The organism is Nonomuraea montanisoli, from assembly GCF_013363975.1.
GTDB lineage: Bacteria > Actinomycetota > Actinomycetes > Streptosporangiales > Streptosporangiaceae > Nonomuraea > Nonomuraea montanisoli.
Genome location: NZ_JABWGN010000008.1, coordinates 1 through 228,278, shown reverse-complemented (window position 1 = coordinate 228,278; position 228,278 = coordinate 1). Strand labels below are relative to the sequence as shown.

Genomic DNA, 228,278 nt, shown 5'->3' with positions numbered 1-228,278 from the left:
GAGCGGCACGAGGGCTACGTGGTGCGGACCGCCGAGGGGTTCGGGCGGGAGGAGTTCGCGGGGCGGGTGGCCAAGTGGGTGCGCCGGGAGCACGTACGGACCGGCACGCACTGGATGCACGCCGCCGTCGTGCCCAACGCGCTCGGCCCGCGGGCGGCGCTGTGGGCGGTGCGCTCGGGCGCTGATCCCGACGTGGGCGCCCTGCTGGCCGCGGTGGGCCTCTCCCACGCCGACGCGGGGGCCGTGGAGGCCGACGCGGGGGCCGTGGAGGCGGTGGTGGCGGAGGTGGCGGCTCGGCTGGACGCGATCGGCCGGGACGGGGACGCCCGCCTGTCGGGCGTGCTGGCCGCCACGCTGCACACCATGCCACGGGCCCGGGTCGCGGCCCGGCTGGCGGGACCGCTGGGCATGCGGGCGGCGCGGCGGATCGCCGACCTCGTCGGGCTGCACGGCGCGCTGCACCGGCCGTACCCGGACGAGGAACGGCGTGCCGGGCTCGCGCGCATGGCGCCGGCCGCCGATCTGGGCGTGCTGCACGCCGTGGCGGCCGCCGTTCCGGCCGGGCGCGCTGACGACGAGGCGGTCCAGGCGCGTGAGCAGGTCGCATGGTCGGCCCTGCACGCCGAGGAGGCCGGGATGCTCGGGCCGGGCCCGCTGGAGCCGCTGCGGGCCGGTCTGCGCGAGGCGCTGGCCGGCCTCGGCGCGGAGGCGGCCGACCGGTGCTGGGCGGAGGCGCGCGACGCCTGGGCGAGGGGGCGGGTCTCCACGGTCGAGGAGGCCGTGGCGGCGACCTGGCGGTGGCGGTCCGGCCGGTTCCCCCGGCTGGTGCACCTGGTCGGGCCGTCGGGCAGCGGGAAGAGCACGTTCGGGACCGGTCTGCCGGGGATCGACGCGTACCTGTCGCTGGACGACCTGCGCGAGGCGCGGGGCTCGCGGGCCGACCAGCGGGCCAACCGGGAGGTGCTCGGCGAGGCGCTGGACCGGCTCGACGCCGCCCTGGCGGCCGGCGGCGCCGTGGTGTGGGACGCCACCTCGCTCAACCAGCACCAGCGTTCCGTGGTCCGCGCCGTGGCGCGCCGCCGCGACGCGCTGACGACGTACGCGGTCACGCTGGTGGAGGAGGACGAGCTGCACCGGCGCAACGCCCGCCGCGCCCATCCGGTGCCCGCGCGTGCTGGCCGCGCAGGCGCGCCGCTTCGTCCCGCCCTACCCCGGTCAGGCCCATCGCACCTGGTACGTCGGGGCGGACGGGACCGTCGGCGACGTGGACGGCAGCCTGGAGGGGGAGGCGTGATGCGTACCAGCGAGGAGATCTACCATCGGGTCCGCTGGGATCCGCGGTTCGACCCGTCCCGTTTCGTCCTGGGAGTCGGGCAGCGCGACGCCGAGCCCAAGCGGGTCCCGCTGCCCGCCTTCACCCCGGGGGGCGACATCCCGTGGCACCGGGTGCTGTTCGTCGAGGCGGACGGCGAGCGGGTCTGGGACCGCGCCACGGGCCTGGACCGGGTCGACACCTGCGAGGCGGGCCGGGTCCGCGACCCGCGCCGCCTGCGGCCGCCGTTCTTCACGGCCAGGACCCCGCACGTCTGGGACGCGGCCCGCGGATGGCGCCCCTCCGCGGGGGACGTACCCGCTGGGCAGAAGGGATCGGGAGGCTCGGGGGGTGCGGGACGCGCGCAGGGTGCGGGAGGCTCGGGTGGTGCGGGACGCGCGCTGGGCTTGGGAGGCTCGGGGGGTGCGCACGCCGGGCGTGCGGCCGCGCGTGTGCTGACGTGGAACACGCTCTGGGACCGCTACGACAGCGACCGCGTCGAGACCGCCCGCCGCCGCCCCCTCCTCCTCGCGGCCCTGGCCGAGGCCGACGCGGACGTCATCGCCCTCCAGGAGGTCGAGCCCGCGCTGCTGTCGATGCTGCTGGCCGCCCCGTGGGTACGGGCCGGCTACACCCTCGGCACCGACCCGTACGGTGCCGATGTCGAGGACAGCGGCCTGCTGCTGCTGAGCCGGCTGCCCGTCCGGGAGGCGGCCCGGCACGAGCTTGGCCCGCACAAGTCGGTGGCCGCCGTCGCCGTGGACACCGCAGGCGGCCCGCTCGTCGTCGCCGTCACCCACCTGACCAGCGACCATTCCAGCGACGGCGCGGGCAGGCGGCGGGCCGAGCTGGCCGGGATCGCCGAGGGCCTGGCGGGCGTGGACGGTGATCTGGTCCTGGTGGGCGACTTCAACGACGGGACGGACACTCCGGCGTCCGCGCTCGGCCTCCGCGACGCCTGGACGGAGGCGCACGGATCCGATCAGACTGCCACGTTCGACCCGACCGTCAACCCGCTGGCGGCGCTCGCCTCCCGAACGGGCCGCGCGGCCCGCCTGGACCGGGTGCTGCTCCGGGGCCGGCCGCGGGTGGTGTCGGCGGCCCTGCTCGGCGACACGCCCACCGCCGAGGGGTTGTTCATCTCCGACCACTACGGGGTGGAGGCCGTCCTCGACCTGTTCGGTGACGCTGTCCACGGTGACGCGGCCGGTGGGGTGCTCGACGTGCCGCCGACGGCGCGGACGGCGGTGGCGTGGGTACCGCCGCGGGAGCTGTGGCCGCCGATCCAGGACGTCCGCCGCGCGCACGATCCGCAGATCGACCGGTGGCCGCCGCACGTGAACCTGGTCTTCGGCTTCGTGCCGGAGTCGGAGTTCGAGGCGGCGGCGCCGTTGCTGGCCGCGGCGGCCGCCGAGGTCGAGCCGTTCGTCGCCAGGATGGAGGGGGTGCGCGCGTTCCGGCATCGCGACCACGTGACGGCCTGGCTCGACCCGGCCGCCGATGACCCCGCCCCCTGGGCCCGGCTGCGAGAGGCGCTCGAACGTCGCTTCCCCCGCTGCGAGGGACGTCCCGAGGGCTTCACCCCGCACCTGACGCTCGGCCGCACCGCGGACCCGATCCGCCTGCCCGGGATGACGGCGAAGGTCGGGGAGCTCGTGATGCTGTCGCGCCGCGCGGACGAGCCCATGCGCCCCCGAGCCCGGATCGCCCTGGGCACCGGCGAGATCCACTGGCTCACCGAGCCGGAGGGCGACCTCGTGGAGCAGGGCGACCTCGTGGAGACGGGCGACCTCGTGGAGACGGGCGACCTCGTGGAGACGGGACGGCCGGACCTGGCGGCTTCGGTGGCGCGCGTGACGCGGCGGCTGGAGGAGGCGCTGGCGCCGGGGATCGTGCACCTCGCCGGATCCAGGCGCATGGGCTGCGAGCTCCCGGACGCGGACCTGGACCTGGTGGCCGCTCTCCCCGGGGAACCAGGCCTGGACCCCACGACGGCACTGCCCGGCGGCGCGGACATGGCCGCGGTCGAGGCCCGGGTACGTGCGGCCTTGCCCGACGCGGCCCGGCTGCGCCACGTGGTGGGCGCCCGGGTGCCGGGCCTCCGGTTCCGTACGGGCGAGCTGGACGTGGACCTCACTGTCGTCCCCGCCGGCCCCCTCCCGCCCGGGCAGGCGGTGGCCCGCCGCGCCGAGCTGGGCCAGGCGGCGGCGGTCGCCCTGAGCGCGGTCAGCGACGCGGACGCGATCCGCGCCGCCGTCGACCACGACAACGCCCGCTTCGCCGGCCTCGCCAGGCGGGTGAAGGCTTGGGCGCGGGCACGCGGCCTGGACTCCGCCCCGTTCGGCGGGCTCCCCGGGCTGGCCTGGACGGTCATGGCCGCGCGCACCGTCCGCGAGAGCGGCGACCTGCCCGCCGGCGACGACCTGCTGGGCCGCTTCTTCAGCATGTGGGCTGCCTGGAACTGGCGGGACCCGATCGCCCTCGGCGTCACCACCGCCCTTCCGGAACCGGCCCCCGTGGTGGTGATGACGCCCAGCGCTCCCGAGCGCAACTGCGCCCGCCAGGTCAGCCCCGGCTTCCTGGACCTGCTCACCCAGGAGCTGTACCGGGGCTGGGAGCTCACGGAGAACGGCCGGTCCGCCGGGCTGGCCACCCCGCCGCCCCTCCACCGCCGTCACGCGGCCTGGGCGGTGGTGACCGTGCGCGGCGAGCGCCCCGGGGAGCTGGACGCGGCGCTCGGCCGCGTCAGGGGGCGGATGCTGGACCTGCTGGCCACCCTGGAGGAGTACGGGGTGCCGGACGTCCATGCCTGGCCGCGCCCGTTCGAGACCGGCTCGCGGCAGGTCAGCCACGCGATCGGCCTGGGCCGCACTCCCCCGCGGGCCGCGCGGCTCGGCGAGATCACCGGCCGGTGGGCCGGGGACCTGCCCGGCGTCACGGTCGAACGGGCCGACTGCGGCGCCGTGCCGACCTTGACGTGACGGCGGCTGCACCTACGGTCCCCCCATGGTCGTTGTCACAGTGACCTACACGGCACCGCTGAATGAAGTCGACCCGTGGCGACCAGCCCATGGCGACTGGCTGAACGACCTCATCGCACGACGGTTGCTGCTGGTGGCCGGGCGCCAGGTGCCTGTGGTCGGCGGTGTCCACCTCGTTCCCCGGATGCCCGCCGAGGACCTCGACCGCCTTCTCGCCATCGATCCGTACGTCCTCAACGGCGTTGCCACGCATGCCGTCGTGGAGTTCACGCCGATGCTGGTCGCGGCCGGTCTGGAGGATCTCAAGTCGCAGGAGTGAGCCGGGCAGGGCCCTGGGTCCGGGGCCGGGAGGCCCCGGTCGGGGGTGCGGGGCGCAAGCCCCGCTCGGGACGTCCGAGCGGAGCGAGGGCCATGCCCTTGGGGGTCGAAGGGGGCGGAGCCCCCTGGGGGGCGCTGTCCGAAGGCTTGTCGCGCGTAGCGCCCCCATCGTGAGGGCCTTGCTCTTCGGGGTCAGTCCGGTAGTTCGTCCAGGATTGTGGCGATCGCGCGGAAGTGGCCCGAGCGCCAGCCGCTGCCCATGATGCGGCGCGACAACTGCTGCGTCGCGTCGTCCGGGTCGAAGCCCTCGTGGTCCAGGAACAGCCGCGTGCCCGTGCCCTCCGGCTCCAGGCGCCAGGTGACCGTCCAGTCGGCGTTCCGGCCGCCACGCCAGCTGATGCGCAGCAGGCGTTCCCGTACGACCTCCAGCACCTCGCAGTCCACGACCCCGTCGAAGCCGACCGCCTCCATGGGCTTGGTGACGTAGGTGAAGCGGTGTCCCACCACGGGCTTGAAGTCGTTCGGCATGAGCCAGCGGGCCATCAGGGCCGGGTCGGTGATCGCCCGCCACACCTTGGCGGGCGGGTGGGCGAGGAACTGGTCCAGGTGGATGGAGCGCAGGTCGTCGTCCACGTCGGCGGTGCCGGGTCGCGTCCGGTCAGACATGGGGTTGCTCACCGTTCCTTCCGTTCAGGTCGTCGGAGCCGTCCGGACCCCGCGCGTCGCGCTGGTCGTCCGGGTCGAGGTCGTCCATCTCGTCCAGCAGGGAGCTGAGGGCGGACAGGCGTTCACGCCAGAACCGCTCGTACGGCGTGAGCCACTCGCTGATCTCCATGAGCGGGCCCGCCTCCAGCCGGTAGTGCCGCTCGCGTCCCTTGCGGGCCTCGGCCACGAGGCCCGCGTCCTTGAGGACCTTCAGGTGCTCCGAGACGCTCGGCCGGCTCATGTCGAAGCGCACGGCCAGCCGCCCGGCCGGCTGCGCGCCCTCGTCCAGCAGCAGGCGCAGCAGCCGGCGTCTGGCCGGGCTGGCCAGGGCGGCGAAGACGTGGTCGGTCGTCACGCCGCCACCACCACGAACCCGTTGCCGTCGGGGTCGCGGAACACGAGCTGCCGCCCCCACGGCTCGTCGGTGGGGCCCTCGTGGTCGGCGCCGTGCTCGCGCAGGCGGGCGGCGAGCTCGTCCAGGCCGGGCGAGGCCACCACGAGCCCGCTGATCGGCGCCATGTCCGGGAACCAGGAGGCGAGCAGCAGCGCGGTCTCGCCGCCCTTGGGGGCCACGGTCAGCCAGCGCCCCATGGGGGCCGGGTTGTCGGTGCGGACCTCCATGCCGAGGACGCCGGTGTAGAAGGCGAGCGCGCGCTCCTGGTCGGTTACGGGCACGGTCACGGTGAGGATCGAGGAGATGTCCATGCCGGACACTATATGTAGGAAATTTCCTACATATCAAGCGAGCCGCACATCGGGGAGATCCCCGATGGGCCGCCGGACACCCCGCCCGTACACTTGGGGCATGCTGATCGACGACTACGTGGCCGATCTGAGCAGGGCGCTGGCCGGACCTGCCAGGCCCAAGCGCGATCTGGTCGTCGAGGCACGCGACAGCCTGGCCGACGCCGCCGACGCCCTGGAGGCGGACGGGCTCGACCGCGCCGAGGCCGAGCGGCTGGCCGTGGCGGAGTTCGGCGAGGTGACGGAGATCGCCCCGGGCTTCCAGGACGAGCTGACCGCGGCGGCCGGCCGGCGGCTGGCGGCGCTGCTGTTCCTCAGCCTGCCGGTCAGCGTGCTCATCTGGTCGGCGGTCTGGCGGCTCTATCCCACCGCCGGCACCCCCTGGGAGGATCGCCCGGTCTGGTACGGGGTGGTCTCGCGCACGCTCGACTACGTCCAGGCCGGGGCGGGCGTCTACGGCGGGATCGCGCTGCTGGCGCTCGGCCGCGGCGCCCGCTGGATCCGGCGGCCCCGCACGGTCACCCGCTCACTCGGGATGACCGTGATGATCGCGCTGCCGGTCTGCGGGCTGCTGAGCTCGGCGCTCACCCTGACCTCCGGCCTGCCGAGCGAGTTCGACCGGATGCTGCCGGTCGCGCTGGCCGAGCTGGTCACGTCGGCCTTCTGGGGGCTGCTGCTCTACGGCGCCACCCGCTGCCTGCGCCTGACCCGTGCACGGCGCGCCACACAGACCGACTGACCTCGCGCAGACCGACTGACCCGGCACAGACCGACTGATCCGTATCAGGGGGCTTCCGGGCCCGGGCTCAGGACGCTGCCGATGGCGCTGGTGAACGCGCGCCAGGCCGACCGCTCCCCTTCGAGCTGCCTGCGCCCGGAGTCGGTGAGCCGGTAGGTGCGGCGTTTGCGGCCGCCGACCGTGGCCCACTCGCTGGACAGGTGGCCGACGCGCTCCAGCCTGCGCAGCGCCGGGTACACGGTGCCCGTCGGCACGGACAGCGCACCCCCGCTCCGCTCCTGCAGCGCCTCGATGATGGCGTAACCGTGCAGCGGCCCGGCCTCGACCACGGACAGCAGGAGAGCGTCCATGTGGCCGCGGAGCGCGTCGGGGTTCATGCCCTCGATCCTAGGCAACCGTGCGTCATGTAGCCAGTCTACATGTAGGCTCTCTATATGTAGGTAGCCTCGATAAAGGAGTTGACGCGCATGGACGCGCTGGACCTCGCGCGAACGCAGTTCGCGGTGACGGGAAGCCTGCACTTCCTGTTCGTCCTGCTCACCCTGGGGTTGGCGCCGCTGGTGGCGATCATGCACACCCGCTGGACGCGGTCCGGCGCGCCCGAGCACGAGCGGACGGTCCGGTTCTGGGGGCAGGTCTACGTCACCAACTACGCGGTGGGCATCGTGACCGGCCTGGTGATGGAGTTCCAGTTCGGGCTGTCGTGGAGCGGGCTGTCCCGCTACGCCGGAGACGTGTTCGGCGCCCCCCTGGCCATGGAGACGCTCGTCGCCTTCTTCCTGGAGTCCACGTTCCTCGGCCTGTGGATCTTCGGCTGGGGCCGGCTGCCGAAGTGGCTCCACCTGGCCTGCATCTGGGCCGTGACGCTCACCGCGTACGCCAGCGCCTGGTTCATCATGGCCGCCAACTCCTTCCTGCAGAACCCCGCCGGCGCCGTCGAGCGCGGCGGCCGCATGGAGCTGGTCGACGCCGCGGCCCTGTTCACGAACAAGACCCTGGTGTTCTCCTTCCCGCACGTGATCAGCGCGGGCCTGTTCACGGCCGGCATGGTGCTGGTCGGCGCGAGCGCCTACCGGCTGCGCCGCGGCGGCGAGGACGCCGCGTTCTTCACCCGCTCGATGCGCACGGGCATCGTGACGGCCGCCGTCGGCATCACGCTGACCGTCGGCTACGGATACGCCCAGTTCGGCGGCATCCAGGAGGGCAAGTTCAAGGGCGACACCGCCGCCACGCCGCTCGCCCTGATGATGGACTTCGGCAACCTGATGTTCCTCGTCGCGGTGTTCCTCATGCTGCCGCTGGTGCGCTTCCTGCCGCGCTGGCGTTGGACGCACCGCCTGCTCATGATCCTCACGCCCGTCCCGTTCGTCCTGGCCGTCTGCGGCTGGCTGGCCAGGGAGCTGGGACGCCAGCCGTGGATGGTCTGGAAGAAGCTGACCGTCGCCGACGCCATGTCCCCCGGCCTCACCCCGGGCATGATCACCGTCTCGCTGGTCGGCTTCACCGCCGTGCTGGGGCTGCTCGCCCTGACCGACTACGCGCTCATCGCCCGGCTGATCCGCCGGGGCCCGCGCGACCTCGACCTGGGCGCCGCCGCCGAGGAGCGGCCCGCCCCCGCGCTGAGCTACTAGGAGCCATCCGCCATGGAACTGATCTGGTACGCCGTCTTCACGCTGCTCCTGTCCGGCTACTTCGCGCTGGAGGGCTTCGATCTCGGCGTGGGGCTGCTCATGCCGGTGATCGGCCGGACCCAGGAGACCCGCGACCGCATGGTCGCCGCCATGGCGCCCTTCGTGCTGGCCAACGAGGTGTGGCTGGTCGCGGTCGCCGGCGCGCTCTTCGGCGTCTACCCGCACCTGGAGGGCGAGGCGCTGTTCGGGCTCTACCCGCTGGTGGTGGCCATGCTGCTGTCGTGGGTCGTCCGTGACGCCGGGCTGTGGTTCCGGCGCCGGATCGACGGGCCCGGCTGGCGGCGGTTCTGGGACGCGATGATCACGGCCGGTTCGCTGGGGCTGTCGTTCGGCTGGGGCGTCGCGCTGTACGCCGCCACGACGGGCTTCGGCTCCTCGCTGCTGCACCCGTTCGGGCTGCTCCTGGGCGTGGTGGTCACGCTGCTGTTCGCCTGGCACGGCTGGACGTTCCTCGGCTGGCGCGCGCCGGAGACCGCCGGCATCACCCGCACCGGGCGGGCCCTGGCCCTGTCCGCGCTGGCCGCCGCCCTGCCCGCTCTCGCCGTGCTCGGGGGCTCCCTGCCGTACCTGCTGGACCACAGCGCTCCGGCGTCCACGCTGGGTGTGATGGGTGTCATGGCGCTGCCGTTCGCGCCCGTCATGGTGCTCGCGCAAGTATGGGTGTGGCGCTTCTTCCGTCCCGGCAGGAGCGCCGTCCGGACCCCCTCGTTCTTCTGAAGTACTTCTGAGGACACGTGCATCGAGATCTCCTCCGGCTCATGCGGGCCGAGCGGTCGGTACGCCGCCACCTGGCCGTCACCCTCGCGGCCGCGGTCGTCGCCGGGCTGCTCGTGCTGGTGCAGGCCGAACTGCTGGCCGGCGTGCTGTCGGGCAGGTTCGCCGCGACGGCGCTGACCGGCCTGGTCGCCGTGGTGGCGCTGCGGGCCCTGCTGGCCTGGACCCAGGGCGCCTTCGCCGGGCGCACCGCCACCGGCGTGAAGTCCGCCCTGCGCCGGCGGCTGCTGGAACGGCTCCAGGAGCTCGGCCCGGCCCGGCTGAGCGGCCACCGCTCGGGCGAACTCGTCACGCTCGCCGGCCGCGGCCTCGACCGGCTCGACGCCTACCTGACCGGCTACCTGCCCGCGGTGGCCGTCGCCGGGGTGGTGCCGCTGGCGGTGCTGGTCCGGCTGTTCGCCGCCGACCTGGCCAGCGCGGTGATCGTCCTGGTCACGCTGCCGCTGATCCCGGTCTTCGGCGCGCTGGTGGGCATGACGACCAAGGCGGTCACCGAGCGGCAGTTCCACGCGCTGTCCCGGCTCGGCGGGCACTTCCTCGACGTGGTGCGCGGCCTGCCGACGCTGCGCGCGTTCGGCCGGGCCCGCCACCAGGCGACGGTCATCCGGCAGGTCGCCGACGCCCACCGCGCGGCCACCATGCGGACGCTGCGGGTGGCGTTCCTGTCGTCGCTGGTGCTGGAGCTGTGCGCGTCGCTGTCGCTGGCGCTGGTGGCGGTGCCGATCGGGCTGCGGCTGCTGGGCGGGACGCTGGACCTGACGACGGCGCTGCTGGTGCTGCTGCTGGCGCCCGAGGCGTACCTGCCGCTGCGCGCGATGGGCACGCGCTTCCACGCCTCGATGGAGGGGGTCGCGGCGGCCGACGCCGCCTTCGCCGTCCTCGACCGGGCCACCACGCCGGAGCCCGCCGCGTCGCAGGCCACCGCGCCGGAGTCCGGCGCGCCGCGGGCCGCCGGGGCCGGAGGGGTCGCCGCGGCCGCCGGGCCGGGGCGCGGGGCGCCGCGGATCGAGCTGGAGAACGTCACCGTGCGCTACCCCGGACGGGACGACGCGGCCCTGTCCGGCGTGTCCCTGACCATCGAGCCGGGCGAACGGGTCGCGCTCGTCGGCGAGAGCGGCGGCGGCAAGAGCACGCTTCTCCACCTGCTCCTCCGCTTCGTCGAGCCGGCCGAGGGCCGCGTCCTCGTCGACGGCGCCGACCTGCGCGACCTCGACCCGCGCGCCTGGCGCGACCGGCTGGCGTTCGTGCCGCAGCGGCCCCACCTGTTCGCGACGTCCGTGGCCGGCAACATCCGGCTGGGCGCCCCCGAGGCCACCCTGGACGAGGTACGCCGGGCGGCCGCGGCGGCCCGTGCCGACGAGTTCGTCGAACGGCTCCCCGGCGGTTACGACACCCCGGTGGGCGAGCGCGGCGCCAACCTGTCGGCCGGCCAGCGGCAGCGGGTCGCGCTGGCCCGGGCCTTCTGCCGTCCGCACGCCCCGGTGCTGCTGCTGGACGAGCCGACCGCCCGGCTCGACGGGCGCAGCGAGGCCGCGGTGGTCGCGGCGACGGCCGAGCTGAGCGAGGGCCGCACGGCCGTCATCGTCGCGCACCGGCCCGCGATGATCGAGCTGGCGGACCGGGTCGTCCGCCTCCACGAGGGCCGCGTGATCTCCGACACCACCGCCCGCCCCCGGCTCCCCTCCCCCGCTCCCCCGCCCACGAACGCGCCCGCCTCTCACTCCCCCTCCTCCGCCACGCCGCCCGCGGACGCGCCCGCTTCACAGTCCCCCTCCTCCAGCGTGCCCTCCACGGACGCGCCCGCCCCCTCTCCCGGCACGCCCTCCACGCACACCCCCGCCCCCTCTCCCGGCACGCCCTCCTCAGACGCCCGACGTCCGGACGGGCCGTCTCCCGAAACGCGGACGGAAGACCGGGCGGCCGATGACGAACACCCGCAGACCGGGCCCGGCGGCGAGGAAGCCGTGCGGGCCGGTGGACAGGACCTCGGAGGTGACCGGTGAACCGGCGGATGGGACTCCGGCTGACCTGGGCCGTCCTGGCCGGGGCGGGCGCCGACCTGGCCGGGCTGGGCCTGATCGCCGCCGCCGCGTGGCTGATCACCCGGGCCGCCGAGCAGCCGCCGCTGGCCGCGCTGAGCGTGGCGATCGTGGCCACGCGGGCCTTCGCCACCGGCAAGGGCGTCCTGCGCTACGCCGAGCGCCTCACCGGCCACGACGTGGCCCTGCGCGCCCAGGCGGCCACCCGCGAGGAGCTGTACGAGGCGCTGATCCCGCCACGCCCGGCGCGGCACGGCGGCGCCGACCTGCTCAGCCGCATGGTGGACGACACCGAGGCGGTCCAGGACCTCCTCGTGCGCGCCCTGATCCCGGCCGCCGCCGCGGTGCTGACCGGTCTGGCCGCGGTCGTCGTCGGGCTGTTCGTGCTGCCCGTGACGGCGCTGGTGCTGGTCGGCGGGCTGGCCGTGTCCGGCGTGCTGCTGCCCGCGCTCACCGCCGCCGCGGCGCGCCACTGGTCGGCGCGGATCGCCCCGGCGCGGGCCGCGCTGGCGGGCTCGGTGGCGGACCTGGTGCACGGCTCGGCCGACCTGGCCGCGTACGGGGCGGAGGGCAGGGCGCTGACGGCGGCGCTGGCCGCGGACGACGACCTGGCGGCCCTCGAACGGCGCCAGGCCCGCGTCCACGCCCTCGCCCTGGCCGGCGGCACCCTCGTGCAGGGGCTGACCGTGGCGGCGATCGTACTGCTCGCCCAGGGCGCGGGCGCCGGTTCCGTGGCCACGGCCGTGCTGGCGCTGACCGCCCTGGTGTCGTTCGAGCCGGTGCTGCCGCTGGCGGCGGCGGGCGAGCGCATGGCGGGCATCACGGCCGCGCTGCGGCGTCTCAAGGAGGTCCGCACGGCCCCGGCCGCCGTCGCCGAGCCGCGCGACCCCGCGCCCGTGCCCGCCCCGCCGTACACGGTGGAGGTCGAGGACCTGGTCGTGCGGCACGCTGACGCCGCCCGGCCCGCGCTCGACGGCGTGTCGCTGACCCTGACGCCGGGCCGGCGGGTCGCGCTCGTCGGCCCCAGCGGCGCCGGCAAGAGCAGCCTGCTGTCGGCGCTGATGCGCCTGGTGGAGCCGGAGGCCGGCCGGGTGCTGGTCAACGGCGCCGACATCCGCGGCCTCGCCTCCGACGACGCGCGGACGCTCATGACGGGCCTGACCCAGGACCCGTACGTCTTCCAGACCACCCTGCGCGACAACCTCCGCCTGGCCGGCCCCGAGGCGGGCGAGGAGGAGCTGACGCGGGCCGTGCGCGAGGCGCGGCTGGAGCAGTGGGTCGAGCGGACCGGCTGGGACGCCCAGCTCGGCGAGGACGGCCGGACCGTGTCCGGCGGGCAGCTCCAGCGGCTGGCCCTGGCGCGGGCCCTGCTGCACGACCCGCCGGTGCTGCTGCTGGACGAGCCCGCCGAGGCACTGGACGAGGAGACGGCCGACCGGCTCATGGCCGACCTGCTCGACGCGACCCGGGGCCGTACCACGCTGCTCGTCACCCACCGGCTGCGCGGCCTGGAGGGCGTGGACGAGATCGTCGTGCTGGAGGAGGGCCGGGTGATCCAGCGCGGCACCCACGCCGAGCTGGTCGCCGAGCCCGGCTACTACCGTGACCTGTGGGAGTCCGAGGCCCTCACCCGCTCCCGCTGATCACCGACCGGAACGCCTCGACGAGAACCAGGATCCCCGCATGACCCTCCGCTGCGCTGTGCTGGACGACTACCAGGGCGTCGCCCTGACCGCCGCCGACTGGAGCCCTCTGGCCGGGAAGGTCGAGGTGCGCGCGCTGCGCGAGCATCTCGCGGACCGGGACGAGCTCGTCGCCGCCCTCGCCGACTGCGAGATCGTCGTGGCCATGCGGGAGCGCACCCCGTTCGACGCGGACCTCCTGCGCCGCCTGCCCCGGCTGCGGCTGCTGGTGACCACGGGCATGCGCAACGCGTCGATCGACCTCGCCGCGGCGGCCGCGGCCGGCGTGACGGTCTGCGGGACGGCCAGCAGCTCCACCCCGCCCGTCGAGCTGACCTGGGCTCTCATCCTGGGCCTGGCCCGGCGGCTGCCGGCCGAGAGCCGGGCCCTGCGCGAGGGCGGGCCGTGGCAGTCCACCGTCGGCCAGGACCTCCACGGCCGCACCCTCGGCCTGATCGGCCTCGGCAAGATCGGCGCTAGCGTGGCCCGCATCGCCACCGCCTTCGGCATGGACGTCCTCGCCTGGAGCCCGCACCTCACCCCCGAGCGGGCGGCCGAGGCCGGGGCCCGGCTCGCCGCCGGCAAGGAGGACCTGCTGCGCCGCAGCGACTTCGTGTCGCTCCACCTCGTCCTGTCCGAGCGCACCCGCGGCCTGCTGGGCGAGGCGGAACTGCGCGCGATGCGGCCGCACGCGTATCTCGTCAACACCTCCCGCGCGGGCCTCGTCGACCAGGCGGCGCTGCTGCGCGCGCTGCGCGAGGGCTGGATCGCGGGGGCCGGCCTCGACGTGTTCGAGACCGAGCCGCTGCCCGCCGGCGACCCCTTGCGCACCCTGCCCAACGTGCTCGCCACGCCTCACCTCGGCTACGTCACCGAGGGCAACTACCGCACCTACTACACGGAGGCGGTGGAGGACATCTCCGCCTTCGTGTCCGGCTCTCCCCTCCGGGAACTGACCGCCCGCTGACCCGCGCCTCCGGGGACGGGGGTTGAGTTGGCGGCGCCATCTGGTTTACGATTCAAACCAGTTTGGCGGTGAGAGAGGTTGAGATGACAGACGACCCCGAGGCCCCACCCACCCCGGAGGAGACCCTCCGGCTCATCGAGCGGCAGCAGGCGGCCACCGTCCGGCAGCTCAAGGGTGAGCCGCTGCTTCTCTACCTCCCGTGGGGCGTCGCCTGGCTGATCGGCTTCGGCGCGGTCTTCCTGCACTTCGGGCTGGACGGCCGGGGCCTGGCCCCGATCTCGCAGATGCAGGCGGTCGGCGTGCTCCAGGGCGCGCAGGTCCTGGCGGGCGCCTTCGCCGGGTTCGGCATCGCGCGGCGGAGCCGGCAGGTGCGCGGCGACGCCTCGGCGCGCGGCGCCATGACCGGCTACAGCTGGGCAGCCGGGATGGCCCTCATGATCGTCATCTGCGTCCGGCTCTCCATCGCCCTGCCGGAGGAGGAGGTGCAGATCCTCTGGACGGGCGCGTCGCTGCTCGTCGTCGGCCTGATGTACATGATGTCGGCGGCGGTCTGGCTGGAATGGCCGATGTTCTTCCTCGGCGCCTGGACCATCGCCGTCGACGCCACCGGCGTCATGCTCGGCGCGGGCTGGCAGGCCCTCCTGGTCGCGGTCCTCGTCGGCGGCGGGTTCATCGCGGCGAGCCTGTGGCTCAGGCGGCGCCCGTGACCGCCGACGCCACCCCGCCGCCCGAGCTGGACCCCGTCATCCACGCCCAGGCCCGGCTGCGCGTGGTGGCGGCGCTCAACACCCTCGGCGACCGCGACGAGATGGCGTTCCCGGCGCTGAAGGACCTGCTCGGCATGACCGCGGGCAACCTGTCCGTCCACCTCACCAAGCTGGAGGACGCCGGGTACGTCCGGATCACCAAGACCCACAAGGGCCGCACCCCCGTCACCTACGTCGGGCTCACGAAGCGCGGGCGGCTGGCCTTCGACGAGTACACCAGGGCCATCCGCGCCCTCCTCGACCATGCTGGAGGCTCATCATGACCGTCCTCGCCCGCGCGACCGAGGTGTCGCGCAGGTACGGCGACGTGCTCGCGCTCGACCGGGTGTCCCTCGACATCCGGGCCGGCGAGCTGGTCGGCCTGCTCGGCCCGAACGGGGCCGGCAAGTCCACGCTCATCAACCTGTTCGTCGGCCTGCGCAGGCCGACGTCCGGCACGGTGGAGCTGCTCGGCGGCTCCCCCCAGGACCCCCTGGTACGGCAGGGCATCGGCGTCACCCCGCAGGAGACGGGCCTGCCCGAGGCGCTGCGGGTCGGCGAGATCGTCGACTTCGTCTCCGCCCACTACCCGCACCGGGCGGACAAGGGCGAGCTGCTCGAACGGTTCGGGCTCCAGGACCTGGTCAAGCGGCAGATCGGCGGCCTGTCGGGCGGGCAGCGGCGGCGGCTGGCCGTGGCGCTCGCCTTCGCCGGCGAGCCTCGCGTGGTCTTCCTCGACGAGCCCACCACCGGCCTCGACGTGGAGGCCCGGCGCGCGTTATGGGACGGCGTCCGGAGCTTCCACGAGCAGGGCGGCACGATCGTGCTGACCAGCCACTACCTGGAGGAGATCGAGGCGCTGGCGCGACGCGTCATCGTCGTCGGCCACGGACGGGTGCTGGCCGACGACACCGTGACCGCCATCCGCGACGTGGTCGGCACGCGCCGCGTCTCGCTGACCGCGGCCGAGCTGCCCGAGCTGCCCGGCGTCCTCGGCAGCGAGCGCGAGGACGGCCGCGTCCACCTGCTCACCGCCGACCCCGACCGGCTGGTGGTGGAGCTGGTGCGCAGCGGCACGCCGTTCTCGGGGCTGGAGATCCGGCCCACCTCGCTGGAGGAGGCGTTCCTCGCCATCACCTCGAAGGAGACCGCCGATGTCTAGTCTCGTCCTCGCCCACACCCGCTACCAGCTCCTGGAGCAGATCCGGGTGCCGCTCGGGCTGGTGGCCAGCGCGTTCTTCCCGGCGGCGTCGATGCTGGCGTTCGTCGTGCCGTTCGGGGGCGACGACCCGGTCGGCGCGACCCGGGCGACCGGTTCGATGATGATGATCGGCGCGATGTCGGCGGCGGTGATGGGCCTGAGCATCTCGGTCGCGCAGGACCGCGAGCAGCCGTGGAACCCCTACCTGCGCACGCTGCCCGCCGGGCCGTTCCCCCGCTTCGCCGGTCGCATCCTGACCACCATGGCGGTCATGCTCGCGGCGACCGTGCCGGTGCTGGTCATCGCGGCGCTGCTGACGAAGGCCAGCGTCACGGCGCCGAGGCTGGCGCTCGGGCTGGCGGCGCTGCTCGCGGGAGCGCTGCCGTTCATGCTGATCGGGCTGTTCCTGGGGTTCCTGCTGCCGTCGAAGGCGGCCATCGGCGTGTCGCAGGTGGTGTTCTTCCCGATCGCGATCGTGGGCGGGCTGTTCATGCCGCCGCAGTTCATGCCGGAGTTCCTGCAGGCGCTCTCCCCGTACGTGCCCAGCCGCGGCGCGGCGGAGCTGGTGTGGAGCGCGGCCACCGGCTCGACCCCGAACATCACCGGGATCGTCATGCTCGTGGTGTGGACGGTCGCGGCGGCGCTGGCCGCCGCCTGGGCCTACCGGCGCGACGAGGGCCGCCGGTTCTCCTGACGGCCCCCGCGCCGGAAACCTGAACGGGGGTGTGCCGCCGAGTCCGCAGCGATCTCGACGGCACACCCGTCCGTGAGGGGGTCCTGTTATTTCTTCTCTTCGAGAGTGACGGTGACGTTACTCGTCTTGCCATCCCTCATATATGTGATCTGAACCTGTTGGCCCACTTTGAAACCTCTGACCTGCCCAAGTACCGTATCTCCACCGTCCACCGGCTTGCCGGCGATCTTGGTGATGAGGTCGCCCTCCTGGAGCCCCGCCTTGGCCGCCGGGCTTCCCTCGATCACCTGGCGGACCAGGGCACCCGAGACGTCGCCGGTGGCGTCGGTGACGCTGACGCCGAGGTAGGCGTGGCTGGCCTTGCCACTCTTGATGAGCTGGTCGGCCACCTGCTTGGCGGTGTTGATCGGGATGGCGAAGCCCACCCCGATGTTGCCGCTGCTGCCGCCGTTGGTGGCGATGGCGCTGTTGATGCCCACGACCTGGCCCGCCGCGTCGACGAGCGCACCGCCGGAGTTGCCGGGGTTGATCGCCGCGTCGGTCTGGATGGCGCCGCCGATCGTGGTCACCTCGCCCGACTGGCCGCCCGGCTGCTGGCCCCAGCCGGGCGGGACCTGCTGTTGCTGCTGCTCGCCGCCGACGCTGAGCGTGCGGTCGAGGGCGCTGACGATGCCGGCCGTGACCGACCCCTGCAGGCCGAGCGGGCTGCCGATGGCGAGGACGGGCGCGCCGACCCTGAGCTGATCGCTGTCGCCGAGCCGGGCGGGGGTCAGCCCCGACACGCCCTCGGCCCTGATGACCGCGAGGTCGGTGGCCGGGTCGGTGCCGACGACCGACGCCTTGGCGCTCTTGCCGTCGCTGAACTTGACCGACATCTGGCCGCCCTGCCCGGCCCCCACGACCACGTGGTTGTTGGTGAGGATGAGGCCGTCGGCGGTCAGCACCACGCCCGACCCCTCACCGGTGCTGCCCTCGATCATGACGACGGACGGCTGCAGCTTCGCGGCGACGTCCGAGACGGTCAGGGTGCTGGACGCCTGCTTGAACGAGGCGGGCGCCGGAGCGGCCACGGCGACCGTGTCCGGCTGCATCGCGGTGGCGACGGCGGCCCCCGCCGCACCGCCGCCGATGGCCATGGCGGCCAGGGCGAGCCCGGCGATGGCCTTCTGACGAGTGGAGAGGCCCGGCTTGACGGCGGGCGCGGGCGGTGGAGGCGGAGGTACGGGCTGCCCCATGACCATGGTGTCCCGACGGGGGAAGGCCCCGGCGGAGGGCGGCGTGTCACCGAACTGGCTCCAGCCGCCGTTTCCCTGCTCGCGAGGCTCGTTCGCGTTCATTGTCATCTCCTCAAGTCCCGATGACCCAAGAGTGCCAAGTCACGCGTAAGTGCACGTTAAGGCGATGATCGGAGGTGTCTGCGACGTCTCACGCAGGCCTTATCACCGCTGGTGGGGGCTCGGTCACGCACGCGGGGAAGCCGGAAAAATCTTCCCTCACTTTGCCGTCGTGGCGCCGGTGGACGGCCAGTACTCGTCCCTGAGCAGCCGCTTGTAGAGCTTGCCCGTGGCGTGGCGCGGCAGCTCCGCGCGGAAGTCGACCGAGCGCGGGCACTTGTAGGGGGCCAGCCGCGAGCGGCAGTACGCGATCAGCTCCGCCTCCAGCTCCGGCCCCGCCAGGTCCATGGACACCGGCTGCACCACGGCCTTGACCTGCTCGCCCATCTCCTCGTCCGGCACGCCGAAGACCGCGACGTCGGCGACCTCGGGATGGACGGACAGGACGTTCTCCGCCTCCTGCGGGTAGATGTTCACCCCGCCAGAGATGATCATGTAGGAGAGCCGGTCGGTGAGGTAGAGGAAGCCGTCGGCGTCGAGGTGGCCGATGTCGCCGAGCGTGGTCCAGCCGCGCCCCCGCGGGTCCTGGACGGAGCGGGTCTTGCCGGGGTCGCCGTGGTACTCGAAGCGGACGCCGCTCTCGAAGTAGATCACGCCCGTCTCCCCCGGCGGCAGCTCCCGGCCCTGCTCGTCGCAGACGTGGACGGGGCCGAGCAGGGAGCGGCCGACCGTGCCCGGGTGCGCCAGCCAGTCCTGGGGCGAGGCGTACAGGAAGCCGTTGCCCTCGGTGCCCGCGTAGTACTCGTGGATGATCGGGCCCCACCACTCCATCATCCGCTCCTTGACCGGGACCGGGCAGGGCGCGGCGGCGTGGACGGCGCAGGCCAGCGACGACAGGTCGTACGCCGCACGGGCCTCGGCGGGCAGCTTGAGCAGCCGGCTGAACATGGCGGGCACGAGCTGCGTGTGGGTGACCGCGTGCTTCTCGACCAGCCGCAGGTACTCCTCGGGGTCGAAGCGCTCCATGACCACGACCGTCGCGCCGAGCCGCTGGAAGGTCATGCAGTAGCGCAGCGGGGCGGCGTGGTAGAGCGGCGCGGGCGACAGGTAGACGCTGTCGCCGGACGGCGCGAACAGGCCGGCCACGAGCTTGTAGAGCATGGTCGGCTCGGTGAGCGGGGCGCGCGGCAAGGGCGGTTTGACCCCTTTGGGGCGGCCGGTGGTGCCCGAGGAGTACAGCATGTCGGCGCCCTGCCGCTCGTCGGGGATCGGCGTGACCGGCATGCCGGCGACCGCCCGCTCGTACGACTCGAACCCCTCCGCCGTGCCGTCCAGCATGAGGCGGCGCTCGACGCGCGGCGTGGCGCCGGTGATCGAGGTGGCGACCTCGGCGAGGTCCGCGCCGGCGATGAAGACCCGGGCGCCGCAGTTGTCCACGATGTACGCCAGCTCGCCGGCGAGCAGCCGGGAGCTGATCGCCGTGTAGTACAGGCCGGAGCGGTGGGCGGCCCAGGCGATGGCCAGGAAGAGGGGGTGGTTGCCGAGCATGAAGGCGACGTGGTCGCCCGGGCGCAGCCCGGCGGAGCGGAAGAGGTGGGCCAGCCGGTTGGACTCCTCGTCCAGCCGCCGATAGGTGACGATCTCCCCGGAGCCCGCCATCACGACAGCGGGTTTGTCCGGGTGCGTTGCCGCGATCACTCCCGGGTACATGGACCGAACACTATTCGGTCGCCGGCCGCCGCGCCAGCACTCGCGATCATGGCTCCGGACACGACGGAGCCGCGGCCTCGCGTCGAGACCGTGGCTCCGTCCGGCCCGAGCCGGTCACTGCGCGGGGATGACCGAGCCCTGGTACTTCTGCTTGATGAACTCCTTGACCTTCGGGTCCTGCAGGAGCTTGCCGAGGGTGACGATCCCGGCGTCCTTCTCGTGCCCGGCCTGCACGACCAGGCCGTTGACGTACGGGTTGCCCTCGCTCTTCTCCAGGGCCAGCGCCTGGGAGGCGGGCTTGAGGCCGGCCTCGATGGCGTAGTTGCCGTTGATGACCGCGGCGTCCACGTCGTCGAGCGAGCGCGGGAGCTGCGCGGCCTCCAGCGGCTTGAAGGCCAGGTTCTTCGGGTTGCCCGTCACGTCGCGCTCGGTCGCGGTGGTGCCGGCGCCCTGCTTGAGGGTGATGACGCCGTTGTCGGCGAGCAGCTTCAGCGCGCGGCCGAGGTTGGTGGCGTCGTTCGGCACGGCGACGCTCGCGCCGGAGGGCAGCGCCTGCAGGCTGGTGACCTTCTTGGAGTACAGGCCCAGCGGCTCCAGGTGGACGGGGGTGACGAAGCTCAGCTTCGTACCCTTGGAGGCGTTGAAGTCGTCCAGGTACGGCTTGTGCTGGAAGAAGTTGGCCGCCAGCTTGCCCTCACTGAGCTGCACGTTCGGCTGCACGTAGTCGGTGAACTCGACCACTTCCAGCTTCAGCCCGGCGGCGGGCGCCAGGTTGTCCTTGACGTAGTTGAGGATCTCGCCGTGCGGCACCGGGGAGGCGCCCACCTTGATCACGGTGTCGGCGGACTCGGCGCCCGCGTTCGTCGTCGCGGTCTGCGACGAACCGCACGCGGCGAGCAACACCGAAAGGGCAGCGACACCCACAATGTTCCGCAATTTCATGATTTTTCCTTACTTATTCAGGGTGGTGAGGGTAAGTCAGCGGTGGGACAGGCGGCGGGCCACGGCGTCGCCCAGGCTCTGCACGACCTGCACGATGACGACGAGCACCACGACCGTGACGATCATGAGCAGGGTCTCGAAGCGCTGGTAGCCGTACCGGACGGCCAGGTCGCCGAGTCCTCCCCCGCCGATCGTCCCGGCCATGGCCGAGTAGCCGATGAGCGCGACGACCGTGACGGTCAGTCCCGCCACCAGGCCGGGGAACGCCTCGGGCAGCAGCACCTTGCGGACGATCGTCGTCCGGCTCGCGCCCATGGCCTGGGCGGCCTGGACCACGTCGGAGCCGACCTCGCGCAGGGCGGTCTCGACGAGCCGGGCGAAGAACGGGACCGCGCCCACGGTGAGCGGCACGACCACGGCCGCGGTGCCGATCGTGGTGCCGACCACGAGCCGGGTGAACGGGATGATCGCGATCATCAGCACGATGAACGGCAGCGACCTGCCGACGTTCACCAGCATGCCGAGCACCGACCGCAGCGCGGGCAGCGGCCGCAGCCCGCCGCGGTCGAAGACCACGAGCGCCACGCCCAGCGGCAGCCCGAACAGCAGCGTGAACAGCGTGGACCAGCCGACCATCTGCGCGGTCTGCCCGGCGGCCTCCCACAGCAGCGGGGTCATCTCGTCCCAGGTCATGGGGTCACCTCCACGAGCAGTCCGCGCTCGCGCAGGAAGGCGAGCGCCGGGGCGGTGTCACCGGCGATCGACACGCGCAGCCGGCCGACCGAGCCTCCGGCCAGCTCCTCGATCGAGCCGCCCAGGATGCTGATCTCGACGTCGAACTTGCGCACCGCCTCCGACACGACCGGGCGCTGCGGGTCGCCGGTGAAGGTGAGCGTGACCGAGCCGGACGGCGCGGGCTCGGGCAGCGGGAAGATCTCGCGGGTCAGGCGGGAGCCCGGCGTGCGGATGAGGTCGGCGATGGCGCCCGACTCCTCGATCCGGCCGCCGGACATGATGGCGACGGAGTCGCACACGCTCTTGACGACGTTCATCTCGTGCGTGATGAGCAGGATCGTCAGGCCCAGCTCGGCGTTGAGCCGCTTGAGCAGGTCGAGGATCGAGCGGGTGGTCGCCGGGTCGAGCGCCGAGGTGGCCTCGTCCGACAGCAGCACCGACGGGTTGCCGGCCAGGGCGCGGGCGATGCCGACGCGCTGCTTCTGGCCGCCGGAGAGCTGGTGCGGGTGGTCGCCGCCGCGGCCGGACAGGCCGACGAGGTCGAGCAGCTCGGCGACGCGCCGGGCCCGCTCGGCCCGCGGCACGCCCATGACCTCCAGCGGGAACGCCACGTTGCCGGCGACGGTGCGCGAGGACAGCAGCGCGAAGTGCTGGTGGATCATGCCGATGCGCTGGCGCGCCCGGTTCAGCTCACGGGACGGCAGCGCGGTCAGGTCCTGGCCGGCGACCGTCACGGTGCCGGCGGTCGGCCGTTCGAGCAGGTTGACGCAGCGCAGCAGCGTGCTCTTGCCGGCGCCGCTCTGGCCGAGCACGCCGTAGATCTCGCCTTCGCGCACCCGCAGGTCGACACCGTCGAGGGCGACGGTGTCTCCGTACAGTTTGCGCAGGCCGGAAACCTGGATCACGAGAAAACCCCACACTGGCAGCGGCGCACGCCGCCGGGAACGAACGTCAGGAGAGAGAGCGCGGACTCGGGGCGCGGCTCAGCGGGTGCCGGGGTGGAAGGGCAGGTGGCTCAGCCTGCGCAGCACGTAGCTCGGTGCGATCATCGGGGAACCTTCGTGGTGGGCGGACGGGTCTTCGCGCCTCTTCGCGCTCGCGGGCGGCTTCGGCCCGCGGCGGGGCGGCTCGGTCGGCGGGTTCGCTCGGCCGGGCGCTCGGTCAGCGCATTCGCCGGGCGTGCATTCGCCGGGTACGCATGCGACAACAGCGCCCGCCGATGGGGGCGCCTCGGTAGTTGGCGTATGCCTCGTCCACGATGGGTGCTAACGCGCCGCTTGCTTTCCTATATTCCCTACACTTTTGGTGATCTATATCACGCCGGTCGTTCGGCGAGGATCCGCCAGGCGTGCGGGCCGACGACGGCGGGGTCGTGGGCGCCGCGGTCCGGGGCCAGCGGCGTCAGCCGGGAGACGTCGACCGGGAAGCGGTAGGCCCGGTCGTCGAGGTTGAGCAGGGTGACCAGCGCCTGAGCGCCGGCGCGCGACCGGAGCACGGCGGCCCGGTTCGTCAGGTGCTCGACGTCCGTGCGGGCCCGCACCAGCCACGGGTGGCGGCGGCGCAGGCCGACGAGGTTCTGATGGAGGCGGTAGACCGGCAGTCCGTACGGGGCCAGACCGGCCGGGGTGTCCGGGAAGGCCGGGCGGATCGCGTCGTCGCCGCCCGCGCGCTCCTCCTTCAGCCCCTCGAACGCCTGCTCGTCGCCGGAGTACAGGCTCGGGACCCCGCCCACGGTGAGCAGGATCGCCAGGGCGTGCCCGAGGTGGCGCCGGTCGTCGAGCCGGGTCGCGAGCCGGGTGACGTCGTGGTTGCCGGCGAAGGTGAGCGGGGTGAAGGTGGCGAGCAGGTCGTTGTGCCGGTCGAGGGCCCAGGCCAGCTCGAACAGGTTGCGGTCGTTGATGGAGCTCCAGATCGCCTTCCACAGCTCGTACTGGGTGACGGAGTCGAGCCCGGACTCCTTGACGTACCCGGCGTAGTCGCCGTGGATGACCTCGCCGGCGAACCACGCCTCGGGATGCCGCTCGCGGACGCCCGGCAGCACCTCGCGCCAGAACGCCGGAGGGACGGCGTAGGCGGCATCGAGCCGCCAGCCGGCCGCGCCGCGGGCGAGCCAGTGGTCGAGGACGGCGGCGACGTGGTCGCGCACCGCCGGCTGATCGTGGTCGAGGGCGACCAGGCGCTCGTGGCCCTCGAACGTGTCGTAGCCGTCCGGCCCCTTCCTGAACCAGGACGGGCCGCCGGCGAAGGACCTGCCGACGTGGTTGAAGACGCCGTCGAGCACGATCCGCAGCCCGCGCCGGCGCGTCTCGGCGACCAGTTCGTCGAAGTCGGCGTCGTCGCCCAGGCGCGGATCGACGCGGAAGTGGTCGACGGTGTCGTAGCCGTGGGTCTCGGAGGCGAAGATCGGGCCGAGGAGGAGGCCGGAGCAGCCCAGCTCGACGGCGTAGTCCAGCCACGGCAGCAGGCGCCGCAGCCGGTGCTGAGTCGGCTCTTCGGGCGGCGGGGCGGCGGCGGGGGCCCCGGTGAAGCCGAGGGGGTAGACCTGCCAGAGGATCGCGTGGTCACTCCACGTCGGCACGGGTGCTCCTCACTTTGTCCGGCCGGCTCGCGGCCTGGTCTGTGCGGTCGTCTTGCTGGTGGGCTTGCTTTCGGCGGCGTACTGCCCAGGGGAGATACCCGAAACCCAGGGCGAGCGCGCACCCGATGGCGGTGTCGGCGATCCGGAGGCCCGCCAGGCCGGCAGGGGCGCCCCCGGTGAGCAGCAGGACGAGGGGGGTCATCACGGCGGCGTACAGGGCCGGGCGACGATCCTTGAACGCCGGGCGCAGCGCGGCCAGCCCGGCCACCAGGAGCGTGAACGGCCACGCGGTCAGCGCCCACAGCGGCAGGGCGGCCGCCGCGAGGGCGCCCGCGGCGGTGCCGGCGGCCCGCTCGACGGCCCGCCGGGCGGCGCCGGTCAGCTGCCGCCGCACCACGATCACCACGGTGACCGAGATCCAGGACGCGGTCGGGTGCGGCCAGAGCAGGGCGATGACCTGGGCCGCGCCGAGACAGGCGGTCAGGCGCACGGCGTAGCGGCGACTGGTGGCGCTGAGCGCTCCCAGGCGGACGCGCCTCGCGAACGCCACGCTCCTCCGGCGCGGCGCTTCGCCCGTCACGTGTGCCGAGTCTTGACGCGGCACGTCGCCCGTCCGCGGGGGCGAGGCGCGGCGCAGCGCGTCGCGCGCCGTCACGCGTGCCGAACTTTGGCGCAGCGCGGCGCTCGCCCTCGGAGGCGAGGCGCGGCGCGGTGCGGCGTTTGTCTTACGCGCCTGGGGGCGGTGCGGCGCGTCGCCCGTTCCGCGCGCCAGGGTCAGGGCCGGCGGGAGGGCGAGCAGGACTCCCCATGCCACGCCCGCGGCGACGACGGCGGAGACCGCGAGCGGGTGGCCGTTCCGGGCGGGGCCGGTCGTGATGACCATGAACGTGACGAAGCGAGTGGTGAGCTCGGCCATGGGCCGCCCGGCCCCGCCGGCGAGGGCGGCCACGGCCGCCAGCAGGACGAGCGCGACCGCTCCGCCCCATCCGTGCCCGGTCACGGCGGCGCCCGCGAACCCGGCGGCGGCGACGGCGCCCACGATGCTCGCGGCTCCCCGCAGGACCGCCCCGGCGGATGCGGAGCCGGGGGAAGCGCCTTCGCGCGGCCCGGCGGGCGAAGACAGGCCGGTGGCGGCCAGCGCACCGACGGCGGCGAGCGCGCCCAGCGCCGGTCGCCCTGCGGCGACGCCCAGCGCGACCGGCCCGCCCACCCCGAGCGCGCCGACAGCCATCCGCAACCATATCATACGCAGAGCGTACCAATACACTCCCAGATTGCCGCAAACGGCGGGAACATTGATAAGTGATAGCGTAGTAACCATGGAAGAGGGAGAGGTGCACGCGACGGCCGCCTCGCTGCGGCGGGCCGCCGTCGCGCTCGCGAGGCGGCTGCGGGACGAGCGCACCGCCGAGGCGCCGGGAAGGCTGGCGCTGTCGTTGCTGGGACACCTGCGCAGGCACGGCGCGATGACGGCGGGCGAGCTGGCGGCGGCCGAGCACCTGCAGCCGCAGTCGATCACGCGGGCGCTGGCGTCCCTGGAGGAGGGCGGCCTGGTCCGCCGCTCCCGCGACGCCGGTGACCGCAGGCGCCATCTCATCGTCCTGACCGACCTGGGCGCCGCGGCGCTCGCCGACCAGGTGCGGGGCGGCGACGCCCGGCTCGCGGAGGCCATGTCCCGGGCGCTGACGCCGGAGGAGTGCCGTGTCCTCGGAGTGGCGGCCGACCTGATCGAACGCCTCCTCGCCGACCACCCGGACGCCCCACCGCTCCCGCGAGCCCGAGGGGCCGTGAGACCGATCGGCCACGAGCCCGAGGGGCCGTGAGACCGAGCAGCCGCGAGTCCGAACGGCCGCGAGTCCGAACGGCCGTGAGTCCGAACGGCCGTGAGTTTGAGGGCCCGTACGTCCGGGACCAGACAGCCCGTGAGGCCGTGGGCGCCCCTCACGGTGAGGCGCCCGATCTGCAAGCCCCCTCACCATGCCCGGTTCGCCTCCTCTCCTGCCGCCGGAGCGCCCGGTCAGCCTGGCTCACGGGAGGCGCCCCGGAGACGTCGGCCGGGCGGACATGGCGACGCCCGCCGTCCCGTGCGGGATCGGCGGGCGTCGGGCCCGGCCGCGGGAGCCGAGGTCAGGCGGCGGCCGTGGCGGCGACCTTGGCCGGGGTGAGGGCGATGTCCAGCACCTCGCGCACGTCGCTGACCGCGTGGATGGTCAGCTCCTCGCGCACCTCCTTGGGCACGTCGTCCAGGTCGGGCTCGTTGCGGGCCGGGATGAGCACCGTGGTGATGCCCGCCCGGTGCGCCGCGAGCAGCTTCTGCTTGACGCCGCCGATCGGCAGGACCCGCCCGGTGAGCGAGATCTCGCCGGTCATGGCCACGTCACTGCGGACCTGGCGGCCCGACAGCAGCGAGGCCAGCGCCGTCGTGAGCGTGACACCCGCCGAGGGGCCGTCCTTCGGCACCGCGCCCGCCGGGAAGTGGACGTGGACCGAGCGGTCCTTCAGCGCGGTCACCGGCAGCTCCAGCTCCGCGCCGTGCGAACGGAGGTAGGACAGGGCGATCCTGGCCGACTCCTTCATCACGTCGCCGAGCTGGCCGGTCAGCGTGAGGCCGGTCTCGCCGGTCTCGGGGTCGGCCAGCGACGCCTCCACGTACAGGACGTCGCCGCCGGCGCCCGTGACGGCCAGGCCCGTCGCCACGCCCGGCACCGAGGTGCGCTGCGTGGACTCGGGCAGCGACGACTCCGGCACGAACCGCGGCCGGCCGAGGTAGCCGACCAGGTCGTCGGCGCCGACGGTGACCGGCAACTCGTCCTTGGCGGCCACCTTGCGCAGGACCCGGGCGACCGACCGCTCCAGCGAGCGGACCCCGGCCTCGCGGGTGTACTCGGCGGCGAGCCTGCGCAGCGCCGCCTCCTCGACCGCGACCTCCTCGGCCGTCAGCCCGGCCAGCTCCAGCTGCTTGGGCAGCAGGTGGTCGCGGGCGATGGCGACCTTCTCGTCCTCGGTGTAGCCGTCGAGGGTGACGACCTCCATGCGGTCGAGCAGCGGCCCGGGGATGGCCTCCAGGACGTTGGCCGTGGCGAGGAACAGCACGTCGCTCAGGTCGAGCTCGACCTCCAGGTAGTGGTCGCGGAACGTGTGGTTCTGCGCCGGGTCGAGCACCTCGAGCAGGGCGGCCGTCGGGTCGCCGCGGTAGTCGGCGCCGACCTTGTCCACCTCGTCGAGCAGGACGACCGGGTTCATGGAGCCGGCCTCGCGGACGGCGCGGACGATGCGGCCGGGCAACGCGCCGACGTACGTGCGCCGGTGGCCGCGGATCTCCGCCTCGTCGCGGACGCCGCCGAGGGCGACGCGGACGAACTTGCGGCCCATCGCGCGGGCCACGGACTCGCCGAGCGAGGTCTTGCCCACGCCGGGAGGGCCGGCCAGGGCGAGGACGGCGCCGCTGCGGCGGCCGCCGACGACTCCCAGGCCCTTGTCCTGGCGGCGCTTGCGCACGGCCAGGTGCTCGATGATGCGGTCCTTGACGTCGTCGAGGCCGGTGTGGTCGGCGTCGAGCACGGCCCGCGCGCCGGTGATGTCGTAGTTGTCCTCGGTCCGCTCGTTCCAGGGGATGTCGAGGACGGTGTCGAGCCAGGTGCGGATCCAGCCGGTCTCGGGGGACTGGTCGGACGTCCGCTCCAGCTTGTCGACCTCCTTCAGCGCGGCCTCGCGCACCTTCTCCGGCAGGTCGGCGGCCTCGACGCGGGCCCGGTAGTCCTCCTCCTCGCTCTCGGAGGTGTCGCCGTTGAGCTCCTTGAGCTCCTTGCGGACGGCGGCGAGCTGCTGGCGCAGCAGGAACTCCCGCTGCTGCTTCTCCATGCCCTCCTGGACGTCCTTGCGGATCGTCTCGGCGACGTCGAGCTCGGCGAGGTGCTCACGGGACCACTCGACCAGCCTGGCCAGCCGGTCGGCGGGGTCGGCCGCCTCCAGCAGCTCGACCTTCTGGGCCGTGGTCAGCCAAGGGGTGTAGCCGGAGCTGTCGGCGAGCACCGACGGGTCGTCGATCTGGTTGACCTGGTCGACCACCTGCCAGGCGCCGCGCTTCTGCAGGATCGTGGTCGCCAGGGCCTTGTACTCCTTGGCCAGCTCCTGGGCGCGCTCACTGACGGGGACGGGGTCGACCGTGATGGCCTCCACCCACAGAGCGGCGCCGGGGCCGGTCGTGCCCGTGCCGACGCGCACCCGGTTCACGCCGCGCACCACGGCGGCGGGCTCGCCACCGGGCAGCCTGCCGACCTGCTCCACGACGGCCTCGACACCGACGGCGCCGTACCGGCCGTCGATGCGGGGAACGAGGAGGACTCGCGGCTTGTTGCGTCCGGATGCGCGGCTCGACGACTCGGCCGCGTCGATCGCGGCGCGCACTTCGGAGTCGGACAGGTCCAGCGGGACCACCATGCCCGGCAGGACCACCTCGTCGTCCAGCGGCAGGACCGGCAGGGTCAAGCTTTCACTCATGCGAACTCCCAAGGTTGAGTTATACAGACTCAATTCATCAGAGCCCGCCAGTGTTCCCTTCCTTGCCGATGTTCGCTCAGAGCGATCGTAATCATGTAAGCAAGACGTGAGGCGCACGGTCCGCCATGGGGCGGACGCGCAGGTCAGGCGCGCGTCACCGCCGCCCGCCGAACGCCCAGTCGTGGACCTCGATGTCGGCGTACCGGTCCGCGGTCAGGACGGCGCGGGCCTCATCCGGGCCGGGCGCCCGGACCAGCAGCGCCGTGCCCAGCCAGGTGGCGCCGTCGTCGGACAGCAGCGGCCCGTACGCGATCAGCCCGTCCAGCCCGTCCAGCCCGTCCAGCCCGGACGGCGGGTCGAGGTCGGCGGGCTGCCCGGAGCCGAGCCCCAGCACGAGATACCGGTTGCCGCCCTCCCGGCCGCCGGGGAACTCCCCCATGGTGCGCCCCAGCACGTTGCGCCATCGCCGCACCATCACGTCCCGGTAGACACCGGCCTGGTAGTTGGGCTCGTCGAAGGCGAACGCGCGCGCGGCGGCGACATCCGGCAGGTCGACGATGTGCACGCTGCCGGTGGCGGTGTCGTCGGCGCGGTCGAAGGTCGGGCCACGGGCGATCAGCTCCGCCGCGAACCGGTCCATGTAGGACCAGTGCGCTTCCCGCAGCTCGTGGCGCAGCGCACCGGAGTCGGGACGGTCACGGTGATAGCAGAAGAACTCCATGAGGACGGTACCTACCATGGACCACGGCGACGGCTCCATCCGATTACCGCGCCCCGTCGGGGTGGCGGTTCGAGCGAGCCGCACCGGGCCGGGCGGCCGTTCACGTCGGCCGGGACCTCACGACGGAGGTGAGGCGGGCGCGCAACCGCCGGTCGAGACTCCGCCGGCCTCCCCCACCCCGTCCGCGTCACCATCGGCCGCGGGGTCGCCGGTCCGGTCCCGCGCGGGAGTTCGGCCGACATTCCGGTGACCGAGCAGATACGCTGAGTAGCTGTTCGCCGCCGTGGAGGCGCCGGCCTCGGAAGGGGTGACGAACATGGGGAATTGGTGTTGAGTCATGTCGAGTCGCCTTTGTTGTGCGTGACGGGGCGCCGACGGGACGAGGGGGACGGCTCCTGCTGCAACAGGAAGCCGCCGTCCCCCTCGCCCCACCCGCGCCGGGGCGGGCCTGACAAGATGATCAATGATCCGATTTCACGGCATTCATCGAACGCGAATATGATGTGCGTTCACGTTCGACTCGAAGGGCATGGGATGCCCTCTCGATCGAAGCGTACATAACATCAACACCGCCTCGTGCGCGTACTCGTGAATCAAGCTCGGATCAATTTTCCTTCAGGATCGTACTGGTCCTACCCCTCTCCCACCCGGCGACGCGCGCACCGAATTGCGAAAAGCGGCGATTATCCACTTTTAAAGAAAAGGCGGTTTGCGCGATGTCGACACCACTTCTCTACGGACATTTCCGGTTTCGGGGGCCCGTGACCGGGCAGGCACCCGGGAGTCGCACGTTTCACGACACGGTGTCGTCATCCTCTTGACGGGACGGCCGCAGGTTTGTGACACTGTGTCGTGAAAGCCTGGTACACGGTGGGGTGAAGTGTGACGTCGTTCTCCGAAGCACTGAGGAACGCCACGTGGGGAGACCACGAGGCGGCCGAGGACGAGAGCTACCTCAAGGAGCTCATGGGCGGGCGGCTGAGCGCCGCCGAGTACGGCGAGATGGTGGCGCAGCACCACTTCGCGTACGCGGCCCTCGACGGCGTGTCCCGCGAGCTGGCGGGCCACCCGGTGGCGGGCAGGTTCGTGTTCCCCGAGCTGTACCGCGAACCGGCGCTGGAACGCGACCTCGCCACCGTGTACGGCGACGGATGGCGCGACCGGATCGCCCCGTCCAAGGCGACCCGCACCCTCGTGGCCCGGATCGAGCAGATGGCCGGCTGGCCCGGCGGCTACGTCGCCCACCACTACACCCGCTACATGGGCGACCTGTCCGGCGGACAGTTCATCCGGATGGAGCTCCAGCGCATCTACGGGTACGCGAAGGGCGGCGGGGTCGACTTCTACGTGTTCGACCAGGTGGGCAGCCTGCCGAGGTTCAAGCAGGAGTACCGGTCACGGCTGGACGCCCTCGGGGAGACCCTCGACGAGCGGGAACGGGAGCGCGTCATCCGCGAGGTGAAGCTGGCCTACCAGCTCAACACCGAGGTCCTGGCCGAGCTCCTCGACGCCGTCCGCGCCGTCGCCTGACGGCCCCACGTCTGCGGCCGTACGGGCACCCCTTCGCGGGGCGCGCACGCGGCCTACGATGGCCCTATGCCCCGGATCTCCGCCGCCACCATCGGTGAGCACCGCGCCCGCACGCGCGAGCGCATCCTCCAGGCGGTCTCGCGACTGTCGCGCGAGCAGGGCATCGACGCGCTCTCGATGACCGACGTGGCGCACGAGGCGGGCATCACCCGCACCGCCCTCTACAACTACTATCCCGACAAGGCCGCGCTGCTGCTCGCCTTCACCGAGCAGGTCACCAGCTACTTCATCGAGAGCTACGAGCGCGAGCTGGCCGACGGCGCCGCCCCGGCGGAACGGCTGCGCGCGTACGTGCGGCTCCAGCTCGCCGGCCTCGTCGCGCACCCGCATCCCGGCCCGGCCGACCTCGGCGCCGCCCTCGGCCCCGACGCCTACCAGCGGCTGGCCGAGCACGTGGCGCCGATGCAGCGGATCCTCACGGAGATCCTGGAGAGCGGCGCCGCGTCGGGCGAGTTCGAGGTGCCGGACGTGGCGGCGACGGCGCGCATGGTGCTCGCGGTGATCGGCGCGGAGCGGGTGCCCCTGGTCAGCGGGGCGGTCACCGTGGACCGGGCGGGCGAGCTGGTGTCCGACTTCGTCCTGCGCGCTCTGGGCACCCGCCCGCCGCGCTGATCGCGCGACGTGGTCATCGGCTCTCCAGGTGGGGGGAGATCAGGCTCTACCCGAGGGCGATGACAGGATGGGCGCATGGAAAACGGCCATATCCGGCTCGCGTCCGCCCAGGGTCGGTGGATCCTCGCGGCCACCGTCCTCGGCTCCGGCCTGACGATGCTCGACAGCACGATCGTCAACGTCGCCCTGCCCTTCCTCGGCAAGGAGCTGGACGCGGGCATGTCGGGCCTGCAGTGGACGGTCAACGCCTACACGCTGACGCTGGCGGGCCTCATCCTGCTGGGCGGCTCGCTGGGCGACCGGTACGGCCGGCGCAAGGTGTTCCTCATCGGGACGGTGTGGTTCGCGGTCGCGTCCGCGATGTGCGGGCTGGCGCCCGACGTCGGTTTCCTGGTGGCGGCGCGGGCGTTGCAGGGCGTGGGCGGGGCGCTGCTCACGCCCGGGTCGCTGGCGATCATCCAGGCGTCGTTCGAGAGGTCCGACCGGCCGCGCGCCGTGGGCGCCTGGTCGGGGCTGGGCGGGGTGGCCGCCGCCGTGGGCCCGCTGCTCGGCGGCTGGCTGGTGGAGTGGGCGGGCTGGCGGTGGGCGTTCCTGCTCAACCTGCCGTTCGCGGCGCTGGTGGTGCTGGTCGCCGTCCGGCACGTGCCCGAGAGCCGGGACGAGCAGGCCGCCGGCCGCTTCGACGTGCTGGGCGCGGCGCTCGCGGCGCTGGCGCTGGCCGGGATCACGTACGGGCTGATCGACCTGAGCGCGCCCGTGCCGCTGGTCGTGGGCGTGGCGCTGGGCGTGGCGTTCGTGCTGGTCGAGCGGCGGCGCTCGCCGGAGGCGCTGGTGCCCGTGGTGATCTTCCGCGACCGGGTGTTCACGGCGGTGAACGTGGTGACACTGATCATGTACGCGGCGATGGGCGTGGTGTTCTTCCTGCTGGTGGTGCAGCTTCAGGTGGTGTCCGGGTTCAAGCCGGTCGCGGCGGGCCTGGCGCTGCTGCCGACGACCGTCCTGATGCTCGTGCTGTCGCCCGCCGCCGGGGAGGTGGCCAAGAGGTACGGGCCGCGCCTGCCGATGACGCTGGGCATCGTCGTGGCGGGGCTGGGCTTCCTGTGGATGAGCACGATCTCCACCGGCGCGTCGTACCCGCTCCAGGTGCTGCCCTCGGTGGCGCTCTTCGGCCTCGGCCTGTCGGCGGCGGTGGCGCCGCTGACGGCGACCGTGCTGGCCAGCGCCGACGAGCGGTACGCGGGCACGGCCAGCGGCGTCAACAACGCGGTGGCCCGCACCGGCAGCCTGCTCGCGGTGGCCGCCGTGCCGCCCCTGGTGGGCCTGGTCGGCGACGCGTTCGAGCGGCCGGCGGTGTTCGACGCGGGTTTCCGGACCGCGATGGTGGTCAGCGCCGTCATGATGTTCGTCTCCGCGGCCATCACGTTCCTGACGATCAGGACGAACGTGCTCGCCGCGGAACGAGCCGACCGCTAGCTCCGGCCCGAGGGCGGGCGGCTAGAACGTGAACGCCTGGCTGCGGACGCTGTTGTCGAAGTTGGACAGCAGCAGCTCGGGCTCCCCCACCGCCCGCACGCCGGGCAGCCGCGTCAGCAGCTCGCGGAACATCGTGCGCATCTCCTGGCGGGCCAGGTTGGCCCCCAGGCAGAAGTGCGGCCCGGGGCCGCCGAATCCGACGTGCGGCTTGGTGTCGCGGGTGATGTCGAAGGTGTCGGGATCGGGGAAGACGCTCTCGTCGCGGTTGGCGGAGCCGTAGAAGAGCACGACCTTGTCGCCCTGCTTCAGCTCCAGGCCGCGCAGCGAGTGGTCCTGGGTGACGGTGCGGCGGAACTGCATGATCGGGGAGACGTACCGGACCATCTCCTCGATGGTGTTGTTGATGTGGCCGTCGAAGTCGCTCGTCAGCAGCTCGCGCTGGGCGGGGTTGTCGGTGAGCAGCTTGATGCCGTGGGCCATCGTGTTGCGGGCGGTCTCGTTGCCGGCGACCAGCAGCAGCGCGAAGAACGAGCCGAGCTCCTTGTCGGTGAGCTTCTCGCCGTCGGGGTTGGCGGTGACCAGCAGCGAGATGAGGTCGCCCTGGGGGGCGGCGGCGCGCTCGTGGCCGAGCTTGATCACCATGCGCTGGAGGGCGAGCAGGGCGAGCATGTTCTGGCCGGCGAGCTGGATGCTGCGGGCCAGGCTGGGCCGCACGCCGGTGTAGGCGGTGGAGACGTCGACGTGCTGGTGGACCTTCTCCCGCAGCTCCTGCGGGATGTCGAGCATGTCGCAGATGACGTGGATGGGCAGCCGGGCGGCGACCTGGTCGACGAAGTCGCGCGGGCCGTCCTTGACCACGTCGTCGACGATCCGGGCGCAGGCGGCCTCGATGTCGCTCTGCAGCCCGGCCAGCATGCGCGGGCTGAAGGAGCGGGTCACGATGCGGCGCAGGCGGGCGTGGCGGGGGTCGTCCATGTTGACCATGGACTCGCCGAACACCTGCTTGACCCAGCCCGGCGGCTCGGGGTTGGTGACGGCCGGCTCGCTGGAGAACACCTTGGCGTTGCGGCTGGCCTCCACCACGTCGGCGTGGCGGACCAGCGCGTAGAAGCCCTTGCCGGAGCGCAGCAGCGGCACCCGCTTCTCCTCGAAGAACACCGGGTGCTCCAGCTCGCGGAGCCGGGCGAACGCCTCGTGCCGTTCCTTGAGGGGTCTGCGCCAGAAGTCCAGGTCCGCGAGATCGATGTCCGCCACGTCGATAGCCACGCGTCTATCCTGGCACGTTCCCGGGGCGGTCCACTCATGGATCCCCGTCACCGCCGGGGTTCCCGCGCCTCAGCGGGGGCAGGCCGGCACGCTCCTGATCCGGGTCACGTCCGCGAGGCGTACGAGCTGGTGGGCGTCACCCACCTTGACGATGAGGCTGCCGCCGCTGGTGTCGAGGAGCGTCCCGCACAGCCGGCCGCCGGCCGACTCGACGACGACCAGCGGGCCCTCGGCGGCGGCGACCGGCGCCAGCCAGGAGGCGACCACCGCGACGGCCACCGCCGCCACGCCCCCCACGGTCAGCCGCCGGGCGCGGGTGACCGCCCGCTCGATCCGGGCCACCTCGCCGCGCGTCCAGTCGCGCAGGTCCTCGCCGGTGAGCAGCGTGCGGTCGGACGGCCGCCCGGACGCGGCGCCCACCGCGGTGAGCGTCGCGTGCGCCAGCATGGCCAGCGCCGCCGCCAGCAGCACCGGCACCAGCCACCGGTACGGCAGGGCCAGATCGCCCACGCTGTCGCGGCCCTTGACGACGAGGACGGCGGCGAGCAGCGTGGTGACGCCGGTCAGCCCGGTGCGCCAGCTCTCGGCCTGCTTGCGGGTGATCTCCAGTTGCTCGTACTGGAGGCGCTGCGCCTTCTGCGCCCACCGCCACGCGTCCAGCCGGCTCACGAGGGCAGCTCCACGGTCCAGAACGCGCCGCAGCCGTAGTCCCACGCCGTTTCCGGGCGGTTGGGGTGCAGGTGGCCGCACTCGCAGTAGACGGTTCGCCGGCCTGCGGGCCTGGTCGGCGCCGGGGCGCCACGGCCGAGGAGCGAGCCGAGGACGCCCTTGGAGCCGACGGCACCGTACGGCCACGGGGTGACGGTCCAGCCGTGGCAGGCGGGGCAGGTGCCGGAGACCTCCAGCCCCCCGTCGGCGCCGTTGTCGGTGACGGTGAACCCGGACGGCTGCGGGCCGTGGTCCCACACCCGGTAGTCGATGGACTTGTGGCTCTCGATGCCGGGGGCGGCCTCAGCCAAGGGTCTCCTCCTGGGGAACGGTGAGGGCGAACAGGGGGGCGTAGCGGCGCAGGCGGTCGCGGACCCGGTCAGGCGTCTCGCCGAGCTGGGCGGCGGCGTGGGCGAGGTGGTCCGCGGTGACGGCGCCGGTGACGGCGGGCGCGTGGCCGTCGAGGTGGACGGTGAGGGCGAGCAGGTCCTGCCAGTGGACGACGCCGTCGGGGACGGCGTCGTGGGGGTAGTCGAGGGTGACGCCGAGGGGGGTGAAGCGGCGGAAGCGCTCGTGGGTGTGGGCGAGGGTCCAGCCGTGCCGACCGGCCACGCGGACGAGGTGGAGGGCGTCCACGGTGCCGAGGTAGACCGTCTCGTAGGGGAGGTGGCGCGTGACCATCTCCACGTCCTCTTCCTCCAGGTGGAGGTCGTGGAGCGAATCCGCGACGGGCGTGGGCAGGGGCATCCCGAACGCGGCGAGGGGGCGGATCAGCTCCAGGTACGCGCCGGCGGACAGGCCGGAGTCGTGCGCGGCCGCGATGATGTCGCCGGCCCCCGCCTCCCAGGACGCTTCCGCGGTCTCCTCCGTCAGGAAGGTCAGGGCGTGGACGGGCACGGCCGCGGGCAGGCCGGCGCTCAGGGGCGGGACCTCGGCCCCCGGATAGGCGTCGAGAAGCCGCCGCCGGGCCTCCTCCACCGTGATCCGGCACCTGGCCGCGACGTAGACCAGGTCGGTCATGGTGAACGGGTCCTCCGGCCGGACGAACGGGAGCAGCGTGGACAGCCGCTTGTGGCGGCGCGTGTCGGGGCTGCCCACGGCCTCGATCAGGCAGACGAGCTGGCGAGCCGCGGCGTTCGGCGGCAGCAGCAGCACCTTCCTCCCGCCGTCGAGGCGCGTCATCAGGAAGCCCTCGATGTCGCCGGCGCACTGGGCGTCCGGGACGAGGTCGGGCAGCCCCGCGATGTCGGCCCGCCGCAGCAGGCCCTGGCGTTCGAGCCGGGCCATCCGCGCGTGCACCTCCCGCACGGACAGGCCCGTGCGGGCCCCGACGAGGATCATGTGCAGCGCGGTGACGGGCATCCCCACCGCGCTGATCTCCCGCAGCGCCTCGATCTCGAACGGGTCGAGGTCGTCCGGATAGCGTTCCCGGCCGGCGACACGCACGCCCAGCGGCGAGAGCCGGTCGTAGACGCCGAGCACCTCCTTCGAGGAGGCCGTCTGCGCGACGCAGGCGGCGGCCACGTGATGAGGCGGGATCTCACCACTGATCCACAACGGCTGGCCGTCGAGGTCCTGGGACAGCAGCTTGGCCTCGGCACCGGTGCACACGTGGCCGGCCAGCGCTCCCAGTTCCAGCCGCGGCGCGTGCCACCCCGGCGGCGCGAGATGTTCCACCCGTTCGAGCACGGCGCCCAGCGGGAGATCGAGCCGCATCGACGCCCAGGCCAGGCGCGCGGCGATGTCGCCGCGCGGGCCGGCGCCTTCGCGGGTGCACGTGGTGAGGGCCGTCAGGAGGGCGCTGTCGTCGTCGGACCCGAGGCCGGTGACGGGGGGCACCTGCCTGGCGGCGGACAGGTCGAGACCTGTGATCGCGAAGCGCCGTACCGCCGCCAGCCGCTGCGCCACGCTCTCCACGGGGTCCGCCAGGACGCCGAGCATGTCGTCGAGGATCAGCGGCCTGTCACGGTAGAGCCCGATGCGCCCGAGCGGCCAGGCGTCGGCCGGTCCGGCGACCGGGTACCCCTCGGCGCTCCCCTGCTTCGCCCCCGCTGAGCGACGCCCCAGGAAGGAGCCGTCGAACTCGGCCCACAGCCGGCTCCGCCAGGCGCGGACCCAGTATCCGAGGGCGACGTGTCCCTCGTGCGGGTTGAAGATCTCGGCGTCCTCGGGCAGGCATCCCACCCGCGCGACCGGCACCGTGGTGTCCTGTGCCCACGCCAGCCCGATCGGCAGCGACAGGTCCCGGTCCCTGAGGTGTTCGAAGACCCGCTGCGCCGTCCGCGGCGTCTCCTCCGTCATCTGCCACAGCCACGCCATCGTCAGGCCCGGCCACCGCTCCAGCTCCGGCAGGTGCCGCTCGATCTCCGCGTCCACCCACCCCTTGTCCCACGCGCGCACCCGCTTGCGGTCCACGGTGAAGCGGGGCCGGTGGACGCCGCGCAGGTTGACGACCAGGCCGGACATCTCCTCGTTCGTGCGCAGCCCGTCGGCCAGCAGGCCGCCGGAGCCCGGCACCCACCACAGGTCGTCGCCGCACTTGAGCGCCCCGTCGCCCTGGCGCAGCTCGCCCGCGGGCCACGTCTCCTCGCCCAGTCCGTCCTCGGCGACCCCGAGCTCGTACTCGGCCACCCACAGCAGCCGCCGCAGGGTGCGCAGCGCGGAGACCTCCTCGTCGCCGGTCAGGTAGAGGCGCACCAGCGTGCCGCCCTCCGGCATGCCGGTCTCGGACGGCGTGACCTGCAGCAGGCTGCCGCTGCTGGCGATGTGGACCTGGTGGGCGCGCGGGGCGGGCACGCCGTTGCGGCCGACGGGGCGGGTGACGACCGTGATCTCGTCGGCGATCATGAAGTAGCTGAACACCCCGACGCCGAACTGGCTGTTGGACACCATGCGCAGCGGCGGGTTCAGCTCCTCCCAGGCGGCCTGCTCGGCGCGGTACTCCTGCCGGTAGACGAACCTCTCCCCCGCGTTGGCGAAGACGTGCAGCAGGGTGTCGGCGTCCATGCCGACGCCGTTGTCGCGGCACTCGATGTAGGCGCGGCCGTCCTCGACGCCCTGGCGGACGGTGATCCTGCCGGTCCAGCCGCCGCACGGCTCGCCCGTGCGGCGCAGGTAGGCGAGCCGCGTGTCGCGGTAGCGGCAGGCGTCCAGGGCGTTCTGGTACAGCTCGCGGACGGCCAGCGCGGGGTCGTCGTAGAGCTGGCGGCCCATGAGCAGCTCGCGGACCTTCTCCTCGGCAAGCCGGAACGTCATCACCGGCGTCGCGTACACCGGGGCCTGGTCGCGCTGCTCGGGCCGCAGCCCCGCCGTGGTGGCCCGCTTGGGCAGGGTCTTGAGGAGGTCGTCGGGCAGCGGCCGGTCGGCGCGGGCGGCGGCCAGGGCCGCGTCGGCGCGGCCGGCGATCTCTTCGAGGGCCAGGTGCAGCGCGGGGTGGTCGCAGACGAGGTGCAGGTCGAGGGTGTCCTCGGTGCGCCGCCAGCCGAGGCGGGCGACGGCCGAGGCCACCGTCTCCAGGGGCAGCTCCAGCCGGGTGCCGACGTGGTCGGCGATCACGGACGGCATGCGCCGGACGTCGGCCGCGAGCAGGCCCGCCAGGCGCAGCGCCCACGCGAGGGCGCGCCAGCGGCCGTCCAGGTACGGGCGGTCGCCGGGGACGGGCTCGGCCGGGCCCGCGCCGACCGCCCGCACGAGGGTCTCGACCAGGCCGTGCCGCTCCTGCTCCGGCATGGGGACGCCGCCGAGCAGGCGGACGCCCTCGGCGCAGGCGGCCCTGGCCGCCGGGCCGCGCCACAGGGCGGAGCCGCCGGCCAGCCACTGGTGGACCAGCCACATCGCCAGCGCGTCGCGGGCCTGGCCCATGCCCCGGCCGGCGAGCCCTTCGGCGCGCTGGAGCAGGTGCTGGTGCATCTCGTGGGTGAGCTCCAGGTCGCCGCGCGCGCCCGGCGTGTACGTACGCGTGAAGGTGGCGGGCGCGATGCCGGCGGCCTGCCACACGCCTTCGGCGATCACCCGCTCGCGCAGGAACGGGGCGGCGACGAGCAGCGCCGCCTCCGGCAGGGTGAGCTCGGCGGCGTCGGCGAGCAGGTCGGGGAGGCGGGCGAGGACCCGGACGGGGTGGTTGCGGTCGGTCCACGGGTCGTCGATGCCGGTGCGCTTCTTGAGCTGGTCGGCGGCCTGGTTGTGGCGGACGGCGCACCGGGCGACGATCTCGCGGACCGTCTCGCGGGCGGCGGCGACGTCGTCCGGGGCGGCGGCGCACCGGCCCCACAGCGGCGTGGCGTCCACGGCGCGGCGCCAGGCCACGGTCAGCTCGTCGCCCTCGCACACCTCCACGGCGGCGCCCGGCAGCCCGGTGCCCGGGTGGTGGGCCTGCGGCTCCTGCCGGTGCTCGGCGGAGTCGCCCGCCCGCCGGGCCATCTGCCGGGTGACGTCGTCGAGGACCTGGCGCAGGGTGCGGGCGGGGTTGCGGCGGTCGAGCGTCTGGGCGAGGGCCTGGGTGAAGTAGCTGCCGGTGTCGCCGTAGTGGCAGCGCTGACCGGCCCGGCATCCCGTGACGAGGACGAAGTCGCCGTCCGGCAGGTACGGCAGCATGCCGCCGCGCACGGCGGGGTCGTGGTCGCGGGCCGGGTCGTCGCGGCAGGCGTCGACGAAGAACACGACGAGCCGGGCCCGGCAGCGCTCCAGGTCGGCGGGCACCACCGGCACCAGCTCGGACACGGCGGGCGCGGCGGCCCCCCGCTCCCGCTCGGCGTCGCTGGGGACGAGGTAGTCGGCGCCGTCCACGGAGATCCCGTGGCCGGAGAAGTAGAGCAGCAGGACGCCGCCCTCGGGGACGGCCTCGCAGGCGCGCCGGATCCGCTTCCTGACGCGGTTGGCCGTGGGCTCCTCGCCCTGCTCCACGCCGAACGTCTCCACCTCGGCGTAGCCGGACTGCTCCAGCGCCTGCCGCATGGTCCGCAGGTCGGCCCGGACCACGTGACCGATGTCGGTGAGGCCGGGATCGTCGCATCGGGGCACCCCGATGAGCAGGGCGTGGCGGGCGGGCATGCGTCTCCTCCCCGTCGGCTGCCGTGGGCTCCGCCTCGGAAGCCTGTCACGTGGCGTGGGCGGGCGACGGCGGAACGCTCAGGTGATCATCCCATTCGCGCGGGCGATGTGCATCCGGACCTCTTGGGGCGTTCCCATCCCGTTCAGGCGTGGTTCCTCCTGGGCGGTCATCACTGGAGGCATGAAAGCGCTGCTCGCCGCCGCCTGCCTGATCCTCCCCCTGTCCTCTGGAGCGGCTCACGCCGCGGTCGCCCGGTCGTGCGCCGGCGGGCCGTCCGACTTCGACGGCGACGGCCGTCCCGATCTGGCCGTGGCGGCGCCGTACGACGACCGCCGCGCCGGCTCGGTGACCGTCCTGTACGGGGACGGGCGCAAGGGGAAGCTCACGCAGGACGACGCCGAGCCGGGCGACTCGTTCGGCTCGGCCCTGGCCGCCGGCGACTTCGACGGCGACCGGTGCGCCGACCTGGCCGTGGGGGTGTCGGAGGAGTTCGCGGGCAAGCGGGTGCCGGGCGGCGACGGCAACGGCGTGGTCCAGGTGTTCCACGGCTCGCCGGAGGGGCTGCGCGCGGGCGAGCGGCTCGCGCCGCGCGGGCCGTCCAGCGACCGGTTCGGGGCGGCGCTGGCGGCCGGCGACCTGGACGGCGACGGCCGTGACGAGCTGGCCGTGGGGGCGCCCACGCGGGGGCGGGGCGGGTCGGTGGTCGTCTACTGGATGAAGGGGCGCGGCCCGTACGAGATCGGCCAGCGGACCCGGTGGGTGCGGCAGGCCGCGAACGTCACCGACCAGTGGGGCGCGGCGCTGGCGACGGGCGACTTCGACGGCGACGGCCGCGACGAGCTGGCCGTGGGCGCCCCGGCCGACAGCGTCACCCAGGACGGCCAGGGCTCCGTGACCGTGCTCGACGTCGCGCGCGGCCGGGCCCTGGCGCTGACCCAGAGCAGCGCGGGCGTCAAGGGGGCGGCGGAGAAGTGGGACGCGTTCGGCGCGGCGCTGGCGACGGGCGACTTCGACGACGACGGCCGCGACGACCTGGCCGTCGGGGTGCCCGGCGAGGGCCTGGACGCCAACCAGCGGGCGATGGACTACGGCGACGGGGCCGTGCACGTCATCTACGGGGGCCGCTTCGGGCTGCGGGGCGCCCGCAGCGAGATGTGGACGCAGCGGCTGCTGAAGGGCGAGCCGCGCTACTACGACCGGTTCGGCGCGGCGCTGGCGGCCGGCGACTTCAACGGCGACGGGGACGACGAGCTGGCCGTCGGGGTGCCCGGCGAGAACGCGGTGCAGGTGCTGGCCTCGGACCGGTCCGGCGGCCTGACCCGGCACGGGGACGTGCTGGTCAAGGGGCGCGGCGCGGTCCCGGCGGTGCTGCCGGCGGTCCGGCGCGCTCCCGCCCTGTCCGCGCCCCCGGCCAAGGGCACGACGGGGACTGTGCGGGCGGACGCCCGTCCGGTGGAGGGCCGGGTGGACGGGCTGGTGGTGGCCGAGCCGGAGAAGGGCGCGGTCTGGCTCGTGCCGGGCGCCCGCAGGCCGGGGCCGTACCCCGGGGTGCGGCCGGGCCGGGCGCGCGAGCTGGGCGAGGGCCCCGGCCTGTACGGCTACGCCCTGGGATGAGCTACTCGTCTGGGTACGCGCCCGGCGGGGCGGCGGGCAGGGCGACGCGGAACACGGCGCCCTTCCCCGGCTCCGACGCCGCGGTGATCGTGCCTCCGTGCGCCTCCACCAGCGTGGCCGCGATCGACAGGCCGAGCCCCGACCCGCCGGTGCCGCGCGCCGGGTCGGCCCGGTAGAACCGCTCGAACACCAGCTCCGCCACCCGCGGCGGGAAGCCCGGCCCCTCGTCGGCCACCTCCAGCTCCGCCCGGTCGCCGAACAGCCCGACCCCGACGCGGAACGGCGTGCCGGGCGGCGTGTGGGCGAGCGCGTTGCCGACGAGGTTGCCCAGCACCTGGGACAGGCGCGGCTCGTCGCCGACCACCGGCACGGGCCCCTCTCCCCCGTCGAGCCGGACCAGCTCGATGACCCGGTCGGGCGCGAGCGTCTGCGCGTCGATGACGGCCGTCGCGGCCAGGCTCAGCAGGTCGACGGGCCGCCGGTCGAGGGCGCGGCGCTGGTCGAGCCGGGCGAGCAGCAGCATGTCCTCCACGAGCAGCCCCATGCGGGCGGCCTGGCCCTCGATCCGGCCGAGCAGCCGCACCGCCTCGTCCAGGCTCTGCTCCTCGCTCAGCCGGTACAGCTCGGCGAAGCCCCGGATGGAGGTGAGCGGGGTGCGCAGCTCGTGGGAGGCGTCGGCCATGAACCTGCGCATCAGCTCCTCGGAGCGCCGGGCGGCCGTGGCCGAGCGGCGGGCCTCCTCGGCCGCCGCCTCGCGTTCCCGCACCGCGACCTCGATCCGGCCGAGCATGCCGTTCAGCGCCCGGCCGAGCCTGCCGACCTCGGTGGTGGCGGCCCACAGCGGCACGCGGCGCGACAGGTCGCCGCCGGCGATGGCGCGGGCGGTGCGGGCGATCTCGCCGAGGGGGCGCAGGCTGCGCCGGACGACCCAGTGGCAGGCGACGCCGAGGACGGCCAGCGTGCCGCCGCCGCCCACGGCGACGATGAGCATGAGCTGGGTGACGGTGGCGTCCACGTCGCCGAGGTTGATCGCGATGACGCGGCTGGCGCCGTCGCGTGCGGGCACGGCGATCACCCGCCACAGCGGCCCGTCGGCGGGCACCGACTCGACGGTGAACGGACGGCCGGCGAGGCGGGCGACGTCGGCGCTGGTCAGGCGGGGCAGGTCGGGGGTGTAGGCGTCGGTGGACTCGGAGTAGCGCCGCACGACCGTGCCGCCCGCGTCGACGAGCACGCCGTGGAACAGGCCGTAGAAGCGCTCCGGCGCCCGGGTGCCCGGCGTGGGGTCGGGCGGCGGGGGCACGCGCGGCGGGCGGCTGGCGGAGTGCAGCTGCTGGTCGACCCGTTCGACGAGGTAGCCGCGCAGCAGCCGCACGGCGAACAGCCCGGTCAGCGCGATGGCCAGCGTCACCATCAGCAGCGTCGCCGAGACCAGCCGCAGCCACAGCGGGGTGCGGGCGAGCCGTCGCCGCACCTGCCGGACGGCCTCACGCCCGCGCCTCATGCCTCACGCTCCCCTGGTCAGTCCTTGGGCGGGCGAAGGATATAGCCCACGCCGCGCAGGGTGTGCAGGTGGCGGCGCTCGCCGGTGTCCAGCTTGCGGCGCAGGTAGGAGACGTACGACTCGACGAGGCCGACGTCGGTGCGCCAGTCGCCGTTCCAGACGTGGTCGAGGATCTGCGTCTTCGACAGCACGCGGCCGGTGTTGAGCATGAAGTAGCGCAGCAGCCGGAACTCGGTGGGCGACAGCCGCACGGGCAGGCCGTTGCGCCACACCTCGTGCGTCTCCACGTCGAGCTCCAGGTCGCCGGCGCGCAGCCGGTTGGGCAGCGGCGCGCCGCGCCGGGTGCGGCGCAGCACGGCCCGGATGCGGGCGATGACCTCCTCCAGGCTGAACGGCTTCGTGACGTAGTCCTCGCCGAGCCCCAGCCCGGCCAGCCGGTCCTCGGGGGTGTCCTTGGCGGTGACGAACAGCACCGGGACGCGCCGGCCGCGCGAGCGCAGCCGCGTGGCCACGGTCAGGCCGTCGAGGTCGGGCAGCATCACGTCCAGCATGACGAGGTCGGGGGCGCACTCCTCGGCCACCCGCAGGGCGCTCCTGCCGTCGGCGGCGGTGAACACCTCGAAGCCGGCCATGCGCAGACTCGCCGAGAACAGCTCCCTGATGTTGGGCTCGTCGTCGACGACCAGGAGCCTTGCCTCGGGCACCCTCATCGGGCGCCGCCTCCCTGGCTGATCGACACGGCGGCGACGGAGCCGTCGGCGGCCTGCTGGCCGCGCACCACGACGGTCGAGCCGGTGGCCAGGTCGGACACCTTGCCGGGCCGGGCGATCTGCACCGTGGTCGAGCCGGTGGTCGTGACGGTGACGGTGGAGCCGTCCATGGCCTTCAGGTATACCTTGCCGTCCTCGACCTTCTCGACGGTGCCCACCGTGCCGCCGCCCGTGCGCTGGCCGGGCTGGCCGCCCGGCTGCCCGCCGTAGCCGGGGGGCATGCCGTTCCCGGGCATGCCGCCCATGCGCTGGCCGTACCCCTGGAACCCGCCGCCCGCCTGCCGGCCGCCCGTGGCGGCGGCCGGCGCGGCGTCGCCGCCCAGCGTCCTGTGCGCCTGGATGCCGATGAGCACGCCGGCCACCAGCACCACGCCCGCGCCGAGCGCGAGCGTCAGCCTGGACGGCCCCTTGCGGGGCCGGACGGCCAGCTCCTCGCGCAGGTCGTCGCGGAACGGCGAGGAGTCGAGCGAGGAGTCGAGCGGGTTGTCACGCTCGGCCATGTCAGTCTCCTAGGGGGATACGGGGATGGGGAAGCGTCACTCGTGGCGCAGGGCCTGGATGGGCCGCAGCTTGGCGGCCCGGTTGGCGGGGTAGCCGCCGAAGAACAGCCCGATGCCGACCGACACGCCGAGGGCCAGCGCCACGGACGACGGGACGAGCACCGGCTCGATGCCGGCGATGGTGAACCGGGTGCCGGCGAACGCCACCAGCACCCCCGACAGCCCGCCGACGAGGCTCAGCAGCGTGGCCTCCATCAGGAACTGGCCGAGGATGGCGCCCCGGGGCGCCCCGATGGCCTTGCGGATGCCGATCTCCCTGGTCCGCTCGGTGACGGTGACGAGCATGATGTTGGTGATGCCGATGCCGCCGACCAGCAGCGAGATCGCGGCCACCGCTGCGAGCAGCACGGTGAACGTGCCGGTCGCCTCGCTGACGGTCTCCTGGAGGGTGGCCTGGTTGAGGATGCGGTAGTCGGCGGCGGCGGTGCCGGTGATGCCGTGCCGCTGGTTGAGGACGGCCGTGACCTCGGCCTGCGCCGTCGCGGTGGCGGACGCGCCGGTGGCCCGCACCACGATCGAGCCGAGCGAGCCGAACCCGGTGAGGCTCTGCTGGACGGCCGGCAGCGGCGCGAGGGCCACGTCGTCGGCGTCCTGCATGCCGGTTGAGCCGCTCTCCTTGAGCACGCCGACGACGGTGAACGGCACGCCCGACACGCTGACCTGCCTGCCCACCGGGTCGAGGTCGCCGAACAGCTCCTCGGCCACGGTCGTGCCGAGCACCATGACCTTGCGGGCGGCCAGCACGTCGTCGTTGAAGAAGTACGTGCCGCGGGCCACCTGCCTGTTCATGGCCTCGAAGTAGCTGGGGTAGGTGCCGACGAGCTGGCCGATGCCGTGGCTGGCCGCCTCGTAGGTGGCGGTGGCCGAGCCGGCGGTCACGACGGGCGAGACGGAGGCCACCGAGGGGGCGGCGGCCCTGTCCGCCAGGGCCTCGGCGTCGGCGAGGGTGAGCTGCCGCGCCTGGGTGCGGGGGCCGGTGTTCTGGCCGCCGCCTCCTCCGGGGCCGCCCCGGCCGCCGCCCCCGCCGGTGAAGGACGGTGAGATGGTCAGGGTGTTGGCGCCGAGCCGCTGGATGTTCTTCTGGATGCTCTGGGAGGAGCCCTCGCCGACGGCGACGAGCAGGATGACCGCGGCGACGCCGATGAGGATGCCGAGCGTGGTCAGGGCGCTGCGCATCTTGTTGGCCAGCAGGCCGCGCAGCGCGAAGCGGAGGATCTCCAGCCGGTTCATCCGACCGCCTCCGCGAGCCTCGGCGGCGGGCCGTCCACCGGCGCCTGCCTGCGGTCCTCGACGATCGCGCCGTCCACGAGCCGGATGACCCGCTTGGCGTGCGCGGCGACGTCGTCCTCGTGGGTGATGAGCACGATCGTGCGGCCGGAGACGCTGAGCCGGTCCAGGATGTCGAGCACGTCGCGGGTGGAGGAGGTGTCGAGGTTGCCGGTGGGCTCGTCGGCCAGCAGCAGGGCGGGCGCGGTGACGAGCGCGCGGGCGACGGCGACGCGCTGTTGCTGGCCGCCGGAGAGCTGGTTGGGCTCGTGGTGCAGCCGGTCGGACAGGCCCACCTGCTCCAGCGCGGCCAGCGCCCGGGAGCGGCGCTCGGCCTGGCCGACGCCGCCGTACATGAGCGGCAGCTCGACGTTGGCGAGGGCGCTCATGCGCGGGATCAGGTTGAACGACTGGAAGACGAAGCCGACCCGGCGGTTGCGCAGCAGGGCGAGCTGGTGCTCGTCGAGCAGGCCCACGTCGGCGCCGTCGATCCGGTAGCTGCCGGAGGTGGGGACGTCGAGGCAGCCGAGGATGTTCATGAGCGTGGACTTGCCGGAGCCGGAGGCGCCCATGATGGCCACGTAGTCGCCTTGGTCGACGTCGAGGTCCACGCCGCGCAGGGCGCGGACCCGGGCGTCGCCCTCGCCGTACTCCTTGACCAGGTCGCGCACGCGCAGGACGGGAGCGGTCATCGCCCGCCTCCGGGCACGCCGCCGGGACCGCCGCCCGGGAAACCGCCGCCGAAGCCGCGCTGCTGCTGGCCGTTGCCCGTGCCCGTCCCGGTGGTGACGGACGGCAGGACGACCACGTCGCCCTCGGACACCCCGGAGGTGATCTCGGAGGTGGCGGTGCCGCGCACGCCCACCTCGACCGGAGTCCTGACCTGGGCGCCGTCGCGCAGGACGGTGACCGTGCTCTGGCCGCCGCTGGTGGAGATCGCGGCGGTGGGGACGGTGACGGCGTTATCGGCGCTGCCGACGACGACCTCGACGGTGGCGGTCTGGCCGAGCCGGACCTGCGCCGGCACGCTGCCGAACGTGATCGTCACCGGGTACTGGACGACGTTGTCGCTGGTGGAGGCGACCGGCTGGATCTGGCTGACCTTGCCGGTGGCGGTGACGCCGGGCAGCGCGTCGAAGGTGACGGCGGCGCTCTGGCCGACCTTGAGCCGGCCGGCGTCCGACTCGGTGAACGAGCCGACGAGCTGGAGCTTGCGGGTGTCGGCCAGCTCGACGAAGCCCGACGTGCCCGACGTGCCCTGCTGGGCGGACTGGCCGCTCTGCCCGGACTGGCCGCTCTGGGTCTGCCCGGAGCCGGTGCCGGACGAGGAGCCGCCGACGCCGCCGTTCACGGCGGTGACCGTGCCGGCGAAGGGCGCCCGGATGACGGTGCCGTCGACGGCCCGCCTGGCCGCGCGGTAGGCGTTGCGCGCCTTGACGTAGGCGGCGTAGAGCTGCGCGGTCGAGGTGCCGTCCTCGGTGGCGGAGGCCAGGCCGGCCTCGGCGGCCGACAGTGTCTCCCGGGCGGCGTCGTCGTCCACCTCGGCGAGGATGTCGCCCTTGCGCACCTTGTCGCCGGCCTTGATGTTGACGCGCTCGACGGTGCCGCTGGTGCCGAACGTCAGCGCCCTGCTCCTGGCGCTCTCCACGGAGCCCGACGCGCTCACGGAGGCGGTCACGCTTCCCCGCCCGGCGGTCGCGGTCCGCGGGGCCGTCTCGCCGGCCGCCTCGTCCGTGCCGAGCTGGGCGTAGGCGAACGCGGCGCCGCCCAGGAGGAGCGCGGCGAGCGTTCCGTTGGTCACCAGCGTCCTGCGGCTGGTCGTGGTCGTCAGCGCTCTGCGCCGGGGTGACACCTTCACAGGCGGTGACCCTGGCACACCAGCCTGCGCCCGAGCCGGGAGCTTGCTGAACGTTCGCTGACAACGGCCGCCGTCCCGGCGGCGCACAGCGAACTCGGAGCCGGCTCGCAGGAGGGCGTGAAGCTGCCGCGCCAGGATGGGCGGCCATGAGACCGACTTCGCGGCCCCGGCTGTCCTCGCGGCCTCCCCGGCCTCCCCGGCCTCCACGGCTTTCGCGGCTTTCGCGGCCTTCGCTGCCCTCGCTGCCCTCGCGGCCGAAGGCGCTCGCGCTGGGCGCGCTGGCGCTGGCGGTGCTGGCGGCCGGCTCCGGCCTGGCCGTCGCCCTGCGCGACGACGCCCCGGCCACCGTCCGGGTCCAGCTCGCGGTGGCCAGGCGGGGCGTGGTGACCGCCTCGGTGACGGCCGCGGGCAGCACGGTCGACGGCTCGCGCCGCGACCTGGCCTTCGGCGGCTCGGGGACCGTGACGCGCGTGTACGTCAAGGTCGGGGCCAAGGTGCGCAAGGGGCAGGTGCTGGCCCGCATCGACGGGCGGGCCGCGCGCGAGGGGTACGAGGCGGCCAAGGCGGACCTGGCGGCGGCGCGGGAGGCACTGGAGGCGCTGGAGGAGGCGTCGTCGGCCACAGCCGCCCCCTCGGCCTGCGCCACCGCCGCCTCGGCCGCGCCCCAGGGAGCCGGGGCGGCCGTTCAGGAAGCGGCCGCCGCCCTCCGGAACGTCCGGGCGCTCAGCGTGCGGGCGGCCGTCACGCCCCGCGCCCCCGTCTCCCCTGAGGGCGTCTCCCCCGTGGGCGTCTCCCCCAGGGGCGTGTCCCCCGAGGGCGTCTCCTCCGGGGGCGTCTCCTCCAAGGGCGTGTCCCCGGAGGAGGGCGTGGCCTCCTCCCCTACGCCCTCCTCCGCGTCGTGGCCTTCCGGCGACCCTGAGCCGGGCCCCACGCTCCCGGAGCCGCGGCCCACGGTCACCGTCACGGTGACGGCCACCGTCACGGCCACCGCGACCGTGACCGCCACCCCCACCAGGCCCTCGACCACCGAGCCCACGGCGGGTCCCACGGCGGGTCCCACCGCGGGCCCCACTGCGGGCCCGACGGGCGGCCCCGCCGACCCCGGGACGAGCCCCGCCCTCACCGGCTCGCCCACCGGGCGCGCCACCGCCGCCCCGACCGGCAAGGGGATGCCGACCCCCACCGGCAGGGCGACCGGCAATCCCACGGGCAAGGCCACGGGCAGGCCGTCGGGGCAGCCGTCCGGCCGTCCCTCCAGCGGAGCGCGGCCCTCCAGCGGGGCCCGGCCGTCCAGCGAGGCCCGGCCCTCTCAGGGCACGTGCCGGCCGGGCGGCGGCGCGAAGGGCGGGATGAGCGAGGAGCAGGCGCAGGCGAACGTCGACCGCGCCGAGGCCGCGCTGGAGCAGGCCGCCGACGCGGTGCGGGGCGCCCGCATCGTGGCGCCCGCCGCCGGCACGGTCCTGTCGGTCGCGGGCCGGGCGGGCGACGGCGCGGGCGGCGGCACGTTCGTCAGCCTCGGCGACCTGGACGAGCAGCAGGTCGAGGCCATGGTCACCGAGTCCGACGTGAACCGGCTCAGGATCGGCCAGAAGGCGCGGATCACGCTGGCCACGCGCCCCGGGCAGCGGTACGCGGGCCGGGTGACCCGCATCGCCCCGACCGCCACCGCGGACGGCAGCCTGGTCCGCTACTCCGTCGCGCTGGCCTTCGACGAACCGCCCGCGGGCATCATGCTCGGGCAGACGGCGTCGGTGGTGGTGACGACCGGCACGGCGGCGGACGCCGTGTACGTGCCCGTCGCGGCGGTGCGCGGGCGCGCCGACGGCACCTCGGTGGTCACCGTGCGCTCGGACGGCCGGGACGCCACCCGGGTCGTGCGCACGGGCGTGCGCGGCGACCAGTACGTGCAGGTCACCTCCGGGCTGAGCGAGAGCGACCAGGTGGTGCTGGAGGGCGGCACGGCGGGCGGCTTCCCCGACGGGGCGTGGCCGGGCCGCTGAGCGAACCCTCAGCGTCCTCCCAGCAAACGGTCAGGCAGCGAACGGTCGGGCGCGAGCGCTCAGGCACGGGCGCTCGGGCGCGGGCGGTCGGGCACGGGCAGTCGGGCACGGGCGCTCAGGCGCGGGCCTGGACGGAGGAGGGGATCGTGACGCGGTGCGCCGTCCTGGCCCGGGCTCCCCTGCGGGAGATGTAGTCGAGGGTCCGGTAGTCGACCGACAGCTCGTCGCGGGTGAGCCGGGCCATGAGATAGCCGCGCCGCTGGTCGATGAACGAGATGTGCGGGTTCTCCGCCACCGCCTCGGCGATCCACGTCCTGTCGCGGTAGCCGTCGCCGTCGCTGGCGATCGAGGAGGCGATCAGCTCCTTGGCGATCACGGGCGCGTCGGGGTCGTCGAAGTCGGCCTTGAGGTCGGCCAGGTGGTGCATGTGCGCGTCGCCGGTCAGGACGACGGGATTGGAGGTGACGGCGAGCGAGCCGAGCAGCCGGGTGCGCTCGGGGGCGTAGCCGTCCCAGGAGTCGAGGTTCACCTCGCGGCCGGGCCCGACCTTGTAGTCGCGCTGCGTCATCATGATCTGCTGGCCGAGCAGGTTCCAGTGGGCGTCGGAGCCGCGCAGGCCGCTCTCCAGCCAGCTCCACTGGCCGGCGCCGAGCAGGGTCCGCCTGGCCGACAGCCGGTCGTCGCAGCCGGCCCGTACGCCGTCCAGGCACGCCTGGTCGTCGCGGAACTGGCGGGTGTCGAGCAGGTGGAAGCGGGCCAGCGGCCCCCAGGAGACACGCCGGTTGACCCGCAGCACGGCGCCCTGGAGGCTGGCGCGGCGCAGCGGCATGTTCTCGTAGTAGGCGCGGAAGGCGTCGGCGCGGCGGCGCGCGAACCCGGGCGCGCCGGTGCTGGAGACAGGGCCGGCCCAGTTGTTCTCGATCTCGTGGTCGTCGAAGGCGACCAGCCACGGGGCGGTGGCGTGGGCGTGCTGGAGGTCGGGGTCGCTCTTGTACTGGGCGTGGCGCAGCCGGTAGTCGGCCAGCGTCTCGCACTTGCCGGGCGTGTGGGTGCGGACCCGGCCGGCGAGCGCGGTGTAGCCGCTCGGGCCGTACTCGTACATGTAGTCGCCGAGGAAGACGACGAGCTCCGGCTCGTCCTCGGCGAGGCGCCGGTAGGCGGTGTAGTAGCCGTGCTCGTAGTGGGCGCACGCGGCGACGGCGAACCTCAGCGGCCGCTCCACGGCCGGGGTGGTCCTGGTGCGGCCGGCGGGCGACAGGCGGCCCTGGGACCGGAAGCGGTAGAAGTACTCGCGGCCCGCCTCCAGGCCGTCCACCTCGACGTGGACGCTGTGCGCGGCGCCCGCGCGGGCCGTGGCGGTGCCCGTGCGGACGACGGAGCGGAAGCGGTCGTCGGTGGCGATCTGCCAGTCGACGTCCACGTCGCGGGCGGGCATGCCGCCGCGGCCGTCGCCGCCGAGCGGGTCGAGGGCCAGGCGGGTCCAGAGCACGAAGCCGCCGGTGGAGGGGTCGCCGGAGGCGACGCCGAGCGTGAACGGGTCGCCCTTGAGCGCCAGGGAGGCGGAGGCCCGTGCCGGGGAGGTGAGAGGGCCGGCGGCCTGGGTGACCAGGCCGGCGGCCGCCGCGGTGAGGAAGGATCTGCGGTTCACGCCTCAGGTATGTCCGGCGCCGCTGACCCGGTCATGACAGCGGCGCCACGTACGAGTGAACAGCTCCGGTCGGAGCGGCGTGTGCGGTGGTCAGGGGCCTACAGGAGTGCCGAGAGGTCGGCGCGGAGGGCGGCGGCCGTGGTGAAGACCACGGCGGTCATGCCCGCCGCCCGGGCCCCGGCCACGTTGTGCGGGCGGTCGTCCACGAAGACCACGTCGGCGGGGTCGGCGCCGAGCTCGCGGGCGAGGTGGTCGTAGATCGCGCGGTCCGGCTTCACCAGGCCGATCCGGCCGCTGTAGACGCGGTGCGGGATGGCGGCGATCCACGGCAGCTCGTCCAGGCTGTCGGCGATGCAGGCGGGGGCGTTGGAGAGCAGGCCCACCGGCCGGCCGGCGGCGAGCAGCTCGCCGAGGAGCGCGACCGTGTCCTCGTCCGGGTGCGACCAGCTCGCCAGGTCCAGGGCGTTGAGGCGGGCGGTCTCCTCCGCGCCGACGGACCGGCCGAGCGCCGCCGACCAGAACTCCTCCGGTGTCAGCGTGCCGCGGTCGAAGTCGAGGCGGTGCTTCCAGTAGCCGTCCCGGAACGCCTCGGGGCCGGCGCCGGACTCCCGGACCATCGCCGCCACTTCGGCCTCGGGCTGGGACAGGGACAGGACGTCACCGTAGTCGAACACGATCCACTTCATACGAGAAAGGGTCGCAGATGCGGGTCGAGCGCGGGGCAGCCCAGATACTTCTCGGCCGTGTGGAAGTCGATCCAGTCGAGGTTGACCAGCTCCTCGACGTCCACCCCGGCGAAGCTGTCGCACAGGTCCGGAGGGATGGCCGCGATGTCGTCCTTGTCGGCGATGTTCACCCAGCGCCGGACGCCGGGCGGGCGACCGCCGCGGCCGTTGATGGGCGCGGGCAGCAGGCGTTCGAAGACGACGTTGCGCATGCCGAGGGGGCTGCCGAGCGTCAGCAGCAGGTCCACCTCCAGGGCGGGGTCGGACCACAGGGCCTCGTAGGCCACGACGCTGCCGAGCGAGTGGGCGACGACGACGCGCGGCCGGTTGCGCCGGATCGTCGCGGCGACGGACTGCCGCACCCGCTCCCGCCGGACGGCGTCGGTCAGGTACGCGGCCACCTCGGGCGCGAAGAGCCCGGCGAACGCCGCCGACCGGGCGTCGAGCCGCGTCAGCAGCCATCCCGTGAACGTGCGCAGCGCGCCGGTGACGTGCTCGCCCCAGCCGCGCTGCCGGGCCCATTCGGCGAGGACGTGGTGGGCGTCGGCGCCCATGGCGGAGAACGCCCTCGGCCCCTGCTCGGGGGCGCGGTCGCGCAGGAGGTGGGAGAAGTAGGCGACCTCGGTGAAGTACGGCCGGGGTTCGCCGCCGAGCGCCGCGTGTAAGTAGCGGTCCCACTTGAGGCGCATCGCCTCGGCCGCCCCGCTCGCCGAGTTCCCGGCGTTGACGTAGTAGTCGTACTTCCCGATTCCGTGCACGCCGACGATGCCCGCCACAGCGCCTCCCCACTAGACCCGCGGATTCCCGGCGATGGTCGCACATGTCGCTTGCATCACACCATCAGTGCGCGTGACGGCGGGGGCGCGGGCGCTTGAGGTCCGCATGAAGCGGCCATGAAGGGCGTTCGGGGTCGGCGCGAGGCGGTCAGGGGGCAGCGCGAGGCGGTCAGAGGGCAGCGCGAGGCGGTCAGGAGTCGGCGCCGAGGCGGTCAGGGGTCGGCGCGGGTGATCAGGGGTCGCGGCGCAGGCGCTTGAGGTCGGCGCGCTGCTTCTTGGCGGCGATGCGCCGCTCGACCGACCCGCGGCTCGGCTTGGTGGGGCGGCGGCGCTTGGGCGGGGGCGCGATCGCCTCTCTCAGGCGCTGCGCCAGCCGCTGGCAGGCCGCCTCGCGGTTGCGCAGCTGCGAGCGGTACTCCGAGGCGGCGATCGTGATGGTCGCCGTGCCCAGCCGGTCGAGGGCGCGCGCCTTGAGCGCCGGCGGGAGCGCGGTGCTGGCCTCCAGGTCGAAGCTGAGCTCCACCCGGCTGTCCGTGGTGTTGACGCCCTGGCCGCCCGGGCCGGAGGAGCGCGAGAAGCGCCACACGAGCTCGGCGTCGGGGATGACGACCGCGTCGTTGACGACCAGCGGGCCGGGCATCGTGGTGTGCTCCTGTCGTTGTCTCGGTTCTGCTCCTCAACCGTACCGATCGGACGGGCGCGGCGGCCAACGGCTTTTCGCCCCGTACACGGGTCCGGCCCGACCGGGATGCGGCCGGGCCGGAGAGGCGGGCGGTGAGCGTGAACCGTCAGGCGTTGAGCGGGCCGTCAGGCGGTGAGCGCGGCCTCCCGCTTCAACGCGGGCTGCCTGAGCGGCACGGCCTCCATGACGGGCACGGGCTCGCCGACCGCGGCCGGGCACAGGCGGCTCACCACGTCCCGCACCTGCTCGCGCAGCCGTCCCACGGTGAGGCGGCCCCGCTCGTCGAAGTGCGGGCTGAGCGGCGAGATCACCAGCTCGGCCCCCATGACCACGGCCCCCGCCTCGGTGAGCTGCCGGTACAGCTCCGCCTGCGCCCACATGGCGCCGCAGGGACGCGCGCTGGCGCTCATCACCGCGACGTGCCTGCCGGTCAGCGCGCCCGAGGCGGACAGCCATCGCAGGGCGTCGCCCAGCTCGACGGGCAGCAGGCTGTGCTCGGGCGCGATCAGCAGCAGCGCGTCGGCGTCGTCCACCAGACGGAGCAGCCCGGAGGGCGCGTCGGGCACGGGTCCGGCGGTGAACGGCGGCACGGCGGCGAGGTCCGTCCAGGGCGTGAAGTCCACGCCGGACGGGAGCTCGCCGCCCACCGCTGTCAGCAATCTATTGATGAAGGATCCTGCGTGGAGGCTCGCGGCGATCCCGATGATTCTCACCCTCTGCTCCCGAAGGATCTCGATGTGGTGCCCATGGGCGGGAACCTGCCCGATGTCGGGGATGTCCAACACCAGTGCGGGGTCAAGTTGCCGCCGGTGCCGGGCGGCCGTGCGCGCCGTGCCCTGACCTGTGCGAACGTCCGCCTGAACGAGATCAACGGAATAATGTTCTGGGGCGGGTGGGATCAGGGTGACGATCGGGAGATCATCCCCTCACCCGCCGTGACCGGCTACGGACGGGCGTCCCGAGGGCGCCGGAAGACGACGATCAGCACCCGCAGCACCAGGATGGCGCTGATCACGAGCAGGTTGTAGCCGATGAGCTGGAAGAGGCTGATCGCCGGGGTCACCTGCGGCCCGCCGTCGAGGCCGAGGAGCATCGCCGCCATCAGCCCGGCCGTCGCCCCGAGGACCGTCAGCAGCACCTGGTGCAGCAGCCCCGTCAGGAAGCGGCGGTCGCGGTCGTCGGCGAGGAGGCGGACGTTCACGCCCAGGCGGCCGTGCTCGGCGGCGCTCGCGATGCGCTCGATCCGGCGGGGCAGGCGCCGCAGCATGGGCAGCAGCGTGGCCACCTCCTGGACGACCGTCTCCTTGACCGCGCCGGCGTCGAGCCGCTCGGACAGGTGGCGGCCGGCGAACGCGCGCGCCTCGCCGACGAGGTCGAAGCCCGGCGCCAGCCGTTGCAGGGTCCCCTCCAGCGTGGCGAGGGCGCGGAAGACCGCGGCGACCTCCGGCGGCACGGACAGCCCGTGCCCGGAGACGATCCTGAACAGGTCGGTGAACATCTGGACGCTCGCCGATCCCGGCACCAGGTGCCGGGCCATGAACTGGCCGAGAGCGCGCTCCAGCGCCGGCTCGTCGACGTCCTCGGGCCTCGGCATGACCTCCAGCAGCGCGTCCGTGACGGCCACCGGGTCCTGCCGGTTCATGGCCAGCAGGAAGCGCTGGAGGGCCGAGCGCACGGCGGCGTCCAGGCGTCCCACCGAGCCGAAGTCGAGCAGCGCGAGCGTGCCGTCGTCCAGCAGCATGAGGTTGCCCGGGTGCGGGTCGGCGTGGAAGACGCCCTCCACGAGCACCTGCCTGAGCAGGCAGTCCAGCAGCGCGCGGGCGCGTTCGAGGCCGCGGGCGCCGTCGGCGGCGGCCAGCGGGCCGCCCGTCAGCCGCTCCATGACCAGCACGCGCTCGCCGCACAGGGCCGGGACCGGCGCCGGGTACGTGACCGTGACACCCCCGGCCGCCCCCGGCGCCCCGGCCGGGCCCGTCGCCGGGAACGCCTCGACGATCGGGAGCGCGGCCGAGACCGCGGACGCTCCGGGGGCGTCGGGCGCACCGGACGACCCGGACGGCCCGGACGGCCCGCCGGACGACCGGTACGCGATGACGGCCGCCATGTTGGCCGCCTCGACGCGGAAGTCGAGCTCCTCGCGCAACGCCACCGCGAACCCCTCGGCCAGCTCCCGCACCCCCAGCGAACGGCCCCAGCGGGTACGGCTCTCCAGGGTGGCGGCCAGGCGGCGCACGATGTCGAGGTCCCTGGCCACGACCCGGTCGATGCCGGGCCGGCGCACCTTGACCACGACGCTCTCACCGGTGCGCAGCCGGGCGGCGTGCACCTGGGCGATCGACGCGGCGGCCAGCGGCGTGCGGTCGAACTCCGCGAACACGCTCTCGGGCGGGCCGCCCAGCTCGGCCGTCAGGACGGGCTCGATCTGCTCCCACGGCGCGGGCGCGACCCGGTCCTGCAGCAGGCCGAGCTCCTCCACGAACTCCGCCGGCAGCAGGTCGCGGCGCGTGGACAGCACCTGGCCGAGCTTGACGAACGTGACGCCGCCGTCGTCGAGCGCCTGGCGCAGCGACGCCGCCAGCCGCCGCCTGCCGGGCCGGTCCTCGACCCGCGCTCCGCGTCCGCGCAGGTACGGGCCGAGGCCGTGGCGGATCGCAATGCGGGTGATCTGGGAGTACCGCCGGGCCCGGGAGATCCGGCCGCGCATCGAGCGGGCCAGCTCCAGCGGGCCGGGGATGGAGCCGGGCGGGACCAGCGCCTCGGCCAGTACCAGAAGCACCATGGGGATGAGCACGACGCACATGGCGACGAGCAGGAGCACCCAGAGCGCGCCGATGCCGGGATCGACCGGCCTCTCGCCGGCGGGCGTCCGGGGGAAGGAGTTGAGGATCGGCGAGAGCAGCGGGGCGGACAGGGTGAAGGCCAGCAAGCCGGCCAGGAACGTCCGGATCGCCCCGAACCTGACTCCCAGCAGTCGTCGGGCGGCACCCGCCAACAGGAGGATCATCACCAGGGCGGCGACGGAGACGACCAGCGTCACGGGGAAGTCCATGGCTCGGGATCATCCCAGACAAACCACCCCACCCCGCTCAGGGAGAGGGTCACGCCGGGCCCGGCGGGGGGTGGCCGGGCGGGCGGTCCGGAGTCGCAGCGCGGTCAGTGGGGGGTGGCCGGGCGGGCGGCGCGGGATCGCGGCGGGGTCAGCGGGCGGCGGCGCGGGCGCGGCGCTCCTCGCGGCGCTCCACGAAGCGCGCGGCCGTGGCCTCCGTCTTGGCCAGGAACGCCGACAGCTCCTCGCGGGCCTGCTCACCCTCGGCGTCGAGACCGGTCTTGTCGAAGACCGACCACTGCCGCAGCACCGGCATGAGCACGTCGTCCATGTGGAGGCGCAGGTCGTAGATGCCCTCGTTGGCGATGATCATCGCCTTGCGGGCGAAGCCCTCGATGCCGGACCCCGGCATCTGGAAGGTGGTGACCACGTCGGTCACGGCCCGCATCGTCTGGTTGGGGTCGAGCTCGAAGGCCGCCTTGAGGAGGTTGCGGTAGAAGAGCATGTGCAGGTTCTCGTCGGCGGCGATGCGGGCGAGCAGCCGCTCGCAGCCCTCGTCGCCCGACGCCCGGCCGGTGTTGCGGTGCGCGATGCGGGTCGCGAGCTCCTGGAAGGAGACGTACGCGAGCTGCTGGAGCATGGTCCCGTACTCGCTGGTGAAGCCGCTCTCCATGTGGACCATGCGGGCGCGCTCCAGCGCGACCGGGTCGACCGCGCGCGTGACCGTGAGGTAGTCGCGGATGGCGGTGCCGTGGCGGTCCTCCTCGGCGGTCCAGCGGTGGACCCACGTGCCCCACGCGCCGTCGCGGCCGAACGTGGTGGCGATCTCGTGGTGGTAGCTGGGGAGGTTGTCCTCGGTGAGCAGGTTGACGATCAGGGAGACGCGGGCCGCCTCGGGCAGCTTGGAGTCGCTCTCCTGCCAGGCCTCACCACCGTAGACGCCGTCGAAGTCGCGGCCTTCGCTCCACGGTACGTACTCGTGGGGGAACCACTCCTTGGCCATCGCGTGATGGCGGTCGAGCTCTCCCGCGACCACGGGTTCGAGCTCGTGCAGAAGCTCCGTCTGCGTCATCGCCATAAGAACGTTCTCCTTTGTTACGGGACCGTAGGTTAGGGTACCCGAAGCCCGCTCCCGTCCCGTAAGGAGAGTCATGCGTCCCAGCGTGCGTGGCCTGCTGCTCGACCGCGAGGAGCGGCTGGTGCTGTTCCGGCGCACGGTCCCGGGGCGCGAGGTCTACTGGTCGGTGCCCGGCGGGCACGTGGAGCCGGAGGACGCCACGCTGGAGCACACGCTGCGCCGGGAGCTGCTGGAGGAGCTGGGCGCCACGGTGTCGGCCGTCACGCCGCTGACCACGGTGCGCTATCCGTGGCAGGACGGGGTGAAGGTGCAGCACCTGTACGGCTGCCGGCTGGTCGGCATGGACTGGGCGCTGCGCCACGGCCCGGAGGTGGAGGACGCGGCGCGCGGCCGCTACGAGGTGGAGCGGCTGCCGCTGCGCCGCTCGGAGATCACCTCGCGGCACGTGGTGCCGGAGGCGGTCGCCGGCTACCTGGCGGAGCACATCGGCGCCCTGCCCCGGCTCATCCCTCGCGACGGTCCTCGATCTCCCACAGGTGGTCGATGACGTGCCAGGCCAGGCGGCGGGTGGCGTAGCGCGGCACCCAGCGCGTGTCGCCCGGCGGCTCCCAGGGGCGGGCCAGCACCTCGGTGAGCTCCGCGCGCATCGCGTCGCGGTCCTCGCGCGAGCGGTACGGCTTGTGCCGGACGTCGAGCTTGCGGGCGTAGGAGCGCTCGGCCTCGACGACGTGGTCGTAGATCCTGGACGTGTCGCGCCCGCCTCCCCTCGGCCCCTTGCGCAGCTCCTCCGGCGAGGCCGCCACGGTCTCGTCGAACAGCTCCCACGCGGCGCGCAGCAGCGCCACCTGCCTGCGCGCCTCCTCGGCGTCCAGCGGCTCCAGATCCAGCTCGGGCATGATGGAGGGCGCGCCGAAGTCGGTGGTCGCGTCGCCGGGCACCCGCTCGGCGACGACGGGATCGCCCGGCTCGAACGCGAGACCGGCCCGCCCGGCGATCACCCGGTAGCGGGGCACGTAATCCATGAGCAGGTCGAGGGCCGCCTCCTCGCCCTTGGTGACGCGGCACCAGCCGGGCCACTCCAGCGAGCAGGCGAAGACCTTCTTGGGGCCGAGCTCCAGGTAGACACGGGTCATGGCGCCCAGCCTGCCACGCGTACCTGTCAGCCCGCGTCAGGTACGTCAGACGAGGTCGACCAGATCCGCGACCGACTCGACCACGAGCGAGGGCCGGTAGGGGAAGCGGTCGATCTGCTGGGGCTGGGTGACGCCGGTCAGGACGAGGATCGTGTAGAGACCGGCCTCCATGCCGCACACCACGTCGGTGTCCATGCGGTCGCCGATCATCGCGGTCGTCTCGCTGTGGCCCTCGATGGCGTTGAGCGCGCTGCGCATCATGCGGGGGTTGGGCTTGCCGACGAAGTAGGGGTCGACGCCCGTCGCCTTGGTGATCATCGCGGCGACCGCGCCGCAGGCCGGCAGGGAGCCCTCGGTGGAGGGACCGATCGGGTCGGGGTTGGTGGCGATGAAGCGGGCGCCGTTCTCGATGAGCCGGATCGCGCGGGTGATCTGGGTGAAGCTGTAGGTGCGGGTCTCGCCCAGCACGACGTAGTCGGGGTCGAGGTCGGTGAGGATGTAGCCGACCTCGTGCAGGGCCGTGGTCAGCCCGGCCTCGCCGATCACGTACGCCGAGCCGCCGGGCCGCTGGTCGTCGAGGAACTCGGCGGTGGCCAGGGCGGAGGTCCAGATCGACTGCTCCGGCACCTCCAGGCCCGCCGCCGCGAGCCGTACGGACAGGTCGCGGGGCGTGTAGATCGAGTTGTTGGTCAGCACCCTGAACGGCTTGCCCGAGTCGCTGAGGCGCTTGATGAAGGTGTCGGCGCCGGGAACGGGACGGCCTTCGTGCACGAGGACGCCGTCCATGTCGGAGAGCCAGTAATCGATCCGTTTACGCTCGGTCACCCGGTCATCGTACCGAGGGGGTCTTGTCGACTTCGCGACCGGTATATGAGCGAATAGGGGCTATGTCGTTCACGCCGTTCACCGAATCCGCGCAGGACCTGCGCGACGAGCTGGTCGCGCTGCGCCGCTCGCTGCACGCCACCCCCGAGATCGGCCTCACCCTGCCGCGCACCCAGGAGAAGGTCCTGGAGGCGCTCGACGGGCTCCCCCTGGAGATCTCGACGGGCACCGCGCTCAGCTCCGTCACCGCGGTGCTGCGCGGCGGCGGCCGCCCGATCGGCGGGGACGCCCCGGTCGTACTGCTGCGCGGCGACATGGACGGTCTTCCGGTGGCCGAGCGGAACGACCTGGCGTACCGCTCGGAGAGCGACGGCCGGATGCACGCGTGCGGCCACGACCTGCACACGGCGATGCTGGCGGGCGCGGCGCGGCTGCTGAGCGGGCGGCGCGAGGAGCTGACGGGCGACGTCGTGTTCATGTTCCAGCCTGGCGAGGAGGGCTTCGAGGGCGCCAAGGTCATGATCGACGAGGGGGTGCTGGAGGCGGCCGGGCCCCGGCCGGTCGCCGCGTACGGGCTGCACGTGATCTCCTCGATGCTGCCGCCCGGCCTGTTCACCTCGCGGCCGGGGCCGATGATGGCGGCGGCCGACGTGTTCCAGGTGCGGGTCAAGGGGCGCGGCGGGCACGGCTCCAGCCCGCACCGGGCGCTGGACCCGGTGCAGGCGGGCTGCGCCATGGTGACCGAGCTGCAGACGATGGTGACGCGCACGTTCGACGTGTTCGACCCGGTGGTGGTCACGGTCGGGCAGTTCCACGGCGGGACGGCCGACAACGTGATCCCGGACGAGGCGTACTTCGAGGCGACGCTCCGCACGTTCAGCGCGGACGCGCGGGCGCTGGCCAAGCGGCGGCTGGTCGAGGTCGTGGAGGGCGTCGCGGCGGCGCACGGGCTGCGCGTGGAGACCTCGTTCGGCATGGGCTACCCGGTGACGGTGAACGACGCCGACGAGGCGGGCTTCGCCGAGCGCACGGCCGGCGACCTGTTCGGGCCCGGCCGGTTCCTGGTCACGCCGCAGCCGGTGATGGGGTCGGAGGACTTCTCGTACGTGCTGGAGCAGGTGCCGGGGGCGTTCCTGTTCCTCGGGGCGTGCCCGCCGGACCGCGACCCGGCGACGGCGCCGTACAACCACTCCCCCGAGGCGCTGTTCGACGACGCGGTGGTGCCGGACGGCGCGGCGCTGCTCGCCACCCTGGCCCGCGACCGCCTCGCCGCGGCGGCGACCCTGGACGTCTGAGCGGCCGGAGAAGCGGCCGAGCGGCCGGAGAAGCGGCTGAGCGGCCGCGGGCGGGGGTCGAAGGCGCCCGCCCGCGTTCCCTAGGCTGGAACGCGTGATCGATCGTGTAGCCGTCGACGGCCGGCCCGCGGGCGCCGGCGATCTCGGGCTCGCCGCGGCGGCCCGCTACGGGCACTTCACCGCCATGCAGGTGCGCGGCGGCCGGGTGCGCGGGCTGGCCCTGCACCTGGCCCGCCTCCGCGCGGCCACCGAGGAGCTGTTCGGCGCGGTCCTCGACGAGGAGCTGGTCCTGGCCACCGCGCGGCACGCCCTGGACGGCGAGCCGGACGCGAGCGTGCGGGTGATCGTCGCCGAGCGCGACGGCGTGCGGGTGATCGCCACGGCCGCGCCCCCGCACGCGTGGCCGGACACCCCGCTCTCGCTGCTCCCGGTGCGCTACGCGCGCTACCTGCCGCACATCAAGCACCTCGGCGGCTTCCCGCAGGCCCACCTGGCCCGCAGCGCGCCGGCCGAGGGCTTCGACGACGTGCTGTTCACGGACGCGGACGGCTTCGTCTCCGAGGCGTCGATCGCCAACCTGGGCTGCTTCGACGGCGAGCGGCTCGTCTGGCCGGACGCCCCGATGCTGCGCGGCATCACCATGGCGCTGCTGGAGGAGGGCGAGCTGCCGAGCGAGCGCCGGCCGCTGAAGGTCGCCGACCTGGCGGACCGTCCGGCGGTCTTCATGACGAACTCGTGGGGCCTCGTGCCGGTGTCGCGGATCGGCGACCTGCGGCTTCGCTCGGACGAGACGGCCCTGACCCGGGTGCGGGACGCCTACGGGCGCGTGCCCTGGGACGTGATCTGACCCGCGCTCCCGGCCTGCGGGGCGATGGAGCCGAGCGCCATTGCGGACACCCATGAAGGAAAGTTACATTAGCCTCACAACCCCTGGAGATTATTGACGCGCCTTTCGCGCGACCGTAGGGTCCGGTCAATCCTGCAGATCCTGAACAGGTCAGACATCCCCCGGAGCGGAACATGAAGCGACTAGCAGCGGCAGCGGCGTTGCTGGGCCTTGCAGCCACCGTGACAGCGTGCAGCGGTGGTTCCACCAACAAGTCCGGTTCGGGCGGAGGTGGCGGGCTCTTCACCACGATCGATGTGAACAGGCCCGGTCTGGACGCGTCGGCCCCGGCCAACCCGTACAACCCGAAGGGGAACTCGTTCCCCGCCTTCAACTCCATGAAGCTGGGATGGGTCAAGAATCACCTGACGGACCCGAACCAGGCGCTCCCCGGCATCGCGGCCAGCTGGGAGGTGGCCCCGGACAACTCCGCCATCACGCTGAAGCTGCAGCCGAACGGGAAGTGGTCGGACGGCCAGCCGGTCACCGCCGAGGACGTCAAGATGTCCATCGGGATCGCGTACACCCAGGGTAGCACCGCCTTCTCGGTCACCCCGGGCGCCGCGGGCGTGGCCTCGGACGTGACCGTGGTCGACGACAAGACCCTGAAGATCACGCAGGAGATGGCCAACCCGAGCCCCAAGTTCGTGCGCGGCGTGCTGGACACCACGGTCCTGCCGTCCCACGTCTGGAAGGACGTCCTTCCCGCGAACTTCTGGGACACGCTGAAGGCCGCCCGCGGTGACGGCGCCGACGCCGAGAAGGCGCGCGCCGACATCACCGCCCTCGGCCAGAAGGTCCTCACCTTCGCCCCGCCGAAGGACGTCTCGGCCGGCCCGTTCGTGCTGGAGCGGGTCAACCCGGGCGAGGCGCTGCTGGTCAAGAACAAGAACTTCTTCAACGCCGCCAACGTGGCCCCGGCCCAGGTGAAGTTCCTCAACTACACCGGCAACGAGCAGATCTGGAACTACCTGACCGCCGGCAAGCTCGACCAGTCCGGCTTCGTCGCGGCCCCCACGGACGTGATGAACCGGATCAAGCAGGCGCCGGGCAACGAGGTCATCAAGGGCTACTCGCCGGTGGCCGTGAGCATGGCCTTCAACCAGTCCAAGAAGCCGTACGACAACGTGCACGTGCGCCGCGGCCTGGCCTACCTCATCAACCGCGACGAGGTCACCAAGGTCGCCTCGCCCGAGGGCGGCACCCCGGCGATCACCACCAGCGGCATCCACCAGAAGGCCGCCCAGGCCTGGATCCCCGACACGCTGCCCAAGCTCGACCCGTACAAGCCGGACCCGGCCAAGGCGGAGGCCGAGTTCAAGCAGGCCGGCCTCACCAAGAAGGACGGCAAGTGGGCCCTGGCCGACGGCACGCCGTGGAAGGTCTCCATGCACGCGCCGTCCGGCTTCTCCGACTGGCTGTCGGCCCAGGAGAACATCAAGAGCCAGCTCGTCAAGAACGGCATCGACGCCGAGGTCGTCACCACCACCGACTACCCGCTCTACCTGGAGGAGCTGTCGGCCGGCAAGTACGACGTCGGCTTCTGGCTGATGGCGCTCGGCCCCGCGCCGTACGACATCTTCCAGCGCCTCTACGGCGCCTCCAACGGCTGGACCAACGTCGCCGGCAAGGTGGAGCACGCCGCGCCCGGCAAGGGCGGCAACTGGATGGGCGGCCCCGAGCAGATCGAGGTCGACGGCGCCAAGATCAACCCCGGTGAGCTGACCGGCAAGCTCAACACGGCCACCGCGGAGCAGGCCAAGCCGATCATGGCTCAGCTCGCCACCGCCGCCAACCAGGACCTCCCGGTCATCCAGCTCTGGGACTACGTCAACAACCAGTTCGTCAACAACACCCGCTTCACCGGCTGGCCGCACGACGACGAGATCCTCCGCCTGGGCACCGGGGTCCTCCCCTCCGGCGTGTGGATCCAGCTCGGCATGGTCAAGGCGAAGCAGTAAGGCCCTTATGACGGTCATCGCACGGCGACTCGCGGGCCACCTGGCCCGCGGGCTCGTCATGATCCTCGTGGTCGCCACGATCAGCTTCTTCATCGTCAACAACATCCCGGGCGACCCCATGGCCGCCCGCTACGAGAAGCTCATCGAGGGCGGCATGTCCCCGGAGGCGGCCGCACAGGCCGTGAAGGTGCTCTACGGCTTCCAGCCGACGGGCAGCCTGTGGCAGCAGTACACCGACTACATGGGCGGCCTGCTCCACCTCGACCTCGGCGTCTCCGTCAGCAGGCCCGGCACCCCGGTCCTCGACGTGCTGGGCGAGGCGGCGAAGTGGACGGTGCTGCCCGTGCTGGTGGGCACCCTGCTGAGCTTCCTCGTCGGCGTCATCCTCGGGGTGTTCGCGGCGATCAGGCGCACGAGCAAGCTGGGCGACGCCCTGGCGATCTCCGGCTCGCTGCTGCACGGCATCCCGCAGTACGTGCTGGCGATGCTGCTCGTGGTGATCTTCGCGACGCTCATCCCGATCCTGCCCGCCGACGGGCCGGTGGACATCCTCTTCGAACCCGGGTTCAACGCCGGCTACATCGGCTCGCTCGCCGAGCACGCCGTGCTGCCGGTCGTCACCTACGCCCTGTCGGCGTACGGCGGCTGGGTCCTGGCGATGAAGTCGAGTGTGGTGACCGTCCTGGGCGACGACTTCATCCTGGCCGCGGAGCTGCGCGGGATGAAGCGCTCGATCGTCTTCCGCTACATCGCGCGCAACGCGATCCTGCCGCTGTTCACGATCCTGGCGCTGTCGCTGGGGCTGCTGCTCGGCGGCGCCGTGTTCATCGAGAAGATCTTCAACTACCCGGGCCTCGGACTGATGCTCATCAACGGCGTCAACGACCGCGACTACGCGCTGATGAGCGGGGCGTTCCTGCTGATCACGGGCGCGGTGATCGTGGCCAACATCGTGGCCGACCTCTTCTACAGCACGATCGACCCGCGGGTGCGCAGCGGCGAGGAGGCGGCATGAGCGCCACGGTCATCCCCGAGACCTCCGGCGGCATCTCCACGGCCTCGGCCATGCGGCGCAACTTCTGGCGCGGCGTGTGGCGGGTGATGAGGCGCAAGCCCAGCCGGCTGGCCGGCGCGGTCATCCTGGCCGGCTTCGTGGTCATGGCCGTCTTCGGGCCGATGTTCTACCCCGACAACCTGCCGGGCGACGCGAACGCCATCACGCGGCCGCCGAGCTGGGAGCACTGGTTCGGCACCGACCCGCAGGGCCGCGACGTGCTCGCGCTGGTCATCACCGGCTCCCGGTACGTGCTGCTCAGCGCCGCCGTGACCGCGCTCATCACCGTGGTCTTCGGCACCGGGCTCGGGCTGTTCTCCGGCTTCAAGCGGGGCCGCTGGGACACCGTGCTCATGCGGGTCACCGACATGAAGCTGACGATCCCCGGCCTTCCGCTGCTGCTCGTGCTCGCGACCGTCTGGAAGTTCGGCAACCCGCTGCAGATGGGCCTGGTGCTCGGCCTGCTCGGCTGGGGCGGCGTGGCCCGCGCGGTGCGCGCCCAGACGCTGTCGCTGCGCGAGCGCGGCTTCATCGAGGCGGCGCGCGGGCTGGGCCTGTCCACCGGCCACATCATCGGCAAGGAGCTGCTGCCGAGCATGGCGCCGTACATCGCGATGAACATGCTCATCGCGGTCACCGGCGCCGTCTACGCGCAGGTCGGCCTGTTCTTCCTCGGCGTGCTGCCGTACGAGTCGAACAACTGGGGCGTCATGCTCAACCTGGCCGTCTTCCAGGCCGGCGCGATGATCACCCCGTACGCGCTCGGCTACCTGCTGGCGCCGCTGCTCGCGATCCTGCTGCTGACGCTCGGCATCGTGCTCGTCGTCGACGCCATGGACGAGATCTTCAACCCCCGGCTGCGTGAGGAGTAACCACCGGTGGCCCAGCCAGAGACGGCACCCCCGCAGACGGCACCCGCGCCTGTCCCGGCGCCGGTCACGCCCGCGCCCGGGGTGCGCATCGACGGCCTGACCGTCGTCTACAAGACCACCGCGGGCGAGCTGCCGGCCGTGCGCGACGTCAGCCTCACCCTGGAGCCCGGCACGATCACCGGCATCGTCGGCGAGTCCGGCTCCGGCAAGTCCACGCTGGCGCTGTCGCTGCTCAACGCGGTGCAGCCGCCCGGGCGGATCGCGACCGGCAGCGTCGAGATCGACGGGCTCGGCGACGTCGTCGGGCTCGCGGGCGAGCGGCTGCGCAAGGCGCGCGGCGCGCACATCGGGTACGTCTTCCAGGCGGCCCAGAACTCCCTGAACCCGCTCAAGACGGTCGGCAAGCAGCTCCTCGACCTGGGCCGCTCCCACGGCGTGGACGACCTGCGCGGCCTGGTCCGCGAGGCCAAGGAGCTGCTCGGCCGGATGGGCCTGGACGGCGCCCGGGTGCTCGACTCGCACCAGCACGAGCTGTCCGGCGGCATGCGGCAGCGGGTCGGCATCATGCTGGCCCTGGTGCTCAACGCCCACCTCGTCGTCCTCGACGAGCCGACCACCGCCCTCGACATGATCACGCAGGCCAACATCCTGAAGATCGTGCGCGAGGTCCACGCCGAGCGCGGCCTGACCACGCTGGTCATCACCCACGACATCGGCGTGGTGGCCGAGGTGGCCGACCGGCTGGCCGTCATGTACGGCGGCCGGCTGGTGGAGCAGGGCCCGACCCGCGAGGTGCTGGGCGCGCCCCGCCACCCGTACACCCGGGGCCTCATCCAGGCCATCCCGCGCCTGGTCGGCGACATCGACGAGGCGCGGGCGCTGCCCGGCCGGCCGCCGACGCTGGCGACCGTGCCGAAGCAGGGCTGCGTGTTCCGCGAACGCTGCGCCCTGCGCATGGACATCTGTGAGACCGACGATCCGGCGGCCCTGGCCGACGGGCCGAGGATCGTGGCCTGCCACGCGGTGGGCGTGAAGGAGCGCGCGTGATCACGGCTACCGGCATCACCAGGACCTTCAAGCAGCGGGGCGGCGTGCTCGCCGGGCGCGAGGTGAAGGCGCTGCGCGGCGTCGACTTCTCGATCGCCAAGGGCGGGGCCGCCTCGTTCATCGGCGAGTCGGGCTGCGGCAAGACCACGCTGGGCCGGATCATCGCCGGGCTGGAGTCGTACGACGGCGGCGAGATCGCCATCGACGGCGCGCCGATGACGCCGCTCAAGCCCAAGCAGCGCCAGCCGCACTTCCGCAAGATCCAGATGATCCACCAGGACCCGTACTCGGCCCTGAACCCGACCCGCACCATCCACCAGACCCTCCAGGCGCCGCTGGCGCTGCGGGCCCGTCAGACCGGCCGCTCGAAGCAGTGGATGGAGGAGCGGGCCGCCGAGGTGCTGTCGCTGGTCGGCCTCGACCCGGGCAGCGTGCTGTCGCGCTACCCGCACCAGCTCTCCGGCGGCATGCGGCAGCGGGTCGTCATCGCCCGCGCGCTGACCGTGGACCCCGAGATGCTCGTCGCCGACGAGGCCGTCTCGATGATCGACGTGTCGCTGCGGCTCGGCATCCTGGCGCTGCTGAAGGACCTGCGCGAGCGGCTCGGCGTGGCCGTGCTGTTCATCACCCACGACGTGGCCACCGCCCGCTACATCGGCGACGACGGTGAGCTGTTCGTCATCTACCGGGGCCAGGTCGTGGAGCGCGGGCCGGTGGACTCCGTCATCGCCGACCCGGTCCACCCGTACACGCAGTCGCTGCTGTCGGCCATCCCCGTGCTGCACGGGCTGGAGGAGCCGGGCGAGCAGCCGGTCGTGCCGCTGGAGTCGCTGGACGAGTCGCGGGCCGACTCGGGCTGCCTGTTCGCCCGCCGCTGCCCGTTCCGGAGCGAGCGGTGCGAGAGCGAGCTGCCGCTGCTCCAGGTGACCGACGGCGTCCCGCAGGAGCACGCGTGCTTCCACCCGGAGCGCCGCAGCGTGATCGCCCGTCCGCTGAGCGGCGTGTGATCCGCGTGCACGAGGGTTCCGCTCTGGGCGGGGAGGACCTGGAGCGGGCCGTACGGGCCGCGGGGGCGGCGCTGACGCTGGACGCTCCCGAGGCGGGCGCGCTGGTACGGCGGCTGGCCGCCCCTCCGGCGGAGCGCACCTGGGGCGCGCTGGTGACCGACGGCGGCGTCGTCCTGGCGTCCCTGTCGTCGCGCGAGCCCACCGTGGGCCACCTCGACCTGCTGGCCGTCCATCCGGAGCGGCAGGGACGCGGGATCGGCCGGGAGCTGCTCCGCGCGGCCGAGGACTGGCTGCGCGGGCACGGCGCGACGCAGGCCCGCCTGGCCGGCAACCCGCCGTGCTACGCCTGGCCGGGCGTGGACGTCCGCTACACCGCCGCCGCCTGCCTGGCCGAGAGCCTGGGCTACGAGCGCTACCACGTCGCCTGGAACATGACCGCCCCCCTCGGCCCCGGCGCCGACCTGTCCACCGAGGCCGACGTGGCCCTGCTGGCCGGGCAGGGGGTGGCCGTGCGCCGCGCCGGCGACGACCGCGACCGGGTGGCCGCTTTCGTGGCGGAGCACTGGAACGAGCGCTGGGCCTGGGAGGCGGCCAACGCCGCCGGCCTGCACTACGCCGAGCGCGACGGCCGGGTGCTGGCGTTCGCCGCGTGGGGCGCGCGGCCCGCGTGGTTCGGGCCGATGGGCACGGCGCCGGAGGCGCGCGGGCTCGGCGTGGGCCGGGTGCTGCTGCGCCGCTGCCTGGCCGAGCAGCGCGCCGCCGGGCAGGACACCGCCGAGATCGGCTGGGTGGGGCCGCTGCGGTTCTACGCGCGCGCCGTGGGCGCGCGCGTAGAACGCGTCTTCTGGCTCTACCGGCGCGACCTGGCGTGATGTCACGCGTAGAGCAACGGTCCTCCTGGGGGCGCGGGCTCGGGGCACAGAGCCCTCGGGTCCTCGCCCTTGTCCAGGCACGCCGTGAGCGTGTCCGACCCCCACAGGTGGTCCTCGAAGTCCTCGGGCCCCCACCAGCCGAAGCCGTCCGGGTGGAGCGTGCGGGCCACGTGCAGCATGGACACCCCCGTCAGCACCGGCCGGAACGCGGCCCGGTCGTGGACGTGGAGCTGGACGCCGCGCCCGGCCGTCCCCGCGTGCTTGTGGAAGGTGGGGGTGAACCAGGTGTCGCGGAAGCGCACCCCCGGCAGGCCGAGGGCGTTCAGCTCGGCGGCGAAGCGCTCGTCCACGAACGGCGCGCCGACCAGCTCGAACGGCCGGGTCGTGCCGCGCCCCTCCGAGAACGTGGTGCCCTCGAACAGCGCGGTGCCCGGGTAGGCGAGCGCGGTGTCGGGGGTCGGCATGTTGACCGACGGCATCACCCACGGCAGCCCGGTCGCGGCGGCGTCCATGTCGCGCCGCCAGCCCTCCATCCGCACGACCTCCAGGTCGAGGTCGAAGCCGAACAGCAGCGCCAGCTCCCCCACGGTCCTGCCGTGCCGCACCGGGAGCGGGAAGCGGCCGACGAAGCTCGCGAACGCCGGGTCCAGCTCCGGCCCCTCGGTCACGGCGCCGCCGAGCGGGTTCGGCCGGTCGAGCACCACGAACCGCAGCCCCAGCCGCTCCGCCGAGGCCATGAGGTCGTACATCGTCCACACGAAGGTGTAGAAGCGGGCCCCCACGTCGGCGATGTCGAAGACCAGCGTGTCGACCCCCGAGCGGGCCACCACCTCGTCCAGCGCCTCGCCGGAGCGCTTGTGCGTGTCGTAGGCGGGCAGGCCCGTCCTCGGGTCGGTGGTGTCCGGCTCGCTGGAATCGGCCTGCGCGGTGCCGCGCACGCCGTGCTCCGGCCCGAACAGCGCCACCAGCGGCGCGCCGCCGGCCAGCAGCGCCTCGGCGGTGGGCGTCAGATCGGGAAGGACCCCGGTGGGGTTGGTGATGAGGCCGAGCCGCCGTCCACCCGCCAGAGAGGCATCCGTGGCCAGCCGTTCGGCTCCTGTTCGCACGTACGTCATGAATCCATAGTCTGAAAGATATTTACAAGAGAGAAGGAGAAGGTGGAAATTAGCGTCATGATTGATCCGCTACCCGAGCCCTCCACCGATGGGTCCACCGGCTCTTCCACCGGGCCCGCCGTGCCCGCCGGCGAGCTGGCCACCGAGCAGAGCGACCCCCGTTACGCCCAGATCGACCGGCTGCCGACCGAGCAGATCGCGCGCCTGATGAACCAGGCCGACGCCGCGGTGCCCGCCGCCGTCGCGGTCGCGATCCCCGCCATCTCGGCCGCCATCGACGCGATCTCCGCGCGGATGGACTCGGGCGGCCGGCTGCTGTACGTCGGCGCGGGCACCTCGGGACGGCTCTCCGTGCTCGACGCGTCGGAGTGCCCGCCCACGTTCGGCACCGATCCGGAGCTGGTCCAGGGCGTCATCGCCGGCGGCCCGGACGCGCTGACCCGGTCCGTGGAGGGCGCGGAGGACGACGCCGAGGCCGGCGCCGCGGACATGGCGCGCCTGGAGGTGGGACCGCTCGACTCGGTGGTGGGCGTGTCCGCCAGCGGCCGTGCCCCGTTCGTGCTGGGCGCCCTGGCCGAGGCGCGGCGGCGCGGCGCGCTGACCGCCTCCCTGTCGTGCAACGACGGCGCGCCCCTGTCGGCCGCCGCCGAGCACGCGATCGAGGTCGTGGTGGGGCCCGAGGTGGTGGCCGGCTCGACCCGCCTCAAGGCGGGCACCGCCCAGAAGCTCGTGCTCAACATGATCTCCACGATCGTGATGGTGCGGCTCGGCCGCACGTACGGGAACCGGATGATCGAGATGTCGGCCATGAACAGCAAGCTCGCCGACCGGGCGGTGCGCATGGTCGTCGACATCACCGGCGCCGACCGGGAGACCGCGGCCCGGGCCGTGGACGAGGCCGGCGGGCAGGCCAAGACCGCCGTGGTGATGATCCAGCACGGGCTCGACGCGGAGGGCGCCCGGGCGCTGCTGGAGTCGCACGGCGAGCGGCTGAGCGACGCGCTGAGCGGCTGATCGCCGGGGACGCCGGGGACGAAAGAGGGGGGAAGGTGGCGGAGGGACTCCAGGAGGTCCTGACCGGTGCGGTGCCGCGCGTGTGCTCGGCGGCTGTCGCGCTCGTCGCCGTGGACGGCGAGGTCGCGGCGGCGGCGGTGGCCGGCGAGCTGGTCAGGTACACCGACGGCGAGGGCACCCTGGCCGGCGAGCGCCCGCCGGCGCGCCGCGACTCGATCTTCGACCTGGCCTCGGTGAGCAAGCTGTTCACCACGGCCGTCGTGCTGTCCCTGGCCGAGGAGGGCCGCCTCGACCTGGACGAGCCGGTGACGGCATGGCTGCCCGGGCGCGACCCCCGGATCACGCCGCGCCGCCTGCTCACCCACACGGCCGGGCTCCCGCCCACCCGCCGCGTGGACCTGGAGCTGCCCGACGCCGGCCATGCCGCGCGGCTGGCCGCGATCATCGACACGCCCGTCACCGGGCCCGTCGGCGGGCCGTACCTCTACTCCGACGTCGGCATGATCACGATGGGCCGCGTGGCCGAGCTCGCGGGCGGCGCGCCGCTCGACGAGCTGGTCCGCGCCCGCGTCACCGGCGTGCTGGGGCTGGGCGCGACGGGCTACCGGCCCGGTCCAGGGAAGCTGGCGCGCGTGGCCGCCACCGAGTGGAAGCCGGAACGGACGGGACCTGGTTGTGTGCGCGGCGAGGCGCACGACGAGACCTGCCAGGGCCTGGGCGGCGTGGCGGGCCACGCGGGGCTGTTCGCCCCGGCCGACGACCTGCTGGCCTTCGGCGAGGCGCTGCGGCGCGGCGGCGGGACGATGCTGCGGCCGGAGAGCGTGGCCGAGATGGTCCGCGACCAGGGGGCCGAGGGGGCGCCGTTCCGCCACGGGCTCGGGGTGCGGATCGGCGACCCGGGCATCGTGGGGCCGCTGGAGGGGGCGTTCGGGCATTCCGGCTTCACGGGGACGTCGCTCGTCGTGGACCCGGCCCGCGGGCTGACGGTGGTGCTGCTGACCAACGCCGTGCACCCGCTGCGCGGCCGGGACGGCATCCGCGACCTGCGCCGCGCCGTCGCCGCCGAGGCACTCCGCCTGTCCCGCCCCTGACCGCCCCTGACCACCCCTGATCGCCGCTCGCCCCTGATCGCCGCTCGGACGTCGCGGGCTCGGACGTCGCGGGCTCAGGCGTCGCGGGCTCAGGCGTCGCGGGCTCAGGCGTTCGGGGCGAGGGCCTCCAGGGCCTCCTCCGCCCGGCGCATGGCCTCCTCCGGCTCCGCGGTGACGATCTCGGGGTCGAAGTTGAGGTCGTGGAAGACCTCCGTCACGCCGCGCGCCACGAGGTCGTCCACGTCCCGCCGGATCTCCTCGTACGTGCCCGTCAGCGGCGACCGCTCGCCGTCCGCCTCCTCCTTCGCCCCCGCCGGGCGCACCCGGGTGACGCCGCGGCACACGAGGCGCAGCGCCTCGGGGTCGCGCCCGGCCTCCCGGGCCGCTTCCTTGATCACGGCCACGCGCGGCGCGATGCCCGCCAGGTCCTCCCTGCTGGAGCTGATCCAGCCGTCGGCGAGCCGGCCCGCCCGGCGCAGCGCCGGCTCGGCCGCGCCGCCCAGCAGGATGGGAGGCGCGTGCTCCGGGCGCGGGTCGACGTGGGACGGCGGAACCCGGTAGAACTCGCCCGAGTGCTCGACCACGTCCTCGGTCAGAGCCTTGCGCAGCACCTGCGTGAACTCCTCGACGCGCCGGCCGCGCCGCTCGAAGCCGATCCCCGCGGCCTCGAACTCCTCGCGCAGCCACCCCAGCCCCAGCCCCGCCGTCAGCCGCCCGCCGGACACGATCTGCAGCGAGGCGAGCTGCTTGGCCAGCACGACCGGCTGCACGTACGCGTTGACGACGGCCACGCCGAGCCTGATCGTCTCGGTGACCCCGGCCAGGTACGACAGCGTGACCACCGGGTCGTGGACGCTGCGGTACACGGGCCCCATCGGATGGCCCACCGGGTAGAGCACCCGCTGGAAGGTCCACAGCTCCGCGTAGCCGAGCTCCTCGGCCCGGGCGGCGACGCGGCGCATGTTGGCGGGCGTGGCCCAGGCGCCCGACTGCGGCACGGCGAAACCGATTCTCATGCCTTTAGTCTGTACGAGTGGATCTGGAGGGTGAGCTCGGGGTCATCGCCGCCGCGCACGGCGGCACGGGGGAGCCGGTGCTCCACCCGACCCGCACCGACGTGGTGGTGTTACGCCGGGGCGAGGTCGTGGTCAAGGCGCACTCGCGGCGCGACGACGCCGAGGCGCTGCGGCTGCGGCTGCGCGCCGCGGCCTCGGCCGCGCTGAGCGGCGTCCTGCTGCCCCCGCTGCGTCCCGACGTGATCACGGTGGCCGGCCGCGCGGTCACGGTCTGGCCGACCGGCGCGCCCGTCGCGCACGACGAGCTCGACTCCGCGCCCTGGGAGGAGGGCGCCCGGCTGCTGGCGCGGCTGCACGCGGTACCCCTGACGCTGGTGCCACCCCTCCCCGAGGCGGGCGGCCCGGCGCGGGCGGCCCGCGCGGTGCGCCGCATGCCGGGCGACGGGCCGGTCGAGCGGCTGCTGCGGCGGACGTTCGAGGAGTTGCCCGCGCCCGAGCCGGTGCCCGGCCTGCTCACCCACGGCGACTGGCACCTCGGCCAGCTCGTCCGCCGCGACCGCTGGCTGCTCATCGACGTGGACGACCTCGGCGTCGGCGATCCGGCGTGGGACCTGGCCCGGCCCGCCGCCTGGTACGCCGCGGGGCTGCTCGACCCGGCCGTGTGGGAGCGGTTCGTGGGCGCGTACCTCGCCTTCGGCGGGCCGGCGCTCGGCGACGGCGCCGACCCGTGGCGGCGGCTCGACCTGCCGGCCCGCGCGGTGACCGTCCAACTGGCCGCCGTGGCCGTGGTCAACGCCGGTCGCGAGGGCCGGGAACTCGACGAGGTCGAACACTCGTTAGTCGAGGCGTGCAACAGAATCGTCAGAGCGTGACGGTCGTTGCGCGCGGTAGGTTTTCCCTCAGACATCCGAGGCCAAGGAGACCGACGAGAGATGCAGTGCCCCAAGTGCCGCGGCACCATGCGGACGTATGAGCGCAACGGCGTTCACATCGAGCAGTGCGACAACTGCCGGGGAATCTTCCTCGACTACGGCGAGCTGGAGACGCTGACCCGCATGGAGGCCAGCTACCACGCCGCTCCCCCGCCTCCGCCCGCGCCGGGTCCCGCCTGGGGCGCCCCGCACGGCGGCCACCACTACGGCCACCACCGCCAGCGCAGCTGGGTGGGCATGCTGTTCTCCTCCTGATCACGTCTCCTCCTGATCACGGCCGGCGAACCGACGGACCGACGGGACGACGGTCGTGCCGGCGACACGGCACGACCGCGACACGGCAAGGGCCGCGCACTCCTGGTGCGCGGCCCTTGCCGTGTCCGGGGACCTCAGCCCGGGAAGTCGTCGGGGTCCACGTCGGAGGTGCGGGCGTTGCCGCCGGCGATCGCGTGCAGCGTGATCCGCCAGTCGTGCCAGCGGATCTGGGTGGCGGTGAAGGTGGTCTTGAACTTCACCGATTTCTGGAAGCGCTCGAAGCTGCACTGCCGGGTGAAGGCGCGCGCCTTGCCGTCCCAGTCGACGCCGTGGGTGAAGTAGATCTTGTACGTGCCGTCCCGCACGCCGCTGACCTTGAACTTGGCCTTCTTGCGCACGTACACGCTGAGCACCTTGGAGCCGCCCTTCACCAGCGTGACGACCGCGTCGCGGGTGCCGCCGTTGTCGATCTGCAGCGAGCTGCGGCCGGTGAGGGAGCCCCTGCGGACGTACGAGCCGTTCTTCAGGCGCCTGTTCTTCTTGCCGCCGGCCTTCACGCTGACCACGTCGGCCGGGTAGTCGCCGGCCTGCTGGAGGGCCTGGCCGGCCTGGTCGAGCGACTTGAGCGCGCCGCCGACGTCGCTGAGCGCGGCCGAGGAGGTGCACAGGTCGCGCGAGCCGACCTTGCCCGCGGTGCCGCCGAGCGCGGTGGCGAAGTCGCGCAGGCTGGCCACGTACGCGTCGTGCTGGGAGCGCACCTGGTCGGGCGGCGTCACGGCGGCCAGCGCGGCGGCGCCGCTCTCGACCGCCTCGGCGGCCTTCTGCGCCCGCTGGCCGAGCGTCTTGACCGTGCGGGCCCCGGCCATGGAGCCGATGGCGCCGGCCATGGCCTTGCGCCGGGTCTCCAGCTCGGTCTTGTACGCGGCCGGGTCGAGCGCGGAGGCGCTGGGGGCGGCGGTCCCGGGGGGCGCGGCCGCGGTGCCGGAAGAGGCCCCGGCGGAGGGGGCGGCGCCGGAGCCGCCGGCCACGCCGCTGACCACGGGTTGCCCGCCGGAGGGCCGGTCGGTGGCGGCTGAGCAGGCGCCGAGCGTCAGGGTCGCCAGGGCGAGGACGCAGGAGATCATCCGGGGGGCTGCCACCTGTCACACTATCGCCCGCTTGATCCTTACCGTCAATCTCGCCGCCCCCCGGCCCCGCCCTCGCGTCAGCCCGCGCCCGGAGACCGGATCACCTTTGGATGACGTTGACGCAGCGGCCGTGGCGACCTCCCAGATCTGCGGCACGCCGCCGTCGTCGTGGTCCTCGCCGACCGCATGGCGGAGCAGAGCGCCGTACGCCTTGATCCTCTCGGTCGCGAGGCGGGGCGCCCCGGTGACGCCGTGCGCCCGTTCCGGCGCGAGGAGCGCCTCGCTCCGGACGATTGCGGCATCGACCGACAACAGGTGACACGAGACGATCACGAATGTCGACTCGCGCCGTGCCCTCGGCCTAGAGTCGGCTGCATCACACCCAGGAGGACAGGCATGTCGAGCATTCCCTCCCTGCTGCGCGACCGGATCGCCGCCACCCCTGACGCCGAGGCCTACCGGACGCCCTCGCACGACGGCTGGACCTCACTGTCCTGGCGCGAGGTGGGCGAGCGCGTCCGCCGGCTGGCCCTCGGCCTGGCGGAGATCGGCGCGGGCCCCGGCACCCGGGTGGCCATCCTCAGCTCCACCCGCCTCGAATGGATCCTCGCCGACCTCGCCGTGCTGTCCACCGGCGCGGCCACCACCACGATCTACCCCTCCAACACCGCCGCCGAGTCGGCGTTCATCGTCACCGACTCGGGCAGCACGATCGTCATCGCCGAGGACGACGACCAGGTCGCCAAGCTGCGGTCGGTGCAGAAGGAGCTGCCCGACGTCACGCGCGTGGTCGTCATCGACGGCACGCCCAGCGACGACGGCTGGGTCGTGCCGCTCGGCTCGCTCGACGGCGGCGGCAGCGAGGGAGGCGAGGGCGGCGACGGCGGCGACGGCGGCGACTACGACGCCATGGTCGACGCGATCGCCCAGGACGACCTGGCCACGCTCATCTACACCTCCGGCACCACCGGCCGCCCCAAGGGCGTGGAGCTGACCCACGACAACTGGCTCTACGCCGGCGCCGCGGTCCGCGAGCTGGACCTGATCTCGGGCGACGACCTGCACTTCCTGTGGCTGCCGCTGTCGCACTCGTTCGGCAAGCTGCTCCAGGTCGTGATGATCGACATCGGCGTGCCGACGGCCGTGGACGGCCGGCTCGACCGGATCGCCGAGAACCTGGGCGCGCTCAGGCCGACGTTCATGGCCGCCGCGCCGCGCATCTTCGAGAAGATCCACAACACGGTCGCCGCCACCGTCCAGCGCGAGGGCGGGGCCAAGCTGCGCATCTTCGGGTGGGCCCGGCGGACCGGCCTGCGGGTGGTGCGGGCCCGGCAGCGCGGCGTCGCCGTCCCGCTCACGACGCGCGTGGAGTACGCGCTGGCCGACCGGCTCGTCTTCGCCAAGCTGCGCGAGCGGTTCGGCGGCCGGATCCGCTTCTTCATCTCGGGCTCCGCGCCGCTGTCCCGCGACATCGCCGAGTTCTTCGACGCCGCCGGTCTCACGATCCTGGAGGGGTACGGCCTGACCGAGACGTCGGCGGGCAGCTTCCTCAACCGGCCGGAGACGGTGAAGTTCGGCACGGTCGGCCCGCCGCTGCCGGGCACGCGGGTGCGCATCGCCGACGACGGCGAGGTGCTCGTCGGCGGCCGGGGCGTCATGCGCGGCTACCACGGCCTGCCCGAGGAGACCGCCGCGGCGCTGGAGGACGGCTGGCTGCACACCGGCGACATCGGCGAGCTCGACCCCGAGGGCCGGCTGTCCATCACCGACCGCAAGAAGGAGCTGATCAAGACCTCGGGCGGCAAGTACGTGGCGCCCACGTACCTGGAGGGCCGGATCAAGGCGGCCTGCCCGTACGTGTCGCACGTGTTCGTCCACGGTGACCGGCGCAACTACTGCACGGCGCTGGTGACGCTGGACATGGACGTGGTCCGGCCCTGGGCCGAGGCCGAGGGCCTGCCGGCCGAGGCCGAGGCGCTGCGGGAGCACCCGCGCATGCGCGAGGAGGTCGCCAAGGCCGTCGACCAGGTCAACGCGGGCGAGGCCGGATACGCGACGGTCAAGAAGTTCGCCATCCTGAGCGAGGACTTCACCGTCGAGTCGGGCGAGCTGACGCCGAGCCTGAAGATCAGGCGCAAGGTCGTCGAGGAGCGCCACGGCGCCGTCCTCGACGCCTTCTACGACGGGGCCTGATCCTTCAGACGGGGCGTGCGCCGCAGATATACGCGTGCACGAGTGCGGCCGGGGCGGTCCGGGTTCTCGCCACGGCGCAGCCGCCCGGGCCCACCCCGTACCCCACGGCGTGTGAATCCTCGGAGAAGAGGATCACCTGGAACCAGACGGGCCCGGCGGGTCCCACCGGACCCGCGGGGCCGCAGGGTGCCACCGGCCCGGCCGGACCCGCCGGACAGCCGGGAGGTCTCGCCGGGGTCGAGCAGGTCAGCGGCACGGCGAAGATCGCGAGCGGACGGTCGGCGCCCGTGACGGCGGCCTACCCCGAGGGCAAGATCGCGCTGGGCGGATCCTTCCACGCGGGCACCGCCACCCAGCTCGACTACCCCGACCTCAAGGTGGCGCACATGGGAGTGGACGCGCCCCCGACGAGCTGGAGCGTGCGCGCGACGAACGCGGGACCGGCCACGGCGATCGTCGACGTCAGCGTCATCTGCGCGACCGGCGAGGTGCAGCCTTCCCAGGCCGCCCGGAGACCGCGACCCGCGAGGTGCAGCCTTCCCAGGCGGCCCGGAGAGCGCGACCGGCGGCGCGCGGCGGACGGCCCCCGCCGCGCGCCGCCACGCGTCCACCGCTCGCCGGGAGGCCGACGGGGAGAACAGGCCCTAGAGGATCCGCTTGGCGCCGGGGAGCGACCGGACGAGGTAGGCGAGCCCCCAGCACAGCGGCAGCGAGATCACGGCCACGATGGCGAACTTGACCACCGCCGCCGCCTCCAGCCAGCGGAATGCCAGGGCCACGGCGACGAGCACGATCGGGTGGACGACGTACACCGTGTAGGCGTGCGCCGACAGGAACCCGCCGAGTGGCCCCTGCCGGTCGAACCGCTCCCGGAAGATCACTACGAGCCCGGCGATGATGCCGACGGCGAAGAAGGACTGCCACGCCGCCCCGGCGGCCGACGACAGCACGCCCTTGGTCGTGGCCGACAGCGGCAGCAGCGTGCTCGCGGCCACGGCGGCGGTGATCAGCCCGGCGCGGCCGGTCCGGCGTGGCAGGGTCTCGAACCACCGGCGCCGGAAGGCCACGGGGCCGGCCGCGAACATGGCGACGTACTGCGGCAGGTAGTCGGGGCTGGGCAGCCCGAGGACCGGGACGTACGTGCCCGTCGGCACCGCGAGGCGCCACACGAACGTGGCCACGGCCAGGCCGGCGGCGAACAGGAGGAGCGACCGGAACCGCGGCGGCGCGGCCGGCGCCTCCTCCTGCCCCGCGCGCCGAAGGCCGCGCCACACCGCGTACGCCACCACGAAGACGATCAGCACCTCGGCGAACCACATCGGCCCCGGGTCCCAGGTGCGCAGGTAGAACTCCGCGTACGAGGCGCCGCCGCCCTGGGCCAGGTACTGCGGGAGCGTGACCAGCGGCCGCAGGAGCAGGACGAAGACGAGCAGCGGGACGCCGAGCCGGAGCAGCCGGTCGCGGACGAACGCCCGCCCGCCCTTGCGGTCGAAGGAGGCCGGGGTGAAGAAGCCGGAGAGAAGGAAGAAGAACCCCATGAAGAACGCCTGGTTCACCACGACCAGGATGTCGAGGGCCAGGCCGGAGGGGTCACGGGCATCTTCGACGTAGTACCACATCGGGATGTTGCCGTAGGTCACGGCGACGTGGTGCAAGACGACGAGCAGGGTGAGGACGACGCGCAGGTTGTCCACGGCGAGGAGCCGGGTGGCGGTCCGGGGGTGTTCGGTCTTCACGTGCACGCCCTTTCGAGGAGGTCGGCGAGCTGGCCGGCGTGTGCCTCCAGGTCGTGGTCGGGGTGGGCCTGCCAGTAGGCGAACATCGCGTCGATGGCGGCCTGGTGGGTGACGGCCATGACGCGGACGTCGAAGGCGCGGAACTCCCCGGCCTCCTGCCCGCGGCGGTAGATCGACTCGAGGGCCTGGTAGAGCCCCTCGCTCGTGTGGACGCCGTAGCGGGGCTCGCCGTCGGCCGTGCGCAGGTTGTTGAAGATCTCGCCGAGCGCGGTGAGCTGGACGCGGTTGCCCCGCATGTGCTCGGCGACGGACGTGACGTGCGTCCTGAGCAGCTCGGCGGCCGACCCGGCGCTCTCCATCCGGGCCAGGACGAACTCCCCGATCTGCGAGTAGACGCGGTCGACGACCTGCTCCATCAGCTCCTCCTTGCCGGCGAAGTGGTAGGAGATGACGCCCTTGCTGATGCCGGCGTGCTGGGCGATCCGGGCGAGCGACGCCCGGGCGAAGCCCACCTCGGCGATCACCTCGACGGCGGCGCGCACGATCTGGTCGCGCCGGGCCTCCTCGATGAACGACCGCGCCTTCTGGCCGGACGGTTTATTTTCTGACCGCATGGCCAAAATTTAGCACACACGGACAGAAGGCGTGGATCACGAGTGCGCGCTCAGCCGTGCGCGAGGGGGGACGGGCGGCCGCTCAGGGGCGGGTGAAGGCGGCCGCTCAGGGCCGCGTGAACGCGGCTACTCAGGGGCGGGTGGACGCGGGGCCGCTCAGGGGCGGGTGAAGGCGGACAGGAGGCGGTCGGCGGCGAGCGACGGGGTGAGGGTGCCCGCGAGGACCTCCTTCTCCACCTCCTCGGCGATGGCCGCGACCCGGGGATCGTGACGCAGCTCCGACAGCAGCCGGTCGCGCACCAGCGTCCACGTCCAGCCGACCTGCTGGTGGCGGCGCTTCCCGGCCAGGTCCAGGCCGTCCTGGTGCCGCAGCACCTGGTCCCACAGCTCCGGCAGGCCGTCGCCCGTGAGGCCGCTGCACGTCAGCACGGGCGGCGGCACGCTGTCCGAGCGCAGCATGCGCAGCGCGCCCGCCAGCTCGCGCGCCGCCTTGCGCGCGGCGAGCGCGTGCTCGCCGTCCGCCTTGTTGACCGCGATGACGTCCGCCAGCTCCAGCACGCCCTTCTTGATGCCCTGGAGCTGGTCCCCGGTACGGGCCAGCGTCAGCAGCAGGAAAGTGTCCACCATGTCGGAGACCGCCGTCTCCGACTGTCCCACGCCCACGGTCTCGACGAGCACGACGTCGTAGCCGGCCGCCTCGACGACGACCATGGCCTCCCTGGTGGCCTTGGCGACGCCGCCCAGCGTGCCGGACGCGGGCGAGGGCCGGATGAACGCGGCCGGGTCGGTCGCCAGGCGCGACATGCGGGTCTTGTCGCCGAGGATGCTGCCGCCCGTACGGGTCGAGGACGGGTCCACGGCGAGGACGGCCACCCGGTGACCCCGGCCGGTGAGCATGGTGCCGAGGGCGTCCACGAATGTGGACTTCCCCACACCCGGCACGCCCGAGACGCCCACGCGGCAGGCCCGGCCCGACAGCGGGGTCAGCTCGACGAGCAGGCGCTGGGCGAGGGCGGCGTGGTCGGGGCGGGTGGACTCGACCAGCGTGATCGCGCGGGCGATCCACGTGCGGGAGCCGCCGCGCACGCCTTCGGCGTAGTCCTCCAGCGACCGCACGCGCCCTCCCCTCCCAACCTGCTAGGAGTTTCCCACTTGATCAGATTAACTCCCGCCAAGTCATAACTTTTGACGCTAAGGTGCAGAGCGTAGTCGTCCCAGCCGTCACAGGAGTCACTCCCCTCATGCCCCACGTCGAACCCCTGCGCGAGGGCGACCCGGCAGCGGTGGGGCCCTACCGGCTCGCCGGCCGCCTCGGCGCCGGCTCCCAGGGCGTCGTCTATCTCGCCAAGGCGCCGAACGGGGCGCCGGTGGCGGTCAAGGTCCTGCACGAGGGGCTGGCCGGCGACGACCGCCTGGTCCGGGAGATGACCGCCGCCCGCCAGGTCGAGCCGGTCAACGTCGCGCAGGTGCTCGACGCCTCCGTCAGCGGCCGGCCGTACCTCGTGAGCGAGTACGTGGACGGGCCGTCGTTGCAGCAGGCGGGACGCCGGACGGGCGCGGAGCTCCAGCGGCTGGCCGTCGCCACCGCCACGGCACTCGCGGCGATCCACCGGGCGGGGCTCGCGCACCGCGACTTCAAGCCGGCCTGCGTGCTGCTGGGGTCGGGCGGGCCGCGCGTGATCGGCTTCGGCGTGACGGGCGCGCTCGACTCCAAGCTCTCGGCCACGAGCAACATCGTGGGCACCCCGGCGTACATGGCGCCCGAGCAGCTCGCGGGGCAGGCGGTGGGGCCGGCGGCGGACGTGTTCGCGTGGGGCTCGGTGATCGTCTTCGCGGCCACGGGCACGCCGCCGTTCGGCGACGACTCGCTGCCCGCGGTGATCAACCGCATCCTGCGCGCGGAGCCACGCCTCGGGGAGCTGCCGCAGGCGCTGCGCGCGGCGGTGACGCGATGCCTGGCCAAGGACCCGGCGGCGCGGCCCGCCATGCACGAGGTGCTGCTCCACCTCCTGGGGTCCCCGGCGTCCCCGGCCGCCTCGAACACCCCGTCCTCGAACACCCCGTCCTTGAACGCGACGTCCTCCAACGCGCCGTCCTCGACGCCGCCGCACGGCTCTCCTGCCGCACCGCATCCGTCCTCGACGCCGCCGCACGGCTCCCCCGCCGCACCGCATCCGTCCGCGGCCGGGCCGCACGTCCCGTCGGCCGGCCCGTTCTCGTCCCCGGCCGCGCCGCAGGCCGCACCGGTCTTCCAGGACCGGTCCTCGACCCCGTCGCGGTCGGAGGGCCCGGCGGAGCAGTGGCACACGGCGCCGCAGGCGGCGGCCTGGCAGGAGCCGGTCTCGCAGTCCACGGACCCGGTCCGGCCCGTGACGGGACCGCGGGGCGCCACCTGGCCGCCCGCCGCCGGGGCCTGGGAAGACTCCCACGACCACGACATCCCCCAGCCCACCGCCGCCCCGCCGGGTTCTTCCCACCCGGGGTCCCCCGGCGCGCAGCCGTCCGGCCCGGGGGCGTTCGGCACCGGCGGCGCGGGGGCGTTCGGCGCGGGGGGCGCGTTCGGCACCGGCGCGAGCGGGGCGGGCGTGTTCGGCACCGGCGCGAGCGGGGCGGGCGTGTTCGGCACAGGCGCGGGCGGGGCGGGCGCGGGCGGCGCGGGCGGCCATGAGGCGGACGACGAGTGGGCGTTCGAGGACGGCCCGGTCGGCCAGGGCACGACCGGGCCGGGCACGTCAGGCGGGCATGGCGCGGCAGCGGGCGGACCGGGCGCGCCAGGCGGGCCGGGCTTGGCGGCCGGGCAGACGTTCGACTCGGGAGTGTTCCCCCCGGGCGCGGGCACCCGCGAGGCGTACGACGAGCGCGCCTTCAGCCCAGGCATGGGTGGTCGCGAAGCATACGAGGAACGCGCCTTCGCCCCGGGTGCGGGCGGTCGCGAGACATACGAGGAACGCGCCTTCGCCCCAGGCGCAGGCGGTCGCGAAGCGTACGAGGAACACGTCTTCAGCCCGGGCGCAGGTGGTCGCGAAGCGTACGAGGAACACGTCTTCAGCCCGGGCGCAGGTGGTCGCGAGGCGTACGAGGAGCGGGCCTTCGCCTCGGGGGCGGGTGGCTCGGCGTATGGCGAGCAGGTATGGCCGCCCGTGGAGCGCCCTGACGGCGTACGGCGCCAGGAAGGCGCGCCGCCGGAGCAGTGGGCGCACGACGACACGCGACCCGCGCCGGGCGCGCCGTGGCCGGGCGGCGAGGCGCGGCCCGCGTCCGGCGAGCCGGAACAGTGGGACGAGGAGCCCACCGGCGAGCCCGCGCCCGCGAAGCCGCGCGGGCGGCGCGGCAAGAAGGTGGTCATCGCCGTCGCCTCCGGCCTCACCGCGGTCGCCCTCGGGGGCGCCATCGTGTGGCTGACCCCGTCCTCCCCGCAGCCGAGGTCGCAGAGCCTGGTCAGCGCCTCCTCCGGCGCCTCCCCCAGCGCGTCGCCGACTCCGTCGCGCAAACGGCCCACCAAGACCCGCACCCCCGCCCCGGCCGACCACGGCTCGGCGAGCCCGGACGCCACGCGTTCCGCCGAGCCCGACGGCACCGGATCCCCCACCGCCGGAACGGTCACGGGACGGCTCAGGCTGTCGTACGTGCGCGCCCTCGGCACCAGGAACGGCACCTGCTGGGCCGGCGACCAGGTCACGCTCACCGCGCTGGTGGAGCGCGGCGGCGAGCGGCTCCCGTTCGGCTACGTGTGGATGGTGGACGGCCGGGTCACCGGCCGCGCCTCCACGGTCGTCGAGGAGGACGGCCGGCTGGTCGTGAACGCCCCCCGCGCCCTGACGGCCGACGGCGGCACCCATCTCGTCACGTTCCGGATCACCACCCCGGTGACCCGCCAGCGCTCGCTCTCGCTCACGTTCTGCCAGCCGTGACAGGGTGATCGCAGCGGGCCGCGAGCCCTTTCCACGATCATCTCGACGGTCCGGATCCTGAAGACGCCCGAGACGCCCGAGCCGGCGGAGCGGTCCGTCGGCCCCGCCGCCCCGGCCGCGGCCGGCACCTGCGCGTCGACCGAGCGGAAGATCACCGGCCCGGGCGGGCGAGGGCGCACTCAGCGGCCTGCACCTGGTCCCGGGACGACCTCAACCGGACGTGGACCTGCGCCGACGTCCCGATCCCGGTCGTCGGTGGCAAGGCCCGTTGCGGGCGATCCGCGCGAAGGCCGGCATCGGGCGCTAGCGGTGGCGCTCCTGGAGGTCGCGCAGCAGGTCCAGGGCCGCGTCCGCGATCACCGTGCCCGGCGGGAAGATCGCGGCGGCCCCGGCGGCGCGCAGCTCGGCGAAGTCGTCCGGCGGGATCACCCCGCCCACCACGATCATGATCTCGGACGCGTCCAGGTCGGCCAGCGCCTGCCGGAGCGCGGGCACCAGCGTCAGGTGGCCCGCCGCCAGCGACGACACGCCGACGATGTGCACGTCGGCCTCCACCGCCTGGCGCGCCACCTCCTCCGGCGTCTGGAACAGCGGGCCGACGTCCACGTCGAAGCCCAGGTCGGCGAAGGCCGTGGCGATCACCTTCTGGCCCCGGTCGTGGCCGTCCTGTCCCATCTTGGCCACCAGGATCCGCGGGCGGCGGCCCTCGGCGCGCTCGAAGTCGGCGCACGCCCGCCGCACCCGCTCGATGTTCGCCCCCGGGCCTGCCTCGTCGCGGTACACGCCGGAAATGGTACGGATCTGACCGGCGTGCCGGCCGAACACCCGCTCCAGCGCGTCGGAGATCTCCCCCACGGTGGCCTTCGCGCGGGCGGCGTCCACGGCCAGCTTGAGCAGGTTGTGGTCGAGGCCGGGCTCGGGGTTCGCGGCGGCCTTGGTGAGCGCCTCCAGCGCCCGGTTCACCGCGTCGGGGTCGCGTTCGGCCCGCAGGCGGCGCAGCTTGTCGAGCTGGCTGGCCCGTACGGCGCTGTTGTCGACCTTGAGCACCTCGATCGGCTCGTCGGCGTCGGGACGGTACTTGTTGACGCCGATGACCGGCTGGCGGCCCGAGTCGATGCGCGCCTGGGTGCGGGCCGCGGCCTCCTCGATGCGCAGTTTCGGCAGCCCCGCCTCGATGGCGCGGGCCATGCCGCCCGCCGCCTCGACCTCCTCGATGTGCGCCCAGGCGCGCGCGGCCAGGTCGTGCGTGAGCCGCTCCACGTACGACGAGCCGCCCCACGGGTCGATGACCTGGGTCGTGCCGGACTCCTGCTGGAGCAGGATCTGGGTGTTGCGGGCGATCCGGGCGGAGAAGTCGGTGGGCAGCGCGAGGGCCTCGTCCAGCGCGTTGGTGTGCAGCGACTGCGTGTGGCCCTGCGTGGCGGCCATGGCCTCGACGCAGGTGCGGGCGACGTTGACGAAGACGTCCTGCGCGGTCAGCGACCAGCCCGACGTCTGGCAGTGCGTACGCAGCGACAGCGACTTGGGGTTCTTCGCCCCGAACCCGGCCACGAGCTTCGCCCACAGCAGCCGGGCGGCGCGCAGCTTGGCGACCTCCATGAAGAAGTTCATGCCGATGCACCAGAAGAACGACAGCCGGGGCGCGAACCGGTCGACGTCCATGCCCGCCGCGACCCCGGCCCGCAGGTACTCGACGCCGTCGGCCAGCGTGTACGCCAGCTCCAGGTCGCACGTGGCCCCGGCCTCCTGGATGTGGTAGCCGGAGATGCTGATCGAGTTGAACTTCGGCATCTTCTCGCTGGTGTAGGCGAAGATGTCCGAGATGATCCGCATGGAGGGGGCCGGCGGGTAGATGTAGGTGTTGCGGACCATGAACTCCTTGAGGATGTCGTTCTGGATGGTCCCGGCGAGCTGCTCCGGCTCCACCCCCTGCTCCTCGGCGGCCACGATGTAGAGCGCCAGGACGGGCAGCACGGCCCCGTTCATGGTCATCGACACCGACATGCGGTCCAGCGGGATCCCGTCGAAGAGCTGCCGCATGTCGTAGATCGAGTCGATCGCCACCCCGGCCATCCCCACGTCGCCCTCGACGCGCGGGTGGTCGGAGTCGTAGCCGCGGTGCGTGGCCAGGTCGAAGGCCACCGACAGGCCCTTCTGCCCGGCCGCGAGGTTGCGCCGGTAGAAGGCGTTGGAGTCCTCGGCCGTGGAGAAGCCGGCGTACTGGCGGATGGTCCACGGCTGGTTGACGTACATGGTCGGGTACGGGCCGCGCAGGTACGGCGCCGCGCCCGGGTAGGTGCGCAGGAAGTCGAGGCCGTCGAGGTCGGCGGCCGTGTAGAGCGGCTTGACGCCGATGCCCTCGGGCGTCTCCCACGCGGCCCCCTCCGTCTCCGGGGAGGCGTCGGGGCGGGCCTTGCCCTCCAGCGGCACACCGGTGAAGTCGGGGATCATCGGGCCACCTCCAGGGCCTCGAAGGTCGTGCGGAGCACGCCGAGCGCGTCGCACCCGGTGTGGAGGCAGGCGTCCACGCCGTCGTAGGAGCCCTTGCCGGCCAGCCAGACCAGCCGCGCGCCGGCCTTCCTGAGGGCGGCGGCCACGGCCTCGGCGTGCTGGGCGTACAGGCGGTCGGTCGAGCACAGGCAGGCGACGGTGGTGCCGCTGACGGCGAACGCGGTGGCGATCTGGTCGGGGTCGGCGCCCGGTCCGGCGGTCTCGGTGGCCAGCCCTCCGGCGTGGAAGAGGTTGGCGGCGAACGCGGCGCGGGCCGAGTGGGCGGCGACGGGGCCGATCGTGGCGAGGAACACCTTGGGGCGCTCGGGCAGGGCGTCGGCCAGGTCGCGCAGTTCCTCGTACTCCTGGGCGTACCGGATGACCGGCAGTCCCCCTTCGGCGTCGTGGGCGGCGGACGCGAGCCAGGGGCCGCTCTCGCGGGGGCGGCGCGGCGGCTTCTCGCCGGGGTCCGGGTACTCGCTCACGCCCGTGATCGGGAAGCGGCGGTGCGCGACGTCGGCGGCGCGGCGCTCCCGGGTCGCGGCGACGCGCGCGGACACCAGGCCGGCCGCCCGGTCGACGCCGCCCGCCGCCTCGATCTCCTGGAACCATTCCCAGGCCCGCTCGGCCAGGTCGGCCGTGCGCCGCTCGACGTACCAGGACCCGCCGGCGGGGTCGGCCACCCGGCCGATGCCGGCCTCCTCCAGCAGCAGCGCCTGCGTGTTGCGGGCGATGCGCCGGGAGAACGCGTCGGGCCGTCCGAGGCAGGCGTCGAACGGCTGCGCGGTCACCGCGTCGGCGCCGCCCACCCCGGCGGCGAAGCAGGCCACGGTGACGCGGAGCATGTTCACGTACGGGTCGCGCGCGGTCATCATCGCCGAGCTGGTCACCGCGTGCTGGAGCTGCGCCCCGGGCGGCCCGGCGGCGCCCACGCCGCCCCGGACGCCGGGGACTCCGGTGATGCCCGTCCCGACCCCGCACAGCTCGGCGACCCGCGTCCACAGCCGGCGGGCGGCCCGCAGCTTGGCGACGGTGGCGAACTGGTCGTCGGTCGCGGCGTAGCGGAACTCAAGCTGCCCGAACGCCTCCTCGACGCCCAGCCCGGCGTCGGTGAGGGCGCGCAGGTGGCTCACGCCCAGCGCGATCGAGCAGCCCAGCTCGTCGGCGTCGCCGCCGCCGGCGTCGTGGTACGGCGTGGCGTCCACGGTGATCGCCCGTAGCCCCGGGTGCTCGGCGGCGCAGCGCTGGGCGAGCCGCACGGCGGTGTCCCGGTCGTCCGCGCCGGCGCCGAGGTTGCCCCGGGCGGGGGTGCCGCGCTCGGCGGCGAGGGCGAGCAGCGCCTCGGCCGCCTCGGCGGTGCGGCGGCCGGCCTGCAGGGTGATCGGCGCGAGGTCGAGGTAGACGTCCTTCAGCACCCGGCCCAGCGCGTCCGCGGGGATCGCGCGCTCGCCCACGACGAGCCAGAGCGAGGTGACGCCGTTCTCCAGGTCGGCCAGGACGGCCTCGGGGTCGGCGACGGCGTGGCGCTGCCGCACGTCCCAGCCGCCGGCGGCCCGCGCCGCGTGCTCGGCCCGGTCGAAGGGCGGCGCGGCGGGCAGGTCGTCGGCGTCGTAGAGCGGGGCGAGCGTCACCCCGTCGTACGTGGGGCTGGACAGGGCCTCCTCGGGGTCGCCGGTCTCCGTCCCCGCCTTGCGCAGGACGGCGAGCGCGAGCGCCCGCCACTCGTCGCGGGTGGTCGCGGGGAAGCCGGCTGCCAGGTCCATGATTCGGATAGTAGGCGGAACGCCGCGAACCGGGTAACCCCAGGGGTCCCCCAGCCGAACCACCACGACCTGCCCGGCCCACCGGGAAGCGTGCCGGACGTCAGGAGAGGGGGGCCTCCCAGGCGAGGCGCCAGGTGACGGGACCGACGACGCCGTCGTCCTCCACCCCCTGCCGGCGCTGGAAGCGGCGGCAGACGTCGCTCGACTGCGCGCCGTACGCGCCGTCCACGTCGAGGTCCCACCCGCGCGCCTTCATCTGCCGCTGCCAGGTGCGCACGTCCTCCCCGCGGGTCACCGGCGGGTAGCGCAGCAGCCGGCCCGGGAACGGCGGCGCCTCGGGCTCGCCGCCGCCCTCTCCGTCGCCCGGGTCGCCGTCCCCGTCGCCGCCCGGACGGGGCGCTCCCCTGCGCACCCACGCGTACAGCGGCTCGCCGGGGCAGTCCGTCGCGTACCCGTCGCGGTGCCCCTTGATCTCCAGGCCGGCGTCGCCGCGCTCGCGGACGTATTCGACGGCGTCGAGGATGGCGTGCAGCACGCCGTCGGGCGGCTCCACCAGCCCGGCGTTGCCGACGAGGCCGAGCACGGCGTAGTGCCCGGAGTTGAGGCCGGGTCCGTTGGCGGCGGGCAGGTGGTGCAGCCCCCGCCCCTCGAACACCTTCCGGTGCGGGCACGCCACGAACGAGTACCCGATGTCCAGCCAGCCGTTGCCGTCCTGGTGTCCGCGCTGGATCGACTGCACCAGCGACACGCAGCCGTTGTGGTCGGTGACGATGCCGGGATTGACCAGACCACCCGTGTAGTGAACTTTCACCCCCTTCGTGGAGGCGAGCTGGGTGTAGCTTCCGCGGGGTGCGCGGGCACCCCAGTCACGTCGGGTCACGAGGTCGATGGCCACCGTTGCGTCTCTCCGGAGGGTAGAAAGTACGGCAACCGAGCGTAACGCGGCCTATCCGGACAGATCAGTGAATTGACGATTATTCGCTTTACGGACGGATCACTCGCTTGTCGGTGACGATGGCGGTGATCAGGTCGTGCGGGGTCACGTCGAAGGCCGGGTTGACCGCGTCCGTGCCCTCCGGCGCCAGCCGCGTCCCGCGCAGCGTCACGATCTCCTCGGCGCCCCGGTCCTCGATCTCGATCCCGGCGCCCGTGGGGGTCGCGACGTCGATCGTCGTCTCGGGCGCCACCACCACGAACGGCACGCCGGCCCGCGCCGCGCCCAGCGCCAGGGCGTACGTGCCGATCTTGTTGGCGGTGTCGCCGTTGGCCGCGATGCGGTCGGCGCCCACAAGCACCGCGTCCACACCGCCCCTCGCCAGCAGGTACGGGCCCGCGCCGTCGGCGACCAGCCGGTGCGGCGCGCCCATGCGGGCCAGCTCCCAGGCGGTGAGCCGGGCGCCCTGGAGCAGCGGCCGGGTCTCCATCGCGAGCACCTCGGCCAGCCGGCCGCGCTCGTGCAGCGTCTGCGCGACGCCGAGCGCCGTGCCGCGTTCCACGGCCGCGAGCCCGCCGGTGTTGCAGATCGTCATGATCCGCAGCCCGCGGTCCGCATCCGAGCCGGGCCCGCCGCCCGCGCCCGAGCCGGGCCCGCCCGAGGCGAGCGCGTCCGGCGTCACAGGGCCGGCCATCAGAAGGCCGGCCGTCAGGAGGTCGGCTCCGCGCTCCCCCATGGCCAGGCAGGCGGCGATGTCCTCGTCGCGGATGCGCAGGGCCGTCTCCAGGACGGCCTCGCGGCCCTCCGGCAGCCAGGCGGCGGCCTGGTCCACGCCCCAGGCGAGGTTGACGGCGGTGGGCCGGGCGGCGCGCAGCCGGGCGACGGCGTCCGGGTCGCCGCCGGACAGCGCGACGCCGAGCGCGCCCGCCACGCCCAGCGCGGGCGCGCCGCGCACGGCCAGCCGCCGGATCGCGTCGATCAGCTCGTCCACGGTGGTGATCCGCAGCGTGACGCACTCGTCGGGCAGCCGCGTCTGGTCGATCAGCTCGACCGCGCCGTCCACCCAGTCAATGGTCCTCACCCTCCGCACGGTAACCGACGCCGATCGATCCGCCACTCGTGCGGCGCTTCTCCGCTGTCTCGCCATGGACGCACGGCGCGCGGATCCCCGACCGCCCGGCCGCCCGTCCCGCCGGGCGCAGCAGGCGGACGGAGCGGGCGGACGGAGCAGGCGGACGGAGCAGGCGGACGGAGCGGGCGGACGGAGCAGGCGGACGGAGCGGGCGGGTCAGCGTTCGGCGAGGACGATGACCGAGTCGCCCTCGGCGAACCTGACCGGCTGCGACTTCGCCGGGTTGAGCACGATGCCGTAGTGCGGCGGCGTGTTGCGCTCGGCCGCGTGGCGGTAACCGATCGCCGTCTCCCCGCGCCGCCGCGCCGCCTCGATGACCGTCGAGAACGTCACCTCCGTGCCCGTCTTCACGTAGTCGCCCGCGGGCCGGGGATAGATCTCCGAGCCGTGCGAGTCGAACAGGTAGCTGAAGACGTCGGCGAGGTGGCGGTTCTCGGCGAGCTGGGCGAGCAGCAGGCCGATGACCGTGTCGCTGATGACGATGTCGTCGGCCTCGGTGACCTCGGCCAGCACGCGGTTGCTCTCGTCGTGCATCTCGCTGACGATCGAGTAGCGCTCGCCCCGGGCGGTCTGCATGTCGCGCAGCTGCAGCAGCGTCATGAGGGTGCGGGTGTCGGCGTGGTGGGGGTCGAAGCGGTCGTCCGACAGGACGATGACGTGCTGGAACAGGCCGAGGCTGAGCGCTTCGAGCTGGTAGCGGTCGGTGGTGTCGCACTCCTTGACGTGGACCGTGAGGTTGGCCAGCCCGCTCAGGCCCTCGCCGGCTCGGGGATGGTCGGCGGCGACCTCCAGGACCGAGCCCGGGGCGACGTAGCCGTCGAGGTAGCGGACGATGTGCTCGGCCCGGCCGTCCAGTTGAGCACCAGCGTGCGCTCGGGCTGGAGCGCGGTGGGCGGGGCCGAGACCACGGCCTCCTCGGCGAGGACGGGCTCGCCGGTGGCCAGCCGGATGTGGGAGTCGTCGTGGGCGATGACGATGATCTGGTCGTGCTCGGAGACGACGGTGTCCATGGACGGATTGAGCACCACGCCCGAGCGCCGGCGCAGGCCGATGACGGCGGCGGTCTCGTAGGCGTGCAGCGCCTCGCCGTACGTGCGCCCGACCAGGTCGGCGCCGGAGCGCAGGTAGATCTCGCCGCCGTCGAAGTTGAGCAGGTCCATGCAGACGACCGACATGCCCGACTGGCGGGAGGACTGGACGATGAGCCGGGAGGCGGTGTCGTCGGAGTCGACGACGTGGACCTCGCTCCCGCCGGCCAGGCGGGCGGCGGGGATGTTGCCGGAGGCGGCGATGGCGGCCACGACCGGCGGATGCGCCCCGGCGCGCTTGGCGAGCGCGAGCAGGATCTTGATCACGTGCGCGTCGGGGTCCTCGCCGTCGGGCGACAGGACGACGACGGAGCGGGCGCTCTGCAGGTTCATGAGCATGAGGTCGCGCGGCTCGGTGGGCCGCCCGGTGCGGCACACCAGGCGGGTGCGCCCGAGGTCGACGTGCTCGCGGATCTCCTCCTCCATGTCGAGCTTGTCGCGGTCGGCGAGGACGGCGATGACCGAGCCGGGCTGGCTCGCGTGCGCCTTGACCAGCTCGCCCACGATCGTGAACACCTGGTCGGACCAGCCGAGCACGACCGTGTGGCCCTTCTCCACGATGCGGGAGCGGCCCCGGCGCAGGCGGTCGACCTTCAGCTTCAGCCCGTTGGACAGCAGGCCGACGAGCATGCTGACGATGAACAGGCCGCCGAGGGATCCGGCGAACATGACGGCCATGTACGCGGCCGACCCCTTGTCGCCGGCGACCTTGCCGGGGGTGAGCGCGTGCATGAGCGCGATCCACAGCACCTCGCCCGCGCCGCCCACGCCCTCCGGCTCGTGCGGCGCCAGCCAGAGCGTCAGGCCCGCGACCGCCACGACGAGGCCGACCGACAGGACGCCCAGCAGGCCGACGAGCGACGCGGTCCCCCTGGACATCGTGTTGTCGAACCAGTAGCGCGCCCGCTCACGGAAGCTCACCCCAGCCACGCCGTCTTACCTCCACCATTCGCACACTTGACCGACGCAACAAGGTACAGGTGGATCGGCCCGTCCGCAGCGATACCGATGACCTGGCGAAATGTCCTGTTCCGGCCGGTGGTGCCGGACCTATGACGGATCGCCATGGCGCCGATGTCATGCCATATCGCAAAACCCTTCGACAGGACACGACCGGAAATGGATCATTATCCTCATGTCCGTGATGAAGGAGGTGCCGTTCCCGAGCCCGGAGTCGGCCGGCCTGCCGATGAACATCTGGATCGACGACAGCGACAACGCGATCGACGTCATCGACGCCCTGGCGCTGTCGCCGTTCGCCACCGGGGTGCAGCCCTGGTCGCGCCAGGCCAACCTGGAGCGGGTCCGCCCGGAGGCCACGCTGAGCCCGGCCGGCGGCCGGCTCGTACGCACGGCGCAGATCCAGGACGGCCAGGAGTCGCGGCTGATCTGCGGTGACGGCTGGACCCTGCGCGTCGTGCGCTACCGCAACCGCAGCGCCACCGTGAGCGTGACCGCCGTGACGGAGGAGCTGGCCCGTTCGGTGCTCAAGGAGAGCACGGACGGCGCCGTCGAGCCCGAGCCGGAGACCGACCACGTGGAGATGGGCTTCTGGTGGCGCGGGGCGCACGGCGGCACCCGCACCGAGAGGCCGATCACGGCCCAGCCGTGGGAGGACATCAGCGGCAACTACTCCGCGCAGGTCCGCCGCTCGCTGACCACGCTCATGGCGATCACCCCGGCGGAGGTGCACGGCCGGCTCATCCTGCTGCACGGCCCGCCCGGCACCGGCAAGACGACGCTGCTGCGCTCGCTGGCCAGGCAGTGGCGGGAGTGGTGCCAGGTGGACTGCGTGCTGGATCCGGAGCGGCTGTTCAACGACCCCGGCTACCTCATGGAGGTCGCCGTCGGCTACGACTCGGACGAGGAGAAGCAGCGCTGGCGGCTGCTGGTGCTGGAGGACTGCGACGAGCTGATCAGCGCGGCGGCCAAGTCGCAGACCGGGCAGGGCCTGTCGCGGCTGCTCAACCTCACCGACGGGCTGCTCGGCCAGGGCCGCGACGTGCTCGTGGCGATCACCACGAACGAGGACCTGGCCCGCCTGCACCCCGCCGTCGTCCGTCCCGGCCGCTGCCTGGCGCAGCTCGAGGTGGGAGCGCTGACGCGCGAGGAGGCGATCGGCTGGCTCGGCTCCTCCGACGGGATCGGGCCCGCGGGGGCGACGCTGGCGGAGCTGTTCGCGGCGCGCTCGGGACGGGTGGTCTCCGCCCCCGCCTCGGACGAGTCCACCGGCCTCTACCTGTGACGACTCTCCGACGGCACCTTTTCTGACATTTCCGGCGCGTACGTAAACCTTCCGATGCGGGCGACCAGGCCGGGGAGCACAATCGGCCTGGTGCTCACCGTCGATCCGGCCCGCGTCGCCTTCCACCGCCTCGCCGTGTCCTTCGCGGCCGCGGACGGCGTCCCGGGCGGGCTCGCCCCGTGGACCGGCGACGAGGTGCCGATCGGCTTCCCCGCCACCCAGCTCGTCCCGTCGTGGACGGCGCGCACCCCGCCCGGCTCCTGGGTCGAGATCGAGCTGCGGGCCAGGACGGCGTCCGGCTCCCTGACCAAGTGGTACGTGATGGGCCGCTGGTCGGAGCACGGCGACCCGCGCACCTCCGTGGCCGGCCAGGGCGACGACGACGGCGACGTGGCGGTCGACACGTTCGTGGCGCGGCGGCCGGTGGTGGCCTTCCAGGTCCGGGTGACGCCGTGCGGGCCCGGGGTGGAGGTGGGCTCGCTCGGGGTGATGGCCTCGGCCGTGCCGCCGTTCCCCATCGTCGCCGCCTACGATCCGGGCCGGGACGGCGCGGGCGAGGTGCGGCTCGACGTCCCCTGCCACTCCCAGCACGAGCACGCCGGCCACCACCCGCACCTGGACGGCGGCGGCGCCAACTGGTGCGGCCCGGCCGCGGTGGCGATGGTGCTCGGCTACTGGCGGCGCGGCCCCGAGGCCGGCGACCTGGCCTGGGTGGGCGAGGGCGACCCGTCGCCGCTCGTGGACCACGCCGCCCGCGGCACCTACGACACCAGCTACCAGGGCACCGGCAACTGGCCGTTCAACGTCGCCTACGCCTGTCGGTACGGGCTGACCGGGTTCGTCACGCGGCTGCGCTCGGCGGCGGAGCTGGAGGCGTTCGTCCGCGCCGGGATCCCCGTGGTCACCTCCCAGTCGTTCAAGGCCCACGAGCTGCCGGGGTCCGGCTACTCGACGGAGGGCCACATCATGGTCGTCATCGGCTTCACCGCCGGAGGCGACGTCGTCGTCAACGACCCGGCCGCGCCGAGCGACGCCGACGTGCGCAGGGTCTACCCGCGGGCCGCGTTCGAGAACGTGTGGCTGCGGGGCTCGGGCAGCGGCGGCATCGTCTACGTCCTCCATCCGCCCGGGCACCCCCTTCCCCCTTCCGACGGCAACTGGTGAGCAGATGAGCATTCGACCGATCGACGTGGCCCGTACCGACGGCGGCCCCCTGTGGGTGGAGGCCGTCGCCACGCCCGCCGGGGTGGAGGTGTGGTGGGACGAGCCCCGGCCGCACGAGGGCGGCCGGCGGTGCGTGGTGCGGCGCCTGCCGGACGGGTCGCGCGTGGACGCGCTCCCGGCCGGCTGGAACGCCCGCAACCGCGTGATCGAGTACGGCGGGCGGTCGTGGCGGCCGCTGCCGGGCGGCGGGCTGGTGTTCACGAACTGGGCGGACCAGCGCCTGTACCGGCTGGACGGCGCCTCTCAGGGTGATGGCGGGCCGGTGGCGCTGACGCCGGAGGGTCCGGCCCGCTACGCCGACCTCTACCTGCCGCCCGGCCGCGACGAGGTGTGGGCGGTGCGCGAGATCGGCACGGAGCGCGACCTGGTCGCCGTGCCGCTGTCCGGCGGCCCGGTGCGGGTGATCGTCCGGGCGCAGCACTTCCTCATGTGCCCGCGCCTGTCGCCCGGCGGCGGCCACGTGTCCTGGATCGGCTGGGACCATCCGAACATGCCGTGGGACGGCACCGAGCTGTGCGTCGCGCCGCTCGGCCCGGACGGCGCCGCCGGGCCGCACACGGTGGTGGCGGGCGGGCCCGCCGAGTCGGTGGTGCAGGCGGAGTGGCGCGACGACGACACCCTGTACGCCGCCACGGACCCGACCGGCTGGTGGAACATCCACCTGGTGTCCCGGGAGGGTGGCCCGTACCGCAATCTCACGCCGCGCGCGGAGGAGTTCGGCGACGCGCCGTGGAAGCCGGGCGCGTCCTGGTTCGCGGTCACGGAGGCCGGGCTGGTCGTGGTGCACGGCACGGCCGACCGCTGGTCGCTGTCCGTGCTGGACCCGGAGTCCGGCGAGCTGCGGGACGTGGGCGGCGAGGCGACGTACTGGGGCCCGGCCGTGTCGGCGGCGGGCGGCATGGCGGTGGCCGTGGCGGCCACGCCGTACACGCCGCGGCAGGTCGTGCTCGTCGACCTGGCGAGCGGCGCGCGCGAGGTGATGTCGGCGCCCAAGCCGCTGCCCGCCCGCGAGCTGCTGCCCGACCCGGAGGCGGTGACGATCGAGGGCGTGCACACGCACCTCTACCCGCCGGCCGGGGCGCCCGCCGGCCCCGCCCCGTACGTGATCTTCGTGCACGGCGGGCCGACCGGCAACAGGCCGATGGTGCTCGACCTGGAGATCGCCTACTTCACCAGCCGGGGGCTCGGCGTGGCCGAGGTCAACTACGGCGGCTCCACCGGCTACGGCCGGGCCTACCGCGAGCGGCTGCGCCACCAGTGGGGCGTGGTCGACGTCGAGGACTGCGCCAAGGTGGCGCGCGGCCTGGTCACGATGGGCCGGGCCGACGCCGCGCGGATCGCGATCCGGGGCGGCAGCGCCGGCGGCTGGACGACGGTGGCGGCGCTGGTGCACAGCGACGTGTTCGCGGGCGGGGTCGCGCACTACGCGATCACCGACCCCGAGAGCTGGGCGGCCGAGACGCACGACTTCGAGTCGCGCTACCTCGACGGGCTCATCGGCCCGCTGCCCGAGACCCGGCACCGCTACACCGAGCGCTCGCCGCTGCTGCGCGCCGCGCACGCCTCGGGGCCGTGCCTCATGCTGCACGGCCTGGAGGACGCGATCGTGGACGTCGGCCAGGCCGAGCGGTTCGTGGCCGAGCTGGACCGGCACGGCAGGCGGTGGGCGCTGCTCACCTACCCCGGCGAGCAGCACGGCTGGCGCCGGGAGGAGACCATCGTCTCCGTGCTGGAGGCCGAGCTGGCGTTCTACGGGCTGCTCTTCGGGTTCGAGACGCCCGAGGTGCCGCCGCTGAAACTGGAAGGAAGACCGTGAAGAGCGTTGCCGAGATCTGCTCGGACCTGATCAGGTTCGACACCACCAACCCTGGCTCGGGCGAGCGGCCGGCGGCCGAGTACGTGGCCACGCTGCTGGCCGACGCGGGCCTGGAGCCGGAGGTGTTCGAGTCGGCCCCGCGCCGCACGACCGTCGTGGCCCGCCTGGAGGGCGACTCGCCCGACGCGCTGCTCATCCACGGCCACCTCGACGTGGTGCCGGCCGACCCGGCGGAGTGGCGGACGCACCCGTTCTCCGGCGAGATCGCCGACGGTTGCGTGCACGGCCGGGGCGCGGTGGACATGAAGGGCTCGTGCGCGATGACGCTCGCGACCGTGCTCGGCATGCGGGCGCGCGGCGAGCGGCCGCGGCGCGACGTCGTGCTCGCGTTCCTCGCCGACGAGGAGGCGACCGGCGACTACGGCTCGCGGCACGCGGTCACGGAGCACCGCGAGCTGTTCGACGGGGTCACGCAGGCGATCAGCGAGTCGGGCGGGTTCAGCGTCGCCTCCGGCGAGCACCGGGTGTACCCGGTGGCGGTGGGCGAGCGCGGCACGGCCTGGATGAAGCTGACCGCGCACGGGGTGGCGGGCCACGGCTCGCGGCCCGCCGTGGACAACCCGGTCGCCACGCTCGTCCACGCCCTCTCCCGCGTCGCGTCCCACCAGTGGCCGGTACGGCTCACGCCGTCGGTCGCGGCGCTCATCCAGGCGCTGTCGGAGATCACCGGCCAGCCGGTGGACCTGGACCGGCTGGATGAGGAGGCGGCCCGGCTCGGCGCGCTGGGCCTGCTGTTCAAGGGGCAGATCCGCAACTCGGCCAACCCGACCATGCTGGACGCGGGCTACAAGGTGAACGTGGTGCCCTCGACGGCCGAGGCCCACGTGGACGGCCGCTACCTGCCGGGGCTGCAGGAGGAGTTCCTGGCCACGATCGACGAGCTGCTCGGGCCGAAGATCACCCGGGAGTTCGTGAACCTGGAGGACGCCCCGGCCGCGCCGTTCCCGTCGCCGTTCTTCGACGAGCTGGCGGGGGCGCTGGTGGCCGAGGACCCGCTGGCGCGGCCGGTGCCGTACGTGATGAGCGGCGGCACGGACGCCAAGTCGTTCGCCCGGCTCGGCATCGAGGGCTACGGGTTCGCGCCGCTGATGCTGCGGCCCGACCTGGACTACTTCGGGATGTTCCACGGCAAGGACGAGCGGGTGCCGGTGGAGGGGCTGGAGTTCGGCACCCGCGTGCTGACCCGGCTGCTCACCGAGAAATCGTAGTGGAACAAAGCATTCCGTTCTGCTATGGTGGACTCATCAGCGAGACGGAAGGGCTGCGGAACATGAGCGAGATCACGAACACCGGCTGGGACGTGCTGGACTTCTCCCACCAGGCGCTGCGCCAGGTCGTGCGCGGGGTGTCCGCGGAGGCGTGGCACCTGCCCACCCCGTGCGCGCAGTGGGACGTGACCCAGGTGCTCCAGCACGCCGCCGGCGACCAGATCGGCTTCGCCGCGTTCCTCACCGGGGAGCCCGGCCCGTCCGAGGACCCGTTCGCGCCCTCCGGCACCCTCGCCGGCGACCCGGAGGCGTACGCCGAAGCGGCCCTGAGCCGCTCGGCCGCGGCCTGGGCCGGCGTGGACCGCGACGCCGAGCAGGTGCCGGTGCCGGTGCCGCCGAACGCCATGGAGCCGTCGCTCGGCGCGGGCGCCTGCGCGCTCGACGCCGCGGTCCACGCGTGGGACATCGCGGTCGCCACCGGGCAGCCGTCGCCGCTGACCGGCGAGGTGGCGCGGGAGCTGCTGGAGGTGTCGCGGCGGATCGTCGAGCCGCTGCGCGCCTGGGGGGCGTACGCGGCGGTGCTGCCGGCCGAGGAGGGCGACGACGACGTGGCCGCGCTCCTGCGCTACCTGGGCCGCGACCCCCGCTGGACCCCCGCCGCCTGACACGGGTCATCCCCTGGGACGGTGCGGAGCCGTCCCAGGGGATCAGGACCGCCGGAAGCCGGTGATCTCGCGGTCGCCGATCTTGGTGGTCCGGTTCGCGTCGGCCTCCCGGTGCCAGGCGATGATGGCGGCGGTCAAGACCGGGACCAGGTTCGCGCTGAGCATGGCCACGATGCCGAGCCGACCGCCCAGGATCTCCACCGCGGGACGCAGCGCCGGGTTGACCCGCGCCGCGAGCCCCAGGCCCACGATGGCCGCCGCGCTGGCGCCGGAGAAGATCAGCATGGCCATGAAGATCCGATCCAGGTCGTGCACCGTCTGCGACAGGGCCTGGGCGAGCCGCCGGGTCCGCTCCGTCACGTGCACCCCCGCGGCCACGAAGTCGACGATCCGGGCGTCGGCGGCCTGCATCGCGGCCCCGGCCCAGGCGGCCTCGACGGCGTCGCGCACCGGGCCGGTGTCGTAGCCGAAGAGCTCGGCGCAGTGGTCGGCGATGCTGTTCCAGCCGGCGATGGCCCGGTCGATGTCCTCGTCCGACGGGATGACCACGGCGGACCAGGCCAGGCCCGCGGCGATGGCCCACCAGGAGAACGCCTTGGCGGTGGTGATGTTCAGGCGCGTACGCTCGGTGGCCTTCGCCAGCCTGCTGAGCTGCTCCTGCTCCACCCGTTCGGCGAAGCGGCGCCCCGTCCCCGCGTTGAGCCTCCTGTCCGCGGCGATGAGCGCGCGCTCCTGGCCCACCCTCCGGTCAAGGGCGTCCTGTGCGGACCCGACGGCTCCGCGGCCCGCGAGGCCCCCGAGCGCGACCACCTCACCGCCGGTTTCCCGCCAGGGGAAGGGCCTGTCGCGGGGGCCGTCGAAGGTGTAGGGGTCGTCCTCCCCGGCATAGGGATCCGTATGCGGGCGCGGTGCGCTCTGGGCCTTGTGGACCGCGTCGAAGATCCGGCCCAGCCGGGTGCTCATCGCCCCGTTGGCCTCCTCCACGCTGTCATACCCGTGGCCGGTCCGTCTCATCTTCTCGGCCAGCGTGGCGGCCTCGCGATCGCCGTAGCGGAACTCCTCGCGCAGCTCGTCCCAGATCTTCCCGTAATCGCTGCGGGCGGGCCATTCCCCCGCCAGCCCGAGCGCCAGCGTGGGCAGAGCCACCTGGCCCCCGGCGTGCGCCAGGCTTCCGATCCTGACCCCCATGTCGTCCAGCATCGCGCTGACGGTCTCGAACGGATTCCCCTGATACGAGAACCCCTGCCCATCACCCATGCGGCCGCCTTCCCTGACACACCCCTGTTCTTGATCGCAAGACGATACCGCTCTCCGGGGCGGCGTCATGCCGGGCGCTAGAGCTCGTCCAGGACCAACAGGATGTGCTCGTCCGCGCCGTGCGTGACCGTGCCCGCGCGCCGGAACCCGCACTTCTCCAGCAGCCGCACCGACCCGGTGTTGCCGCCGAACGGGTCGGCGTACAGCGGGCGCGTCCTCTCGGCCCGCAGGAACAGCGTCAGCGCCCGGGTGCCGACGCCCCGCCCCCAGAACGCGCGGCCGAACCAGTAGCCGACGAAGCGCCGCTCCCCCTCCCACCAGGCGACGACGTTGCCCGCGAGCGCGCCGTCCACGACGACCGCCTGCACGAGGACGGTGGGATCGGCCAGGATCGCGGTGCGCCAATGGGTCATGAACCTGTCGCGCTCGCGGGCGGGAAACCTGGAGCGCCGGGTCGCCTCCGGGTCCTGCTCCTGCTCGAAGAAGACCTCCAGGTCGTCGTCCGTCACGTCCCGCAGGCTCACGTCCACGGCTCGGGGACCGCTCACGTCGTCACTCATGACCGCCGAGTCTGGCAGGCGTCACCGACAGATCCCGGTGCCCCTGCTCCTCCCACAGGTCCAGGGCGTTGCGCAGCTCCCGCTCGGCCCGGGGCGAGCGGGAGCCGGCCAGGCCCTCCCTGAGCAGGCGGCCCGGGGCCGGGCCGGCGATCCACGCGTCCACGGCGGCGTGCCACGCGGCGCGGCCGGCCGTCCGGCCGCGCCGGTCGCGCACGAGGGCGGCCACGTGCCGGGCGGCCGCCTCCTCGCCGGCCGTCTCCTCCCACGCCGCCAGGTACGGGGCCGGGTCCAGCCGGAACTCGCCGCCGATGATCTCCAGTAGCTGCCGGGCGTCGAGTTCGCGCGGGTAGGCGCTCAGCGTCTCGCGCCACCAGAGGCCGACGGCCGCCACGACGGCGTTCCGCTCGTCGTCCGGCCAGCCGGCCCAGTGCGCCGCCACCCGGCCCGCCAGGACCGGTCCGACGAACCAGCCGTCCATCTCCTCGGTGATCAGCAGCTCCAGCAGGCGCGGGAGGTAGTGCTTGAAGTCGGCCTCGCCGCCCCAGGTGGAGTGGTGCCAGGCGTACGGTTCGAGGGCTTCGGCGCCGAGGGAGCGCAGCGGCCCGGTCCGGGCGGCGCGCACCAGCTCCGGGGGGACGCAGTGGTCGCAGACGACCGTGTCCTCCGGGAGCGGGTGCCGGGAGAAGGTCTCGTGGAGGTGGTCCAGCGCTGTGCGCAAGTCGGGGTCCGTGCTCACCTCACGGGATGCTAGACCGCCCGGGGGCGCGCCACGCGCGACTTCGCATCATGCGGCGAGCCGCCGGGGACGGCGAGGCGGGCGCGGGTCACTCCACGGAAGGTGCGGAGGTCACTCCGCGGAGGGCGGAGGTCACTCCGCGGAGGGCGGAGGTCACTCCGACGGGGGTGGATGGAGGAAGGCGGCCTGGACGCCCGCCTGGAAACGGGTGTGGGCGCCGAGCCTGCTCATCAGGTCCGCGATGCGCCGCTCGGCCGTGCGGTAGCCGATGCCGAGCTGGCGGGCGATGGCCTCGTCGGTGAGGCCCGCCACCAGGAGCGCGATCAGCCGCTCGTCGTCGTGACCGGGGTGGCGGGCGCGCGACGGGCCGCCGGGCGCGGGCGGCCGCAGGCGCAGGGGCAGCGCCCGCTGCCACAGCCCTTCGAAGAGCCTGCTGAGCGCCTGGAGCAGGCCGGAGGGGTGGACGACCAGCGCGGCGTCGGCGCCGGGGTCGTCGGGCCGGTGCCGCAGGAGGAGCAGGGCGAAACGGTCGTCGATGAGGTAGAGCTTCATCGGCAGGGCGGGCAGGACCCGGGCCTGCTGGCCCACGCCGACCATCGTCTCGATCTGGCGCAGCGCCCCGGGCCGGTCCACGAACTCCCGTTCGTAGATCATGCGGCTGGTGACGCCCCGGGCGAGCAGTTCGCGGTGCGCCGTGACGCTGGCCGCCGGGTCGAAGTACGGCGGTTTGGACAGGCAGCGGAGCTGGTGCGCGGCCGCGCGCTGGAGCTGGGCGTGCCGCTGCTGCACCGCCCGCTGCCCGGTCACGACCTCGACGACGACCGGGGGCGTCTCGCCGGTGGCGCGGCGGCGGTAGGCCCGGTCCAGTTCGGCGGCGTGCTCGCGGGCCTGGAGCAGCCGGCGTTCGGCGCCGCCCAGCAGGACGTCGAGGGCCACCTCGGGGGCGACGGCGGCGTAGCGCGCCGGTTCGTCGGAGGTCCGGGTGATCAGGCCCTTGGCCTCCAGCGAGCCGAGCAGGGCGGGGAGCGGCTCCGGGCGGAGGCCGGCGACCGTCCACAGCGACGCGACCTGGTCGGCGGTCGCCGGCGAGCAGTCGATGAGCTGCTCGTACAGCGTCTCCTCGTCCGGCGTGAGCCCGGCCGCGCCCAGGCCGTCCCGCCGCGCCTCCTCGTCGCGGGCGCGACCGGTGTCTCGGGCGGGGCCGGTCGCGTCGTGTCCGGCGCGGGCGGCCCCGTGGGAGCCGCCGGGCGGGAGCGGGGTCATCGCAGGTCCTCGAGCGCGACCCCGTCGCTGTTCTCGTCGGCCAGCCAGCCGCGCAGGACGGCCTGGTAACCGGCCTGGAAGCGGGTCTGGGCGTCGAGCTGGACCATCATGGCGCGCACGTGGCGGCGCACCGTGCGGTCGCTCCAGCCGAGATGGGCCGCGATCGCCTTGTCCGTCTGCCCCGCCACCAGCCGGGCCAGCAGGTCCCGCCGCGCGCCCGTCGGGCCCGTGGTCTCCGCCAGGTGGGCGCGTCCGTGCCTGATGTGCAGCGGCACGGCCCGTTCCCAGTACATCTCGAACAGCGCCGCCAGCGCGTCCAGCAGGGTCGAGTCGTGCACGACCAGCGCGGACTCGCCCATCTCCAGATCGCTGCGCAACGGCACGAGCGCCATGGGGTAGTCGCTGAGCACGAGCTTCATGGGGACGTCACCGACGCGGACCTGCTCGCCCGCGGCGATGTACTCGGAGATGGCCTGCAGGGTCCCGCGCACCTCGATGGCCCGCCTGTCGTACACGACGCGGTAGTCGACGCCCCGACTCAGCAGCTCGAACTCCTGGGTGTTCCCGCCCACGACGCCCACGTACGGCGGCGCGTCGAACACCCGGATCTCCTTGCGCGTGCCGCGCTGGAGCTGGTCGAACCGGTGCAGGACGGCCTCCCGCCCGATCACCACCTCCACCAGCCCGCCGGACTCCTGCGCGGCCGCGGTGCGGTGGTAGCGGGCGGAGAGCCGGGCCACGCGCCGCCGGGCGTCGGCCAGCTCGCGGGCCCGCTCGCGGATCAGCGCGTCCAGCCCCATCTCGGGCGGGACGACGACGTACCGGGGCGGGTCCTCGGGGAGGCGGGCGATCAGGCCCAGCTCCTCCAGCCTGGCGGCGAGGGCGCCGGCCGGCGCGTACGGGGCGTGCCGGGCCGCGAGCCGGTCCAGCTCGCCGAGGGTGACCGGGGCGTGCTCCACCAGGGCCTCGTACAGGGCCTGCTCCGCCGCGGACAGCCCGAGGATGCGCAGCATCCCCCCATGATCACTCACCGCCGTGGGCGGCGCGGGGGTTTCCGGTCATCGGCCGGAATCCGGTTGCCCTATTCCCGCCAGTGGCGGGAAGAGGACGACCCACCGTCTTTTCAGGATATTTCTTGACCTGTCATGGTGCGTGGGAGTCGATCATGCATGCGATCCTGCGAGGAGACCCATGACGCGTCATCGATGGCGACGCCCATCGTCCGGGCTCTCGGCCCTGGGGCTGGTACTGACGACCGGAATGGCCGTGGCGCCGACGCCATCACCGTCCCCCGAACCCTCCGCCTCCAGCATGACCCGTTTCGTCGCCTCGCCCACGCTGCCGGGGCAGGCGCCGGAGAAGGTCACCCTGATCACCGGGGACGTGGTCTCCTTCAGCACCGCCTCCGACGGGACCCCGAGTCACCGGGTGACGCCCGCCCGGCGGCCCGGCGGCGCCCCCGTGTCCTTCCTGTCCGTACGCGAGCAGGACGCCTACTACGTCTTCCCGTCCGACGTGATGGGCCTCGTGTCGTCCGGCCGGATGGACAGGAGCCTGTTCGACGTCGCCTACCTGGCGCGCAACGGCTACACCGACACGGAGAGCGCGAGCCTGCCGCTGATCCTGCAGTACGGCGACGCCAAGCAGGCGGCGACCGCGTTGTCGGCGCAGGCCGACGCCCTGCCCGCCACCTCGGCCCCCCGCGGGCTGCCCAGCGTGGCCGGCGCCGCGGTCAAGGTGGACAAGAAGCAGGCCGGGCAGTTCTGGACGGCCGTCGAGCCCCCGGAGCCCGCCAGGAGCGCCACGCTCGGCCGCGGCCTGTCGAAGGTCTGGCTCGACCGCAAGGTCCGGGCGCTGCTCGACCGGAGCGTCCCGCAGATCGGCGCGCCCGAGGCGTGGGCCGCCGGGTACAAGGGCGACGGCGTCAAGGTCGCCGTCCTCGACACCGGCGTCGACACCGGCCACCCCGACCTCGCCGACCGCGTCGTGGCCACCGCGAACTTCACCGCCGACCCGTCCGTGCAGGACGGGCACGGGCACGGCACCCACGTCGCCTCGACCATCGCGGGCACCGGGGCCGCCTCGAACGGCAAGTACACCGGTGTCGCGCCGCGGGCCTCGCTGCTCGTCGGCAAGGTCCTGGACAAGAGCGGCGTCGGTGACGCGTCGGCCATCATCGCCGGCATGGAGTGGGCCGTCGCCCAGCAGGCCAGGGTGGTCAGCATCAGCATCGGCGGCTGCTGCTCCGACCAGCCCGACCCGATGACCGAGGCGGTCGACCACCTCAGCGCCACCTCGACCTCGCTGTTCGTCATCGCGGCGGGCAACGACCCCGGCAACCGGAAGATCAACACGCCGGGCTCGGCCGCGTCGGCCCTGACCGTCGGCGCGGTCGACGGGGACGAGAAGCTCGCGCCCTTCTCCAGCACGGGTCCCGCGCCGCTCGGCTACGGCCTCAAGCCCGACCTCGTCGCCCCCGGCGTGGACATCACCGCGGCCCGCGCGGCGGGCACCGGGATGGGCACGCCCGTGGACGACCGGTACACCACCGCGTCCGGCACCTCGATGGCCACCCCGCACGTGGCCGGCGCGGCGGCGCTGCTGGCCCAGCAGCACCCAGGGTGGACCGGCGCCCAGCTCAAGGCCGCGCTCACCAGCACCGCCCGCGACGACGGGTACGCCGCCTACACGCAGGGCGCCGGACGGGTGGACGTGGCCCGCGCCGTCCGCCAGCAGGTGCACGCGTCCGGCAACATCGACTTCGGCGTGCTGCCCTCGCCCCACGCCGGCAAGGTCTCCAGGACGCTCACCTACACCAACGACGGCGACCAGCCGGTGACGCTCACGCTGCGCGCCGGGATCAAGGCCCACCGGGGCACCGCGCCCGAGCGCGCGCTCACCCTGGACCACGACACCGTCACCGTGCCCGCGCACGGCAGCGCGCCCGTCGCCGTCACCTTCGACCCGTCGGGCCCCGAGACCTGGTACGAGGGGTTCGTGCGGGCCGCCGACGCGAGCGGAGCCGTCACGCTGAACACCGCCGTCGGCGCGTTCGCCGAGCCGCGGAAGGTCACCGTGCGCACCCGGATGATCTTCCCGGACGGCGCGACCGACATGCCGCCGGTCCCGTGGGCCGTCATGCGCACCGACGACCGCGACGACCTCGACTTCGTGCACTACCCCGCCGCCGGCACGGAGAGCGAGGCACGGGTCTACCCCGGCACCTTCAGCGTGACCTCCGCGGTGGCCTGGCGGGGCGCCGACGGGGAGTGGAACATGGCCCTGCCGGCGCAGCCGCAGTTCGAGGCCACCAAGGACGTCACGGTCACGCTCGACCTGCGCTCCGCGCGCAAGGTCACCCAGCGCACCCCGCGGCCGGTCGAGGTCTACGCCTCGCAGTACGCCTCCGAGCGCGAGGCCGCCAACGGCATCGGTTCCGTCCGGGCCGAGACCTACTATCCGACGTACGGGCTGCACCATTACTGGCTGCTGCCCACCCGCAAGGTCTCCCAGGGCACCTTCGACGTCGCCGGGCGGTTCGTGAGCGGCGCGCCGGTCATCAGCATGACGGCGGACGGGCGCGCCCTGCACCCCCGCTACCAGGACCTCGCCCCGGGGACGCCCAAGCTCGACGGCCGCCGCACGATCCCCGTGGTCTCGGGCGGCCGCGGGCAGGCCGCCGAGCTGGCCGCCGCCGACCCGCGCGGCAAGCTCGTCCTGCTGGACCTGAGCGACCTGTGTCCCACCATGACCTGCGCGGGCGACGCCCTCGACCGGGTCCGGGCCGCGGCCGCCGCCGGGGCGGCGGGCGTGCTCGGCTTCGGCGCGGTCCACCGGGCCTTCCTCGACGCGGCCGGGTACTGGCCCGCCTATCCCGTCCCGACGATGAGCCTGCCGGCGGAGGAGGGCCGCGCGCTGGCCGCCGCGCTCGCCCGGCGGCCGGTGAGCGTCCGGGCCGAGGGCGTCACGAACACCCCGTACGTGTACTCGCTGCTCTTCCACGAGCGCGGGCGCGTCCCCGCCGACCTCGACTACGAGGTCGGCGGGCGCAACCTGTACGAGATCGACGACCGCTTCCACGCCGACCGGCCCGGCCTGGTCACGCTCGCCTGGCAGGCGACCGTGCTCACCCGTCCCGGGACGCTGATGAGTGGCGCCGACCTGCAGCACTCCTGGCGCGCGCAGAACGCCGTGACCGAGTACGTCGGCCCCGTATCGCGGGACGTGTCGTGGACCCGCGCGACGAGGCTCAGCTACGACGAGGGAGGCGACGACGGCGTCCGCAGCCAGGGGATGACCGCGCAGTCCACGAACATCTACTCCTCCGCAGGGGCGAAGACCGAGCGCTGGGCGGCCCAGCCCCGCGTGCCGGGCACGCCGGTCTTCTCGCCCGAGACCGTCGCCAGCGGCACCACCGCCTGCTTCGACTGCCGCACCGGGGACGTCTTCATGGCGACGCTCCCGGTCATGGGCACGGACCCGGCCCACCAGGAGGCGTTCACGTACAACGCGAACTTCTGGGCGCAGTACGGCGGCAAGGACGAGCTGCACCTCTACCGCGACGGCCAGGAGATCCCGCTCGTCGCCGAGGACACCGGCGCGGGCGGTGTCGTCATCACCATGCCGAGGTTCAAGCTGCCGGAGGCGGAGGGCGCGTACCGGCTCACCGACGTCTTCCACACCCCCAACCCGCTCCAGCGGTACGCGACCGACGTGTCGAGCACCTGGACGTTCCGCTCCAAGCGCCCGACCGGCGGCATGCAGACCATCGGTGACGGCCTGTGCGTCGGCTGGCTCTACACCGGCGTGCTCGCCCCGTGCGAGCCGGTCCGGAAGCTGAACCTCCGCTACGACCTCGGGCTGGACCTGGACAACCGGACGCCGGCCGGCCAGGCGCACCGGATCACGATCACCGGCTACCAGGGGTCGTACGACAAGCCCGACGCCAAGGTCACCAGCCTCAAGCTCTGGGCCACCTACGACGACGGCGCCACCTGGACGCCCGTCCCCACGTCGAGGAAGGACGCCACCTCCAGCACCGCCACCCTCACCCACCCGCCGCTGGCCGGCACCAGGGGAACGGTGGGCCTGCGCGTCCAGGCCGCCGACGCCGAGGGGAACACCGTCGAGCAGACGATCAGCCGGGCCTACGGCCTCAGGTGACCCGAGGCTGACGGGCAGGGGCACGGGCGGTCCCCTCCACCCGCCCGCGCCCCGCGGGGCCGACCGGGGCGGCGCGCCCGACGCGCGCCGCCCCGGTCGCGGTCAGCCCTGGACCACGGTGAAGCGGGCGTGGATCTGGGAGGAGGCCCCCGTCCCGAACCGCGTGCCGTTCACCACCGCCCCGTACCCCGCCCCGCTCGCCCAGTCCAGGGTCATCACCCCGGGCCGGGACGAGAAGTCGATGCTCGCGACCATCTCGGTGAAGGCGCTGCTGCCGCCGATGGCCGACGATCCGTGCGCGGTCATGCTCACCCGGTTGCCGTTGATCTGGTAGCGGCCGCGGAGCGGATACAGGTCGGTGCGGACGTCGGTGGTGGTGAAGGCGAACGTGCCGTTGTCGAAGAAGGTGAAGACGGCGTTGGCCACCCGGGCCTGCGCGCGGGCGCTGGGCGTGCCCTTGACCTGCTGGAAGCTGAGGAGCCGCCCCACCCGCAGCACCACCGCCGCCCGAGCCCGGGCCGCCGCCTGAAGACCTTCCGCCCGGTACGCCGTCGCCGTCACCGCGTTCGCCGGGGCCGGCGCGACCAGCGGCACGCTCAGGCCCGCGAGCAGCGCCGCCCCCACCAGGAACCGCCGCCCGCCCATCAAGTGCTCAGTGCCCATGTTCCCCTCCGGTCCAGCCGTCGTCATCTCATGGGTACCGGCCGTTGGAACGGTCCGGTATCCCCGGAAAGCTGGGGATTGCCGCCCAGGCTGTCCTGTGCTAGGGAAGGATGCCCAGCTCGTTGGCCCAGCGGATGGCCGCGCTGAGCGGCGCCAGGTTGCGGCTCTCGCCGGGATGGCAGGCCACGTACTTGTCGCGCACGCCCGCCAGCAGGTCCGACACCCGGTCCTCGCTGACGCGCAGCTCGCGGGCCGCCTCGTGCCGGGTCATGCCGAGATGGCCGACCAGCCGCACCACCTCCCGCTCGCGCGTGGTCAGCCGGTAGCGGCGGTCCCTGCGGCGGCGCCGTACGACCTCGAAGACCCGCGCGAGCAGCGCGTGCAGCTCGGCCTCGGGCAGCCCGGCGCGCCGCGCGGCCTCCGCGGCGCTGTCGCCCTGGGCGAAGGCACGCACCACGCCCAGCTCCACCGGCCCGAGCTCGCCGTCGGCCAGCGGGCGGCGGCGGACGTCCTCCAGGACGTAGCCGGCCAGCCGGGCCGAGACGTGGTGGTGGCCCTCGACGACGGCGGCGACCGCCGAGACGAACTCCGCGGGCACGGACGTCTTCTCCACGAACCCCCGCGCCCCCTGCTCGATCGCGTCCAGCACCTGCTCGGGCGTGGCGACGCCGGACATGGCCAGCACCCGGCAGCCGTGCGAGGACAGGTGCCGGATCGCGCCGCCCCACGACAGGCCGGGCAGCAGCCGCAGGTCGCAGATCGCGACGTCCGGGGCCAGCGCCCAGTCGATGTCCTCCACGTCCGTGACGGGGGGCAGGACCGCGAAGCCGGCGTCCAGCAGCCGCAGCGTGATGGACTCCGTGACCGACGGATGGTCGTCGACGATGATCAGCTTGGCGGAGCCCGCCCCGGGGACCGCGCCGGGAGCGCCGCCGGGGCTCTCATCCGGCATGGGCGGCTTCCGGCCAGCGGATCGCGACGCGCGTGCCCGCCCCGGGTTCGGAGGTGACGTCGCAGACGCCCCCGTGCCGGGCGACGGCGGCGAACGTGCGCAGGAATCCGCCGCCCGGCCGCGCCTGCCCCGCCGCGAACCCGTGTCCCCGGTCGCGGATCACCACCTCCAACCGGTCCGGGCCCGCCTCCACGAACAGGTTCACGCGCGCCTCCTCGCCCGCGTGCTTGAGCACGTTGGTGAGCGCCTCGCGGGTCGCCGCCGCGACGGCCTCGCCCACCTCCTCGGGCGGGTCGCCGTCCACGAGGATCACCGACGTCAGCGCCAGCCCCCTCGCGATGTAGGCGTCGCAGACCTCCTCCATGAGCTGCTCGAACGGCAGCTCGTCGGCGGCGCGGGGGTCCATGATGAAGCGGCGCGCCCGGTTCGCGCCGAGCCGCGCCGCCCGCGCCAGCCCGGGATCGACGTGCTGCCCGGCGGCGACGTGGTCGACGATGGGCAGCAGGTGGTCGTGGATCTCCCGGTGGGTGAGCTCCCGGTGCCGGGTGATCATGGTGAGGCGTTCCTGCTCGGCGAGGAGGCGCTCGGCCCGCCGGGTGGCGTCCTGGGCCTTCTCCGCCGCGTCCGCCAGCGTGCGCAGCTCCCGGCCGATCAGCACCGCGATGGCGTACCAGAGCAGGAAGCCGAGCAGGTCGGAGACCACCTTGATGGCGTAGTGCGGGTAGAGGGCGACCGGCCACGACAGGCACAGCGCCGCGACTCCCGGCACGGCCCGCCGGCCGAACCCCAGCCCGAACCCCATCGCCGCCGACGCCACCAGGCTGTACGGCAGGAACTCCGTCGTGATCACGTTGCGGTCCGCCGGGAACGCGGCGCGCGTGCCGACGAGCATGACCACGACGCAGAAGACGACGTCGCCCCAGATGAGCAGCGGGTCGCGCAGGTCGCCGGAGCGCCAGGCGCGGCGGAAGAACCACGCCGCCTCGGCCGTGGCCGCCAGCGCCGTGACGACGGACAGCAGCGGGTGGGCGAGATCGTCCCAGCCGAGCAGCGGGATGTAGACGAAGGGCGTGGTCCCGGCCCGGGTGTAGGCGATCATCCTGGCCATGCGTTCCTCGGTGTGGCGCTTCACCTGGCCCGACACCACACCTCCTCGGCAGCCCCGCCGCAGACCTGGAGCCCCCGGCACCCTCGGCCCTCGTTCCGGACATCGCCGCGATCGGCCGGTTGGTTACGGGACCGGGCCCCGTGGCGGAGTCACCTTTCCGGAAATGTCCTGACCTGGTGGGTGGCGCGGGGGACACGCTACGCCCACCTCGACGCCACATCCCCCACTCGACATCCCGGAGTAACCCGAATCTCAACCCATGGTCATGCACGATTGTCAGGTTCGAAGGCGGAACCGCTCCCCCGGACCCGAGGAGACCCATGTTCCGACGACCCGGCCTCGTCATCGCGACCATGCTGATCGTCCTGGCGGCCGTCACCGCCCCGCCCGCCTCCGCTCTCTCCCGCGCCGCTCTCTCCCGCGCGGAGCGGCCCGTCGCCGTCGCCCACCGCGGCGCCTCCGCGTACGCGCCGGAGAACACCATCGCCGCCTTCGAGCTGGCCGCCGAACAGGGCGCCGACATGTACGAGCTGGACGTCCAGGAGACGCGCGACCACCGGCTCGTCCTCATGCACGACACCACGCTCGCCCGCACCACCGACGCCGAGCGGGTCTTCCCCGGCCGGGCGCCGTGGCGCGTGTCCGGCCTGTCGCTGGCCGAGATCCGCAAGCTGGACGCCGGCTCCTGGTTCGGCGGCGGCTTCGCGGGCGAGCGGGTCCCCACGCTCGCCGAGACGCTGAGCGCCATGAGCGGCAGCGGGATGGGGCTGCTGCTGGAGATCAAGGCGCCGCACCTGTACCCCGGCATCGAGGCCCGCGTCGCCGCCGAGCTGCGCCGCTCCCCCGCGTGGCTGGAGCCGGGACGGCTGGTGGTGCAGTCGTTCGACTGGGACTCCGTCCGCCGCTTCCACGCGCTCATCCCGGACGTGCCGGTCGGGATCCTCGGGACGCCGTCCGTCGGGCGGCTGGCCGAGCTGGCCCGCTTCGCCGACCAGATCAACCCGTCGTACCGGGACATCACCTCCGACTACGTACGGCGGGTGCACGCGCGCGGCATGCGGGTGCTCACCTGGACCGTGGACGACCCGGCGGTCATGCGGCGGATGCTCGGCCACGGGGTGGACGGCGTCATCACCGACCGGCCCGACGTGGCGCGGGACGTCCTGGAGGAGGGGCGCGACGCCGCCTGACGCCCGGCTTCCCGTGGGAGGCTTCCCCTGATGCGGCCGGGTACGTCAGCCCACGCCGAAGGCCGCCAGCGTGGCCCAGGTGCCGGCGACGCCCACCAGGGCTCCCGCCCCCACCTGGGCCGCCGTGTGGTGCGCCAGCCGTACCCGGGCCCAGCACACCAGCGCCACGACGGCGCCCCCGGCGAGCACGGTGGGCACGGGCGGCAGGACGTGCGCCAGGACCACCACCGTGCCGGCCGACACGGCGGCGTGGAAGGAGATCTTCCAGCGCAGCGTCACGGGCACGGTCACGGCCAGCGCGACGAGCATGGCCGTGACGGTCGCCACCAGCAGTGTGGGCGCGCCGAGGGCCACGAGCAGCACGAGCGCGACCAGCACGGCCCCCACCGCCGACAGCAGCGGCCCGGTGCGGCGGGCCCGGTCGACGATGTGGTGGGAGTCCAGCCGCCCCGACCGCACCCCGAACGCGATCACCGCGGCGGGCACGCCGCCGCACAGCGCGGAGGCCAGCAGGCCCCACGCCGCGCCCGCCCAGCCCTGGGCCAGCAGTCCCACGAGGGGCGGCATGGCGATGACCAGCACCTGGGGTGCCAGCACGTCCGTCACCCTGCGCGCCACCTGGTCGGCCATCATGCCAGCAAACATTACGCGATCATGGGGGCCGATCCGCGCCCGCACCACGCGCGGACCGGCAGCGTGGCTGAGCGAAAGGCCGGGTCCTGGTGGGATATAAAGAACCGTGGCCGAGATCACCCTGAACGTCCGCCAGTTGCAGGCGTTCGCCGAGGTGGGCTACGAGGTCGCCGGAGGGGGCGGCGCGCACGGCGCGATGGCGGCCCTGCGCCGGGTGGTGCCGCTCGACGCGTACGAGTTCGTCGCGTTCGACCCCGCCACCGGCCGGCACCACAGCGTGGTCTCCGACGGCCATCATCGCATCGACCGCGACGCCGCCGAGGAGTACACCGGGCTCGACGCCTACCGGCGGGCGATGTCCACCCGCTCCCCCGTGAGCATGCCCGAGCCGGACACCGAGCGTTACTTCCGCCGCCACCTCGCCCCCTACGGGTGGACGGCCGGGCTGACCGCGCCCCTGTTCCTGGCCGAGGGACGGTACACGGGCCTGCTGCACCTGGCCTCGCGCGACGCCTTCCCGGAGCTGGCCGAGCCGCTGATCACGGCGGTCGCGCCGATGCTGGCGCACGTCACCGACCTGACCCGGTGCGTCATCGACCCGGTGGGGCTGCCGGCCGGGTTCAACGCGGTGACGTTCGACCGGCAGGGCACCCGCCGGGACGTGCCGGGGTTCACGGCCTCGGCGGCGCTGACCGGCGAGCCGGGGCTGGCGGCGCTGGCCCGGGCGTTCATCGACGCCAGGGAGCTGAGCCGGCACGGGCTGTGGCTCGGGCGCGACGGCCGCTGGCACGAGCTGCGGCTGCTGCGCGCCGGGGTGGGCTTCCAGGGGACGATCCAGGGCGCGGTGGTCGCCGAGCGGCCGTGTTCCCTGCCGTACGAGCTGACGGGGCGCGAGGTGGACGTGCTCACCCGCGTCGCGGCCGGCGACTCCAACCCGCAGATCGCCGCCGCGCTGGTGCTCAGCGTGCGCACGGTGACCACGCACCTGGAGCACATCTTCACCAAGCTGGGCTGTGACAGCCGCACCCGGCTCACCACCAAGGCCCTGGCCGAGGGCCTGTGCCGCCTCGACCTCTGACGGCGCCGGGACCCCCGTGACGGGCGTCATCCGGCGGGGGCGAGTTCGAACCAGACCGTCGTGGCTCCGCCGGCGCGGCTGAGGCCCCAGCGGTGGCTCAGCGCCTCCAGCAGCGGCAGGCCGCGCCCGTTCGTGGCGTGCCCGCCGTCCGGGTCGCGCCGGTCCCCCGTCGTACGGCAGGCGCAGGGCGGCTCGTCGGAGCCCGCGTCCGCCACCCAGACCCGCACCGCCGCCCCCGAGGCGCGCACCGCCACCGTGAACCAGCCGCCCGCCCCGGAACGCGAGTGCAGGACGGCGTTCGTGGCCAGCTCGGTGGTGAGCAGCGCGCAGTCGTCGTAGAGCGGGTGGTCGCGGCCCAGGACCGCCGCGACGAGCCGCCTGGCCCTCGGGACCTGCGACGGGACTCCCCGGAAGCGCAGCATCAGGTCTCGTGTGCCGCGTATGGGGGGCTCCGTCCCCTGGTCCGGGTCATGCGAGTGGGTCAGTGTCACGGCGGCCTCCCCCAGTACGGCGACGTCATAAGACGCGCAACCCCAAGGCCGGAGATATGGCCAAAAGGTAGGAACGCCCTTTCCCATGGTCACCCGCACGGCCCCTCCGCATGACCGAGTAGTCTGCGATCGACGCATCGACGAGGAGGAGTCCCCACGTGAGCAGCCTGGAGGCCGTCTGGGTGCAGCCGTACGCACAGCCTGGTGCGGCGGTCGTCACCGGCGTGTTCGACATCCTGCACGTGGGCCACGTGCGCTACCTGGGAGCGGTCGCCGCGCGCGGGCTCCCGCTGGTCGTGGGGGTGGAGGACGACCCGCGGGTCCGCGCCTGGAAGGGGCCGAGCCGGCCGCTCAACCCGGCCGCCGAGCGGGCCGAGGTGATGGCCGCGCTGCGGTTCGTGGCAGGCGTGTTCATCGTGACGGGCGCGCCGGAGGCGCACGGCCCGGAGGACTACATCGACCTGCTGGCCCCCATGCGGCCCGGCGCGCTCGCGCACACCGCGGGCGACCCGCACGCCGGCGGCCGGCGCGCCGCCGCCGCGCTGCTGGGCGCCGAGTGCTGGGAGCTGGAGGCCATCCCCGACCGCTCGACCACCCGCATCGTGAACGCGGCGGGCAAGGGCTGAGCCACGCCCCCACCAGGGAGGGTCCCGAATGTCCGGGAGCCCTCCCTTTTTCGCGGTGTCACGGACGCCGGTCCGTCAGCCGGCGCCGGCGGACCTCGCCACGTCCTCGGCCATCAGCGCCAGGACCTTGACGTGGCCGACGGTGAAGCGCCGGTCGGCTTCGGGCTGCCGGGGCGACAGCCCGGCCTCGGCCGCCGCCGCCACGTGCTCGCGCAGCGCCCGCAGGATCTGCGCGCGCCCCGCGTCCGGCAGGCGTCTCAGGTCGACGGCCCCGAGCCCGGCCTCCAGGACGGTCGCGAGCTCCTCCCTGGTGGCCGTGTCCTCGACGGCCTCCAGCAGGAACTCGACGACCCAGGCGAACACCCCGGAGGACGCGGTCCAGGCGTACTCGTCGGAGACGATGATGTCGGCGGCCATCAGCCCCCCACGATGAAGACGTTCGGCCCCAGCGGCTCGATGAACGCCTTGACCTCGGCGATCTGGGCGGCCGTGAACTGGGAGACGTCGACCGGCACGAATCTCGCCTTCGTCAGATGGGAGCGGATCTGGTCCTGCAGCGCCGGCCACTGCTTCTCGAAGTACTGCGCGGCGAAGTTGCCGACCGCGTCGTAGGAGCGGCCGTACTGGTCGAACCAGTCCTCGCTCGTGCCCGTCGAGCGGCGCAGCTGCACGCCGCGGTTCGACTCGATGCGAAGGGCGGTCTCCATCTCGGCCCTCCTGAATCCGCCGGTCGCCTGGTCCAGCCCCAGCGTCCGGCGGCGGAGCACCTCCATCAGCTCGGCCCGGACGCTGCTGAGCGAAACCTTAGCGCCTTCCAGCGCCTCCAGCTCGGCCACCGCCTGGCCTTCGAGGCCGAGCACGGTGCCGCGTTCGAGGCCCGTCTCGGCCTCCAGCGCCGCCACCGCCTCCTCGGCGCCGACGCCCGTGCGCACGGCGTTCCGGAACCCGACCACGCTGTTGGCGATCTTGGTGATGACCGCCGCGCCCAGGATCTCGCCGGCGACCCAGGCGCAGCCCGACGCCTTGCCGTCGGCGCAGTCGATGAAGTCGCCGAGCACGGCGTGCACCAGGGCGTTGAACGACTCCTGGATCACCTTGCGGACGTCCATGTGCAACGTCCGGTGCTCGATGAGGTCGACGTTCTTGACGACCAGGTTGGTGCGGACGCAGTCCGCCGTCGTCTCGCTGGTCATCGTGCAGATGGCGACGTTGTAGTAGACCTTGCCGTGGATGTGCAGCGGGATGTCCATGTCGCAGGTCCCGTCGCCGCCCCAGCCGGTGGAGCACGACCCGCTCCAGGAGTCGACGGTCAGGTCCGTCGACGTCTCCGTCAGCGCGAAGCCGCCCTCCCAGGTGGCGATGCGATGGGTCTCCCGGGTCTTCTCGCGGGCCTGCGCCTCGGTCCGCTCCGCGGCGGCCTGCGCCTCCTCGGCGCTCTTGCGCGCGTTGGCGGCGGCGGTCTCGGCGGCGGTCGCGTCCGCTTCGGCCTTGGAGGCCACGTCGCGGGCGGCGGCGGCGGCGTTCTCGGCCGCGGTGGCGGCCGCGCGGGCCGAGGCGGCGTCCCGCTCCGCCTCGTCGGCGGAGTCGCGGGCCTCGTCGGCGTATCCCTCCGCCGTGGTGGCGGCGGCGTCGGCCGCCGCGGCGTCGGCGGTGGCCTGGCGGTCGTACTCGACGGTGTCGGCCTCGGCCTTCACCGCGGCCTTGGCGGCCGCCGCCGCCTCGGCCGCCGCGGCCTGCGCCATGGCCAGGGAGACCACGGCCCTGGCCGCGGAGTCGGCCGCCTGCGCCGCGGCGACGGCCGCGGCCTTGGCGTCGGCGTCGGCCTTCTCGGCGAGGGCGGCGGCCTCGGCCGCGGCCTTCTTCGCCTGGGCGGCCTTGGCCTGGGCGACGGCGGCCTGCTGGGCCGCGAGCGACTTGGACGCCTGGGCGGTCAGCACGGCCAGGCCCGCCGACGCGTCGGTCTCCTTGAACGGGGAGCCGAGCTCGATGGCGTCGTTGGCCGGCTTGATGACCTGGATGGCGGAGTCGCGGGCGGCCATGGCCGCCTGGGCGGTGGCGTAGGCGAACCCGGCGGTCCTCACCGCGCCGGCGTGCGCGGCGTCGGCCTCCTTGCGCGCGGCGACGGCGTCCGCCTTGGCCTGGATGGCCTTGGCCACCGCGGTCTTGGCGTACTCCCTGGCCTCGACGACGTTCATGGCCGCGGCCCAGGAGGCGGCGATGGCGTCGGCCGCCGCGGCGTGGGCCTTCTTGACCTGGGCGTTGGTGATCGCCACGTCGCGCTGGGCCCCGTCGGAGGCGGCGCGGGCGCGGGAGGCGGAGGCTTCGGCCTTGGTGGCCGCCTCGCGGGCGGCCACCGCGGCCGCGGTGGCCTGGTCGGCGGCGGCCCGGGCGTTGGTCGCCGCCGTCGTCGCCCGGTCGGCCTCGCCGCGCGCCTGGGTGGCCGCGGTCCTGGCCTCCCCGGCGGCCTCGGTGCCTTCGGCCGCCGCCGCGTACGCCTCGCTGGCGCCGGCCTTGGCCTGCAGGACGTCCCGGGTGTTCTCGGCCTCCACCGCGGTTCTCCGGGCAGCGGCCGCCCTGCGCTCGGCGTCCTCCGCCGCCTCCCGCCTGTCGGCGGCCGTGGAGCCGGCGCCCTGGGCGGCGCGCAGCGCGTCGGCCGCCGTCTGCCGCTCGCTCTGGGCGCGCTGCTCGGCCGTGGCGGCGTTCTGGCGCTCCCGGGCGGCGATGTCCTTCTGCCTGCGGGCGTTGTCGCGCTCGGTCTCGGCGATCTCGCGCTTGGCCTTGGCGTCGGCGGCGGCGGCCTTCGCCGTCTGCTCGGCGGCCTCGGCCCTGGCCTGGGCGTCCTTGGCCTTGCGCGCGTTCTCCGCGGCGAGGGCGGCCTGGGCGGCGGCCCCGTCGGCGGCGGCCTTGGCCTGGGCAGCGGCCTCCTGCGCGGCGATGCGCCGGAACTCGGCCTGCGAGGCGTGCGCCTGCGTCTCGGCCAGCGCCATCAGCGTCTTGCTGTCGGCGGCCGAGGCGGTGGTCGCGTTCGAGGCGGTCTCCGTCGCCTTGGCGACCGCCTGCGCGGCCGCCGCCGAGGCGCGCGCCACCTGCACGGCCTGCCGGCCGTAGAGCAGGCCGCGGCCCCGGGGCAGCCCCGCCGCGTCGGCCACGGCGTACGCGGCCTGCTGCGCGGCCACGGCGGCGGCGGCGTGCCGTTGCGCGGACTGGGCCGCCCGGCCGGCGACGTAGACACGGCCCAGCGCCATCGCCTGCGCCTTGACGATGTCGTTCTTGACCCGGGTGAACTGCGCCTGGTCCGGGTAGTCCAGTCCCCCCGGCGTCTGCTTCAGCCAGTACGCCTGCCAGTCGATCAGCCGCACCGCGATGATTGACTGGCCGAGCGCCTCGCCGAGAGCCTGGGCGGCGATCTGCAGGTCGGCGGAGGTCTGGGCCTCCTCGGCCAGGATGGTGTCGCGCTGGGCGCGCTGGCCGTCGACCTCCTGCCGCCACTCGGCCGAGGCCGCGGCGAACTCGGCGGTCAGCACCCCGCGCGGGTCCGGCGGGTTGTCCGTGGTGCAGGAGGCGTAGCGGGCCTTGAGGTTCTCGACGTCGACCCGGAACTCCATGCTGCCCGGGTCCGGCGCCTCGGCCGGGAAGCCGCCGCGGGCCAGGAAGGCCCGCGCGTCGTCGGCGTACATGGGGTGGCCGGAGGTCATGTTCTCCCAGGCGCGGAAGCCCTCCTGGTCGTCGCCGTTCTCGGGGTAACGCTCGGCGGCGATCGCGTCGACCGCGTCCACGGACTCCTTGGCGGCCCGGGGGGTCAGGTCCTCGTAGAGGTCGTCCTCGTTCTCCCAGAACCGGCTGGCGACCCAGCCGACCAGCCCCACCTTGGTGAACGGGTTGGTCTTCTGGTCGATCCACTGGAACCCGGCCTCGGTGTAGCCCTTGGGCGGGTTGACCTTGAGCGACTCCTCCCACACGGTGTGGCGGTCGTTGAGCTCGTCCAGCTTGGCCGAGGCCCGGTCCTGGTCCTTGTCGTAGGCGGTGTGCAGGGGCGTCGCCGGGTCGCTCCAGTAGTCGCGGGCCGCCTCGCGCAGGAGCGTGGCGTCGTCGCCGGCGAGCCCCGCCCGGGCGACGGACTTCAGGTCCTGGCCGCCCCTGCGCTGCATGACCGTGAGCAGGCACTGGGCGGCGCGGACGTCGGCGGCGTGGCCGAGGTCGCCGTCGGCGAATCGCAGGTCGTACGCGGCGGCCGCCGCGCTGTGGACCGGCAGGGGCAGGAGCTGCGCGCCGGAGAACAGGAGGGTCGCCGAGGTGAGCGCCGCGGCGCCCGCGCGCAGCCGTCCTGAGAGGGAGCGCCGGGTGCGGCGCGGGGAAGATGCTTCGGTGAGCATGGTCAGCTTTCAGCCGTGGGTAGGGGGGACAGAGCGTTCGGGGGCGCTCAGAAGAAGGCGTTGAAGGCGTTCCAGCCGGCGTTGCCGATCTTCTCCCTGGCCGCGAACGGGGCCGAGGCGACGCCGGTGCCCTTGAACAGCCACAGCGCGCCGGCCGGGTCGCGGGCGATCAGGTCGGCCCTGCCGTCACCGTCGTTGTCGCCGGTGGAGACCAGGGCGGTGTAGGTCTCCCAGCCGGTGCCCGCGCTGACGCGGGCGCCCAGGACCTGGCCGGCGGTGACGGCGCCCGTGCCGGGATAGATGTACAGGGCTCCGGCCGTGGTCCTGGCCAGCAGGTCGTTCTTGCCGTCGCCGGTGTAGTCGCCGTAGCCGGCCAGGGCGTTCATGCCGTTCCAGCCGGCCGTGCCGGCCTGGACACGGGCCGCCAGGCCGCCGTCGGCGCGTCCCGGGTAGAGCCACAGGGCGCCCGCCGTGTCCCGCGCGATGATGTCGGCGGCGGCGCTGCTGCCCATGTCGCCCGGGGTCATGATCAGGTTGTGGACGTCCATGGCGGAGGCGACGGGCATGGTCGAGGCGCCGCGCTCGGCGGTGTACCAGAGCTCGCCGCCCAGCCGCAGGAACAGGTCGTTGCGCGCGCCGCCCTCCGAGGTGGTGGCGCGCAGGAGCGCGGTCGCCGCCGCGAAGCCGCCCCCGAGGTCCACGGCCGCTTCGAGGCCGCCGCCGGCCTTGGGTTCGTAGGCGAGCAGGTGCCCGTCGGAGCTCCGGCGGACGAACAGCGGCAGCATGGGCGCGCGGCCGGCCGCCAGGACGCCCTGCCGGGCGTCCGCTGAGGCGGCGGCAGGGGCCGGGGCCGAGCCGCACACGGCCAGCAGGGCGGCCGCCGACAGGGCGAGGGTCCGGGTGAACGCCCGCCTCAGTGCATGGGTGAACGAAGTCGTCATTCGACGCGACCTCACAAGACTGGAGTCGTGCACGACGTGGTGCACGGATCTGGGGGACACGATGCGCACGGGCTCGTCGACACGACGGCCCGTCACGTGCCGGCCACCGCAAAGGCCCCATGATGCGGCGGCTCGGCTCACCCCTAGGAGGTCACGCCCGCTAGGTGATCGACTTTACGGCATCGCCCGGCGGCCTCCGCCGCCGCCCCGCCCGGTGCGCCCCGGCCCGGCGCCCATCACGCGTTTCCGGGATTTCCGGTTGGCCGCGACAGCCGTTTTCGGGCGGTAATGCGCGATGATTTATGACCCTTTTTCACGCAGCCCATGATCTTTCTTGTCAAGGAAAGGTAACGGCCTCTTCCCTCGCTCGGTAAAGGGAACGTACATTCCCCGCAACGCCGTTTCGGGGAGGACCTTGTGACCGAGCTGAGCGATCGCGCGCCGGAGCTGGCGGCGGCCCACGAGCAGGAACGCCCCGCCCGGGTGCTCACCGGCCGCCTCTGGCTCGGCGTGCGGATCGTCGGCGGCCTGCTGTCCGTCTACTCGCTGATCGTCGTGTTCCGGCCGGTGGAGGCGCTGGAGCAGCGGATGACGTTCCTGGCGGTGGCGCTGCCGCTGGTGTTCCTGTGCTACCGGTCGGGATGGTCGTCGCTGGTCCGGCGGGCGAGGGGACGCTTCCGGCCGGAGGACGACTCCGGCCCGGCCGCCGGGGACCCCGATCCCGCCACCTCCCCGGCCTCGGGCGTCGCCGGGGTGCCCGCGCTCGCCGGCGAGCCCGGCGAGCCCGGAGCGGAGGCCGGCGGACGCGGTGAGCGGCCCGGCGTGGCCGACTGGCTGCTCGCCGCGGCGTCCCTCGCCGTGCTGGTCTACCCGCTGCTGGACATCGACGCCTTCCGCGACCGGGGCTCCGGGTCGGCGCTGACGTCGCTCGACCTGGCGGCGGGCGTGGTGCTGACCGTGCTGCTCCTGGAGGCCGTGCGGCGCACGGTCGGCTGGGCGCTCACCATCATCTGCATAATTTTCTTGATTTATGCCTTTTTCGGGGCGTATTTGCCTATCACCTGGCCGATCGGGCACCGCGGATTCGACATCTCGCAGATCGTGTCGCAGCTCTACACCGGCACCGAGGGATTCTTCGGCGTCCCCCTCCAGGTGGCCGCGAGCTACATCATCCTTTTCACCATCTACGGCGCGGTCCTCGACTTCTCCGGCGCCAGCAAGTTCTTCATCGACCTCAGCTTCGCCGCCTTCCGCCGCTCCCGCTCGGCCCCGGGCCGGACGGTCACCCTGGCCGGCTTCCTGCTCGGCACCGTGTCCGGCTCCGGCGTGGCGACCACGGTCAGCCTGGGCAGCGTCGCCTGGCCGGTGCTCCGGCGCGCCGGCTACCCGAGGGAGCCGGCCGGCGGCATCCTCGCGGCGGGCGGCATCGGCGCCATCCTGTCGCCGCCGACGCTGGGCGCGGCGGCGTTCATCATCGCCGAGCTGCTCCAGGTCAGCTACCTGGAGGTGCTGCTCTACGCCACGATCCCGACCCTGCTGTACTACCTGGGCATCTTCCTGGCCATCGAGATCGACTCGCGCCGCTTCGGCACGCGCGCCGTCGAGGTGGACGCGCCGGGCGCCGGCCGGCTGCTGCTGCGCTTCGGCTACCACTTCAGCTCGCTGATCCTCATCATCGTGCTGATGGCGCTGGACCGCTCGGCCTTCCAGTCCGTCGTCATCGCCACCGCGATCGCCTTCGCGCTGTCGTTCCTCGACCCGGCGCACCGCATGGGGCCGCGCCGGGTCGGCGAGGCGCTGGCCAAGGGCACGCTGGAGGTGCTGCCGGTGACCGCGGTGTGCGCGGCGGCGGGCATCATCGTCGGCGTCATCACCCAGACCGGCCTGGGCCTGAACCTCAGCTCGATCATCGTGGACGTCGCCGCGGGCAACCTCCTCCTGACGACCCTGCTCGCGGGCGTGGCCGTCATGCTCCTGGGCCTGGCCGTGCCGGTGACCGCCAGCTTCATCATCGCCGCGGTCATCATCCGGCCGGCGCTCACGCAGCTCGGCGTCTCGCCGGCCGAGGCGTACATGTTCGTCTTCTACTACGCGGTGCTGTCGGAGGTGAGCCCGCCGACGGCGCTGTCGGCCGTCGCCGCGGCGGCCATCACGGGCGGCAACACGTACAAGACCATGATGATGACCTGGCGCTACACGCTGCCCGCGTTCCTGGTGCCGTTCGCGTTCGTGCTCACCCCCAACGGCCAGGCGCTGCTCGGGCAGGGCCCGATCGGCACCGTGCTGCTCATGGCGGCGGTCTCGGCCGTGGCCGTGGCGGCGCTGGCCATGGCGACCGGCGGGCTGCCCGGCATACCCGAGCGGCTGCTCGCGGCGGTCGCGGCCGTGCTGCTGCTCTTCCTCGAACCCGTCCCCATCGCCGCCGGCCTCGCCGTGCTGGCCGTCTCGGCGGCCGTCCACCTCATCAGGCAAAGGAGACACCGAACGTGAAGCGGATCATCGCGGTGCTCGCCTCCGCCGTCCTGGCCGCCGCGGCGGCCGGCTGCGGCGGCGGGGCGGGCGGCGGGCGGGGCAACCGGCTGTCGATCGCCACCGGGGGCACGACCGGCGTCTACTACGTGTACGGCGGCGGCCTGGCCAAGCAGCTCAGCTCCGGCATCGCCGACACCCAGGCGACGGCCTCGGTCACCTCCGCCTCGGTCGAGAACATCAAGCTGCTCGCCACCGGCAAGGCCGACATCGGCTTCGCCCAGTCCGACACGGCCGCCGACGCGGTCAACGGCACGGGCACCTTCACCGGGAAGCAACCGATCAAGGCCATCGCCCGCATCTACGACAACTACGCGCACGTCGTCGTCGCCCCCGGCGTCAAGGCGGAGAAGGTGGCCGATCTCAAGGGCAGGCGCGTCTCCCTCGGGCCGCCCAACTCCGGCACCCAGGTCGTGGCCCGGCGCATGCTGGAGGCCGTCGGCCTCGCCCCCGACACCGACGTCAGCAAGCAGCAGCTGTCGATCAACGAGTCGGTGCAGGCCGTCAAGGACGGCACCATCGACGCGTTCTTCTGGGTCGGCGGGCTGCCCACGGCGGGCATCGTGGACCTCGCCACGAGCCGCCCGGAGATGCGCATGCTCGACACCTCCGACGCGCTGGCCGCCATGCGGGACAAGTACGGCCAGGAGTACGTCGGCCTCGACGTCGACCTGTCGATCTACAAGCTGAAGGGCTCGATCAAGACGGTCGGCGTGGCCAACGTGCTGCTCGTGCCCGACTCGATGAACGAGCAGCTCGCCTACGACGTCACCCGCGTGCTGTACGAGCGCAAGGCGCAGCTCGCGGCCGTCCACCCGGAGGCGAACAAGCTCGATCCCCGGCTCGGGCAGCAGACCGCCCCCGTGCAGCTCCACCCGGGCGCGGCCCGCTACTACAAGGAGAAGGGCTGACCCGCGTCCGGCTGACCCGCGGCCGGCTGCCCCTGGCCGGGGCGCTCGCGTGCGTGCTCGCGCTCGCCCCGGCCGCCGGGGCCGGGCGGCCCGCCGTGGCCGGGCTCGTGCTGCCGCCGTCCGGGGTCTTCGCCCTCGCGTACGTCCATTCGGTCTACCGGGCGCCGTCGGCGGAGGTGTTCACGGCGCGCGGCGGCCGGTTCACCATGTGGGCCGTCGTCTCCACCAACGGCGGCGTCATCGACTACTACGCCCTCGACGGGACGCGCTCGCGCACCCCGGACGGCGGCTGGGCGCTGCGCCTGGCCGTCCCCGTGACGTACGACGAGCTGCCGCTCATCGCCACCCCGATCGGACGCCGGACGCTCGTCGCGGGCGGGCGCTGCCTGCCGCTCCACCCGGCCTCGGGCGCCCGCGAGATCACCCTGACGGTACGGCCCGCCCTGGACGACCGGGGCGGCCCGTGCCCGCGGCCCTTCCGCGAGGTCTACAGCCAGTCCCTCTTCTTGAACGCGGCGTACAGCCCCACGGAGATCCCGGCGATCAGCACGGCCGACAGCCAGAACCCCCAGCCGCTCCCGTAGCCCGGATAGGGGACGTTCATCCCGTAGAAGCCGGTGATGAGCGTGGGCACGGCGATGATGGCGGCCCAGCCGGTGAGCCGCTTCATGATCTCGTTGAGGCGCATGCCCTGCTGGGCCAGCCGGGTCTCGCGCAGGTTCGCGAGCTGGTCGCGGGTGGACTCCAGCCACTCGTCGACGCGGATCACGTGGTCGTAGACGTCCTCGTAGTAGGGGGCCATCGCGGTGCCGGCGACCAGGCCCTGGTTGCGGCGCAGCAGGGTGCCGAGCACCTCCCGCATGGGCATGGCGATCTTGCGGAAGCGGGTGAGGTCGCGGCGCAGCTCGTAGATGGCGCGCTGGAGGGCGCGGCCGTCGATCGGCCGGTCCTCGTCGAAGAGCTGCTCCTCCAGGTTCTCGATGCGCCCGTCGATGTCCTCGACGTAGTCGAGGTGGCCGTCCACCACGTAGTCGAGCAGCCCGTGCAGCAGGAAGGAGACGCCGTTGGCGCCGAGGGTGCCGTCGGTGGCGTCCCAGCGTCGCGTCACCTGGCCGATGTCGAAGCGCTCGTCCTCGCGGATCGTGACCAGGGCGTTGGCCGTGACGAAGACGTCCACCTCGACCGGGGCGAGCCGCCCGTCGTCGACGTGGATGCCGTAGACGGTGATGAACAGGTGCCCGTCGTAGCTGTCCACCTTGGGGCGCTGGTGCCCGGAGACGACGTCCTCGACGGCCAGCTCGTGCAGGCCGAGCTCCTCCCTGAGCACGCCGAGGTCGTCCTGCGTGGGGTGGCACAGGTCGAACCAGACCGTGTTGTCCGGGTCGCGGACGTACTCGGAGACCTCCTCGACGGGGAAGCCTTCCTTTTCGAGGACACCGTTGCGGTACAGGCGTGTGTGCACCTAAAGAAGTTTCCCAAAGCGGGTGGCGTTGCGCACCGCCGCGCCTCCCGGATCGTTGTTGAAGTAGACGTAGGCGTCCTGCCAGCCCGCGTCCCGGACCCGCCCCGCCCAGGTGCGCAGCGACGTGTCGCCGTACGAGGGCCTGGGCGTGGCGCGTCCCTCGTGCAGCCGCACGTACCCCCACGAGGCGGTGCGCCAGAACGGCGCCACCGGCCGGCCGAGGCGGTCGGCCCAGCACAGGGCGGCCCCCCGCGCCTCCAGCACGGCGCGGACCTCGTCGGTCCACCACGACGGGTGGCGGCACTCGACGGCGACCCGCACGCCGCCGGGGAAGGCGGCCAGGCAGCGGTCGAGGCGCTCGGGGTCGGCCCTGAACGTCGGCGGGAGCTGGACGAGCACCGGGCCGAGCTTCTCCTTGAGGCGGCAGGCGGCGTTCATGAGCCGCTGCACCGGCTCCTCCGGGTCGGCGAGCCGCTTGATGTGGGTGAGATACCTGCTCGCCTTGACCGCCATGACGAACCCGTCCGGGGTGCGCTCGCGCCAGCCGGCGAACGACTCGGGTGAGGGCAGGCGGTAGAAGGCGTTGTTGCTCTCGACGGTGTCGAAGGTCTCGGCGTACGTCTCCAGCCAGAGCCGCTGCGGCACGCCCTCGGGGTACAGGACGCCGCGCCAGTCCTTGTACTGCCACCCCGAGGTGCCCACCCAGGTCGTCATGGGGTCCGCCTACCCGTGACGGCGGCGAGTACCCGGCCGCGGGTGCGTTACTGTCACTGATCGCGACAGTGGGGAGGGGTGCGATGGGCGCCGGTCACGGCCACGGGCACATGCACGGGCACGGGCACGCAGACGGGCAGGGGCACGCGCACGCGCACGCGCACGCGCACGGGCAGGGGCGCCGGCGCAGGGAGGCCGGAGCCTCGCGGCGGGCGGTGGTGGCGACGCTGGCCGTGCTGGTGCCGCTGGCGGTGGCGACGGTCGTCCTGCTCGTGTGGCTGTGGCCGTCGGGGCGGGCCGCCGCGCCGGCCGGGGCGGGCCTCGACCAGCTCGACGGCACGGTCGTGGCCGTCCACCCCGGGCCGTGCGGGGAGTCCCCCGAGGGAGCGGCGCCGCCGGACCCGGCGACCTGCGGGCACGCGACCGTGCGCGTGGAGGAGGGACCGGACGTGGGCCGGGACGTGCGGCTGGCCCTGCCCAGGGGGCCGGGGACGCGGCGCTTCACCGCGGGCGACGACGTGGTCCTCATCCGCGTCGGCGGCGGGGACGAGGAGGGGGACGGGTCCGCCGCGGACCAGGCGGCCGGGGGCGAGACGGCCGGAGAGGCCGGAGAGGAGGCGGCCGGGGACGAGGCGGCCGGGGACGAGGCGGAGTACCAGCTCTCGGATCATGACAGGACGGGTGCCCTGTGGCTGTCGGCCGTGGCGTTCGCGCTGGCGGTGATCGCGTTCGGGCGCTGGCGCGGGCTCACGGCCCTGGCCGGGCTCGCGATCACGTTCGTGCTGCTGCTGGCGTTCGTGATCCCGGGCATCCTGGAGGGCGAGCCGCCCATGCTGGTGGCCATCGTGGGCGCGGCGGCGATCATGCTGACCGTGCTGTTCCTGACCCACGGGTTCACGCTGACCACGTCCATGGCCGTCCTCGGCACGCTGGCCAGCCTCACGGTGACGGGCCTGCTCGCGTACGGGGCGATCACGTTCGCCGAGCTGAGCGGGGTCACCGACGACAGCTCGTTCATGCTGGGCTTCAGCACCAGGATCGACACGCAGGGGCTGCTGCTGGCGAGCGTCATCATCGGCGCGCTCGGCGTCCTGGACGACGTGACGGTCACCCAGGCGGTCACGGTCACCGAACTGGCCGCCGCCAACCCGGCGTACGGCTGGCGGCGACTCTACCGGGCCGGCAGCCGGGTCGGGCGCGCGCACATCGCCTCGGTCATCAACACGATCATCCTGGCCTACGCGGGCGCGTCGCTCCCGCTCCTGCTGCTGTTCAGCGTGGGCGCGCAACCGCTGGAGGAGGTGCTGACGACGCCGGTCATCGCCCAGGAGATCATCCGCAGCGTCGTGGGCACGCTGGGGCTCATCTCGGCCGTGCCGATCACCACGGCCCTGGCCGCGCTGGTCGCCACCCGCCGCGACGACCCCGGCGATCAGCCGGCGGCGGTGCTGCCCTCGACGCCCAGCTTGCGCCGCGCACGCTCGTAGAACGTGCTGCCGACCCGCACCACGTTGGCCGCGCCCGGCACCGCGACGATCGACACCTGGTCGCCCGGGCACAGGTGGGCGTGCACCGCGCCGTCCACCTCGACGGCCACCCGGCCGCTGGACGGCAGCACCTCCAGCGTGACCTCCTCGTCGGCGGGCAGCACCAGGGCGCGGTTGAACACCGAGTGGGCCGCCGCCGGCACCACCAGCACCGCCTCGACGCGCGGCGAGACGATCGGCCCGCCCGCGGAGAAGCTGTAGGCGGTGGAACCGGTGGAGGTGGCCACGATCACCGCGTCGGCGGCGTAGCGGACGAACGGGTCGCCGGCCGGGGTGACGCTGATGGCGGCCAGTCCCTCGCCGGGGATGCGGGCCAGCGCGATGTCGTTGAACGCGGTGACCTCCTCCTCCCCCAGCTTGGCGCGTACGGCCATGCGCGGCTCGACGGCGTAGGCGTGGGAGTCGATGGCCGACAGCGTGGCGGGCAGGTCGCGCACGTCGATCTCGGCGAGGAAGCCGAGCCGCCCCAGGTTGACGCCGAGCACCGGCGTGCGGCGCCCGGCGATGAGCCGCATGGTGCGCAGCATCGTGCCGTCGCCGCCCAGGCTGACGAGCAGGTCGGAGCGCTCGACGAGGGCGTCGGCGTCCACGGCCACCGCGCTGCAGTCGATCCGGCCCACCTCCTCGGGCAGGCCGAGCACCGTGACGCGGCGCCCGTCGGCCCAGCGGAGGATGTCCTTGATGGCCTCCTCCGAGTCGCGTCGCGGGTGCAGCACCAGCCCGACCGTTCCGACCATTCCCATGGCCACCACCCTAGCCGCGCCGGTTTCCCGCGCACCGGGCGCCCGGTTATCGGCGCGCGGAACGCGGGGCGGGGATGCTAGGGTGGGAGATCCTTTCGTGATCGGGTGGCCGGAGACCGCGGCCCCCGCGGGCAGCAGGAGACCGGACATGGCAGGTGACGACGACATCTCCGGGTGATACCGGAGACCGGCCGGCCCCGGCAGGCGCATCTGACGCCGCCGACGTGGCCCTAGTCGTCGTTCCCTGATCCCTTTTCCCTTGCCGGGCGGCTGTCGCGCGCCCGGGATCACGTACGAGGTCTCCCGCATGTCCGACGCTTTCATCGTCTGCTCCCGGCTGTCCTTCTCCTGGCCGGACGACACTCCCCTGTTCACCGACCTGTCCTTCAGCGTGGGCGGCGGCCGTACGGGCCTGGTCGCCCCCAACGGCGCCGGCAAGAGCACGCTGCTCAAGCTGATCGCCGGCGAGTACCGGCCCCGCGGCGGCAGCGTGTCCGTCGGCGGCGTGCTCGGCTACCTGCCGCAGAGCCTGCCGCTGGCCGGCGACCTGACCGTGGCCGAGGTCCTCGGCATCGCCCCGCTGATCGCCGCGCTCGACGCCATCGAGTCGGGCGACACCCGCGAGGAGCACTTCACCACGATCGGCAACGACTGGGACATCGAGGAGCGCACCCGTGCCCAGCTCGACCGGCTCGGGCTCGGCGACATCGCGTTCGACCGCGCCCTGCGCACGCTGAGCGGCGGCCAGATCATCTCGCTCGGCCTGGCCGCGCAGCTCCTCCGGCGGCCCGACGTCCTGCTGCTCGACGAGCCGACCAACAACCTGGATCTCGCCGCGCGCCGCCGCCTGTACGACGTGCTCGGCGACTGGAACGGCTGCCTGCTCGTGGTCAGCCATGACCGGGCGCTGCTCGACCGCGTGGACCGCGTCGCCGAGCTGCACCGGGGCGAGGTCCGCTTCTACGGCGGCGACTACGGCGCGTACGAGGAGGCCGTGCGCACCGAGCAGGAGGCCGCCGAGCGGACCGTGCGCAGCGCCGAGCAGGAGCTCAAGCGCGAGAAGCGCGAGATGCAGCAGGCCCGGGAGCGGGCCGAGCGCCGCGCGGGCAACGCCGCGCGCAACCTCAAGTCGGCCGGGCTCCCGCGGATCTTCGCCGGCACCATGAAGCGCGGCGCGCAGGAGTCGGCCGGGCGGTCGGGCCAGGTGCACGCCGCCCGCGTCGGCGACGCCAAGGCCCGGCTCGACGAGGCGGGGCGGGCGCTGCGCGACGACCAGAGGATCGCGCTGGAGCTGCCCGGGACCAACGTGCCGGCCGGGCGCACGGTCTTCCTCGGCGAGCGCCTGCTGGCCCGCGGCCTGTTCGCCGAGCCGGGCGTCGACCTGACGGTGCGCGGACCCGAGCGCATCGCGCTGACCGGCCCCAACGGCGCCGGCAAGTCCACCCTGCTGCGCCTGATCAGCGGCGACCTGGAGCCCGACGGCGGCAGGACCGCGCGGGCCGACGGCCGGGTCGCCTACCTGTCGCAGCGGCTCGACCTGCTCGACGCCGAGCGCACGGTGGCGGAGAACCTGGCCGCCTTCGCCCCCGCCATGCCGGACGCGGAGCGGATGAACCTGCTGGCCCGCTTCCTGTTCCGCGGCGCGCGGGCGCACCTGCCGGTGGGCGTGCTGTCGGGCGGCGAGCTGCTGCGCGCCACGCTGGCCTGCGTGCTCTTCGCCGAGCCGGCGCCGCAGCTCCTGCTGCTCGACGAGCCCACCAACAACCTCGACCTGGTCAGCGTCGGGCAACTGGAGGGCGCGCTCACCGCGTACGAGGGGGCGTTCGTGGTGGTCAGCCACGACGAGCGGTTCCTCGCGGAGATCGGGGTGGATCGGTGGCTGGAGCTGTCCGGCGGCCGGCTCCTGGAGACCGGGGCGCCCGCGGCCGAGTGACGCGCATCCCGTTTCGCCGGACGCGGAAACCGCAATCCTCGGCGTGGCGGCGCTGACGCGCCCGCCTGACGGGGGAGGAATGCACGCGTGAAGCAGGAACGCCTTCCCCCGTCGCAGCCGTCCGAGCCACGCACCCCCGCGCCCCCTTCACCCGTCCCCGGCGGCTCACCCGTTCCCGGCGGCGGCACGCCTTCCCCGGACGACCCGCCCTCTCCCGAGGGCGGGGACGCCGACGCGCCGCGCGGACTGCGCCACTCCCTGCGGGCCTTCCGCCACCGCGACTTCGCCGTCTTCTGGGCCGGCGCCCTGGTCTCCAGCACCGGGAGCTGGCTGAGCAACCTGGCCGTGCCGTACGTGCTGTACCAGATCACCGGCAGCGCCTTCTGGGTCGGGCTGGTCAGCCTGGCGCAGTTCCTGCCCAGCGTGTTCCTGTCGCCGGTGGGCGGGACCCTGGCCGACCGGCGCTCCCGCAAGCGCATCCTGCTGGTCACCCAGTCGGGGATGGCGGTCTCCGCGCTGCTGCTGTGGCTGGTGTGGACGTCCGGGCAGCGCGACCCGGCGGTCATGCTCGTGCTGGTGAGCCTCGGCGGCGTCTTCGCGGGGTTCAACATGCCGACCTGGCAGTCGTTCGTCAGCGACCTGGTGCCGCGCGGCGACCTGCACTCGGCGGTGACGCTGAACAGCCTCCAGTTCAACACCGCCCGCTCGCTCGGCCCGGCGATCGCGGGCCTGCTGCTGGCCGTGCTGGGGCCCTCGTGGACGTTCCTGCTGAACGCGGTGTCGTTCCTGTTCGTGCTCGCGGCGCTGGCGGCGATCCACCCGCGCGCCGGGCGGCCCCAGCAGGTGGCGCCCGCGGGGATGACCCGCCGCTTCCTCGCCGCGCCCCGCTACATCCGGCGCCAGCCGGGGCTCGTCATGGCGCTGGTGGTCTCGGTGCTGGTGGGGGTGCTCGGCCATCCGATCTTCCAGTTCACGGTGGTGTTCGCGGGCAGCGTCTTCGAGGCCGGGCCGGTCGGGCTGGGGCTGCTCAACGCGGCGCTCGGGCTGGGCGCGGTCGTGGCGGCGCCGCTCGTCTCGGGCTGGCACCACAAGCTGCGCCTCGGCCGGGTGGTGCGCTGGGGGCTGGTGCTGTACGGGCTGTCCATGATCGCCTTCGGCGCGGCGCCGGGGTACGCGTGGGGGGTGGCGGCGCTGATCGTCGTGGGTGGATCGTTCCTGGCGGTCATCTCATCGGTGAACACCTCGATCCAGGTCATCGTCGCCGACGGGATGCGGGGGCGGGTCATGGCGTGCCGGATCATGACGTACACGGCGTCGCTCCCGGTGGGCGGGCTCCTGCAGGGCGTCGTCGCCGACTGGGCGGGGCCGCGCTGGGCGGTGTGCGGAGCGGGGGCGCTGATGGCGGTGGCGGCGGTGACGCTGATGCGCCTGCGGGGACGGGCCCGGCTGGACCGGCTCGACGACCCGCACGACGACAGCCATCTGGTGAGCGCCGCCCCCTGACCCGACCCCCGTTTCACGACATTTCACCGTCTGTGCGACTCCGGACGTTCCATGACCGGCCCGAAGGGATCCTTTTCGCCTACCCACACCCGGGAAAAGGTCCGCCTTTCCAGGATGAGGCTCATGACACTCGGGAAAGGCCCGCGACGACGCCGCCGGACGAGCCCGCACAGCCACAAACCCGCAGGCTGGAGGAATTTACCTAGTCCGGATCATCGTTTGGCCGTCCATGGAATTCCCTCACGCCAGTCCGCCAATCCGCACATATCAGATATTTCACGACGTGCAGTGATATATCCGGAAATAAGGCTTTGCCTCTTGCCGGGAGACTGCGCCCACCACCCCCCTTAGCCTGAGTTCAGTGCGCCGTATCCGGCGTATCCCGGGAAAAACCGAATTCGACGCTCCAGCCAGATCGCCGGTCATGTCCGGAAGGCGATCCTCATCTCAGGGAGTGATCTCTGATGCTCAAGCGTCTCGTCATCACCGCCGCTCTGGCGGGTTCCACGCTCGTCGTCGGCGGCGCGGCCACCACACCGGCCGCCAGCGCCGCCCCCAAGTGCGCGACGCCCTCGTCCCAGCACCTCACCTCCGCCACGGCCAGCAAGTGCTCGTGGCGCTGGTGGCACGGCCGCAAGTGCAAGTACTGCTGGCATCACGGCGCCTGGGAGCTCCAGTGGTGCAAGGGCAACTGGGGCGGCGGCGGAGGCGGGGGAGGCGGCGGCGGCGGCTGGTGGTGGAACCACTGATCCGCGCCACGCGGTGACCGGCGGGTGTCCCGCGGGACTCGCGCTCGCGGGACACCCGTCCCCGCTCGGGGCGACGACCCTTCGGCTCTGCTCGAAGGGTCGTCCTCCTATGATCCGGGGATGAACCCCCGCGTCGCCGTCCTCACTCCAGCCGTCCTCACTCCAGCCGTCCTCACTCCAGCCGTCCTCACTCCAGCCGTCCTCGCCCCCACGCCCACCGCCGTGTCCGCCGCCATGACGGGCCGCACGGCGTGACACTGGCGCACCTGCTCGCCGTCTTCGCGGCGGGCGTCGCGGCCGGCGGCCTCAACACCGTCGTCGGTTCCGGCACGCTGATCAGCTTCCCCGTCCTCCTCGCCGTCGGGCTACCCCCGGTCACCGCGACGGTCTCGAACGCGCTCGGCCTGATCCCCGGCTCCGTCGGCGGCGCCATCGGCTACCGGAAGGAGCTGAGCGGCCAGGGCCGCCGGCTCGCGCGCCTGGGCGCCGGCTCCCTGGCCGGCGGTGTCACGGGGGCCTCCCTCCTGCTGGCGCTGCCGGCCGCGGCGTTCGAGACCATCGTCCCGGTCCTGGTGACGCTCGCCCTCGTCCTGATCGCCCTGCAGCCCTGGATCAGCGAACGGGTGAGACGCCGCCGGGAGGCGACCGGGCGGCCGGCGCGCCCCGACGGCGGGCCGCTGCTGCTGGCGGGGCTGACGCTGGCGAGCGTCTACGGCGGCTACTTCGCCGCCGCGCAGGGCATCATCTACATGGCGCTGATGGGCGCGTTCCTCGACGAGAGCATGCAGCGGCTCAGTGCCGTCAAGAACGTGCTGGTCGCCCTGGTGAACTCCGCCGCCGCCCTGTTCTTCCTGGTCGCCGGGGACTTCGACTGGACGGCGGTCGGGCTTCTCGCGGCCGGCTCGGCCATCGGGGGCCGGCTGGGGGCCACGGTGGGCCGCCGGCTCAGCTCGCGGGTGCTCCGCCTCCTCATCCTGGTGGTCGGCACCGTGTCCCTCGGCCAGTTGCTGCTGCGCTGAGCGCGCGCGGAAGGGCCGGCCCCGCGGACGCGGAGCCGGCCCTTCGGGGGGTCATGTCCCTACCGGTTGACGTTCTTGTACAGGTACACGGCCGTCTTCTTCTGCTGCGCGGCGCCGCCCTTGGCACGGTGCTTCTCCGCGACCGTCAGCGCCTGCTTCAGCGTCGTCGAGCCATGCACCTTCGCCGAGGCGTTGTACACGCCGTGCGCGTAGTTCAGCCAGGAGGCCAGCAGCTCGCGGTCCAGCAGCGCCGACGCGCTCCCGCTCTTCACGGCCAGCACCTTGTACGCCTTCGACAGCGTGCCGGCGTCGGTCAGCTCGGGGAAGACCGTGCTGCCGTTCTGGGCGATCGACAGGTAGCACAGGAGCGTCCGGTCCGAGAGGCTGCCCTTGTTCTTCAGCATCTCCGTCGCCCAGCCCTTGGCGCTCAGGGGCTTGGTGCCGTGGCCGCGGGCGCAGGTGTCGGGCACGGGCTCCGGGTCGGGGTCGATGCTGATGACGCCGGGGTCGCTCGTGCCGGGGGTGGTGCGCGTGGGCGACGGGCTGTGGCTCGGCTGCGCGGTGCGGCTCGGCTGCGGGGTGGCCGTCACCGTGGCGGTGGGGGTCGGCGTGACGGTCGGGGTGACGGTGGGCGTCGGCGTGGGGGTGGGCGTCGGCGTCGGCGTGCCCTTGGGCGGCGTGGCGGCGGCCAGGTTGACGCGCTTGGTGGTGACCGCGCCGTACGTGATCGCCTTGCCGGTGTCCTGCAGCTTGGCGAGGATCTGGGCGACGCTCATGCCGGGGTTGGCCTGCTTCATCACCGCGAACGCGCCGGCCACGTGCGGGGCGGCCATCGACGTGCCGCCCAGGTCCCCGTACGTGTTGCCCGGGACGGAGGAGCGGATCTGCACGCCGGGCGCGAACAGGTCGAGCAGCGGGCCGCGGTTGGAGAACGTCGCGATGCCGTCCTGGTCGTCGGTGGCGCCGACGGCGACGGCGCTCGACAGGCAGGCCGGGGTGGAGACGGAGTCGGCGAAGGCGTCGTTGCCGGCGGCGACGACCGGCGCCACGCCGAGCTGCAGCAGCACGTCGAACTGCCGCTTCATCGCGTTCTTGTTCGCGTCGGCGTCGCAGTGCACCGTGTACCGGCCGCTGCCCAGGCTCATGTTGACCGCCACGACGTCACGCGCCGCGGCGAGCTCGGCGACGTGCTGGAGCGCGAGCATCTGGTCGGAGGTGAAGCTGAGGAAACAGGGAGCGTTGCGACGCGCGTACTGCCGGCAGACGTCGTTGTCGCCGATCCTGGTGAAGACCTGGATGGGGATGATCTTCGCATCGGGCGCGACGCCGTCGGACGGGGCGCCCGTGGTCTTCTTGCCCGCGGCGATGCCGGCCACGTGAGTGCCGTGGTAGCACTGGTTGGCCCCGGCCGCCATGCAGGTGGGGATCTCGGCGTTCGCCGCGCCCGCGCCGGTCTGCGTCTGCCGGCCGTTCGGGCAGAGCGAGGTGGCGCCGTAGTCGGGGTCGATGGAGGAGAAGCACGCCTCCTCCACGATGCGCCCCGCGAAGAACGGGTGGTCGCTGTCGATGCCCGTGTCCAGGATCGCGATCTCGGCGCCCTTGCCGGTCCATCCGGCCTCGTGGGCCTTGTCGGCGCCGATCACCTTGGTGCTGACGTCGAGGGAGGCGACGGACAGCTCGTCCTTGTAGATCGCCTCGACGCGGTCGTCGGTCTTGAGCGACTCCAGGGTCTTGCCGTCGAGCTCGACGACGAAGAAGCCCTTCGGCGCCCTCTCGACGACGTCGATGCCGCCGGAGGCGTTCTCGGCCTTGTCGGCCACGGGCGCGACGCTCTGGCCGGGCTTGAGCTCGACGATCGAGCGTACCTCGTGTTCCTTCCTGATCTCCGTGACGAGCGCGGGGCTGACGTCGGGGTCGTCGGCGGTGGCCGCCTGGGCCGCCGGGGCCGCGACGAGCGCGGCCGAGGTCGCGGCCAGCGCCACGGCACCGGCCAGCAGAGACCGTAGTCTCACGGTTCCTCCGAGGGGTCGACCGTCCGGTTCCGGACGGGCCTGAGGGACGTGGGACGCCGACGGACGGCGCGGCCCGCCTGAGCCGGGAACGGCGGTGAGCTGCGGAACAAGCCCCCGAACGCGCTCAACCGCACGGCACAGGACAGCCGGAAGAATCCCCCATGTGATCTTTACGTACGAGGCAGGAGTGTACGCATGAGACTTAGTGAGGCCATATAGCTGAAACTGGTCTGTTATGGGGATATGTAGCGTTCCACATCGCGAGCCGGGCCGCGGGACCGCCCGGTCCGGAGCGCGCCGGTGTCAGTCGCGGTGGGCCCCGCGGGGCCAGACGACGTGCACCGGGATCCCGCGGTGGCGGGCCTCGGCGACCACGTCGGCCGTGCCGCCCGCGCCGCGCGCGGGCAGCCCGTCCCACACCGCGAGCAGCTCGTCGACGCCGTCCAGCATGCGGCGCCCGGCGGCCAGGTGCGACTCCGAGGTCGACTCCACGAACGGCAGCCGGTGCACCCGCGCGGCGTGCTCGTACAGCTCGTCGTAGGCCGGGTGCGCGCCCTCGGGCAGCGCCTCGCGGTAGTGCTCGGCGGGCACCACGGCCTCCAGCGACCCGCCGAGGTCGAGGACCGCGCGGGCGAAGATCTGGTCGGCCCCGTCGGCCAGACATGACAGCCCGACGAGCAGGGAGCCCTGCCCGGCGAGCGCCTCCCGGATCGCGCCGTCGACCAGCTCGGCCGTCTCCGGCGGGAGTCCGCGGTGGCCGGTGAACGCGATGCGGGACATGGTGCCGCCTTCTTCCTACGTGATCGTCGCGAGCAGTCTCTCGTCGAAGGTGCGGACGGTGGCCGTCACCGGGCCCGTGTAGGCGCGGCGGAAGCGCCGGGCGCGATGGATGATCCGCTCGGAGCCGTACGTGACGCCCACGGTGAGCGCGCTGGAGACGGACTGGAACGCCTCCTCGTGCCGTCCGGCCATCGCCTGGGCCGTCGCCATCTCGGTCAGGAGGACGCCGCGCTGCTTGACCGCCGGCCTGCCCGCCGACAGCGACTCGGACAGCGCGCTGCGTGCCTCCTCGGCGCGGCCCAGCCGTACCGACACCTGGCCGCGGTAGCCGGCCAGCTTGGCCTGGTCGAAGGGGAACACCCACGGCCAGGGCGGTGTGCCCGACCGCTCGCCGGCCGCGACCGCGCTCTCCGCGCGGCGCAGCGCCGTGCCGGCGGCCTCGGCGTCGTGCCCGGCCGCGTGGCCGAGCGCCTCGATGCTGGCCAGCCACGCGCCGGCGGTGGCCGGCGGGCGCTCGCCCAGCTCGCGCCGCGCCTGGGCGACCAGCGTGAGCGCCAGCACCGGATCGTCGGCCTCGACCTCGAACGCGGCCCGGCTGCCGATCATGTACGCGGCCAGCAACGGGTGCCCGGCCTCCCGGGCGCTCTGGACGGCGAGCCGGTAGTAGGTGCGGGCGGTGCCGAGGTCCTGCATGTCACCGTGCAGCCAGGCGGCGAACCCGGCCGCCTCGCTCAGCCCGGCCCGCAGGTGGCCGGCGGTGCGGGTGTCGGCCCGGCCGAGGACCGGGGTGCCGAGGACGTGCCCGAGGACGCGGCCGGCCAGGTCGACGTGGGCCACGGCCTCGCGGGCGAGCTCCCGCGCGGGCGTGTCCGGCTCCAGCCGCCGCCGGGCGCGGGTGACGCCGGCCAGGCTCTCGGCGGTGGACTCGTCGAGCCGGATCCGGGCGCTGCCCGCCGGGCTCGGCGCGGCGGCCTCGTCCAGCCGGGCGCGGGCGGGGCCGGCCGGTGCGGTGAGCGCCGCCGGGTCGCCGGAGTCACCGTCCGCCGCCGGGTCGTCGCCTCCCGGCACGCCGAAGCGGAGCAGGTGGAGCGGCAGCCCGAGCCGTACGGCCACCTCCCGCACCTGGTCCACGGTGAGAGGCTGCCGCCGGCGCACCACCTTGGACACCCAGCTCTGGGAGTACCCGACCACCTCCGCGAGCTGCGCCTGGGTCCACCCCCGCGCCCGGCGGATCTCGTCGAGCAGCGCCGGCACGTCGCCCTCGGCGAGCGCGGCGGCGACGGCGGGTGCCGTCCAGAGCCGGGACGGCAGGCGGTCGGGGGGATGCGTCACTCCGTCAGGCTATGCCGCGCGCGCCGATCGCGACAGAACGGCGACGTCAGTCGCGGCAGACCACGGGGATGGTCCCGCGGGTGTGGCCCGTTTCGACGTCGTCGCACACCTCGTCGTAGACGTGGGCCTTGGAGCAGGAGGCGGAGGAGCCGACCGGGCGCACGCACACCCACGCCGAGTCCCCGTCATCCGCCACGCGGGCCCGCGTGACCGCCCTGCCGTCGGATCCGGCGACGGCCTGCTGGAAGCCCTTGCTCCTGGTGACGTCGTCACGCACCCACACCCGCAGCCGGTCTCCCTCCGCTCCCCCGGTGAGTCCCGCGTGGTAGTACGGCTTCCCCTTGCACTTCCACAGGTCGGCTCTGCGCGAGCCCAGCCGCACCGTGTCGACCCGGGTCCAGGAACGGGCGACGCACACCACGTCCGCCGTGGCGGCGTGGGCGGGGGTGGGGAGGGGGGCGAGCAGGGCCGCCGCGGTGGCCGCGGCCAACAGGACCGATCTCATCGTCGGGCTCCTTTCGTCGCGCTCCACGCTAGGAAGGCGATGTTCAGGATCCGTTCAGCCGGGGCTGACCAGGACGTTCTCCACCTCGACCCGCGCCTGCCAGACCCTCAGCAGGAACTCCGAGCCGAGGCAGCCGGCGAGCAGCGGGTAGCCCGTGGCCGCGTACCAGGCGGTCTGGGTGACGCCGTAGTCGAACTGGTAGGCCACCCTGCCGTGGTCGTAGAGGACGCGCCAGTGATGCCGCCGCTGGTCCAGCCCGCCGGGCGGGGTGGCGGGCTGGTCGGGGAGGTAGTCGTTGGGCGCGGGCAGGCGCGTCATGGCGAAGGCGTTGGCCTGCCTGGTACGGCCCTGGTAGAAGGCGTACTGCAGCGACAGCCCGCGCGGCTGCGCGCCGTCGAACGCCGAGCAGACCCCGAGCCCGTACCCCCAGCCCATCCCCTCGGCGGGCGCCCGGCTCGGACCGCGCACGGTGACGTCGAGGTCCACCTGGAAGGCGCACCAGTCCGGCAGCCCGCCCCTGATCCCCGTCCAGGTGTACTCGTCGCCCGCCGCTCCGCCGAAGGCCGCCACGGCCCACCTGCCGGGGGCCGACTCGCGCGCGGAGCCCGCGCGGGTCGTGTCGAACCCCGACAGCTCCACGGGGGCGGCGTCGGCCCGGACGGCTTCCGCGCAGGCCCGCGCGCCGATCGGCACGGCGCCGGTCGAGACGCCGAGCGCGGCGAGCAGCGCCGCCACGGTGACCAGCGCTCCCAGCCGGCGGCTGCGCCAGGGGTACGGGGCGGCCAGCGGCACGAGCCCGCACCCGGCCAGCCACGCCGACAGCGCCTTGAGCGAGCCGGTGGCGCCCAGCACCCCCGCCGCCCCCAGCAGCACCGCCGCCAGACCCGCGGCGCGCTGCGTGACCCGGCGCGCGCTCCCCCGCGCTTCCGGGAGCGCGTCCGCCCGCGCCCCCTCGGCGGCCGGCCCGTACGGGTCGGGGACGGTCCAGGAGAGGTCCGGGGCGGGGACGGGCGCCCCGTCCAGCGCGGCGGCGAGCCGCTCGGCGTCGGGCCGCGCGGCGGGGTCCTTGCGCAGCGCCCACGCGATCACGTCGCGCAGGCGGCCGTCGACGCCCTCCAGGTCCGGCTCCTCGTAGGCGACCCGGCGCGTCACTGCCGCCACGGCGTCCTCGCCGAACGGGCAGCGGCCGGTCGCGGCATAGGCCATGATCGCGCCCCAGGCGAAGACGTCGGACGCGGGCGTGACCGGGTGTCCCAGAGCCTGCTCGGGCGACATGTACCCGGCGGTGCCCAGCGCGGCGCGGGTGGTCGTGCCGCCGTCCGCGAGCTGGGCGACGCCGAAGTCGATGACCTTGGGACCGGAGGGGGCCAGCAGCACGTTGGCGGGTTTCAGGTCGCGGTGGATCACGAGCGCCTCGTGCAGGGCCCGCAGGGCCGCGGCGACGCCGGTGCCGAGGGCGAGCAGTTCGTCCCCGGCCAGGGGGCCGCCGTCCGTCACCCGCCGGGCCAGGTCGGGCGCGTCCACGTACTCGGTCACCAGGTACGCGCGCTCGTCGTCCCATCCCGAGCCGACGATCCGGGCCGTGCAGGCGGGCGCGGTCTCGGTCACGCGCCTCAGGATCGCGGTCTCCCGGGCGAAGCGCCGGCGGTGTCCCTCGTCGTCCAGCCGTTCGTCGCGGATCACCTTCACCGCGACGCGCTCGCCGCCGGGCGTCTCGGCGAGGTAGACGGTGCCCATGCCCCCCTGGCCGAGCCGCCGCACGATCCGGTAGCCGCCGATGCGACGCGGGGGGTGGGGCACGCGTCCTCCCCGAGGGCGTGGCCGGGGCGGGCCGTGGACGGCCTGACGCGCCGACGGCCTGACGCACCGACGATAGGTCAGCCCGCCCGGCGGCGTCTCCGGCCGATATCCGATCGAGATCCGCCCGGCTCCGGCAGGCGGCGACGCCCGGGGGCCCGCGTGGACGCGGGACGGCGGGCACGCGTCGCGGCGGGCCCGCCGTCCCCTCGCCGTGCCGGGTGAACCGGCGGTCCAGGGGGGACGGCCGGTTCAGCCGGGACGGGCCGGTCGGTCAGTCCCGGCACCAGACGCTGCCGTCCGAGTACAGCCCGACGACCGCGGGCGGGTTCGGGACGAAGCGGATGCGCAGGCACTGGTTCTTGCGCGCGGCCTCGGCCAGCTTCCAGCGCGCCGCGACCACGCCGGCCGTCAGGGCGGCGCACGCCAGGGCGAGCCTGCGGTTCGACGAGCCGGCGCAGCGCGTCCGGAAGTCGGGTGCGACGTCGGACGCCGTCGCGAGGGTGCGGGTGACGCCGCGGCTGAGGTAGAGGCTGCAGGTCACGATCCCGCAGTTCAACGTGCCCAGGTAGAACGCGGACGCGGCGACCGTCCTGGGAACGGCCGAGGCGCCGGTGGCCGTACGGACGACGGAGGTGGAGGCCGCCGCGGGCGCGGCGGAGGCGCAGGTCCCGGCGCCGAGGGCCGTGACGAGGGCGAGGGCCGAGACGGGCGTGGCGGCCGTCCGGATGATCCGCTTCATCGCTGTTACCTGCCTTCCCGCGGGGACTCTCCCCGCGACTGAGGCCAGAGTGCGACGGGGGCGGTTCAGAGCCGGTTCAGCAGATGTTCGGCGCCCGCCCTGCCATGGGCGTCGCCCAGCTCGGCGAACATCGACCGGGCGAGCTCCAGCTCCGGCCGCCGGCGGGTGATCTCCCCCACGGCGGCCAGCGCCCGCGCGTGCCCGTGCCGGTCGCCCAGCGAGCGCAACCGGGCCGCCGCCTCCCCTGCCTGCTCACCCGCCGCCGGGGCGCCCTCCGCGTGGCCCACGAGGGCCAGGCTCAGCAGGCCGTACGCCGTCAGCCGGGGGTCGCGCAGGCGCCGGGCCGCGAGGTCGTGCTCCTCCTCCGCGGCGCGCCGAGCGGCGGCCCGCTCCCGCAGGGCGAGCCGGACCGTCACGAGGTCGTCGAGGCACGCGGCCTGCGCGTGGCGGTCGCCGAGGTCGCGCAGCACCGCCAGGGCGCTCATGAGGCAGTCGCGGGCCACCCCGTGCTCGCCCTCGCGGTGCCGGAGCACGCCGAGCGCGTGCAGGCAGCGGGCGGCGCCGCGCCGGTCGCCCGCTTCCCGGAACTCCGCCCGGCCCCGGGCGAGCATGCGCTCCGCCCGCGGATGCTCGCCGAGGTCCAGGTGGACGAGCCCGAGGCGGTGGAGCAGCCAGGCCCGCTCCCGGGGGCCGCCGTGGCGGACCAGGTGTCCCATGCTCTCGTCGTACGCCCGCACGGCCGCGCCGAGGTCCCGCCGGGCACGGCGCAGGTCGCCGAGGTCACGGGCGGTGAGGCCCCGGGCGCGCTCGTCGCCCGCGGCGTCGGCCGCCTCGCGCGCGTGCCGGTTCGCCGTCTCCCATTCGTCCAGGAGCAGGCGCGCGTCGAAGAAGGGGGTGAGCGCGTGCGCCAGCCGCCAGGCGAGGTCCGGCCGGGCCGGGGTCAGGTCGCCTACCAGCGCCACGAGGAAGCCACGCTCGGCGTCCAGCCACTCGACCCCGTCCCTGATCTCGGTCGTGCCCGGCGCGGGCCCCGTGCCCGCGCCGAACTCCTCAGCGGCCAGGGGGAGGACCGCGGCCTGGACGCGGGTCAGCGCCAGGGAGCCCAGCTTGGGCAGCGCCTGCCCGCCGGCGTCGATGGAGCGTTCCCGTACGAGCAGGCGCACCAGGTCGTGCAGCCGGAAACGGTCCTGTCCCGCGGCGTCGGCCGCCAGCCGCTGGAGCAGGCCCAGCTCCGCGATCTCGGCCACCTGGCCGGGCGAGGCGAGGGCGCCCCACGCGGCGAAGTCCGCGGCGGACAGCGCCGCCACGAGGTCGAGCGCCGGGCGCAGGTCGTCGTCCAGGCTCTCGTAGGCCAGCTCCAGCGGGGTGCGGACGGCCAGGTCGCCGGCCCGCAGCTCGTCGAGCCGCGACGGCTCCTCCCGCAGGCGCCGGGACAGCGCCGCCGTGGAGGTGTCACGGCCGGCGGCGAGCCGCGCCCCGACGACGCGGACCGCGAGCGGCAGCCCCGCGCAGGCGTCGAGGACGCGCCCGGTCGCCGTCGGGTCGGCCTCGACCCGGGCCGCGCCGCCCAGCCGGGTCAGCAGCGTGCGCGCCTCGTCCGGGGTGAACAGGTCCACCTCGTACGGCCTGCCGCCGGAGATGCCGGTCAGCGGCGAGCGGCTGGTGATGACGGCGGCCGAGCCCGGGCCGGTCGGTAACAGGGGCCGCACCTGCTCCTCGCCCGCGGCGTTGTCGAGCAGGACGAGCAGGGAGCGGGTCGCGGTGAGGGTCCGGTAGGCCGCCAGGCGTTCCTGCGCGGACGCCGGTACGGAGCCTCCGGGGAAGTTCAACGACCGGAGGAAGCGCGCGAGCACCAGGCCGGGGTCGGGTTCGCCGCGCAGGTCGGCGAAGAGCTGCCCGTCCGGGAAGAGCCGCCGGTGCCGCCACGCGGCGTGGACGGCGAGGGTCGACTTCCCGGCGCCCGCGTGCCCGTACAGGATGATCGGGAGCGGCGCCCGGCCGGACCGTGCCGCGAGCGCGGCGCCGACCCGGTCGAGCAGCTCGCGCCGCCCGGTGAAGTCCGGCTCGTCCCGGGGCAGCTCCGCCGGCGCCGGGCCGCGCGGGCCGGCCGACAGGGACGGGTCCTGCCGGAGGATCCGCTGGTGCAGCAGGCGCGTCTCTTCGGACGGCTCGCTGCCGAGCTCCTCGTCCAGGACCCGCCTCACCTGCTCGTACAGGGCGAGTGCCTCGCCGAGGTTCCCGGACCGGTACAGGGCGACGAGCAGCAGGCGGTAGGCGCTCTCGCGGAGCGGGTGCGCGGCGACGAGGCCCGTCAGGTCGGCGCGCGCCCGCCGGTAGTCGCCCCTGGCGACCCACAGCCCGCACAATTCCTCGACGGCCGCGGCACGCAGCTCCTCCAGCGGTTCGGCCTCCATGCGGCGCAGGTGGTCGGACTCGACGTCCTCCAGGGCGCCGCCTCGCCACAGGGCCAGCGCCTCCTCCAGCGCCCGCTCGCGGCCGGCGGCGTCGCCGTCGCGCCGGTCGAGCAGCCGCCTGAAGCGGTGCGCGTCGACCTGTCCCGGGTCGAGGCGCAGGCGGTATCCCCTGCCGCCGGGGACGTTCTCGATGAGGTCCTTCGGCAGGATGCCGCGCAGCTCACTGAGGTACACCCGGATCACGGTGGAGCCGATCTCGCGCTGCCCGGCCAGGGCTTCGAGCAGCCGGTCGACCGTGACAGGACGGCCGGCGGCGAGGGCGAGCGTGGCCAGCACCGCCCGGTGTCTCGGTTTGCGCACCGGCAGAGCACGCCGGCCGTCACGGACTTCGAGCTGCCCCAGGAGGTTGATCTCCACGGCCATACGACGCCCCGCCCTCGTAGCGGTCCGCATTCGCGAGAATGCCCTGCGCCACAAAGTGTAGATATTTCCGGCCATCTCATCGAGATCGTGCGGGGCATGTCCGCCAGGCGATCGTGAAAGTTGCCCACCGCCACGCGGGCGGCCGCAGGTCGCCGGCCGTACCCCCGGTCCCGGGCCGCTGCCCCGTTCCCGCCGCCGATCGCCGCTCCTACGATCTGCGCGAGCGCGTGGCCCTGTCACATTCGCGTCCCGCCGCGTGTCGAGCAGGCAGAGACCTGAGACAACGACACGAGAGCAGGACAGTCATGACGTCATCCATCCTGGTCACCGGCGGTACGGGCACACTCGGCCGCCTGGTCGTACCGCTCCTGAGCGCGGCGGGCCGCGAGGTGCGGGTGCTCAGCCGCGCCGGCCGCGAGCCCCGCGACGGCGTCGCGTACGTGAAGGGCGACGTGTCCACCGGCGAGGGCCTCGACGTCGCGGTGCGCGGGGCCGGGACCGTGGTGCACTGCGCCGGCAGCGCCAAGGGCGACGACGACAAGGCCCGGCACCTGGTGCGGGCGGCCTCGGCCGCGGGTGTGCGGCACCTGGTGTACATCTCGGTCGTCGGCGTGGACCGGGTGCCCGTCGTCAGCGGGATCGACCGGGCGATGTTCGGCTACTTCGCCGCCAAGCGCGCCGCCGAGCGGATCGTGGCCGAGTCGGGCATCCCGTGGACCACGCTGCGCGCGACCCAGTTCCACGACTGGGTCCTGATGACGCTGCGGCAGCTCGCGAAGCTGCCGGTGGTGCTGCCGACCTGGAGCGGGGTCCGGTTCCAGCCGGTCGACACCGGCGAGGTGGCGGCGCGGCTGGCGGAGCTGGCCCTCGGCGAGCCGGCCGGGCTGGTGCCCGACCTGGCCGGGCCGCGCGTGCACGCGATGGAGGACCTGGCCCGCGACTACCTGCGGGCCGGGGGCAGGCGCCGGCTGGTCGTGCCCATGCGCACGCCGGGCCGGGCCGCCGCCGCGTTCCGCGAGGGCGCGAACCTCGCCCCGGACCACGCGGTCGGCCGCCGTACCTGGGAGGACTTCCTCGCCGCCCAGGCGCGCCGGGATCTCTGAAGGGGGCGGACGCGCGGGCGGCCGGCGGCGTGTCGCCGCCGGCCGCCTCCGACGTCCGCAGGACGACGGGCGTCAGGGGGTGACGACGGCGAGCTTGTCGACGTAGTCCAGGGTGGCCCACAGGTTGTCGTCGGAGCCGACGGCGAGCTGGAACGGCCCCGCGATCGAGGTCGTGGTCGGGTACTCGCTGACCGTCCCGGAGGTGGTCACGCTGGCGATGTTGCTGCCGACCTGCTCGGCGAACCACAGGTTGTCGTCCGGCCCGAGCGTGATGCCCCACGGGAAGCTGTCGGGGTCGCCGACGGCGTACTCGGTGAAGCTGCCGGAGGTGGTCACCTTGCCGACCCGGCCGGCTCCGTCGGTGTACCAGAGGTTGCCGTCGGGGCCGGTGACGATGCCGATCGGCATCGCGTCGTTGCTCGGGGCGCCGTACTCGGTCACCGTCCCGGTGGTGGTCATCTTGGCCACGCTCTGGGCCAGCGCCTGGGTGAACCAGAGCTTGCCGTCCGGGCCCGTGGTGATCAGGCAGGGGTACGCGCCGGAGGTCGGCAGGCTGTACTCGGTGATGCTGCCGCCGGTGGTGATGCGGCCGATCTTGTTGGCGTCGATCTCGGTGAACCACAGGGCGTCGTCGGGGCCGACGGTGATGCCCCAGGGATAGGCGTTCTCGGTGGGCAGCTCGTACTCGGTGATCGTGCCGGAGGTGGTGATGCGGCCGATCCGGTTGCCGATCGCCTCGGTGAACCACAGCGCGCCGTCCGGGCCGGTGGTGATGTGCGCCGGCTCGGAGACCGCGTTGGGCAGCGAGTACTCGGTGAACAGCCCGCCGGTGGTGACCTTGGCGACCTTGTTGGCGTAGTTCTCGGTGAACCACAGGTTGTCGTCCGGCCCGCTGGTGATGCCGACCGGCGTGGCCGGGTTCGTCGGGATGGAGATCTCGCTCATCGACGGCGTGCGCAGGGCGTGCGCGCGCCGCTCGGCGCGCGGGTTGGGGTTGGCCGGCGGGTACTTGCACCGGATGTGCCGATGCCCCGGCATGCGCTTGAGCGTCAGGCACAGCTTGACCCACGGGCGCAGGTGCGTGTTCTGGCTCGGCGGGTCGGCCGAGGCGGAGGCGGAAGCGGGCAGGCCGGACGCGGCGAGCAGCGCCAGGGCCGCGAGCGGGGAGGCGACGAATCGACTGCGGAAAGGCATGACATCCTTCCAGATCGAAGAGAGAGAATGCGGGGCTGCGGACAGGACAGTCGCGTGGTGACGAGCCGTCCCGCCGGCGGCCCGCGGCCGGGAAAGAATTCCGCCCGGCGTTCCGAATGATCCTGTGCGCGTCACGGCGCCCTGGCGGCCTTTTCGCCAGTGGCGGGTCACGTCTCCCTCAATTCATCGGCTGAACGGCCCGCGATGTGGTCAGGCCACCGAATGGGTGATGGTCCCCGTGTAGAGGCCCGAGATCGCGCCCGCCGGAACGCTGACGACGATCGTGGGCTGCCAGCTCGTGGAGGCGTTGGTCGGGCCCTTGCTCCCCCGGAACGCGATCACCGGCACGGTCAGGGCGACGCGCTGCGCGGCCGTGGCCTGTCCGGGGGTGCGGGTGCCGGTGCCGGTCTGCGAGGTGACCGGGCCGGACCAGTAGGCGATGTTGGCCTTCGTGATGGTCTCGAGGCCGGAGCCGCTGCCGGTGGTGAAGTCCGTGGCGGACACGGTCGCGGTCCAGCTGCGGTTGCCCGAGCGGGTGTCGTTGACGGTGACCGTGCCGAGGGAGGCGCTGATGCTGCCGCCCCGGCTGCCGGTGCCCAGATCGGCGTTGCCGGGCACGATGATCTCCAGCGGGAACACGTGCGCCGCGACCGTCACGTGGACGGCCATGCTCACGTCGGCCTGGGCGCCGGGAACGGCCGGTCCGTGCGCCAGGGCGACGGGGATCATCAGCGCGTGGATGACGGCGGCCGCTTTCCTCACGTGGCGACTCCTCGGGTCTCTCGTCCGGCGGGGCTGGAAAGGCCGAAGGAATCGTAGATCGAAAACGGTGCGACAGGTCGGCGGGCCGTGTTTTCCGGCGGCAAATTCCCCGCCAACGCATCACATGCGCGAGGTGGCGGCCGGAGAATTGGGTATCGCCCTTCATTCGGTCGCCGATCGCCCGGGAATCGCCTTTCGAAGCACCCGGACGACCTTTTTCCGAGAACCGTCAGATCACGGCAAAAAGTCGCCAGTCACCGCGTGGGGTCACGTTCCGGACTCTCCGGTCACACCCACTATGACTCCGTGTGTCGGGCCCCGCGGTCTGGGGCGCTTCTTCGAAGGGATCGGCAGTGTTCAAGAGCCGTTACGGTGCCCTGTGTGCCGCCGCCGCCGTGGTGACCGTCGCCACGGTGGCCGCGCAGCCCGCCCGGGCCGATACCTGTGCCGCGTCGACGACGTGTTCCACGACGGTGCTCTTCACCGTGAGCTCAGGCGCCGGCCTGCAGATCACCGTGCCCGACGGCCCGGTCAGCGTCGGCACCGGCTCGCCGGGCGGCAGCATCAGCGGGGGCATCGGCACGGTGAACGTGACAGACGCGCGGACCGCGCTCACGGCCACCTGGGTGGCGCAGGTGTCGGCCACCGACTTCACCACCGGCGGCGGCACGCCCGCCGAGACGATCGCCAACAGCAGGATCAGCTACTGGTCCGGCCCCGCGACCGCCACCACCGGTACGGGCACCTTCGTCCCCGGCCAGACCAACGCCGCCTCGGCGGTCGTGCTGGACCAGGTCCGCGTCGCGTTCAGCAAGACCACCGGATCGGGCAACAACTCCGCCTCCTGGGCGCCGACCATCGTGGTCGACGTCCCGGCCCAGGCGGTCGCCGGCACCTACACCGGGACGGTGAGACACTCCGTTGCCTAGCCGCCCCCTCTTCCGAGCAGCGCTGGCCACCCTCCTCGCGCTCGCCTCGCTCGGGACGTGGGCGACGCCGCCGGCCACCGCGGCCGGCCGCGGGAGCGCGGGTGACAACGACGCGGCGGGCGAGAGCACCATCGGCATCAGGCTTGTCGAGGTGCCCGCCAGCCGCGTCGCCGACCCGCGCGCCCAGCGCTACATCGTCGACCACGTCAATCCCGGCACCACCTTCAGCAGGCGCTTCGAGGTCGTCACCAACGCGACCCGGCCCGTCCGCGCGCGGCTGTACACGGGCGCCGCCGGCATCGAGAAGGGCCGCTTCACCTTCGCGCCCTTCGGCACCACGAACGAGCTCAGTTCGTGGATCACCCTGGACCGCTCCAGAGTGCGACTCGGACCCGGCGGCCGCGCGGAGGTGAAGGCCACCGTCCGCGTGCCGGACAAGGCCACGGAGGGCGAGCGGTACGCCGTCATCTGGGCGGAGGTCGCCTCCTCCGACCCCGGCCCGAAGGGCAACGTCGCCCTGGTCAACCGGGTCGGCATCCGCGCGTACCTGGACGTCGGCCCCGGCGGGGAGCTGCCGTCCGACTTCGAGATCGGCGAGATCGTCCCGCGCAGGACCGAGGAGGGGCGGCCGTCGATCGTGGCGGACGTCGCCAACACCGGCCACCGGGCCGTCGACCTCGAAGGGCAGGTGGCGCTGTCCGGCGGGCCGAGCGGGCTGAGCGCGGGGCCGTTCCCCATCGAGCGCGGCACGACCCTGGCGCCCGGCGACCGCGGCCGCATCACCGTGACCCTCGGCGAGGACCTGCCGAACGGCCCGTGGCAGTTCCGGATCATGCTGCGCAGCGGCGAGATCAGGCGGACCGCGACGGGCAGCCTGTCGTTCCCGGCTCAGGCCGGCGCCATCGGTCTGGCCGCCAGCCTGGACTCCCCGCTGGCGTGGGGGCTGGCCGCGGCGGGAGCGCTGGCGATCCTCGCCATTGGCGCCGCCCTCCTGGTCCGCCGGCACCTGAGACGCCGCCGGACGCCCGCCTGAGGCGGGGAGGCGGGCCGTGGATCCCCCTTGTCCGGGTCAAGGGGGATCGTCATGCGTCGCGGGTCGAGGCGCCCGGCGACCTCTGACGTCCCGCGGCCGGGCCCGCTCATCCGAGGAACGGTTCCAGCCGGTCGGCGCAGGGCGCGTGGCCGATCGCGCGGCACAGCCCCAGGGCCTGCCCGGCCGCCCGCCCCGCTTCCGCGCGGTCGCCCCGGCCGCCGTGGAGCGCGGCCAGCGCCGTCAGGGCCGCGAGTTCGGGCAGGCGGTAGCCGCCGGCGTGGGCCGTGTCGCGCGCGGCCAGGCCGACCCGGACCGCGCCGTCCAGGTCGTCGCGGGCGGCGTGCAGCCGGGCGCGGGCGACCAGGGCGTAGCTCTGGTGCCACCGCAGGCTCGCCGCGCCGATGAACGCGTCGGCCAGGCCGAGACTCCCGTCCGCCTCGGCGAGGAGGCCGAGGCGGATCTCGGTGTCGGCCAGCGCGATCAGGGCCGCCGCCTCCACGAGCCGGTCCCCCTGGTCGCGGGCGAGGTCCAGGCCGCGGCGCGCGGCCGTGCGGGCGGCCGTCCACCGCCCGGTCTCCCAGTACAACCGGCTGAGCCAGGTGTGCGCGTTGGCCGCGCCGGCCGCGCCCAGCGCGTCGAACCGGGCGAACGCCTCCGCCAGGGTGGCCTCGGCCTCGTCATAGCGGCCCAGGTCGATCAAGATGGAACCGAGGTCGCGCAGGTCGATCGCCTCCGCGTAGGCCAGTCCGTGCTCGCGGCTCAGGCCGAGCGCCTCCCGCCGGCAGCGTTCCGCCTCCTCCAGCTGGCCCAGGTGGTGGTACTGCATGCCGAGCCTGTTGAGGGTGCGGGAGCGCCCGGCGACCGAGCCGAGCTCGGCGAACAGGCCGGCCGCCCGGCGGTTGTGGACGATGGCCTGTTCGAGGCGGCCGGTCCATTCCAGGGCGAAGCTCAGGCTCGCCCAGGACTCGGCCTCGCCCTCCCCCCATCCGCACGCGGTGGCGATGCCGGCGGCCCGTTCCAGATGGTGGACGGCCTCCTCGCGGCGTACGGCGCGGAACAGGCCCTTGCCCATCCCGTGGTGCAGCATGGCCCGCACCGCGGGCAGGTCCGCGCTCTCGGCGGCGGCGAGCAGGGCCGGCGCGATCTCCAGCCACTCGCCGTGCCGGCCGGTGCTGTCGCAGATGATCCACACCTGCTCGGCCAGCCGCCAGGTCCCGGGGCCGGGATCGCGGCGGACGGCCTGGGCCAGCGCGGCCAGCAGGGTGGAGACCTCCTCGGCGGCGGGCGGGACCCGGGGGCCGGCCGCCGGCGGGGCGTGCCCAGGCAGCCGGATCTCGTCGGGGGCGCACCAGGCCGCGATGGCGTCGCCCAGGCGGAGGTAGTAGCCGGTCAGGCGGCTCCAGGCGGCCTCGCGCTCGGGGTCGCCGGCGGCTTCCGCGCCGGCGTAGAGCCGTACCAGGTCGTGCAGCCTGAACCGGTCGGCGCGATGGTGCTCGACGAGGTGGGCCACGGCCAGGGCCTTGAGCGCGGCGCGGGCCTCGGCGGGCGGGAGGCCGGCGGCCGCGGCCGCCGCCTCGACGGTGAAGTCCGGCCCCGGTACGAGCCCGAGCAGGCGGAAGACGCGCCGGTCGGCCGCGGGCAGGGCGCGGTAGGAGACGGAGAAGGCGAGCGTGACGGGGTTATGACCGGTCCCGTCGACGGTCAGGCCGGTCAGCGGGTCTTCCGCGGTCAGCTCGTTCACCACCGCCGCGGTCCCGTTCCAGGGGGTGGCGGCGTTGGCCGCGGCGATGCGCAGCGCGAGCGGGAGGCCGCCGCAGAGCCGGACGAGGTCGGCCCGGGCCGCCGCTTCGGCCGGGTCCCCGGCCGGGCCGAGCATGCCGTCCACCAGGAGGATGCCGTCCTGTTCGGGCAGGGCGCCGAGCGAGCGCTGCCCGGCGCCCGCGCGCGCCACCAGCTCGCCCAGGCGGTGCCGGCTCGTCACCAGCGCCGCCCCGGACGGCGGCAGCAGCGGGGCGACCTGCTCGGCCGAGCGGGCGTTGTCCAGGAGCAGCAGGACCGCGCGGTCGGCGAGCAGCGAGCGGTAGAGGCCGAGCCGCGCGTCGAAGCCGCCGGGCGTGCGTCCGGGATCGGCGCCGAGGGAGAGCAGCAGCCGCGCCAGCGCCGCCGCGGCGGTCAGCGGCTCGTGTTCGGGGTCGTACCCGCGCAGGTCGACGTAGAGCTGGCCGCCGGGGAAGCGGCTCTTCGCCCGGTGGGCCCAGTGCAGGGCCAGCGCCGTCTTGCCCATCCCGGCCGTCCCGCTGAGCACGCACACCGCGCCGCCGGTGTCGAGGGCGGCGTCCAGCCACGCCAGCTCCCGCTCGCGCCCGGCGAAGCCGCGGATGTCGCGGGGCAGTTCGGCGGGACGCGGCGGGCGCGCGGCCCGGGGCGCCTGTTCCGCCTCTTCGGTCAGGAGCCGCTGGTGGAGCTGCCGCAGCGGCAGGCCGGGCTCGATGCCGAGCTCGTCGATCAGCCGTCTCCTGGTGTCCCTGAAGACCGCCAGCGCCTCGGAGCGGCGCTCGCACCGGTGCAGCGCCAGCATGAGCTGGCCCTGCAGGCGCTCGCGCAGGGCGTGCTCGGCCGCCGCCGCCCGCAGCTCGTCCACGATGTCACCGTGGCGTCCCAGCTCCAGCTCGGTGTCGAACAGCTCCTCCAGGGCGCCGATCCGGCGCTCCTCCAGCCCGGGGCGTTCCTGCTCGGCCAGCGTCTCGCTGGTCCCGGCCAGCGCGGACCCGCGCCACAGGGCGGCCGCCGCGCGCAGGTGCCGCGCCGCGGCCTCGGGGCGTCCGCCGTCCACGTCCTCGCGGGCGGCGGCCCGGTGCCGTTCGAACACCTCCAGGTCGATCTCGCCCGTGGCGGTGTGGATGCGGTAGCCCGGGCCGACGCGGCTGATCCGTTCCCTGCCCAGCAGGGTCCTCAGCTCGTGGACGTAGACCTGTAGGCGGGCGGCGGCGGTCCGCGGCGCGCGCTCGCCCCACACCAGGAACGTCAGCCGGCCGTCCGACACCGTGCGGTTCGCGTTCAGCAGCAGCGCGGCCAGCACCGTGAGCCGCTTCGGCCCTCCCAGCCCGATCGGACCCGCCGGCCCCTCCGCCGAGACCGGCCCCAGGATCCGATAGCGCACTCTTCTCCCGCCCCTCTCGCCACCATGCTACGCAGAATCGATCTTCGCGTCCTCGGAGCGGCGGAAGCAGGAGGGAAGAAAAGCGGAAGAGCGGCCCCGTAGCCTCCTCCGGCATCGGCCCCCCCGCCCCGCCCAGGAAGAGAGGTGGCTCTCCGCCCCGCTGAAGGACGTCACGCCCGCCGCCCCACCGCCCCACCGGTCCCCGTCGAGAAGGACGTCATTGACCGATCACTGAAAGCAGTCACACCCACCACCCGCAGGTCGGGGGCGTGGTGGGTGCGCGTCGTCCGCGTGGTACATCCGCCGTGGCTCGGGTACGGGTCGGTATGTCGGGTGCCGCGGGGTATCTCCGAGTCTTGGAGTGGAGGCACTGATGGATCCGTCGACTCAGGAAACCGGTGCGGTCACGGGGACCAAGGACAAGGACTACAACCTCGTCTGGTTCGTCGAGCAGTGTCTGAGCAACACGCTGCGGCTGGAGACCTACGTCTCCGACGCCGAGCGGGACGGCGACACCGAGCTCGCGGACTTCTTCCGGAGGGCTCAGGGCGAGAGCCGCAAGGGCGCCGAGCAGGGCAAGGAGCACCTGCGCCGGCGGCTGGCCGGCTGACCGCGCGGCGGCCGGCCGCGCGGGCGCGGCCGCCTCACCAGGCGACCGGGAGGCGCCACGCGCCGTAGACGAGGGCGTTCTCGCGGAGCGGCACCTCCTCCGCCGGGACGGCGAGGCGCAGGGCGGGGAAGCGTTCGAACAGCGCGCGGAACCCGATGCGCATCTCCATCCGGGCGAGCTGCTGCCCGAAGCCCAGGTGGCGCCCGGCCCCGGCGCGGTCGAGCCGCAGCGTCCCCGGGTCGGGGAAGCGTGCGGGGTCGCGGTTGACCGCCGGCAGCGCCATCACCACGGTCTCGCCGGCGCGGATGAGGCTGCCGCCGATCTCGACGTCCTCCAGGGCGGCGCGGTTGGGCGCGCCGAGATGGAGGATCGTCAGGTAGCGCATCAGCTCCTCGACGGCGTTGTCGGTCAGCGTGGCGTCGGCGCGCAGGGCGGCGAGCTGGTCCGGGTGCCGCAGCAGGGCGAGGACGCCGAGGGAGAGCATGTTGGCGGTGGTCTCGTGCCCGGCGACCAGCAGGAGCAGGGCGATGTTGGCCAGCTCCTCGTCGGTCAGGTCACCGGCCGCGATCAGGTCGCCGAGCAGGTCGTCGGCCGGCTGGGCGCGCTTGCGGCGGACGAGCTCGCCCAGATATCCGGCCAGGGCGCCCAAGGCGTTCATGGCGCGGGTCTCGTCGTTGTCCATGTCGACGATCACAGCGGTCTGCGCCTCGAAGAAGGCGTGGTCGTCGTACGGGACGCCGAGCAGTTCGCAGATCACCAGGGAGGGGACGGGCAGCGCGAAGGCCGCCACGAGGTCGGCGGGCGGCCCGGCCGCCGCCATGGCGTCCAGCCGGTCGGCGACGATCTCGGTGATGCGGGGTTCGAGCCGCCTCATCCGGCGGACGGTGAACTGGCCGGTGAGCAGGCGCCGGTACCGGGTGTGGTCGGGCGGGTCCATGCTGGGGAACCAGCCGGGCGCGGGCGGCCGGTCGTGGCCGCCGGGGCGGACGTTCGGGCGGGCCAGAGGAGAGTGGCGCAGCTCCGGCCGGGCGCTGAAGCGGGAGTCGGCCAGGATCGCGCGGGCCAGGTCGTAGCCGGTGACGAGCCAGCCGACGTGCCCGTCGGGGAAGGCCAGGCGGGCCAGCGGCCGGGCGGCGCGCTGCCGCTCCAGCTCGGGCGGCGGGGCGAACGGGCTGCGGGGGTCGCGCCGGGTCGGCAGGGTCACGGGCTGCTCGTCGCGCACAGGTCGTCTCCTTTGAGAGTCCACTCTCATTTGAGAGTACATCTTCAATTCTCAGGATGCGGCAGAATGAGCGCATGAGCAACGGCGGCGGCCTGCGCGAGCGCAAGAAGGCCAGGACCAGGGAGGCGATCCTGCGCGAGGCGTTCCGCCTGTTCCGCGAGCGCGGCTACACCGCCACCACCACCGAGCAGATCGCCGAGGCCGCCGAGGTCTCCCCCGCCACGTTCTTCCGCTACTTCCCGACCAAGGAGGACCTGGTCACCCTCGACCGCTTCCCCCCGCTCGTGGAGGCGCTGGCGGCCGAGCCGCCGGGCGCGCCGGTCACCGTCCTGCGCCGCGCGTTCCGCACGGCCTTCGCCTCGCTCACGCCGGAGCAGATCGCCGCGGGGCACGCGCGGGAGGTGTTCGCGGTGACCGTCCCCGAGCTGATGGCGGCCAACCTGCGCAGGACGCCCGGCGTTCTGCGGGAGGTCGGCGGGCTCCTCGCGGAGAAGACGGGGCACGCCGCGGACGACCCCCGCATCCGCGACGCGCTCGGAGCGGTCTTCGGCGTCGTCGCCCTCGTCTGGTGGCAGTGGGCGCAGGACCCGGCCATGGACGGCCCCGCCGAGATCGACGAGGCGCTGGCGCGCCTGGAGTCCGGCCTCAACGGCTGAATGCCTTTTCAAGATTTCGATATTCGGCGATCCCCTTTTCCCGCCCCCGAATGGAACACCAACTTTGTCCGCATACGGACGTTGACAGCTGCACGCAATGCGTCGAGCCTGAGGGAACACGGGACCAATAGGGGGGTCACATGGCATCACGCGACGACGCCGTCGACCGTGTCCGCACCGCGCTGAGCTTCATCGACCAATGTCTCGAATCGCCGGAGCGGCAGGCCGAGCTCGAACGGCTGCAGACCTTCGAGGAGGTCCGCCGGTACGCCGCCGACGAGGGATTCGAGCTGGAGCACACCGCGTTCGCCGAGGCCATGAAGATCGCGGTCGACCAGTCGCTCGAACGCTCGGGAATCCCCGAATGGATTCGGCATCGCGTCCACGCGCCCGTGCATGACTGAACGGACCGGCCCGCCGCGGGTTTCCGGCACGGCGCTTCCGCCGGAATTCTTCCTGCGCGTCATGGACGACTATTACGCCGACCCCGAAGAGGTCCGCGCTTTCGCCCTCTCGGCCGATTTCGCGAAACCGTTCACCGGGTCATGGGCGGGCACGCATTCTCTGCAGCGCCATCCGCGGACCGCCGAGGTCTTCCACGAGCTCGCCCGCCGGACGGGCATTCCCGGAAAGCCGAACTGGGACGAGATAGAGCGGTCCCGGCTCTTCTGGGGCCGCCCGTCGGCGGGGGTGTTCGCGCTCCTCCTCGACGGGCAGCACGACGCGATCCACGCGCACAAGCGGACGGGGCGCTGGGCGGCGGTCTGCTATCTCAGCGCCTCGCGCGACTGCGAGGGCCGCGAAGGGCTGCGGTTGTTCCGCCACCGCCCGACCGGGGCCTTCTCCTGCGCTGGGGCGTCGCGCGAGCAGCTGCTGCGCTTCCGCGAGGACGCGGCGGACCCCGCCCTGTGGGACCTGGCTCACGTCATCGACATGCGCTTCAACAGGATGGTCCTGTTCGACGGGCAGTACTTCCACGCGGCCTCCGACGGGTTCGGCGGGGACGCCCGGACCGGGCGCCTGGCCCAGCTGTTCGCCATCGACTTCGCACTCTCCTAGAGAGATCATGGCCACACTCGATCTCGTGTTCCCGCCCCTGACCGGGGCGAACTACCCGTACCTGAGCACCGCGGTGCTCAAGGCGTACGTCCAGCAGGAGTCCCGGCACGAGGTCGGGCAGCTGGACCTGAACCTGCGCTACATCCGGCACCTGCTGACCCCGCGGGCCGTCCGCGAGCGGGTGACCACGGCCGAGACGACGGCCCGCGCGCTGGAGCGGCGCAGGCTCAGCGGCGGCGAGGCGTTCCACCTCCAGCACTGCCTCGACGTCGCCGGCCGGGGCCCGGTGGTCGCGGACCTGCTGCCGGCGGCGCTGCGGGCCGTCCGCTCGGCCGCCTCCGTCAACGACGCCGCGGAGATGGCCGTCGCCGACACCGTCATCGCCGAGGCCCTGTCCGCCGCCACCGTGGACCGCCCTCCCGACCAGCTCAACCTCGTCGACCCGGTCTTCGCCGCCTCCGCGGCCGACCCCCAGGGGCTGCGCGAGGCGCTCACCCGGGACGACTGCCCGTTCATGGCCGCCTACGACCGGCTCGTCGCCCCCGGCGAACTCCTGGGGGACGTCGTCGGGATCTCCGTCGTCTACCGCGGGCAGGTCCCTCCCGCGCTCGCCCTGGCCAGATGGCTCCGGCTGCGACGGCCGCGGGCGCGGATCCTGCTCGGCGGGCCGTTCTTCACCTCCCACCGCGACCGGCTCCGGCACCACCCATGGCTGTTCGACCTCATCGACGCGTTCGTCGTCTACGAGGGCGAACGGCCGCTCGTCTCCTACCTCGACCACCTGGACACCGGAGAACCTCTCGACGGCATCCCCGGGCTGATCTTCCGCCGGGACGGCGACGTGCGGCAGACCGGGATGCCCAGGCCCGTGGCCGCCAGGGACCTGCCGACGCCGGACTTCGACGGCCTCCCGCTCCACGACTACCTGATGCCCGCCCCCGTGCTGCCGCTGCTGGCCTCGCGGGGCTGCTACTGGAACTGCGCCTTCTGCACCCACCACCACATCTACGGCGACAGCTACCGGGTGCGCCCGGTGGAGCTCATCGGCCGTGACCTGGCCACGCTCGCCGAGAGACACGGCTGCCGGCACGTCTACTTCGTCGACGAGTCGATGTCGCCGAAGCTGCTGCGGCACATCTCCCGCGCCATCAAGGAGTCGGGAACGGACCTGCGGTGGGGGTGCGAGACCCGGATGGAGAGGTCCCTCACCCGCGAGGACTTCCGGCTCGCCCACGAATCCGGCTGCCGGGTGCTGTCGTTCGGGATGGAGTCCGCCAACCAGCGGGTCCTGGACCTCATGAACAAGGGGATCACGGTCGCCACGATCGAGCGGATCATCGGCGACTGCGCGGAGGTGGGGATCAGGGTGCACGTCATGTGCATCATCGGCTTCCCCGGCGAGACGGAGGAGGAGGCCCAGGAGACGATCGACTTCACCGCGGCCCACCGGTCGAGCATCGACCTGCTCGACTTCTCCGTCTTCTGCCTGAACCGGAACTCGCCCATCGAGCGGTCGCCCGAGACGTTCGGCGTCACCGCGATCCGGGACCTCGTCCCGGGCCACGACTTCGAGGAGCGGCTCGCGTACGAGGTGAAGGCCGGCCTGGACCGCTCCCGCGCCTACGACGTCTGGGAGCGGGCGGTGGCGTCGGAGCACTTCGCCGCCATCCGCTCCCGGTGCGGCCACGCCCAGCGCGAGCGCTTCCTGTTCGGCGACGACGTCCCCGCCGCTGTGGGGGCGGGCGAGCTGCGGGAGGCGGTGGCGCTCGGCCCGCCGCGCGCGCTGCCGGTCTGGCACGACGTCGCGGAGCTGCGTGAGCACTCCCGGGCGTTCGCCGCCCGGCGTGGCCGCGCGCTCAGCGTGGACGGCGTCGCCTTCTCCGAGAGCTGGCTGCTCCTCGGCTCCGGCCGCCGCCTGCGTCCCCGGGCCTCTCCCGGATACCTGGTGTTCCGGCCCTCCTCCTGGAGGGACGTCGAGCTGTCCGGGCCGCTCGTGTCGCTGGCGTCGTCCCTCGCGGCGGACCGGTCCCCGGCCGGGGTCGCGAAGCAGCTCGACGCGCTCCTGCGGCCGGCGGCGAGGCCGCCGGCCGAGGGGACCGTCCGTGAGAGAGCCGCCGATGAAAGAGCCGCCGCCGAGAGGGCCGCCGGTGAGGGAGGGCGGCCGGTCTGCTGACCCTGCGGCTCATCGGTCTCGGGCTCGTCGTGCACGAGACCGTCTACCTGTCCTCCCGGGGCTGGCGGCACTTCGCCGACGACGACGCCCCCGTCCTCGGACTGAGCCTGCCCGGGCCGGCACGGGTGGCGGCGCACGTCCTGTTCGTGGCGTGCGCCCTGCTGGCCGTCGTGGTCCCGGGGTGGCGCTGGACCCCGGCGCTCGCCCTCGCCGCGCTGTCCCTGGTGGCCGCGTCCTTCCCCAAGCGGCTGCCCAACCACTTCGCCGTGGCCTGGTTCATGCTGCTGGCCTTCACCGCCGACCGCGCCCTCGGCCTCTCTCCGGAGCACCGGGGCGGCCCCGGCGACCCGTACGCGCTGCGCCTGGTGCAGCAGTTCACGATCATCACGTATCTCGCCGCCGGCCTGCACAAGCTGAACCGCGACTACTTCGACCCGCGGCTGAGCTGCGGCAGCGGTCTCCTGACGGAGTACGCGCTCAGGCTGGGCGTCAGCCCGCGCCGGATGCCGCGGCGCCTGCCGGTGGCGCTGTCCGCCGGCGCGGTCGTGGCCGAGTTCGGCGCCGCCGCCGGGCTGGCGCTGGGCGTGCGCACGGTGTGGGTGATCGCCGCCGCCGTGGTCATGCACGCGATCTTCGGCTTCGCCGGTCATGCCCAGTTCTCGCTGATCATGCTCGGCGGGCTGCTGGCGTTCGTGGACGTCGAGTCGCTGTCGCCGCTGTCCCTGCCCGGGCTCTGCGCCCTGCTGGCCGGCTCCGGGGTCGTGGCCGCGACGCTGGGCGGGTTCCGCGGCTTCCGCCTGCGTCAGGTCGCGCTGCTCGACAACGTCGTCGTCGCCGGCGCCTGCCTGTGGTGCCTGCTCACCGTCCTCGGGCCGGGCGCCGGTGAGGCGCGCGGGACGTGGGCCGTGCCCTTCGCCCTGGCCCCGTACGTGACGTCGTGCCTGGTCCTGCTCTACCTGGTCAACTGCCTGGCGCCCTATCTCGGCCTCAAGTTCGACTTCAGCATGGCGATGTTCAGCAACCTGCGCCCGGACCGGCGCAGCCACTTCTTCCTGCCCATGCCGCGCCATGGCCTGATGCCGCGCTACTTCGAGATCTCGGGGCTGGGCGGCCCCGGGACGGACGGGCGGGCGGGGACGGCCGAGCTGCTCACGGAGCTCTTCCCGGACGTGTACACGCATCGCTACTCCGCCGGGTACGTCCACGCCGCCGTCCGGCGGCTGCGTCACCGGTTCGAGCCCGGCGCCGAGGTGTACCTGCGGTGCGTCGACTCCTCGACGCGGGAGGTGCACCGTCTTCCCGTCGGCCTCCCCGCCGGAGCCGCCCCCGGCTTCCTGCGGGGGCGCGAGCGGTTCAGCCTCTACCCCTACGCCCTTCCGCTCCGGCCTTCCCTGCCGCTGTGCTGCTGATCGTCCGCACCCTGACCGGAAGGCTGGACAAACCACCGGCGGCTCCGGATCATGATCCCGAACTCCCTCGTCACCACCACCCCCCGACGTGAGGATCCGAGGATGACCCGTTCCAGGGCCCTGCTCCCCATGGCCGCCGTGGCCGCGTCCGTGCTGCTGACCGGCGGCACCGCCCAGGCCGACGCGGACGTGCCGTTACCGTCGGCGATCTTCCGCGCCACGCACAACAGCTACTCCGGCGACATCGGCGGCGCCAGGAAGTCCCTGACCTACCAGCTCGACCACGGCGTCCGCTTCGTCGAGCTCGACGTCCACGACAACGGGTACGCGAGCGCGCGCGACTACGCCGTCGGCCACGACTCCCCCGGCAACCAGGTCGACCACGCCGGCAACCCGGCGTCGAACCTGCTGCGCGACTGGCTCGGCGTGGTCGACGCCTGGTCGGCGCAGCACCCCGCCGCCGCGCCGGTCGTCGTCATGCTCGACCTGAAGGACGACCTGACCGACAACCCGTCGTTCGCGGCCGGCAACCTCGCCGCGCTCAACCGGGAGCTCACCTCCGCCTTCGGCCCCCGCCTGCTGCGGGCCGAGGACTACCCGGCGAGCCCGCCGACGGTCGACGCGCTGCGGGGCCGCGTCCTGCCCCTGCTGTCCGGCGACGGGAAGAGCCGCGCGGAGTACAAGCGCGACCTCGGCCACAACCCGGCGATCGCGATCAACGCGAAAGGACAGGTCGTCGAGGTGCACGACTCGGGCGCGGGCGTGCTCTGGTACTGGACCGGCACCTACGCCGACGGCCGGGTGACCTGGCGGCGCCACGGAAGGTACGACACGGGCCAGACGCCCGCCGTCGCGCTGAACGACAACGGCGACCTGGTCGAGGTCCACCAGTCGCAGAGCACGACGACGCTGTGGTACCGCGTCGGCCGCCTCGACGCGGACGGCGAGATCACCTGGTCCTCCAGCCGGCAGTACGACAACGGCGTCCAGCCGACGGTCGCCTTCACCGACCCGGCCGGCACGCGGCTGCGCGAGATCCACCGCAGCCAGAGCAACAGCCAGAACTGGACGTGGGACGGCGTGCTGGACACCGGCGCCTCGGCGGTCTCGTGGACCGGGAACGCGAAGACCTCCGACGCCCGCTTCGACAAGACCACCTCGGTGCGCGGCACGTCGCGCGTGCGCGTGTGGACCGGCGCGGACGGCCCGACCCCGGCGCAGACCCTGCGCGTGGACACCGACCGGTTCGCCGGCGACCGCATCCGCTACCCGCAGACGGCCTTCGTCGAGTACCAGAAGGGCGACAGCTCCGAGCTCCAGCAGGGCGCCCTGTTCTACGGCGCGCCGGCGACCGAGTCGGCGTTCATCGTCTCGGCCCGGCAGGCGGGGCGGCTGGTGCGCGGCTGGGACTTCGACTCGGCCTCCCGGGCGACGACCCCGCTGGCCAACCACCCGGCGACCAACCACCCGTACGACGCCTGGTACGAGAATTTGCTCACCCAGTCCGGCGCCGTCCAGTGACGCCTGCCCCGGTCCGTCCGCGTGCTCGCGCGCGGTCCCGCCGTTCGCGGTAGCGTCGGGATCAGGATCTTCCAGGTCGGAGGTGATCACGGTGCGCACGGTCCCATGACGGCCCCATCCCGGGGCGTCACGGAGCCGAAAGGTGACCGTATGAGCAGGACCGACAAGACCCGCCCCTGGTGGGTGCGGATGGCCGACACGCCCATGGCGACCTGCGTGCCCGTGCACGACCATCGGTTCGGGCCGTGCACGCTGCCGGCCGAGGTCGACGCCGGCAGCGCCTCCCCGAGCCGCCGCGCCGGCGTCTGCCACTGGGGCTCCCCCGCCCACTACGTGCTCGGATGCCTCACCAGGGGCGGCAACCGGGAGTGGTACCACTTCCGGCGCGAGACGCGCCGCCGCAGCCGCCATCAGGTGCGCCGCGAGCTGCGCGCCTGGCGCGGCGAGGGCTGGGAGTCGCGGTGACGGAGAAGTGAAGGGGCGGTGCCCGCGCGTCGGCGGGCGCCGCCCCTTTCCTTACGGCAGGCCGGCTCCTTACGGGAGGCCGGCCGGATCAGCGTCGGCCGGAGCCCAGAAGCGAACCTCCCCAGGGGAGCCCGTCCGTGGGCCACAGCTCACGCTGCGACTTCTCGCGCAGGGTCTCGACCCGGCCGCCGACCGGGCAGCGGAAGCCCTGCGGGGGCACGGTCAGCGAGATCAGGTAGTCGTCGATCGGGACCGTGCTGCACTCGTCCTTGCCGTAGATGCGGTGGCCCCAGCCCTCGTACGTCATCAGTCGTGCCCTGGGGCCGAGCTGACGGGCCGCGGCGGCCGACCAGGAGTACGGGGTGGACGGGTCGTGCAGGGAGTTGCCCAGCAGGATCGGCGCGCTGCCCGTGTACCGCAGCCGGTGCTGCGGGTTGGTGGTGGGGTGGTTCAGGCAGACGGGCAGGTCCTCCATGGGCATCGGGTTGAAACGCATGTCCGGGGCGCGGCGGTTGGAGCTGCGCAGCAGCGCGGCGTACTCCCGGTAGCTGCGCACCGGCAGCCGGTAGTCCTGGCAGAGGATCGCGGTGGGGAGCTGGGCGACGTCCCCGGAGACGGGGCCGCGGCCGGGCAGCGGAGGCACCCACGACGGCGGCTCCCCGCCGTCCAGGGCGCGCAGGATCTCGCTCAGGAGCTGCCAGGCGGGCCCCTCGGTGCCCACGATGCCCAGCCACAGGACCTGGACCTCGGTCATCGGGCGGTCGGTGACGCCCGGGTAGTACAGCTTGCCGCTGCGCGCCCTGGCCAGGATCCGCTCCCACACGGCCCGGACGTCCTTGCCGTGCAGGGCGCAGGCGGTGTCCTGGGCGCACCAGCCGGCGAACTCGTCGAAGGCGTCCTCGACGGCCGCGGCCTCGGAGTCGAGGAACGCCTTGACGCCGAGGCTGTGGTCCATGTTGCTGTCCAGGGCCATGGCGCGGATCCGGTCCGGGAACAGCTCGGCGTACATCTGGCCGATCAGCGTGCCGTAGGAGATCCCGTAGTAGGTGAGCTTCTCCTCGCCCAGCGCGGCGCGCAGGGCGTCCACGTCGCGCGCGACGTGGACCGAGTCCACGTGGTCGTACAGCGGTCCGGTACGGGCCCGGCAGTCGGCGCGCAACCGCCTGGCGTAGGCGCTCCACCGGGCGAAGTCGGCCTGGCTCCTCATGACGGCGTACGGCATCTGGTTGAACACCGACGCCGAGCAGATCACCGGGTGGCTGCGGCCGACGCCGCGCGGGTCGAAGCCGACGATGTCGAAGCGCCTCTGCAGCTCCTCGGTGAAGAAGCCGGGAGCGCCGTAGGCGGCCTCCACGCCCGAACCGCCGGGACCGCCCGGGTTGATCACCAGGGATCCGACGCGGGCCGCGGGATCGGTGGCCTTGCGGCGGGCGACGGCCAGGTCGATGGTGGGCCCGTTCGGACGCGACCAGTCGATCGGCACCGCCAGCTTGCCGCACTCGGCGGACGGCTCCTCCTCGCAGGGCGCCCAGGCGATGCGGCCCTTCCCGGGCGCCGGGCTGGGGCTGCCGCTCGGACTCGCGCTCGGACTCGCGCTCGGACTCGCTGAGGGCGTGGACGTCGGGCTCGAAGTCGGTGTGGCCGCGGCTCCCTCTCCGGAGCCCGCCGCGGCGGCCGACGACACAGGTAACAGCGTCGCCATCGCCACGAAGGCGGCGGCGAGCAGAGAGGATCTTCCTCGCATGGTGCTCCCATCGTCGATCGGCCGGGCCCCGTGGCGACTCCGACAGGATGACCTCGACGAATCGACGGCAGCACGATACAACGGCGACGGCTCGAAGATCCTGACAACGGCAGTGAAGATCGCCGCCGTCAGGAGGGTCCCCTGACCAGCCGCCGGATCGAGTAGAACAGCGCGATGCCCAGGTAGAGCAGGGGCCACAGGAGGTACACCCACGACTGGATCCACAGCGCGAGGGGCGCGGAGACGCCGAACACGGCGCCCGGCAGCGCGGCCTTCACCCAGATGCCGTCGAACAGCGCTTCGGGGGTGTCCTCGCGCATGAGCCCGGCCCGCCTGGCGTGCAGGGTGAGCCACAGGCTGGACGCGCCGATCAGGGCCATGACGAGCGAGTACAGGGCGATGCCCGACCCGTCCTCCGCGCTCTCCAGCGTCTTGCTCGACCAGGGCACCAGGACCAGCGCGAACAGCGTGACCAGGTTGATGACCAGCAGCAGCGTGTCGGTGGCGGCCATGAACCGGAAGAGCTTGTGGTGGGCGAGCCACGTGCCGCCGACCACGAGGAAGGCCAGCAGGAAGGCGATGTACTCGTCGCGATGCTCGCCGAAGGACGCCACGAACTCCGGCAGGCGCGTCCCCTCCGGCACGGGCAGTTCCAGGGCCAGCAGGGTCATCGCGATCGCGATCACCGCGTCGGAGAAGAACGCCACTCGTTCGACGGCCGCGGGGCTGGTCTCCTTGTCAGCCATGGGCCGGACCGCCGAGGTGCGCGGCGCGCCGAGTGAGGTCGTACGACACGGGTTCCTCCGATTTCCCCGAACGGCCGGGCGGGGCCCGGCCCGAGCGATGGCTCCGGGCACCAAGGATCGGCGCGGGCGTCCTCCGGAACAACGACAGAAAAAGCAACGGTGCGTTTAGCGGAACTCAACGATGGCGGGCCCCGGTGGCGTCACGCATGCCGGGGAACCTGCAGACTCGCGCCGATATCCCGGGGAAAAGCCCCGTTTGCGGTGAGTGGTCAATGCGAGTCAGACATCCTCGCTATGGTGCTGATGATCCATCTGCCGTCACAGGAGTGCCATGCCGCGAGCCGAACCTCTCCGGGAGGACGATCCCGCGGCCGTGGGGCCCTACCGGCTCCTCGGCCGTCTCGGCGCGGGCGGGCAGGGCGTCGTCTATCTCGCGTCGGGACGCGACGGCGGGCCGGTCGCGGTCAAGGTCCTGCGGGAAGGGCAGGCCGACGGGCGCTTCCTCAAGGAGGTCGACGCCGCCCGCCGGGTGGAGCCGTTCTGCATCGCGCAGGTGCTCGACGCGTCGCCGGGCGGCCGGCCGTACATCGTGACGGAGTACGTCGACGGCCCCTCGCTCCAGCAGGCGGGCCGCCACGCCGGCGCCGACCTGCAACGGCTCGCGGTCGCGACCGCGACCGCGCTGGCGGCCATCCACCAGGCGGGCATCGTGCACCGCGACTTCAAGCCCGCCAACGTGCTGCTGGGACACGGCGGGCCCCGGGTGATCGACTTCGGGATCGCCCGGTCCGCCGAGGCGGGGCCGGCCGGAGCCAGCGGCATCGTGGGGACGCCCGCTTACATGGCGCCCGAGCAGCTCGCCGGGACGGCGGTCGGGCCCGCCGCCGACGTGTTCGCCTGGGGTTCGGCGATGGTGTTCGCGGCGACCGGGTCGCCGCCGTTCGGCGAGGACACGCTGCCCGCCGTGATCAACCGGATCCTGCACAACGAGCCGCAGCTCGGCGAGCTGCCGCAGCCGTTACGCGCGCTCGTGCTCGACTGCCTGGCCAAGGATCCGGCGCGCCGCCCGTCCATGCAGCAGGTGCTGCTGCGCCTGCTGGGCGGCCAGGCGGTCGCCCCCGCCGACCCCGGGCACGCCGCAGCGAGCCGGACGACCGACCGCGGGCATGCCGCGGCGAGCCGGGCGGCCGATCCCGGGCACGGCGAGCCGGTCACCTCTCCCGGGAGGCCGGGGCGCCGGAGAGGCAGGGGGCGGCGGGTCGCCGGGGCCGCGGCCGTGGCGCTGACGGTGGCGGGGAGCGTCGCCTGGGCCGCCATGAACGGCTGGGTCATCGAGCGGCGGCCCGTTCCCACCGAGGCCCTCGCGATCTCCACCAACGCGACACCCGCCGCGACGGCGCCCCACAAGCGCGCGAAGCGGACACGCAAGCCGTCCACCCCCCGACCGGCCCGGACGTCCACCTCCCGGCCGACGCGGCAGCCGACCGTCGAGGCGTCCCGGCAGCCGACGCGCGAACCCACCTCGACGGCTCCCTCGGCGAGACCCACCCGGTCCACCGGCCCGAGCGGCGGCGGGTCGTTCAAGGTCCTCTCGATCCGCGCCCAGAGCCCCGGGATGGACACCGCCCGCAACTGTCACATCAACGACACCAACACCTTCGGCGTCGTGGAGGGGACCAAGTTGGCCACCACGTTCCGCTACGAATGGGTCCTCGACGGCCGGGTCAAGGAGCGTTCGGAGGGCCCCATCGCGGAGTCCCACACCCACCAGCTCGTCGGCCCGCTCGTCAAGGAGGAAGGGCCGCACACCGTCATCCTGCGCGTGACCGGGCCCACCACCTCGTCGAGGACGCTCAGGTTCACCATCTGCCCGGACGACGACCAGTGACGGCCCCGCCGCTCCGGCCCGAGGATCCCGCGGCCGTCGGCCCCTACCGCCTGCTCGGACGGCTGGGGGCGGGCGGACAGGGCGTGGTCTACCTGGCCCAGGCGCCCGACGGGCGGCGGGTCGCCGTCAAGGTCCTGCGGGACGGGCCGGCGGGTGACGACCACCGCTTCGCCAAGGAGATCGACGCGGCGCGGCGGGTGGAGCCGTTCTGCATCGCCCAGGTGCTCGACGCGTCGCTGGGCGGCCGGCCGTACATCGTGACGGAGTACGTCGAAGGGCCCTCGCTCCAGCAGGCGGGCCGCCACGGCGGCGCCGACCTGCAACGGCTCGCGGTCGCGACCGCGACCGCGCTGGCCGCGATCCATCGCGCCGGGGTGGTGCACCGCGACTTCAAGCCGGCCAACGTCCTGCTCGGCCGCGACGGCCCGCGCGTCATCGACTTCGGCATCGCCCGTACGGCCGGCCAGTCGCTGACCGTGACGAGCAGCGTCGTCGGCACGCCCGCCTACATGGCTCCGGAGCAGCTCGCCGGAGCGCCGGTCGGTCCGGCGGCGGACGTCTTCGCCTGGGCGTCGGTGATCGTGTTCGCCGCGACCGGGTCGCCGCCGTTCGGCGAGGACTCGCTGCCCGCGGTGATCCGCCGCATCCTGCACGACGAGCCGTCGCTGGGCGGCCTTCCCGCGCCGCTGCGCCCCATCGTGCTCGCCTGCCTGGCCAAGGACCCTTCCGCCCGGCCCGCCATGCAGGACGTGCTGCTCTGGCTCATCGGCGCCCGGCCCGCCCCTCCCGCCGGCCCGGCGGCGGGACGTCACGCTCCCGCACATCCCGCGGCGGGACATCACGCTCCCGATCACCCCGCGCCGGGACATCACGCTCCCACGCATCCCGCAGCGGGACGTCACGACGGTACGGCGGCGACCCGTGGCGAGGGCCCCCGGCCCGGCAGGGCGATCCTGGCGGGCGCGGGGGCCCTGGCGGTGTCCGCCGCCCTGGTGGCCGGGGCGATCATCTGGATGCCCGCTCCGGCGACGACCGCGTCCCCTGCCCGCCCCTCCGGGGCCACGACGTCCGGGAGCGCCACGGCCGGGACGAAGGACCCGACGGCCACGAAGACCGGCCCCACCCGGACCGGCCGCCCGAAGACCACTCCCACCCGGCGCCAGCCACTCCCCGAGTCGACCGCCGACCCGACCTCCGGCTCCAGGACCCCGAAGCCGGCCACCCCGAAGCCGACGACCACCAAGCCGGCCACCCCCGAGCCGACGGCCTCCCGGCAGCGGGCCACCCCCACGAGGAGCGCGACCGCGGCCGCGAGCGGCGGCGTCAGCCTGGTGTCCCTGACGCTGGACGGACTGAAGACGGACAAGGGCTGCTGGTCACCGAGTCTCTTCCCCGTCGCCGTGGTCAAGGGGCCGTCCGGGAAGCTGACGGAGTACGGCTACCGGTGGATCGTGGACGGCCAGGACGAGGGCTGGAAGACGGACTGGGTGAAGGGGACGGCCAAGAACCGGCGCAACCCGTTCGGCGCGTTCGAGCCGGGCCGGCACACCGTCGTCTTCCGCCTCCTCACCCCGGCCAAGGCCGCCAAGAGCACCAGCTTCACCGTGTGCGAGCGGTACTCCTGAGCCAGGCGGCGCGTGCCCGCCCCGGCCGTCCGCCCCGACGCCGGTTCACACGTTGCCCAGCACGCGCGTCACCTGGATCTCCAGGACCACGCGCGCCGGGTTGGGGCGGGGCGGCTTGTAGCGGGCGGCGTAGCGCCGCTCGGCGTCGGCCACCTCCTCCGCCCCGGTGCGCAGCACCGCCCTGCCCTCCAGCGTGGACCAGCGGCGGCCGTCCACCTGGCAGAGCGACACCAGCGCGCCCTCCTCGCCGACGAGCCGGGCCTTGACCGAGGTGCCCGAGGTGATCACCCGGGCGACGCCGGTCCGCAGGTCGAGCGTCGCGCCCACCGGGACCACGTGCGGCGGGTCGCCGGGACGCGCGGTCGAGAGCGTGCACAGATGCCGCTCCTGCCAGAACGCGGCGAAGGCGTCGCCCTGCTTGACGAGATCCACTGCCCTCCTTTGCGGGCTTCTGCGAGGAATGACGTTTTAGAGAGGCATATCGTATAGCTGGCCCTCCGGCCGTCCGGCATCGCCTCGCACGGCCGCCACCTCACCACCGGCCGTCCCTTCCGTCGCGCCGAGGCCGGTGGCGGAGGGCGGCGATCCGGTCAGGGAGCCGCGGACCGTACGGCGAGCTCCAGGTCGGCCGCGTTGGCCAGCGCGTCGGAGAGGCGCTGGCGTTGCGAGTCGTCCAGGCGCGTGTCGGCGACGCGTGCCAGCAGGCGCTCGGCCGTGTCGAGGTCGCCGAGCCGGACCGCCAGTTCGGCCCGGTAGACGAGGGCCTCGACCAGGGTGGTGACCGGGGCGGGGTCACCAGGCTTGGCGAGCTTGCCGTCCAGGATCTTCGCGGCCTGACGGGTGTCGCCCCTGGCGTCGCCCTGGACGATCGCGTTCTCCAGCGCCCGCGCCAGCGGCCCGCTCGCCGCGTCGGCGGGGTCAGCGGGGGCGGCGGAGTCGGCGAGGGCGGCGGAGTCGGCGAGGGCGGCGGGGTCGGGCTCGGCCTTGGAGCGGAAGATGCGGATCCAGTTGCCGCCCGGGTCGACGACGGTGAATCCCGCGACGTCGCCGGTGTTCTTCCGCTTCCGTGGCCGGGTGATGCGCGGGATGCCGGTGAGCAGGAGCTTTCCGTGAGCGGCCCGCATGCTCGCGGCGAAGTCCTCGAACAGGCGGGCGGTGTCGTCCACGGCGACGATGCAGGAGCCGTACGACTGTTCCGGGTCGAAGCCGGCGATGCCGGCGAAGTGCAGCTCGATTCCGTCGCGACGGAGAGCGACGTACGGGTTCGGGCGGGTCTGATGGTGGGTCGTGTCGAAGCCGAGCATGCCGTAGAAGGCGGCGACCTCGTCGATGTCCCGGCACGGCAGGATCGGGATGACGGTCTCGTGCATCAGCGCCACCCGCCGGGCTCTTGCGTGTACATCATATACAGATCATAAAGCCGGCGGGTAGAGTGAGGTGCACCTTCAAGATGGCGCGGGTCGCGGTTCGTTACGAAATTCGTTACAAAATCGCTTATACGCACGACGACCGCATAAATCATGAAAACGACGGCGAGCACTCGGGGACCCCCGCGACGCCGACCCCGACGCCCTGGCCGCCCGGGTGATCGACACCCTCCTGTACGGCCTGGCCGGTCGCTGACCGGACCACCCGCCCGCACCAGCGCCGGGCTCACCGAACTACGCGCCCGCGCCCACGCCGGAGGGACGCCTGGCTATCACGACCACGTTCTGCGTCAACAAGGTCAGGCCGAGCATGAAGATGACGCTCGCGCTCGTCGACAGCGCGGTGGCGGCGTGGTCGGCGCCGTAGCCTCCGAGCAGGAAGCGGAGCCCGATCGACAGGCCCCACAGGGCGACGGTCGCCGGCCCGTACCGGTACCAGGTCGCGGCGAGCTTGGGATAGATCCGCACGGTGAACCCGCGGACGACGCCCAGGCCGACCGACACCACCAGGTCCGCGGCGATGAGCTGGTAGTCGATGCCGTGCAGCTCCACCTCCGGCAGGAGCGGGAGGACCGGCGCGAGACCGGCGGCGAGCAGGACGACCGGCAGCACCAGCAGCTTGACGGGCCGCAGTTCCCGTCCGCCCATCCGCGTCACCACGATCACCACCACCACGAACAGGCCGACGAACATCGGCAGCCGTCCGGCGCCGTCCGCGTCTTCGGCCACCGATCCGGCCACCGCCGCTCCGGAAGCGAGTAACGCCTCGAACCCCGCCATCAGGAGCCGCCTTCCAGGTGACGGGCCAGCATCGAGGCCAGCGCAGTGCGGAACGCCGCCTCGTGCGCCGGTTCGGCCGGGTCGTGGCCGAGCCCGGCGAGCCAGGACCGCTTCCCGAGCGCGAACCCGTACGACGCCGACAGCCCGAGCAGGACCACCGCCTCGATCCGGGCACGGTCCGGCATCCGCTCTCCGGGAAGGACGATGCGGATGCCGGCCTCCATCGCGTCCACGAAACCGGACAGCCCCTCCGACACGGTGCCCGCGCCTTCCGTGTGCAGCATGGACCAGGCCCACAGGCGGACGTAGCGCTCGTCGGCCAGCGTCTCGAACAGCACCCGTGTCATGCCCTCCGAGTACGGCACCCCCTGGTCGGCGCGCATCCGTTCGCGCATGCGCTCGCGTTGCCGCTCGTTCTCGCGCCGCAGCACGGCCTGGACCAGCGCGTCGTAGGTGCCGAAGTAGTGGGTCACGAGCCCGTGCGTGACGCCGACCGCGTCGGCCACCCGGCGCAGGCCCACGCCGTTCGGCCCGTACCGCGCGATGAGATCGGTCGCGGCGTCGAGGATCTCCTCGCGCGACTGCTCGGGCGTCCGCCGCCGGCGCTGTCGTTCGGCCACGTCGATCCTCTCCAGGACAGGCGAGAGTTGTTGTCCACTCTGCCAACAGTGTTGTTGTCCACTATGCCAACAACGGGCCGTCCTGGCGAGTCCGAACGATCACCGGCTGCGCGCGGTCGTCACTCGGGAGGTGCGGGAAAGCTCTCGGGGGTGGTCAGACCGGTGCTCTCCAGCAGGCGCTGGTGGTTGAGCACCGCCGCGTTGGCCTGCTCGGAGAAGCGGCGGACCAGGGTGTTCTGCGTGGTGCCGCGCACGGTGCCGATCAGGGTGAAGATCTTGCCGTGGGCCAGGCGGAGCCACTTGACGTAGGCGACGTCGTAGGCGGATCCGGATCTGCCGGAGATGTCGCTCATCCATGCCTGCTGCTCGTCCGTGGGCTTCACCGGCAGCGTGACGTCCAGCTTCGCGGCCAGGTCGCGGACCTGCCCGTCCAGCGTGTGGTGCTGGGCCGCGATCCGCCTGCTGACCTCCCGGACCCTCGCCCTGCCGGCGCGCTGCATCGCGTCCTGGGCCATGGGCATCTCCCACAGGCTCGCCAGCCGGACCTTCCTGATGAGGTCGCGGTCGGTCTCCGACAACGGCCCCCACCTGGTCTCCCTGGTGCCGGTATCGGCGGCGGCCTCCGCCGCGGCCGGGGCCGGCAAGGGCGAGCCTGCGGGGACGGGCGAGCCGGCCGGCTCGGTCCCGACGGCGGGCGGCGCCGTGCCGAGCTCACCGGCGCCGGAGCGGGGCGTCGGCGTGTACTGGGCGCAGGCGGCGAGCGCGCACAGCGCGACGGCGGCGCAACTGACGAGGATTGCGCGGCTCCGGCCGAGTCTCATGCGCGTCATCCCTTCCGGGGCCTCGTACGCGGCCCGTCCGAGTGATGCTGGTCACTCCCAGATACGCCCGCGCGGCGGCCGAGGGTTCAGCGCAGTGTGCAAGGTTTGCACGGAGCAATCACGCACGTCATGTCCTCCTACATTTCTTGCACAGGGCAAGGATCTGCTACCGTCGGCGACGGTGAGCCGGGAAGTCTGGTCGGCATCGTCGTGTCGCGCCCTTCCGAAGGACAGACAGCCATGAGCCCGAACCCGTCGCAGCCGCCGTCCCTGCGGGTGGAGGAGTGGGAGGCCGGCCCCGTGGTCGTGCTCGCGCTCAGCGGCGCCCTCGTCCGCGCGACGGCTCACACGCTTGAGCAGCCCCTGGTACGCGCCCTCGCCCGGCGCGTCCCGCCGCTGGTCGTGGTGGACGCGGAGCGGCTGAGCGCCGTCGACCCGGTGGGCGGCGACCTGCTCGCCCACGCGGTGCGGTACGCCACGCAGGCGGGCGGCCGGCTGGTCGTGGCGGGCGGGGGCGAACGCGTCGAGGCTCACGTCGCCGACGCCATGTCGCCCACGCTGGACGAAGCCCTGAGCGAGCTGGCCAGGCCGACCCGCCGCGGCGACCCCCCGTAGCCGGGCCACCGGGCGCCCCCGTCAGAGCTCCTCGAGGAACTCCCCCTCGGCGATGGGCTGCTCGTCCGCCGCCAGGCTGAAGGTGTTCAGAGCCGCCACCATGGCGTCGCGCTGCTCCTGCGTGAGCTGGGCCAGGATCCGCGCCAGGTCGCCACGGCGGTGCCGGGTCACCCCGTCGACCAGGGCCCGCCCTTCCTGAGTGAGCGCGATGCGCACCGTACGCCTGTCGCTGGCGGACCGGCTGCGCCGCACCAGGCGCTTGGCCACCAGCCGGTCGCACATGCGCGAGGCCGTCGACTGGTTCACGCGGAGCGCCTCGGCCAGGGTGGCCAGCCGTTGCGGCCCGCGCGCGGCGATCAGGACCAGCGCCCGGAACTGCGGAAGGGTGACGTCACCGCCGGCGGCCGCGATGGAGCGCGCGGCCACGGCCACCAGCGCCCGGCTCGCGGTCAGCACCGCCTCCACCACGGGATCGTCCGCGGACAGCCGCCCGGCGGCCGGGTCCACGGACACCTGTCCGGCGGACGATTCGCGCACCGTGTCCCCCATCACCGCTCCACCGACGTCACTCCTGCAATCTAGCGGCGGAGCGCGGCCGGTCTCGCCCGTCCTGGAGCACGCGCCGGGCCGGCGCCGGAAGTGCCGTGCGCTCATCGGCTAGAAGACCATCCTCACCCCGGCCCGCCGGATGGCGACCCAGCGCGCGAGCGGGTCCACGCTCCCGCCGGCGTGCTGCCCGGCCGCCCGGGCGGCGGGTGGCGCCTCCGCGAGCGACAGAGCACCGTCCACCCGGGCGGCGGGTGGCGCCTCGGCGAGCGACAGGGCGCCGTCCACCCGGGCCGTCGCAGGCACCTCCGCCAGCGACAGAGCACCGTCCACCCGGGCCGCCGGCGACGCCTCGGCCAGCGACAGGGCGCCGTCCGTCAGGGCGGGCGGCCGTACGGGCGCGTCGGGGACGATGCCCGTGACGACGGTGAGGCGGCCGTCGCCGGGGCGGGGCGCGGACGGCTCCTCGCCGGGCCGGGCGTGCAGGGCGGCCAGGGCGTGGTCCCGGGCGGCGGGGCTGTCCTCGGCGAAGGCCCGTTCGCGCGCGTACTCCCTGATCAGGTCGTGGAAGGTGTAACGGCCGGTCCCGCACTCATCGACCAGGTGGGCGGCGCAGAGCCGGCTCAGGAGCCGGTCGGCCGCCTCGGCGCCGGCGCCGATCAGCGCGGCGGCCTCCTCGCGGGTGAAGGCCGGCCAGGGCAGCAGCCCCAGCAGCCGGAACAACCGCCGGGACGGCGGATCGAGGCGGCGGTACGACAGGTCGAAGGCGCCGCGGACCGCGGCGTGGGGGTCGTCGTGGAGGTCGAGGATGGACAGCCGGGCCCGGGTGAGCCGGCGTGCCTGTCCGGTGATGTCCCTGCCCGGCGCGGCGACGATGGCGGCGGCGGCGATCCGCAGCGCCAGCGGCAGGTACCCGCAGAGCCGGGCGAGTTCGAGGGCGGCGGCGGGTTCCGCCGCTAATCGGCGGCTGCCGAGGATCGCGTCGAAGAGCGAGACCGCCTCCTCGGGCATGAGCATCCCGAGCGGCACCGGGATCGCGCCGTCGCGGGCGACCAGGCCGGTCAGCCGGTCGCGGCTGGTGACGACGGTGACGCAGCGCCGGCCGCCGGGCAGGAGCGGGCGGACCTGGTCGACGCCGCCGGCGTTGTCCAGGACCACCAGCACGCGCCGGTCGGCCAGCAGGCTGCGGTAGGCGGCGCTCGCCTCCTCCACGGTGTCCGGCACCCGTTCCGGCGGCACGCCCAGCGCGCGCAGCAGCCGGCCCAGCGCCTCGATCGGCGGCAGGGGCCGCTCCGGCGAGCAGCCGTGCAGGTCGACGTAGAGCTGGCCGTCGGGGAACAGCGAGCGGACCCGGTGGCCCCAGTGCACGGCCAGCGCGGTCTTACCGACGCCGCCCGCGCCGGTCACCATGGCGACGGCGGCCGTCTCGCCGCGGACCGCGATCTCGTCGAGCACGCTCAGCTCCTGGTGACGGCCGGTGAACGGCCCGGCCTCGGGCGGAAGCTGGGCGGGCACGGCCGCGTGCGCGACGGGCGCCGGGCGCGGGGCGCGGGCCATGCGCACGTCGCCGCGCAGGATGCGCTGGCGGAGCTGGCGCAACTCGGGTCCGGGGTCCAGCCCCAGCTCCTCGCTGAGGTGCCGGCGGGTGTGTTCGTAACGGTCCAACGCGTCGGCGCGGCGTCCGACCCGGCACAGCGCCACCATGAGCAGGCCCACCAGCCCCTCGCGCAGGGGGTGCGTCGCCACCAGCGCGATCAGCTCGGGGATGAGCACCGCGTCACGGCCGGCGCGGGTCTCGGCGTTGAGGCACTCCTCGGTGACGGCCAGCCGCTCCTCGCTCAGCGTGTCGCGCAGCCGGTCCAGCAGCTCCCCGCCGGTGATGCCGGTCAGCGGCTCCCCGCGCCACAGCTCCAGGGCGCTGCGCATCCCCGCCGCCTGGGCCTCGTCCGAGTCCGTGGCCCGGGCCCGCGCCACCAGCAGCCGGAACTCGTGCAGATCGACCTGCTCGGCCGCGAGGCCCAGCAGGTAGCCCTGCGGGCCGTGGACGATCGTGACCCCCGCCCTGGCCAGGACCTGCCGGAGCCGCGACACGTACCCCTGCACCAGGCCCCGGGCGCCGGCCGGCGGCCGTTCCCCCCACAGCGCCGCGATCAGCCGCTCCATCGACACCGTACGTCCGGCGTCGAGGGCGAGCAGCGCCAGCACGGCGCGCTGGCGCGGTGTGCCGAGCGGGATCTCGTGGCGCCCCCGCGACGCCCGGACCGTTCCCAGGAGCCCGATTCTCACGGCCTGCTCCAGACCTGCCAGGTCCGTTTCAGCTGACATATCGCTCTCCGTCTGAAACATCGTTGTAACACCCCGTGATGCGCGAGATACCGGATGAAGTCCAGCGCGCATCCTGTCCCAAACAAGCTCGCATCCAGTGCTCTCCAACACCATGAACACGATTTCCCCGCATTCGTACCGCAACAGCCTTCGGATTGCGTATCGCGCCGTATGTGGCCATCTATGGAAAGGGGTAAGTGTGTCCTATCCATTTCGTGATGTGATGAAAGCGTTTTCCGAAACGGTGCGCCTTCATCCGGACCGCCCGGCCGTGACGCGCCATGACCGGACGGTCACGTACACGGAACTGGACGCCTGGGTCCGGGCGACGGCGCGCCGGCTGGGCCCGGATCCCGGAGTGGTCGGGGTGCTGACGTCGCGTTCGCCGGACACCGTGGCCGCGCTGCTCGGCGTGCTGGCGGCCGGCGGGGTCTACTGCCCGATCGATCCGGCGTACCCGTGGCCGCGCCGGGAGGCGATGATCGCGGCGAGCGGCTGCCGCGCGGTGATCGGCGAGCCGGGCTCCGCCGTGCCGCCCGGGGTGCGCCTGACGCGGCTTCCCGGTCCGGCCGATCCGCCCGCGGCGGGCTTCACGGCGGTCGCGGCGGACGACCCCGCGTACATCCTGTTCACCTCCGGCTCCACCGGCGAGCCGAAGCCGGTGGTGACGCCGCGGGGCGCGATCTCGGTCGTGACGGCCGGGCTGCGCGAGCTGTTCGGGATCACCCCGGACGACCGGGTGCTCCAGTTCGCGTCCCTGAACTGGGACACCTGCCTGGAGGAGATCCTGCCCGCGCTGACCTCGGGCGCGACGCTGGTCTTCCACGACCACGCCTACTCCGGGTCGCTCCGCCGGATGCTGCGGATGATCGACGCCGAGCGGATCACCGTCCTGGACCTGCCCACCGCGTTCTGGCACGAGCTGGTCCATCACCTGACGGCCGAGCGGGCCGCCCTGCCGCCGTCGGTGCGGCTGGTCGTCGTCGGCGGCGAGGCGGTCAACCCGGTACGGCTGGCCGACTGGCGCGCCCTCGGCCTCGGCGCCGTCCGCCTGCTCAACACGTACGGGTGCACCGAGACCACGCTCATCACGCACGCCGTCGACCTGCACGGCCCGCACACCCCGGAAAGCGGACCGGCAGGCCCGCTGGAAGGCGGGCCGGACGACCGGGTGCCGATCGGCCGGCCCCTCCCCCACGTCGTCGAGCGGATCACCGAGGACGGCGAGCTGCTGGTCGGCGGCCCCGCGCTGGCCCTGGGGTACCGGGACCGGCCGGAGGCCACCGCCGAGCGGTTCACCGAGCTGGACGCCGCCCCCGAGGACGGCGGACCGGGCGACGGCCCCCGGCGGTGGTTCCGCACCGGCGACCGGGTCAGCCGCCGCCCGGACGGCGCGCTCCTCCACGAGGGACGGCTGGACCACCAGCTCAAGGTCCGCGGCGTCCGGGTGGACCCGGGCGAGGTGGAGGCCCAGATCGCCGGCCACCCGCGGGTGGGGGCGGTGGCCGTGGTGGGCGTCCCGGTCGCCGGCCACACGACGCTCGCCGCCTACGTCGTGCCCCGCTCCCCCGCCATGACCGCGTCCCTGGCCGGGGAGGTCCTCGCCTACCTGCGCGAGCACGTCCCGGCTCATCTCGTCCCCCACCGGATCACCGTCGTACCCGAGCTCGTCCACACGGCGAGCGGGAAAGTCGACCGCGCCGGATCGCACCGGCGATACCAGTCGGCCGCCGTTTAAGGAGACCCCTTTCGTGAATGTCGACGCCGTATCCGCTGTATTCCGCGAAGTGCTGGAAATTTCCGAGGTCAACGCTGATTCCGACTTTTTCGTCATGGGCGGGGATTCGCTGCTCGCCACGCGCGTGCTGAGCGCGGTCGCCCGTGCCACCGGGGTGGAGCTGGAATTCGACGACCTCCTCGACGCGCCCACCCCGAACGCCCTTTCCAAGAAGATCGCGGAGGCGGCGTGAACGTCGTCGTCGTGGGAGCCGGGCTGGCCGGGCTGACCGCGGCGACCGACCTGGTCGCGCGCGGCGCCGAGGTCACCGTGCTGGAGGCGCGGGAGCAGGTGGGCGGCCGGACGCGCGGCCTGGAGGTCGAGCCGGGCGGCTGGGTGGACGCGGGCGCCGCGTACCTGGGCGAGCGGCACACCGCGCTCACCGCCCTGCTCGCCGAGCTGGACCTGAAGACCACGCCGGCCAGTGTGGCGGGAGCCGGCCGGTTCGCCCTCCGCGACGAGGGCCGGACCCGGCCCGGCCGGTTCCCGCCGCTGTCCGCGGTCGCGCTGGGCGAGATGTTCGACGCGCTGGAGGAGGTCACCCGCCTCGTCCGGCCGGACGCCCCCTGGCTGACGCAGGACGCCGCCCGGCTCGACGGCGTGACCGCGGAGCGGTGGGCGGCCGAGCACCTGCGCCACCCGGACGCGCGGCTGTTCTTCCCGCTGTTCCTCGGCGAGATGATGGCCGCCGACCCGGCCCGCGTGTCGGTCCTGCACATGGCCTTCTACCTGCGCTCCGGCGGCGGGATCCGCTACCTCAACGCGTTCGAGGGAGGGGCGCAGGAGTGGCGGATCGCCGGCGGCGCGCATCAGCTCTGCGAGCGGCTGGCCGCCGCCCTGGGCGACCGGGTACGCCTGGGCGAGCCGGTCCGGGCGCTCCACCAGGACGCCGGCGGCGTCACCGCCACCACCCCGCGCGGCCCGGTGCGGGGCACCCACGCCGTCGTGGCGGTCCCCCCGGTGCTCGCCGACGCGATCGACCACCGGCCCGGGCCGCCCGCGCCCCGCTCCACCCCGGCGACCGGCCCGGGCTGCGCGGTGAAGGTCCACCTGGTCTACCCGTCGCCGCTCTGGCGCGAGCTGGGCCTGTCCGGCTGGTCGGTCAGCGCCGAGGGTCCCCTGCTGTCCACCGTGGACGACTCCCCCGCCGGAGGGCGGGCGGGCGTGCTCACCGGCTTCGTCACCGGCGGCGAGGCCATCCGTTACGCCGCGCTCCCCGCCGCCGAGCAGCGCGAGCTGGCCGTGGCGCAGGCCGCGCGGCTGTTCCCCGAGCTGCCGCCGCCGATCGCGTTCCACCTCACCGACTGGGTCAACGAGCCGCACAGCCGGGGCTGCTACGCGGCCCTGTTCGGCCCGGGCGACTGGCTGCGCCTCGGCCCCGGGCTGGCCGCCCCGCACGGGCGCGTGCACTGGGCCGGCACCGAGACCAGCACCGAGTTCTTCGGCCTCATGGAAGGCGCCATCCGGTCAGGTCACCGCGTGGCCGCAGAGATCACCTGGAGGGAAACACCATGACCTCGATCGCTCCCCTGCCCGTCCGCCGGCGGTTCATGACCGAGCCCGGCCTGGGCGCCGGCAACTTCCTCGACCACGCCCTGGAGGGCAACCCCCACCGGGACGTGCCGTTCGTCCACACCCACCGTCTCGACCACCGCGGCCAGGTCGTGCTGCGCGGCCACAGCCTGGTGGACCTGGCCCGGATGCGCGACGGCTACGCCCGCTGGTACCACGCCAACGGCGTGCGGCCGGGCGACCCGGTCGCGATCGTCGTGGCCGAGGGCCTGGAGCCGCTGATCCACTTCCTGGCGCTCACCGCGCTCGGCGCCGTCCCGGCGATGGTCAACGACGCGATGCGGCCGGACGTCATGATCCGCTACCTCAACCACGTGGGCGTGGTGGGCGTCGTCGCCGACGACACCACCCGGCTGCAGCTCGCCTACCGCGACGACCCGCAGAACCGGCCGCGGTTCGTCGCGCTCGCCTCCGAGGTCCGCGCCTTCGACGTCGCCTCGGGCACGCTGCCGGAGTCCTACCCCCACCGGCACGAGCCGGACGACATCGTCGCTCTGATCCACTCCTCCGGCACCACCGGCGTGCCGAAGTCCACGACGCTCGGCCACCGGTCCTTCTGGGACGGCAAGCAGGCCCGGATGGAGCGCTTCCCGGCGGAGCCGTACGACCGGCTCATGTCGCTCATGCCGCACACGCACGCGGGGGGCCTGAGCTACTTCCTCACCGCGGTCCTGCTCGGCCTGCCGACCGTGGTGATGTCGGACTGGCGGCGCGCCGTGGTGGAGCCGGTGATGGAGGCGTTCCAGCCCACCATGGTCGCCTCGTTCCCGCGCACGTTCGTCGAGCTGGCCACCGGCGAGCTGCCGGTCGAGGGCGCGGCCCGGGTGCACTCGTGGTTCAACACCGGCGACTCCGCTCACTTCGGGCACATCCGGCGGCTGGTCCAGCTCGGCGAGCGTCCGGCCGGGCTGATCAAGCCGTGGCTGCTGCCCGCCGGCGCCTCGGCCGGCGAGCCGCTGCCGGGCTCGCAGTTCATCGACGGGCTGGGGTCGTCCGAGATGGGCATGGCGCTGTTCGGCATGGTGTTCACGCCCGAGACGCCGCGCGACGACCGCTGCGTGGGCAGGGCGCAGGACGCGGTCATCAGGGCCGCGGTGCTGGACGAGAACGGCGAGGAGGTGCCCGACGGCACCGTCGGCCTGCTGGGAGTGATCACCCCCTCCCGCACCCCCGGCTACTGGAACGACCAGCGCCTGACCGAGAGCTTCGAACTCAACGGCTTCTGGCTGACCGGCGACGTGGCCCGCCGCGACGCCGAGGGCAGGTTCTACCACCTCGACCGCACCGTGGACGTCATCGACACCCTGGCCGGGCCGGTCTACAGCCTGCCCGTCGAGGAGGTCCTCATCGCCGACTGCGCGGACCTGGTGCAGGACTGCTCGGTCGTCGGCGTGCCGGGGCCGCCGGGCGAGGGGCAGCGGCCGATCGCCGTGGTGCGGCTGCAGGCGGACGCCGCGGACGCCACCGCCGAGGAGGTGCGGGACAGGGCCAACAAGGCGCTGGCCGAGGCCGGCCTGGCCACGCTGGGCGCGGTGGTCATCGCGCGGACCGGCGAGGACTATCCGCTCGGCCCCACCGGCAAGGTGCTCAAGCGCGAGCTCCGCACCCGGCACGCGGCGCTGTTCGCCGCATGAGCCACCCGACGCCTGCCGGCGCGGCCGGCCCGCTCTACAGGTACGCGCGCCGCCCGCTCGTCGAGCCGGACTGGCGGCGCCTGCCGGGCTGGCGCGGCGTCACCGAGGCGCAGTGGCGCGACGCCCAGTGGCAGCGCGCCCACTGCGTGAAGAACGCCGGCCAGCTCCGCGCGGTGGCCGGCGACCTGCTCCAGGAGTCCTTCTACGCCGACCTCCAGGCCGACGCGGAGCGCTTCGCGACCATGTCCATGCTGGTCACCCCGCAACTGCTGAACGTGATGGCGCCCGCCGCCCCGCCGGAGCCGGCCGCCTTCACCGAGGCGTTCCTGGCCGACCCGGTCCGCCGGTACCTGCTGCCGGTGGCCTCGGACCGGCAGCCCGAGTGGCCCAGCCACCCCCGGGCGCGGCGCGACTCCCTGCACGAGGCCGAGATGTGGGCGGTGGAGGGGCTGACGCACCGGTACCCGACCAAGGTGCTGGCCGAGCTGCTGTCCACCTGCCCGCAGTACTGCGGGCACTGCACCCGGATGGACCTGGTCGGCTCCTCCACCCCGCAGGTCACCAAGGCGCGGCTGACGCTCAAGCCGGTGGACCGGGAGGAGCTGATGCTGGACTACCTCAAGCGCACCCCCCAGGTGCGCGACGTGGTGGTCTCCGGCGGCGACGTGGCGAACGTGCCCTGGCCGCGGCTGGAGTCGTTCCTGCTGCGCCTGCTGGACCTGGAGTCGGTGCGCGACGTCCGCCTGGCGACCAAGGCCCTGGTCGGGCTGCCGCAGCACTGGCTCCAGCCGCGCGTCGTCGACGGGATGGGCCGGGTGGCCCGGCTCGCCCGCCTGCGCGGGGTGAACCTCGCCGTGCACACCCACGCCAACCACGTCCAGTCGGTCACGCCGCTGGTGGCGGAGGCGGCCCGGGCGCTGTTCGAGGCCGGGGTGCGGGACGTGCGCAACCAGGGCGTGCTGCTGCGCGGGGTCAACACGACCGCGGCCGACCTGCTCGACCTGTGCTTCGCCCTGCAGGGGGAGGCCGGCATCCTGCCGTACTACTTCTACCTCTGCGACATGATCCCCAACGCCGAGCACTGGCGGATCCCGCTCCACCAGGGCCAGCGGCTGCAGGAGGCGATCATGGGCTACCTGCCGGGGTACGCGACGCCGCGGGTCGTGTGCGACGTGCCGTACGTCGGCAAGCGGTGGGTGCACCAGGTGGCCGAGTACGACCGCGCGCGCGGCATCTCCTACTGGACCTCGAACCACGGCATCGGCCTGGGCGAGCCGCCCGGCCCGGACCGCCGGTTCCCCTTCTACGACCCGATCGACACGCTCCCCGAGCCGGGCCGCCTCTGGTGGAAAGGACAACCATGAGCTCGCTGCGCCGCATGTGCTGGATCTTCCCGGACCGGGAGTCGACGCGGGCCCAGGCGATGTGGCACCCCTTCTTCTGGGACATGTACGCCGACGTGGCCGAGGAGCTCGGCCTGACCTGGTGCCGGCACGCGCCCGACGCGGTGACGGTCGACGGCCTCGACACGGGCAAGCCGCGCGTCTACGTGGACCAGGAGCGGGTCACCCCCGAGGACACGCTGTTCATCACCGCCCTGTACTCCCTGCCGTACCAGTCGATGGACGTCTTCAACCAGTACGCGCTCTACGCCGTGCTGGAGCAGGCCGGCTTCTACCTGCCGTTCCCCGCCTGGCTGTCGCCGATCGCCAACGACAAGCTGGCCACGGTGCTGTACCTGCGCGACTCCCCCGTGCCGCCCGTCCCGACCGTGCGGATCGGCACCGGCCGGGACACCGGCAAGTACCTGTACGAGGCGGCGCTGGGCGAGCTGACGTACCCGGTCATCGTCAAGCCGTCCGGGTGGTGCGGCGGTGGCGGGGTGAACCTGGCGCGCGACGCCGAGGAGATCCGCGGCCTGGCCAGCCTGGCGCAGGGCGGCGACACCGCGCTGGTGATCCAGCCCTACCTGGGTGACGGCACGGTCGACTACCGCGTCTACGTCGTGGACGGCGAGCCGTACGCCGTCATGAAACGGATCCCGCAGCCCGGCTCGCCGGTGGCCAACGCCAGCAGGGGCGGCGCGATGGAGTTCCCGGAGGTCCCGGCCGAGCTGGCCGCGGCCACCGCGTACTTCGCGGCCAGGCTGCCCATCCCGTTCTTCTGCGTCGACTTCCTCTTCGACGGGGAGCGGTTCTGGTTCTCCGAGCTGGAGCCCGACGGCGTGATCGCGCCGGACTGGGGTGACCCCGCCCGCGCCCTCCAGCGCGACGTCACCCGCGCCCGCTGGACCGCCTACCGCGACGCCCACACCCGATGGCTGGAGAGATCATGACCGACTTCTCGCTGTCCCACGACCCCGACCTGCGCGTTCCGCAGCGCACGCTGGAGCGCCTGAAGACCGTCCCCGCGCTCGCCCTCCGCTACGCCGGCCACGACAAGATCCTCTCGCTGCGGGACGTGGCCGCGCTGCCGGCGCTGGTCAAGGACGAGCTGAACGTGGCCCTCGCGCATCTGCGGCCCCGGGCCGAGCGCGGCGCCACCTGGCTGTTCCAGAGCGGCGGCAGCACCGGCGCGCCCAAGGTGGGCCACGCCCCCACCGGTTTCTACATGACCGGCGTGCACGCCCAGTGGCGGCCGCTGGACCGCGACGACGTCTTCGTCAACGGCTGGGGCGCCGGCCGCATGTGGGGCGCCCATTTCCTGGCCGCCGCGTTCGCCGACCTGTCCGGCTGCGAGGTCATCGCGCTCGGCTCGGTCACCAGGGACGAGTACGGCGACTGGCTGTCGTTCCTCGCGGCCCGGGGCGTGACCGCGTTCGGGGGCACGCCCAGCGTGCTGCGGCTGTGGTTCGCCCACGCCCGCGCCACCGGGGTCCGCCTCCCGAGCCTGCGCAAGGTGCTCTGGCTGGGCGAGGCGTGGCATCCGCAGCTCGACGAGGACATGGCCGTGGTCGCGCCGGACGCGCGCCGGTGGGGCATGTTCGGCAGCACCGAGACCTGGGTGGCGGGCACGAACACGCCGGACTGCCCGGCCGACGTGTTCCACCCGCTGCCCGAGCAGCTCGTGCACGTGGGCGAGGACGAGCTGCTGGACTTCACCACCCTCAACCCGGACATGCTCAACCCCGTGCTGCGCTACCGGACCGGGGACGCCGGCCGGTTCGTCGCCTGCCCGTGCGGGGCCGAGGGCAGGGCGCTGCGGATCCTCGGCCGGCGCGACTCCGTGGTGCAGGTGCGCGGCCTCGGCCTGCACGTCGACGACATCGTGGCGCAGGCCGAGCGGGAGGCCGGCGTCTCGCGGGCGCAGATCGTCGTCACCGAGCAGCGCGGCCGGGTCGCCACCGTCGAGGTGCTGCTGCTCGCCGGCGGCGACGCGCCTCCCGGCCTGGCGGAGCGGCTGCGGCGCGACCTGATGGCCGCGACCTTCACCCTCAGCACGGCCTTCCAGCACGACCCGGAGTCCTTCCGGGTACGGGTCGTCGACGCGCTGGTCAGCAACGAGCGCACCGGCAAGACCGCGAGTTTCGTGGTCAGGGAGGCGTCGTGAGGCTCCGGCTGCCCGGATCCCTGGGGCGGGAGTTCACGCTCTTCTGGGCCGGCCAGACGGTGAGCCTCGTCGGCGACCGGATCACCGTGTTCGTGGTGCCGACACTGATGATCTTCGCGTTGGACGCGTCGCCGTTCGAGGTGGGCGTGGTGTCCATGGCGCAGTATCTGGGCATTCCGCTGCTCGGGCCGATCGCCGGGGTCCTGGTGGACCGGTGGAACAAGCGCGTCACCATGCTGGCCTGCGATCTCGTGCGGCTGGCGGCGATCGCGGCCGTCCCGATCGCCTACTGGGCGGGCGTGCTGACCACGCCGCTGCTGTTCGCCTGCGTGGCGCTGGTCAGCGGGGCGACGATCTTCTTCAACGTCGGCTACCTCGTCGCCGTGCCCGCCACCGTGCCGCAGGACCGGCTGGTCCACGCCTACTCCAGGCTGGAGGGCAGCCGGACGGTGTCGGAGGTGGCCGGGCCGTCGATCGCCGCGGGGCTCTACCACGCGCTCGGCGCGGCGGCCCTGCTCGTCGACGCGGCCACCTACCTGGTCTCGGCCGCCTGCTTCACCTCCATGCGCCCGTGGGGCACCGCGACGGTCCACCAGGGCTCGGTCCGGTCGCGGCTGGCGCTGGGGTTCCGGCTGAACTGGGCCGATCCGGTCCTGCGCCGGGTGGTCGTGGCCGCCGTGACGCTGAACTCGGGCGGCCCGATCTTCGTCACCGTCCTGCCCGTCCTGGCCTACCAGGGGCTGGGCGTCCAGGTCGCCGCGTACGGCGCCGCGATGTCGGCGGCGGCCGTGGGAGCCGTGCTGGGCGCCCTCGCGGCCCCCAGGATCAGCGCCCGGCTGGGGCTGGGCCGCACCATGGCGTGGGCGCTGCTGCTGCACTGCCTGGTGGGCCTGGGCGTGCTGGCCGCCCCGGCGCTGCCGCCGCCCGTCGTGATCGGCGTGACGATCGGCTGCTACGGCTTCTTCATGTCCTGCATCAACGTCTGCAGCGCGCCCATCCGCCAGTCGCGGATGCCGGCGGAGAACCAGGGCGTGATGCACGCCGCCTTCCGGACCGCGACGTGGGGCGTGATCCCGCTGGCCGCCCTGGTGGGCGGCTCGGCGGTCACGCTGCTCACGCCCGGTCTGGGGGTGCTCGACGCCGCCCGGGTCGTCATGGCGGGCGGGACGCTGCTCGCGGCGCTGTCGTTCCTGCCCGCGCTGGGCATCCAGCCGCTGCTCGACCGGGCGGAGCAGGAGGGCGAGCTGGCGGGGAGCGCCTCATGAGCCGCCCGAAGCACGCCATGAACGGGAGCACGCCATGAACGGGAGCGCGTCATGAGGACGGTGCTGATCACGGGTACCTCGTCGGGCATCGGGCTGGCGACCGCGGTCACCGCGGCGCGGGCCGGGTTCGCCACGGTGGCGACCATGCGCGACCCGGACCGGGCCGGCGAGCTGCTGGAGGCCGCCGCGAAGGCGGGGGTCGAGGTGGACGTCCGGCGGCTCGACGTCACCGACGCCGGGTCGGCGGAGTCCTGCCTGCGCGGGGTGCGGGAGGACTACGGGCGGCTGGACGCGCTGGTCAACAACGCGGGCGTGTCCAACTTCGACCCCACGATGGAGATGTCCACCCTGGAGGCCCTGCGGGCCAACCTGGAGGTCAACTTCTTCGGGGTGATCGCCGTCAGCCGGGTGGCGATGCCGCTGCTGCGGACCTCGGGCGGGCGGCTGGTGAGCCTCGGCAGCGTGCACGGCGTCGTGGGCCAGCCGTTCAACGAGGCGTACGCGGCGGCGAAGTTCGCGGTCGAGGGGTTCATGGAGAGCCTGGCCCCGGTCGCGGCTTCGCAGGGGGTGACGGTGTCGGTGGTCGTGCCCGGTTTCGTCTCCGACACCCGGTTCGGGATTTTTCCGGACATCAACCGGAAGACCATTCAGGCCGCCTCCGGCCCCTACGCCGGGACCTTCGCCGACTACATCGACTGGGTGCGCGGCGCGGGCTGGGAGAGGGCCGGCCAGTCCAAGTGGGAGGTGGCCGAGGTGGTCGTCGACGCGCTGACCACCGAGGACCCGCCCTTCCGCATCCCCACCAGCGCCTGGGTGTCCGGCTACCTGGCGGCCAAGCTCGCCGACGGCGACGGCTCGGCCGTGCGCGCCCTGGCCCGCACCTGGATCGGGGCCCCCGCGTGAGCCGCCCCACCGAGGATCCGGCCTGCCGGGCGCTCGGCATCACGCTGGAGGACCTCGGCCCCGGACGGGCCCGGCTGCGCATGCGGATCACCGACGCCATGGTCAACCTGCACGGCGTCGCCCACGGCGGCTACGTGTTCCTGCTCGCCGACGCCGCCTTCGCCTACGCCTGCAACAGCCGCGGCCCGGTCACCCTCGCGCACAGCGCCCAGGTGACCTTCGTCCGACCGGCGGCGCCGGGAGAGGACCTGCTGGCCGAGGCGGAGGAGCGGGTCCGCTACGGCAGGCACGGCGTCTACGACGTCACCGTGCGCCGTCCCGGCGGCGAGGTCGTCGCCGAGTTCCGCGGCCAGAGCGTCGCGGTCTCCGGCAGGCCGTCATGAATGAAGGGACACATCGATGAGCGGACGCTGGATCCACCGCTGGGACCCCGAGGACCCCGGCTTCTGGGCGGCGACCGGGCGCCGCGTCGCCACCCGTAACCTGGTCTTCTCCATCTTCGTGGAGCACCTCGGTTTCGCGGTGTGGCTGCTGTGGAGCGCGGTGGTCGTGCTCCTGCCGAAGGCGGGCTTCCCGTTCACCGTCGACCAGCTCTTCTGGCTGGTGGCCGTGCCGAACCTGGTCGGCGCCACGCTGCGCCTGCCCTACACCTTCGCGGTCTCGGCCTTCGGCGGGCGCAACTGGACGGTGGCCAGCGCGCTGCTGCTGCTCCTGCCGGTCGGGCTGCTCGCCGTGCTCGCCGCCGACCCGGCCACGCCGTACGGGCTGTTCCTGCTGGCCGCGGCGACGGCCGGGCTGGGCGGCGGCAACTTCGCCTCCTCCATGGCCAACATCTCCTACTTCTACCCGGAGCGGCGCAAGGGTTTCGCGCTGGGCGTCAACGCGGCGGGCGGCAACCTGGGCGTGGCGGTCGTCCAGCTCGTGGTCCCGCTGACGGCCGCGGCCGCCCTCGCCCACGCCGGTCTCGTGTGGGTCCCGCTCATCGCCGCCGCGGCCTTGTGCGCGTACTTCTTCATGGACAACCTCGCGGTGGCCAGGGCCGACTTCGCCAGCCAGGCGCGCGCCCTGAAGCGGAAGCACACCTGGGTGATGTCCTTCCTCTACATCGGCACCTTCGGCTCGTTCATCGGGTACTCGGCGGCTTTCCCGCTGGTGGTCAGGACGGCCTTCGCGGGCTCGGCCGCGCCGTACGTCGCCTTCCTGGGTCCCCTCGTGGGCTCGCTGGCGCGTCCGGTCGGCGGCTGGCTGTCGGACAGGTACGGCGGAGCCAGGGTGACCGCGTGGTCGTTCGTGGCCATGGCCGCGGGCGTGGCGGGCGCGCTGGCGGGGCTCCGGTGGCACGCGTTCCCGGTCTTCCTGGGGGCGTTCCTCCTGCTGTTCGTCGCCTCGGGGACGGGCAACGGGTCCACGTACCGGATGATCCCCGCCATCTTCGCCGCCCGCAGCGCCCCGGAGAACGCCCGGCGGGAGGCCGCGGCGTGCATCGGCATCGCCTCCGCCGTCGGCGCCTTCGGCGGCTTCCTCATCCCGCGCAGCTTCGCGATGTCGATCAGCCGGACGGGTTCGGTCGCCGTGGCGCTGTACGCGTTCCTCGGCGGCTACGCGGTCTTCCTGGCCACCAACTGGTGGTTCTACCGCCGCCAGGTGCTGGCGGCCCGGATCCCCAGCCTCGCCCACAGCCGCATCTGACCCCCGAATCCGCAGCAAGGAGAACCGGATGCCCGCCAGACCCCTGCGTGACCTGATCGACTTCGCCCGGCGCAACTCGCCCTTCTACGCCGAGCTCTACCGTGACGTGCCCGAGGGCGTCGCGGACCTCGCCCAGCTCCCGATCATCGACCAGGCGGCCTTCTGGGCGGCCAACGTCTGGCCGGACAACCGGCTGCTGACCGGCCCGCTGACCGACGCCGGCGTGTACACCTCCGGCGGCACCACCGGCGCGCCGAAGGTCTCGCCGTGGACCCGTACCGAGCACTTCGACTCCACCTCCGCGTTCGGCGCGGGCATGGTCCGGGCCGGGCTCCGGCCCGGACACCGGGTGGCGAACCTGTTCTTCGCCGGGCACCTGTACGGCGGCTTCCTCTACATCGAGGCCGCCCTGCACAACGCGCCGGTGGAGAACGTGCGGCTGCCGGTCGCCGGCCACACGCCGGACGAGGACGTCGCCGACCTGATCGCCGGCTTCGGCGTCAACGTGCTGGCGGGCACCCCGATGAAGCTCGGCGGGGTGGCCGAGGCGGTGCTCGCCAAGGGGGTGGACGCGCGTTCGGTGGAGCTGCTGCTGTTCGCCGGCGACCTGCTCTTCGACGACCTGCGCCCGCGCCTGGCCAAGGCCTTCCCGGGGGCGGCGATCGCGTCGCTCGGGTACGCCACGGTGGACGCCGGCCTGGTCGGCGGCCCGGTGCCGGGCGACGACGTGCGGGTGCACGAGGCGTTCCCCGAGCGCACCGTGGTCGAGCTCGTCGACGAGGTGACCGGCGAGCCGATCACCGAGCCGGGCGTGCGCGGCCGCGTGGTCGTCACGAACCTGTTCCGCACGCTCATGCCGATCATCCGCTACCCGGTGGGCGACCTGGCCGAGTGGGTGGACGCCGGGTGCAGCCGCTTCCGCCTGGTCGGCCGGACCGTCGAGGGCGCCAGGGTGGCCAACGTGGCCATGGCGTACGAGGACGTCCGCGCCGCGCTCGCCGCCGCCGACCCGGGCGGGGCGATGACGGGGATGCAGATGGTCGAGCGCCGCTGGGACGGCAAGGACGGCCTCGTGCTCCGCCTGGCCTGCGCCGGGGAGCCGCCGGCCGAGCTGACCGAGCGGCTGGTCGAGGCCGTGTACGCGGCCCGGCCGCTCTACCCCGACTGCGTGGAGCAGGGGTTCGTCCATCCGCTGATCATCGAGTGGGTGCGGCCGTCCGAGCTGGCCACCCATCCGCGCACGGGCAAGCTCGTGCAGGTCGTGGACGAGCGCCCGCACTCCTGAGCAGGAGTCCCTCGACGCCCGGCCGGATTCGTCGGCGGCGGCTGACATGATGACGCGCGACTGATCAAGGGAGCACGATGACGCACGTCAGCGAGGAATTCGGCTGGCTCAGGAGCAGTGAACACCTGGGCGACGTCTACTGCGTGTCCTTCGTCCGGGCGGTTTCCCCGGCCGAGGCGTTGCGGCGGTTCGGCGTGGAGGAGAGCACGCTGGAGGAGGTGACGTTCGAGGAGATGGAGGAGCGTTCGGAGGAGAACGCCGACGACGCGGCCGGTTTCGTCGGCGCCGCGGAGGCCGGCGACTGGACACTGGTCGTCGAGCCGGGAGGCTGGCGGATCGCCGCCGACGCCGAGGTGACGGCCCGTGTCTCGCGGGCGACCGAGGTCGTGTCGGTCTGCCGCCACGACTACGCCGCGGACACCTTCACCTACGCGGTCGACGGCGAGACGATCGTGAGCTTCGACCCGATCGCCCCGAACTATCGGTATGGCAGTGATCCGGATCGCTTCGTCGACGCGATGCGTGAGGTGGGCCTCGACCCCGACGGCACCGGCGCGGACGTCGAGCATCCCGTCTCGGGTTCGTTCGCCCTGGCGGGCAGGATCACCGGTGTCCCGTTCACGCGGGACATGCTCGCTCTGGGGTTCCTCGGCGCGGAACCGGCCGGGGACTGACCTAGGCCAGCTCGTAGATGAGCAGGGTCCCGTCACCGCGGCGGGCCAGGGCCCACAGCCGGGTGGTGCCGGGCACGGGGGCGATGTCCACGAACCCCGCCCACCCGCCTTCGGCGGGCAGCGCCGACCGGGTCCAGCGGCCGTGGCGGAAGTTGAGCACGTACGGCTGCCCGTGGGCGGGGTTGGCCGCGATCCACACGCCGCCGACCCGGTCGGCGGCGACGTCGGGCAGCCAGGTCCGGGTCAGCGGCAGGTCGAGCCACCTCCACGCGGCGCCGTCCCAGCGCGCGACCAGGCCGCGGTCGGGCACCGCGCAGGACCCGGACCGCCCGGCGGCGGCCTGCGTGATCAGCCACACGTCGTCGCGGGCGCGGGCCGCCATGCCGTGGAAGCCGCCGGCGGGCGCGGGAGGGCAGCCGGGCGCGGGAGGAAGCGGGGTGGCGGCCCAGCCGGAGCCGTCCCGCCGTACCACCCTGGCCTGTCCCGTGCCCTCGACCACCGCCCACAGCTCGCCCCTGCCGGGGGCGGCCACGTGGGGGACCTCGTGGACATCCGTACTCGGCTTGGGAACCTGCTTCCACGAGCGGCCGTCCCAGTGGCTGAGTCCGGCTTCGGCATAGTCGTCCGGGCCGCCGTACTCGGAGATCCAGACGTCGTCCCCGGCCCCGACCGCGACGGACCCACGCGCGAACGCGCCGGCCCACGGACGGTGCACCCATCGGCCGCCGGTGAGCTGGAACGGCCGGTTCCCGGTGAACATCCACAGGTCGTCGCCCGACGGGGAGGCGGCGAACCGCGCGTCGGAGCCCCCCGTGCCCCTCGGCGGCGCGGCGGGCCGCCAGGAGACGCCGTCCCGGCGGAGCATCGTCCACCGGTCCGGCCGGTTCTGCTCCAGCAGCAGGGCCCAGGCGTGTCCCTGTCCTGTGACGCCCAGCGCGCCGAGGTTCGTGGAGCTCACCTCGCCGGTCAGTCCCCGCGCCGCGTAGGTCAGCCGCCACGTGGCCGGCCGGATCGCGTGCGCGTCCGCTCCGCAGAGCGCGAGGACGAGGACGAGGGCGGCCGCGATTCTCATGAAGATCACGATATGGGGGCCGGGATGAGGGCGGGGTCGGCGGCGAGGATGCGCCGGTGCAGGTCGCGCACGGCCGGGGTCGGCTCCAGGCCGTGCTCGGCGACCAGCGTCGCCCGCAGCCCGCCGTACACCGCCAGCGCCTCGGCCTGCCGTCCCGACCGGTACAGGCCGAGCATGAGCAGCGCGTGCAGCGACTCGCGCACCGGGTGCACGCGGGTGAGCTCGCGCAGCCGCGGCAGGGCCGCCGCGGTCGCGCCCAGCTCGATGTCCGCCTCCAGCGCGGCCTCGACGGCCAGCAGCCGGGCCTCCTCCAGCCGGTCGGCGCGCGCCCGCACCGCGGGCGTGGCGGGCACGTCGGCCAGCGCCGGGCCGCGCCACAGGGCCAGCGCCGCCCCCAGGGACGCCCGCGCCTGCTCCGGCCGGCGCTCGCGCAGCGCGTGCCGGCCGTCGGACAGCAGCCGCTCGAAGCGGGCGGCGTCGGTCTCCGGGGCGTCGCCGTCCAGCTCGTACGAGCCCGCGCGGGTGCGCAGGACGTCGCCGACCACCTTGCGCAGCCGCCAGACATAGCCCTGCACGGTCTTGCGCGCGAACGCGGGCTCCGAGCCCTGCCACAGCTCCTCGGCGAGCCGCTCCGCCGAGACCGGCCGCCCGGCGTTGATGGCCAGGATGGCGAGGACGGCGCGGTGCTTGGGCGCGGTGATGACGACCGGGCCGTCACCGCGTACCACCTGGAGCGGGCCGAGCAGACCGAGACGCACACGGGCGCCGGTCACGGACACGACCATCGACGACCACCTCCAGAACTGGATCGGCGAAAACGCCGCTACCGGACAGGTCGAAACGCGATCTAGACTTCCAGGCCGGGCTTGCGCCGATCTTGCGCGGCGAGGCGCCGACAGGCTGGAGAGCTGAAGGAGGTGGCGTGGAGTTCCGCGTCCTCGGGACTCTGGAGCTGCGGCTCGACGGCTCGCCGGTGCCGCTGACGGCGCCCAAGCAGCGGGCGTTGCTCGCCGTCCTGCTGATCGCCGCGGGACGGCCGGTCCCCGCGCGGCGGCTGGTGGACGAGCTGTGGGGCGGCAGCCCGCCGCGCAGCGTGGACAGCACGCTGCACTCCCTGGTCTCCCGGCTGCGCGCGAAGGGCGTGAGCGCGATCACCAGGGAGCCGGGGGGTTACCGGCTCGGCCTGGAGAAGGCCGCCGTGGACGCCCACGCGTTCGAACGGCTCGCCGGGCGGGCGCGCGAGTCGGCGCGGAGCGGGGCGCCCGGCGAGGCGGCGCGGCTCTGCCGGGAGGCGCTGGACCTGTGGCGGGCCGCCGCGCTCGTGGACGTGCCGGACTCGCCGGCGGTCGCGGCGGAACGGGCCCGGCTGGACGGGCTGCGGCTGGCGGTGTGGGAGGAGTACGCCGACGCGCTGGCGGAGGCCGGCCGGCCCGCCGAGGTCGCCGCGTGCCTGCGCGGGGTGCTGGCCGAGCACCCGCTGCGCGAGTCGCTGTGGACGCGCATGATCGTGGCCCTCGACCGTTCGGGACGGCCGGACGAGGCGCTGGCGGCCTACGACCGGGCCCGCCGGGCGCTCGCCGAGGAGCTGGGCCTCGACCCGGGCCCGGAGCTGCGCCGCGTCCACCAGCGCATCCTGCGGAGGGGTGAGGAGCCTCCGGCGGGGACGGCCTCGCGCGTACGGGACGCCGAGAGTCACGCAGGGGCGGCCCGGCAGGCGGGAGGCGCGGAGGCGGCCCGGCGGGTTGGGGGCGCGGGGATGGCCGGGCAGGCGGGAAGCGCGTGGGCGGCCGGGCAGGTGGGGGGCCGTGAGCGTCCCGCGGGGGTGGAGGCGCCCCGGCAGTTGCCGCCGGCGCCCGGCTGCTTCACCGGGCGCGCCGCGACGTTCCACGAGCTGACCGCGCTGACCGAGCCCGGGCGGCCCGGGGTGGCCGTCATCAGCGGCATGCCGGGCGTCGGGAAGTCGGCGCTGGCGCTGCACTGGGCGCACCGGATGGCCGGGCGGTTCCCCGACGGCCAGCTCTTCGCCGACCTGCGGGGGCACCGGCCGCGGGAGGCGGTCACGCCGAGGGAGGCGCTCGACAGGTTCGTCCGCGCGCTGGGCATGCCCGCCGAGCAGGTGCCGGCCGGGCAGGACGAGCTGGCCGCCGCGTACCGGACCCTGCTCGCGGGCCGGCGGGTGCTCGTCGTGCTGGACGACGCGGCCGGACCGGCGCAGGTGGAGCCGCTGCTGCCGGCGGGAGAGGGCTGCCTGGTGCTGGTGACCAGCCGCGGCCGGCTGTCCGGCCTGGCGCTGCGCCATGCCACGCGCGCCGTCGACCTCGACGTCCTGTCCGAGCCGGAGGCGGTCGCGCTGCTGACGGAGGTGATCGGCCCGCGCTGCCGCGCCGAGCCGGGCGCGGTGGCGGAGCTGGCCCGCCAGTGCGGGCGGTTGCCGCTGGCCCTGCGGATCGCCGCCGCCCACCTGGCGGGCACCGCCCACCGGCGGATCTCCGTCTACCTGGACGACCTCGCCGAACGGGGACGGCTGGCCTCGCTGCGGCTGCGCGACGCGTTCGGCGACATGGGCGTCGACGCCTCCGCCGCGGCCGTGCAGGCCACCTTCGACCTGTCGTACCGGGCGCTCGGCGAGGCCGAGCGGACCGCGTTCCGCCGGCTGGGCCTGGTGCCGGGCGGCGGGTTCACCGCCGACGCGCTGGCCGCGCTGCTCGCCGTGCCGCCCGCCGAGGCCCGCGCCCGCCTGGACGTCCTCCTCGCGGCGAGCCTCGTCCAGGCACGCCCCGGCCGGGCGATGGCCGAGCGGTACCACCTGCATGACCTGCTCCTCGACTACGCCCGCCACCGGGCCGAGGCGGAGGACGCGGCGCCGGCCAGGGAGCAGGCCGTGGGCCGGCTGCTGAGCTGGTACGCCACGATCGGCGACCCGCTCGCCCTGCACGACGACCTGGACAACGTGCTGGCCGCCACCCGCGACGCCGCCGAGGCCGGAGCGGAGGCGGCCTGGCGGCTGCCCGCGGCGCTCGCCCGTACGCTGGCGCTGGCCGACTGCCCGGCGCGGGCCGCCGAGCTGCACGCCCTCGCCGTCACCGCCGCCGGGAGGGCCGGCCGGCGGCGCGAGGCGGCCGGCGCCCACAACGACCTGGGAGAGGCGTACGAGCGCCTGGGCCGCTACCCCGAGGCGCTCGCCGAGCACGGCGCGGCGCTGGAGCTGCACCGGCGGCTGGGCGACCGGCGCGGCACGGGCGCCGCGCTGCGCAGCGTCGGCACCGTCCACTGGCTGCTCGGCCGCTACGACGACGCCCTCGCCCACCTGTACGAGGCCCGCGACGTCATGGAGGCCACCGGCGACGAGGGCGCCCTGGGGCAGACGTACAACCTCATCGGCATCGTGCTGCGCACCCTGGGCCGCATGGACGAGGCCGTCTCCTGGTACGAGCGCGCGCTGGCCGTCCACCGGCCGGCGGGCGACCGCAACGGCGAGGCCAACGCGCTCAACAACCTGGGCGTGATCCACGCGGAGCGGGGCCGCCACGCCGTGGCCCTCGGTCTGTACCGGCGGGCGCTGGCGCTGCGCCGGGCCACGGGCAGCCGGCGGGGCGAGGCGCGCGCCCTGAACAACATCGGCCTGATGGAGATCCACCTCGGCCGGCGCGACCGCGCACTCGTCCACCTCCGGCGCGCGCTCGCCGTGCACCGGGAGACGGGCGACCGCAGGGGCGAGGGCCAGGTGGCCCACGACCTGGGCGGCCTGTACCACCTGCTCGGCAGGGAGGAGGAGGCGCTCGCGCACTACGCCGAGGCGCTGCGCGTCCGCTCCGAGATCGGCGACCGCAGGGGGCTCGCCGAGACCCACCGGGACCTCGGCAAGCTGCACGCCGACCGCGGCGACGAGGTGGCCGCCCGCCACCACGGCGGCGCGGCCGGGCAGATCTTCACCGAGCTCGGGGTGACCGCCTGACCGGCCCGCCCAGGCGCTTGCCCGAGCGGCCCGCCCACGCACGCTCCCGAGCGGCCCGCCCGGGGCGCTCCCCCGAGCCTCCCGCTCACGCGCCGACGGGTTCGATGAGGCCGGCCGACAGCAGGTCGGCGACCCCGAGCCCCAGCCGGTCGTCCGCGTCCTGCCCGGCGGCCCGCAGGTAGCCCTCGCGCAGCGCCGCCAGGTCCCGGCCGTCGCACAGGGCGTAGATCAGCCAGGCGTGGTCGTTCAGCCAGCGGAACCTGGAGGTGCCGGGCGAGACCGCCACGAGCCGGCGCTGTTCGGGCATCGGGCAGACCTCGACCGGGCGGGCCTGCCGGTAGCCGCGCGGCTCCAGCGCCGCAGCGGCGGGGACACCAGCCGGGACGGCGGCCGATGGGACGGCGGTGGACGGGGTCGCGACGGGGCCGCCCTCGGACAGGATGCCGGGGCCGAGCGGCGTCACCGCGCCGATGAGCCAGCCGACGAACTCCCGGCCCTCGGCGGTCAGCATCCCGCCGTGCACCTCGGCCGCCTGGCGCGCCAGGTACGTCACCCGCTCCAGGCTGGTGGTGTAACCGCCGCGCGCCGCCGCCTCGCTGCCCGGCGTGGCCCGGTCGACGTCCTCCGTCGCGGGCGGCGGCCCGTACCGCGCGCGCAGGCCGGGACTCGCCTCGGCGGCCGCGGCACGGAACAGCAGCAGGTGGGCGTAGACGTGCATGGCGAACAGCACCCGTGTCAGCGTCCACGAGCGCGTCCGCCACGGGATCGGGACGAGCCGGTCCGGGTCCGCGACCATGGACCCGGTGCGCAGGACGTCGAACAGCTTCAGATGCAGGCCCTCGTGGAAGAGCGTCTCCGCGGCCGTCCAGGGGTCGTCCAGCCGTTGGGGGGCCAGGAAGAGCGTCGACGGGAGCGGGTCGCCGCCGGAGATCGAGTTCAGGCTCTCGTCGCCGTCGTCGTACCGGGCGAACCCGACGAGCGAGACGTGCGGCAGCACGCCCGTGCCCGCGCAGGGCAGCAACTCGGTGAGCAGGTCGGCCCCCCGGCCGAGGGCCGCCAGCATCGCGGCGTCCGGTGTGATCCGGCTGTCCGAGCCGTCCTCGGAGAGCGTCCCGGCGAGCAGTTCGTCCAGGCGGGGGGTCAGCGCCCGCTGCGGGCCGGCGCCGGCGTCGAGATCGGTCCACACCCACGAGGCCGCGTGCCGGGCCCACGGCCGTACGTGCGGGCGGGACAGGCGCTCGCACGGTCCCAGGCCGTCGAGCCGGCCGCCGGGCGGTTCGGCCGCGCCGCTCGCGAGGTAGCCGGCCAGCGTGTCGGTCGGGCCCTTGCCCGTCTCCAGCGCCGCCATGTCGTTCTCGAACGCGTTGCGCAGCACCGGGTCGTACATGACGGGGCGCAGCACGTCGTCCCCGGCGCGGCTCAGCCGCTCCAGCCGGTCGGCGGCGTCCGCGTGGTGCCGGGCGAGGACCCGCAGGCCCAGCCGGTACCGCGCCAGGTTCCTGGCCTCGATGGCCGGGGCGCTGCCGAACCTGGGGTCCGAGCCGAGGGCCAGGTCGATGCGGGAGATCAGGTCGTCGGAGGGTGCGGCGGTCACGTGGTGTCTCCTCGGTTCACCCAGGGGGAAGGCCGGCGGCGGACTGTCCGCCACCGGCCGGCGGTCACTCGGTCACCCGGTCACCGGTTCACTCGGTCACCGGTTCACTCGGCGCGCGGGGACAGGAATGCCGGCTGCCAGGCCCGCTCGTGCGGGGCGTCGGTCGTCACGCTGGGCGCGCTGTTCCCGGACAGCGTGAACTGCGGGATCTCCACGTTCTGAGTGGGCATGCGTCGTTCTCCGTTCGCTCGGATCGCTTGGCGGATCCGAATCTACGGAGCGGTGGTGTGGCGCCGGTGTGGCCGCGGTGCCGCCGGCCGGGTGCCGGTGCCGGCCAGGTCCCGGCGCGGGGGGGGCGGTGCAGGTCTGGCCGTGCGGCCCGGGGCTTCCCGGCCCTGGGGTCAGCCGAGGCGCGCCAATGACGCCGGGCTCGCCGGGCGCAGGTGAGCCGCGATGTCCCGCGCCTCGGCCTCGGAATCGCCCATGACGGTGACCAGCGCTCCCCTGTCGCGCGCGAACAGGCTCGTCGCACCGTCGCCCTCGACGAGGATCAGCCGCCCGCCGGGCAAGGCGCGGCAGGCCGCCCCCGGCACGATGGCGTCGTGCTCCTGCTTCGCACACCACTCCTGCGGGGTGCCGCGAGATCCGGGACGCAGGGTGACCGTCTTCATCGCGTCACCGCGCCGGTAGGACAGGTCCAGGCGGACGCCGTCGGGCAAGCGCACGACGTCGGAGGAGGTCAACCGGTATCCCGGCAGGTCCAGCGCCAGCAGGGGGATGTCGAGGGCGCGCAGCGCCCGTTCCTTGTGCCAGTCGGCCACCGCGCCCCGGCCCTGCAGCGCCACGACGACGAACGCGCAGATCGCGACGGCCGCCGCCGTCCGCGCCGGCCAGGAGGGTCCGTGGGAGGCCGCCCACGCCGCGGCCGCGTACGAGACGGCGGCGGCGAGAACGAACGGGAACCCGTAGGCGGCCATGGGGACGTCGGTGAGGGAGGGATGGGGCACGAGCGCGTTCAGGGCCCGCGCCACGAACGCGAACGCCGAAGGCCCGGCGACGGCGGCCACTCCCCAGCGCGGCAGCCCGGCCCGCGAGGCCAGGAGCGCGCCCAGCGGCAGGGGAACGATCCACATCGCCATCATGGCGAGGAGCGCGATGCCTTCGTTCTGCGACCCGATCGCCCAGATCGCGGCCTCGGCCGCGCCGACGACCGTCCCGACGAGGGCGCCCCTGCCTGCGGCGACATGAGGTTTCGTCGTTCTCACGGGACGACACCATCCGCGTTCATCGCCGCATCGGCGGCCCGGCCGACGTCCCGTGGGGTGAGGTCGGCGCGAGGGACAGCTGAGGTCAGTCGCTCCTGTACCACTCGTCCCCGGAGGAGGACAGCCTCCGCCGAAGGTACTCCTCGAGGTTGTCCGCGACCCATCGCCTGCTGTCGGTCTCGTGATCCCACACGAAGATGTCATGGCGGCCGGGATCCACCACGTAGGCGAATTGGTCCCCTCCGCCGTAGTCGGCGAAGAACAGCAGAGGATTGAATGGCATGTAGAGCTGCTCGCTTGCCCCTCCGGAGAACAGAGCATCCGGATGCAAGCGCTCCACAAGCTCTTTCCACATGATTCCCTCCAACGGTGCCGTACAGAGAAGGCCGTACAGAGAAAGGGGCGGCAGCCGGAGGGCTGCCGCCCCGGGTCAGCGGGTCAGCCTACGGTCCGGACGTCGGGCGCGCCCCGCACGTCCACGGCCGGGGAGGCCACCGCGATGTGCGGGCGGCCGGTGATCGGGTGGGGGCCGACGTGGGCGCGGACGCCGAAGACCTCCTCGATGAACGACGGGGTCAGCACCTCCAGCGGCGGCCCGTGCCCGGCGACCCTGCCGTCGCGCAGGACGACGACCCGGTCGGCGTAGGCGGCGGCCTGGTCGAGGTCGTGCAGCGCGGCCAGCAGGGTCAGGCCGAGCGACCGGATGAGGTCCAGCAGGAGGAGCTGCGAGCCCACGTCCAGGTGGTTGGTGGGTTCGTCCAGCACCAGGAGCGGGGCCTCCTGCGCCAGCGCGCGGGCCAGCAGCACGCGTTGACGTTCGCCGCCCGACAGGGCGGTCATCAGGCGGTCGGCCGTCCCCTCCATGCCGACCCGTCGCAGGGCGGTGAGGACCACCGCCCGGTCGGTGTCGTTGTCGCGTTCGAGCGGCCGTTTGCGGCTGTGGCGGCCGGTGGCGACCACCTCCGCGACCGACAGCCCCTCGGTGACCTGGCTGTGCTGCGGGAGCACGGCGCGGTGGCGCGCGGCCTGGCGGGGCCTCATCCGCCACAGGTCCTGGCCGTCGAGCCGGACCACGCCGCCGGACGGCCGCAGCGACCGGTAGACGGTCCGCAGCAGCGTGGACTTGCCGCTGCCGTTCGGGCCGACCAGCGCGACGAACTCGCCCGGACCGGCGGTGAGATCGACGCCGTCCACGATGGGACGGGCGTCGATGTGGGCGCTGACGCCCGTGAGGTCAAGCCGCATCGGAGCCTCCACGCGCCCGGCGGCGCAGCAGCCACAGGAAGAACGGCACGCCGAGCCCGGTGGTGAAGATCCCCACCGGCAGCTCGTCTGGCCGGTCGGCGATCCGCGCCGCCAGGTCCACCAGCACCAGGAACAGCGCCCCCGCCAGCAGCGACACGGGCAGCACCCGGCGGTGGTCGGCGCCGACCACGAACCGCACCATGTGCGGGACCATCAGCCCGATGAAGCCGATGCCGCCGACGACGCTCACCACCGTGGCCGTCAGCAGCGACCCGGCGACCAGCAGCCCGATCCGGAGCGTCGCCACCGGCACCCCGATGGCGATGGCCGCCTCCTCGCCGGCCAGCAGCGCGTTGAGGGAACGGGCCTGCAACCACAGCCAGGCCAGGCACGAGACGACGAGCAGCGCGGGCACGCCGAGGTCGTTCCAGGACGCGCCGGCGACGCTGCCCATGAGCCAGAACATCATGCCCTGCAACTCGGTCGGGTTGAGCTGGAGCTGCACGAACGTGGTGGCCGCGGTGCACAGGTAGCCGATGGCGACCCCGGTCAGCACCAGCCACGAGTCGAGCAGCCGTCCCGAGCGCTGGGCCAGGACGTACACCAGCAGCGCCGACAGCATGGCGGCGGCGAAGGCGGCGCCGGTGACGCCGAGCGCGCCGGTCAGCCCGGCCAGGGCGGTGCCGCCCAGCGCGGGCACCAGCACCGCTCCGAGCGAGGCCGCCGAGGACACGCCCAGCACGTACGGGTCGGCGAGCGGGTTGCGCACCAGGGCCTGCAACGCGACCCCGGCCACCGACAGGCCGGCCCCGGCGAGCGCCGCCAGCAGCGCCCGGGGGATGCGGATGTCCCAGACGACCTGGCTGAGCAGCGGGTCCGCCTGCGCGCCCCGGCCGGTCAGGTGGGCCCGGACGACCCCCCAGACCTGGCCGAGGGGCAGGTTGACCGAGCCGAAGGAGATGCCGACGACCAGCGCCGCGACCAGCCCGGCGACCAGGGCCGCCAGCAGCAGGCCGGTCGCGGGCCCGGAGACGGGATGCGGACGCCGCGGCGGGGCGGGTCTGACCTGGACTCGGGTCAGCGTGTCAGTCACCGGGGTGCACCACCTTGGACATCTTCTCCACGGCCCAGGCGTTGAGCGGGCCGAGGTACACGCCGTCGGAGACCGCCGTGTACGTCCTGGACTTCGACGCGGCCCAGTGCGGGTAGGCGGCGAACAGCTTGGCCGCCTCCTGCTCGGCGTTCTCCTCCGGCGTGAACAGCCCGACCACGAGCACGTCGACCTGGGCGGTCGCGAGCTGCTCCCTGTTGAGGGTGCGGGTCATGTCGGCGGTCTGGCCGGCGAACGCGTTGACGCCGCCGGCGGCCCTGATGACGTCGTCGTAGATGCCGCCGGTCATGACGGCGGGCAGGCCGTTGGCGTTCATCATGGCCATGCCGGGATAGGCGACGAGCACCTTCCTGGCGGGCCGGTCCGCCACCCGGGCCCGTACGGCCTGGACGCGGGCGCGCAGCTCGCCGATCAGGCGCAGCGCGCGGTCCTGCACGTCGAACACCCGCCCGAGCAGGCCGACGAACTCCAGCGAGGAGTTGATCGACTGGTTGCGGTAGGCGCGCCGCTCCTCGGGGGTCGCCTCCGGCTTGCCCATCGCGCAGTTGACCGGGTTGACCAGGGTGGTGATGCCGGCCGCGGCGAGCTGCTCGCGGGTGGCGAAGCCCTTCCTGGCGTCGAACCCGCCGGACCAGGTGGACACCACCAGGTCGGGCTTGAGCTTGAGCACCTGCTCGGCGGGGACGTCGAAGTTCTTGTTCATGGTCAGGCCGCCGGTCGGCAGCGCCCTGATCCTGGCGACCATCGACGGGTCGTCGGAGACGCCGTAGCTCTGGGCGTTGGCCAGGATGTTCTTCTCCAGGCCGAGCAGGACGAAGCTCTCCACCTCTCCCACGCTGGTCCCGTTGAGGATCAGCACCCGCCGGGGCGGCTTCTGGAAGGTGACCTTCGTACCGCAGTTGTCGAAGGCCAGGGGGTAGCTCGTCCGGCCGCCGGAAGCGGCGGGCTGCGCGGGGGCGGCGGAGGACGCCTCGGGGGTGGCGCCGCAACCGGCGGCGGCCAGGACCGCGAGCGCGCACAGGGCGGCGGCCGCGAGGCGCGGCGAACGGGGGAATCTCATCGGTTCTCGTGCTCTCCACGGTTCGGAGGTACGCGTGCCGGCGCCGGCCACGGAGGTGACCGGCGCGGCGACGCCCGGCTTGACGTCGGACGGGACCGCGGAGAGCGGCGACGAGAAAGGTGTTCAGCGCATGCCGAGGGAGACGGCCGGTTCCGGGGCACGCGGCGATGGCGCCGCGCCCCGGGGGCACGTCCGGGAAGAGCCGGAGGGCCGGCCCGTGGTCACCCGATCGTCACGCGACCGCCGCGGGTCCCGTGCGCCCGCGGGGCGGCCCGCGCCGTACGAGGGCGTACCTGAGGAAGAGCCGGACGCGGGCGGTCTCGTCCTCGCGCGCGTACGCGACCGGCTCCGGCCGGGGGTGCGACCACCCGGCCGCCAGGAGCAGCAGGGCCAGCAGGGGGCGCAGCACCCAGCCGGCCAGTTGCCGGACCAGGGCGCACAGGCCCGCCTCCGCCCAGCGCAGCCAGGCGGAGGTCACCAGCACGCCGAGCGCGTGCATGACCAGCATCCCCGTGCTCATGGACATCGGCTGCGGCTGGTGGTGCATGTGCTCCATGGCCGGCAGGGCCGGCATCGGATGCTCCGCGACCCCCTGGCCGAGCAGGGCGTGCAGGACGACCTGCGACAGGGCGGTCGCGGGCACGATCTCGCCCAGCACCCGCTCCCGGCCGGTCAGCGCCAGCGCGGGGATCATGAGCAGCAGGAGGCCGCCGAGCGCCGCCTTCGGGTCGAAGGAGCCGCCACCGGCGAGGTGCCCGAGCGTGGCGAGGACGGCGCACGTGGCGGCGAAGCCGGCCGCGCGCACCCATCTCATCACCGAGAACGGACCCATCGCGGGCAGATCCTTTCACACCACCGCCGAGCCCTCCGGACCGGACGGCTGCTCCCCGCCGGGAGACACGCGGTCCGCGCGTCCCGGGTTCAGCCGGCGGACCGCTCGCTCACGCCGTCGCCTCCTCCCGCGCCTGAGCCGGGGCGTCGTCCGGCCGGGCCTTGGCCGGGACGACCTTGCCCAGGGTGATGAACAGCAGGACCAGGCCCACGGTCAGCAGGACGTGCCCCAGTCCCGCGGCCAGCGCGATGACCTCCCCACTGGGACGCCCCAGCACCGTCAGGGAGCCGTGCAGGGTCAGCATGGCCAGGGTCAGCGCCAGACCGGCGTTGTAGATCCAGAAGAACCAGCCGAACAGCCGGCTGGAGGTCAGCGCGAACTGCTTCTCCAGCACCAGGACGAGGAGGAACACCAGCATGCCCAGCGCCAGCGCGTGGGTGTGGACGAGGCCGAGCTGGGTGTCGCCGGTGAAGTCGTTCAGCTTGGTGAGCTCGCGGTAGTAGAAGCCGCTGACCAGCCCTACGATCATGTAGATGTGGGCCGTGTTGAGGATCCTGCGCACGGGGGTGCCCTTCGAGATGTGCCGGGTGCTTGCGTCCCCAGCTTTCTGGACAGCCTGAATCCCATCAATGACAGAGCCGATAACGCTTCATGCACTATCGCTTAACGATCACCTTCACGGGCGGCCGGCGGGCAGGGAGCCGGAGTCGATGACCGGCCGGATCTCGGCCACCTTGCCGTCCTCCAGGCGGAAGATGACGCAGGCCCGCACCTCAAGGGGGCGGCCTGTGGCGGGGAGGCCGAAGAAGTCGCCCTCGTGGGTGCCGCGCAGCGTCCAGCGCGTGGCCACGCGGTCGCCTTCACCGATCATGTCCTCGATGTCGAAGCGCAGATCCGGTACGGCCGAGCGCAGGTGGCGGGCCGTCTCCCTGAGCGCCTCGGGGCCGGTGACACGGCCGCCGCGCGGCGCGAAGCCGGGGGTGACGATCTCGTCGGCGACGGCCAGGTCTCCCGCGTTGAGCACCTCGTCGTAGAAACGCCTGACGATGACCTTGTTCTCGGGCATGCGCCCTCCCGTAGACTCCGGTTACTAGAGAACCATATCTCTAGTTTTCCTAGATACTTGGCACGCTAAGGAGTGGGGCCGGAGATGTCAAGGCGCGGCGAGCTCATGGGGCAGTTGCTGGAGGCGCTGCGCCGCACCAGCGGGTGGTCGGTCGCGATGAGCCAGGTCGCGGCGGAACGGATCGGCGTCAACACCACCGACCTGCACTGCCTCAACCTGCTCAGCGACGGCCCCATGACGGCCAGCGAGATGGCCCGGCGGGCGGGCATCACCACGGCGTCCGTCACGGGGGTGATCGACCGGCTGGAGGGGGTCGGGTACGTGCGGCGCGAGCGCGACAGCGCCGACCGGCGCAAGGTCGTGGTGACGCTGCTGACCGAGCGGGCCGCCGCGGACGTAGCGCCGGTCTTCCAGCCGTTCGTCCGGGCCTGGCGGGGGGCGATGGACGGGTACACCGACGAGCAACTGGAGCTGATCGCCGGCTTTCTGGGGCGGACGGAGGAGGTCTTCCAGAGCGAGGTCGGGCGGATGCGCGCCACTGAGCGAGAGCCCGGCCGCGCCGCCGAGCGAGAGCCCGGCCGCGCCGCCGAATGAGAGCGCGGCCGCACCCGCACCGTCCGCGCGCGTGAGCCCGCGGCGCTTCAGCGGACCTTCCTGAAGAACGCCCGGACATCGTCGACCAGCAGGTCGGGGGCCTCCATGGCGGCGAAGTGACCGCCCCGGTCGAACTCCGACCAGTGGATCACGTTGTGCTCGCGCTCGGCCACCCGGCGGATCCCGCCGTCGCCCGGGAAGACCGCGACCCCGTGCGGCACCTCGGAGCGCTCGACCGGCTTCCCCCACCGCGCCGAGCCCTCCTTGTAGAGCCGGGCGGAGGAGGCGGCGGTGCGGGTCAGCCAGTAGATCGTCACGTCGGTCAGCATCTGGTCGAGGTCGACCGCGTCCTCGGGCAGGTCGTGGGCGGGGTCGGTCCACTCCTTGAACTTCTCCGCGATCCACGCGAGCTGGGCGGCGGGAGAGTCGTGCAGGCCGAAGGCGACGGTCTGCGGCCGGGTCGCCTGGATGACCGCGTAGCCGGAGCGGTCGTGGTCGGTGTAGACGCGCATGCGGGCCTGCTCGGTCTCGGTGAGGCCCTCCCTCTCGGCCGGGTCGAAGGCGGGAAAGCCGAGCGCGCCGTTGACGTGCACGCCCGCCACCCGGTCGGGGGCGACGCGGCCGAGCTCGGGGGAGATGACCGAGCCGCTGTCGCCGCCCTGGGCGCCGTAGCGCTCGTAGCCGAGGCGGCTCATCAGCTCCGCCCACGCGCGGGCGACGCGGCCGAGGTCCCAGCCGGCCTCGCGGGTGGGGCCGGAGAAGCCGAAGCCGGGGATGGACGGGGCGACGACGTGGAAGGCGTCGGCGGGGTCGCCGCCGTGGGCGCGGGGGTCGGTGAGCGGGCCGATGACCTTCATGAACTCGGCGATCGAGCCGGGCCAGCCATGGGTGATGATCAGCGGCAGCGCGTCCGGCTCAGGGGAGCGCACATGCAGGAAGTGGATGTTCTGGCCGTCGATCTCGGTGGTGAACTGCGGGTACGCGTTGAGCGCCGCCTCGTGCTCCCGCCAGTCGTACCCGCCGCGCCAGTACTCGGCCAGCCGCCGCACGTACGAGACGGGGATGCCGTACGACCAGCCGACGCCGGGCAGCTCGTCCGGCCAGAGGGTGCGCGCCAGCCGGTCGCGCAGGTCGTCGAGCGCGGACTGCGGGATGTCGATGCGGAACGGCCTGATCTCCGTGGTGAACGTCATGAAGAGCAGACTAGGAACGCCCTAGGACAGCGCCGGTCCTAGGAGTAGGGCAATGTGGAGCACGTGTTGGAGACCTCGGCCCGGTTGCTCAGACTGCTCTCACTCCTGCAGACCCGGCGGGAGTGGTCCGGCGCGGAACTGGCGGAACGGCTCGGCGTGACCGCGCGGACCGTCCGCCGTGACGTCGGCCGGCTGCGCGAGCTCGGCTATCCCGTGCACGCCACCGCGGGCGCGCCCGGCTACCGGCTCGGCGCGGGCACGGACCTGCCGCCGCTCCTGCTGGACGACGACGAGGCGGTGGCGGTCGCGGTGGGGCTGCGGACGGCGGCCGGCGGCTCGGTGACGGGAATCGAGGAGACCTCCGTACGGGCGCTGGCCAAGCTGGAGCGGGTGCTGCCGTCCCGGCTCAGGCATCGCGTGCACGCGCTCCAGTCGATGACCGTGCCGATGGGACGGGCGGGTTCGGCGGTGGACCCGGCGGCCCTGACCGCGATCGCCTCCGCCTGCCGCGACCATGAGACGCTGCGCTTCGACTACCGGACGCACGAGGGGCGGGAGAGCGCCCGCGCCGCCGAGCCGTACCGGCTGGTCCACTCGGGACGGCACTGGTACCTGCTGGGCTGGGACACCGGGCGGGCCGGCTGGCGCACCTACCGCGTCGACCGCCTGACCCTGCGGACGCCGAACGGCCCGCGGTTCGTCCCCCGCGAGCCGCCCGACTCCGACGTGGCGGCCTACCTGTCCCGGTCGATCTCCAGCGCGCCGTACCGGTACCGGGGCCGCTTCACGATGTACGCCCCGGCCGAGGTCGTCGCCGGGCACCTGCCGCCCACCGTCGCCGCGATCGAGCCGATCGACGAGCGGTCCTGCACGTTGAGCACCGGCGCGAACGACCTCGACGAGCTCGCCGTCTATGTCGCGCTGATGGACATCGACTTCGACGTGCACGAGCCGCCCGAGCTCGCCGACCGCCTCCGCGTCCTCGCCGCCCGCCTCGCCACCGCCGCCCGATCAGCCGGCGGCTCGGACGGCCCGCGCGAGCGGTGAGCCGAATCCCGCCGCTCAGGTCCCGAGGCGGTCCAAGCCCTGGATCGCAGGGCGCGGGAACGGGTCGCCGGTGGCCTGCGCCGAGGCGGGCCGGGCGAGGTAGTGGATCGCCTCGACCGGCTCCACGATCACCACGCCTTCGCTGATGAGGTCGTCCAGCTCGGGCAGGAAGGCGCGGATCGCCTCCTCGGAGTCGACGAGGATGATCTCCACGGGCGTCTCCTCGGCCAGGGACAGGATGCGGGCCGTGTGGATGCGCGAGGAGGCGCCGTAGCCCTCGATGCCGCGGATCACGCTGGCTCCGGCCAGGCCGCTCCGGTGGGCGCGGTGCACGATCTCGACGTACAGGGGCTTGTGGCGCCAGGTGTCGCTCTCACCGATGAAGATGGTCAACCGGAGCGCCGGGCCGTTGAGCTTCATGGCCGCCTCCTACCAGGATCGTGGTGCGTTCTCACTGGTAGGGACCGTTGACGAAGGAGCGCTTCGTGGTTTCCCCGCGCGATCTCCGAAGGGCGGGGCGGCGGGCCCCACCGCCGCGACCCGGAAAACGGGCTTCACCAGCCATTATATCGCCGCGCGGCCCGCAGGGGCAGGCCCTCAACCGGCCGCGGCGGCCGTGCGCAGCGCGCGGTAGAGCAGGCGGGCGTCGCCCAGGTGGTGGCGCAGGAGCTTCTCCAGTCCCCCGATCGGGATGAGGTTCTGCGGGGCACGCGGGTCCTTGTAGTCCACGCCGGCCAGTGGTGGCAGGGCGAGGGTGACCTCGTCGGCGATCCGTACCGCCTGCGCCGGGTCCAGGTCCGCGCTGGCCTCGCAGCGCGCCACACCCGCCCAGGGCGCGGACGACTGGACGGGCAGCCGTACGTACCAGGAGTGCCGCCGCCAGCTCGTGCCCATGAGGAACACCGGCGTGCGCTGGCCGGGCGTGAGCGCGGCCACCACCGCGGACTGCGGCGGCGGCAGGTAGGCGGTGTGGTGCGTCTTGATGTAGCCGACGGTGCGCGGCAGATGCGTACGGCCCCGCAGCGGCCCGTCCACCAGCAGCAGGTCGTCGCCCCGCGCGCGGTGCCGCACCGCCAGGTCCACCTCGAGCTGGGTGACCTGCCGCTGCAGCGCCAGCGACAGCTCCTCGAAGCTCGCGTCGGCGGCCTTGTTCGGCAGGTAGACGGCGTGCGTGGTCTTCACCTCCGGCGCGTGCGGCGAGGCGGAGATCAGCGACCGGTTGACCTCGATCGCCGCCAGGTCGGCGCCCTCCGGGCCGCACCGGACGATCCCGGCCGCGTAGGAGGCGGCGATGCCGGGCACGGGCATGGGCGTGTCCGGGTCGTTCACCCAGACGCGGGCGTCGATCCGGCGCACGCCGTCGGCGACGAGCAGCGTCTCGGGGGCGGAGGCGTTCGCGCCGGGCGTGACGGGTTTCCAGTCGGCGGCCGGCCGCTCGACGTCGAGGACCAGCTCGGCGCTGGTGGCGCCCATCTCGGAGAGGTTCTCGACGGCGAGGGCGGCGGCGTAGCCGGGGTCCCAGGGGTCGACGGTGAAGCCTGTCATCGGATCCCGGCCTTCCGGACGTGCGACCCCTTGCCGTCGCGCGTGACCTCGAAGCGCACCGGCACCCGCTCAGCCAGGGCGGGGACGTGGGTGACGACGCCGATCATGCGTTCCTGGCCGGCGGCGAGGCGTTCGAGGGTCGTGGCGACGGTGTCGAGCGTGGCCGGGTCGAGCGTGCCGAACCCCTCGTCGAGGAAGATCGAGTCCAGCCGCCTGGCGACCGCGCCGGACAGGGCCAGCGCCAGGGCGAGGGCGGCCTGGAAGGTCTCGCCGCCGGACAGCGTGCGGGCGCTGCGCCGCATGCCGGCCTCGCCGTAGTCGATGACCTCGATGTCGCCGGTCTTGTCGGCCAGCGCCAGCTCGTACTGGCCGTCGGACAGCTCGCGCAGCGTGTCGGAGGCCGAGGCGACGAGCACCGCGAGGGCCTCGGCGCACAGCCAGCGCTCGAAGGCGTTGGCGCGCAGGCGCAACGCGAGCTCGTGGGCGACCTTGGCCTCGTGCTCCTTCATGGTGATCCGGTTCTCCAGGTCGGCGGCGCGCCGGCGCTCCTCCTTGAGGCGGTCGAGCGCGCTGTCGGCACGGGCGACGGCCGCGGCGACCTCGGCCCCGAGCTGGTCGGGCGAGGCGTCGCGCGGGGCGTGGACGCCGTGCTCGGCCAGCCGCTCGGCCAGCCTGCCGCGGTCGGCGGCGAGCCGGGCGCGGGCCTGGTCCAGCCGCTCCTCACGCTCGGCCAGCGCGGCGCGGGCGGCCTGGGCGGCCCGGTCGCGCCAGGCGAGCAGTTCGGTCCAGGCCCGGTGCAGATCCTCGCGGACCAGGGGCGGCGGCGGGTCGTCCTGGGCGCCGGCGACGAGCAACCGGTCGCGGGCAGCCTCCAGCGCCCGCCAGGCGGACTCCGCCTGGCGGGCGACCTTGTCGGCCTCGCTCCGGGCCCGTTCCAGCGCGGCCCGGGCGGCGCGGACGGCGTCGCGTGCCTGGGCGGCCAGCTCGTCGGCCTTGGCGATGGCGGCGAGCCGCGCTTCGAGCTCGGCCCGGTCGCCGGGGGCGGGCAGCGCGGCCAGCTCGGACTCCAGCCGGGTCGCCTGCGTGGCGTGCATCGACGCCGACGTCTCGGCCTTGGCGCAGGCGGCCCTGGCGCGCTGGGCCCGGTCGCGGGCGCCGGCCAGGGCGCGGTCGGCGGCGCGGACGTCGGCGGGCGGCTCGTGGCGGGGCAGCTCGGCGACCGGGTGCCGGCAGACGGGGCAGGGCAGCCCCACTTCGAGCCGGTTGACCAGGTGGGCGGCGGCGTGCGCGTCACGCAGGCGTTCGCGCTGCTCCTCGGCCGTGGCGAGCGCCTGCTCGGCCGCCGCCTGCTCGCCGGCCGCGCCGTCGAGGGCCTCGGCGGCCGACGCGGCGGCGGCGCGGGCCCGCGCCGCCTCGGTCTCCAGGCGTTCGCGGGCGTCCAGCGCGGCCAGGGCCGCCCGGGGGGCGCCGCGGTCGCCGAGCGCGGTCAGCGCCTCGTACGCCTCGTGCTCGTCGGCCTCCAGCCGGGCCACGTCGGCGGCCAGCGTCTCGACGGACTCCGCGGCGGCGCGCCGGGCCGAGGCCAGGGTCGGGACCGCGGCGGGCATGCGCAGCTCGGCCAGGACCGTCTGCCGTTCGGCCACGGCGGCCCGCTCCTGCTCGGCGAGGCGGATGTCGGACTCCCGGGCCCGCAGCAGGTCGAGGTCGGCGCCCATGGTGCCGGCCAGCCGCCGCAACGCCGCCAGCCGCTCGGTGAGCTCCCGCTCGGCCTCGGCCGTCGCCCCGGACAGCTTGGCGAGCTGGTCGCGGGCGAAGGAGGCGTCCTGCCTGGCGGTCTCCTCGTCGCGGGCGGCGCGCTGCCTGATCCGTTCGTAGACGTCGGCGTCGAGCAGTTGCACCAGCAGGTCCTGCCGTTCGCGGGGCGCGGCGTGCAGGAACTCGGCGAAGCGGCCCTGCGGCAGGACCACGCACTGGGTGAAGAAGCGGTATTCCAGCCCGGTCACCTGCTGGGCCTCGGCGGTGACGTTCTCGCCCTCGGCGAGCGGCCTGACCACCGCCTCGAACGCCTCCTGGAGCGGGGCGGCCGGGTCCAGCTCGTCGAGCCTGGCCTCCTTGGTGCGCACCGCGCCCTTGGCGTCGCGCACCATCGCGCGGACCACGCCGTAACGCCGCCCGTCGCTGTCGAACACCATCGCCACCTTGCCGGCGGTGACGGACGGCGCCAGGGCGTGGGCGACGGCGCCCTCCCGGCCCCAGCGCGGCACGGTGCCGTACAGGGCGAAGCAGATCGCGTCGATGATCGTGCTCTTGCCCGCGCCGGTCGGGCCGACGAGCGCGAAGTACTCGGTGTCGGAGAAGTCCACGGTCACCGGCTCGCGGAAGCTGCCGAAGTGGTCCAGGTGCAGCAGAAGGGGGCGCATCAGCCGGTCACCTCGTCGTAGAGCCGGTCGAACAGCCCGGCCACCTGCTCGTCCTCGCGGCCGGTGGCGGACAGGTAGTCGCGGAACAGCTCGCGCGGGCTCCGGCCGGCCGAGCTCGCCCGCCGCGTGGCGGGCACCGGCCGGAACCGCTCGTCCAGCCGGACGTCGACGGCTCCCGCCAGCAGCTCGCGCACGTCGTCGGCCAGGCCCACGCGGGGTTTCTCCTCCACGATGACCTTGAGCCAGTCGTCGCCGGGCTCGATGCCCTCCAGCTCCTCCAGCGTGCCGCGTACCGTGCGCAGCTTGCGGGCCGAGGCGAACGTCAGCTCCCGCACCACGGCGGGCCGCCCCGGTGAGACCTCCACCAGCAGCGCGCCGGGGGTGTTGCCCTCCTCGCCGAAGTCGACGGCGAGGGGCGAGCCGCTGTACCAGATCGGGCAGGGGCCGGGGATCTGCTGGCGGCGGTGCAGGTGGCCGAGGGCGGCGTACTGGGTGGCGGGCGGGAACGCGGTCGGCTCGAAGTAGTACGAAAAGATCGACTGGGCTTCCCGCTCGCCGCCGCCGAACGCCCCGCCGGGCAGGGTGCCGTGGGTGGTGACCAGGTTGACGGTGTCGTTGTGGAAGCCCGCGGTGAGCGCGCCGATCAGCTCGCCGATGCGGGCGGCGTAGTCGCGGTTGTGCTCGGCGGCCGTCCCGCTGAGGACCTCGGCGGCGCGCACGACGTAGCGGTGCGACAGGAACGGCAGCACGCCCAGCCGCACCGGCTCGCCCGAACGCGCGGTGAAGGCCAGCGTGCCGCCCTGGTCGGGACGGCGGAACGAGCCGAGCACGTGCAGGCCGAGCTTGCCGAGCACCGGCCGGTAGACCTCCAGGAGCTGCGGGTTGTCGTGGTTGCCCGCCAGCACCACCACGTCGCGCCCGTCGCCGCGCAGCGCCATGAGCGCGTTGAGCACGAGCGACTGCGCCTCGGGGGTGGGCGCGGAGGTGTCGAAGAGGTCGCCGGCGACGATGACGGCGTCCACGTCGTGGGCGCGGGCGGCGGCGACCAGCTCGCGCAGCACCTCGCGGTGCTCGTCGATGCGGGGACGGCCCTTGAGCACCTTGCCCACGTGCCAGTCCGCGGTGTGCAGGATCTTCACGAAACCACCTGTGGTCGGAGAGGGGCTGGGCTGGTCAGAAGGGCGGGATGTCGTCCTCGACGCCGGGCAGGCCCTGGAACGGGTCGGCCGTCGCCCTGGCCGGCGGGGCCGCGGCCTCGGCCGGCCGGGTCGCCCACGCGGGGAACGGGAAGGCCACGGCCAGCGGCACGGGGATCTCCGGCTGGGCGACGAACATGGTGCCGGGCTTGGCGATCGTGGCGCGTTCCCTGACGGCCGGGGGCAGCCAGCCGTACTCGGAGCGGGCGGACTCGGCGGGGTCCAGGCGGCCGGCGACGCGGACGGCGCTGTTGGAGACGACGCGCCGCTCCACCTCCGAGGCGGTCTGCTGGGCGCCGATGAGGATGACGCCGAGCGAGCGGCCGCGTTCGGCCACGTCCAGCAGGATCTCCTTGATGGGCGAGTCGCCCTCGCGCGGGGCGTACTTGTTGAGCTCGTCCAGCACCACGAACAGCAGCGGCTTGGCCGTGCCGGAGGACTCCTTGCGGTGGAACTCGCCGCGCAGCACCACGCCCACCACGAACCGCTGCGCCCGCTCCGGCAGGTTGTGCAGGTCGACGATGGAGACCTGCGCGTCGGAGGTGCGGATCACGTGGTTGCGGTAGAACGGCAGGTCGCCCCGGACGATCGGCGACAGCGGCTTGACGGCGCTGCGCAGCCGGCGCAGGAAGGCGTTGACGGTGCCGAGCGGGGTCTGCGCGCCGGTCCAGTCGGTGCGGGTGGCCTCGTCCTGCAACTGGTCGGACAGCATCTCGACGAGGTCGCCGAACGTGCGGCAGGACGTGCCCCGCACCATGATCGCGCCGCCCTCCCCCACCGGCTCGGCCCACGCCTTCAGCCGGGCCGCCACCTGTCCCACCAGCAGCGCGTATCCGGCCCGCTCGTCGTCGGCGTCGGCGAAGACGAACCGCAGCAGCTCCTCCTCGCAGAACTCGACCAGCGTCCAGTAGAACGAGCTGACCCCGTGGGTGCGGGCGGAGACGTGCGGCACGCCGTTGGGGTCGCCGGGGCGCGGCGGGGCGAAGACGTGGACGCTGCCGAACGGCCGGGCGGGCAGCCCCAGCCGGGCGTAGACGCTCCTGGCCTGCTCGTCGAGCCGGAGGTTGTCGTGGTCGAGGAAGAGCAGGTCCTCGCCCTTCACGGAGAAGATCAGCGCCTTGGTGTTGGCCGCCTCGCCCTCCAGGACCCCCGAATGGAAGATCGAGTAGAGCAGGAACGTGGCGAACGACGTCTTGGTGGCCACGCCGGACACGCCGGAGATCGACACGTGCGCGCCGCGGGTGCCGTCGAGGAAGTCGAAGTTGACGTACAGGGGCTGGCCGTCGCGGCCCATCCCCAGCGGGATCCGCCGGTCCATCACGTCGAAGTAGAGCGCCTGGTCCCGGTCGCCCGCGCCGGCCAGGAAGACCTGGGAGCCGGGCAGCGGCGGCACGAACACCTCCGGCTCCACCCTCGTCACCCGCACCTCGGCCACCTCGACCACGGCGGCCGGCAGCGCGCCGTCGGCGATCAGGAAGACGTCGGAGTCGTAGGCCGCGCCCTCGTGCCTGGCCTCCACGGTCGTCACCACGCCCGCCACCAGCACGGGACCGTGACCCGGCACCTCCCGCCTGGTCACCACCACGTCGTCGAGCTGGACGACCTTGCCCGGTTCCAGGCCGACCCAGAACGACAGGGGTGAGGCCGCCTGGGTGCCGAGCACCCGGCCGACGGCCTCACCGGCCGCGGGCGTCCCCGTCGACGCCTCGTGGTTGACTGCCCCGTTGACCGTCACTCGTCCCTCCACCCCCACGCATGCCGCTCCAAGGGAGCGTAGTCGGCCCGAGGTGGTGCGTCCGGCTCATTTCGCTCGCTCGCCCTGGCGCTTCGGGGCTCCGCGGGGCGCCGGCATGTGGACCGGCGCCCGGTAAATGCGTTGACGACGCCGCCCCGGGCCGGGTTAGCGTTCCTTGCGTCACGCGCCAGGACGGTCCGGTCAGCGCCGATGACCCAGCCGATTGGAGATCCAGGATGACCTCGCAGCTCGTCGCGCTCTGCATCGACGCGGACGACCCACAGCGGCTCGCGCGCTTCTGGGCCGGGTTACTGGGCTGGGAGACGGCGGGCGGCGCCGACGACGGCATCGCGCTCCTGCCGGACGACGACACCGGGTTCCAGGTCCGGTTCTTCCCGTCCGAGCAGGGGAAGACCGGCCAGAACCAGGCCCACTTCGACCTGACCAGCAATCTCCACGACCAGCAGCGGACGGTGGAGAGGGCGCTCGAACTCGGCGCGCGGCACCTGGACATCGGGCAGGGCCCGGATGCCCCTCATGTGGTGCTCGCCGACCCCGAGGGCAACGAGTTCTGCGTCATCCCGGCGGGCAACAAGTTCCTCGCCGAGTGCGGGTTCGTCGGGGCGCTCGCGTGCGACGGCTCGCAGGAGGTCGGCTACTTCTGGAGCGCGGCGCTGGGCTGGCCGCTGGTCTGGGACCAGGACGAGGAGACCGCGATCCGCTCGCCGCACGGCGGCCCGAAGATCACCTGGGGCGGTCCGCCCGTGGCGCCGAAGAAGGGGAAGAACCGGCTGCACTTCGACCTCGCTCCCCCGCTGAACGGTGATCTGCAGGCGGAGGTCGACCGGCTCGTCTCCCTCGGGGCGACCCGCGTCGGCGCCGGCCGGGCCGGGGGCGGCCGGGTGGAGATGCTGGACCCCGACGGCAACGAGTTCTGCGTGCTGAGCCCCCGCTAGCCGGATCGCGGGGCGCTCATGTCCGGAGCGATCAGGGCGGTGAACGCGCCGGTGAACAGGTCGTGGGTGGACGACGCCGTCCGGGCCCGCTCCAGCCGTACGTGCGGGGCGCGCAGGCCGGGACGCCCGCTGGGCTCACGGGGGTCCTCGACCGGCGCGTCGGGGGCCGAGGTCTCGGCGCGGACGGCCGGGGAGTCGTACCGGTACCCGAAGATCATGGTCAGGTCGTCGACGGCGGTGAGGTCGTCCGCGGTTCCTCCCAGGCGGGCGTCCAGTTGCCGCATGGCCTGCCCCAGGGTCAGCCGCGCGACCAGCCGGCGCTCCTGCTCGCATGTGTCCAGCAGTGCCGGTCCCGCCTGCCCCTTGAGCACGGCGGCGAGCTCCCACGCCACGTTGTGCGCGTCCGCGATACCGGTGCTGGCGCCGAAGGACCCCGTCGGGGGGAGACGTGGGCCGAGTCCCCGGCGAAGAACACCCGGCCGGCCCGGTACCGGCGGGCCACCGACGCGCCGAGCCTGACATCCGTCACCGTCCGGCTCCGGCCCGGCACAGGCGGCACCAGCCTGACGTCGAGATCGGCGATCCCGGTGGCGCCCCGGACGAGGTCGGCGCAGCGCCGCTCGGTGAAGTCCTCGATGCTCTCCCCGGGATGTAGGGGCACCCCGAGCAGCCACCGCCCGGAGCGCCCCCCGCGGCCCCGAGTTCGTCCGGCACTACGCCGAGCAGGTCGTCCTCCTCACCCGGCTCCTGGAACTCGACACCGGCCAGCCGGGCCGCCCGGCGGGCGCGGCGGCCGGCGGCGGGAGCCGGCTCACGGCCGCACGCCCGCGGGGAACCCGGTCCAGCGCAGGTCGGGCGGGAGGTGGCTCATGTCGTTGAACATCACGATCGTGGGCGGCAGGCCGTCGCGGTACTCGATGACCGTCAGCGCGGTGTTGGCGCTGTTCAGCCCGAGCCACCGGGACGGCGGCGCGTCCAGCGCGTGCCGCACCAGCCACGCGATCGGGTACGCGTGCGTCACCAGGACCTCGTGCCGGTCGGGCCGGTCGCCGTCGGGGGTCGTGCCGGGGACCTGCGCGAACCGGGCGACCAGGGCCTCGGCCAGCCTGTGGCCCGAGGCCGCCTCGGCGGCGTCGTAGCCGTCGAAGAAGCCGGCCCAGGACGGGGGCGTCTCGGCCGCGTCGGGGACGTAGGGTACGTGGTCGACGAGCTCGGCGGCCTCGGCCACGGGCACGTCCGGCAGCCGCCGGGCGAGTTCGCGCGCGCTCGCCTCGGCGCGGGGCAGCGGGGAGTGCCACACGGCGTCGACCGGCACGCCGGCGAGCCGTTCGCCCAGCAGGGCGGACTGCCGGTGCCCGAGGTCGGTGAGCTCGCCGAACGCGTCGGCCGCGCCGTGGCGTGCCAGGTAGAGGCGTCTGGTGGCCATGAGGGGTGAGGGACGCGGCGCCCGCGCGGGCCCCGCCTCCCGCCTCCTTCCGTTTTTGAGGGTGGGTGTGCGTGTTTTGAGGGTGTGCGTGCGGGGCGAGTCACGCGCCTTGAGGGGGCCCGCGGGGCGGGTCACGCGCCTTGGGGGGGCGTGTGGGGCGGGTCACGCGCTTCAAGGGTGTTCGTGCGGGCGGGTCACGCGTCGGTCGCCGTGACGGTGCCGGTGGTGCCGTCGACGGTGATGACGGAGTCCTCGCGGAGCTTGCGCGTCGCGTCCGGGACGCCGAGGACGGCGGGGATGGCGTGCTCGCGGGCGACGATCGCGGCGTGGGAGAGCACGCCTCCGGTCTCGGTGACGACACCGGCGGCGATGCGCAGCAGCGGCGTCCAGGCGGGGTCGGTGAAGGGGCAGACGAGGATGTCGCCGGGGCGTACGCGCGCGAAGTCGCCGGGGCCGCGGACGATCCTCGCGGTGCCGGTCACGCTCCCGCGACTGCCCGGCGTTCCGGCGAGCACCGCGCCCGAGCCATCCGAGCCGCCCGAGCCACCCGAGCCGCCCAAGGTGCCCGAGCCGCCCGAGATGCCCGAGGTGCCCAAGCCGCCCAAGGCGCCCGAGCCACCCGAGCCGCCCAAGGTGCCCGAGGCGCTCGGCGTTCCGGTGAGGATGACCGTTGCACCGTCCAGGGCAGCGGCGGGGGGCGGCGGCGGAGGTTCGGCGGTGACCGGCCGCGCCTGGAGGATCCAGGTGCGGCCGCCGACGATCGCCCACTCGATGTCCTGCGGTCCGCCGAGCACGGCGGCGATCTCCCGGCCCAGCTCGGCGAGCCGCATGGCGCTCGCGTCGTCGATCGCCGGTCGGCGCCGGGCGGGCGCGGGCACGTCGCGCGTGACGAGCCGCGTGCCGCGCCGGTCAAGGCGGGTCCGCTTGTCGGCGATGGTACGGGTGACCGACCCGTCCCCGGCGACGCGGTAGGCGTCAGGGGTGACCGTGCCCTCGACGACGCTGGGCCCGAGCCCCCAGGACGCCTCGATCCCGGTGACCCCGTCCGGGTCCGCGGGCGTGAACATGACTCCGGACACCTCGGCGTCCAGGTGGCGCTGGACGATGACGGCCATCGCGAGATCGCCGGATCGACGGGCGCCCGGGCCGGAGGCGTCCCGGTAGCCGATGGCGCGCGGGGAGAACAGCGACGCCCAGCAGTCCCGCACGGCGTCGGCGACCGCGTCGGCTCCGCGTACCGCGAGAAAGCTCTCGTGCTGGCCGGCGGCCGACGCGTGCGCGGTGTCCTCGTTCGATGCCGACGACCTCACCGCCACGGGCGGGTCTCCGAGCTCGGCGAGCGCGCGTCCCAGCGCGCCGGCCAGGGCGGCGTGGACCGGACGGCCCTCGATCGCCCGCCGCGCCGCGCCCGAATGGTCCAGCTTCTCCCACCAGGCCGTGCCGGAATCGCCCGGCTTGGCCCGCCAGGCCGCCCCAAGATCGTCCGGCTTTTCCTGCCGCGCCAGACCAGGATCGTCCGCCTTCTCCTGCCGCTCCGGGCCAGGATCGTCCGGACCCGTGGCCGGCCGTCCGAGGTGCAGGTCGCGGACCGCCGCACGGTAGGCGGCGAACGTGACGACGAAGCCGTCGGGCACCGGCAGACCCGCGCGGAGCAACGCGCCGAGCGCGCCGGCCTTGCCCCCGCACGTATCGGCGACGGCCCCGGTCAAGGGTACGATCACCCACTCCATCCTTTCAACAAATTATTGACAACATTTTGTTGATTGTGCATGATGAGGCCATGTCCCGCAAGCAGGAGATCGCTCACGCCGCGCACGCCGACCACGTCCAGGCCCGACGCGAGCAGGAGGCGCGCCGACATCTCCTGAGCCTCGGCGCGGACGCGCTCGACCCCCGCCCATGGCAGCCCCCGCCCGCCCCGCCGTCGGCGGTCGACCTCGTACGGTTCGCCGTCTGGCGCCACGCCGACCTGGGTCCGGAGGACGTCCTGAACGCGTTGGCGCTCCTGCCCGCCGCCCGCGCCGAGGTCGAAGGACTGGAGTCCGCCCTGCTCTTCACGGCCCGCGGCGCGGGGCTGACCTGGGCGCAGATCGCGTACGCGATGGGCTTCAACTCCCCGCAGGCGTGCCAGCAGCACTACAACCGCCTCACCGCACGACAGGACTCCGGCTCGTGACCCGGCACTCCCCTCCCGGCCTCCTGGCCCTGCACGCGGTGCGCATCTCCGGGTACGCGGACACCCCGGCGATCGCTCACCGGTACGGGCTCGACGCGGCCGGGACGAAAGAGGCGCTGCTCGACGCCGAGGCGCGCGGCTGGGTCCAGCACACCGCCTTCGCCGGCAGCGGAGGCTGGTCGCTGACGGAATCGGGCCGGGCCGAGAACGAGCGGCAGCTCGCGGCCGAGCTCGCGCGCGCCGACGGCGCCGACGAGGTCCGGGACGTCTACCGGGAGTTCCTCCCGCTGAACGCCCTGCTGCTACGGGCCTGCACCGACTGGCAACTGCGGCCCGTCGATGGCGACCGGCTCGCCGCCAACGACCATACCGACGCCGTGTGGGACGCCCGCATCCTCGATGAGCTCGCCGGCGTCGACCGCGCACTCGCGCCGCTCGTGGACCGGCTCGGCGGAGTCCTCACGCGGTTCCGCGGATACGACACCCGGTTCGCCGGGGCCCTGGCGCGCGCCCGCGCCGGGGAGGGCGCCTGGGTCGACCGCACCGACGTCGACTCCTGCCATCGGGTGTGGTTCGAGCTCCACGAGGACCTCATCGCCACGCTGGGCATCGACCGGCGCGCGCACCCCTGAAGGGGCATGACGTCGCGGGCGGGCGGCGGGCGGCGCACGCTGCCCGTCACTCGCCCACGTCGGCGTCCCGGCGCCGGTGCCGCGACCTCCGGGCCATGCAAGTCCCCCCTGGCTCGCCTGACGCCCCGCGACATCAGGGCTGCGCGGGTCCACCTAGCACGCCTGACACCCCGCGACGTCCAAGCCGCCCAGGCCCACCTGACCCACCGCACCCCCTCACGGCGTCCAAGCCCCGCCAATCCACCTGCCCCGCCGCCCCTACGACGTCCAAGCCGCACGAACCCACCTGCCCCGCCGCCCTCACGACGTCCACGCCGCCCAAGCCCACCTGACCGACCGCACACCCCACAGCGTCCAAGCCACGCGGGGCCGCCCGGCCTGCGGTACGCCCCGGCCGTCCGCTCCGCGGCGTCCGCCCAGCACGGCGGGCGGGCAGCACAGCAGGCGGGCAGCACGGCGGGCGGCCAGCGCGGCGGGCGGCCAGCGCGGCGGGCGGGCGGCGCGACGGGCGGGCGAGACGGTGGCCGCTGCCACTGCCAGGTATGCCGCAGTGGTCAGCGCGAGCGGCGCCGGGACACCCTTCGACCGCCGGACGACCACCCAGACGATCCCGGCCGCGCGAGCGAATACGAGCAGCGAGACGGCACCGGTCCCCCGCGCCCGCTGGCCGAAGGAGCCGATCCCCAAGGCGGCCGCGGAGGCTCATCTCGGCATGGTGTGCGGGACGATGCCGTATGCGGCCAGCCGGTCGGGGAGGTCGGCCAGGGCCGGGAGCTGGTCGATGTGGTGCACGCCCCCGGGAAGCTCGCCGCCCAGGACGGCGCGGGTGACGTGCGCGGCGACGAGGGCGGTGGCGCGGCTCTGGGCGTTGCCGGTGAGCGCGAGCGCCACGTGCCGGTCGCGGTTGACCGCGTCGACGCGGACGGCGAACCCGTCGCCGCCGATGTGGACGCGGGACAGCGCGGCGGTGACGAGACGGCGCGCCAGCGGGCCGCGGGCGGCGCGGAACACGCTGAGCCGGCGCAGGCCGGCCAGCAGCGTGGTGGAGAAGGCGGAGTCGAGGCACATCCGGGTGGTCACCGCAGGCACGCCGAGGGTCCGGCGCAGGCTGTGCTGGTCGGAGAAGTCCAGCGGGTAGGCGGTGCGGCGGCCGTAACCGGGCATGACGCAGCGCCGCGAGCCGCCGGCGGCGGGCAGGGAGAGCCGGGCCACGGTCCAGGCCACCGCGTCGGCGCCGTGGTGTTCGCCGGCGCCGAGCAGCACGGTGATGTCGATGCGCTGCGCGCCGCCGACGCGTTCGTGCGCGCGCCGGGCGAGCAGGTTCGTCAGTCCCGGCGCCAGGCCGACGCTGAGGACCGCGGTCGCCCCGCCGGCAGTCGCCCCGCCGGCAGTCGCCCCGCCGGCGATCGCCCCGCCGGCAGTCGCCCCGCCGGCAGTCGCCCCGCCGGCAGTCGCCCCGCCGGCAGTCGCCCCGCCGGCGATCGCCCCGCCGGCGGTCGCCCGGTCGGCGAGGTCCTCCACCTGGCGCAGCAGGTGGTCGGAGGCCCCGACGTCGACCAGGTGGACGCCGCGCGACAAGCAGGTCTCGGCGACGGCGGCGTCGGCCGGTTCGACGCAGAGGACGACCGCCGCGACGCGCTCGGCGTCGAGGAGCCGCTCCAGGCCGGCGACGTCGGCCAGGTCGAGCCGCGCCCTGCGTACGGTGCCGGGCAGCCGGGCGCCGCCGGGACGGCGGCCGGCGGCGACGACCCGGCCGGGAAACCACTCGTCCAGAGTGGTCGAAACCTGGGCGCCCACCGCGCCGTAGCCACCGATCACCAGAATTCCCGACACCCGGCCCCTCCCCCGACTGCGTTTCGCTAGAGGATGACACCAGTCATTCGCTCCGCGCAAGCAGCGTGTCGATCAGGGTCCCGGCCGCCCAGTCGGCCCAGGCGCCGTCGCTCCACCCCCGGTGGCGGGTCAGCAGGCGATAGGTCTCCGGCGCCAGGACGGCGAGGGCCATGTCCGCGGCGCGAAGCGCGTTCAGGCCGGGGCGCAGCGCCTTCTTGGCGGCCAGCGCACCCGTGAACACGGCCAGGACCGTGTGCCGTTGCACGATGTTGGTGTCCCACAGCTCGGCGATCTCGGCGTCCGTGGCGGCGGCCGAGCGGACGACCTCCAGCAGCGCCGCCACCCGGGCATGGATGCCGGCGGTGGCCTCGGCGAGGCGGCGCAGCAGCTCCTCCGGCGGCGCGGCGAGCGCCTCGGCGACCCACGGGCGGTCGAGCGTGGCGACCGGGGCGTCGTCACCGGCCACCTCCACGTCGAGCAGCTCCTTGAGGATCGCGCGCTTGGTCTCGAACGTGAAGTACGTCGTCTGCACCGCCACGCCGGCCCGGGTCGCGATGGCCTGCATGCTCGTGGCGGTGTAGCCGCGTTCGGCGAACAGCTCGCGGGCGGCGGCGAGCATGCGGGCGCGGGTCTGGGCGGCCTTGGCAGCGCGCACCCCCGGCTTGGCCCCCCGCGCACCGGCCCCAGCCCCTCGTACACCGCCCTCGGCCGTACTCACACCGGCCCTGGCCGCCCGCGCACCCGGCTTGACCGCCGGCACACCGGCCCCGGCCGCACTCACATCAGCCTCAGCCGAACTCACGTCGGGCTCGGACGGGCGTGCGCCGGGCCTGGGTCGTGTCACCAGCGATCTCCTCCACTTGACTAGAGCGTAACTCTAGTGCAGTCTTCGCTGAAGTCACGCTCTAGTGAGAGCTCTCGTGAAAGGAGGTGGCGGATGGGCAACCGCACCGTCACCGGTCACACGGCCGCGCTGGTGCTGATCACCGCGGTGGAGCTGGTCGTCTTCCTGGACACCACGGTCGTGAACATCGCCCTGCCGAGCATCGGCGCCGGTCTGCGTCTGGACGAGGCCGGGCTGGCCTGGGTCACGAACGCGTACCTGCTGGCGCTCGGCGGGTGCATGCTCGTCGGCGGACGCGCGGCCGACCTCCTCGGCGCGCGGCGGGTCTTCGGGGCCGGGCTGGCGTTGTTCACCGTCGCGTCGGCGGCGGCCGGGTTCGCGGGCGACGCGTGGGTGCTCGTGGCGGCGCGCGCGGCGCAGGGCATCGGCGCCGCCGTGACGGTGCCCGCCCAGTTGGCGCTGCTGACGCGGACCTTCACCGAGCCGGACGCCCGCCGCCGGGCGTTCGGGGTCTGGGGCGCGATGGGCGCGGCCGGCGCCGCCATCGGCACGGCGACCGGCGGCCTGCTCACCGACGGGCCTGGCTGGCGGTCGATCTTCCTGATCAACCTGCCGGTGGGGGTGGTCGCGCTGGCGTCGATCAGGAAGCTGCTGCCCGCCGACCCGCCGCGGCGCGCGGGGTCCGCCAGGCGGCTCGATCTGCCCGGCGCCGTCCTCGGCACGAGCGGCCTGCTGCTCGCCGGGTACGCGTTCGGCGCGCTCGCCGACCCGGCGGGGCGGACGCCGGCCGCGATCCTGCTGGCGGTCGCGCTGGTGCTGCTCGCCGGCTTCGTCGCCACCGAGGCGCGCAACGCGGAGCCGCTCATGCCGCTCCGGCTGTTCCGGATCCGCCAGGTCACCGGCTCCGCGGTCGTCAACGCGCTGGTCGGCGCGGCCCACGTGCCGGCGTTCGCGCTGCTGGCCCTCTATCTGCAGAACACCCAGCACTACAGCCCCACGCGATCGGGCCTGGCGGTCCTGCCGGTCGCCGCGGCCGGGCTGGTCGCCTCCCGCACCGCGATCCCGGCCGCCGTCAAGCGCTTCGGCGCCCGTACGTTGCTCGCGGCCGGTCTCGCGGCGCAGGCCGCCGCGCTGGCCTGGTTCGCGACGCTGCCCGCCACCGTGGACTACCTCGGCGACGTGCTGCCCGCCGCGCTGCTCCTCGGCGTCGGCCTGCCCGCCTCGTTCGTCGGCGTGACCGCGCCCGCCGTCACCGCCGTGGACCAGGTCGACGCCGGGGTGACCGCGGGCATCGTCAACACGGCCCAACGCATCGGATCGGGCCTCGGCGTGACCGCCGTCCTGGTCCTGGCCTCGACCGTCACCGGGACGGCCGGCTACCTGGCCGGACTCCGGAGCGGCTTCGCCGCCGCGGCGGTCCTCGCGCTCCTCGGCTGCCTGCTCACCCTCGCCCTGCTGCGCCCCACCCGCGACAGCGACAGCGACAGCGAGGGCGACGGCGCGGTCACGGTCGCCGATCGGCGGACCGCGTGACACCCGCCGTCGTCATCATCGGCGCCGGTCCGGCCGGGCTGGCGGCCGGCGCCGCCCTGAGGCGGCGCGGGATCGAGCCGGTCATCCTGGAGCAGGGCGACGCGGTGGCCACCTCATGGCGGCGCCGCCACCAGGAACTGCGCCTGAACACCATCCGCTGGCTGTCCGACCTGCCCGGCCTGCGCATCCCCGGAGCCGCCGGCCGGTGGGTCGGCCGGGACGACTACGTCGCCTACCTCGAACGGTTCGCCTGGCACGCGCGACTCCAGGTGAGCTGTGGCGTGCGGGCCCAGCGGATCGACTCCGTGGCCGGCGGCTGGGAGGTGGACACGAACGCCGGCCCCCACCGCGCCCGACACGTGATCGTCGCCACCGGCCACGACCGTGTCCCCCGCGTGCCCGACTGGCCCGGCCGGGCGGGCTTCCGGCGGCCGATCCGGCACGTCGCCACCCTGCGCCGCGCCGCCGACCTCGCCGGCGCCCGGGTACTGCTCGTCGGCGCCGGCAACTCCGGCGTCGAGATCGCCGGCCACCTCGTGGACGCGGGGGTCGAGCGGCTGTGGATGTCGGTGCGCAGCCCGCCGACCATCCTGCCGCGGCAGCTCCACGGCGTGCCCCTGCACCCGCTCACCGTCGCACTGCGTCCGCTGCCCGAACGGGTCCGCGACCGTCTCGCCCGCGCCGTGGCGGACCACGCGTTCGGTGACCTGAGCGCCTACGGACTGCCCGCCCCGCGGCAGGGCCCGTTCGAGCGCATGCGCACCACGGGCGTCACCGTCGCGATCGACCAGGGCTTCGTCGGGCACCTCACCGCGGGCCGACTGCGCGTCGTCGCCGTCGTCGACCACCTCGACGGTGACGACGTCGTGCTGCGGGACGGCGCCCGGTTGCGGCCCGACATCGTGCTGGCCGCCACCGGCTACGACCCCGGCCTCACCGAACTGGTCGGGCACCTCGGCGTCCTCGGCCCCGACGGACGTCCGCATCATGACGCGGGCGGGCGTCCGCATCGTGACGCGGGCGGGCATCCGCCCGCGGCGGGGCTCTGGTTCGCCGGCTACCGACCGGCGATCGAAGGCACCCTGCGCCGGCATCCGATCGAGGCCCGGCGGATCGCCCGCGCGATCGCCCGCGGCTCCTGAACGAGCCTCCGCATCGCCCGCGGCTCCCGAGCGAGCCTCCGCATCCCTCGCCGTCATCCCCTCATCCACGTTGGAGGTCACCATGTCCATCCGCCACGTCAGCCCCGTGCCCAGGAGATCAGCCAGCGGCCGGGTCGCCGAGGTGTACGCCCAGTCGACGGCCGACTTCGGGCAGGCCGCGCTCATGATGCTGTCCCCCGCACCGGAACTCCATGCCGCCGCCTGGGCCGTGCTGCGCGAGTCGGAACTGGCGGGACTCGCGCCCCGCACCGACAAGGAAGTCGTGGCCGTGGCCGTGTCACTGGCCAACGGGTGCAGGTTCTGCATCGACGCCCACACCATCCTCATCCACGCCCTCGGCGAGCACCAGCTCGCCGAGGACCTGCTCCACGACCGGACCCCGGCCGACCAGCACCGGGCCGCGCTGGTCACCTGGGCGAAGGCCACGCGCACCCTCCACCCGGCGGATCTGGCGTCGCCGCCGTTCCGGGCCGAGCTCGCCGCCGAGTACATCGGCACGGCCCTGTCGACCCACTTCGTCAACCGCATGTTCTCCACGCTCACCGACGAGCGGCTGCTCCCCGGCGACCTGCAGCGAGCCCAGCCGGTACGCCGGGCCGGCGCCCTGGCCTACACCCGCACCGTCCACCGGGAACTCGGGCGCGGCGACAGCCTGCCGCTGCTGGCCGGCATACCGACGGCGCCGTCGCCCCTCTGGGCCGGCGAGACGCCGATGGCGACCGCGTTCGCCGCCCTGCGCGGCGCGGCGGCCGCCGGCGCCACGCTCCTGAGCGAGCAGAGCCGGCTCCTGCTCCGGGCCGCGGTCGCCGAGCCCGCCGCCACCGGCGCGCAGCCGCACGGCCCGTGGCTGAGGCAACGGCTGGCCCGGCTGCCCGAGGCCGACCGGCCCGCCGCCAGGCTCGCCCTCCTGGCCGCCCTCGCGCCGCACGACGTCACCGAGGCGGACGTCGCAGCGTGGCGCGCCACGACCGGCGCTACCGACGCCGACCTGGTACGCCTGCTCGGCTACGGCGCCATGACGGCGGTGGACCGGATCGAGGAAGCCATCACCAGCCCGGCCCCGACCCGATGACGACCGGCGCACCCCAGGAGCGAACCCCATGACGACGACGCCGGACCCCTCCCCCACCGCCCGTCCGCCGATCGGCGTGACCGCGATCGGGACGGTCCACAACGAACGCCCGGACCCGGCGGACACCGACCACTGGGGCGAGGTGGAGAGCACCATCCTCGTCGAAGCCCGCTTCGGCGACCGCTGCCTCACCGGCCTCGACGGCTTCTCCCACGTCGAGGTGGTCTTCTCCTTCGACCGTCTCCCCGAACGCGACGACTACCGCCCCCTCCTGCGGCCGCGCGGCCGGGCCGACCTCCCCGAGGTCGGGGTGTTCGCCGACCGGGGACCACGCCGGCCGAACCGGATCGGCTGCACCGTCTGCGCGGTCGTCTCGGCGGAAGGGAGGGAACTGCGGGTACGCGGCCTGGACGCCGTCACCGGCACCCCCGTCCTCGACATCAAACCCGTGATGCGCCAGTTCCTGCCGGACTCCGTCCGGCAGCCCGCATGGGTGGACCGCCTGATGGCCGAGTACTTCTGACCGTCAGGAGCCGCGCGGGGTCACCAGGCCGCACTCGTAGGCGAGGACCACGAGCTGGGCGCGGTCACGGGCACGGAGCTTGGCCATGGCCCGGTTGACGTGGGTCTTCGCGGTCATGGAGCTGATCGTCATGCGGGCGGCGATCTGGTCGTTGGACAGGCCCTTCGCCACCAGGGCGACGGCCTCGCGCTCGCGGCCGGTCAGCTCCTCCAGCCCGGCGCCGGCGTCCGTGTGCAGGGGCTCGGTGACGTACCGGTCGATCAGCCGGCGGGTGATCGACGGCGCGAGCAGGGCGTCGCCCCGCGCGGCCACGCGTACGGCGTGCAGGAAGTCCTCCGGCACGACGTCCTTGACGAGGAAACCGGCCGCGCCGGCGCGCAGGGCGTTGTAGACGTACCTGTCCAGGCCGTAGTTGGTGAGGATGACGACATGCACCCCGGACAGGCCTGGATCCGCGGCGATGCGCCGGGTCGTCTCGATGCCGTCGACGCCCGGCATCTGGACGTCGACGAGCGCGACGTCGGGCCGGTGCTCCCGGACCAGGGCCAGGCCCTCCTCCCCGTCGCCGGCCTCGGCCACCACCTCGATGTCGTCCTCCAGGTCGAGGAGGACGCGGAATCCGCTGCGGATGAGCGGCTGGTCGTCGACGAGGAGGACCCGGATCACGGCGTGCCGTCCACGGGAAGTTCGGCCTGGACGGTGAACCCGCCCTCCTCGCGCGGCGCCGCCCGTAGGCGACCGCCGAGCGCCGTGACCCGTTCGCGCATGCCGAGCAGTCCGACGCCGGGCACCGGAGCCGTGTCCGGCGTGGCCGCGCCGTCGTCGTCGATCCGTACCGCGAGGGCGTCGGGACGGTAGTCGATCCGGACCGACGCCGTCGCCGCGGTGGCGTGACGGGCGACGTTGGTCAGGGACTCCTGGACGATCCGGTAAGCGGTCCTGTCCACCGCGGCCGGCACGTCATGGCGTCGTCCCCCGACCGTCAGCGTCGCGTCGAGGCCGGCCGCCCGAGCCCGTTCCACCAGTTCGGGGACCTGGTCGAGCCCCCGGGGCGGGGGCGGGTCGTCGTCGCGCAGGGCCTCCAGCGTCGCCCGCAGCTCCCGGGTCGCCTCTCGGCCGGCCTCCTGGATCGCCAGCAGCGCCTCGGGCACCTGTTCACCCCGCTTGCGGGCCACGTGAACGGCGACCTCGGCCTGCACCTTGATGATGGAGATCTGGTGGGTGAGCGAGTCGTGCAGCTCCCGCGCGATGCGCAGCCGTTCCTCGTCGGCGCGATGCCGCGCGGTCTCCTCCCTGGTGCGCTCGGCCTCCTCCGCCCGCCGCTCGGCCTGCCGCAGCGCCTCCCCCGCGGCGCCGGCCGCGACCAGCCAGGCCAGCTCCAGCGCGCCGCGCGCCCGCGCGAACGCCTCGCCCGTGTCGTGCAGGCCCGCGGCCAGGGCCGCGAGCGGCAGCAGGGCCAGCATGGCCACGCTCGCGGCCACCGTGACGGCGCGGTGTCCCGCCCGCACGGCGGCGTACACCGCGAACAGGTACGCGACGGCCGGCACGTCGAACCCGGCCGCCTGGTAGCCCACCGCGCACAGCCCGGTGACGGCCAGGACCACGACCGGGGCCCGGCGGCGCGCGGCCAGCACCAGCCCGCCGGCCGTCAGCAGCGCGTAGCCGAGCACGCCGGCGTACGCGGCGGAGCGCTCCCCGGACAGTGCGGTGACCAGCAGCGCCGCCGCCACGCCGGCGGCGATCGCCCAGTCGACGACACCTGCCCGGACACCGGGGCGCGCTGTGCTCATGCGCGGCACCCTAGCCGGACCTTCGCGCGGGCGACTCCCCTCCAGGGATGACCGGCGTCTACCGCGTTCGCGGTACCCGCGCGGTTCCTGCGGCGTCCACGGTAGACGGCTGCGGCGTCGGCGGCAGCGCGCATCACCCACGTCCGGCGGACGACCGGCGGTGGGCGCGGCGGACAGGATCAGGCGACGTCCCGTCATCGGGGACACGTCGCCGGAGGAGAAGGAGCACCTCATGCCCGTCCGTCACCTGCTCGCCCTAGCCGCCGCGGCCGCCGCGGCCGCCCTGCTCGCAACCGTCGGGCTCGCCGCCCCGGCGGCCGCGCACGCCCTGGTCCAGCCGGCCCCCGTCGGCGCCTACGCCCTGACCGCCGGGCGGCTCTGGTCCCTGGTGGGCATGGCCCTGGGGCTGGCCGGGCTGGTCGTCGGCGGGCTCGCCCTGGCCCGCTCCGCCGGCCGGATCGGCCGCGGCCCCGGGAGAAAGGGGGCGATCGCGTCCCTGACGGCGGGGACGGTCGGCGCGGTCATCGGCGGGCTTGTCGTGGCCGCCGCCGAGGGAGGTCCCGGCACCGGCTACGGCATAGTCGGGGGCTTCCTGGCCATAGGTGTGGGGCTGATCGCCATGGTCCTCGGCGGGCTGGCTCTGGACCGCCTCCGCCGCGGCGGACTCCAGCGCGCCGCGGACCCGCGTCCCAGATAGCGGCCCCTCCTCTACCGCCAGTCGGTGTCAGCGCCGGGCCCGCGGCCGAGGGCGGCCCGCACCGCGATCAGCGTGTACGCGCCGAGCACGGCGAGCCCGGCCCACCACGGCAGCGGGAAGTACCCGGCCGACGGCGCGTAGTGCGCGGTCACCTGCGGGTACTCCACCATCGTCTGCTGGACGGCGAAGCCCGCGGCCGGGGTGAGCCGAAGCAGCCACTCGGCGACCGCGTCGGGCAGCAGCGGAACCATCGCGACGGCGTAGGGCAGGGCGACCAGCGACAGCCCGAGGAGGATCGCCGCCCAGCCGCGGCGCAGCCACACGCCGAGCCCGTACGTGAGGACGGCGCACAGCGCGAGCACCACCGCGATGCCGATGACCACCCGGGCTCCGTCCGGCACCGGCAGCGGCGACACCGGGATGCCGTTGCCCTTGAGGAGCGCCGTGCCCACGGGGAGCGCGACGCCGACCGCGACCAGGCCGGTGACGAAGGCGGCCGCCCCGACGACGGCGGCGCGGGCGGCGACCACCGGCCGGGAGGCCGCCGCGCGTCCCGTGCGTGCGCCGTGGCGGGCCGCGACGACGAGCACGACGACCAGCCCGATCACCAGGCCGGGCAGCGTCGTCTCGACGGTTCGCGCGCCGTCCTCGCCGCGCGGCCCGATGTCGCCGGTGCCGCTGACCGTGATGACGCCGTCCTTCTCCACGGCTCCCGAGGCGTGGTGGAGCTTCTCCCAGTCGGTGTGGTTCATGCCGCCGACCGGGGTGCTCTTCCACCCGCCGGTGGCGCCGCCGGTGACGGCGACGTGGTCGAAGACGCCGACGGCCTGGGTGAACCGGACCTGCTCGATCGTCCCGCCCAGGCCGATCTCCTGGAGGGTGAGGTCGCCGGGAGAGGTGGCGAACAGGCCCACCTGCACGGCGTCCGGCAGCCCGTCGAGCCGGGCCGTCGCGACGGTGCGCCACCGCTCGCCGTCCGCCGACTCGGCGCCGGTGATCAGGTCGCCGGAGCGGGTCAGGCGCAGCCAGCGCGGGAACCGCGGCGAGCCGTCGCCCGCGCTCCCGGCGACGTCGTGCTCGTAGTCGTACTGGAAGCGCACGCCGTGGCCGCCGGTCATCATGAGCGCCGCGTACCGGGAGCCCTGTCGCACGCCGTCCTTGACGATGATCCCGGCCTTCGCCCAGGGCACCAGTCCTTGCACGATCCGGTCGTGGTCCGGCGGAGGATAGGTGATCGTCCCGGTCATCGACGTGACGCGGACCGTGATGGAGCCCTGACGGCCCAGGTCGCGGTGCAGGAACCAGAACCGGTCGCTGACGATCGAGCCGTCCCCGGCGACGGGGACGGCCGGGCAGGGCCCGTCGCAGGAGGAGCGGTTGGCGGAGGCGGACAGCAGGCCCAGCGCTATGACGGTGAGCGCCGCGGCCGCCAGGGCGATCAGGCGGGCCGGGCGGCGGAAGGCGGCCCATTCGCTGCGCAGGAGTGGGGTGGTCGACATGCCACCGGTTCTACGGATCGGCGGGTGACACGGCCCGAAGCGGCGCCGTCATGCCGCTGTTAGGTCCGGCAGGGCATGCTGGAGGGCATGATCGGGCTGCGCAACGGGACCGTGGGGGTACGGTTCACCCTCTTGTACGCCGTCGTGTTCCTGCTGTCCGGCGCCGGCCTGCTCGGCCTGACCTTCATGCTCTCCGGCGGGCGGATGAGCAGCGTCGCCCCGGCCGGGAGCCCCTCCGCCCAGGCCGGCCTCGTCGCGGCGCGGCAGCGCATCCACGTGCTGGAGGAGCAACTGGCCGCGGTGCACGCGCAGCAGTCCCGCCAGCTCCTGGCCGGCTCGCTGCTGGCGCTGGTCGTGATGGCGCTCGTCTCGTTGCTGCTCGGCAGGGTGCTGGCCAGGCGTGTCCTGCGGCCGCTGCGGCTCATCACCAGCGCCACGCGGCGCATCTCGGCCGACAGCCTGGACCGGCGGCTGGCCGTCACCGGTCCAGCCGACGAGGTCAAGGACCTCGCCGACACCATCGACGAGCTGCTCGAACGGCTGGAGACGTCGTTCGCCGCGCAGCGCCGCTTCGTCGCCAACGCCTCTCATGAGCTGCGTACGCCGCTGGCGACGATGCGCGCGTCGCTGGACGTCGCGGTCGCCAAGCCCGGCCCGGCCGCCTCGACGGTCGCGCTCGCCGACCGGGTGCGCACGCAGCTCGACCGGGTCGATCACCTGCTCGACGGGTTCCTCGTCCTGGCGCGGGCGCAGCACGGCGCGCTGGCCGACGCCGCCCGGGTCGATCTCGGCGACCTCGTCGGGGCGGCGCTGCGTGAACGGTCCGCCGACGCGCGGCGGAAGGGGCTGAGCGTGACGGTGGACGTCCCGCCGGGAACGGCGACGCAGGGCAGCCCGGCGCTGCTGGCGCGGCTGGTCGGCAACGTCGTCGACAACGCCGTGACGCACAACGAGGACGGCGGATGGATCGGGATCAGCGGATCCGCCGGCGACGAGGAGACGGTGCTGGTCGTCGAGACCGGCGGGCGGATCCTCGACCAGCGGGAGGTGGACCGGCTGGCGCGGCCCTTCGAACGACTCGGCGGCGAGCGCACCGGCTTCCCGGGCCCCGGCGGCGGGCGCACCGGTTCCTCGGGCCTCGCGGACGAGCGCGCCGGCTCCCCCGGCCTGGGCGGCGGGCGCACCGGCTCCTCGGGCCTCGCGGACGAGCGCGCCGGCTCCCCCGGCCTGGGCGGCGGGCGCACCGGCTCCTCGGGCCTCGGCCTGTCGATCGTGGCCGCCGTCGCCGCCGCCCACGGCGGCCGGCTCGCCCTGCTCGCCCGGCCGGAGGGCGGCCTGCGCGTGTCGGTCGCTCTTCCCCCGGCGAGCGACGCGGCGGTCGCGGCATGAGGATCCTCGTCGTCGAGGACGACCACGCCCTGGCCGAGGTCGTGGCCGAAGGTCTGCGCGACCAGGGGATGGCCGTCGACCTCGCGTACGACGGGCTGGCCGCCGCGGCCAAGCTCGACCTCGCCGCGCACGACGTGGTGGTCCTGGACCGTGACCTGCCCGGCCTCCACGGCGACACGCTCTGCCAGATGATCACCGAGCGCGCGCACCGGCCCATGGTGCTGATGCTGACCGCGGCGAGCGCGCCCGGCGACCGGGTCAGCGGTCTGACCCTCGGCGCCGACGACTATCTCGCCAAGCCGTTCCACTTCCCGGAGCTCGTCCTGCGCATCCGGGCGCTGGCCCGCCGCAAGCCGGACGCGCGGCCGCGGACGCTGCGCGCGGCCGGGATCGAGCTGGACCCGGTACGCCGGACCGTCGTCCGCGACGGACGGCGGCTCGGCCTCTCGGTCAAGGAGTTCGCCCTGCTGGAGGCGCTGCTGCGGGCCAGCCCGGGTTTCCTGAGCGCCGAGACCCTGCTCGAGAAGGTCTGGGACGAGTACGCCGACCCGTTCACCAACACCGTCGCGGTGACGGTGGGCCGGCTGCGGCGCAAGCTCGGCGACCCGCCGGTCATCGCGACGATGCCGGGAGTCGGCTACCGCATCGGCGGCTAGCTGTATTGACCACGGGCGTTGTTAACAGTGGGGGTTGATCATAGGAGAGGCCTCCGGTGTGGTGTAGGTGTCGAATCTGCAGCACACACGGAGGCCTCGTGTCCCACCGTAACGCCCGGCTGACCGTTCATGGTCGCCGTCTGCTCGTTCACCGCGTCCTGTCCGGCCGCCCGGTCGCGCATGTGGCCGCCGAGATGGGCATCTCCCGGCCCACGGCCTACAAGTGGGTACGTCGATGGCGCGACCATGGCGAAGCGGGCTTGCACGACCGCTCCAGCCGGCCCCATACGACCCCGCACCGCACCGCGG

General features: G+C 74.0%; 198 protein-coding genes and 1 pseudogene (1 of these 199 running past the window's edge). 92 read left to right on the top strand and 107 right to left on the bottom strand.

The genetic code is table 11. The features are described 5' to 3' along the window. Positions 1-4,293: the 3' portion of a poly(A) polymerase gene (locus HTZ77_RS45370; protein WP_205303021.1), read on the top strand. The gene continues 465 nt to the left of window position 1, outside the view; the window shows 4,293 of its 4,758 coding nt (coding positions 466-4,758); its start codon lies beyond the left edge, outside the window; its stop codon occupies positions 4,291-4,293. A 25-nt stretch (positions 4,294-4,318) separates the two neighbouring features. Beyond that, positions 4,319-4,612: a YciI family protein gene (locus HTZ77_RS21875; protein ID WP_175591510.1), complete on the top strand. Its 294-nt coding sequence runs from the start codon at positions 4,319-4,321 to the stop codon at positions 4,610-4,612. Positions 4,613-4,803: 191 nt separating this feature from the next. On the opposite strand, the gene HTZ77_RS21870 is transcribed toward HTZ77_RS21875, so the two are convergent. The 3 genes from HTZ77_RS21870 to HTZ77_RS21860 are packed head-to-tail and all read right to left on the bottom strand — an operon-like array spanning position 4,804 to position 6,021. Then, positions 4,804-5,277 (bottom strand): SRPBCC family protein, encoded by a 474-nt coding sequence (locus HTZ77_RS21870; protein ID WP_175591509.1) that lies wholly within the window; start codon positions 5,275-5,277, stop codon positions 4,804-4,806. Then, positions 5,270-5,671 carry an ArsR/SmtB family transcription factor gene (locus HTZ77_RS21865; RefSeq protein ID WP_175591508.1) on the bottom strand — a complete coding sequence of 134 codons (402 nt, stop codon included), beginning with the start codon at positions 5,669-5,671 and terminating at the stop codon, positions 5,270-5,272. Before HTZ77_RS21865 ends, HTZ77_RS21870 begins: the two co-directional genes overlap by 8 nt. After that, entirely contained in the window at positions 5,668-6,021 is a 354-nt protein-coding gene (locus HTZ77_RS21860; protein ID WP_175591507.1) for a VOC family protein, read from the bottom strand. Before HTZ77_RS21860 ends, HTZ77_RS21865 begins: the two co-directional genes overlap by 4 nt. A gap of 100 nt (positions 6,022-6,121) precedes the next feature. On the opposite strand from HTZ77_RS21860, the gene HTZ77_RS21855 reads away from it, so the two are divergent. Continuing rightward, complete coding sequence (locus tag HTZ77_RS21855) at positions 6,122-6,799, top strand: permease prefix domain 1-containing protein (protein ID WP_175591506.1); 678 nt, start codon at positions 6,122-6,124, stop codon at positions 6,797-6,799. 44 nt (positions 6,800-6,843) lie between these two features. Here the strand turns inward: HTZ77_RS21855 and HTZ77_RS21850 are convergent, their stop codons facing one another. Beyond that, positions 6,844-7,176: a helix-turn-helix transcriptional regulator gene (locus tag HTZ77_RS21850; protein WP_175591505.1), complete on the bottom strand. Its 333-nt coding sequence runs from the start codon at positions 7,174-7,176 to the stop codon at positions 6,844-6,846. A gap of 90 nt (positions 7,177-7,266) precedes the next feature. Here HTZ77_RS21850 and HTZ77_RS21845 point away from each other — a divergent pair, with 90 nt between their 5' ends. From HTZ77_RS21845 to HTZ77_RS21810, 9 genes are all read left to right on the top strand, one after another. Next, entirely contained in the window at positions 7,267-8,430 is a 1,164-nt protein-coding gene (locus HTZ77_RS21845) for a cytochrome ubiquinol oxidase subunit I (RefSeq protein ID WP_175591504.1), read from the top strand. Positions 8,431-8,442: 12 nt separating this feature from the next. Then, on the top strand, positions 8,443-9,207 hold the full coding sequence (locus HTZ77_RS21840) for a cytochrome d ubiquinol oxidase subunit II (protein WP_175591503.1): 765 nt from the start codon (positions 8,443-8,445) through the stop codon (positions 9,205-9,207). Between the two features lie 17 nt (positions 9,208-9,224). Then, positions 9,225-11,267: a thiol reductant ABC exporter subunit CydD gene (gene cydD / locus HTZ77_RS21835; RefSeq protein WP_328808692.1), complete on the top strand. Its 2,043-nt coding sequence runs from the start codon at positions 9,225-9,227 to the stop codon at positions 11,265-11,267. After that, on the top strand, positions 11,264-12,946 hold the full coding sequence (cydC, locus tag HTZ77_RS21830; RefSeq protein ID WP_328808691.1) for a thiol reductant ABC exporter subunit CydC: 1,683 nt from the start codon (positions 11,264-11,266) through the stop codon (positions 12,944-12,946). The genes cydD and cydC overlap by 4 nt, the downstream gene beginning before the upstream one ends. Before the next feature lie 40 nt (positions 12,947-12,986). Further along, positions 12,987-13,952, top strand: a complete 966-nt coding sequence (locus HTZ77_RS21825; protein ID WP_175591502.1) for a D-2-hydroxyacid dehydrogenase family protein — start codon at positions 12,987-12,989, stop codon at positions 13,950-13,952. 83 nt (positions 13,953-14,035) lie between these two features. Beyond that, positions 14,036-14,659: a hypothetical protein gene (locus HTZ77_RS46455; protein ID WP_235994957.1), complete on the top strand. Its 624-nt coding sequence runs from the start codon at positions 14,036-14,038 to the stop codon at positions 14,657-14,659. Beyond that, a complete protein-coding gene (locus HTZ77_RS21820) occupies positions 14,656-14,982 on the top strand; it encodes a transcriptional regulator (protein ID WP_253780478.1) in 327 nt (108 codons plus the stop codon). Before HTZ77_RS46455 ends, HTZ77_RS21820 begins: the two co-directional genes overlap by 4 nt. Beyond that, a complete protein-coding gene (locus HTZ77_RS21815; RefSeq protein WP_175591500.1) occupies positions 14,979-15,860 on the top strand; it encodes an ABC transporter ATP-binding protein in 882 nt (293 codons plus the stop codon). The genes HTZ77_RS21820 and HTZ77_RS21815 overlap by 4 nt, the downstream gene beginning before the upstream one ends. Continuing rightward, a complete protein-coding gene (locus HTZ77_RS21810) occupies positions 15,853-16,593 on the top strand; it encodes an ABC transporter permease (RefSeq protein WP_175591499.1) in 741 nt (246 codons plus the stop codon). Before HTZ77_RS21815 ends, HTZ77_RS21810 begins: the two co-directional genes overlap by 8 nt. Positions 16,594-16,679: 86 nt before the next feature. Here the strand turns inward: HTZ77_RS21810 and HTZ77_RS21805 are convergent, their stop codons facing one another. From HTZ77_RS21805 to HTZ77_RS21775, 7 genes are all read right to left on the bottom strand, one after another. Continuing rightward, on the bottom strand, positions 16,680-17,930 hold the full coding sequence (locus HTZ77_RS21805; RefSeq protein ID WP_175591498.1) for a S1C family serine protease: 1,251 nt from the start codon (positions 17,928-17,930) through the stop codon (positions 16,680-16,682). 156 nt (positions 17,931-18,086) lie between these two features. Then, entirely contained in the window at positions 18,087-19,637 is a 1,551-nt protein-coding gene (locus HTZ77_RS21800; protein WP_175591497.1) for an AMP-binding protein, read from the bottom strand. A gap of 114 nt (positions 19,638-19,751) precedes the next feature. Further along, the gene (locus HTZ77_RS21795) at positions 19,752-20,579 is read right to left on the bottom strand and encodes a MetQ/NlpA family ABC transporter substrate-binding protein (protein WP_175591496.1); all 828 of its coding nucleotides are present in this window, start codon (positions 20,577-20,579) and stop codon (positions 19,752-19,754) included. Positions 20,580-20,615: 36 nt separating this feature from the next. Beyond that, positions 20,616-21,272 carry a methionine ABC transporter permease gene (locus HTZ77_RS21790; RefSeq protein ID WP_175591495.1) on the bottom strand — a complete coding sequence of 219 codons (657 nt, stop codon included), beginning with the start codon at positions 21,270-21,272 and terminating at the stop codon, positions 20,616-20,618. Continuing rightward, the gene (locus HTZ77_RS21785; RefSeq protein ID WP_175591494.1) at positions 21,269-22,219 is read right to left on the bottom strand and encodes a methionine ABC transporter ATP-binding protein; all 951 of its coding nucleotides are present in this window, start codon (positions 22,217-22,219) and stop codon (positions 21,269-21,271) included. Before HTZ77_RS21785 ends, HTZ77_RS21790 begins: the two co-directional genes overlap by 4 nt. 410 nt (positions 22,220-22,629) lie before the next feature. Next, a complete protein-coding gene (locus tag HTZ77_RS21780; protein WP_175591493.1) occupies positions 22,630-23,892 on the bottom strand; it encodes an alpha-amylase family protein in 1,263 nt (420 codons plus the stop codon). Continuing rightward, a complete protein-coding gene (locus tag HTZ77_RS21775) occupies positions 23,876-25,123 on the bottom strand; it encodes an FUSC family protein (RefSeq protein ID WP_175591492.1) in 1,248 nt (415 codons plus the stop codon). The genes HTZ77_RS21780 and HTZ77_RS21775 overlap by 17 nt, the downstream gene beginning before the upstream one ends. An 88-nt stretch (positions 25,124-25,211) precedes the next feature. Here HTZ77_RS21775 and HTZ77_RS21770 point away from each other — a divergent pair, with 88 nt between their 5' ends. Further along, positions 25,212-25,715 (top strand): MarR family winged helix-turn-helix transcriptional regulator, encoded by a 504-nt coding sequence (locus HTZ77_RS21770; protein ID WP_175591491.1) that lies wholly within the window; start codon positions 25,212-25,214, stop codon positions 25,713-25,715. Positions 25,716-26,019: 304 nt separating this feature from the next. Here HTZ77_RS21770 and lon read toward each other — a convergent pair whose 3' ends face one another. Continuing rightward, positions 26,020-28,392, bottom strand: a complete 2,373-nt coding sequence (gene lon, locus HTZ77_RS21765; protein WP_175591490.1) for an endopeptidase La — start codon at positions 28,390-28,392, stop codon at positions 26,020-26,022. Positions 28,393-28,546: 154 nt separating this feature from the next. Continuing rightward, a complete protein-coding gene (locus HTZ77_RS21760) occupies positions 28,547-29,131 on the bottom strand; it encodes a YciI family protein (RefSeq protein WP_235994956.1) in 585 nt (194 codons plus the stop codon). Positions 29,132-29,995: 864 nt separating this feature from the next. Here HTZ77_RS21760 and HTZ77_RS21755 point away from each other — a divergent pair. From HTZ77_RS21755 to HTZ77_RS21745, 3 genes are all read left to right on the top strand, one after another. Continuing rightward, positions 29,996-30,643, top strand: a complete 648-nt coding sequence (locus HTZ77_RS21755) for a biliverdin-producing heme oxygenase (protein ID WP_175591489.1) — start codon at positions 29,996-29,998, stop codon at positions 30,641-30,643. Positions 30,644-30,709: 66 nt separating this feature from the next. After that, on the top strand, positions 30,710-31,315 hold the full coding sequence (locus HTZ77_RS21750; protein ID WP_175591488.1) for a TetR/AcrR family transcriptional regulator: 606 nt from the start codon (positions 30,710-30,712) through the stop codon (positions 31,313-31,315). 75 nt (positions 31,316-31,390) lie between these two features. Then, entirely contained in the window at positions 31,391-32,788 is a 1,398-nt protein-coding gene (locus HTZ77_RS21745) for an MFS transporter (protein WP_175591487.1), read from the top strand. Between the two features lie 21 nt (positions 32,789-32,809). On the opposite strand, the gene HTZ77_RS21740 is transcribed toward HTZ77_RS21745, so the two are convergent. The 4 genes from HTZ77_RS21740 to HTZ77_RS21725 form a co-directional block, all read right to left on the bottom strand. Beyond that, entirely contained in the window at positions 32,810-34,054 is a 1,245-nt protein-coding gene (locus HTZ77_RS21740) for a cytochrome P450 (RefSeq protein WP_328808690.1), read from the bottom strand. 69 nt (positions 34,055-34,123) lie between these two features. Then, positions 34,124-34,723: a hypothetical protein gene (locus tag HTZ77_RS21735; RefSeq protein ID WP_175591486.1), complete on the bottom strand. Its 600-nt coding sequence runs from the start codon at positions 34,721-34,723 to the stop codon at positions 34,124-34,126. Then, a complete protein-coding gene (locus tag HTZ77_RS21730; RefSeq protein ID WP_175591485.1) occupies positions 34,720-35,073 on the bottom strand; it encodes a hypothetical protein in 354 nt (117 codons plus the stop codon). The genes HTZ77_RS21735 and HTZ77_RS21730 overlap by 4 nt, the downstream gene beginning before the upstream one ends. Then, positions 35,066-39,811, bottom strand: coding sequence for an HD domain-containing protein (locus HTZ77_RS21725; protein WP_175591484.1), 4,746 nt, complete (start codon positions 39,809-39,811; stop codon positions 35,066-35,068). The genes HTZ77_RS21730 and HTZ77_RS21725 overlap by 8 nt, the downstream gene beginning before the upstream one ends. Before the next feature lie 181 nt (positions 39,812-39,992). On the opposite strand from HTZ77_RS21725, the gene HTZ77_RS21720 reads away from it, so the two are divergent. Next, complete coding sequence (locus tag HTZ77_RS21720) at positions 39,993-41,426, top strand: FG-GAP and VCBS repeat-containing protein (RefSeq protein WP_175591483.1); 1,434 nt, start codon at positions 39,993-39,995, stop codon at positions 41,424-41,426. A 1-nt stretch (position 41,427) separates the two neighbouring features. Here HTZ77_RS21720 and HTZ77_RS21715 read toward each other — a convergent pair whose 3' ends face one another. From HTZ77_RS21715 to HTZ77_RS21690, 6 genes are read right to left on the bottom strand one after another with little or no spacing between them, the layout of a single operon-like run. Further along, entirely contained in the window at positions 41,428-42,930 is a 1,503-nt protein-coding gene (locus tag HTZ77_RS21715) for a sensor histidine kinase (RefSeq protein WP_175591482.1), read from the bottom strand. Between the two features lie 17 nt (positions 42,931-42,947). Continuing rightward, complete coding sequence (locus HTZ77_RS21710) at positions 42,948-43,640, bottom strand: response regulator transcription factor (RefSeq protein WP_175591481.1); 693 nt, start codon at positions 43,638-43,640, stop codon at positions 42,948-42,950. Beyond that, positions 43,637-44,200: a hypothetical protein gene (locus HTZ77_RS21705; protein ID WP_175591480.1), complete on the bottom strand. Its 564-nt coding sequence runs from the start codon at positions 44,198-44,200 to the stop codon at positions 43,637-43,639. The genes HTZ77_RS21710 and HTZ77_RS21705 overlap by 4 nt, the downstream gene beginning before the upstream one ends. A 36-nt stretch (positions 44,201-44,236) precedes the next feature. Continuing rightward, positions 44,237-45,490 carry an ABC transporter permease gene (locus HTZ77_RS21700; protein ID WP_175591479.1) on the bottom strand — a complete coding sequence of 418 codons (1,254 nt, stop codon included), beginning with the start codon at positions 45,488-45,490 and terminating at the stop codon, positions 44,237-44,239. Then, positions 45,487-46,218: an ABC transporter ATP-binding protein gene (locus HTZ77_RS21695; RefSeq protein ID WP_175591478.1), complete on the bottom strand. Its 732-nt coding sequence runs from the start codon at positions 46,216-46,218 to the stop codon at positions 45,487-45,489. Before HTZ77_RS21695 ends, HTZ77_RS21700 begins: the two co-directional genes overlap by 4 nt. Then, on the bottom strand, positions 46,215-47,384 hold the full coding sequence (locus HTZ77_RS21690) for an efflux RND transporter periplasmic adaptor subunit (RefSeq protein ID WP_328808689.1): 1,170 nt from the start codon (positions 47,382-47,384) through the stop codon (positions 46,215-46,217). Before HTZ77_RS21690 ends, HTZ77_RS21695 begins: the two co-directional genes overlap by 4 nt. 146 nt (positions 47,385-47,530) lie before the next feature. On the opposite strand from HTZ77_RS21690, the gene HTZ77_RS47575 reads away from it, so the two are divergent. Then, positions 47,531-49,384 (top strand): efflux RND transporter periplasmic adaptor subunit, encoded by a 1,854-nt coding sequence (locus HTZ77_RS47575; protein ID WP_175591477.1) that lies wholly within the window; start codon positions 47,531-47,533, stop codon positions 49,382-49,384. Positions 49,385-49,499: 115 nt separating this feature from the next. Here HTZ77_RS47575 and HTZ77_RS21680 read toward each other — a convergent pair whose 3' ends face one another. From HTZ77_RS21680 to HTZ77_RS21650, 7 genes are all read right to left on the bottom strand, one after another. Next, positions 49,500-51,032 carry an alkaline phosphatase D family protein gene (locus HTZ77_RS21680; RefSeq protein ID WP_175591476.1) on the bottom strand — a complete coding sequence of 511 codons (1,533 nt, stop codon included), beginning with the start codon at positions 51,030-51,032 and terminating at the stop codon, positions 49,500-49,502. Positions 51,033-51,130: 98 nt separating this feature from the next. Beyond that, positions 51,131-51,718, bottom strand: coding sequence for an HAD family hydrolase (locus tag HTZ77_RS21675; protein ID WP_175591475.1), 588 nt, complete (start codon positions 51,716-51,718; stop codon positions 51,131-51,133). Beyond that, on the bottom strand, positions 51,715-52,533 hold the full coding sequence (locus HTZ77_RS21670) for a hypothetical protein (RefSeq protein WP_175591474.1): 819 nt from the start codon (positions 52,531-52,533) through the stop codon (positions 51,715-51,717). Before HTZ77_RS21670 ends, HTZ77_RS21675 begins: the two co-directional genes overlap by 4 nt. A gap of 232 nt (positions 52,534-52,765) precedes the next feature. Then, on the bottom strand, positions 52,766-53,173 hold the full coding sequence (arfB, locus tag HTZ77_RS21665; protein ID WP_175591473.1) for an alternative ribosome rescue aminoacyl-tRNA hydrolase ArfB: 408 nt from the start codon (positions 53,171-53,173) through the stop codon (positions 52,766-52,768). Between the two features lie 167 nt (positions 53,174-53,340). Then, the gene (locus tag HTZ77_RS21660; protein WP_328808720.1) at positions 53,341-53,928 is read right to left on the bottom strand and encodes an NADPH-dependent FMN reductase; all 588 of its coding nucleotides are present in this window, start codon (positions 53,926-53,928) and stop codon (positions 53,341-53,343) included. 230 nt (positions 53,929-54,158) lie between these two features. After that, positions 54,159-56,264, bottom strand: a complete 2,106-nt coding sequence (locus tag HTZ77_RS21655) for an ABC1 kinase family protein (RefSeq protein WP_175591471.1) — start codon at positions 56,262-56,264, stop codon at positions 54,159-54,161. A 148-nt stretch (positions 56,265-56,412) separates the two neighbouring features. After that, positions 56,413-57,339, bottom strand: coding sequence for an acyl-ACP desaturase (locus tag HTZ77_RS21650; RefSeq protein ID WP_175591470.1), 927 nt, complete (start codon positions 57,337-57,339; stop codon positions 56,413-56,415). A gap of 73 nt (positions 57,340-57,412) precedes the next feature. Here HTZ77_RS21650 and HTZ77_RS21645 point away from each other — a divergent pair, with 73 nt between their 5' ends. Continuing rightward, positions 57,413-57,886, top strand: coding sequence for an NUDIX domain-containing protein (locus HTZ77_RS21645; protein ID WP_175591469.1), 474 nt, complete (start codon positions 57,413-57,415; stop codon positions 57,884-57,886). On the opposite strand, the gene HTZ77_RS21640 is transcribed toward HTZ77_RS21645, so the two are convergent. After that, the gene (locus HTZ77_RS21640; RefSeq protein ID WP_175591468.1) at positions 57,843-58,472 is read right to left on the bottom strand and encodes a hypothetical protein; all 630 of its coding nucleotides are present in this window, start codon (positions 58,470-58,472) and stop codon (positions 57,843-57,845) included. The two genes, HTZ77_RS21645 and HTZ77_RS21640, sit on opposite strands and share 44 nt — an antisense overlap. A gap of 45 nt (positions 58,473-58,517) precedes the next feature. After that, a complete protein-coding gene (locus HTZ77_RS21635; protein WP_175591467.1) occupies positions 58,518-59,297 on the bottom strand; it encodes an HAD-IIA family hydrolase in 780 nt (259 codons plus the stop codon). Positions 59,298-59,359: 62 nt separating this feature from the next. Here HTZ77_RS21635 and HTZ77_RS21630 point away from each other — a divergent pair, with 62 nt between their 5' ends. The 8 genes from HTZ77_RS21630 (at position 59,360) to HTZ77_RS21595 (ending at position 68,291) form a co-directional block, all read left to right on the top strand. After that, positions 59,360-60,592, top strand: a complete 1,233-nt coding sequence (locus HTZ77_RS21630) for a M20 metallopeptidase family protein (protein WP_175591466.1) — start codon at positions 59,360-59,362, stop codon at positions 60,590-60,592. A 94-nt stretch (positions 60,593-60,686) separates the two neighbouring features. Further along, on the top strand, positions 60,687-61,439 hold the full coding sequence (locus tag HTZ77_RS21625) for an aminotransferase class IV (RefSeq protein ID WP_175591465.1): 753 nt from the start codon (positions 60,687-60,689) through the stop codon (positions 61,437-61,439). A 296-nt stretch (positions 61,440-61,735) separates the two neighbouring features. Further along, positions 61,736-63,439, top strand: a complete 1,704-nt coding sequence (locus tag HTZ77_RS21620) for an ABC transporter substrate-binding protein (protein ID WP_328808688.1) — start codon at positions 61,736-61,738, stop codon at positions 63,437-63,439. Between the two features lie 7 nt (positions 63,440-63,446). Beyond that, positions 63,447-64,454, top strand: a complete 1,008-nt coding sequence (locus HTZ77_RS21615; RefSeq protein WP_175591463.1) for an ABC transporter permease — start codon at positions 63,447-63,449, stop codon at positions 64,452-64,454. Further along, complete coding sequence (locus tag HTZ77_RS21610) at positions 64,451-65,365, top strand: ABC transporter permease (protein WP_175591462.1); 915 nt, start codon at positions 64,451-64,453, stop codon at positions 65,363-65,365. The genes HTZ77_RS21615 and HTZ77_RS21610 overlap by 4 nt, the downstream gene beginning before the upstream one ends. A 6-nt stretch (positions 65,366-65,371) precedes the next feature. Next, positions 65,372-66,412 (top strand): ABC transporter ATP-binding protein, encoded by a 1,041-nt coding sequence (locus HTZ77_RS21605; RefSeq protein ID WP_328808687.1) that lies wholly within the window; start codon positions 65,372-65,374, stop codon positions 66,410-66,412. Further along, entirely contained in the window at positions 66,409-67,419 is a 1,011-nt protein-coding gene (locus tag HTZ77_RS21600; RefSeq protein WP_175591461.1) for an ABC transporter ATP-binding protein, read from the top strand. Before HTZ77_RS21605 ends, HTZ77_RS21600 begins: the two co-directional genes overlap by 4 nt. Positions 67,420-67,424: 5 nt before the next feature. Further along, positions 67,425-68,291, top strand: a complete 867-nt coding sequence (locus HTZ77_RS21595; protein ID WP_175591460.1) for a GNAT family N-acetyltransferase — start codon at positions 67,425-67,427, stop codon at positions 68,289-68,291. Positions 68,292-68,293: 2 nt separating this feature from the next. On the opposite strand, the gene HTZ77_RS21590 is transcribed toward HTZ77_RS21595, so the two are convergent. Next, positions 68,294-69,406 (bottom strand): exo-beta-N-acetylmuramidase NamZ family protein, encoded by a 1,113-nt coding sequence (locus HTZ77_RS21590; RefSeq protein WP_175591459.1) that lies wholly within the window; start codon positions 69,404-69,406, stop codon positions 68,294-68,296. 57 nt (positions 69,407-69,463) lie between these two features. Between HTZ77_RS21590 and murQ the strand changes: the two genes are divergently transcribed. Next, positions 69,464-70,420, top strand: a complete 957-nt coding sequence (gene murQ, locus HTZ77_RS21585; protein WP_175591458.1) for an N-acetylmuramic acid 6-phosphate etherase — start codon at positions 69,464-69,466, stop codon at positions 70,418-70,420. Between the two features lie 35 nt (positions 70,421-70,455). After that, the gene (locus HTZ77_RS21580) at positions 70,456-71,511 is read left to right on the top strand and encodes a serine hydrolase domain-containing protein (RefSeq protein ID WP_175591457.1); all 1,056 of its coding nucleotides are present in this window, start codon (positions 70,456-70,458) and stop codon (positions 71,509-71,511) included. A 104-nt stretch (positions 71,512-71,615) separates the two neighbouring features. Here the strand turns inward: HTZ77_RS21580 and HTZ77_RS21575 are convergent, their stop codons facing one another. Continuing rightward, on the bottom strand, positions 71,616-72,527 hold the full coding sequence (locus HTZ77_RS21575) for a TIGR03619 family F420-dependent LLM class oxidoreductase (RefSeq protein ID WP_175591456.1): 912 nt from the start codon (positions 72,525-72,527) through the stop codon (positions 71,616-71,618). Between the two features lie 17 nt (positions 72,528-72,544). Here HTZ77_RS21575 and HTZ77_RS21570 point away from each other — a divergent pair, with 17 nt between their 5' ends. Together HTZ77_RS21570 and HTZ77_RS21565 are read left to right on the top strand one after the other, a co-directional pair. Continuing rightward, positions 72,545-73,399, top strand: a complete 855-nt coding sequence (locus tag HTZ77_RS21570; RefSeq protein ID WP_175591455.1) for a phosphotransferase family protein — start codon at positions 72,545-72,547, stop codon at positions 73,397-73,399. A 60-nt stretch (positions 73,400-73,459) separates the two neighbouring features. Continuing rightward, positions 73,460-73,714, top strand: a complete 255-nt coding sequence (locus tag HTZ77_RS21565; protein WP_175591454.1) for a TFIIB-type zinc ribbon-containing protein — start codon at positions 73,460-73,462, stop codon at positions 73,712-73,714. A gap of 134 nt (positions 73,715-73,848) precedes the next feature. Here the strand turns inward: HTZ77_RS21565 and HTZ77_RS21560 are convergent, their stop codons facing one another. Next, on the bottom strand, positions 73,849-74,853 hold the full coding sequence (locus tag HTZ77_RS21560) for a hypothetical protein (protein WP_175591453.1): 1,005 nt from the start codon (positions 74,851-74,853) through the stop codon (positions 73,849-73,851). A gap of 384 nt (positions 74,854-75,237) precedes the next feature. On the opposite strand from HTZ77_RS21560, the gene HTZ77_RS21555 reads away from it, so the two are divergent. After that, positions 75,238-77,034 (top strand): AMP-dependent synthetase/ligase, encoded by a 1,797-nt coding sequence (locus HTZ77_RS21555; RefSeq protein ID WP_175591452.1) that lies wholly within the window; start codon positions 75,238-75,240, stop codon positions 77,032-77,034. Positions 77,035-77,678: 644 nt separating this feature from the next. Here HTZ77_RS21555 and HTZ77_RS21550 read toward each other — a convergent pair. From HTZ77_RS21550 to meaB, 3 genes are all read right to left on the bottom strand, one after another. After that, positions 77,679-78,770: an acyltransferase family protein gene (locus HTZ77_RS21550; protein ID WP_328808686.1), complete on the bottom strand. Its 1,092-nt coding sequence runs from the start codon at positions 78,768-78,770 to the stop codon at positions 77,679-77,681. Beyond that, positions 78,767-79,384, bottom strand: coding sequence for a TetR/AcrR family transcriptional regulator (locus HTZ77_RS21545; RefSeq protein WP_175591450.1), 618 nt, complete (start codon positions 79,382-79,384; stop codon positions 78,767-78,769). The genes HTZ77_RS21550 and HTZ77_RS21545 overlap by 4 nt, the downstream gene beginning before the upstream one ends. A 156-nt stretch (positions 79,385-79,540) precedes the next feature. After that, positions 79,541-80,500: a methylmalonyl Co-A mutase-associated GTPase MeaB gene (meaB, locus tag HTZ77_RS21540; protein WP_175591449.1), complete on the bottom strand. Its 960-nt coding sequence runs from the start codon at positions 80,498-80,500 to the stop codon at positions 79,541-79,543. Between the two features lie 125 nt (positions 80,501-80,625). Here meaB and HTZ77_RS21535 point away from each other — a divergent pair, with 125 nt between their 5' ends. After that, entirely contained in the window at positions 80,626-83,295 is a 2,670-nt protein-coding gene (locus tag HTZ77_RS21535) for a serine/threonine-protein kinase (protein ID WP_175591448.1), read from the top strand. Between the two features lie 303 nt (positions 83,296-83,598). Here HTZ77_RS21535 and scpA read toward each other — a convergent pair whose 3' ends face one another. The 6 genes from scpA to HTZ77_RS48305 all read right to left on the bottom strand — a co-directional run bounded on the left by scpA (position 83,599) and on the right by HTZ77_RS48305 (position 91,632). After that, positions 83,599-85,746: a methylmalonyl-CoA mutase gene (gene scpA, locus HTZ77_RS21530; protein ID WP_175591447.1), complete on the bottom strand. Its 2,148-nt coding sequence runs from the start codon at positions 85,744-85,746 to the stop codon at positions 83,599-83,601. Then, positions 85,743-87,548: a methylmalonyl-CoA mutase subunit beta gene (locus HTZ77_RS21525; protein WP_175591446.1), complete on the bottom strand. Its 1,806-nt coding sequence runs from the start codon at positions 87,546-87,548 to the stop codon at positions 85,743-85,745. Before HTZ77_RS21525 ends, scpA begins: the two co-directional genes overlap by 4 nt. A 100-nt stretch (positions 87,549-87,648) precedes the next feature. After that, the gene (locus tag HTZ77_RS48310; protein ID WP_328808685.1) at positions 87,649-88,428 is read right to left on the bottom strand and encodes a peptidoglycan recognition protein family protein; all 780 of its coding nucleotides are present in this window, start codon (positions 88,426-88,428) and stop codon (positions 87,649-87,651) included. Positions 88,429-88,531: 103 nt separating this feature from the next. Further along, positions 88,532-89,563, bottom strand: a complete 1,032-nt coding sequence (locus HTZ77_RS21515) for an S-methyl-5-thioribose-1-phosphate isomerase (RefSeq protein WP_175591444.1) — start codon at positions 89,561-89,563, stop codon at positions 88,532-88,534. A gap of 207 nt (positions 89,564-89,770) precedes the next feature. Beyond that, positions 89,771-90,214 (bottom strand): hypothetical protein, encoded by a 444-nt coding sequence (locus tag HTZ77_RS46435; RefSeq protein ID WP_235994954.1) that lies wholly within the window; start codon positions 90,212-90,214, stop codon positions 89,771-89,773. Between the two features lie 149 nt (positions 90,215-90,363). Further along, positions 90,364-91,632 carry a CASTOR/POLLUX-related putative ion channel gene (locus HTZ77_RS48305; protein ID WP_328808684.1) on the bottom strand — a complete coding sequence of 423 codons (1,269 nt, stop codon included), beginning with the start codon at positions 91,630-91,632 and terminating at the stop codon, positions 90,364-90,366. A gap of 205 nt (positions 91,633-91,837) precedes the next feature. On the opposite strand from HTZ77_RS48305, the gene HTZ77_RS21505 reads away from it, so the two are divergent. From HTZ77_RS21505 to HTZ77_RS21485, 5 genes are all read left to right on the top strand, one after another. Beyond that, complete coding sequence (locus tag HTZ77_RS21505; protein ID WP_235994953.1) at positions 91,838-92,947, top strand: DUF5925 domain-containing protein; 1,110 nt, start codon at positions 91,838-91,840, stop codon at positions 92,945-92,947. A 90-nt stretch (positions 92,948-93,037) separates the two neighbouring features. Next, a complete protein-coding gene (locus HTZ77_RS21500; RefSeq protein WP_328808683.1) occupies positions 93,038-94,111 on the top strand; it encodes a C39 family peptidase in 1,074 nt (357 codons plus the stop codon). A 4-nt stretch (positions 94,112-94,115) separates the two neighbouring features. Next, positions 94,116-95,987 (top strand): S9 family peptidase, encoded by a 1,872-nt coding sequence (locus tag HTZ77_RS21495; RefSeq protein WP_205303011.1) that lies wholly within the window; start codon positions 94,116-94,118, stop codon positions 95,985-95,987. Next, positions 95,984-97,255: a M20/M25/M40 family metallo-hydrolase gene (locus tag HTZ77_RS21490; protein WP_328808682.1), complete on the top strand. Its 1,272-nt coding sequence runs from the start codon at positions 95,984-95,986 to the stop codon at positions 97,253-97,255. The genes HTZ77_RS21495 and HTZ77_RS21490 overlap by 4 nt, the downstream gene beginning before the upstream one ends. 62 nt (positions 97,256-97,317) lie before the next feature. Next, a complete protein-coding gene (locus tag HTZ77_RS21485; protein WP_175591442.1) occupies positions 97,318-97,920 on the top strand; it encodes a TIGR03086 family metal-binding protein in 603 nt (200 codons plus the stop codon). Positions 97,921-97,962: 42 nt separating this feature from the next. Here the strand turns inward: HTZ77_RS21485 and HTZ77_RS21480 are convergent, their stop codons facing one another. From HTZ77_RS21480 to HTZ77_RS21460, 5 genes are all read right to left on the bottom strand, one after another. Next, on the bottom strand, positions 97,963-99,177 hold the full coding sequence (locus HTZ77_RS21480; RefSeq protein WP_175591441.1) for a hypothetical protein: 1,215 nt from the start codon (positions 99,175-99,177) through the stop codon (positions 97,963-97,965). Positions 99,178-99,254: 77 nt separating this feature from the next. Continuing rightward, positions 99,255-99,737, bottom strand: a complete 483-nt coding sequence (locus HTZ77_RS21475; protein ID WP_175591440.1) for a GNAT family N-acetyltransferase — start codon at positions 99,735-99,737, stop codon at positions 99,255-99,257. Further along, positions 99,730-100,473, bottom strand: coding sequence for a hypothetical protein (locus HTZ77_RS21470; protein ID WP_175591439.1), 744 nt, complete (start codon positions 100,471-100,473; stop codon positions 99,730-99,732). The genes HTZ77_RS21475 and HTZ77_RS21470 overlap by 8 nt, the downstream gene beginning before the upstream one ends. A 153-nt stretch (positions 100,474-100,626) precedes the next feature. Beyond that, on the bottom strand, positions 100,627-101,736 hold the full coding sequence (locus HTZ77_RS21465) for a LuxR C-terminal-related transcriptional regulator (RefSeq protein ID WP_175591438.1): 1,110 nt from the start codon (positions 101,734-101,736) through the stop codon (positions 100,627-100,629). Beyond that, positions 101,733-102,749 carry a LuxR C-terminal-related transcriptional regulator gene (locus HTZ77_RS21460; RefSeq protein ID WP_175591437.1) on the bottom strand — a complete coding sequence of 339 codons (1,017 nt, stop codon included), beginning with the start codon at positions 102,747-102,749 and terminating at the stop codon, positions 101,733-101,735. Before HTZ77_RS21460 ends, HTZ77_RS21465 begins: the two co-directional genes overlap by 4 nt. 298 nt (positions 102,750-103,047) lie before the next feature. Here HTZ77_RS21460 and HTZ77_RS21455 point away from each other — a divergent pair, with 298 nt between their 5' ends. After that, a complete protein-coding gene (locus tag HTZ77_RS21455) occupies positions 103,048-106,899 on the top strand; it encodes a S8 family peptidase (protein ID WP_175591436.1) in 3,852 nt (1,283 codons plus the stop codon). A 102-nt stretch (positions 106,900-107,001) separates the two neighbouring features. On the opposite strand, the gene HTZ77_RS21450 is transcribed toward HTZ77_RS21455, so the two are convergent. The 3 genes from HTZ77_RS21450 to HTZ77_RS48300 form a co-directional block, all read right to left on the bottom strand. Beyond that, positions 107,002-107,562, bottom strand: a complete 561-nt coding sequence (locus HTZ77_RS21450) for a hypothetical protein (protein ID WP_175591435.1) — start codon at positions 107,560-107,562, stop codon at positions 107,002-107,004. 100 nt (positions 107,563-107,662) lie between these two features. Then, positions 107,663-108,514, bottom strand: a complete 852-nt coding sequence (locus HTZ77_RS21445) for a response regulator (protein WP_175591434.1) — start codon at positions 108,512-108,514, stop codon at positions 107,663-107,665. Beyond that, a complete protein-coding gene (locus HTZ77_RS48300) occupies positions 108,504-109,658 on the bottom strand; it encodes a sensor histidine kinase (RefSeq protein WP_175591433.1) in 1,155 nt (384 codons plus the stop codon). Before HTZ77_RS48300 ends, HTZ77_RS21445 begins: the two co-directional genes overlap by 11 nt. Before the next feature lie 284 nt (positions 109,659-109,942). On the opposite strand from HTZ77_RS48300, the gene HTZ77_RS21435 reads away from it, so the two are divergent. Continuing rightward, positions 109,943-110,812: a glycerophosphodiester phosphodiesterase gene (locus tag HTZ77_RS21435; RefSeq protein ID WP_175591432.1), complete on the top strand. Its 870-nt coding sequence runs from the start codon at positions 109,943-109,945 to the stop codon at positions 110,810-110,812. A gap of 45 nt (positions 110,813-110,857) precedes the next feature. Here HTZ77_RS21435 and HTZ77_RS21430 read toward each other — a convergent pair whose 3' ends face one another. Next, entirely contained in the window at positions 110,858-111,457 is a 600-nt protein-coding gene (locus HTZ77_RS21430; RefSeq protein WP_235994952.1) for a hypothetical protein, read from the bottom strand. Positions 111,458-111,551: 94 nt separating this feature from the next. Between HTZ77_RS21430 and HTZ77_RS21425 the strand changes: the two genes are divergently transcribed. Then, positions 111,552-112,523: a helix-turn-helix transcriptional regulator gene (locus HTZ77_RS21425; protein WP_175591431.1), complete on the top strand. Its 972-nt coding sequence runs from the start codon at positions 111,552-111,554 to the stop codon at positions 112,521-112,523. Positions 112,524-112,549: 26 nt separating this feature from the next. On the opposite strand, the gene HTZ77_RS21420 is transcribed toward HTZ77_RS21425, so the two are convergent. Continuing rightward, a complete protein-coding gene (locus tag HTZ77_RS21420; RefSeq protein ID WP_175591430.1) occupies positions 112,550-112,945 on the bottom strand; it encodes an ATP-binding protein in 396 nt (131 codons plus the stop codon). Between the two features lie 227 nt (positions 112,946-113,172). Here HTZ77_RS21420 and HTZ77_RS21415 point away from each other — a divergent pair, with 227 nt between their 5' ends. Next, positions 113,173-113,640, top strand: coding sequence for an adenylyltransferase/cytidyltransferase family protein (locus HTZ77_RS21415; protein WP_175591429.1), 468 nt, complete (start codon positions 113,173-113,175; stop codon positions 113,638-113,640). A 75-nt stretch (positions 113,641-113,715) separates the two neighbouring features. On the opposite strand, the gene HTZ77_RS21410 is transcribed toward HTZ77_RS21415, so the two are convergent. Genes HTZ77_RS21410 through HTZ77_RS21400 form a run of 3 tightly spaced genes read right to left on the bottom strand, consistent with a single transcriptional unit; the run spans position 113,716 to position 118,954 of the window. Continuing rightward, positions 113,716-114,057, bottom strand: a complete 342-nt coding sequence (locus tag HTZ77_RS21410; RefSeq protein ID WP_175591428.1) for a hypothetical protein — start codon at positions 114,055-114,057, stop codon at positions 113,716-113,718. Beyond that, the gene (locus tag HTZ77_RS21405; RefSeq protein ID WP_175591427.1) at positions 114,057-118,013 is read right to left on the bottom strand and encodes a hypothetical protein; all 3,957 of its coding nucleotides are present in this window, start codon (positions 118,011-118,013) and stop codon (positions 114,057-114,059) included. The genes HTZ77_RS21410 and HTZ77_RS21405 overlap by 1 nt, the downstream gene beginning before the upstream one ends. Positions 118,014-118,060: 47 nt before the next feature. After that, positions 118,061-118,954 (bottom strand): FG-GAP-like repeat-containing protein, encoded by an 894-nt coding sequence (locus HTZ77_RS21400; protein ID WP_175591426.1) that lies wholly within the window; start codon positions 118,952-118,954, stop codon positions 118,061-118,063. A gap of 417 nt (positions 118,955-119,371) precedes the next feature. Between HTZ77_RS21400 and HTZ77_RS21395 the strand changes: the two genes are divergently transcribed. The 3 genes from HTZ77_RS21395 to HTZ77_RS21385 are packed head-to-tail and all read left to right on the top strand — an operon-like array spanning position 119,372 to position 122,978. Further along, complete coding sequence (locus HTZ77_RS21395) at positions 119,372-121,444, top strand: TRAP transporter permease (protein WP_175591425.1); 2,073 nt, start codon at positions 119,372-119,374, stop codon at positions 121,442-121,444. Next, positions 121,441-122,394, top strand: coding sequence for a TAXI family TRAP transporter solute-binding subunit (locus HTZ77_RS21390; RefSeq protein WP_175591424.1), 954 nt, complete (start codon positions 121,441-121,443; stop codon positions 122,392-122,394). The genes HTZ77_RS21395 and HTZ77_RS21390 overlap by 4 nt, the downstream gene beginning before the upstream one ends. A 53-nt stretch (positions 122,395-122,447) precedes the next feature. Further along, positions 122,448-122,978: a DUF1850 domain-containing protein gene (locus HTZ77_RS21385; protein WP_175591423.1), complete on the top strand. Its 531-nt coding sequence runs from the start codon at positions 122,448-122,450 to the stop codon at positions 122,976-122,978. Here the strand turns inward: HTZ77_RS21385 and HTZ77_RS21380 are convergent. After that, the gene (locus HTZ77_RS21380; protein ID WP_328808681.1) at positions 122,882-123,856 is read right to left on the bottom strand and encodes a magnesium transporter CorA family protein; all 975 of its coding nucleotides are present in this window, start codon (positions 123,854-123,856) and stop codon (positions 122,882-122,884) included. The genes HTZ77_RS21385 and HTZ77_RS21380 overlap by 97 nt on opposite strands. Further along, positions 123,857-124,570, bottom strand: coding sequence for a DUF72 domain-containing protein (locus HTZ77_RS21375; protein WP_175591422.1), 714 nt, complete (start codon positions 124,568-124,570; stop codon positions 123,857-123,859). 83 nt (positions 124,571-124,653) lie between these two features. Here HTZ77_RS21375 and HTZ77_RS21370 point away from each other — a divergent pair, with 83 nt between their 5' ends. Next, positions 124,654-126,057, top strand: coding sequence for a YibE/F family protein (locus HTZ77_RS21370; RefSeq protein WP_235994951.1), 1,404 nt, complete (start codon positions 124,654-124,656; stop codon positions 126,055-126,057). On the opposite strand, the gene HTZ77_RS21365 is transcribed toward HTZ77_RS21370, so the two are convergent. After that, positions 126,003-126,860 carry an NAD(+)/NADH kinase gene (locus HTZ77_RS21365; protein ID WP_175591421.1) on the bottom strand — a complete coding sequence of 286 codons (858 nt, stop codon included), beginning with the start codon at positions 126,858-126,860 and terminating at the stop codon, positions 126,003-126,005. The genes HTZ77_RS21370 and HTZ77_RS21365 overlap by 55 nt on opposite strands. Before the next feature lie 307 nt (positions 126,861-127,167). On the opposite strand from HTZ77_RS21365, the gene HTZ77_RS21360 reads away from it, so the two are divergent. The 4 genes from HTZ77_RS21360 to HTZ77_RS21345 all read left to right on the top strand — a co-directional run bounded on the left by HTZ77_RS21360 (position 127,168) and on the right by HTZ77_RS21345 (position 132,064). Next, on the top strand, positions 127,168-128,793 hold the full coding sequence (locus tag HTZ77_RS21360) for an ABC-F family ATP-binding cassette domain-containing protein (protein ID WP_175591420.1): 1,626 nt from the start codon (positions 127,168-127,170) through the stop codon (positions 128,791-128,793). Positions 128,794-128,880: 87 nt separating this feature from the next. After that, a complete protein-coding gene (locus tag HTZ77_RS21355; RefSeq protein ID WP_175591419.1) occupies positions 128,881-130,296 on the top strand; it encodes an MFS transporter in 1,416 nt (471 codons plus the stop codon). Between the two features lie 464 nt (positions 130,297-130,760). After that, a complete protein-coding gene (locus HTZ77_RS21350; protein WP_175591418.1) occupies positions 130,761-131,045 on the top strand; it encodes a hypothetical protein in 285 nt (94 codons plus the stop codon). A gap of 251 nt (positions 131,046-131,296) precedes the next feature. Beyond that, positions 131,297-132,064, top strand: a complete 768-nt coding sequence (locus HTZ77_RS21345) for a sulfite exporter TauE/SafE family protein (RefSeq protein ID WP_175591417.1) — start codon at positions 131,297-131,299, stop codon at positions 132,062-132,064. A gap of 59 nt (positions 132,065-132,123) precedes the next feature. Here the strand turns inward: HTZ77_RS21345 and HTZ77_RS21340 are convergent, their stop codons facing one another. The 7 genes from HTZ77_RS21340 to HTZ77_RS21310 form a co-directional block, all read right to left on the bottom strand. Beyond that, complete coding sequence (locus HTZ77_RS21340) at positions 132,124-134,076, bottom strand: S8 family peptidase (protein WP_175591416.1); 1,953 nt, start codon at positions 134,074-134,076, stop codon at positions 132,124-132,126. A 303-nt stretch (positions 134,077-134,379) separates the two neighbouring features. Next, positions 134,380-134,856 carry a hypothetical protein gene (locus tag HTZ77_RS21335; protein ID WP_175591415.1) on the bottom strand — a complete coding sequence of 159 codons (477 nt, stop codon included), beginning with the start codon at positions 134,854-134,856 and terminating at the stop codon, positions 134,380-134,382. A gap of 15 nt (positions 134,857-134,871) precedes the next feature. After that, positions 134,872-136,188, bottom strand: a complete 1,317-nt coding sequence (locus HTZ77_RS21330; protein WP_175591414.1) for a helix-turn-helix domain-containing protein — start codon at positions 136,186-136,188, stop codon at positions 134,872-134,874. Between the two features lie 46 nt (positions 136,189-136,234). Next, entirely contained in the window at positions 136,235-136,693 is a 459-nt protein-coding gene (locus HTZ77_RS21325) for a hypothetical protein (RefSeq protein ID WP_175591413.1), read from the bottom strand. A 54-nt stretch (positions 136,694-136,747) separates the two neighbouring features. Continuing rightward, positions 136,748-138,493 (bottom strand): serine/threonine-protein kinase, encoded by a 1,746-nt coding sequence (locus HTZ77_RS21320; protein WP_175591412.1) that lies wholly within the window; start codon positions 138,491-138,493, stop codon positions 136,748-136,750. A gap of 271 nt (positions 138,494-138,764) precedes the next feature. Next, positions 138,765-139,232 (bottom strand): hypothetical protein, encoded by a 468-nt coding sequence (locus HTZ77_RS21315; protein ID WP_175591411.1) that lies wholly within the window; start codon positions 139,230-139,232, stop codon positions 138,765-138,767. A 65-nt stretch (positions 139,233-139,297) separates the two neighbouring features. Next, positions 139,298-142,063, bottom strand: coding sequence for an AfsR/SARP family transcriptional regulator (locus HTZ77_RS21310; RefSeq protein WP_175591410.1), 2,766 nt, complete (start codon positions 142,061-142,063; stop codon positions 139,298-139,300). 311 nt (positions 142,064-142,374) lie between these two features. Between HTZ77_RS21310 and HTZ77_RS21305 the strand changes: the two genes are divergently transcribed. Beyond that, a complete protein-coding gene (locus HTZ77_RS21305; RefSeq protein WP_175591409.1) occupies positions 142,375-143,172 on the top strand; it encodes an SDR family oxidoreductase in 798 nt (265 codons plus the stop codon). Positions 143,173-143,244: 72 nt separating this feature from the next. Here the strand turns inward: HTZ77_RS21305 and HTZ77_RS21300 are convergent, their stop codons facing one another. Together HTZ77_RS21300 and HTZ77_RS21295 are read right to left on the bottom strand one after the other, a co-directional pair. Next, a complete protein-coding gene (locus HTZ77_RS21300; RefSeq protein ID WP_175591408.1) occupies positions 143,245-144,366 on the bottom strand; it encodes a Vgb family protein in 1,122 nt (373 codons plus the stop codon). 210 nt (positions 144,367-144,576) lie between these two features. Next, entirely contained in the window at positions 144,577-145,128 is a 552-nt protein-coding gene (locus HTZ77_RS21295) for a hypothetical protein (protein WP_175591407.1), read from the bottom strand. Positions 145,129-145,481: 353 nt separating this feature from the next. Between HTZ77_RS21295 and HTZ77_RS21290 the strand changes: the two genes are divergently transcribed. Then, on the top strand, positions 145,482-146,057 hold the full coding sequence (locus HTZ77_RS21290; RefSeq protein ID WP_175591406.1) for a hypothetical protein: 576 nt from the start codon (positions 145,482-145,484) through the stop codon (positions 146,055-146,057). Further along, positions 146,050-147,090, top strand: coding sequence for a hypothetical protein (locus HTZ77_RS21285; protein ID WP_175591405.1), 1,041 nt, complete (start codon positions 146,050-146,052; stop codon positions 147,088-147,090). Before HTZ77_RS21290 ends, HTZ77_RS21285 begins: the two co-directional genes overlap by 8 nt. 106 nt (positions 147,091-147,196) lie before the next feature. On the opposite strand, the gene HTZ77_RS21280 is transcribed toward HTZ77_RS21285, so the two are convergent. Beyond that, positions 147,197-150,250, bottom strand: coding sequence for an AfsR/SARP family transcriptional regulator (locus HTZ77_RS21280; protein WP_175591404.1), 3,054 nt, complete (start codon positions 150,248-150,250; stop codon positions 147,197-147,199). Positions 150,251-150,623: 373 nt separating this feature from the next. Here HTZ77_RS21280 and HTZ77_RS21275 point away from each other — a divergent pair, with 373 nt between their 5' ends. After that, positions 150,624-150,860, top strand: coding sequence for a hypothetical protein (locus tag HTZ77_RS21275; RefSeq protein WP_175591403.1), 237 nt, complete (start codon positions 150,624-150,626; stop codon positions 150,858-150,860). A 34-nt stretch (positions 150,861-150,894) separates the two neighbouring features. On the opposite strand, the gene HTZ77_RS21270 is transcribed toward HTZ77_RS21275, so the two are convergent. Then, on the bottom strand, positions 150,895-152,082 hold the full coding sequence (locus tag HTZ77_RS21270) for a cytochrome P450 (protein ID WP_328808680.1): 1,188 nt from the start codon (positions 152,080-152,082) through the stop codon (positions 150,895-150,897). A 74-nt stretch (positions 152,083-152,156) separates the two neighbouring features. On the opposite strand from HTZ77_RS21270, the gene HTZ77_RS21265 reads away from it, so the two are divergent. The 7 genes from HTZ77_RS21265 to HTZ77_RS21235 all read left to right on the top strand — a co-directional run bounded on the left by HTZ77_RS21265 (position 152,157) and on the right by HTZ77_RS21235 (position 159,365). Beyond that, on the top strand, positions 152,157-152,738 hold the full coding sequence (locus HTZ77_RS21265; RefSeq protein WP_175591401.1) for a TetR family transcriptional regulator: 582 nt from the start codon (positions 152,157-152,159) through the stop codon (positions 152,736-152,738). A gap of 140 nt (positions 152,739-152,878) precedes the next feature. Further along, positions 152,879-153,142, top strand: coding sequence for a hypothetical protein (locus HTZ77_RS21260; RefSeq protein WP_175591400.1), 264 nt, complete (start codon positions 152,879-152,881; stop codon positions 153,140-153,142). Then, positions 153,135-153,797: a DUF6445 family protein gene (locus HTZ77_RS21255; RefSeq protein WP_175591399.1), complete on the top strand. Its 663-nt coding sequence runs from the start codon at positions 153,135-153,137 to the stop codon at positions 153,795-153,797. Before HTZ77_RS21260 ends, HTZ77_RS21255 begins: the two co-directional genes overlap by 8 nt. A 7-nt stretch (positions 153,798-153,804) precedes the next feature. After that, the gene (locus HTZ77_RS21250) at positions 153,805-155,970 is read left to right on the top strand and encodes a B12-binding domain-containing radical SAM protein (protein WP_175591398.1); all 2,166 of its coding nucleotides are present in this window, start codon (positions 153,805-153,807) and stop codon (positions 155,968-155,970) included. 29 nt (positions 155,971-155,999) lie between these two features. Continuing rightward, positions 156,000-157,379 carry a hypothetical protein gene (locus HTZ77_RS21245; RefSeq protein ID WP_175591397.1) on the top strand — a complete coding sequence of 460 codons (1,380 nt, stop codon included), beginning with the start codon at positions 156,000-156,002 and terminating at the stop codon, positions 157,377-157,379. 102 nt (positions 157,380-157,481) lie between these two features. Further along, a complete protein-coding gene (locus tag HTZ77_RS21240; protein ID WP_175591396.1) occupies positions 157,482-158,900 on the top strand; it encodes a PI-PLC domain-containing protein in 1,419 nt (472 codons plus the stop codon). Between the two features lie 150 nt (positions 158,901-159,050). Continuing rightward, entirely contained in the window at positions 159,051-159,365 is a 315-nt protein-coding gene (locus HTZ77_RS21235; protein WP_175591395.1) for a hypothetical protein, read from the top strand. A gap of 88 nt (positions 159,366-159,453) precedes the next feature. Here the strand turns inward: HTZ77_RS21235 and HTZ77_RS21230 are convergent, their stop codons facing one another. Then, on the bottom strand, positions 159,454-160,848 hold the full coding sequence (locus tag HTZ77_RS21230) for an alpha/beta fold hydrolase (RefSeq protein ID WP_205303009.1): 1,395 nt from the start codon (positions 160,846-160,848) through the stop codon (positions 159,454-159,456). A gap of 52 nt (positions 160,849-160,900) precedes the next feature. Between HTZ77_RS21230 and HTZ77_RS45365 the strand changes: the two genes are divergently transcribed. Further along, positions 160,901-161,254: a hypothetical protein gene (locus HTZ77_RS45365; RefSeq protein WP_205303007.1), complete on the top strand. Its 354-nt coding sequence runs from the start codon at positions 160,901-160,903 to the stop codon at positions 161,252-161,254. Here HTZ77_RS45365 and HTZ77_RS21225 read toward each other — a convergent pair. Beyond that, positions 161,238-161,855: a TMEM175 family protein gene (locus HTZ77_RS21225; RefSeq protein WP_175591393.1), complete on the bottom strand. Its 618-nt coding sequence runs from the start codon at positions 161,853-161,855 to the stop codon at positions 161,238-161,240. The genes HTZ77_RS45365 and HTZ77_RS21225 overlap by 17 nt on opposite strands. Positions 161,856-162,186: 331 nt before the next feature. On the opposite strand from HTZ77_RS21225, the gene HTZ77_RS46420 reads away from it, so the two are divergent. Further along, the gene (locus HTZ77_RS46420; RefSeq protein WP_235994949.1) at positions 162,187-163,743 is read left to right on the top strand and encodes a serine/threonine protein kinase; all 1,557 of its coding nucleotides are present in this window, start codon (positions 162,187-162,189) and stop codon (positions 163,741-163,743) included. Continuing rightward, the gene (locus HTZ77_RS46415) at positions 163,740-165,368 is read left to right on the top strand and encodes a serine/threonine protein kinase (RefSeq protein WP_328808679.1); all 1,629 of its coding nucleotides are present in this window, start codon (positions 163,740-163,742) and stop codon (positions 165,366-165,368) included. The genes HTZ77_RS46420 and HTZ77_RS46415 overlap by 4 nt, the downstream gene beginning before the upstream one ends. Before the next feature lie 45 nt (positions 165,369-165,413). Here the strand turns inward: HTZ77_RS46415 and HTZ77_RS21215 are convergent, their stop codons facing one another. The 5 genes from HTZ77_RS21215 to HTZ77_RS21195 all read right to left on the bottom strand — a co-directional run bounded on the left by HTZ77_RS21215 (position 165,414) and on the right by HTZ77_RS21195 (position 169,016). Then, entirely contained in the window at positions 165,414-165,800 is a 387-nt protein-coding gene (locus tag HTZ77_RS21215; RefSeq protein ID WP_175591392.1) for a pyridoxamine 5'-phosphate oxidase family protein, read from the bottom strand. Positions 165,801-165,958: 158 nt separating this feature from the next. After that, the gene (locus HTZ77_RS21210) at positions 165,959-166,738 is read right to left on the bottom strand and encodes a VOC family protein (RefSeq protein WP_205303005.1); all 780 of its coding nucleotides are present in this window, start codon (positions 166,736-166,738) and stop codon (positions 165,959-165,961) included. Positions 166,739-167,029: 291 nt separating this feature from the next. Continuing rightward, positions 167,030-167,575, bottom strand: coding sequence for a hypothetical protein (locus HTZ77_RS21205; protein ID WP_175591391.1), 546 nt, complete (start codon positions 167,573-167,575; stop codon positions 167,030-167,032). Next, positions 167,575-168,195: a TetR/AcrR family transcriptional regulator gene (locus tag HTZ77_RS21200; RefSeq protein ID WP_328808678.1), complete on the bottom strand. Its 621-nt coding sequence runs from the start codon at positions 168,193-168,195 to the stop codon at positions 167,575-167,577. Before HTZ77_RS21200 ends, HTZ77_RS21205 begins: the two co-directional genes overlap by 1 nt. 119 nt (positions 168,196-168,314) lie before the next feature. Beyond that, complete coding sequence (locus tag HTZ77_RS21195; protein WP_175591390.1) at positions 168,315-169,016, bottom strand: DUF4142 domain-containing protein; 702 nt, start codon at positions 169,014-169,016, stop codon at positions 168,315-168,317. A 240-nt stretch (positions 169,017-169,256) separates the two neighbouring features. Here HTZ77_RS21195 and HTZ77_RS21190 point away from each other — a divergent pair, with 240 nt between their 5' ends. Next, the gene (locus HTZ77_RS21190) at positions 169,257-169,631 is read left to right on the top strand and encodes an STAS domain-containing protein (protein ID WP_175591389.1); all 375 of its coding nucleotides are present in this window, start codon (positions 169,257-169,259) and stop codon (positions 169,629-169,631) included. Between the two features lie 21 nt (positions 169,632-169,652). Here HTZ77_RS21190 and HTZ77_RS21185 read toward each other — a convergent pair whose 3' ends face one another. Further along, positions 169,653-170,180: a MarR family winged helix-turn-helix transcriptional regulator gene (locus HTZ77_RS21185; RefSeq protein ID WP_175591388.1), complete on the bottom strand. Its 528-nt coding sequence runs from the start codon at positions 170,178-170,180 to the stop codon at positions 169,653-169,655. Positions 170,181-170,288: 108 nt separating this feature from the next. After that, entirely contained in the window at positions 170,289-172,502 is a 2,214-nt protein-coding gene (locus HTZ77_RS21180; protein ID WP_175591387.1) for an AfsR/SARP family transcriptional regulator, read from the bottom strand. A gap of 112 nt (positions 172,503-172,614) precedes the next feature. On the opposite strand from HTZ77_RS21180, the gene HTZ77_RS21175 reads away from it, so the two are divergent. From HTZ77_RS21175 to HTZ77_RS21115, 13 genes are all read left to right on the top strand, one after another. Continuing rightward, positions 172,615-174,240, top strand: coding sequence for an amino acid adenylation domain-containing protein (locus HTZ77_RS21175; protein ID WP_328808677.1), 1,626 nt, complete (start codon positions 172,615-172,617; stop codon positions 174,238-174,240). Positions 174,241-174,253: 13 nt separating this feature from the next. Beyond that, positions 174,254-174,472, top strand: coding sequence for a phosphopantetheine-binding protein (locus HTZ77_RS21170; RefSeq protein ID WP_175591385.1), 219 nt, complete (start codon positions 174,254-174,256; stop codon positions 174,470-174,472). Continuing rightward, entirely contained in the window at positions 174,469-175,794 is a 1,326-nt protein-coding gene (locus HTZ77_RS21165; RefSeq protein ID WP_175591384.1) for a flavin monoamine oxidase family protein, read from the top strand. The genes HTZ77_RS21170 and HTZ77_RS21165 overlap by 4 nt, the downstream gene beginning before the upstream one ends. Beyond that, the gene (locus tag HTZ77_RS21160) at positions 175,791-177,485 is read left to right on the top strand and encodes a class I adenylate-forming enzyme family protein (protein ID WP_175591383.1); all 1,695 of its coding nucleotides are present in this window, start codon (positions 175,791-175,793) and stop codon (positions 177,483-177,485) included. The genes HTZ77_RS21165 and HTZ77_RS21160 overlap by 4 nt, the downstream gene beginning before the upstream one ends. Further along, positions 177,482-178,849 carry a KamA family radical SAM protein gene (locus tag HTZ77_RS21155; RefSeq protein ID WP_175591382.1) on the top strand — a complete coding sequence of 456 codons (1,368 nt, stop codon included), beginning with the start codon at positions 177,482-177,484 and terminating at the stop codon, positions 178,847-178,849. Before HTZ77_RS21160 ends, HTZ77_RS21155 begins: the two co-directional genes overlap by 4 nt. Continuing rightward, on the top strand, positions 178,846-179,820 hold the full coding sequence (locus tag HTZ77_RS21150; RefSeq protein WP_175591381.1) for an ATP-grasp domain-containing protein: 975 nt from the start codon (positions 178,846-178,848) through the stop codon (positions 179,818-179,820). The genes HTZ77_RS21155 and HTZ77_RS21150 overlap by 4 nt, the downstream gene beginning before the upstream one ends. Further along, positions 179,817-181,034: an AMP-binding protein gene (locus HTZ77_RS21145; RefSeq protein WP_175591380.1), complete on the top strand. Its 1,218-nt coding sequence runs from the start codon at positions 179,817-179,819 to the stop codon at positions 181,032-181,034. Before HTZ77_RS21150 ends, HTZ77_RS21145 begins: the two co-directional genes overlap by 4 nt. Then, positions 181,031-182,299 carry an MFS transporter gene (locus HTZ77_RS21140; RefSeq protein WP_175591379.1) on the top strand — a complete coding sequence of 423 codons (1,269 nt, stop codon included), beginning with the start codon at positions 181,031-181,033 and terminating at the stop codon, positions 182,297-182,299. The genes HTZ77_RS21145 and HTZ77_RS21140 overlap by 4 nt, the downstream gene beginning before the upstream one ends. 51 nt (positions 182,300-182,350) lie before the next feature. Then, positions 182,351-183,202 carry an SDR family NAD(P)-dependent oxidoreductase gene (locus HTZ77_RS21135; RefSeq protein WP_175591378.1) on the top strand — a complete coding sequence of 284 codons (852 nt, stop codon included), beginning with the start codon at positions 182,351-182,353 and terminating at the stop codon, positions 183,200-183,202. Continuing rightward, entirely contained in the window at positions 183,199-183,585 is a 387-nt protein-coding gene (gene paaI, locus HTZ77_RS21130) for a hydroxyphenylacetyl-CoA thioesterase PaaI (protein WP_328808676.1), read from the top strand. Before HTZ77_RS21135 ends, paaI begins: the two co-directional genes overlap by 4 nt. 16 nt (positions 183,586-183,601) lie before the next feature. Beyond that, the gene (locus tag HTZ77_RS21125; protein ID WP_175591377.1) at positions 183,602-184,891 is read left to right on the top strand and encodes an MFS transporter; all 1,290 of its coding nucleotides are present in this window, start codon (positions 183,602-183,604) and stop codon (positions 184,889-184,891) included. A 28-nt stretch (positions 184,892-184,919) separates the two neighbouring features. After that, the gene (locus HTZ77_RS21120; RefSeq protein ID WP_175591376.1) at positions 184,920-186,176 is read left to right on the top strand and encodes a phenylacetate--CoA ligase family protein; all 1,257 of its coding nucleotides are present in this window, start codon (positions 184,920-184,922) and stop codon (positions 186,174-186,176) included. A 77-nt stretch (positions 186,177-186,253) separates the two neighbouring features. Further along, a complete protein-coding gene (locus tag HTZ77_RS21115; protein WP_175591375.1) occupies positions 186,254-186,850 on the top strand; it encodes a DUF6461 domain-containing protein in 597 nt (198 codons plus the stop codon). A 1-nt stretch (position 186,851) separates the two neighbouring features. Here the strand turns inward: HTZ77_RS21115 and HTZ77_RS21110 are convergent, their stop codons facing one another. Further along, entirely contained in the window at positions 186,852-187,922 is a 1,071-nt protein-coding gene (locus tag HTZ77_RS21110; protein ID WP_175591374.1) for a hypothetical protein, read from the bottom strand. Positions 187,923-187,927: 5 nt separating this feature from the next. Further along, the gene (locus tag HTZ77_RS21105; RefSeq protein ID WP_175591373.1) at positions 187,928-188,707 is read right to left on the bottom strand and encodes an AfsR/SARP family transcriptional regulator; all 780 of its coding nucleotides are present in this window, start codon (positions 188,705-188,707) and stop codon (positions 187,928-187,930) included. A 137-nt stretch (positions 188,708-188,844) separates the two neighbouring features. On the opposite strand from HTZ77_RS21105, the gene HTZ77_RS21100 reads away from it, so the two are divergent. Further along, positions 188,845-191,877 carry an AfsR/SARP family transcriptional regulator gene (locus HTZ77_RS21100; protein WP_175591372.1) on the top strand — a complete coding sequence of 1,011 codons (3,033 nt, stop codon included), beginning with the start codon at positions 188,845-188,847 and terminating at the stop codon, positions 191,875-191,877. A gap of 85 nt (positions 191,878-191,962) precedes the next feature. On the opposite strand, the gene HTZ77_RS48295 is transcribed toward HTZ77_RS21100, so the two are convergent. The 10 genes from HTZ77_RS48295 to HTZ77_RS21055 all read right to left on the bottom strand — a co-directional run bounded on the left by HTZ77_RS48295 (position 191,963) and on the right by HTZ77_RS21055 (position 200,050). Continuing rightward, positions 191,963-193,471 (bottom strand): aKG-HExxH-type peptide beta-hydroxylase, encoded by a 1,509-nt coding sequence (locus HTZ77_RS48295; protein ID WP_175591371.1) that lies wholly within the window; start codon positions 193,469-193,471, stop codon positions 191,963-191,965. Between the two features lie 104 nt (positions 193,472-193,575). Beyond that, complete coding sequence (locus HTZ77_RS47570; RefSeq protein ID WP_268960069.1) at positions 193,576-193,701, bottom strand: hypothetical protein; 126 nt, start codon at positions 193,699-193,701, stop codon at positions 193,576-193,578. A 171-nt stretch (positions 193,702-193,872) separates the two neighbouring features. Further along, positions 193,873-194,736 (bottom strand): hypothetical protein, encoded by an 864-nt coding sequence (locus HTZ77_RS21090; protein WP_175591370.1) that lies wholly within the window; start codon positions 194,734-194,736, stop codon positions 193,873-193,875. A gap of 85 nt (positions 194,737-194,821) precedes the next feature. Beyond that, positions 194,822-195,091 (bottom strand): SMI1/KNR4 family protein, encoded by a 270-nt coding sequence (locus HTZ77_RS21085; RefSeq protein ID WP_175591369.1) that lies wholly within the window; start codon positions 195,089-195,091, stop codon positions 194,822-194,824. Between the two features lie 83 nt (positions 195,092-195,174). After that, positions 195,175-195,981 (bottom strand): ABC transporter ATP-binding protein, encoded by an 807-nt coding sequence (locus HTZ77_RS21080; RefSeq protein WP_175591368.1) that lies wholly within the window; start codon positions 195,979-195,981, stop codon positions 195,175-195,177. Beyond that, positions 195,971-197,074, bottom strand: a complete 1,104-nt coding sequence (locus HTZ77_RS21075; protein WP_205303003.1) for a FecCD family ABC transporter permease — start codon at positions 197,072-197,074, stop codon at positions 195,971-195,973. Before HTZ77_RS21075 ends, HTZ77_RS21080 begins: the two co-directional genes overlap by 11 nt. Next, positions 197,067-198,152 carry an ABC transporter substrate-binding protein gene (locus HTZ77_RS21070; protein WP_175591367.1) on the bottom strand — a complete coding sequence of 362 codons (1,086 nt, stop codon included), beginning with the start codon at positions 198,150-198,152 and terminating at the stop codon, positions 197,067-197,069. The genes HTZ77_RS21075 and HTZ77_RS21070 overlap by 8 nt, the downstream gene beginning before the upstream one ends. A gap of 232 nt (positions 198,153-198,384) precedes the next feature. Beyond that, positions 198,385-198,966: a hypothetical protein gene (locus HTZ77_RS21065; protein WP_175591366.1), complete on the bottom strand. Its 582-nt coding sequence runs from the start codon at positions 198,964-198,966 to the stop codon at positions 198,385-198,387. Positions 198,967-199,093: 127 nt separating this feature from the next. After that, positions 199,094-199,546 (bottom strand): DUF2871 family protein, encoded by a 453-nt coding sequence (locus HTZ77_RS21060; protein ID WP_175591365.1) that lies wholly within the window; start codon positions 199,544-199,546, stop codon positions 199,094-199,096. Between the two features lie 114 nt (positions 199,547-199,660). Next, entirely contained in the window at positions 199,661-200,050 is a 390-nt protein-coding gene (locus HTZ77_RS21055; protein ID WP_175591364.1) for an ester cyclase, read from the bottom strand. Positions 200,051-200,134: 84 nt separating this feature from the next. Here HTZ77_RS21055 and HTZ77_RS21050 point away from each other — a divergent pair, with 84 nt between their 5' ends. After that, positions 200,135-200,644: a MarR family winged helix-turn-helix transcriptional regulator gene (locus HTZ77_RS21050; protein ID WP_175591363.1), complete on the top strand. Its 510-nt coding sequence runs from the start codon at positions 200,135-200,137 to the stop codon at positions 200,642-200,644. A 47-nt stretch (positions 200,645-200,691) separates the two neighbouring features. Here the strand turns inward: HTZ77_RS21050 and HTZ77_RS21045 are convergent, their stop codons facing one another. Next, positions 200,692-201,837 (bottom strand): epoxide hydrolase family protein, encoded by a 1,146-nt coding sequence (locus HTZ77_RS21045; protein ID WP_175591362.1) that lies wholly within the window; start codon positions 201,835-201,837, stop codon positions 200,692-200,694. Between the two features lie 63 nt (positions 201,838-201,900). Between HTZ77_RS21045 and HTZ77_RS21040 the strand changes: the two genes are divergently transcribed. Next, positions 201,901-202,884, top strand: coding sequence for a helix-turn-helix transcriptional regulator (locus HTZ77_RS21040; RefSeq protein ID WP_175591758.1), 984 nt, complete (start codon positions 201,901-201,903; stop codon positions 202,882-202,884). Between the two features lie 15 nt (positions 202,885-202,899). Here HTZ77_RS21040 and HTZ77_RS21035 read toward each other — a convergent pair whose 3' ends face one another. From HTZ77_RS21035 to HTZ77_RS21015, 5 genes are all read right to left on the bottom strand, one after another. Continuing rightward, on the bottom strand, positions 202,900-203,304 hold the full coding sequence (locus tag HTZ77_RS21035; RefSeq protein WP_175591361.1) for a DUF190 domain-containing protein: 405 nt from the start codon (positions 203,302-203,304) through the stop codon (positions 202,900-202,902). A gap of 177 nt (positions 203,305-203,481) precedes the next feature. Next, a complete protein-coding gene (locus tag HTZ77_RS21030) occupies positions 203,482-204,429 on the bottom strand; it encodes a hypothetical protein (RefSeq protein WP_175591360.1) in 948 nt (315 codons plus the stop codon). Next, positions 204,426-206,849, bottom strand: coding sequence for an AAA family ATPase (locus HTZ77_RS21025; protein ID WP_175591359.1), 2,424 nt, complete (start codon positions 206,847-206,849; stop codon positions 204,426-204,428). The genes HTZ77_RS21030 and HTZ77_RS21025 overlap by 4 nt, the downstream gene beginning before the upstream one ends. Further along, on the bottom strand, positions 206,849-207,988 hold the full coding sequence (locus HTZ77_RS21020) for an exonuclease SbcCD subunit D (RefSeq protein WP_175591358.1): 1,140 nt from the start codon (positions 207,986-207,988) through the stop codon (positions 206,849-206,851). The genes HTZ77_RS21025 and HTZ77_RS21020 overlap by 1 nt, the downstream gene beginning before the upstream one ends. Before the next feature lie 34 nt (positions 207,989-208,022). Further along, positions 208,023-209,780, bottom strand: coding sequence for an ATP-binding protein (locus HTZ77_RS21015; RefSeq protein ID WP_175591357.1), 1,758 nt, complete (start codon positions 209,778-209,780; stop codon positions 208,023-208,025). Between the two features lie 236 nt (positions 209,781-210,016). Here HTZ77_RS21015 and HTZ77_RS21010 point away from each other — a divergent pair, with 236 nt between their 5' ends. Continuing rightward, on the top strand, positions 210,017-210,736 hold the full coding sequence (locus HTZ77_RS21010; protein WP_175591356.1) for a VOC family protein: 720 nt from the start codon (positions 210,017-210,019) through the stop codon (positions 210,734-210,736). On the opposite strand, the pseudogene HTZ77_RS48290 reads toward HTZ77_RS21010, so the two are convergent. The 3 genes and pseudogenes from HTZ77_RS48290 to HTZ77_RS46400 form a co-directional block, all read right to left on the bottom strand. Next, positions 210,733-211,397 (bottom strand): annotated as a pseudogene (locus HTZ77_RS48290) (FAD-dependent monooxygenase). The gene HTZ77_RS21010 and the pseudogene HTZ77_RS48290 overlap by 4 nt on opposite strands. A 150-nt stretch (positions 211,398-211,547) precedes the next feature. Beyond that, positions 211,548-212,162, bottom strand: coding sequence for a histidine phosphatase family protein (locus HTZ77_RS21000; protein WP_175591355.1), 615 nt, complete (start codon positions 212,160-212,162; stop codon positions 211,548-211,550). 194 nt (positions 212,163-212,356) lie between these two features. Further along, complete coding sequence (locus HTZ77_RS46400) at positions 212,357-213,883, bottom strand: PEP/pyruvate-binding domain-containing protein (RefSeq protein ID WP_328808675.1); 1,527 nt, start codon at positions 213,881-213,883, stop codon at positions 212,357-212,359. Between the two features lie 59 nt (positions 213,884-213,942). Here HTZ77_RS46400 and HTZ77_RS20990 point away from each other — a divergent pair, with 59 nt between their 5' ends. Further along, positions 213,943-214,338 carry a DNA-binding protein gene (locus HTZ77_RS20990; protein WP_175591353.1) on the top strand — a complete coding sequence of 132 codons (396 nt, stop codon included), beginning with the start codon at positions 213,943-213,945 and terminating at the stop codon, positions 214,336-214,338. After that, a complete protein-coding gene (locus HTZ77_RS20985; protein ID WP_175591352.1) occupies positions 214,335-214,970 on the top strand; it encodes a transcriptional regulator in 636 nt (211 codons plus the stop codon). Before HTZ77_RS20990 ends, HTZ77_RS20985 begins: the two co-directional genes overlap by 4 nt. A 300-nt stretch (positions 214,971-215,270) precedes the next feature. Here HTZ77_RS20985 and HTZ77_RS20980 read toward each other — a convergent pair whose 3' ends face one another. From HTZ77_RS20980 to HTZ77_RS20970, 3 genes are read right to left on the bottom strand one after another with little or no spacing between them, the layout of a single operon-like run. After that, positions 215,271-215,657: a hypothetical protein gene (locus tag HTZ77_RS20980; protein ID WP_175591351.1), complete on the bottom strand. Its 387-nt coding sequence runs from the start codon at positions 215,655-215,657 to the stop codon at positions 215,271-215,273. A 15-nt stretch (positions 215,658-215,672) separates the two neighbouring features. Continuing rightward, the gene (locus HTZ77_RS20975) at positions 215,673-216,803 is read right to left on the bottom strand and encodes a saccharopine dehydrogenase NADP-binding domain-containing protein (protein WP_205303001.1); all 1,131 of its coding nucleotides are present in this window, start codon (positions 216,801-216,803) and stop codon (positions 215,673-215,675) included. Positions 216,804-216,846: 43 nt separating this feature from the next. Next, the gene (locus HTZ77_RS20970; protein ID WP_328808674.1) at positions 216,847-217,458 is read right to left on the bottom strand and encodes a TetR/AcrR family transcriptional regulator; all 612 of its coding nucleotides are present in this window, start codon (positions 217,456-217,458) and stop codon (positions 216,847-216,849) included. Positions 217,459-217,740: 282 nt separating this feature from the next. Between HTZ77_RS20970 and HTZ77_RS20965 the strand changes: the two genes are divergently transcribed. From HTZ77_RS20965 to HTZ77_RS20950, 4 genes are all read left to right on the top strand, one after another. Continuing rightward, entirely contained in the window at positions 217,741-219,180 is a 1,440-nt protein-coding gene (locus tag HTZ77_RS20965; protein ID WP_175591350.1) for an MFS transporter, read from the top strand. Continuing rightward, positions 219,177-220,322, top strand: a complete 1,146-nt coding sequence (locus tag HTZ77_RS20960; protein WP_175591349.1) for a flavin-containing monooxygenase — start codon at positions 219,177-219,179, stop codon at positions 220,320-220,322. Before HTZ77_RS20965 ends, HTZ77_RS20960 begins: the two co-directional genes overlap by 4 nt. Positions 220,323-220,404: 82 nt before the next feature. After that, on the top strand, positions 220,405-221,415 hold the full coding sequence (locus HTZ77_RS20955; protein ID WP_175591348.1) for a carboxymuconolactone decarboxylase family protein: 1,011 nt from the start codon (positions 220,405-220,407) through the stop codon (positions 221,413-221,415). A 28-nt stretch (positions 221,416-221,443) separates the two neighbouring features. Beyond that, positions 221,444-221,938, top strand: a complete 495-nt coding sequence (locus tag HTZ77_RS20950; RefSeq protein WP_175591347.1) for an SAM-dependent methyltransferase — start codon at positions 221,444-221,446, stop codon at positions 221,936-221,938. Between the two features lie 3 nt (positions 221,939-221,941). On the opposite strand, the gene HTZ77_RS20945 is transcribed toward HTZ77_RS20950, so the two are convergent. Together HTZ77_RS20945 and HTZ77_RS20940 are read right to left on the bottom strand one after the other, a co-directional pair. Then, positions 221,942-222,604, bottom strand: a complete 663-nt coding sequence (locus tag HTZ77_RS20945) for a response regulator (RefSeq protein ID WP_175591346.1) — start codon at positions 222,602-222,604, stop codon at positions 221,942-221,944. Beyond that, positions 222,601-223,728 (bottom strand): sensor histidine kinase, encoded by a 1,128-nt coding sequence (locus tag HTZ77_RS20940; RefSeq protein WP_175591345.1) that lies wholly within the window; start codon positions 223,726-223,728, stop codon positions 222,601-222,603. Before HTZ77_RS20940 ends, HTZ77_RS20945 begins: the two co-directional genes overlap by 4 nt. Positions 223,729-223,960: 232 nt before the next feature. Between HTZ77_RS20940 and HTZ77_RS20935 the strand changes: the two genes are divergently transcribed. Beyond that, complete coding sequence (locus HTZ77_RS20935) at positions 223,961-224,425, top strand: DUF6223 family protein (RefSeq protein ID WP_175591344.1); 465 nt, start codon at positions 223,961-223,963, stop codon at positions 224,423-224,425. A gap of 11 nt (positions 224,426-224,436) precedes the next feature. On the opposite strand, the gene HTZ77_RS20930 is transcribed toward HTZ77_RS20935, so the two are convergent. Continuing rightward, on the bottom strand, positions 224,437-225,924 hold the full coding sequence (locus tag HTZ77_RS20930) for a DUF1349 domain-containing protein (RefSeq protein WP_175591343.1): 1,488 nt from the start codon (positions 225,922-225,924) through the stop codon (positions 224,437-224,439). Between the two features lie 75 nt (positions 225,925-225,999). Between HTZ77_RS20930 and HTZ77_RS20925 the strand changes: the two genes are divergently transcribed. From HTZ77_RS20925 to HTZ77_RS20915, 3 genes are all read left to right on the top strand, one after another. Further along, positions 226,000-227,313 carry a sensor histidine kinase gene (locus HTZ77_RS20925; RefSeq protein ID WP_235994946.1) on the top strand — a complete coding sequence of 438 codons (1,314 nt, stop codon included), beginning with the start codon at positions 226,000-226,002 and terminating at the stop codon, positions 227,311-227,313. After that, positions 227,310-227,969, top strand: a complete 660-nt coding sequence (locus tag HTZ77_RS20920; protein WP_175591342.1) for a response regulator transcription factor — start codon at positions 227,310-227,312, stop codon at positions 227,967-227,969. Before HTZ77_RS20925 ends, HTZ77_RS20920 begins: the two co-directional genes overlap by 4 nt. A gap of 98 nt (positions 227,970-228,067) precedes the next feature. After that, a partial coding sequence (locus HTZ77_RS20915) for a helix-turn-helix domain-containing protein (RefSeq protein ID WP_175588630.1) occupies positions 228,068-228,278 on the top strand: 211 nt, incomplete at its 3' end.

Excerpts from the sequence above, each read along its gene's own strand:
- HTZ77_RS21275 (WP_175591403.1), top strand. The coding sequence starts at position 150,624 with ATGGATCCGTCGACTCAGGAAACCGGTGCGGTCACGGGGACCAAGGAC.
- HTZ77_RS21045 (WP_175591362.1), bottom strand. The coding sequence starts at position 201,837 with ATGACGTTCACCACGGAGATCAGGCCGTTCCGCATCGACATCCCGCAG.
- HTZ77_RS20925 (WP_235994946.1), top strand. The coding sequence starts at position 226,000 with ATGCTGGAGGGCATGATCGGGCTGCGCAACGGGACCGTGGGGGTACGG.
- HTZ77_RS47570 (WP_268960069.1), bottom strand. The coding sequence starts at position 193,701 with ATGCCCACTCAGAACGTGGAGATCCCGCAGTTCACGCTGTCCGGGAAC.
- HTZ77_RS21010 (WP_175591356.1), top strand. The coding sequence starts at position 210,017 with ATGACCTCGCAGCTCGTCGCGCTCTGCATCGACGCGGACGACCCACAG.
- HTZ77_RS21145 (WP_175591380.1), top strand. The coding sequence starts at position 179,817 with ATGACCGACTTCTCGCTGTCCCACGACCCCGACCTGCGCGTTCCGCAG.
- HTZ77_RS21115 (WP_175591375.1), top strand. The coding sequence starts at position 186,254 with ATGACGCACGTCAGCGAGGAATTCGGCTGGCTCAGGAGCAGTGAACAC.
- HTZ77_RS21105 (WP_175591373.1), bottom strand. The coding sequence starts at position 188,707 with ATGGTCGTGTCCGTGACCGGCGCCCGTGTGCGTCTCGGTCTGCTCGGC.
- HTZ77_RS21205 (WP_175591391.1), bottom strand. The coding sequence starts at position 167,575 with ATGGCGGGGTTCGAGGCGTTACTCGCTTCCGGAGCGGCGGTGGCCGGA.
- HTZ77_RS21375 (WP_175591422.1), bottom strand. The coding sequence starts at position 124,570 with ATGACGACCTGGGTGGGCACCTCGGGGTGGCAGTACAAGGACTGGCGC.
- HTZ77_RS21720 (WP_175591483.1), top strand. The coding sequence starts at position 39,993 with ATGAAAGCGCTGCTCGCCGCCGCCTGCCTGATCCTCCCCCTGTCCTCT.
- HTZ77_RS21420 (WP_175591430.1), bottom strand. The coding sequence starts at position 112,945 with ATGCTGCGCTTCCGGGGAGTCCCGTCGCAGGTCCCGAGGGCCAGGCGG.
- HTZ77_RS21640 (WP_175591468.1), bottom strand. The coding sequence starts at position 58,472 with ATGACCCGTGTCTACCTGGAGCTCGGCCCCAAGAAGGTCTTCGCCTGC.
- HTZ77_RS21365 (WP_175591421.1), bottom strand. The coding sequence starts at position 126,860 with ATGGGAATGGTCGGAACGGTCGGGCTGGTGCTGCACCCGCGACGCGAC.
- HTZ77_RS21705 (WP_175591480.1), bottom strand. The coding sequence starts at position 44,200 with ATGGCCGAGCGTGACAACCCGCTCGACTCCTCGCTCGACTCCTCGCCG.
- HTZ77_RS21135 (WP_175591378.1), top strand. The coding sequence starts at position 182,351 with ATGAGGACGGTGCTGATCACGGGTACCTCGTCGGGCATCGGGCTGGCG.
- HTZ77_RS20965 (WP_175591350.1), top strand. The coding sequence starts at position 217,741 with ATGGGCAACCGCACCGTCACCGGTCACACGGCCGCGCTGGTGCTGATC.
- HTZ77_RS21615 (WP_175591463.1), top strand. The coding sequence starts at position 63,447 with ATGACGGTCATCGCACGGCGACTCGCGGGCCACCTGGCCCGCGGGCTC.
- HTZ77_RS21750 (WP_175591488.1), top strand. The coding sequence starts at position 30,710 with ATGCCCCGGATCTCCGCCGCCACCATCGGTGAGCACCGCGCCCGCACG.
- scpA (WP_175591447.1), bottom strand. The coding sequence starts at position 85,746 with ATGATCCCCGACTTCACCGGTGTGCCGCTGGAGGGCAAGGCCCGCCCC.
- HTZ77_RS21810 (WP_175591499.1), top strand. The coding sequence starts at position 15,853 with ATGTCTAGTCTCGTCCTCGCCCACACCCGCTACCAGCTCCTGGAGCAG.
- HTZ77_RS21855 (WP_175591506.1), top strand. The coding sequence starts at position 6,122 with ATGCTGATCGACGACTACGTGGCCGATCTGAGCAGGGCGCTGGCCGGA.
- HTZ77_RS21825 (WP_175591502.1), top strand. The coding sequence starts at position 12,987 with ATGACCCTCCGCTGCGCTGTGCTGGACGACTACCAGGGCGTCGCCCTG.
- HTZ77_RS21180 (WP_175591387.1), bottom strand. The coding sequence starts at position 172,502 with ATGTCAGCTGAAACGGACCTGGCAGGTCTGGAGCAGGCCGTGAGAATC.
- HTZ77_RS21250 (WP_175591398.1), top strand. The coding sequence starts at position 153,805 with ATGGCCACACTCGATCTCGTGTTCCCGCCCCTGACCGGGGCGAACTAC.
- HTZ77_RS20930 (WP_175591343.1), bottom strand. The coding sequence starts at position 225,924 with ATGTCGACCACCCCACTCCTGCGCAGCGAATGGGCCGCCTTCCGCCGC.
- HTZ77_RS21555 (WP_175591452.1), top strand. The coding sequence starts at position 75,238 with ATGTCGAGCATTCCCTCCCTGCTGCGCGACCGGATCGCCGCCACCCCT.
- HTZ77_RS21465 (WP_175591438.1), bottom strand. The coding sequence starts at position 101,736 with ATGACCCCGCTCCCGCCCGGCGGCTCCCACGGGGCCGCCCGCGCCGGA.
- HTZ77_RS21850 (WP_175591505.1), bottom strand. The coding sequence starts at position 7,176 with ATGAACCCCGACGCGCTCCGCGGCCACATGGACGCTCTCCTGCTGTCC.
- HTZ77_RS20950 (WP_175591347.1), top strand. The coding sequence starts at position 221,444 with ATGACGACGACGCCGGACCCCTCCCCCACCGCCCGTCCGCCGATCGGC.
- HTZ77_RS21495 (WP_205303011.1), top strand. The coding sequence starts at position 94,116 with ATGAGCATTCGACCGATCGACGTGGCCCGTACCGACGGCGGCCCCCTG.
- HTZ77_RS21125 (WP_175591377.1), top strand. The coding sequence starts at position 183,602 with ATGAGCGGACGCTGGATCCACCGCTGGGACCCCGAGGACCCCGGCTTC.
- HTZ77_RS46435 (WP_235994954.1), bottom strand. The coding sequence starts at position 90,214 with ATGACGCTGCTGCAGCTGCGCGACATGCAGACCGCCCGGGGCGAGCGC.
- HTZ77_RS21650 (WP_175591470.1), bottom strand. The coding sequence starts at position 57,339 with ATGGCGATGACGCAGACGGAGCTTCTGCACGAGCTCGAACCCGTGGTC.
- HTZ77_RS21315 (WP_175591411.1), bottom strand. The coding sequence starts at position 139,232 with ATGAAGCGGATCATCCGGACGGCCGCCACGCCCGTCTCGGCCCTCGCC.
- HTZ77_RS21210 (WP_205303005.1), bottom strand. The coding sequence starts at position 166,738 with ATGCACGAGACCGTCATCCCGATCCTGCCGTGCCGGGACATCGACGAG.
- HTZ77_RS21610 (WP_175591462.1), top strand. The coding sequence starts at position 64,451 with ATGAGCGCCACGGTCATCCCCGAGACCTCCGGCGGCATCTCCACGGCC.
- HTZ77_RS21450 (WP_175591435.1), bottom strand. The coding sequence starts at position 107,562 with ATGGGCACTGAGCACTTGATGGGCGGGCGGCGGTTCCTGGTGGGGGCG.
- arfB (WP_175591473.1), bottom strand. The coding sequence starts at position 53,173 with ATGCCCGGCCCGCTGGTCGTCAACGACGCGGTCGTCATCCCCGACGCC.
- HTZ77_RS21000 (WP_175591355.1), bottom strand. The coding sequence starts at position 212,162 with ATGGCCACCAGACGCCTCTACCTGGCACGCCACGGCGCGGCCGACGCG.
- HTZ77_RS21675 (WP_175591475.1), bottom strand. The coding sequence starts at position 51,718 with ATGAAGTGGATCGTGTTCGACTACGGTGACGTCCTGTCCCTGTCCCAG.
- HTZ77_RS21225 (WP_175591393.1), bottom strand. The coding sequence starts at position 161,855 with ATGGCTGACAAGGAGACCAGCCCCGCGGCCGTCGAACGAGTGGCGTTC.
- HTZ77_RS21525 (WP_175591446.1), bottom strand. The coding sequence starts at position 87,548 with ATGGACCTGGCAGCCGGCTTCCCCGCGACCACCCGCGACGAGTGGCGG.
- HTZ77_RS20990 (WP_175591353.1), top strand. The coding sequence starts at position 213,943 with ATGTCCCGCAAGCAGGAGATCGCTCACGCCGCGCACGCCGACCACGTC.
- HTZ77_RS21760 (WP_235994956.1), bottom strand. The coding sequence starts at position 29,131 with ATGGTAGGTACCGTCCTCATGGAGTTCTTCTGCTATCACCGTGACCGT.
- HTZ77_RS21160 (WP_175591383.1), top strand. The coding sequence starts at position 175,791 with ATGACCTCGATCGCTCCCCTGCCCGTCCGCCGGCGGTTCATGACCGAG.
- HTZ77_RS21035 (WP_175591361.1), bottom strand. The coding sequence starts at position 203,304 with ATGAAGCTCAACGGCCCGGCGCTCCGGTTGACCATCTTCATCGGTGAG.
- murQ (WP_175591458.1), top strand. The coding sequence starts at position 69,464 with ATGATTGATCCGCTACCCGAGCCCTCCACCGATGGGTCCACCGGCTCT.
- HTZ77_RS21175 (WP_328808677.1), top strand. The coding sequence starts at position 172,615 with ATGAACACGATTTCCCCGCATTCGTACCGCAACAGCCTTCGGATTGCG.
- HTZ77_RS21805 (WP_175591498.1), bottom strand. The coding sequence starts at position 17,930 with ATGAACGCGAACGAGCCTCGCGAGCAGGGAAACGGCGGCTGGAGCCAG.
- HTZ77_RS21120 (WP_175591376.1), top strand. The coding sequence starts at position 184,920 with ATGCCCGCCAGACCCCTGCGTGACCTGATCGACTTCGCCCGGCGCAAC.
- HTZ77_RS21405 (WP_175591427.1), bottom strand. The coding sequence starts at position 118,013 with ATGCTCACCGAAGCATCTTCCCCGCGCCGCACCCGGCGCTCCCTCTCA.
- HTZ77_RS21800 (WP_175591497.1), bottom strand. The coding sequence starts at position 19,637 with ATGTACCCGGGAGTGATCGCGGCAACGCACCCGGACAAACCCGCTGTC.
- HTZ77_RS21630 (WP_175591466.1), top strand. The coding sequence starts at position 59,360 with ATGTCGTTCACGCCGTTCACCGAATCCGCGCAGGACCTGCGCGACGAG.
- HTZ77_RS21240 (WP_175591396.1), top strand. The coding sequence starts at position 157,482 with ATGACCCGTTCCAGGGCCCTGCTCCCCATGGCCGCCGTGGCCGCGTCC.
- HTZ77_RS21300 (WP_175591408.1), bottom strand. The coding sequence starts at position 144,366 with ATGCCTTTCCGCAGTCGATTCGTCGCCTCCCCGCTCGCGGCCCTGGCG.
- HTZ77_RS21875 (WP_175591510.1), top strand. The coding sequence starts at position 4,319 with ATGGTCGTTGTCACAGTGACCTACACGGCACCGCTGAATGAAGTCGAC.
- HTZ77_RS21795 (WP_175591496.1), bottom strand. The coding sequence starts at position 20,579 with ATGAAATTGCGGAACATTGTGGGTGTCGCTGCCCTTTCGGTGTTGCTC.
- HTZ77_RS21840 (WP_175591503.1), top strand. The coding sequence starts at position 8,443 with ATGGAACTGATCTGGTACGCCGTCTTCACGCTGCTCCTGTCCGGCTAC.
- HTZ77_RS21715 (WP_175591482.1), bottom strand. The coding sequence starts at position 42,930 with ATGAGGCGCGGGCGTGAGGCCGTCCGGCAGGTGCGGCGACGGCTCGCC.
- HTZ77_RS21360 (WP_175591420.1), top strand. The coding sequence starts at position 127,168 with ATGTCCGACGCTTTCATCGTCTGCTCCCGGCTGTCCTTCTCCTGGCCG.
- HTZ77_RS21235 (WP_175591395.1), top strand. The coding sequence starts at position 159,051 with ATGAGCAGGACCGACAAGACCCGCCCCTGGTGGGTGCGGATGGCCGAC.
- HTZ77_RS21110 (WP_175591374.1), bottom strand. The coding sequence starts at position 187,922 with ATGAGAATCGCGGCCGCCCTCGTCCTCGTCCTCGCGCTCTGCGGAGCG.
- HTZ77_RS21710 (WP_175591481.1), bottom strand. The coding sequence starts at position 43,640 with ATGAGGGTGCCCGAGGCAAGGCTCCTGGTCGTCGACGACGAGCCCAAC.
- HTZ77_RS21445 (WP_175591434.1), bottom strand. The coding sequence starts at position 108,514 with ATGCCGGATGAGAGCCCCGGCGGCGCTCCCGGCGCGGTCCCCGGGGCG.
- HTZ77_RS46455 (WP_235994957.1), top strand. The coding sequence starts at position 14,036 with ATGACAGACGACCCCGAGGCCCCACCCACCCCGGAGGAGACCCTCCGG.
- HTZ77_RS21260 (WP_175591400.1), top strand. The coding sequence starts at position 152,879 with ATGGCATCACGCGACGACGCCGTCGACCGTGTCCGCACCGCGCTGAGC.
- HTZ77_RS21155 (WP_175591382.1), top strand. The coding sequence starts at position 177,482 with ATGAGCCACCCGACGCCTGCCGGCGCGGCCGGCCCGCTCTACAGGTAC.
- HTZ77_RS21565 (WP_175591454.1), top strand. The coding sequence starts at position 73,460 with ATGCAGTGCCCCAAGTGCCGCGGCACCATGCGGACGTATGAGCGCAAC.
- HTZ77_RS21845 (WP_175591504.1), top strand. The coding sequence starts at position 7,267 with ATGGACGCGCTGGACCTCGCGCGAACGCAGTTCGCGGTGACGGGAAGC.
- HTZ77_RS21335 (WP_175591415.1), bottom strand. The coding sequence starts at position 134,856 with ATGTCCCGCATCGCGTTCACCGGCCACCGCGGACTCCCGCCGGAGACG.
- HTZ77_RS21085 (WP_175591369.1), bottom strand. The coding sequence starts at position 195,091 with ATGTGGAAAGAGCTTGTGGAGCGCTTGCATCCGGATGCTCTGTTCTCC.
- HTZ77_RS21050 (WP_175591363.1), top strand. The coding sequence starts at position 200,135 with ATGTCAAGGCGCGGCGAGCTCATGGGGCAGTTGCTGGAGGCGCTGCGC.
- HTZ77_RS21790 (WP_175591495.1), bottom strand. The coding sequence starts at position 21,272 with ATGACCTGGGACGAGATGACCCCGCTGCTGTGGGAGGCCGCCGGGCAG.
- HTZ77_RS21860 (WP_175591507.1), bottom strand. The coding sequence starts at position 6,021 with ATGGACATCTCCTCGATCCTCACCGTGACCGTGCCCGTAACCGACCAG.
- HTZ77_RS21700 (WP_175591479.1), bottom strand. The coding sequence starts at position 45,490 with ATGAACCGGCTGGAGATCCTCCGCTTCGCGCTGCGCGGCCTGCTGGCC.
- HTZ77_RS21255 (WP_175591399.1), top strand. The coding sequence starts at position 153,135 with ATGACTGAACGGACCGGCCCGCCGCGGGTTTCCGGCACGGCGCTTCCG.
- HTZ77_RS20940 (WP_175591345.1), bottom strand. The coding sequence starts at position 223,728 with ATGAGCACAGCGCGCCCCGGTGTCCGGGCAGGTGTCGTCGACTGGGCG.
- HTZ77_RS21775 (WP_175591492.1), bottom strand. The coding sequence starts at position 25,123 with ATGGCTGTCGGCGCGCTCGGGGTGGGCGGGCCGGTCGCGCTGGGCGTC.
- HTZ77_RS21185 (WP_175591388.1), bottom strand. The coding sequence starts at position 170,180 with ATGGGGGACACGGTGCGCGAATCGTCCGCCGGACAGGTGTCCGTGGAC.
- HTZ77_RS46420 (WP_235994949.1), top strand. The coding sequence starts at position 162,187 with ATGCCGCGAGCCGAACCTCTCCGGGAGGACGATCCCGCGGCCGTGGGG.
- HTZ77_RS21590 (WP_175591459.1), bottom strand. The coding sequence starts at position 69,406 with ATGACGTACGTGCGAACAGGAGCCGAACGGCTGGCCACGGATGCCTCT.
- HTZ77_RS21725 (WP_175591484.1), bottom strand. The coding sequence starts at position 39,811 with ATGCCCGCCCGCCACGCCCTGCTCATCGGGGTGCCCCGATGCGACGAT.
- HTZ77_RS21695 (WP_175591478.1), bottom strand. The coding sequence starts at position 46,218 with ATGACCGCTCCCGTCCTGCGCGTGCGCGACCTGGTCAAGGAGTACGGC.
- HTZ77_RS21195 (WP_175591390.1), bottom strand. The coding sequence starts at position 169,016 with ATGAGACTCGGCCGGAGCCGCGCAATCCTCGTCAGTTGCGCCGCCGTC.
- HTZ77_RS21070 (WP_175591367.1), bottom strand. The coding sequence starts at position 198,152 with ATGAGATTCCCCCGTTCGCCGCGCCTCGCGGCCGCCGCCCTGTGCGCG.
- HTZ77_RS21265 (WP_175591401.1), top strand. The coding sequence starts at position 152,157 with ATGAGCAACGGCGGCGGCCTGCGCGAGCGCAAGAAGGCCAGGACCAGG.
- HTZ77_RS20920 (WP_175591342.1), top strand. The coding sequence starts at position 227,310 with ATGAGGATCCTCGTCGTCGAGGACGACCACGCCCTGGCCGAGGTCGTG.
- HTZ77_RS21350 (WP_175591418.1), top strand. The coding sequence starts at position 130,761 with ATGCTCAAGCGTCTCGTCATCACCGCCGCTCTGGCGGGTTCCACGCTC.
- HTZ77_RS21505 (WP_235994953.1), top strand. The coding sequence starts at position 91,838 with ATGTCCGTGATGAAGGAGGTGCCGTTCCCGAGCCCGGAGTCGGCCGGC.
- HTZ77_RS21770 (WP_175591491.1), top strand. The coding sequence starts at position 25,212 with ATGGAAGAGGGAGAGGTGCACGCGACGGCCGCCTCGCTGCGGCGGGCC.
- HTZ77_RS21545 (WP_175591450.1), bottom strand. The coding sequence starts at position 79,384 with ATGCGGTCAGAAAATAAACCGTCCGGCCAGAAGGCGCGGTCGTTCATC.
- HTZ77_RS21055 (WP_175591364.1), bottom strand. The coding sequence starts at position 200,050 with ATGCCCGAGAACAAGGTCATCGTCAGGCGTTTCTACGACGAGGTGCTC.
- HTZ77_RS21430 (WP_235994952.1), bottom strand. The coding sequence starts at position 111,457 with ATGTTTGCTGGCATGATGGCCGACCAGGTGGCGCGCAGGGTGACGGAC.
- HTZ77_RS21455 (WP_175591436.1), top strand. The coding sequence starts at position 103,048 with ATGACCCGTTTCGTCGCCTCGCCCACGCTGCCGGGGCAGGCGCCGGAG.
- HTZ77_RS21460 (WP_175591437.1), bottom strand. The coding sequence starts at position 102,749 with ATGCTGCGCATCCTCGGGCTGTCCGCGGCGGAGCAGGCCCTGTACGAG.
- HTZ77_RS45365 (WP_205303007.1), top strand. The coding sequence starts at position 160,901 with ATGCGGCCCTTCCCGGGCGCCGGGCTGGGGCTGCCGCTCGGACTCGCG.
- HTZ77_RS21535 (WP_175591448.1), top strand. The coding sequence starts at position 80,626 with ATGCCCCACGTCGAACCCCTGCGCGAGGGCGACCCGGCAGCGGTGGGG.
- HTZ77_RS21480 (WP_175591441.1), bottom strand. The coding sequence starts at position 99,177 with ATGGGTGATGGGCAGGGGTTCTCGTATCAGGGGAATCCGTTCGAGACC.
- HTZ77_RS21410 (WP_175591428.1), bottom strand. The coding sequence starts at position 114,057 with ATGGCCGCCGACATCATCGTCTCCGACGAGTACGCCTGGACCGCGTCC.
- HTZ77_RS21305 (WP_175591409.1), top strand. The coding sequence starts at position 142,375 with ATGACGTCATCCATCCTGGTCACCGGCGGTACGGGCACACTCGGCCGC.
- HTZ77_RS21870 (WP_175591509.1), bottom strand. The coding sequence starts at position 5,277 with ATGTCTGACCGGACGCGACCCGGCACCGCCGACGTGGACGACGACCTG.
- HTZ77_RS21030 (WP_175591360.1), bottom strand. The coding sequence starts at position 204,429 with ATGACAGGCTTCACCGTCGACCCCTGGGACCCCGGCTACGCCGCCGCC.
- HTZ77_RS21745 (WP_175591487.1), top strand. The coding sequence starts at position 31,391 with ATGGAAAACGGCCATATCCGGCTCGCGTCCGCCCAGGGTCGGTGGATC.
- HTZ77_RS21485 (WP_175591442.1), top strand. The coding sequence starts at position 97,318 with ATGAGCGAGATCACGAACACCGGCTGGGACGTGCTGGACTTCTCCCAC.
- HTZ77_RS21435 (WP_175591432.1), top strand. The coding sequence starts at position 109,943 with ATGTTCCGACGACCCGGCCTCGTCATCGCGACCATGCTGATCGTCCTG.
- HTZ77_RS20935 (WP_175591344.1), top strand. The coding sequence starts at position 223,961 with ATGCCCGTCCGTCACCTGCTCGCCCTAGCCGCCGCGGCCGCCGCGGCC.
- HTZ77_RS21325 (WP_175591413.1), bottom strand. The coding sequence starts at position 136,693 with ATGAGATCGGTCCTGTTGGCCGCGGCCACCGCGGCGGCCCTGCTCGCC.
- HTZ77_RS21370 (WP_235994951.1), top strand. The coding sequence starts at position 124,654 with ATGGGCGCCGGTCACGGCCACGGGCACATGCACGGGCACGGGCACGCA.
- HTZ77_RS21575 (WP_175591456.1), bottom strand. The coding sequence starts at position 72,527 with ATGAGAATCGGTTTCGCCGTGCCGCAGTCGGGCGCCTGGGCCACGCCC.
- HTZ77_RS21645 (WP_175591469.1), top strand. The coding sequence starts at position 57,413 with ATGCGTCCCAGCGTGCGTGGCCTGCTGCTCGACCGCGAGGAGCGGCTG.
- HTZ77_RS21190 (WP_175591389.1), top strand. The coding sequence starts at position 169,257 with ATGAGCCCGAACCCGTCGCAGCCGCCGTCCCTGCGGGTGGAGGAGTGG.
- HTZ77_RS21080 (WP_175591368.1), bottom strand. The coding sequence starts at position 195,981 with ATGCGGCTTGACCTCACGGGCGTCAGCGCCCACATCGACGCCCGTCCC.
- lon (WP_175591490.1), bottom strand. The coding sequence starts at position 28,392 with ATGAGTGAAAGCTTGACCCTGCCGGTCCTGCCGCTGGACGACGAGGTG.
- HTZ77_RS20955 (WP_175591348.1), top strand. The coding sequence starts at position 220,405 with ATGTCCATCCGCCACGTCAGCCCCGTGCCCAGGAGATCAGCCAGCGGC.
- HTZ77_RS21065 (WP_175591366.1), bottom strand. The coding sequence starts at position 198,966 with ATGAGATGGGTGCGCGCGGCCGGCTTCGCCGCCACGTGCGCCGTCCTC.
- HTZ77_RS21475 (WP_175591440.1), bottom strand. The coding sequence starts at position 99,737 with ATGAGTGACGACGTGAGCGGTCCCCGAGCCGTGGACGTGAGCCTGCGG.
- HTZ77_RS21815 (WP_175591500.1), top strand. The coding sequence starts at position 14,979 with ATGACCGTCCTCGCCCGCGCGACCGAGGTGTCGCGCAGGTACGGCGAC.
- HTZ77_RS21150 (WP_175591381.1), top strand. The coding sequence starts at position 178,846 with ATGAGCTCGCTGCGCCGCATGTGCTGGATCTTCCCGGACCGGGAGTCG.
- HTZ77_RS21400 (WP_175591426.1), bottom strand. The coding sequence starts at position 118,954 with ATGACGACTTCGTTCACCCATGCACTGAGGCGGGCGTTCACCCGGACC.
- HTZ77_RS21025 (WP_175591359.1), bottom strand. The coding sequence starts at position 206,849 with ATGCGCCCCCTTCTGCTGCACCTGGACCACTTCGGCAGCTTCCGCGAG.
- HTZ77_RS47575 (WP_175591477.1), top strand. The coding sequence starts at position 47,531 with ATGAGACCGACTTCGCGGCCCCGGCTGTCCTCGCGGCCTCCCCGGCCT.
- HTZ77_RS21655 (WP_175591471.1), bottom strand. The coding sequence starts at position 56,264 with ATGGACTTCCCCGTGACGCTGGTCGTCTCCGTCGCCGCCCTGGTGATG.